Genomic DNA, 230686 nt, shown 5'->3' with positions numbered 1-230686 from the left:
CTGAGTGGCAAAGCAGTGATTGCCATGGCGAACTTCTACCGCGTCGAACCTGACGAAATACTGGTCGCACACGACGAACTGGATATTCCTCCCGGCGTGGCAAAAATCAAGCTTGGCGGCGGCAATGGCGGTCACAACGGGCTGAAAGACATTCAGAACCGGCTGGGCAACAACCCGAACTTTTATCGTCTGCGCATTGGCATTGGTCATCCGGGCGATCGCAATAAAGTCGTGGGATTTGTTCTCGGCAAGCCCCCTACCAGCGAACAAAAGCTGATTGATGCCGCTATCGACGAGTCGCTGCGCTGTACCGATATTTTGATGAAAGATGGGTTATTGAAGGCGATGAACCGACTGCACACTTTTAAGGCGGAAGTTTAAAACTTTTTAATCCCTTCCCCGCCGCGTCGTTGATTTGATGCCTTCATCGTCGGGGGAAGGCTAGGATGGGGGAGCAGCGACTACACTCTCCCCTTTGATTATTAAGGAATTACGTCCTGAGCTTAAAGGTCTCTTTACTGACTGATGTATCCTCAGTCTGGTAATCATCTTCCGCAACGTAATAATCTGGGTCGTCAAGTTCGTGACTGCAGAACGGCCCCGCTTTAGCGAGCAGCCTCACACAGTCGGCACTCAGATGACGCAGCCTGATAGATTTGCCCGCATCAAGATAGCGTGCGGTAATTTTGTCAATCGCCTCTACGCCGCTCGAATCCATGACCCGCGTAGAGGAAAAGTCCAACACCACATTTTGCGGATCGCTTTCAGGCGTAAACAGTTCGGCAAAGGCCGCGGTAGAGCCAAAGAACAGTGGGCCTTCGAGTTTATACACCCCCCATTCCCCCTTCTGCTGACGGCTGCGAACCGTAATGCGCGCGTGCTGCCAGGCAAAGACCAACGCAGAAATAATTACGCCGCTGATAACCGCCACCGCTAAATCGGTAAAAATAGTGATCAGCGTCACTGCCACCATCACCAGCGCATCGGATTTCGGCATACGGCGTAGGCGACGAAACGAGCTCCACTCAAAGGTGTTGTAACACACCACCAGCATAATACCCGCCAGCGCGGCGACGGGAATAAGCCCAATATAATCAGCCAGACTGACCACGAATAGAATCAGCAAAATCGCCCCAACCGTGCCTGATATACGGCCACGACCACCAGAGGTAAAGTTAATAATCGACTGGCCTATCATCGCGCAACCGGCGAAACATCCAAACAGGCCGCAAATCGTATTGCCCGCGCCCTGCGCGATACTCTCACGATTACCATTACCTTTTTTGCCGCCCATCTCATCAAGTACCGTCATGGTTAACAGCGATTCAATCAGACCCACCAAGGCAATCACCACGGCGTAAGGCAGCACCACTTTCAGCATATCCAGCGTAAAGGGTGCGGTAGGGAGCGCAAAGCTTGGCAATGTTCCTGAAATATCGGCCAGGTCACCAACGCGCAGGGTTTGCAGATGAAAACCAATCGCCACGGCAGAAACAATAATCAGCGCAGCCAGCGAGGAAGGAATAACGCGGGTGATTTTGGGGAAGATGACCACAACCGCAACGGCCAACAGCACTAGCGCATACATCAGCATCCCCTGCCCGGCAATCATATGCAGCTGCGCCAGCATAATCACAATCGCCAACCCGTTAACAAATCCGTGGATTGCCGGCAACGGCACCAGGCGAATGAATTTGCCCAAACGTAATACGCCAATCGCGATTTGAATCAGTCCGGCAAACAGCGTTGCCCACAGCACGTATCCCATGCCGTGCTGTGCGGCCAGACTCATCAACACCACCACAATCGAACCCGCCGCACCCGAAACCATTCCCGGCTTGCCGCCAAACAGCGCCGTAACAATGCCGATAATAAAAGCCGTATGCAGCCCAACAATGGGGGATAAGCCGGCAACCAACGAGAATCCCACCGCTTCGGGGATCATTGAAACTGCCACCACAAAGCCGGCCAGAACGTCATTTTTAACGTCCGCCGCCCTGAAGTTTTTCAGAGTTAACATCAGAAAGTCCACTATCTTAGGTTAAAAGTTAGGTCAAAAGAGTGCAGCCCAGACTGATGCAAACGATCAGCGGGCGATAAATCAGGGTGAATACCCTTAATATGTGGGGGCAAAACTCAGGGTGGACTAAGCAAGAAGTACATCCGGCATCGCTCTCATTAGTTAATTTTTAAAACAGTATCGGTAAATCATGCGATCGAGGCAACAATTAATGCCCGAAACGGTGTTCAAAAGCGCAGCACCACGTTTGTTTTGAGCCTTAAAAAAGATGCGGATCGAGTTAAGCACTCAAACTGTGTATAATAAGCGAAATTATGGTCATTACCTCAGGCAAATTAACTTAACCGCCTGATTATTAAGATATTAAGGTGATATAAAACATGGGATTCAAATGCGGTATCGTCGGCCTGCCGAACGTCGGTAAATCAACTCTTTTTAATGCGCTGACCAAAGCGGGTATCGAAGCGGCCAATTTCCCGTTCTGTACTATCGAGCCTAATACCGGTGTTGTGCCAATGCCTGACCCACGTCTCGACAAACTGTCTGAGATTGTTAAACCACAGCGCGTTGTTCCTACTACCATGGAATTCGTTGATATCGCGGGCCTGGTTAAAGGCGCGTCAAAAGGCGAAGGCCTGGGTAACCAGTTCCTGACCAACATTCGCGAAACCGAAGCCATCGGCCACGTGGTGCGTTGTTTTGAAAATGACAACATCATTCACGTAAACAACAAAGTCGATCCGGTTGATGACATTGACGTTATCAATACCGAACTGGCCCTTTCCGACCTTGAAACCTGCGAACGCGCTATTCATCGCGTACAGAAAAAAGCTAAGGGCGGCGATAAAGACGCTAAGGCTGAACTGGCCGCGTTGGAAAAATGCCTGCCGCAGCTTGAGCAAGCCGGTATGCTGCGCGCGCTAGACCTGAGCGATGAAGACCGAGCGGCCATTCGCTACCTGAGCTTCCTGACGCTGAAACCTACCATGTATATCGCCAATGTAAACGAAGACGGTTACGAAAATAACCCGTATCTCGATAAAGTTCGCGCTATCGCTGATGCCGAAGGTTCTGTCGTGGTTGCCGTGTGTGCCGCCGTTGAATCTGACATCGCCGAGCTGGAAGATGAAGACCGCGCCGAATTTATGGCTGAGATGGGTCTGGAAGAGCCAGGTCTGAACCGTGTGATCCGCGCGGGTTACGAACTGCTGAGCCTGCAAACCTATTTCACCGCAGGCGTGAAAGAAGTGCGTGCGTGGACTATTCCTGTTGGCGCGACCGCACCACAGGCTGCCGGTAAGATCCACACCGACTTCGAGAAAGGATTTATCCGCGCACAAACCATCGGTTTTGACGACTTTGTGTCCTTCAAGGGGGAGCAAGGCGCTAAAGAAGCCGGTAAAATGCGTTCAGAGGGTAAAGACTACATCGTTAAAGACGGCGACGTGATGAACTTCCTTTTTAACGTTTAAATTTTTTAAACGTGAAGTTTTCCGCGTCGGAAATGCTCTGTAGATGACTTTTCTGACCCATTATCCCCCTGTTTCCAGACAGGGGGATATGTTATGCGGGTTTAAAACATTGCCTTTTGAACAGTCACGATCAACGTTAATCTCGCTGTTTTAACCGATAAAATTGTGATTTTTTAAATATTTACTGCTTGAATAACGCCTTATTCGGGTGTGTGAAATGGACAATACGACCGTTTTGGCGCCCTATACCCTCGCTACACCCATTTTCAATGAGTTACATTTTCCCGTAATCGTCCCGGTGATTTCTACCAAGGGTGGCGAAGTCAATATCCACATGCCGACCTACTCAATCTTTCACTGCTCGAAACCAAAATTCCGCTGCTCAAGTTGGCCTATCACAATCATAACTTCGAGATGAAAAAATACGACGGCAAAAATGCGGATGAACGGGCACTTTTCAGGCACTGGCGCGAACCACAAACGGCCATTCCAGCATCTGTCGCCGGGCAGCACTAGCCAGATTATCAATTTTATTTATTAACAGGTTAACAGCATCACGGCCAATGGCTCTCGAGGGTTGTACGCTACGTTTTAATAACCCACTGCCTACAGAAAGGAAATATGAATATGTCCTCTTCAGCTCTCATCATAGGTGCGTCGCGCGGAATCGGTCTAGGCATCGTCAAACAGCTATCCGGGCGTGGCTGGCAGGTCGCTGCCACGTCTCGAGGAACATCCCCGAAGGACAGTCCTGCGTCCGTCAAATGGCTGACGGCAGATATAAATGATCAAGTACAGAGGCAGGCGTTGAAAGACCAGCTTTCAGGCCATCAATTTGACCTTATATTCATCAATGCTGGCGTCTATGGCCCGGCGCATCAGGAAGTCACGCAGGCGAGTGACCATGATATCTTCTCGCTTTTCATGACCAACACTTTCTCTCCGGTTCGCTGTGCGTCAGAACTTTTGCCCCTGTTAAAACCACAAACGGGTGTACTGGCATTGATGACTTCCCAGTTGGCGAGTTTGAATGAAAACAGCTCAGCGACTTATCCCTTATATGCCGCCAGTAAAGCCGCCCTCAATATGCTTACACGGGGACTATTAAGTGAAACTCAACTGAAAAACCATACACTGTTATCGGTCCATCCTGGCTGGGTACAAACTGATATGGGCGGAAAAAATGCCACGCTGACGATTGAAGAAAGTACTGATGGCATTACCAAGCAGGTCATGGCCTGGAGCGGCAAAGGAGGACATCATTTTATTGATTATTCGGGGAATATATTGAAATGGTAACTTAAAAAACGTAGCCCCTAATAACAGACTCAATGAATTATCAGTGGAAGGTTAATTCACCTGCTAACTTCGTCCCTCAAAACGGTGAAGTACCGCGCCAAAGTCATCTTGCTGCGCTGCAGTTTTACGTAGTCATTGAGCCTGCATTATGGTGCAAGCTTACTCATATTCTATAAACCACCCCACAAGCGTACTGGCATACCATTTCCCCTAAAACGACACCACCGTCACCCAATTAGCATCACGTCCAGCAGGCGCTTCCCCTACCCGCTTAAGCGCCCCTCAGACATTTTCTGGTTAATATCGTCTCGAGGGGATCGGCCAAAATAAGCTTTGTATGCCCGGCTGAAAGACGCTTCGGATTCATAGCCTACGGCAAAACCTACTTTACCTATGCGGCTATCTTTTTTTGAAAGCATGGCTTTTGCCAGCCTGAGTCGCCATTCATTTTGATAGCGCAGCGGTGAACGTCCCACCAAGCGATTAAAGCGTTCACAAAACCCTGATCGTGACATTCCAGCTATCGAAGCAAGTGCATCAATGCGCCATTGTTGTCCGGGTTTTTCATGGATTGCTCTAAGTGTACGGGCAATGTTTTCATCAGACAGGCCTCCAAGCCATCCTGATGCAGATCCCTGTTGGACCCATGTTCTTAGGATTCGAATAACGGTGAGATCTATCAAACGTGAAACCATCAATGCGCCACCTGGCTGCGAGTCATTAGCCTCTAACAACATAAAATGAAGTATGCCTTCTGCCCAAGTAGCCGTATCGATCTGTTTGATATGGATAAGATTGGGCATTGCAAACAGCATCGCTTGAAAACTGCTGACATCGAACCAAAATCGACAAATAACGACCTGCGCATCCCCCTCACTCATGATGATATTTACTGATGCCGAGTCGTGAGGAAGCAATACAATATCGCCCTGACTGATTGTAACTTGCTGCCCATCGATGCCCTCTATCTGCATCTCACCGCTTCGAAGCACGCAGACGTGGGCACTTTTTGCATCCAATTCAAGCCGTTCACCCAATGCCAATGTGCAAGAGTAGACGCGATCCCCGGTGAGGCGAATTTGGGCCAATACCTGCGAGAGAAGATCCCCTGATGCCAGCCCGTCCAAGCGCATCTCTGGAAGAATGGTCAAATTTTCGAGTGATTCGGTCATGTCGGTTCCACCTTGGTTCTGATAGCTTAAGCATCGTAATATTAACGCTTCATCGCTGTCATTAATGACACTTTACAGCGATGAAGGTTATCTCCTTCAAAAGATCTATCAAACAGGAATAGTCGAATGTTCGGAATAACTCCGCTTGGTTGGGTACACACATTAGGAAGCCTACCCGCCGTTCCATTGGCCGCTTATATGTTCATCAAACATGGCCGCATAGTTCCTCGGTCAAAGGCGGGCGTGGCCTACTTCTTTTGCATGTTGATCGGCTGTTGCACCGTTTTTCTGGTGGCACATCAGCCCATAAGTCCGGCAATTGGTGCCGTCACTCTCTTACTGTTACTCGCAGGTTACACTGTGGGTTTCATCCCCTGGAAAGGGCAAGCGGGCTTATACCTGGAAACCATCATACTGAGTCTGACCGCATTTTTTCTGATGGTCCCGACAGTATCTGAAACATTGCGCAGAGTGCCTGACAGCCACCCTATTGTCACAGACCCACAATCTCCTTTGCTCAGCGGAATTCTCGGGTTTATTGCCATCGCTCTGGTAGTCGGCGTGACAGCACAAGTATTTTATATAAGGAAACAAAGCAGGTACGTTGCTCGGTAACGCATTAGCCTCAAAGCCATACGCATTTAAAACTTGATGTTCTCTTAACGTTGACGCTAAAATAGGAACCAATCAGTTTCTAAGTGTACGATAAAAAGGCAGAGACATCCATGGCAAATCCGACTGGCAGTGGGCGACCGCGTGAATTTGAACTTGACGCCGCAGCCCATGATGCCATGCACGTCTTTTGGGATAAAGGATATGAAGCAACATCCTTGCCCGATTTAATCGCAGGCACCGGATTATCGCGCGGTAGCCTCTACAAGGCATTCGGCGATAAAAAAGGTCTGTTATTGGCCGCGCTTGATTTGTACATGTCCAAAGGGTTACGGGAGACTGCAGATTTACTGTCCCAACCTGGCAAGGCTAAGAATACAATTCGTGAGTCACTGTTACGCTACGCTCAACTTTCATCAGGTGATCCAGGATTACGTGGATGTCTCGTCGTTTCGTTAGCTACTGAAATGGCGGCGCATGATGCTGAGGTGGCAGAGCGAACCGGACGCATGTTCCGACGATTGCAGCAACTTTACGCGGGTGCCATCGTACGCGGTCAGGCAAACGGTGAGATCCCAGAACGCGATGAGCAGGTTATGGCGCGTTTTCTGGTATGCCAAATCCAAGGGATGCGAGTGCTGGGTAAAACTGGAGCGCCTGAAGCAGACATGATCGCTTTGATAGATTGTGCAATGCGTATTCTGGAATAAGATTTTTTTACCCAATAAGGAACCGATCGGTTCCATAAAGAGGCTTTTATGTCGACAACTAATGCTAAACCTGCTGAGCCACGGCGCTGGGCCATGTTTATGGTACTGCTGGTTGGCACGTTCCTCCCGCCGCTTGATTTTTTTATTGTCAATGTTGCGCTTCCTTCGATTCAGGGAGAGTTAGGCACGTCCTCCTCAGCAGAACAATTAGTTATTTCCTCCTACGCAGCATTTTATGCTGTGACATTAATTACCGGTGGTCGGTTAGGTGACCTTTACGGACGTGGCCGAATGTTTTTTATTGGCCTTATAGGCTTTACGGGCGCATCAGTGCTGTGTGGCTTTGCAGGGTCTCCATGGATGCTCATTGCCGGGCGTATTTTGCAAGGCTTGACGGCAGCTGTAATGGCACCTCAAGCACTTGCCTCTATTCAGGTTATTTTTCCCGAATCTGAAAAACCGCTCGCACTCAGCCTGTATGGCGCGATGTTTGGTCTGGCTTCCGTTATCGGGCAGGCACTGGGTGGCATCTTGATTTCATTGAACCTGTTTGGTGTAGGATGGCGAGCCATTTTTCTCGTTAACTTGCCAATCGCACTGCTGGTCATCCTGTTCGGTCTCCCTTTACTAAAAGAAACGCGGGCCAAGCATGCAGCCAAATTGGATCCCGGCGGCGTGCTGTTATCCATAGTGACACTGAGTCTGCTGATCGTACCTTTAATCGAGGGCCGTGCCGCCGGATGGCCTTGGTGGGTATGGTTATCGTTCATCGCTGTACCACTGCTGGCAAGTCTGTTCTGGCGCTATGAGACTCGGCTTAGTCAGAGGGGCGGTACGCCGCTGATCGACCCGGTAATTCTGCGCATGCCGGGTTTGGGGAGAGGCTTAGTGGTTGCATTAATGTTTTACTCCATCGGCGTTTTCTTTCTGATCTTTTCGGTCTATTTGCAAAGTGCCTTGCATAAAAGTGCGCTAAGCGCGGGACTGGTGTTTCTGCCATTCGGTGGCGGATTACTGCTAGGCCCACTGTTGACAGCTTATTTAAAGCGTTTTGCAGGAAACTATGTCAATCCGATTGGCATGGGGTTGGAAACCGTGGGATTGATTGGTATGGCATGCTTAATCTCAAATACAGCCATTGGGGCGTCGCCCTCAACCCTACCGCTTGCTTTACTGCTGTTTGTCATCGGCTTTGGACAGGGTCTTGGGCTGCCAACATTGATGCGGATGTTAACAAGCCGTGTTGCCCCTGCTTTCTCGGGCATGATTGCCGGGATAGCGAGTTCAACGTTACAAATCAGTACCGCGCTAAGCGTTGCTGTCATTGGAGGGGTTTTTTACACACTTCTCGGCGACCGTGATACCGCGGCAAATATCACGCATGCATTTCTTGTCTCAATTCTCTGTATCGCTTTCTGTCTGGCTTTGGGGGCAGGACTGGCTATTAAGCTTGCTCGGCAATCTGCTGATATGTCTGCGTTTAAAGAGCAAGCAGTCCGTTAAATTATGCACTTTTAAGTAACGCAAAAAATATTGATTCATCTACCAGGAGAAAACTATGAGTATTTATGATTCGCAGGTGGTTGTGTATGTGACTTATCAAGGAACGCCGGAGGACCGATTTGATCGGGAACATTACAATAATGTGCATCTCCCGCTGGTGATGCGTTCATGGGGTAAGTATGGTTTGTTAAACGTCGCCGCGTTCTATCCTGCACGCGAAGAAACGGGAACGGTCGCCGTTTGCGAATGCATCTTCCGGGATGAGGCGGCAATGGAGACTGTCTTTTCCTCCCCGGAAGTGCCTGAGGTGATGGCAGATGTTCCGATTTTCACCGATCTCATCCCCATACGTGTGCGTGCACAACGCTTATAGAGCAAAGTAGTTATAGGTATGTGCTGCTCAAGAGCAGCACATACCGAAACGAACTTGCCTAGCCGAAGAGAGGATAAAATGAATGGTTTTAAAAATGCTGCTCCCTTTTGCCCAGCTGACGTCGTTCTTTAAAGCCAACTTCTCATTATTATGGCAAGCAAGCTGTTATAGATGGTTTTTTTCTTTCAACCGTTGTGAATGCGCGGCCAAAAGGTCTCCTCGCGTGACAATTCCTACCATCTTTTCGAGATTATTATCGGCAACAACGATGAGTCGGCCAACGGCAGCATCAACCATATGGTCGGCAGCCTCGCGTGCAGAATGGCTTTCCTGAACAACGAGTGGCGGACGATTAATACAATCCCGAATAGTCAAATTATCCCGAAGATTAATATTAGCCAAATCCTTGCGAGTCACAATACCCACAATATGCTCACCTTTACGAACGGGAAAACCTTGATGACGAGCCTGCTCTGTATCTTGTTCTAACCATTTTCTCACCTCAATCAAAGACTGAGCGGCCTCGAGAACAATAACATTGCGGCTACAAATTGCGCCTACCGGGATGAGATCCAGGTAATCACTTCCATAATCAGCAGGAACTCTTACGCCACGGCGATGAATCTTTTCCGTCATGATGGTTTGGCGCATCATCAGGCCTGATACCAGATAAGCTGCTGCACATCCGGATAATAGCGGAAGAAGGCCGTGAGGCTGCTGAGTTGTTTCAAATGCAAAAATTACCGAGGTCATAAAAGCGCGGGATGCTCCTGCAAACAACGCAGCCATACCTACAAGCGCAGCGATACGTGGATCAACACCAAATTCGGGAAAATGCACTGACAATACCGTCCCTATTATTCCACCTAGCGCGCCACCTACCATAAATAACGGTGCCAGTGTACCTCCGGACGTACCACTTCCTAACGCGATAGACCACGATAAAAATTTAAAAAAACACAACGCAATCATAGCATTAAGAGCCATATTGCCATTCAGGAGAGTGGCTATGTTGTTATAACCCACCCCTAATGTTTGCGGTTCTATGAAACCCACTACGCCGATAACCAATCCGCCAATCGCCGGCCAAAACACCCAGTGAATCGGTAATTTCTCGAAAAAATCCTCTACCGCATAAGTAAATTTTGTGACGCCGATGGCCGCCACACCGAGTATCGCTCCTAGCATGGTATAGATAATCAGTGCGATGATGCCAGGAATGGCAATCGAGGACATGGCAAATATAGGTGTGCTGCCTTCCAGGGCATAGCGCACGCTTGTCGCGGTAACGACAGCAAGAGCAACAGGTATTAGCGAGCGAGCACGACGCTCAAACAGGAGAAGTTCAATAGCCAATAATATCGCTGAAATGGGCGCAGCAAAGATAGCGGCCATACCCGCAGCGGCTCCGGCGGCAAGTAATGTTTTACGTTCGTCGGTGGTAACCTTTATAAGCTGCCCCATTAGAGAACCCAATGCTCCACCGGTAGCAATAATAGGACCTTCTGCGCCGAAAGGGCCACCGGTGCCAATAACAATGGCCGAGGATATTGGTTTTAACCAAGTCATGCGTGCTGGAATACGGCTTTCATTTATTAGAACCTGTTCCATCGCTTCCGGAATGCCATGTCCACGGATTGCTTTCGATCCCCACTTTGCCATAGCACCCACAAACAGACCGCCAATAACAGGTACCACGATGACCCACAAGCCAAGTTGATTATTTGTTGGGCTGCTGAATTCGGTAGATATGCGACCAAAAAAACTGAAATTTGTCACTAATCCTATTAATCGAACTAATAAATTAGCGACGATGGCTGATACTCCCCCTAAAACGAGACTAAGGGCTCCAATCCAGAGCACACGTCGGGTCAACGGTTGAGACTTTTTTGCCATATGGGCATTAATAAGGGAAACTTCTAGCGAAGGCGAAATTGGAATCGAGCCGTGCAACGGGTCCATTGGATTATTGTTTTTCAACATTTAAAAAATGCCTTATGAAGAGAGTTCTGGCTTGAGATACCGGTTTTTTTGCATAGGAAAATTGGGTCAAGTGGTCATCATTTTTTGTGATTAAGTTCACGTTTCCGCCAGCCTCAAAATGTCCATTGGAACGCCCTTTTCGACAGCCCCTGGTTGAGCCTTCGGAACAGAAATGAGCACACCGATTAACAAACTTCTTTACGGATGAGTCATAACTCGAAGGTCAGACACACCTTATATACATCATGTTATGATATATATAAGGTGTGTTTCAACCCTAATTATTTTCGATTTACAGGTCAGAATATGAAAAAAAGTCAATACGAAGCCCTTTCCGAATTTCGCTATCAACTGCGGAGATTTTTACATTTCAGTGAGGAAGTGGCTAAAAAAGAAGAGCTTACCCCCTTGCAGTATCTTCTGATGTTGCACGTTGAGGGATTTCCGGGAAGAAGCTGGGCTACCGTAGGGGAGATTGCCGAGCGTTTACAAATGAAACATCATGGCACCGTTGCTTTGCTGACTCGTTGTGAACTCCTGGGACTTATTGAGAGAAAAAAAAGTACGACCGATCGCCGACGTGTTGAAGTTCATTTACTGGAGGAAGGCAAACTTCGCTTATCTCGATTAGCGGCGCTCCATGAGGCGGAGCTGCTCTCACTGAAGGATGTTTTTAGTGTTCATCAGATCACCGCTTTCAATGATGAAACTTTACCCGCTCAGGATGGTTTAGGCTAATAGGGTAGCGTCATATCAATGACAATACTTTATCGTATTCAGGCCAATGTCAGATTAAAGGGTTGCTCATCTAATAATTGACGGATATCTGTATTCAACCCTTTATCGGTAATTATGTCGGTCATTTCAGTCAGCTGAGAGACGCAAAATAATGAGTATGCGCCGTATTTACTGCTATCTGCCAGCAAGACACGACGACGAGCATTTTTTGCCAGATCCTGCTTTAGCCCCGCTTTTTCTTCTGTGGGTGTGGTGATGCCTTTGTCCAGGCTCCACGAATTACAGCTGATAAACGCGATATCCGGATACATGCTTCTTAGCAACTTTCTCCCATGTTCACCCACGCAGGACTGACTGCTGTCGTCTATGCGCCCACCTATGATAGTTACTTCAATTTGTTTGAACTCGGATAAAAACAGCGCGATCCGCAAATCTGCGGTGATCACCCTTAGTGGAAAATGTGTCAAGTTGCGGGCAAGTTCAAGCATGGTTGTTCCCGCGTCTAGCACGACGGCATCACCCGGTTTTACCATCGATGCCGCGACTTCGGCGATAACCTGCTTTTCTTGCAGGCTTAGCTGGAGTTTCTCATTGGTGGTTGGCTGGTTGGGGATAAAGCGGTTAAGCGTAACCCCGCCGTGGCTGCGGCTGATTACGCCCTGTTCATCCAATTTTATCAGGTCGCGGCGAATGGTTGCCGGGGATGCCGAAATAGCGGCAACCAGCTGTTCAACGGTGACCAGGTTATGACTTTTCAGAAAATCCATAATCTGATCGAGGCGGCTTTGTCCGGTCAACGTGATTCCTTTTTCCCTGCGCTGCTGACGTAGGATTACGCCAGTTGAACGGCTAACTGAATTGATATCGCCATGCTCTCAGACTTGGCTTTTCCTGTCCACGCAATATCAAACGCAGTGCCATGATCTGCTGATGTTCGGATGAACGGCAATCCGGCGGTAATGTTTACACCGTCATAAAATCCCATGAGCTTCAAAGGGATATGTCCCTGGTCATGATACATTGCCACCACAATGTCGTACATGCCTTCATAGGTTTGAAGGAACACGGTATCCGGTGGGCATGGGCCAACGACGTTAAGACCTTGAGCTTTCATTTTTTCGACAGATGGCCCAACAATCTTGATTTCTTCATCACCAAACAGGCCATTTTCACCGGCATGGGGATTCACACCGGCTACGGCAATGCGTGGATTATCATAGCCAACACGACGCAGGAAAGTGTCCGCCATTTGAATAACCGTTTCGACGCGGTCTTGATTCAACGTATCGAGGAACTTGCGCAGTGCAATATGAGTCGTCACATGGATAACTTTGAGTTTTTCAGTAAAAAGCACCATGGCGTAGTCACGACTGTGAGTCAGTTTCGCCAGTAATTCTGTATGCCCCGGATAAATATGCCCGGCAGAATGCAAGGCTTCTTTGTTTAGTGGTGCAGTCGCAACCCCTTGAACTTGTCCGGCCATGGCCAGCTCTGTTGCGCGTTTCACACAGCGGTATGCTAAATCTCCCGCCTCTTTCTGCACTTTTCCAGGCACTAGCGCATCGGGATGGGCCAGTGGCTCATCAATGACATTGATGACGCCCGGCGCAAAATGTGCCTGTGAAACGTCATTAATGACTCGCAACTCAGCCGCCGGGGTTATCCCCAATGCGAGGATACGGCGAAATGTAGCGGCACAACCGACCACGACCGCTTTTGTACCAGACAACTCACCTTCAGCTAGCGCTTTAAGAATGATTTCCGGGCCAATACCAGCAGGATCGCCCATAGTTACTGCAATAATTTTATTCACTCAACTTCTCCTCAATAAAGCGTAAAACTTCAAGTAGTGTATTTTCATGGCCGAATCCGCCCGCTTTGGTCAGCACGGGGAGACATTCAATCTGACTCTCTTGCAGATATCCCCAAGGAACGCAGCCCGCTATCTGGCCTTTAATCTCAAACCCTGTAGCACCCAGTGCGCGCGCAACGGCCAGGGCGATGTCACCGCCGGACAAATAAACGCCGCCCGGTCGTGTTTCAATTTTCTGAAAAACGTGTTGAATTAGCTGCCCGATAAACGTGGCAATGCTGTTCCCCATGTGCTGGCGGCTGATTTGATTTTGCTGGCAAAATTGAGCAACGTACTGCCTCTGATCTGTGTTTTGACAAGTACTGACAATGCAGTGCTTTCCCTTCTCGATTGCGCTGCAAATCTGCGTCGAGAGTTGGGTCAGCCACTGTGTTGCTCTATCTGTAAAGAGCATAAGCACGTCAATATTAATGAGCGCGGCCGAACGGTGCTGCAAAGCAAAAGCAATCTGTCCCGCAGCCGCTTCACTCATTGAGCCGACTACGGCCAGCACGGGAGCTGGCCTGCGCACCTCAAAGGGGGTGGACGTCTTAATTCCGCTCAAACAATGGCTGGCCAACGCCTGACTTAATCCGGATGCGCCAACCAGCAGCGGTCTGAATGGCAAAGTCTCGGCAGCCTGGACAAGACGCGCCAAGTCTTCTGACGTTTGGCTGTCAGCAATCACAATGCGAATACCCGCATCCACCAGCGCGGTAAGTTGGGTCTGAAAGTCATTGGCACGAAGCGCGTGAAGTGAAACATGATGCTGGCGCAGTGCCGTTTGTTCTGCGAGGCGCTTGCCCACGCTTGCCGTGTTCACCGGCGTTTTGGGGTCGGTACCAAATTCGGTGTCTGTGAGCAGGCAACCATTGACATAACAGAGTCCTTCTATCACCACGCGGCCCAAGTCAGGCACCGCGGTGGCAACAATTGCCAGCGGGCAATCAAGCGCCATCAGGGCAGCTTCTGTTTCTGCCCCGGGGTTGCCACGAAGCGTAGAATCCATTTTTTTGAACACCCAGCGGCGGCTTGAAAATGTCGGCAAAGCAGCCTGAATAACCCTTCTCACGCTTTGTGCCGCCTCAGTAGCGTTTAATGCGCGGCTGTCGGTGCTATAAATTGATGCCCGTCTATCCCCTTCACTCTTTGTGCAATGGGTCAGATCAAATCGCACGCAAACGGCCATCCCATGCTCAACCAATGCCACCCCGGTGTCGTTCGCTCCAGTAAAGTCATCGGCGATCACCAGAATTTGCACTGGCGCTCGAGGGTCTGTGGTTGTCACTGTTTCGGCCATCATGGCTCCGTGATGATAAAGTCAGGTTTATTTGCTGGATATGATTATATTCAATCATGATTGATTATATGTGAGCAACTTCAAATTATTCAACTTCAATTTCGCCTATAAATTCCCCTGACGATGTGAGGAGTATCGACCTTAATGATTGAGCTCACTCTTACCAAGACTTAATGACAGGAAATGCAAGCATGAATATAGGCAGCACAATCATCAGTGGTTATCAGTCGTTGCATGACATCGGCTATTTACTGGCTGGAAAACATCAGGTGGTGCTGGTTAGCGATAAAAATATTATTGGATTGGCACCCGTGCAATCGCTGCTCGACCAGTTAAACAGTGCTGGCTGCAGCGTGCGTATAATCGACAGCGTTCCTCCCGAGCCGAGCCAACATGACGTTGCTGCTATCCTTAAAACGCTAAACAAGCAGCGCGCCGATATGGTGATCGGCGTGGGCGGAGGAAGCGTGCTGGATGTGGCCAAACTGCTGTCGCTGCTGTGTGCGGGAGATGAAAAAGTGACATTAAACGGCCTGTTGGCCGGTGAGAAACCCCAGCGACGTACAACCTCCCTGCTCATTCCTGCCACCGCCGGCACGGGTTCAGAAGCCACGCCCAACGCCATTCTGGCAATCCCTGAAAAAGAAACCAAAATCGGCATTATTACACCGGTCATGCTGCCCGATTACGTGGCACTGGTGCCAGAACTGACGACCAGCATGCCCGCGCGCATTGCGGCCTCGACCGGCATCGATGCCCTATGCCATTTATTCGAATGTTTCACGTCAGTGATAGCCAATCCGGTCAGTGATAATTACGCGCTGGTTGGAATGAAAAAGTTATTCGCCAGCATCGAAACAACCGTGACAGAACCGGGGGATCTTGAAGCTCGCTTGAATATGCTTTGGGCATCTTATTATGGCGGTGCATCGATTGCCCATGCGGGTACACATCTGGTACACGCTATGTCATACCCGCTCGGCGGGAAATATCACATTCCTCACGGCATCGCTAACGCCATTCTGCTGGCACCCTGTATGGCATTTATCAGACCTGCCGCGGTGAGTAAGTTCGCCCAGGCTTACGACCTGATACCCGATGCTGACCTGCTGTTGGGTGAAGAGGACAAATCCCACGCCTTGGTGGAATATTTTGACGCACTCGTTCACCGCCTGGACTTACCGGTCAAATTAAGCCAGTTGAACATCACACCTGATGACATTGCTTATTTGTCGCAAGGGGCAATAGAGGTACAACGTTTGATTAAAAATGTGCCCATGCCGATTGAGAAAAAACACCTAGAAGAAATTTATCAGAGTATTCGCTAACACCTTATTTCGTATCTAATTACACCGACGTGAAGAGAATAAGATGAATAATATTACTGGAGTCTATACCGCGATAGTGACCCCTTTCTCCGCGAGTGGGGAGCTCGACGGCGTCGCATTGCGCGAGCAGGTGAAACGTCAACAACAGGCTGGAAACAACATTTTCTGTAATGGCACTAACGGCGAATTTTTTATGCTCAACGAGCAGGAGAAGATTCGGGTGACCGAGATATGTCTTGAAGCGGCGGGGAGTGACACGGGCGTCATGTCGCACGTGGGTGAGATTTCAACCTCCGCCACTATCCGCTTAGGCAAGCATATCGAGACGTTAGGCGTGCGCGCCGTGTCGGTGATTACCCCGTGGTTTGCGACGCTGCGCCCGCAGGAACTGATTGCACATTTTCGTGCGGTTGCCGATGCTCTGACCGTTCCCGTGTATCTCTATAACATTCCTGCGCGAACCGGTAATACCTTAACGCCCGCCATTGTTCGCGAGTTGGCCAATCATCCAAATATTAAAGGAATTAAGGACAGTGCCGGTTCATGGGAAAGCCTGCAGGGGTTCCATGAAGTGAGTAAGCAATTTACCGATTTTAGTGTGCTAACCGGACCTGACTCGCTTATTTATCGTGGGTTTACCGAAGGCAGCATCGGTTGCATCTCAGGCATTGCCAATATTATTCCGGCACAGGTGAATGCGGTTTATCGGCATTTGCAGGAAAAAAATGCCGCAGCGGCAGAAGCCGTCCAGGCAGACATCAATCAGATCCGTACCCATCTCTACGGTATTGCTTTTTCACCGGCCGTCGTTAAAAAAGCCGTGAATTTGCTCGGCTATAACGTGGGTGAAAGCCGGTATCCGGTGGACTTTACGCAGGACGATACGAATAAGATCCTGGCCGTTATTAAAGATTTTAATTTGCGCGGTTAACCGCGCCTTACCTTCTGTCTCAACTCTACACCTGCGTATGAAAATGTGCAGGCGGGGTCCCCCTACGCGCTGTGTGAGGAAAAAATGAAAGAATTTAGCTCATCAGATACGTTTATCATTATTGGCATCGTATTAGCCTACATCCTGTTCACTACTTGGTTAACCTATCGATTACGAAGTAAAAATACCGGTGATTTCATGGAGGGATCGCGTGCGATGCCGGCCTTTATCGTCGGCGTGCTGCTGATGTCGGAATATATTGGTGCAAAATCCACTATCGGTACGGCGCAAGCCGCATTTGAAGGGGGATTTGCCGCCTCTTGGTCAATCCTGGGAGCCGCAATCGGCTTCCCGATCTTTGGTCTGCTGCTGGTGAAACGTATTTATAATACGGGGAAAATCACCATCTCAGGTGCCATTGCGGAGAAATACGGCAACACCACTAAAAACATAATTTCAATCATCATGATTTATGCGTTGTTGCTGGTCAATGTGGGTAACTACGTCAGCGGGGCGGCGGCGATTTCCACCGTTCTGAAAGTTAATCTGCCCGTCGCGGCATTTATTACTGCCGTAGTCAGTACATTCTATTTCGCGTTCGGGGGAATGAAGGGCATGGCGTGGGTCACCATGCTGCACAGCGCCATTAAGTATATTGGCGTCCTGATCATTCTGGGTATCGCCCTGCATATGACCGGGGGTGTCATGCCGATGGTGAAAGAAATGCCTGACTTCTATTGGACCTGGGACGGCAGCATTGGCGCCAGCACTATTTTTGCGTGGCTGATCGGAACCATCGGTTCCATCTTCTGTACTCAGTTTGTGATTCAGGCAATTTCTTCCACCAAAAGCGCAGAATCTGCGAAGCGCGCGACGTGGGTTGCATTCTTTTTCTGCATTCCCATTGCGCTAGCCATTGGCATGATTGGCGTAGCGGCAAAATTCCTGCATCCAGAAATGAACAGTCTCTACGCCTTGCCCATCTTCATTCAGGACATGAATCCTTGGCTTGCAGGCCTGGTGACCACGTCTTTGGTGGCATCGATTTTCGTCAGCGTCAGTACTGTCGCACTCGCTATAGCCTCGCTTATTGTGAAAGATTTCTACGTGCCGTACCGCAATCCAACGCCGGAGCGCGAGTTTAAAATGACCCGCTGGCTCTCATTGCTCATTGGTTTTCTGCCACTGATCTTCGTGCTGTTGGTCCCTGAGGTGCTCAAGCTTTCTTTCTTCACCCGTGCTATCCGCCTGTCGATATCCGTCGTCGCCGTTATGGCCTTCTACCTGCCGTTCTTTAAAAGTGCACGCGGCGCTAATGTTGGTTTGATTGGAGCCTGTGTCGTGACCTCTGTGTGGTATCTGCTTGGTGATCCGTTTGGGATCAACAATATGTACATTGCGTTGGTCACTCCGGCGATCATCATGGTGATTGACCGCATGATCCCTCAGCGCGCAGTGAAGCATAAGGATTCGCACATTATTTCAAAGTCAGGAGCATTAAGATGACCCTCAATACGTTAAACATCGACAGTATCGGATTCATTAAGGCTGCAGAGGATGACGCAGCACGTATGGATGCCATGCTGCCGTCCGACTGTCCACAAAACCATGCAGCGAATCTGCTGCCTATGCCCGACGGTAGCCTACTGTGTGCGTGGTTTGGCGGTACGCAAGAGGGTATAGCAGATATCTCTATCTATATGTCGCGTCTTGATAACGGTGCACGGGCGTGGAGCCAGCCAGTAAAATTATCTGAAGATGACAGCCGCTCAGAACAAAATCCGGTGCTGTTTCTCGACCCCGATAACGTGCTTTGGTTGATGTATACCGCGCAAAAATCGGGAAATCAGGAAACCGCAATTGTGCGTTTTCGACAATCTCAGGATTGGGGAAAAAGTTGGGGAGAGATCGGTACCCTGCTCGACCAACCCGGCACCTTTATTCGTCAACCGGTTACTGTGTTAGCAACGGGAGAATGGTTACTTCCGGTGTTCTATTGCCGCACAAAACCGGGTGAAAAATGGGTCGGTAACAACGACGACAGCGCGGTAAAAATATCCACCGATAAAGGGAAAACCTGGCGAGATGTTAGGGTGCCGGAAAGCACCGGTTGCGTGCATATGAACATTACACCCTTGTCTGATGGGAGTCTGCTGGCGCTGTACCGGAGTCGCTGGGCGGATTTTGTCTACCAAAGCCGCTCCCATGACGGCGGCAACAGTTGGACGTCACCCCAGCCCACGGAGCTGCCGAACAATAACTCTTCTATTCAGGTGACCACCCTTCTCAACGGCCATTTGGCATTGGTATTTAACAAAATGAGTGCCGCAGATGCCAGTGAGCGTCGTGCATCACTTTACGATGAAATCGAAGATGACGAAGGCGATGAACGTGCTGAGGCGAAGGTAGAACCCGGCAAGAGAAGTGCTTTTTGGGGCGCTCCGCGTGCGCCGATGACACTCGCCATTTCCGAAGATGGGGGTCTCACATGGCCTTATCAACGGAATCTTGAAACGGGTGATGGATATTGCATGACCAACAATTCTCAGCAAAAGCTGAACCGCGAATTCTCTTACCCGAGCATCAAACAGGGGCCGAATGGCGAACTGCACATTGCTTTTACCTTCTATCGACAAGCCATTAAATACGTATGCGTCGATGAATCTTGGGTGAAAAGCTGAAACTCACTTTGCCCGCTTGATGCGGGCTATTTCATCAGGAGCATGAGCATGATTGCAGGAAATTTACACTCACTAGAAATGGCTACCCTACCCGATGCCCTACTGCAGGTCCTTACGTTGCCGGCATGTTCGCTGGAAGCACTCCGTGCACGGGAAGATGGACGATTCCAACCTGAGGGAGCAGCCTGGTTTTGCAGTATCGCTAATGCTAACACTTCGCCTGCAGATGAGCGGCACACTGAGTTCCACCAACAATGGCTGGATATTCAGGTCGTGCTAGAAGGGGAGGAAATTATTGGTTTCGATACCCACAGCGTTATCGGTCAGTATGCGGTGGAGCGAAAACCGGATCTCTTTATCCTTGAAAATTCCCGTTTATCCAATCAGATTTTGCTGCGTAGCGGTGATTTTGTGACTTTCGCACCGGGGGAACCGCACCGTGCATTATGCTGCAACAAACGTCCAGCGGTGGTACGTAAGGCTGTGTTTAAAATCCCGTTTTCTACCATGAAGGTGTAAATCATGGACGATGCGAACGTAAAACATGCGCTGGTAACGGGATGCAGTTCCGGCATCGGTGAAACGGTATGCCAAACATTGTTGGCTCAGGGGTGGAAAGTGACTGGGTTAGCGCGCCGCGAAGTGCTTGACCCGTCCCCCCATTTCACCAGCCTGTCTCTGGATATAACCGATACCGTTAAGCTGGCTAGCTTACTGGAAGAGTTGCCGCCCATCGATGCAGTCATTCACGCCGCCGGTATGATGAAAGCCGCGCGGCTAGGTCAGCTGGATTTTCAAGCCAGTGAAATGTTGTGGAAACTTCATATTGGCGTTGCTGAAGTACTGGCCGATCGTTTGGTGGATAAAATGCCGGACGGCGGCAGAATTGTGCTGCTTGGTAGCCGTACATCGTCAGGCGTTGCCGGGCGCAGCCAGTACGTGGCCACTAAGTCTGCGATGATTGGCATGGCCAGAAGCTGGGCTGCCGAATTGGCGCCGCGGGGCATTACTGTCAATGTTGTGGCACCTGGCGCGACTCAAACACCGATGCTATCTACCCCTCAGCGACAGAGTTCTCCCCCTAAATTACCGCCTATAGGGCGTTTTATCCAGCCGCAGGAAGTGGCCAGTCTTGTCTGTTATTTACTGTCACCCTCTGCTGCAGCCATTACTGGCCAGCAATTGGTCATTTGTGGTGGCGCATCATTATGAAATGACTGGCTTGCTGGATCCGGTCGAACATATCATTATCACAAGGGCCACGCGCTGACGGGGCTGGTGTCGGAGCCGTGCTGAAGGCTCCGCTTTTTAAATAGTTCGTGATGCCCTTCGCAAAAAATAATTTTCGCTGTTGCTGACCAGATAGCCTTATGGCGATACTCCAGACGCAACGCGTTCATACCGGTTGCCAACGCATTTTTATTGAGGCGTGTTACTGCTCAGGCAGGCAAGACCAAAATAAGAATGCACTTCTTCTCAGGGGAGGTGCATTTTCATTTTGGTCTTTTTTTTTGCTTTTTTTCACCAGGGAAAACATATGGACTACACACAGCTGGGTATTGAGATTTTGACGCACGTGGGAGGCAAACAGAACGTCAATAAACTGACGCATTGCGCTACACGTTTACGGATGGAGTTTAACGATGACGCCAAGGTCAATGCAAAAGCTATCGAAGCGTTGTCGGGCGTGATAAGCGTGGTCGAGCGCGGGGGGCAATTCCAGATTGTGGTGGGTAACAACGTGCAGCAAACCTTCCGCGCGATGCAAAAAGAGATAGGCGATCTCAGCGGGCAAACCGGCATGCAGCAAAAGCAGAAAACCAAAGGCGGAATTATTTCGCAAATCATCAGCGTGATTTCGACCACTTTCACGCCGGTTATTCCGGCCATTACCGGCGCGGGGATGATCAAAGCGTTGTTGGCGATTTTAAAACTGACCGGCGTAATAAGCGCCACCAGCCCGACCTATCACTTGCTGGATACCCTTTCTGACGCGGCTTTTTTTTTCCTGCCGGTGCTGCTGGCGTACGGTGCCTCGATCAAATTCGAATGTAATCCGATTCTGGCCATGACGATCGCGGGTGCGCTATTGCATCCTAATCTGGCGCAGATGAGAGCGGCGGGCACGGCGATTGATTTTATCGGGATCCCGGTACGTCTGGCTGATTATGCCGGTTCAGTGTTGCCGATTATTTTCACCGTCTGGCTGATGTCGTATATCGAGCGCTTTGCCGAGAAAGTCTCACCGAGTATGATCAAGTTCTTCACCAAACCAATGATTATCTTACTGGTTACTGCGCCGTTGGCACTGGTGGTGGTCGGACCGTTTGGTATTTTCCTCAATGACGTGGTGGCCAGCGGTGCAGCGGCCATCGATGGTAAAGCCAGCTGGCTGATCCCGATGTTGATGGGGGGATTGCAGCCGTTCCTGGTGATCACCGGCACCGCGTGGGCAATGACTCCGATTGCTACCGGACAGCTCACCAGGAATGGTTTTGAGATGATTAACGGGCCGGGCATGCTGGCTTCCAACATTGCTCAGGGCGCGGCGACACTGTGCGTGGCGTTTCGCACTAAGAATAAAAATCTCCGTCAGCTAGCCTCTTCGGCCGGTTTTACCGCCCTGCTCGGCATAACCGAACCCTCGTTGTATGGCGTGACGCTGAAACTGCGCAGACCGCTCATTGCGGCGATGATCGGCGGCGGATGTGCCGGTATTTATGCCGGGTTGAGTGGTCTGGTTCGCTACGCGTTTGTCTCGCCAGGGCTGGCAGCATTACCGGCATTTATCGGCGAAAACCCGATGAACATCGTCCATGCGCTGATTACCTGCGCGATCGCTATCGTTGTGACGTTTGCGTTGACCTGGATTTTAGGCTTTGACGATCCGGTGGATGACGTGGCAGACCAGCAGGATGCGACACCGGTATGCGCCGCACAACAACCGATAGCTAGCCCGCTCGCCGGTGAGTTAGTGGCGCTGGATCAGGTGAGTGATGATGTCTTTTCACAAGGACTTTTAGGACAAGGTATCGCAATTATCCCTCACGAAGGGCTGTTGCGCGCACCGGTTGATGGTGAAGTGGTGACGTTTCTGCCCTCCCGACACGCTGTCGGGATACGCGGCGAAAAGGGTGTGGAAATTTTGATGCATATCGGCATTGATACCGTCAATTTGGCCGGTCAGCATTTTACCTCTGAGATTCAGGTGGGGGATCGCGTCAAAGTGGGTGATGAACTGGTGCGTTTTGATATTGCCGCCATCACCGCATTGGGCTACGAGATCATCACACCGATACTGGTGGTTAACAGTGAAGAATATCCGCAACTGATGTGCCGCAACCCGGGGAACGTCGCTTTTGGTGAGCAGATCATCACGCTGAACGATGATAAGGAGAACGCATGATTTTTCAGACACTGGAAGGGTTTCCAAAAGATTTTTTGTGGGGCGCGTCGACGTCGGCTTATCAGGTAGAAGGGGCATGGAATGAAGACGGTAAAAGTCCGTCGGTTGTTGACATGCTGATTCATCCTGAAGAGACCGCCGATTTTACTGTTGCCAGCGATCACTACCACCGTTTTCGCGAAGACGTTGCTCTCTTCGCTGAACTGGGCCTGAAGGCCTACCGTTTCTCGGTTGCCTGGACGCGTATCCTGCCGGCGGGCACCGGCGAGGTAAATCAGGCTGGGCTGGCATTTTATCAGCAACTGATTGACGAGTTACTGCTCCACGGTATTGAGCCGGTGGTGACGCTCTATCATTTCGATCTGCCGTACGTGCTCGAACAAAAAGGAGGATGGGCGAACAGAGAGACGATCGATGCGTTTGTGGAATACGCCGACGTTTTATTCACCGCCTTTGGTAGCAAAATAAAATACTGGCTGACCATCAATGAACAAAATACGCTGATTCTGCACCCAGGCGCGATCGGGTTGCCTAAGGGGGGCGAGTTACCGCCGAAGAAGGTGTTGTACCAGCAAAATCATCATATGATGGTGGCGCAAGCCAGAGTGATGGCGCGTTGTCATCAGCGCTGTCCTGCGGGGAAAATCGGCCCGGCCATTAACACAACGTCGATGTATCAGGAAACCTGCCATCCGCTGGATGCCCTCGCTGCCCATAACTGGGAAACCCTGCGTTGCTGGAGTTTTCTTGATGTCGCGGTTCATGGTCGTTACAACGCGCTTGCATGGCGCTATCTCGAAGATCGCGATTTGGCGCCGGTGATGGAACCCGAGGACGCATTGCTCCTTTTGCAAGGGAAGCCGGATTATGTGGCGATCAACTACTATTCAACGGCGACCCTCGCCGCCAGCCGCGGTGATGCTTCAGACATCAGCGCGCGGGCGGGCGACCAACAAATTATGCTGGGAGAACCGGGCGTCTATCGCGCCGCAGAAAATCCGTTTGTGGCTAAAACGCAGTATGGCTGGGTGATCGATCCCGTGGGGCTGCGTCTGACATTGCGCAAAACCTGCGAGCGCTATCACCTGCCTATTTTGATTACGGAAAATGGCATTGGCGCACCGGATACCTTGCTGCCGGATGGGTCAATCAATGATGATTACCGCATTGAATTTATGCGTCAGCATGTTGAGCAGATGCAGCTTGCGATCAACGATGGTGTTGAGCTTCTTGGATATTGCCCGTGGGCCGCTATCGATGTAGTCAGTACGCATCAGGGCTACGCCAAGCGTTACGGATTTATCTACGTGAACCGGGGTGAAAAGGACTTGATGGATCTGCGACGTATCAGAAAAAACAGCTTCGGCTGGTATCAGCGCTTAATCGCGTCAAATGGCGTACATCGCTAAATAAAAGAGGTTTATGGCTGAGAAGATGAAGGTCATTAAGGTACTCAATAATAGCCTGGTGCTATCAACGGATAGCGATAACAACGAAGTTATCGTCATGGGCAAGGGTATTGGCTTTGGCGGCAAAGTGGGTGACGTTCTCGACCCGGCAAGCATCGAGAAAATTTATGCGGTACAAGATAATCAGAAAGGCCGTGAATATCTTCGTCTGATAGAGGATACGCCGGAAGCGCATATTGAGATTGTGCAGATGATCCTCGGCCTGGCGAATGCCGGGCTGAAAGGAGGCGTTAACGAACAAATCTTTTTCACACTGGTCGATCATATCAGTTTCGCCATTGAACGTTATCACAAGGGCATCAGCATCCAGAACCGATTGTTGTTCGAGGTGAAGCGTTTCTACCCCCATGAATTCACCGTGGCCCTGCAGGCGCTGGCGTATATCAATCAGCGCCTGAATATCCAGCTTCCGGAAGAAGAGGCGGCTAATATCGCCTTTCATCTGGTCAACGGCCAAACCGATGTGCAAAACATGGAACATACGCTGCTGTCGGTGAAAATGCTGAAGGATATTTTCAATATTATTCAGTATCACTTTCGCATCAGCATCGACACAGACTCGCTCAATTACGCCCGCTTTCTGGTTCACATGCAGTTCTTCATCCAGCGGATGGTGGAAAAAAAGCAGGTGGTTTCCAAGGATAATTTCATCTTCTCGCAGGTCATCCGGGAATATCCCCACGTTTACCGCTGCGCGCTGCTGATCCGCGATTACATTAAAAACCTGCTGGAAATGGTGATGTCCAACGATGAGTTGCTGTATCTGGTGATTCATCTGACGCGTATTACAGAGAAAGAAGAGTGAATACATATGAAATTATGAATATGTTATTGACTCAACACTGACAAGAAGCGACACTTGCTTTAATCTTTTACTCAGGAATTCTCATGCCGCAACTTCTGCCCCTGCAACTTTTCAAAAATCTGTCTGACGATACGCGACTGAGCCTGGTGCTGCTACTGCGCGAGAAAGGTGAGCTCTGCGTCTGTGAGCTTTCATCCACCCTGAAAGAAACGCAGCCAAAAATATCCCGGCACCTTGCCCTGCTGAGAGAAAGCGGTCTCCTTCTCGACAGGCGTGACGGCAAATGGATCCATTATCGTCTGTCACCACACATGCCTGCGTGGGCAGCGGTAGTCATTGAGCAGGCTTACCTGTGTCAGCGGGATGACATTCTTAAGCTCAGCCAGCAAGCCGAACGCGACAACGGCACTCCCTACGGCAAGCCTGTCTGTATTTAAAATTTTGCCTTAACATATGCGTTTAAATAAATATGTTATGCCTCAATTTTCATCATCCCGTTTTTGCGGCAGTTATCTTTAAGGAGAAACGGTTATGTTTCTGGCGATCGCGATATTTGTCCTGACGTTGGTTTTGGTCATCTGGCAACCGAAAAGGCTGAGTATAGGCTGGAGTGCCGTCATTGGTGCCGCGCTGGCGCTGCTGACCGGCGTGGTTCACCCCGATGATATTCCGATCGTCTGGCAGATTGTCTGGAACGCCACGGCCACCTTTATCGCCGTCATTATTATCAGCCTGCTGCTGGATGAGTCCGGCTTTTTTGAGTGGATCGCGCTGCACGTGTCACGCTGGGGAGGCGGTAAAGGCAGACTGCTGTTCACTTATATCGTGCTGCTGGGCGCGTCGGTGGCGGCATTGTTTGCCAACGATGGCGCGGCACTGATCCTGACGCCGATTGTTATCGCTATGCTGCTGGCGCTGGGCTTCAGTGCCGGTGCCACGCTGGCGTTTGTGATGGCGGCAGGCTTTATCGCCGATACCGCAAGCCTGCCGCTGATCGTCTCAAACCTGGTGAATATCGTCACGGCTGACTTCTTTAAATTAGGTTTCAGCGAGTACGCCTCGGTGATGGTTCCGGTCAATCTTGCCTCCGTGGCCGCCACGCTAATGATGCTGCACCTGTTCTTTCGCCGGGATATTCCGGTCAGTTATGACCTGACAAAGCTGAAAGCGCCACGGGAAGCCATACGCGACTCACGCACTTTTAAAGCCGGCTGGGTGGTATTGCTTCTGCTGCTGATCGGCTTTTTTGCCCTGGAGCCGCTCGGCGTGCCGGTAAGCCTGGTAGCGGCAGTGGCGGCGTTTATTCTCTGGCTGGTTGCCCATAAAGGCCAGATCATTGATACCCGTAAGGTGCTGAAAGGCGCGCCCTGGCAGATCGTTATCTTCTCACTGGGCATGTATCTGGTGGTATATGGCCTGCGCAACGCCGGCCTGACGGATTATCTTTCTATTGCCCTGAACCGGTTTGCAGAGCACGGCATTTGGGGTGCAACGCTCGGCACCGGTTTCTTGACAGCGGCGCTCTCTTCGGTGATGAACAATATGCCAACGGTGCTGGTTGGCGCGCTGTCCATTGAAGGCACTACTGCGCAGGGCGTGGTGAAGGAGGCGATGATTTACGCGAACATTATCGGCTGCGACCTCGGCCCGAAAATCACCCCTATAGGCAGTCTGGCTACTCTGCTCTGGCTGCACGTTCTGGCTCAGAAAAATATCAGGATAAGCTGGGGCTACTATTTCCGCGTGGGCATCGTTATGACCCTGCCGGTGCTTTTCGTGACGCTGGCCGCGCTGGCCTTGCGCCTGTCCGTTTAAGTTATTAAAGGGCCGGTACGGTCCCGTCTGGAGAACCGCTCATGACTGATATTACCCTCTACCACAACCCCGCCTGCGGGACGTCCCGTAATACCCTGGCGTTAATCCGCAACAGCGGCGTAGAACCGGCAGTCATTCTGTATCTGGAAACGCCGCCGACCCGCGATGAGTTAAAAAAACTGATTGCGGATATGGGGATCAGCGTGGGCGAACTCCTTCGCAAAAATACCGAGCCCTATACGCAGCTGGGGCTGGCGGAAGGCCGGTTCAGCGATGACAAGCTGCTGGACGCCATGTTAGCTCATCCGATCCTGATCAATCGCCCGGTGGTGGTGACTTCGCTTGGCACCAGGCTCTGTCGCCCGTCAGAAGTGGTTCTGGATATTCTGCCGGACCCGCAGCGGGGGGCGTTTGCCAAAGAGGACGGTGAAGGGGTAATTGACGAGCGCGGCTATCGCGTCAGCCAATATTAATGAATCGGACTAATAAACCCTAGCTGATTATCCCACCTAATCCAATAAAACAGTTTGCGTTATGCTTTCCAACATAACAACGGAAGGATAACGTCATGCAAACTGTAAAACTGAACAACGGCATTGAAATGCCCTTACTGGGGTTTGGTGTATTCCAAATGACGGATGCCACTGAATGCGAGAGAGCCGTTATTGATGCCATCGAAACGGGATATCGCCTGATCGATACTGCAGCCTCTTACCAGAACGAAACCCAGGTCGGGAACGCACTGAAGCAGAGCGGTATCGCACGTAACGAACTCTTTGTGACAACCAAACTTTGGCTGCAGGATACCCATTACGAAGGCGCTAAAGCACAGTTCGAACGCTCTCTGAATCGACTGCAACTTGACTACGTTGACCTGTACCTGATTCACCAGCCTTACGGTGATGTCCATGGTGCGTGGCGTGCCATGGAAGAACTGCAACAGGCAGGCAAAATTCGCGCTATTGGTGTCAGTAACTTCCATCCTGACAGACTGGCTGATCTTATCGCTTTCAACAACGTTGCCCCTGCAGTAAACCAGATTGAAGTTAACCCCTTCAACCAGCAGTTAAATGCCGTTCCATGGAATCAAAGCCGTGGCATTCAGCCGGAAGCTTGGGCACCGTTTGCAGAAGGTAAAAATGGTCTGTTCCAGCATCCTGTGTTAACGGCGATTGGCCAAAAGTACGGCAAAAGCGTGGGTCAGGTTGTTCTGCGGTGGATCTTCCAGCGCGGCATCGTTTCGCTGGCTAAAACGGTGCGGAAAGAGCGCATGGAAGAAAACATTACCCTTCTCGATTTTGAACTCAGTTCTGAAGATATGCTGCAGATTGCCGCCCTTGATACCGCAACCAGTGCATTCTTCTCTCATCGCGATCCCGCGAGGGTGGAATGGCTGACCGGCCGCAAACTTGATGTTTAAGCCGCAATAAAAGAGGAATTCATTCAATGCAAAAACGTTATCTGGGAAAATCCGGACTCGAAGTATCGGCCCTTGGACTTGGTTGCATGGGTCTCAGCCACGGCTACGGCCCGGCGACAGATACCCGTCAGGCTATCGAACTCATTCAGACAGCAGTTGAACGCGGCGTCACTTTCTTCGATACCGCCGAAGTGTATGGCCCATTTGTGAATGAAGAGGTTGTCGGCGAAGCCTTGAAACCCTTTCGCGATCGCGTCGTCATCGCCACCAAGTTTGGTTTCACCTTTGGCAATGATAACAAGCAGCAGGTTTTAAACAGTCGTCCGGAGCATATCCGTGAAGCCGTTGAAGGATCATTACGCCGTCTCAAGACAGACGTTATTGACCTGTTGTATCAACACCGTGTTGATCCGGATGTCCCCATTGAAGATGTCGCGGGAACGGTGAAAGACCTGATAGCTGAAGGTAAAGTCAAGCATTTCGGTCTGTCCGAAGCGGGTGCGCAAACCCTTCGTCGTGCGCATGCGGTACAACCTGTCACTGCCCTGCAAAGCGAATACTCCATGTGGTGGCGCGAGCCTGAGCAGGAGATCCTGCCGTTGCTGGAGGAACTGGGTATCGGTTTTGTACCCTTTAGCCCACTAGGCAAAGGCTTCCTGACCGGCTCGATCAAGTCAGGGACGACGTTTGGTCAGGATGATTACCGCAGCACCGTGCCGCGTTTCGCCGCGCAAGCGATTGAAGCTAATGAAAAACTGGTCACTTTACTGGCTGAACTCGCAGCTGATAAACATGTGACGTCAGCTCAAATCGCGCTGGCTTGGTTGCTGGCACAAAAACCGTGGATTGTTCCCATCCCGGGCACCACCAAAGTCCACAGGCTGGAGGAAAACCTGGGCGCTGCTGAAATTATTCTTTCTCAGGATGACTTACTTCAGGTCACACAGGCGCTTGAAAAAGTAAAAATCGTCGGCGAACGTTACTCTCCGGAACATCAGGCTCGTGTCGGCCGTTAAGACCCAAGCGGGTCCACAGCAATTGCGGACCCGCTATTCTGAGTAGCGAAGTGCATCGATCATCAACGCAAAAGCGGGTGGATGCTGCTTACGGCTGGGGTAGTTATTGCCTCGATGTCTGGCCACCGCCTGCCGGCCCTAACGGCTGAACAAAATAAAGCTTTGGCTACCACGCCGGCTGATGAATTGTTGAGCCTGGCCATGCTGCAACCCGATCGGGTAGTCGATCCACTGAATGCTTATCAGATTTCAAAACGTGGCAACGCCCTGAGAGTCATGGCCGAAGCCGTGCGCTGGGGTAAGCGCGGAGCGCGCATCAACACCATCAGCCCCGGCATCATTTTCACACCGCTTGCTCGTGATGAACTTAATGGCCCACGCGGACCGGGATACAGAAAAATGCTCGAGGGCAGCGCCGTCGGACGCGGCGGGACACCTGATGAAGTGGGCAACGTGGGTGCTCTACTGATGGGGGAAGAAGGTGCCTTTATTACGGGCAGCGATTTCCTGATGGACGGGGGCGTTACGGCAGAATATTGGTTTGGTGACCGCTCAGAAAATTAACACCGCTGCAGATTATTGTATTAATAACGTGTATTCATGACAGTAAACGCCAATATATTTAGATTTATTTATTTGCTCAAGTCTCTTATCGAGAGGAGACGTGATATTTTTCCTGGCCTATTAATGCCCCAAACACAGCCAATGTCATGGGCCTCAATGAATACTGGAGGAAAAGCCTTGAGCAGAAAATTTGACTTTAAGACGGTGATTGACCGCCGTTCACGCTTGTCCACTAAATGGTTGGAGGTCAATGAATTTGCCGACAGCCTGTCTGGACCGGTGATCCCACTGTGGATTGCCGATATGGATTTCAAATCCCCGCCCGTGGTGGTCGACGCCCTGCAGCAGGCGGTTGAGCACGGCATTTTTGGCTACAGCGAGTGGCCAGCGGACTTTTTTGCACTCTTTTGCGGCTGGCAGGAGGTTCGTCACGGCTGGAGAATCGACCCACAATGGGTGCTGCCCTGTGAGTCGGTTATTAGCGCGATGGATATTGCCATTCGAGCCAACAGTCAGCCCGATGACGAGGTGATTATCTTCTCACCCGGGTTCAGCACGTTTAATCGTATTATCAAGCATACCGGCCGCCGCGTTATTGACGTGCCGTTAGTTGAAAATGAACGCAGCTATTCATTGGATATCGCCCGCCTCCACGCCGCAATTACGTCGCGTAGCCGAATATTGATCCTGTGTAATCCGCACAACCCGATTGGCAAAGTTTGGCGGTCAGAAGAATTAAGGCAGATTGCCGAGCTTTGTCAGCACCACGGATTATTACTCCTGTCCGATGATGTGCATCAGGACCTGATTATCGGCGATACGCCCTACACGCCGGTCGCCAGCCTCAATCCACAGTTTGCTGATTTTACCATTACCTTTACATCCCCCTGTAAGCCCTTCAATCTCAGCGGTTTACCGATTACCCATCTGGTGATTAAAAATGCCGAAATCAGAAAAAAGCTGAGTGATGAGTTAGAAGAGTTAAGCGTTCATCAGCCGAATATGCTGGGGATGATTGCCTGCGATGCTGCCTATCGACACGGAGCGCCCTGGCTTGATGCGCTGATTGAAACACTACGCGGTAACTATGCGCTGCTTGAAAAAGGGCTGCAAGATATCGCCAACGTGACCTTATTCCACACCGAGGGCACCTATCTGGCGTGGCTGGATTTCAGAAAAAGCGGTTTAACGCATGCTCAATTGCAGCAACGTCTGATTAAAGATGCGGGTTTGCTACCCAACAGCGGGCTTAAATTTGGGACTAACGGCGAGGGTTTTATGCGTCTTAATTTCGCCCTGCCGCAGTCTGAGTTGGTCAAGGTTATTGACCGTTTAGCGCGCTGTTTTAGCCGCGGCCATTAGCGGCCTTAAATTCCCTGAACGCGCGTAATATCGGGCTGCTGCGCCTTCGTTTTTTTGTTCATCCATTTCCCGGCAACTGCCGCCAGCGTAGCGCACAGCAGGTAATAGATAAGCCCAATGAATAGGAAAATCTCTGCCGGATAGATTTGCACGCGGTTATTGACCTGGCCGGCAACGGTGGTCAGCTCTGGGACATTGACGATAAACGCAAGTGAGGTGTCTTTTAGCAGCGAAATCAGCAACCCAAGATAGGATGGCAATAGGTTCGACAAGGCCTGCGGTAATAGCAATACCCGCAGTATCTGCCACTGGCTGAAGCCCGACGCTAATCCCGCCTCGCTCTGTCCGGCAGGCAAAGACTCTAGTCCGGACAGCGTCGAATGCATCACCGCTGCTGAGGTGAACCACGCCAGCGCTAATATCACCGTCAGCGTACCGGGGATGGCGCTGCCAAACACCACCGGCATCAGGAAGTAGAGCCAAAAAATAACAAAAATAAGCGGAATACCGCGAATAAAGTCAGCCCAGATAAATAGCGCACGCCGCGTCCAGCCGCCAAACCGCCACGCCAGTGCGGCCATCGCAACGCCCAAAACCAGCGAAAGAGCACCCGCAGATATCGCCATAATCAGCGTCAGCAATACGCCGCCCGGATCGCCGTCGGCCACTCTCCCCCACAGCAGATAGGTGAAATTGTCGTGCAGTACCGAATAATCAAACGCCATGACCTTCTCCCTGCGCTTTCACCGCAGCCAACAGTAGCGGCTGGCGCTTATTTGGCCGACGTGGGCCGAGCGCCATCATTAGCCAACCCATCACCAAACCGAGCAGCAGATAGAGCACGGTGCCGACGGCAAACCCTTCCAGTGCATGGGCGTTGTAGCTCTCAATCTGGCTAATCTGGTAGGTGAGTTCAGAGAAACCAATACCTGTCGCCAGCGACGAGAGCTTCATTAGATTGAGATACTGCCCGGCTATCGGCTGCCAGGCGTTAATCAGCCCCTGCGGCAACAACACGTGGCGCAGCATCGCCCAGCGGCTAAACCCCTGAGACATCGCCGCTTCGGTCTGCCCGTGAGGCACTGAATTGAGTCCGGCCTGTACCTCTTCGAGCAAAAATGCCGCGCTAAATAGCGCCAGCCCCCAGCCGGCGCAGAGAAATTCTGGCGTCAGCCATGAAACATTAACCGGTAGAACTGCCCAAAGATGCACGTCGCCGATGTATAATCTCAGCCCCTGCGGCAGCGCGCCGTAAGCGGCGAAGTACCAGAACAACAGCTGCACCAGCAAGGGGGTATTGCGAAAAATAGAAACATACACCGCCACCACACTGCGCCCAACGCGCCCCGGTGCTAAACGCAGCGCCAGCAGCAACAGCGTCAGTAAAGTCGCCAGTGCGCTGCCCGCAATGGTCACGTAAAGCGTGGTGAGAAAGCCGGAGATGATCCACTGCAGCGGCTGACCGGTTAATACCCCGGCCCAATCCAGATGCCACGTCATCAAAGCTCCCTCCCGGTTGCCGCCTGTAATGGGAACAAGACTTTTTGCAAGAAACGCTGTGCACGTGGGTGCACCGGACGGGTGAAAAAACTCTCCGGATCCGCCTGCTCGAGAATTTCCCCGCCGTCCATAAACACGACACGATCAGCAATCTCACGAGCAAAACTCATCTCGTGGGTGACCACAATCATGGTGATGCCACTGTGCGCCAGCGCTTGCATCACCTGCAGGACTTCGCCGATCATCTCTGGGTCAAGTGCCGAGGTCGGCTCATCAAAAAGGATAATTTTCGGGTCGGTCACCAGCGCTCGGGCGATCGCCACCCGCTGCTGCTGACCACCGGAAAGCTGCGAAGGAAAGTGATGTGCACGGTCCGCCAGCCCTACGCGCTCCAGCAGTTCGCTGGCCTTTTGGCGCGCCTGTACCGGCTTCCAGCCGTGTACTTTCACCAGCGCCAGACTAACGTTGTCCAGCGCATCAAGATGGGCATAGAGATTGAACTGCTGAAATACGAAACCGATGTGGGTGCGTAATTCACGCAGCGCTTTGCCGCTCAGCCCAGATGTCGGCTGAGTGTGAACCAGGATCTCGCCGCTGGTCAGCGTCTCAAGATGATTAATCATACGGATCAGCGTGGATTTCCCCGAACCAGACGGGCCACACACCGCGACCACTTCACCGGCGGTAACGCGCAAATCGACATTGCGGATCACCTGATGCGGGCCAAACGATTTACTGACCTGACGAAACTCAACCGCGAGCGGTTTGCCGTCAGGCTGTGGATACGAAAAAACCGCAGACGAGTCTGCGGTTGTTGAAGAAGGTTGCTGCATTAGCTGCCTGCCTGATTATTTTGCTTCGATCTTAAACAAACGCGGTTGGGGTGATTTAGTTTGTGGTCCAAACCAGACATTATAAATTTTGGTGGCTTCACCCGTTTTTTCCAGACTCAGCAACTCATCGTTTACCGCTTTCAGCAGGCTGGTTTCACCTTTTTTAACACCCACGCCGATCTCTTCTTTGCTCAACAATTCAGGCAATACTTTGTATTTTGCTTTGTCCGGCGCACCATCGAGCAAACCGGCCAAAATGGTGCTGTCCTGAGTGATGGCCTGTACGTTGCCGCTACGGAGGGCAGAAAGCGCCAGCGGAATATCGTCATACGCTAACACGCGCGACTGAGGGAAGCGGGTATGCAACTCCTGTTCGCCGGTGGTGCCCTTCACTACACCGATGCGCGCCGTAGCGTAAGCATCCAGTTTGTCAGGTGAAGCTGCCGGGACCAAAAATTGCTGACCGGTCACGAAATAAGGTACCGAGAAGTCCACCACTTTGGCACGTTCTGGCGTGATAGTAATATCGGCAACGATAATGTCAGCCTTGCCAGACTGCAGCAGTGGAATACGGTTAGCAGGATTGGTCGGCACCAATTTGAGCTTCACGCCAAGGGATTTGGCAAGCGCTTTAGCGAAGTCTACATCGTAGCCCACAATGTCATGAGTTTTAGCATCGACTGAACCGAACGGCGGATTTGAGTCAAAGGTAGCTACGTTGATAACACCCGCTTTTTTAATATCCGCCAATTGGTCAGCATGGGCGGCGAAGGTGGTGACACCGCTCAGTACCAGCAGCGTCAGCGCGGAAAGGGAGGACAAAGAACGTGCGTTAATAGCCATGTATTTTCCTTATAAGACACCGCCAAATTGGCAGAAATTGTTAACCGCAGACCCTGCGCCAGCGGGCATTTTTATCTTGTAAAGCAGAGGATTACACAGGCTATAAAACTGCACTACGAACAAAAACTCATATCAATAGCTGCATGCTATATAAGCAAAACTTATTAACAAAGAATTAACCTTCTAAAAAATATCAACTCAATACGTTGAGGTAAATTTCTCAAAACTGGCCACCAGATTGTCGATGAAAACGCGGGTCCGTGATGGCATTAAGCGTCTTCCGGGGAAAACGGCCCAAACCGGCACGCCCGGACATTCCCAATCCTCAAGTACTCTAACCAATTCTCCACTCGCCAGAAAAGGATGGGCAAAATGTGTCGTTACGCTGGTTATCCCCGCGCCAAGACGCGCCAGATTAATTAACACGTTCGGTGAGTTGGCGACTGCACGCACCGGCGGGCTTCCCTCCCAAGACTCTCTGCCTTGAGTGAGTTTCCAGGGCGCTATTTCTCCTACGCGGGTGCGCAGTCTCAGTACGGCGCGCGCCATTAACTCCTCGGGATGGTGAATAGTCCCATGCTTTTTGATAAATGAAGGAGCCGCATAGAGCGCCACTCGAAAGGTGCTTAGCTGCCTGGCCACCAGCGTTGAATCGTTTTGCAGGTCGCCCATCCGCAACGCGACATCATAACTTTCACCAATAATATCCACGCGCTGCTGAGAGGAATCGATATCCAGCGTCACGTCTGGATACCTCTCGATAAAGTCCGCTAACAGTGCACCAATCATATTTTGAGAGAAATCGCCGGGCAGAGATATGCGTAACTGCCCGGAAGGCTTTGCCTGCCGGTGCTCGGTGAGGGCCAGCATGGCTTCCATTTCGGCTGAAATTTGCTGCGCATGACGCAGGACAGCCTTCCCGTATTCGGTGATGACCATCTTGCGCGTAGTCCTTATCAGCAACCTTTCACCGAGCTGATTCTCCAGCGTGGAAATACGCCTCGACACCGTTGAATTTGGAATATCAAGACGTTCGGCGGCCCCTGAAAAGCTTCCTTCCTCAACCACGTAGGTAAACAACACCATGTCTGCCGGATCGAATCTCATCATTATGCCATTTTTGGGAATATGTTATCCATTTATGCAGTTTATGCCCATTAACGAAGGAGTTAAAGTGCGTTCAGCGCCGAGTCCGCAGCGAGGCATTTAGCATCATTGTCGGCGCTCAGTTACCGAATCTAAGAACAAGTTTGAAAGTCGTGTTGAGAAAGTCTTAAGTCTTTGTTTTAAGGCCTGAGAAAAACGATGACACTTGATCGCATTAAATCAATTGCTTAAATAAACAGGAATATAAAATGCGCTATTTTTCCATTGCCAAATACAGTGATGCCACACTGCTCGTCACGCGCATACTGCTGATGCTTTTATTTGTTATTTTCGGCTATGAAAAACTGGTCGGATTCAGTGGGACAATCACTTATATGAGTTCAACCGGCTCCCCGTTTCCAACGTTATCGGCCATTGTGGCGGTCGTGCTCGAGTTTTTTGTCGGTATTGCCCTAATCTTGGGTTTTTACACCCGACCACTGGCGCTGATTATGGCCGCCTATACGGTGGTCACAGCGTTAATTGGTCACCCTTTCTGGACCATGACTGGCGCAGCGCATTATGCGAATGAGATTAACTTTTACAAGAATGTGGCGATTGTCGGCGGCTTAATTTTGCTGGCGCTTATTGGCCCGGGAAAATATTCCCTTGACCGCAAATAGATTGGAATACGTTGATTCTGTTGTTTGTGGATGGGTGGACGTTATGACGTTTTGAGTGATGTTTCACACAACATTCGACAACGCTTAAAGGCCATGAATGCCACATTCAGGGCCTTTTTTCATTCCTCAATGCGGCGTTTTATCGTATCGATACCGCAAGATTAATTCCCGTCGCCCTGCTCTCAAATGTTTGCCAACGCCGGTTTTTGCATCACACGCGTTATGCTAATGATCGCCGCGCTTACCGCCAATGTACCTGCCAGCATGAGAGAGGCGTAAGTTCCATGGGTTAAAAACAGGTTAAACATCAGTGCAACCAGTGCTGCACCCACAGTTTGCCCCAGTACGCGCGCCGTGCCTAACAGCCCGCTGGCTCCCCCGCTCCTGTTGCTCGGCGCAGATGAAACGATGGTGTGGTTGTTGGGAGACTGGAATAAACCAAAACCTGCGCCGCACAAGAGCATGCGCCAAACAATATTTAAATGTGCAGGGTCTGGTGGCAGCAGCGCTAAAGCAAACAGGCCGCAAGAAAATATAAGCAAGCCTATTCCACCCAGCACGCCAGAATGATAGCGCCCCACCAAACGGCCAGAAAAAGGCGCCATCAACATCGTCGCCAATGGCCAAGCGGTCATTAATAACCCGGTAGAACCGGCATCCAGGCGCAGGGAGTTCTGCAAGAAAAACGGCAGAGAAACAAACGCCAGCGTATAGGCGGCAAAAGAACACATTGACGTGCACAGGGACAAGCTAAAAATAGGAATACGCAGTAAATCTAGCGGTAAAAGAGGCAGCGGACGGGAGAGTTCTCGACGAATATAAAACCCACCGATAATAATTAAGCTGACTACCTCAGCAAATATCAAATGATGATTAACCCCCTGAGCATAGCCGCTGATAGCACTAATAAATAAACCAAACGTTAGCGCATTCAGCAGGCTGCTAATAAAATCAAACCGTCGCCCAGGGTTTTTAAGCGGATTTTCCGGCAAATATTTGAACCCCATACACAGTGCAATTATTCCAATTGGCAAGTTAATGGCAAATAGCCAAGGCCAGGAAGCGATTGAGAGTATGATCCCCGCCACGGTAGGGCCTGCAGAGGCCGATACAGAAACGATAATAGCGCCAGTCGCTATTCCACGCGCCAGCAGTTTTTTCGGGTAGATGATTTTAATCATTGCCATATTGACACTCAGAATGGCAGCCGCTCCAAAGCCTTGTAAGATTCTGGCGACGGTAAGCGAGAGCAGTGAATCTGACATTGCGCAGCCCAGCGACGTAAAACTAAAGACCAGTAGCCCAATCTGATAAACCCGTTTATAGCCAAAGATTTCCCCCAGTGAAGCGAGCGACAGCAATGACACGGTGATAGCGAGCTGATAAGCATTGACTATCCATATCGATGACGCGGCACTGGCATTGAAGTCGCGAGCAATGGTGGGTAGCGCCACATTGGCCAGCGAACTGTCTAATACCGGCACGGTAATACCCAGCGCCAGGGTCAAAATAGCCCCCAATCGCTGTGGGTTAGGAAGTCCATCTTCAAGCACGTTTTTCATAAATTAATGTCAAATTTTGCCAATCGCATGAGAAACATCAGTCTGTATAGTGACCCCTTCAAATGACGCCAGAGAAGCAACGGCGGTCAACGCGTCAGCGGAACAAGCCTTTTTTCAATCAGTCTTGCAAACAACGTTGCGCCCACGGGCAAAATAGCATCGTCGATGATGAATCCCGGATTATGCACCGGCTTCTCTCCGCTATGGCCCAGCGTAAAGAAAGCGCCCGGCGCATGCTTGAGCATATCGGCAAAATCTTCACTGCCCATGCTCGGTTTTGAGATGTTCGACACGCGGCTATTTCCCAACACTTCACGCCCTACTTCACTGACAAATTCCGCAGCCTCTGCATCATTGCTCAGCACAGAGAAAACGTCTCGAATATCGACCTCGGCCGTGAGGTTGTGAGCCGCCGCGGTATTAGACGAAATTTCACGAATACGCTTACGTATTGCCTCACGAACGCTGTCAGAAAATGCCCGTACGGTGCCAGAAAGAACTGCACTTTCGGGGATAACGTTGTAGGCAGAACCTGCCTCAATGCGCGTAATTGACACCACGGTAGGATCTGAGGGAGAAATATTGCGACTGACTATGGTTTGCAGTGCCTGAATCAGCGCGCCTACGGCGGGAATAGGATCATAAGCAGCATCGGGGTGCGCGGCGTGGGCACCTTTGCCCTTTAGGCGAATGTCGAAGAAATCGGCCCCCGCCAATGACACCCCAGCAGAAACGCGAAGCAAATTAGGTTGTGAATAGGCCGCTGGCGCGTTGTGCAGGCCGTAAATTTCATCCATCGGAAAATCGCGGAACAGACCATCGGCAATCATGGCTCTTGCGCCACCCAGCCCCTCCTCCGCCGGCTGAAAGACAAAAATGACCGTACCAGAAAAATCACGTGTCTGGGCAAGATAACGGGCCGCGCCAAGCAGAATGGTGGTGTGCGCATCGTGACCACAGCCGTGAAACTTGCCGGGGTAAACCGAGGAAAACGGTAATCCTGTGTCTTCGTGCATGGGTAACGCATCCATATCGGCACGCAGTCCCACTGTGCGTTTATTATCGGTATGCTTGCCCCGAAGCCTGCCAATAACCCCCGTGCCACCATAACCACGAATGACCTCTATTCCCCATGATGCCAGCTTTTCGGCTACAATTGCCGAGGTTCTCACCTCTTCAAAACCAATTTCTGGGTGTTGATGAATATCATGGCGAATGGAAATCAATTCAGGAAGATAGCTGGCAATTAAGGGAATAATTTGAGGCGCAACGTTTTCAAGAGTTTCATCAATGAATTTCATGTTTTTCCTTAAGGATAAATTGAGCGTTTACTCAAAAAGAATAACGGCTCTTATCAATAACACTCAGGGTTTACTACCCCATTTTGCGAATGTGATTACTTTACCCATAAAAGTATTTTACAAACCAGAACTTTCAAAAAAATTAAGTCAATTCGTCGCCATATCCATTATATCGATAATCTATTAAGAAATTAAGATAAACAAACAGTGAATTTGAGCACAAAATGGAGAACGAATTAAAATAAACATAAAATAACAGGACGCCAAATTACGCACTCTTTGTCCTCACAACTTATCCACTGCGGTGACGGCCCGTTTTTGGCGGATCCCGATGAGGTAAAGTGCGCATCCCAACACGGCAAATAGCATAAGGAAATAGAATATCGCCGAGGGCCGAGCGAGATGGCTATCAAGTAAATAGCCAAACAGTATTGCGTTCGCGCCTCCGCCTAACATCGAAATATTCTGTACGCCAAAGTAAGCGCCTTTCATATCGTCTCTGGCAATCGCGTCGATAAACAGAAATTCGGAGGGAACAATAATCACCTCACCCAGAGAAAACAACACGGTGGCGATAATCCAGAATATAGTCAGCTCCGATACCTGATAAAACAACAAACCGCATATCAACAAACCGCTGCCAATCATTACGCTGAACACCATATTCTTATGGGTTATTCTTTTCCCTATTACGTATTGCAGCATAATAACGGTCGCGGCATTAATGCTCACGATCAGCGTAATCAACCTTAGCGCCTCCGACTCACTGACCACATACCCTAAATACTGCGATAAATAAGTGGCGAATCGCGCATATACCAATGCGCTAAACAGGCCTCCGAGCATAAAAAGTTGCAGCCGATTATCCGTCGCCAACACTTTAAAAGTCTGCTTCAGGCCGGTTTTAGGACCGCGTTGCGGACGAACTACCCGCAGATGCGCATGATAGCGACGATAGAACATCAGGAGGATCAGCAACGAAATGAAACTCAATCCTCCCGAAAGCCACATCGGTGCACGAACGGCAAACTGGCTGATGGTGATGCCCAGAATCGGCGCACTGCAAAAGGCAATATTAATGAGCGTATAACTTATAGAATACGCCGCGCTGCGCTGTTCAGCGGGCAATAAACCAGTCAAAAGTGACTTGACCGAAAGGTGCATCGTCGTGAAGGCCACCTCAATAATGACCAGCAGAATAAACACCTGAGTAAATTGGCGAGAAGCAGGCAGCACGGCATAGACCAGTACAGAGATCAAAATAGCCAACAGCAGCGCGCGCAAGGGGGTAAATCTGTCGACCAAGATGCCGCAATAGACTCCCGCCAGCGTGGCGATCACCAAACTGCCACCCAGCGCGTAGCCTGTCAGTAGCGGATTAAAGCCCAGCGTATGAGAGAGATAAATCGGGAAAAAGGTGAAGGTCAGCGCCCGGCTAAAATGTAAAATAAAATCCAGGATAAACAGCGGTCTTAAAAAAGAATTTCTAATCATATTGCAACAACTCCTTGTGACCAAACTGTGCCCATACCGCATCAATAGCCCCCGCCAGATCAACAGGATGCCCCAATGCTTCAAGGGATTCGCCAAGCGCATTGACCAGGCGGAGTACGTTTGCAGGACGGCATTGCTCACCCATTTGTCCAATACGTAGTAGCGGAGATCCAAAAGAGGCAGAAATTTCAACATGGTGCTGCTGCAGCAGATGGTCGATTAACGCCGCTGAAGAGAGCCAAAGCGGCAGATGAAATCCAACCACCGCATCCAGCCGAGTTGCAACCGGTGCCGCCAACGTCAGTCCAAATTTCACGATTGCCTTTTGTACCCCCTGCGAACTCCGCCGATGGCGCTCAATACGCAGAGGAAGCGTCTCTTCGTTTAGAAGCCGCAGCGCCTCATGCAGAGCAAAAATACCGTTCACCGGTGCGGTGTAGTGATATCGATGGTGATGCCAGAACTCCTTCGCCAGCAATGCGTCATAGCACCACTGAGTCGGGATAAAGTTGCGCTGAACCACGCTCTCCCACGCCTCGGGCGAGAAGGCAATCAGCGACACTCCGGGGATCGACGACAGCCCCTTTTGCCCACCGCAGAACACCACGTCCAACTGCCAGTTATCCATCAATACTTCGGTTGTTCCGAGCGTGCACACCGTGTCAACCACCACCAGCGCGCGGTGCTTCTTACACAGCGCAGCAATTGAAGACAGCTCGGGATTGAGAGTCGTAGACGATGTTTCGCCGTGAACCAGCGTGACCACGTCAAAATCTTGCTGTTCAAGCAGTGCGCGAAGCCTGTCCAACGGGAACGCATCCTTGCCGTCGAATTCAAAAAGTATCACCGAGGCTTTATGCCGTTGTGCCATCTCGAACATGCGCAAACCAAAATGCCCGGAGCTAATTGCCAGCACACGTGAGCCGCGATGAACCAGATTACCGATTGCCATTTCCGCCGCCGCGGAGCCGGGCCCGGAAAGGCCAAAAACCCAAGGGGTAATCGTCTGAAAGGCATAGCGCGCCATCGCCTTAAGTTGCTCAACTACCCCATCCATCCTTTCTCCGAGGTGGCTGGCAATGTGCGTATTCGCCTGTCTTACGGACGGGGGTTGTGGAACGGGCCCCGCCCCCATCAACAAGGTTTCATGAGGAAAAAAACTGCTCCCCAACGCTGGGAATTTTTTTGCAGGGATCATGCGACCTCCTCGGGACGAGAAAAACGCAGGTCCTCTACCAAACGAATTTTTCCGCTGACCGGATGACGCGCAAGTTGTTCGACCTGCACGACCCTGACGCGAAAATCCAGCAGCTCGATTGACACGCCGTCACCCGGGCGCAGGGAGGGTAAGGCTGCCTGCAAATTTTGCTCAAGCGCCTGTGTATCCAACGGCTGGGGAGCCTCAATGCTTACCTGCAACGTTTCCTGATGCCCCTTTTGACTAATGGTCAGCTGCAGCTGACCAATACCAGCCTCAGACAACACATCAGCAACCTGTTGATAATAAAGCGCTTTACGACCATTTAGAATGATTAGACCATCGCTACGCCCCAAAAACTCGAGTACTCGACCGCCATCCCGCTGCGGGACAATGCGCCCAACGTCACCGATTTTGTAGCGAATAAGAGGATATTCAAATTTTTGCCAATTGGTCAGTAAAATATGCCCACGCTCGCCGTCGGCCACGGGATTTCCGTGGTCATCAGCTATTTCAACATAGTTATAATCATCAACCAGATAATGCTCGACGCCCTGCAATGGCGGAGACTGGTAACCAATCTGCGCACCGTCATTGGCCGCCAGAATACTGTGAAACGTCTTAATACCCAGCGTCTCGATTAACCCTTCTTTACGGTGTTCAGGCCATAGCGCCCCACCATAAATGACTTTTTCAATGCGGAACTGTGGGTCGATTTGTTTTGCCTGCGAAAGCAGCGTATCGAGCAGGCTGGGGATGCCAATAATAGTATTGATATCAAACGTCTGATGTAAGTAAACCAACTCTTGTGGCGTAATATTCTGACCTACTGTGTAGGCCTCCACCGGCATCAGCGCCAGCTCCTGAGAAGAGGTCAGCATGCCACCATACATATGGCCGCCGTAAAGCGTGTTAACCACTCGGTCACCCGCCGCCAGTCCGATGTCATAAAGGGTTTGTACCGCTTCATGGATCATGTTTTGCCAGTCATCACGCGAGTAAGGAATATAGCGCGTCTTGCCGCCGCTAGACCCTGACACTAGCACCTCACCGGAAGGCGGTGCCTGAGACGCCATTGCTCTACCATACGGCGGCGAGCCCTGTTCCAGCGCCTGCTTGGTCAACACCGGCAATTGGTGCAGCTCTGCCACTGTTTGCGGCTGTGCAACCTGCTGGTAATGAGGTAGCCGTTGGGTCTTATAGAGTAGGAAACGCAGCCGACTGTCGAGCCGCTGGCGACGTTCGTCGGGACTTAATTGACGGCGAGCTTCGCTTAGGGAAACGCCTGCGTGATGCACTTTTACAATCAGCGGTGCGCTCCAGGCATCCAGTAAATCCACCGACAGTGCATAAGGCGCGCTGGCTCCCGGAGCAACCTGATAGCGGATCCCAGCTTTCCCCTGCACGCTGGCGTGGGTCTGTTCGGGAATAAAAATAACCGGCGCAGAGTCTTGCGGCGCATGGGTCAGCGCAAGATTGAACGGCGCAAACGTCTTCAGTCGAGATGCTCTTTCAATGATTTGCTGCCAAAATGGTTCAAAGCCGCTGTCCAGAGAGACCTGATTACCGGTCAGCCACGCGAGCAGCACTCCGCGCACCTCACCTTCCAGACTGGCGCTTTTCAAGGTTACAGACCCGAGCGGCAACAATTCGGTTACCTCGTTGGTGTAGGGATAGTAGACCCACGGAAGTGCATGCACATTTCCTAGCCTTATCTGCACCACCTGCTCTAACGCCGTTGCATCCAGCAGCGCCCTGATCTGCTCAGCCTGCCTGGCGGGGAGGGGATCCGCCCACTCGGCGTGTTGTTGTAAATCGTCAAACAGCGCCGCCAGTGTGATAATACGATCGGTCAAAAATTGCATGATGTCACCCTGCTAAAGTTATTGGATAAATTGTGTTTTTCGGTGAACTCAGTGAGTCGAAATTTCCGTTAAACATCGCTGCAGGAAGAGTTGTAATTGGTGTGGCGTCTCTGCGCGAGCAATCAGTGACAGAGGCAGAAGGTCTTCGTTATAGGTAAGAATATCGGCCTGTGCGCCTGTACGTTGAAAACTGACCAGATGAGGGCTGCTCAATATTCCCTCAGGGATATTCAGCATTTGCGCGTCGAGCGAGTGATGAGCTGGATAGAGCAAAAATCCAAAATAGTGCGTTGAAGCCGGCTGTTGACGAGGCAAAGGCAGTGCAAGGTAATCGCTTATTTCCACCGAAGGCAGATGCACGCCGGTTCTTGAGCGGTGGGTCTCTACGATACGGGCACCGCCGAGGCGATTGGCAGCCTCAAGAAATATGCATGTTTCTCCATCGTAAAATGCCTCGATGTGAAAGCAACCGCGCACTATTCCAAGTGCGGCAATCACTTCATCGATGAACCGGCGAAACGTATCGTTTAGCACCACCTGGAAAGATCCCACTGGCACACCGGCGAGGTACTTCAACGGTGAATTGATGTAGCGACTGGCCAGCAGGTGCTGAACCTCCCCTGCGATAACCACGCCGTCAAAATGATAAAGCGGTGCATCGATAAACTCTTCAAGCTCGTAGTTGTTCCATCCCGTTTTATCCTCAACATACTCCACCGCTGCCGCAAAGCTTTCATGCAGGGTGATCCCCTGACTCGACGCACCGTCACGTGGCTTACTGATTGTTTTCCCCCTCCAGCCTCCCTGGATAACTTGCTCTGGAGCATCAATAAAACGCGGGTAACGCAGTGTGCCCCGAGCAGCAATCCGCTGCTTCATTTTTACCTTGTCTCGAACCACTTCGATTTGCTCATAGGACGGTCCGGCCAGCCCCAGTTCTGCGCGAATATGACAAGCCTCAAGGATGCCATATTCCGACAGGGCAAGCAGTGAGGAGTAGTCATCACTTGGACTCACCCGAGCCAGCACTTCAGACACCAGATTCTTTTCCGCCGCGGGCGGGAGCACTATTTTTTGATAACGCAACGCCTCAGGCAGGTCACTCAGATGCTTCGCTAATCCGATATAGGTGACCTGATGCTGCTGGTGATCGATGACATGGTCATAGCGCATCTTTTTGAAAGGGGCCTGGTGCAAAATCAGTATTTTCATCGAGTCACCTCAAACAGGGAAATTCCCCAGCTGAATCCCATCGCACTGGTAGCCATCGCCAGCATGTCGCCCTTTTGCAATCGTTGCGTTTTCAGCAGTTGGCGCAGCGCTATCCAGTTATCACCGCCGCCCAGATGACCGTTGGCATGATAGTTAAATACACTGCGCTCACTGGGCAATGCCAGTCGCGTAAGCAAGGCGTTATGGACATTGATATCGCCCTGATTAATGAGCAAAAATCTAATATCGAGCAAATTCAGACCCGTTTTCGACAGGCTGCGGTCAAGTAATTGGCTGAGCATCTCCACATACACCTGCAGCAGGCCTTTACGGGTATAGTTTTTACGCGCAAGCACCCGCCCCTGGCGATACTCCCCCTGATACATATCGCACCATGTCGGGTCAGTCTGCATATCGCAGGCCGACAGAGTAAGCAAAGGACGTTCGACGCCAACCAGCAGCGCCGTCGCGCTATCGCCAAAATTAAACAAGGCACGAGATGCGGAGTCAGCATGGTCTATCAAACCACTTAACCGATCGCAGATAATCACCAGCGCCGTTTTCTCGGGATTGGCATTAACCCAGCCGGTAGCAATGGCAATACCCGTTGCCCCCGCATTACAGAAGTTAACGACTTCAAAACAGTGCGCCTGAGTCGCACCTAACTGTTCTGCGACTTTGGCGGCGGGAGACCAAAAAGGCTTATCCCACACGCCGGAGCCGCAGTAGATAATCCAGTCCAGCTGCGATGCAGCCACATTCCCCTGCTCCAGCACCTTCCGCGCAGCCTCGGTCGCATACTCCCAATCGCTTTTGTCGGTGTCGAATACAGAGAGAAAGGGAGCAGGAAGAATTTCCTCCAGCTCTTTAGCGTCCACACCCGACAGCCGTGCAATATCCTGCCGGGACACGTTGCCCGGCGGGATGACAGTTTCAAACGCGGTAATGCCTGCGCGCGTCATTATTTCACCGCCACTCGGTGAACTGTTCTTGACTGATTATCTTCGACGTCGGTCACTGCATGGTAGGCCGTCTCGGTTTTCCACAGCAGCAGGTCGCCCTTAGTCCACTTATGTCGATAGCCATGACCAGGATCGGTGACTAACGCTTCGACTAAATTGAGAAACTCCTGGTTTTCATTGGCATCAAAACCAATAACGTAGTCGAGATAGTCTTTAGCACCGTATAAATACGGTAGTTTGGTATAGGGATCGATTTTCACCAGTGGATGAGTGACGGGAGGATGGAGTTCATCGGCCTTTTTCATTAATTCGGTAATAGAATATCCGGCGTGCTCCGGGCGGATTTTAAAACGTTTCCTGACCGTATGAACCGCATCACGTCCGGCAATTTTGTCTTTCCAATGCGGTGAGAGCCTGTCATAAACATTCCCCGCGCTGGAAAAAAGCGTGTCCCCGCTCCATTGCGGAATATTTATACCGTGCAACAGCGTGTAGGTCGTCGGATTATCGGTATAAGACGAATCCTGATGCCAGAAATTACCCACTCTCGGCACACCGTAAGCCTTACCGTTAACCACCTCATTGGAGGAGATCATTATCTCCGGGTGTTCAGGGTGACGATATTGACTCATTACAAAGGGTACTGGTTCCCCGATTACACGTGCCAGTTCAACCTGTTCCCCAGGGGAAATATCGAGCCCTTTAAAAATAAGCAGTTCATTTTCGTGTAATGCATGCAGTACGCGGTCGCGAACTTCAGGTACACGAATATCGCGAATAGAAACATCATGAATTTCTGCACCGATATAATTGCTAACTTTTTCAATTCTCATTTTTAATTCCTCAGGAAAGATCGAGTGCGCTTTTTAAGGCGGAGGCAAAACGCTCTATCTGCTCAAGTGAATGATCCGGCGTCACGGTCACGCGAAAACGCTCTTGTCCGCGCGGTACGGAAGGATAATTAATGGGTTGCACATAAATTTTAAACTGCTTGAGAAGCTTATCGGAGACGGCTTTTATTCTGGCTAATCCAGGAATAATAATGGGCAGGATATGGCTTTCTGCATCAATAAAATCAATCTGGTGCCGACGCAGTGCCGCTTTCAAATGGCGCACGTTTAGAAATAATTTCTTTCGCCTGCCGGGGGCGGCTACTACCTTATTGATGCTGGTCAGCGTAGCCTCCAGTAATGCCGGTGGCAGTGATGTAGTGAAGATAAAACCGGGAGCAAGGCTGCGGATGCAGTCAACCGCATCTCTGTCGCCGACAATAAACCCGCCCGTGGTGCCTATAGCCTTACCAAACCCACCCTGAATAAAGTCAATATCTCTAACCTGCAGCGCTTCAATTAATCCTAATCCGCGCTCACCTAATACGCCGAAAGAATGTGTTTCATCGATAAAGGTTAAGGCATTATATTTCTTGGCCAAGCGTACAATCTCTTCGACGGGTGCGAAATCACCGTCCATGGAATAAATAGACTCAAACACAATAATCTTAGGCCGTTCAAAAGGCTCAAGAGAAAGCCCAATCTCTAGATGTTTTAAATCATTATGTTTGAATATATACTTCTCGACCTTACTCTTTTTAAGCCCCTCAATAATAGAGCGGTGATTCAGTTCATCGGAGTAAACCTTAATGTTATCAAATAGCCCGACCAGAACACCTAAACTTTCCGTATTGGCTAAATATCCATTATTAAAAACCAGAGCACTCTCTCGCTGATAAAGATCGGCCAATCTCTTTTCCAGAGCTACGTGCGCCAGGGTGTTCCCCGAGATATTACGTGACCCCCCAGAACCCGCACCATACCGGCTCAGTGAAGCCTTGAAATCATTAATAACTTGCTGATCCTGCCCCATTCCCAGATAGTCGTTACTGCACCAGACTTCAATCTTTTCATTCTGATAATCGGCCAGAGGAAAATGGCCGGCGCTGCGAGAGAACTCAAGGAAGTGACGATATGCTTCCGTAGATTTCAAATGCTGCAACGTATGGAAAAAAGTATCATTATAAATATCTTTATTCTCTACCTCTATTATCGACATAACTCACCTCTGCTATAAAATACAATCATTGATAAAGCACACCCTTAACAGCTCGACAATAAACCTTAAGTTAAATTTATTTAAATAAGTTTAATGGATAAGTATTATTAATTACCACAAAAGATAATAACCATAAGAATAAATGGCTAATTGCAGACAAGCGAAAACAGCGCAATATAAATTGCGCTGTTTTCTTACCTATTTATATTATTACTCTATACTGACGATCGCCTTACCAAGGTTTCCACCTTTTAGCATGGAAAGAAAAGCGTCTACAATATTATTAAAACCGTGGGTCACTGTGTCTTCTGGCACCACTCTTCCACTTTGAATATGAGGAATAATGAATTCCTCCAGCTCGTCCTGTAAATTTTTATAGTCGCGCACCAGGAAGCCTTGCAGAGTTAAGCTCTTACCCACAATATCAAACAGATTATAAGGGGCAACGGGCGGCGTTAACGCACTATATTGCGCGACTGCGCCGATAAGCGCCGCGCGCCCAAAATCTTTAAATGCAGCAATAGCAGCCTCTAGCTGTTCACCGCCCACATTGTCCAGATAAACATCGATGCCTTCAGGAATGACATCACGTAACTGAGCGCTTACCTTGCCAGATTCATAGACAAACGCATCGGTATAACCGAGTCTCTCAGTCAGAATTTTGGATTTTTCAGCATTGCGTGTGCTACCAACAATGCGTTTTGCACCAAGCAGAGCCGCAAACTGCGCCGCTGCCGAACCCACCCCGCCTGCCGCCGAGGAGACATACAGTGACTCACCGGGCTGCAAACGGGCAATTTTGGTCAATGCCACCCAAGCGGTAAGTCCCGTACCTCCTAGCAGACTGAGCCATGCACGTAACGGCACGCCCGCAACGGGGGCAATGACGCGACCTTCTTCCGGCGTCACCTGTGCATAGGTCCGCCAACCTTTGCGGTGTAATACCCAATCGCCTGGATGCAGTGCTGGCGCATTCGAGCGTATCACTCGCCCAATCGTTCTGCCCTCTAATGGTTCGTTTAATTCCCAGTCGCCGTCCATACATTCCCGCATATAAGGATCGACAGAGAAATGGACGTTTTCAACCCAGGCAGCCCCTTCTCCCAAGGATTCCAGAGGCTGCTCAACAAAGCGAAAATTCTCTGCGAGAGGCTCGCCGTGGGGCCTGGAAATTTGATGAACCAAAATATTATGCTGATTTATAAAGTTATCACTGCTCACATTAACTACCCTGTTAATCATTAACACGAAAGGTAACTGTAGTATCGGTTGGGTGAGGAGTTAAATGCGGATTAAGCAATAATTCTTAAGTTATTAGCATAAGCCTGCGTTTGTCCGGGTCTTTAGCCTGGCAACAGGCTGTTCTGGCTTGATTCCCGCTGGCACGCTTGAGTGAAAATAACAATTGAGAGGTGAGTTAGTGGCCGTTTATCGTCGATGAGAAGTACGCCTGACGCCACTGCGTCGGTGACACGCCGTGCACCTGTTTGAAGGCTTTTGAGAAATGAAGCTGGTTTTCATATCCCACCGAAATGCCCACCACTTTCACCGCTGTGTGTTCATTACACAGCAGGCTGATGGCGATACTCATGCGGAAATTGAGCAAATACTCTTTGGGCCCAATACCGTATTTTCCCTTGAACAGTCGGCACAAATAGCTGCGGTTAATATTGCAGTGGGCAGACAGGCTCTCAATGGTGAGGTTTTCGTGATAGCGGTTTTCAATCTGTTTGACTGCTTTTCGCAGATGCTGCGCCTTGTCATTATGCTGTTCGGCGGTCTCCTGCTGCATATTACCGATGAGCGCCGAGAAAAACAGATAACACAGGCCGAGCACCTTCAGGCGATGCTCATCACCGTGGGTGACTATTTGCCGCAAAAAGTGTTCGGCATTGGGATTTTCTTCAGGCTGATGGGGCCGATAAATGGGGAATTGGCGACTGAGGCGGCATTCTTCAAAAATCTTGTTGGCAATCAGCCCGTCCACCTCCAGCCACATGTAATGCCAGGGGTCGTGTTTGTCGGCGCAGTAGGTAGTGACGTCATGCGGATGGATCAAAAATCCCTCGCCCGCCGCGACGGGAAATGAACCGTAATCGCTGTGCAAAACACCGGTACCACTAATCACATAATGGAATAGATAATGCTGACGCACCGCGGGACCAAAGCGGTGGCATTTCTCGCAATTTTCCTCGCCATACTGGTACAGATTTAACTCGATATTGTCGGTGCGGCTCAGAGTAAAACTCTTATGCATCAGTCACAGCCTCTATTTTTTTTCCTACAGTACCAGTGTAGTTGAGGTTGTGTGGCCGTAAGACTAACAGATTAGGATCTTGCTCACAGTTTTCATCGTGCGTCATTTTTCGCCATAACAAGGTCACATTCGTCTATATCTCAGCCGCAGGTTGCAGGGTAATTTCAGCTTATCGAAAACGGCAGCAATGGAGAAATAGCATGATTAAAGTCACTTTTATGGGCGCAGGCAGTACCATCTTCGCGAAAAACGTACTCGGCGATATTATGGCGACGCCGTCACTGAAAGAAGTTGATATTGCGCTTTATGATATTGATAGCGCACGACTCAATGAATCTTTAGCAATGTTAAGCAATATAAACCGCAATACTAACGCAGGTCGGGCAAAGATAACGCCCTACCTTGGCGTCGAAAATCGCCTTGCGGCATTGAAAAATGCCAATTATGTGGTGAATGCCATTCAGGTCGGTGGCTACGACCCGTGCACCATCACCGATTTCACCCTTGCCAAAAAATACGGCCTGCAGCAAACCATTGCCGATACTCTCGGCATTGGCGGCATCTTTCGCGCGCTGCGTACCCTGCCGGTGATGTTTGATTTCGCTCGTGATATCGAAGCCGTGTGCCCGGACGCTTGGCTGTTGAATTATACCAACCCGATGGCGGCACTTACCGGCGCCATGCTGCGTCATACCGGCGTAAAAACGGTGGGACTGTGTCACAGCGTTCAGGTCTGTGCTCAAACGCTGCTGCAAAGTGTCGATATGCCTACCGATGACGTGCAGTTCCACATTGCTGGCATCAATCATATGGCGTGGCTACTGGACATTCGCCGCCACGGTGAGGACCTGTACCCAGAAATAAAACGTCGCGCCAATGCGCTACAGGGCAAACATGATGACATGGTGCGTCATGAAATTATGAAAACCTTCGGCTATTACGTGACTGAATCCTCTGAGCATAATGCCGAATATATGCCTTACTGGATCAAGCGTAATTATCCAGAACTCATTGATCGTTTTAACATTCCTCTGGATGAATATCCTCGTCGATGCATTGAGCAGATTGAAAAATGGCAGCAACAGAAGTTGGCGCTGACTCACGACGACAGCCTGACCCACACCCGCAGCCATGAGTATGCCTCTTATATCATCGAAGCCATCGAAACCGACAGGCCGTATAAAATTGGTGGCAACGTGCTCAATACCGGTTTAATCACTAATCTGCCTAGCGAGGCCTGCGTTGAAGTTCCCTGCCTGGTCGATGGACAAGGGATCTCCCCGTGCTTCGTGGGCAATTTGCCCGAACAGCTGGCCGCGCTGAACCGCACCAACATCAATACGCAGCTGTTGACCATTGAGGCCGCCGTCACCCGCAAACGCGATGCAATCTACCATGCGGCACTGCTGGACCCACATACCTCTGCCGAACTTTCGATCGATGATATTCGCAAGCTGTGCGATGAACTGATTGAGGCTCACGGCAGCTGGCTTCCCGCCTACCACTAATTATCCAACCTCCTCCAAACACACAAGGCGCAGGGATACCTGCGCCGTCTATCTGGGACGGTGAGCCATGTTTTATTTAAGAAACAAGAATTTTTGGATCTTCGGTGCTTTCTGTTTTTTCTACTTCTTTATCATGGGCGCAGTGCTGCCCTTCTTTCCAATCTGGCTGCACGACGTCAATCAGCTCGACCAACAACAAACCGGATTAGTGTTCGCCAGCATGGCGCTGTTTGCCTTGGTATTTCAGCCCGTTTTTGGCTTCGTGACTGACAAATTTGGTTTAAAGAAACATTTGCTGTGGATGATCATTGTTCTGCTGCTGTTTCTGGCACCGCTGTTTATTTATGTGTTTTCACCGCTGCTGCAAAGCAACTTTTTATTGGGCGCGTTGCTGTGCGGTATTTATCTTGGCTTGGTGTGCAGCGGGGGTTCGCCTGCAATTGAAGCCTACATTGAAAAGGTCAGCCGTCGCAGTCAATTTGAGTATGGCCGCGCCAGGTTATTTGGGTGTATCGGCTGGGCGATTTGCGCCTCGATTGTCGGTTATATGTTTACCATTAATAACCAGTTCGCGTTTTGGCTGGCATCGAGCTTTGCCCTGGTATTAGCAGGTCTGCTTTATCTATTTAAACCTGAGAAAAATAATGCACTCGCAGTGGCGGACGGGCTGGCGTTGAACCATAAACCGATTAAGCTAAAAGCGGCGTTAGGGCTGCTGAAAATGCGAAAATTTTGGTTTCTGGTGATGTATATCGTCGGGGTTGCCTGCGTGTACGACGTGTTTGACCAGCAGTTTGCCAACTTTTTCACCTCGTTTTTCAGCGACAGGCATGCCGGTACACAGGCGTTCGGCTATGTCACCACGCTGGGTGAGTTTTTAAACGCCTTTATCATGTTTTTTGCGCCGCTAATCATCAACCGCATTGGTGGTAAAAACGCCCTACTGATTGCCGGATTGATTATGTCAGTACGCATTATCGGTTCGTCGCAGGCAGATTCGGTTACCGCAGTGATTTTCCTCAAAACCCTGCATATGTTTGAAGTGCCGTTCCTGTTGGTAGGCATATTCAAATACATCACCACCCAGTTTAACGTTAATCTTTCTGCGTCGATTTATTTATGGGGTTATTGCTTCTTCAAGCAGTTGTCGGCAATAGGCATGTCTTATGCCGCAGGTCTGATGTATGTCAGCTACGGTTTCAAAACTTCTTATTTAATCCTTGGCTGTATCGCCCTGCTGTTCACCTTCATTTCGGCCTTTGCCCTGAGCGGTAAAACGGCAGTAATAAGTCAGGAGGGTTCACGCCCGGTCGCGGCAAATTAACCTGGAGGTAAACCCAATTTGCGCATTCAATAAGTCACGTTGACGGTCACGGTATCGGCATAATTGCCGGGAATATGATTGGCATTCGGGACAGTGGCATAAACCGTGTAGCTGGTTGCAGAACCTGTACCCGTGCCGGCAACGCTGTTCAGCGCGGTGCTGCCCCAAACCGTGCCATTGGGTCCCGGCGTGGAGCTTAATTGATAAGCAACCTGATCGGTGTTCGGCGCGCTCGCCACCATCACACCGCTGCCTACGGTGCTGTTATTTGAAGGCGACAGGCCCACGGTATAAGGCGTGGTGTTAGTGCAGTTCACACTGAGGGTATTGCTGGAGGTGGTATTCACAGCCCTATTATTGACCGGGCCAAGACTAATATTGCCATTGGTCGTGACGTTACACTGTTTAGTTATCGTGGCCATCACGATAAAACTAAAGGTGGGGCCTGCCGTTGTGCCACAGCCCGCCGGGGGAACTAATAGTCCAACATTATACGTCGCGCTGGCGTTAATCGCCGTAAAATTATCTGCATAGCTGCCTGGCGCGGCCGTGGTCTGTGGTGTTATGAGCTGTCCATAGACGGTCAGGCTTCCGGTTGTGGGAATAATCGCCGACAGCAGACCCAGGTTGATAATAACCGGCGAGGAGCCCGCGACGTATTGGCTCCCCCACACAGTGCCGTTTACCGACCCCTGATATAACTGATAGTTAAGGCTGCTTGCGGGCGTGACTGTCTTCGCCATGCTGCGCGGATTAATCTGCGAGGTGCTGGTAGAGGCTCCAATATTGACACACATGTTCACACCGGCCAGCGTTTCAAGCACGCCTTTGGTGCAAGAATAGTTAAAGGTCATCGAGGTGTTGTTCGTCGCCGCTACCATCGGGGCAACCGGGCCAAAATTAACGTTCGAACCCCCGCTGAAGGTGCAGGTTATCGCATAGCTCAGAGTGGGACAGAGCCCTAACACGCCCAATAAAAAAAGATTTCTTAACCGCATTTTGATGACTCCTTAACCTCGTAAGCCCTACCTACAGACTAACGGGCCAATTTGTAGAATACCCTCAGCCTTAAGGGGATAGTCGAATTGAACGGAACAGACGCCCGTGGCCGTGGTCACCAACAGTCGGTTGTGTAGTTCCAGTGAGTCGAAGTAGACCATTCCATCGAATCCCACTGGCACACTCTGTCCCTGGCTGGAATTAAGCTGCACTTGACTGCCCTCCGGTATAACCTTGCCTTGAGCATCGGTTAATATCACCTGCGCGGCCCTCACTGGCGTAATCGTAAAGTTCACCAAAGTGCCAGACCGGTCGCCCGGCGTTGCGTAAGCATTAACTCGGGTAATACGCGTGTTGGAGGGCAAATCCAGAGGGTCGATAGTTAACAGATTTTTTTGATAACTGTTCAGTGGCGTGACCAGTAACAGCCCTTTATCATTGCTGGTGCCCACGAGATTATTTTGCAGTTTGATCGGTACATTTGGCACGCCGTCGGTAGAAACTACCGCAAAACCATTATTTATTTCCCGAGTGGCAAACAGGCCACCGCCCATCATCACTACGGCACCACTGGCTCCCGCATAGCCATAATGAGTATCCGGCAAGCTGCTATACCCGGTGTAAACTTTTCCGTAACGCCCCTGATAACCCACCTCACCCTGCCCGCTTTGCTGCGAACTTTGCTGATTGGCGGCAACGTTCCAGCCCCAGCCCCCTTCAGACGGCAGTGACTGAGCAGCGTTAAGCAGATAGCCAGTTTGATCGTTGTTTCGCTGCACGCTGGTGCTGGCGGAAAGACGATCGCTGAGCGTCACCGATACCGTCAAATAGACGCTGCGATCGCTGTTGTTATCGATGTTTTGATTGAAACCGGCGTTAAGATATACCCTGTCGGACAATGACTTAAACCAGTTGGCGGTGGCGTAGCGTATCGCGCTTTCTTGCGGGTAGCGAAACTGCAAATAGCCCACACTGAAATTGCCGAAATATCCCGTATCAAAACCAACCACGGCGTTGCCATTCAGTGCCGGTGGTGCGCTGCCGTAGTGGGTCGCGACATCATGATAATTACCGGTGGTGGCCGTGGCGCTGGCGGCGAAGCTCAATTGATTTTGAGACCAGCGATACCCCGCGCTGTAGAGGGAACCACTCTTGCCTCGGTCGGTGCTGACCGCCAGCGAGGTTGAAAACGTGCCGCTGCGGGCACCGGGTATCCAGTCGCTGCTCACCCCACCGTTTGCAAGCCCGTCGGTGGCTTCAGAGTGCACGCCGGCGGTAAAGCTATTGCTTACGCCATAGCGCCAAGTGCCGCTGACCGCGGGCGAACTGCCGTAATCATAGGAAGAGTAGCCATAATTTTTACGTACTACGCCCAACTCGGCCGACCAGTCGGTTAACCCCTGGCGCAGCAACTGTTGGTCATTATAAAAAGAGAAACTCTGTGTCGTTGTTCTGCCCAAAGCGTCGGTCATTACCACCTGTGCATTACCGGCTCCAGTAATATTCGGCATGGTGTTGATTTCAAAATTTCCCGCTGGAACCTGACCGTTGTAATACTTCATGCCATTAACAAACAGTTCAACGCTGGAAGGTAATGTTGCCGAGCCTAAAAAAGACGGCAGAGGCGCAGTGCGTAGATAAGGCTGCAGGCTATAATCGGTGCCAATCTGAATACCGGCAATGCGCGTGGGGCGTGACCATGATAATGAACTGGTCAATGTATCACCCATCGTCAATGCCAATAATTTATCGGGAAAGGATGAACGCCAGCTGGTATCCAGACGGCTGAATTCTTTACGTTGGCCTACATTATTATTCTGCTCTGCATACTGCGTAAGCTGGGTTGAACTGAATACCCCGGCTGAATTAAAAGCGCGCAGCTCGGTAAAAGTATTCGCGGTGATGCCTTGTTGTTGTGCGGTATAAATATCATAGTTCAGCAGCACACCACGGGAGTTAGATACCGTAGCGCGTTCGGCATCCAACTGATTAAGCTCAGTGGTGCCTAAATCCAATATACCCAAGGGCGCATGCAGCGCCAGCGTTTGCAGATGGGCATCATAATCTATTTGCAACTGCGCAATATCATTCAGACACACCGCATCGGTGTTCTCTTTCGGCAGCCGAAACCCTAACTGCCGCAGGTTTGCAGCACTTGCGTATAATTTTTGATCGGCATAACCAAAGTGTGCCAGGCCAGCATGATTGCCATTAACGGTTACATCAAGATATAAGTCGACGCCGGGAACGTGCGTTTTATCATTAATAATTCCTTGCGCCGCGCCGTTAACATTATTAACGTCCGCGATCGCGCCACATGATATTAATATTCCGTTTAGTAAAACTATTTTCGCCAAACGCCGTGGATTCTTATAAGTTCTGTAGGTTTTTTTCACCATTTATCGTTACTTCAATCTTGCTACCATGGATAGAGTTATCGCCAGAGACTGGTAATACCCAGCGCATAGTCGCTCCGGGAAGAACGTAACCTAATAGTCCAGGGGTAATTGTTTTACGAACACCTTGAGTATTTATATAGGTTGCTGCTGATAACTGAGCATGGCTATTTCCCTGATTATGAACTTCCATAAAAGAATTCTTACCCACATGCACAAGCGTCCACTGTAGCTTAACCGTACTCGGGGGCATGTTTGCAGGTTGAATAAATACAGGTACTGAATAATGCAAAACAAACTCTAACTTATTTTTTTGCAGCGTCGTGGGGGGCAATTCATCGATAGATAATCGATATGCATCTTCTTGAACTGCAGAAGAAGGCCCGGTGCGTATTATGCGTATCAGCTGTTTCTCACCGGGTGCCAACGCCAGCATAGGAGGACTGGCAACCAATCCTTGAGAAGTAGCAAGACTGTCGCCGTAGTTATTTTGACTCCAGCGATAGACCCGAACCTGAGCATTAACGACGTTGTCGCCTTCATTGCTTAACCAAAGGCCACCGGCATTTTCATTGCCCGGTAGCGTTAATGTTACCGGAGAAACCTGCAGGCCGCTGGCAGCAGCCTCGGTTCCCCAAACCGTTGTCCCTAACAAGCATGCGAAAACAAACTGCCGCACAAGCAATTTCAACATACATCTCCTATCCTGGATCGGTAATTCTGGTTCAGTCGCTTATTTCTGAATTAATATTTAATTATTGTCTGGATAATGAATACTGGCTCAGTAATTAACATTGACGGTAACGACGTCGGCATAAGCATCAGGGGTAAAGTTGGCGCTCGCTGCAGTTGCATAAACGGTATAAGGCTGTGCCACTCCGGACCCAATTCCCGCCACGCCATTCCCTGCGGCAGTGGTCGTTGCGGTATTTCCCCATACCTGCCCCGTTGGTGAACCCTGAGTCAACTGATAAGGGACTTTATCGGTATTTGTTGCGGCGTTGGCAAGTGAAGACATCGCGCCCGCGCCCGTAGACCCACCGCCGTTTGCACCGGACGGAGCCAAACCAATAAAGTAAGGAGTCGTTTTAGAACAATTAACATTGATTGTGTTATTTGCCGTGACGTTCGTTTGGCTGGAAGAAACGGTTGACCCAAGGTTAATGTCGGAGGCCGTACCTGCAGTCACGGCGCAAGACTTAACGATAGTAATGAGGACGCGAAAAGTTCCCGACGCAACGTCTGCATTTGCAGAGGGGATCATAGCTAAGGCCATGCAAGATAAAAGTAAACTCGGTGCCAACTTTGATTTCATATCTTAACCCTCATGATGGAAAGCAATATTTTTATGATATGCAGTTAACAAACACATTAGTGAATATAATGTAATAGCGATCGTTGCGCTAGTTTGAAATTAACTAATGAGAGCAAATCCACAATTTAGCGTTGTCAGTCACATTTGCTGAATCATTTCTCTCGGCATTAACGAGTTAAATATCACGCTAATCATTAATTAACTACTAATTTTATTGGGCAAAAAAAAACAGATTCATCTGTGATTTTTAGCGCATACAGCCCAATCCAAAACCACCTTAAATAACTGAAAAAAAAGGTTATTTAAAAACAAAACTCATAAAAAAACCTTATACGTAACCGGTTTCATGCGTTGCAAAAAGCTGCACTCGCCAGGGCGGCGTATTTTTTAGGCATGCAGCAAGGCAAGGTCGTGACAGCGGTCAACACAACCAAAATATGTATCATTTTTATTTATATAAATAAAAATGATATATAGCTGACACTTCAGCGCCACGTTGTCCAACTTTCCCCATGTAAAACAACGCTGCACGCATGCTGTGCGTGCAGCGTTGGCCTCGTCGACAGAGCCGATAGAAACACTCGAGGCCTGATGGCGGTTGAAACATGAGACTACTGATAATAAAAACATGTTTATAAAAGCATGGCATTAAAAACAGTATTGACTCTATTTGAAATACCCGTAGAGTGGATTTCAACGGCAGCGATAAATAGCTAACCGTTGATGTGAACTTTTTCTTATGTAATAAAATAAGGAGGCCGTTTCACTGATTTTATATATTGCGATAAAGGCTACGAAGTGTGTTTTTTGGGAATGTCGAGGCGAAGAATAATAATATTCTTACCTGACCACGCACTAAGGCCACGCAGTCAGTACCGACAATCGCAGGGTGTGGAACAAAACGCGATGATGTAAGGCTATGTTTCAACAATGTTTAGTTGCGATAACGTCTTCCAGGAAGACTTTTAACAACATCGCAATGAAAGTAAAGCCACGCATCAAGAGTATATATCGCGCGGGGAATGAGCATGTTGGATAACCCTTCAAACATGTACATTTGAAGCAGTATCAATAACGTACCAAGTTATTAAGTGTATTAATGTTCAATCTTAAGTTAGAAGTAACCTAAAAGCCCTGGCTGCAACAGTCAGGGCTTTTTCTTTTATTCTAAATCGGCATGCCGGGTAAACATCCTTTCTGAGGTTTCACCCATCTCCGCCATCAGCGACAGCACGACGGCGTCATAAACCAGAAAACAGAGTTGTTCAAAGGCCGATCCCATTGGCTGGATCGACGTAATGTCGATGCCCTGATTTTTAAGTTTTGGAGAAACGCCAGGCAACATGACGACAACGTCCGCCAACCTTGCGATTGACGATTCTCTATCCATTGTTACCGTAGCAATGCTGACCGTTGCCGATTTGGCTTTGTTGGCCAAAGACACCAGACTGCCCGTTTCGCCCGATCCCGAGGCGACAATCAGCAAATCTCCCGCTTTGGTGTGAGGCGAACTTATCTCTCCGACCAGACTGACGCTAAAGCCTAAATGCATCAACCGATTAGCCAGTCCACGAATTCCGATGCCGCTCCGCCCCGCTCCAGCAAGAAAAATGTGTTTCGCCTGGCGTATAGCCGTGACAAGACTTTCCAACTCCGCGTCTTCAATATACTGAGAATTGTATGTTAACTCAGACAGAATTTGCTGAGTTAATTGGCGTATACTCATCGGATTACCTTACGCAATGAAGAAAATTAAAATCAGTTCTCGTCCATTAATTTAACAGCGGTATCAAAATCCGTAATTAATGTATCGAGGATCCCGGAACGCAGCGATGCCAGTACGGCTTCATACTTATCTTCACCGCCCGCCACGCCAATAACGTTATTGGTTTTTTTTATCTGCTCATGACTAATTCCAAACCCGAGCTTGTCTATCGGGCTTTCAATAACCTTGCCCTTTGAGTCGATGAATGTAGTACATATATCAGCACATACGTCATGAGCCAAAAGGCCTTCACGCCACTCATCAGGGAAGATGTTAAACAGGCTCGACGAGCCTGACTTCCAGGCCCCAATGCCGGTGATAATGACGTCAAGGTTGGTATAAAACCGGCGAGCTTCAGCTACAAACTGGTCATTGGCGATTTGCCTGGCGACATTCTCGTCATCGACCCACATCGGCAAATAGATTGGGTAAGCCTTACCGTTGCTTATTGATGCAATTTTATGAATTAAATCAATAGGGCTTTGGCTAAACTCTATCTTGGGATGCACGCCGGCAAGTTGAACAACGTGCAGTGGCGGAAGTTCACGCAGGGTACTGACAGTGCTTGATAATACGCGACCCCAGGCAATGCCCACTTTCATATCCTGCTTGAGATGATCACTGAGGTAATTAGCGGTAACGATACCCAGTTTATCGGTAAGCAGTTGCCTGTCGCCGTACGAATCAATCATTGACAGAACGACAGCATCGTTAAGTGAGTACTTATTACAGATATTCTGAGCCAGCTCTTCATCAAGTGCTTGCTGCTTGGGGAATACAAATTTTACGTATTCATTTTCTATCGCCTCGGCAATCAGGCGGGCAACTTTAAATCGGGAAATACCCATTTCATCGGCTATTTCACTTTTTGTCTTCATTTCAGAGAAGTATTTTTTTGCCACAAATGAATAAATATATTTTGGATTATCAGAAAGCCATTTTTTACTATTATTTTCCGCCACTGCTTTTTTCATCCACTAATACCTGCTCTCTAGACATCGTATACTCACCAATCGCCGATGAGCGCTAATACTCCCTATGCCTGCGAGAGTATCAGTTTTCATGCTTTATGAGTAATGGCAGTTAGAGCTCCGGGAGCAACAGCGCTTTGCCGACCAGCTCAGTGCGATCAACGATAGCATTGAAGATATCAGGTGCCTTACCAAGCGGCAGCCGATGCGTGATGATGAGCTCCGGACGTATCGCTTTTTTATTGAAAAAATGTACGCTGTTCTGCCATTCTTTACCGGGGAACGGGGCCGATACACAGCTCCACGAGCCTAATACTTTCAGCTCACTGCGCATAATCTTCTCAAAGTAGAACCGTTCAACGTGAACATCGGCATAGGGAATGCCCAATAACAGGACCTCGCCGCCTTTTTTGGCATAGGCAAACACCTGTGAGGCGGTGATAGCACTTCCGGCAGCTTCAATCACCAGATCGGCATTTAAGCCGTGGGTGTATTCAGCCAACACCTCAAGCACATTTTCTTTGGCCGCATTGATCGTTTTATCGGCCCCGTTCTGAATGCACATCTCCAGCTTACGGTCATCAACGTCTATCGCAATAATTTGTCGCGCGCCCCAAACGCGAGCCCACTGAATACAAAGCAGGCCGATACTGCCGCCCGCGCCCACAATAACCACGTCATCGCCTACGGTAAAAGAGGTACGATAAAGACCATGCAACACCACGGTTGAAGGCTCTATCATTGACGCACTTTGGTAATCCAGAGAATCAGGGATTTTCACCAGATTCTGCGCCGGCATGTTCACGAAATCAGCGAAACAACCGGGAACTTTGGCGCTCATCGCATGAAGATTATCGCTGCGGGCAAACTCCCCTTTGAGATAAAAGTAGTCCTCGCCGTCAAACAAAGCAGGACAACCGGTAACGCGATCGCCGAGTGCGAGGTTCTTCACACTGCGCCCCACTTCAACAACAACGCCCGCAAATTCGTGCCCCAACGTCATCCCTGCCGTATGCGGCCCGAATTTGGCATATTTCGAGGTATCAGAACCGCACACTCCGGCCGCTTTAACCTGAACAATAACGTCCGTATCGCCTTTGATTTTAGGTTCTGGAATTTCTTCCAGACGTAAATCTCGAGCACCGTAAAAGTTTACCGCTTTCATAATAGCCTCTTGAAATTAACTAATTAAAGGATACGTCTCTATTTGGCAATCGCTGCATTCAGGCGCGCAGCATTTTCAATTTTATTGCCATTAAAAAGTTCCCCTCCCACCACAATAAGTGAGACGCCTGCCTCTCTCAGCCTGGTGGCTATTTCTGCGTTAACGCCCCCGTCAATTTCAATTGCGATATCCTTATTTCCAATAATATCGCGAGCCTCCTGTACTCTTTCAAAGGTAAGCTCAAGGAAACGCTGTCCCCAATGGCCCGGATTAATTGACATAATCAACACGTAGTCGACGTAGGCAAGTAAATACTTCAGACTCGACAGCGGCGTTGAAGGATTATAAACAATACCGGCCTTAATTCCGGCCTTGCGTATTTTTTGCAGAATGTCAATATGATGAATTGTCGCTTCATAATGAATTGAAATCATATCGACACCAGCAGCAATCACTTTATCAATTATTTTTTCGGGTGCCGACACCATAAGATGCACATCGACCTTCATGACAGTGTTCTTTTTAATTACGCTAACGTGATCGGGGCCAAACGCAATATTAGGCACCAGGCTACCATCCATCATATCCAGATGCAGAGTCCTAAATCCCTGTGCCTCCAGAAAAGTTATCTCACTTTTTAACGCCATCAGGTCGGCACCAAAAATTGAGGGGAGTATTTCAGCCATTTTCATACCTCAGAGTAAAATAAGTGAATTTTAATGTACGAGGCCATAAACCCAATAAATAATAACGTTCCATATTTCGGAGAATGTCACATCAGTTCCCTGACCCGAGATACTCACACCGGCACTATTGAGCATTTTTGTGGCACCTGGTGCGACATAGGCTGCGAGATACAAGGTAATGACACAAAATACGACCGTCGAAATAATGGAGCACAGCAAATTCCCTTTACTTGCCATCGTACAACCTACCGAGATATAGCAGACCGACATTAACAGTCCTACGGGGAAAAACTGGATCCCCGGCAGTATCAGCGCACATAATATAACCAGAGGAATGGAAATAACCGTGGTCGTGATGGTCGTGGCATCACCTAAACCCAGCGCGATATCCATACCAATATTTAATTCCGAGCCAGGCCCCATCCGTTTGGTCATGAAGTTTTTAGCCGCCTTACCTATGGGTGAAAGGCCGTCCATCAGCACGCTGACCACTTTGGGCATTAACACCATCACAGCAGCGATACCCATGGCCATATTGATAGTGACAGTAAGGTCTTGACGCGTTAGCGCAGCAAGCAAAATACCGACTAAAAAGCCAATAATAATAGGCGTGCCCAATACACCCAGACGCCGGTTGGCCGTTTCAAGGCTGATATCCATCTTGTTGAGCCCGGGAATAAAATCGATGATTTTATTGACCAACATGGCAATGGGTATTCCCCAGCCAGAATAGATAATTGTGGTGCAGGTGGTGCCTTCAAGACCAAAGTAGTCCTGCCAGCGTTTAGCAATAAGATCGCCGATAAATAACGCGATAACCGACATGACGAGTGTGATACCCAGGCCAATCCAGAAACTGCCAAACAGAAAATAGGCCAAGGCTCCTGGGATCAGGAAATGCATATAGTTCCAGATATCGACATTCATTGTTTTGGTGAGTTTGAGTCGCACCAGCAGGAGATTAATTGCCAATCCCAGTGGAATAGCCAATGCTGCAAAAGGTGCAACCCATGAGGCCGCCCCCACTGCGGGCCATCCTACATCGAGAATAGTATAACCGGAACCCAATTTCGCATAGTGGCTAACGGCCGGTTCCAATGAACTGGATAGCAATTTCACCACCAGTGTTAAGCCAATAAATCCAACGCCTACCATCAGCCCAGACTTTATGGCCTCAGAGAATTTCATCCTAAAAAATATTCCCAATAGGGCAATAACAATAGGAAGAATAGCCGAAGCGCCCAAGTTGAAAATTGTATGGATAATATTAATTACAGAGTCCATTATCGTGTCCTACTCTTTATTAGCAAGCTGCTGTAAAACGACACCCAACTTTTTCCTTAACGCGTCTTCATTTATCCCTGTGACAAATCCCATAATGTTCATGTAAGGCTTATCTATCTCCCCTTTATAATTATTTGTTGTGAGCACAATGTCGGCATTATTTATTTCACCTATCAACTCACTCATGCTGCATTTATTAATTTTATAGCGAGTGATCCCATACTCCTCGCAGACTGATTTAACTTCATCAGCAGCGAGGGTTGAAGTGGCAACACCACTTCCACAGGCAACAAGAATGTGAATCATATCTACTCCATTTTTTTTTATGCAACGACTTTAGAATTGAAAAGGCTTTTCGCCTCTTCTGCAGGGAGTTCTAATAATTTTTTATAAAAGTCTTTATCCTGAAGATTACTGAACAGCGATTTTAATAATTGGAGCTGGTCGAGAGGATTTGTGACCACCAAATTAATAATCAGCTGTGTTTCCAGCTGGTTATCTCCGTCTGCCTGATTCACTAAAATCGGCTGTGGCGTACGCAAAATATAAATTGAAGGCTTAAGGGCATGTTCAGTATCACAGTGCGGAATAGCCACGGCGTAACCGTCCAGCTCAATCCCGGTAGGGTACTCCCGCTCTCTGGCAATCAACGCCTCCAGATAACTTTCTTTAACAATGCCCGCCATGGTGAGTTTTTCATGCAGGTATTTGAACACGTTCTCATAGCTCTTAAACGGTATACCGTCTGCGACGTTGAGCTCGAATGCTTTCACTGTTCATCTCCAAACGCTGGCTTTATGAGTTTGCTCATATGAGCAATATATATTTAACACATGAGCAAGATATCATAGGCGCAAGTTTAGAAAATGATCAGTCTGTGGAAATTGTATGCAGATCACATAAAATTGATTTGGCAGGCAGGATAAGATTGATCTAAAAGACGAAGCCTTGACTCACCATGGTTACCCTCGTTTTACCATCGCGATAAAGTTATCGCGGACGGCATCATTGACACGTGGGTCCCAGGCAATACCTACCTGCCATTGAACGGCCTCTCCCGCGAGCGCGATGACGTGCAAACCCGGAGGAGCAATGTGCGCGACACTTTGCGGCAATAGCGCAACGCCGATTCCTGCCAAGACCAGTGCAACGATGGTCTGTATGTCTTCAACTTGCTGTGTCGTAGAGATAGCAAGTGTGTTTTGCTGCAAAAATTGGTCGGTTTGCACATTCAGCCCGCGTCCACGTTCATGATAAAGCCGCAGTAAAGGCAGGGCCTTCAGCCACTGTTGAACATCCCGCGGGCTATTATCTGGCGTCACTAGCACCAGCCGATCCTCAAATAACCGGTGATATTCCAGCGGCGCTTTAGCAGGGACGCGAACAAATCCCACCTGCAGGTCTGCGCTTTGCAACATCCCACACTGCTGCTCGGAGGGAAGATCCTCCAGTGACACATCCACGCCTGGATAACGGCTGCGAAATTGCGCGATGCAACGCGGTGCGAAATAGAAACTCGACAGCCCAAAACCGACCGCCATAAGTCCTTCACCGCCCTTTGCAACCTGAGCCGCATGCTGAAGGAACACCGTCGCCTGTTTGATGACTTTCTCCGCCTCAGGCAGTAAACGCTTACCCGCAGCCGTCAACGTCGTGCCGTGCCGCCCGCGCGAGAAAAGAGCCACACCAAGGGTCGATTCAAGAAGATTGATCTGTTTGGTAAGCGCCGGTTGTGAAACCGCCAGCGCTAGCGCCGTTTCAGCATAATTGCCCTTCTCAGCCAGTGTCACAAACGCCTTAAGCAAACGTAGGTTCATTTTGCATTCCAATTGGTTATCAGATTAAAAAAACATTTGATTATAAAGTTATCAGCCACCTTGCTGTAATACCAACCTCAATAACAATCCCGAGTACCTTTGGAGAACCGTCATGGGTGATAAAGCCTCTTTAAAAACCGCAGTGGTACAGTTTCAGCATCAGGCCGGTAACAAGAAATATAATCTTCTAATGATGGAGAAATTCATCGAGCAGGCTTGCGTGCAGCAGGTAAAAATCCTCGCCTTTCCCGAAATGTGTATTACCGGCTATTGGCACGTCCCGAAGCTGAATTCGGTACAGGTTGAGGCGCTGGCAGAATCTGTTTCCACCGGTCCTTCACTGGCGCTGATCCGTTCTTTGGCCGAAAAACATCAGATGCTCATTGGTGCCGGATTCATTGAACGCGCACCGGATGGCCGTCTTTATAACGCCTACGCCGCCTGCATGCCGGACGGTAGCGTGCACATCCACCGCAAGCTGCACGCGTTTGAGCACACGGCAATCAGCAGCGGCAATAATTTCACCGTTTTTGACACGCCGTGGGGTGTTAAAGTGGGGATCCTCATCTGCTGGGACAATAATCTGGTTGAAAACGTTCGTGCCACTGCCTTGCTCGGGGCAGATATTCTGTTGGCCCCTCATCAGACCGGCGGCACACACTCTCGCAGCCCCTTCGGCATGAAGCCGATTGCGTTAGATTTATGGGAACAGCGGGCAACCCGCAAGCAGGAGATGACGGCGGCGATAAGGGGCATCAACGGTCGTGAATGGCTGCTGCGCTGGCTTCCTGCCCGCGCCCACGACAACGGTCTGTTTATTTTATTTAGCAACGGCATAGGCGCGGACGACGACGAAGTGCGCACCGGCAATGCGATGATCCTTGACCCCTATGGACGTATTATTGAGGAAACGTGGGCCGCGGCAGATGCAATGGTCAGCGCAGAACTCGACCTTTCCTTGCTCGCCATGAGCACCGGACGCCGCTGGACTCACGGCAGACGCCCCGAGTTGTATCATATTCTTACTGAACGTCAGGGTTATGAACGCGACGCCATCAGCGCACGATTTTCAGACGATGTGCCGCAGCGGGGTAAAGATAAATAACCGGTGAGCTTTTATGAGTGAAAAAATTTACTCCACCTTCAACTACACTGACCTGATATCAGCCGTTCGCCGACGGTTTTCTTCGTCATAAGAACGGCACCTTTATCAAGGGAGTGATGATGAAAGCGTTTAACTATCAGCAGGATTTTAAACATATCAATTTTCGACAGCATCCTGAGCTTTATCAGGTGGGTCGCGGCGAACAGGGAGTGTTGATGGTTGAACCTTATAAGTCAGAGATTTTGCCGCATTGGCGATTTAAAACGCCCAAGATTGCAAAAACCTCTGCGCTGGCCATTATGACGCTGTTTGAAAAGTATCGGCAAGATGATGATTTTGTTGGAATGGATATGGCACGAAAATTCATTCAAATGGGCTATACCCGCGCTCGCCGCTATGCCAATTATCCCGGCGGCCGCAAATATGCCGAGGATAAAACCCTCAATGCGCGCAATATTGATGATGAAAAAGCCGCCTCGGCGGCGATATTCAAAAGCTACTGGGACCAACTGCGCGCAGACGCGGACTATATCAAACGCAAGAAAGCCCACCAGCAGCAGTATGGTTGATAGGGGAGAAATCTCCCCCTACACCGCTCAATAATCCTAAAATCGTAAACGCCTGCGCAAACCTCAGCTTTTCTTCTTACCGGAAAGCGCGGTCATTGAGACCCCTAAAAATACCAGTACCAGCCCGCCAATAAATAGTGAAGAGAGATGACTGCCGAGAATAGCCACTGAGGCAGCAGCCCCGATTAACGGCACGCCGAGGGTGAAGTTTGACATAGCAAACACGCTAATCCGCCTGCCGTGTTCGGTTGAAATAACAAAGCAAACCGAGGTCGCGACCGGGCCAATAAAAAACAGCAGCCAAAGCAGGTGCGGTGTGAGCACAATGGCGGAGGGAGAGCCGTCAATCACTGCCGCAAACAGCGTGAGCGGAACGGTCGCGAGCAGCATCTGCCACGGTGCCAGTGACAGCGGCGTATCAGTCCACTGATGATGGCGCACATGAACGATAACCAGCGACCACGAAATTGCGCCAATAATCAATAAACTACAGCCTATCATTACGCCCGGTTTGCTCCAGTCCATCTCGGCAGGAGAACAAATCATCGCGATACCTATCAGCCCGGTAATCAAGGCAATAATCTGTAATTTCGAGGGGGCGTTGCGCATCAAAAGCCATGAGGTCAGGATCCCCCACAGCGGTGTCGTGTAGGCCAGCAGCACCGCATGACTGGTATCCGTGTGCTGCATCGCAATCATGCCCAGACCGGTAAAAACCATCATCTGCAACACGCCCACACTCGCAACCACCGGCCAGTCGGCACGCGAAGGAAAGCGCAGTTTTCCGCGAGCGGCGACAAACAGAAACAAGCACAGCCCGGCAGAGCCAAAACGTATCGCCGCCAACCACAGAGGTGGGACAACGTTTAGCGCCAGCTTGGTCGCAGGCCAGCTCAGCCCCCAAAGCACCACCATCACGACCAGCCAGACCAGGGTTGCAGGCCGCGTTGGGTGACCCACCGCATTGTTTACAGGTTCGTTGTTTAACGTACTCATGGCGCGCTCTCGGGATAAAGGTTGTCGATGAATTATTTTATTAAACGGCGCGAAAAAAAACTGTTCTCATTTTTCCCTCTGGTGCTATTTTAAGGGTAAATTTTCCTCATAATTGATGATTTAAGATTATTTATGTCTCTAGATAAAATAATATTAGATGAAACCAGTCTGCGTATTCTTGACGTATTGCAGCAAAACGCCGACATCAGCAACGCCGAGCTGGCAGAAATTGTCGGTCTTTCGGTTTCTCCGTGCTGGCGACGGGTGGCGGACATGCGCGATAAAGGTATTATTCGCGGATCGGCCATGTTGGTTGACCCCTTGGCTTTAGGGCTGGCGGTCAACGTTTTTGTGCATGTTTCTCTCAAGCAGCAGGACAAAGATTCACTGAAACGCTTTACCGATTCGGTCAGTGAGCGCCCAGAGGTGATGGAGTGTTATCTGATGACCGGGGAATCCGATTTCATGCTGCGGGTCGTGGTTGAAAACTTGCAAAAATATCAGGCACTGATGATGGACTGCCTCACGCAAATTGACGGGGTGGCCAGCATTCGATCAAGTTTTGCCCTAAGCCAAGTGAAATACACCACCGCCCTGCCGACGCAGCACCTGCGGGAGTAGCCAGTGTGGCTGATAAATGCCTCTTGCCGAGATAGTGGTCTACTGAAACTGTATAAATCTGGCTCTTTAAATAAAGCCACTTGAGTCATACAGTCTTTATAAATTCCAACGTTCTCGAGAGGTTAGTATGTCCAATACGCTAAACAGTTTTAACCAGCCCGTGGGTTTGCCGATATCCGACTGGCAGCCACGTCCGCTGCCTGAACGCATTGTCATGGAGGGCAGGTTCTGCCGCCTGGAACCTTTAAATGTCGACCAGCACGCCGCCGACCTCTGGCAAGCCTGGAGCACGGCGGATGACCAACGCGGTTGGACCTACCTGAGCTGTGGTCCCTTTAACAACGAAGCCGACTACGGCGCTTATCTACAAACTGCCGCCAGCAGCCCCGACCCGATGCATTACGCGGTGATAAATCTCGACAGCAACCAGGCAGAGGGCACGATTTCTCTGATGCGCATTGATGCGCCAAACGGCGCCATTGAAGTGGGGTTTGTCGTATTTTCTCCCCTTCTCCAGCGCACCGTGCAGGCGACTGAGGCGCACTACTTGCTGATGAAATATGCTTTTGAAACCTTAGGTTATCGCCGCTATGAGTGGAAATGTGACAGTTTGAACGCCCCTTCTCGTCGCGCCGCACAGCGCTTAGGCTTCACTTTTGAAGGTCAGTTTCGGCAGGCCGGCGTTTATAAGGGAAGAACTCGCGATACCGCATGGTTTTCAATTATCGACAGCGAATGGCCCCTGGTGAAAGACGCGTTTGAGGCGTGGCTCGCACCGAATAATCTTCAACAAGGCGTCCAGCAAAAGAGTTTGGCAGCCCTGCGTGAAGAACGCAGGTAGCAGTAAGGAAAATCCTTCAATTGAGCGGTGACGCCGATTTCACACAGTGCTAAGGATAGTGCTAAGGTATGGGGTCACGTTCTCTGAGGCTGCGATTTTTAAAATGTCTGGAAAGAAAGCCACACTGGTAGGTTTGATGGCCATCGTGTTCTTTAGCGCCGTTGCAGGCCTGATCCGCGGCGTTTCCGAGGGATTAGGCCCGGTTGGCGGCGCGGCGATGATTTACAGCCTGGCATCCGTGCTGCTGGTGTTTACCGTGGGATTTCCCGATATCCGGAAATTCCCCCGCGCCTATCTTTACCTCGGCAGCCTGTTGTTTGTCAGCTATGAAATCTGTCTGGCGCTTTCACTCGGCTTTGCCCTCACCCGCAGTCAGGCCATTGAAGTCGGCATGGTTAATTATCTGTGGCCAAGTATGACGATTTTAATGTCCGTACTGTTTAAGCAACAAAAAGCCAGCCTGTATATTATCCCGGGGATGTTGCTCTCATTTATCGGCCTGTGTTGGGTGCTGAGTGGCGATAACGGGCTTTCCGTGACGTCAATCTGGGCAAATGTAAAAACCAATCCACTCAGCTACGGTCTCGCGTTCGCCGGTGCTTTTATCTGGTCTTTTTACTGCATTTTGACCCGTAAAAAAGCCGAGGGTAAAAACGGTATCACGCTGTTTTTTATTCTGACCGCCCTCACTTTATGGCTTAAGTATGCCTTTGGGGCTTCGGTGCCGATGAATTTTAGCGCCCATACGCTGGTCAGTCTCGTGCTGGCGGCGGGGGCGCTAGGCTGTGGTTATGCCGCCTGGAATATAGGGATTTTGCACGGTAACGTCGCGATACTTGCCACAGCGTCCTACTTCATTCCCATTTTTTCTTCCGCTCTGGCGGCAATAATCCTCAATGCCCCGCTGGCCACTTCCTTTTGGCAAGGTGCGGCAATGGTGAGTATTGGCTCGCTAATTTGTTGGCGCTCGACGCGGGGTAATACTCCCCCCCCGTTGGCGACCCACGTGGACAACGCGTAAACGATGAAAACCCTAAAATAGGCACGCATTCGATGAGCTACAGGCTGGTCATTTTCGACTTTGATGGCACCCTCGCCGATACTTTTCCGGTTTTTGCAGAAAATTATCCCGCTATCGCCGAGCGCAATGGTTTAAAACAATTCGCTAATGATGAGGTCAATGCCCTGAGGAGTATGAGCACCCAGCAAATCCTTCGCAGCATTAATTTGCCGCTATGGAAGCTGCCTCGGGTGACATTGGACTTTAGGAATGCGATGAACAATAACGCCGCGTCTATTCAACCGTTCGCCGGCATTATCGAGAGCCTGACTGCCCTGCGTGAAGATGGACTGCGGCTGGCATTGACCAGCTCAAACTCAGAGGCCGTGGTACGTACAGTACTCGGCGCGCAGATTTGTAAAGACTTTGAGCGTATTGACTGCGGCGCCTCAATATTTGGTAAAGCGAAGAAAATCAGCAGAATCATCAAGAGTCTTAAAATAGCCTCAAGTGAAGCTATTTATATTGGTGATGAAACGCGCGATGCTAAAGCCGCCGAAGAGGCCAATATTGCCTTCGGAGCCGTCGCGTGGGGCTATACGCGCATCGAAACGTTACAGACCACGCACCCGCAGGTCTGTTTCAGTCATCCTCGCGACCTGCAGAAGCTGAGGAAGACGTCCTAACCGTCGGTTGAACGGGTCAGGTGCTCCCATGCGTCAATTTCAGCCGCATAGGCCTGTAACTTTCCACGAACCAGCCCTAGCGCATCGCTTCCCAGCAGCAAGTGGGCAGGAGGCGCATCGCTGGCAATTACCGACAGCATTGCCCGTGCCGCTTTTACAGGGTCCCCAAGCTGCTTGCCGTTTTTTTCTTCACGAGCCTGACGAATAGGGTCAAATAAAGGGTCATAATCGGCCAATGTTCTTGGCGTGCGCACCATCGAACGACCTGCCCAATCGGTACGAAACGATCCTGGAGCAACCGCGGTCACGGCAATATTGAACGGCTTAAGTTCTTTAACCAGAACCTCAGAGATGCCTTCCAGCGCGAACTTACTGCCGCAGTAATAGGCAATGCCCGGCATGGTAATAAAGCCGCCCATCGAGGTGATATTGAGAATATGCCCGCGACGACGTTGGCGCATAAACGGCAGCAGCGCTTTAATCATCGCCACCGCGCCAAACACGTTGACGTCGAACTGGCGCTTCATTTCTTCCAGCGCCGATTCCTCCATCACACCTTCATGACCATACCCTGCGTTGTTAACCAGCACATCAACGGGGCCAACGCTGGCCTCCACGTCGGCAACAATATTGTCGATGGCGGCAAAATTGGTCACATCTAGAATACGGGCAAAGGCGCGCGTTGAGTCGAGTGATTCAAATTCCTTTTTTGCCGATTCACTGCGTACAGTGCCCACCACGCGATGCCCGTCGTTCAATGCTTCCTGAGCCAAGGCGCGACCAAATCCGCTGCTGACGCCGGTGATGAAAATAATTTTTGATGTGGACATAAAAAAACTCCTGCTTGTTAAGAGACATAGGCATACTATTCTCTAAACCGGTGAATTTTTAGGCCGATAACTCTCTTTTTATTGCCTATTCCTATGAGGCGGCATTCAAATGAACAATCCTGTAACGTCTGCCAATGATTGGGACGCAGACCAACGGCGCATGGTTTCGCTGCTGAGCACCCTCGCGCCAAAAGAAGGATATAATCTGACGTCTTTGCCGAGCGTGCGTTTTTTACGCTCAGACCGCCCTCTTGCACGCACGCCAGTGCTTTATGACCCGGGCATTATCATTGTTTGTCAGGGATGTAAGCGGGGGTATTTTGGTAATCAAACTTATGTGTATGACCAGCAGCACTATCTGGCCGTATCGGTACCGGTCCCCTTCGTCATGGAAACCGATGCCTCGCCGGAACAGCCTTTACTGGCCATCTATTTGCACCTGGATTTTCAACTGGCGGCAGAATTATTGATACAAATAGACCGAATGGGCGAATCTGCCAGCGTCTCGCCGCCCGAAAGCATGATTTCCAGCCCGATGGACGCCGAGATTAAAGCCTCGGTGCTTCACTTTTTAGAAGCCATGAACAAGCCGCTTGATGCTGCGATACTCGGGCCAGCGTTGCTGCGTGAGCTGTACTTTCGTGTTCTAACCGGTGCTCAGGGTCACGCTATGCGATCGGCATTAATGATGCACGGTCAGTTCGGTAAAATTGGCAAGGCGCTGCGCCGTATCCACGCTACCTATGCGGATGCGCTGAATCTCAACCAACTGGCGGGTGAAGCGGGGATGAGTGTGCCGACTTTTCACAGTTATTTCAAAGCGATAACGCAGACATCGCCCATGCAGTACGTGAAGTCGACGCGTTTGCATCAGGCGCGATTGCTGATGGTGAGAGAGGGAATAACGGCAGCAGTTGCCAGTCAGACCGTTGGCTATGAAAGCGCCTCGCAGTTCAACCGCGAGTTTAAACGCCTATTTGGACTGCCGCCGGCTGAAGAAACCCGCCGCATGCGAGAAAATTTCGCCGTGCCGCCGCTTCACGCTGGCTCGGAGTTTGTCTCTTCGCATTAGATAAAGAGAATGAGACAGGGATATGACGTTGGGCATCCAGCTATTGATGCTGGTGCAGGTCAGACTCTATTTGAGTGATTTTATACGACAGAAACAGGCAATACCCCATACAGCCAGCGGCCAGAAGCAGCTGTAAGATGAGTCCGGGAGAGCCAGATTCAGCATGAAAATAGTTCACCAAAGCGCAGAACGCGAGCACAACGCCGATGATACAAAACCAGCGTTTTAAGCTATCCATATTGCGAAGCCATTTGACTATTTCTTCGCGGTTTTGCTGTTTACTCATAAGGGCTCCTTTATTGCGTTTTTATCCCTTACTCATCCTCGGCCGTGAGGATCAAACTAGCGTCTCACGGCAAAAATAACCGTCGCGTTTATCACAAAACGTCTCGCACCCAGGCCCTATTTTGTAAAACCACGCGGTAGCCATCATGATCAATGAAGGTCTTGCCGGACACATCCCAGTAGGGATTAAAAGAAGCCACACAGGTGAATCCGACAGCCGCCGCGTTATCGCAAATCCTTTGCCACTCCTCGCCGTCTGGCAAATACAGCACTAACAAGTCTTCGGCCGACGGCTGCGGTTTTACGGGGTGCGAGTGGCAAACGGTGAATTCAAGATGCCACGCGAAATTCGAATGCCCCATCATGATCCCGCTAAATGATTGATGGTCTTTGAATTCCCCAATTTTCTCCAGGCCGAGTCCACGATGATACATTTCATAACTTCGTTGCAAATCAGCAACAGGCCTGGCGATACGTAAATGAAAAGGGGTCATAACAGTCCTTTGTCGTTGCGATGTGGGAATTAATGTGATCTTAAATCTAGCGCATTAATCCCATCAAGCCTTCAATTTCGCGATAAATTCCGACTTGCCTGGCGGCTTTTATAAATTAACCTCAATGACTTTTACCCCCACGCGCTTAGCCATTTTAATGCACTCTGCCGTGTCATCTCCGCCGGTAAGCGCCAAAATGATATCGGGCCTACAGTCGTCAAGCATAAAAAGATTGCGGCGAATTTCGGCGTGTCGTCCGTGCATTGCCCAGTTAGCAGGATATCGCACGACGTGAACGTCGGCGTCACGCGCCCAGCCTTCAATGCTGGCCCCCAACAGTTGATGGCCGCCGTGAATTAACACCTTTATTGGATGGGATTGGTGATATAAATCCAAGACCTGCGTCAGCGTATTGGTGTCGGCATAAAACCGACCCGCACAAATTAATACTCTCATCGTCGTTCACCTTAATACTTCGCCTTAGCCTGTTGTCTATCCTGCTGCTTTTAATCCGTTTTGAGTTTTTTAATCAATCGCCAAACATCATAAGCTGAGCAAATAAATACCGGAGCCTTGCAAATTTCAGTATTTATTTGTTTATATGAGACATCACCAGCTCAAAGTAATTAAATCACCCTCGATATCAACCAGAATATTTTTGTAATTATCAAGCTGCATGCCATCTTGACGATTTTTCAGACGATGACTGAATGACCCGACAGCAATAACTCGCATTCCAGCAGCAATGGCAGATTGTATTCCGCAATCTGCATCCTCAAAAACCAGGCAATCATCAGGTTGCACATCTAATAGTTGCGTGGCTTTCAGATAGGGTTCTGGGTCGGGTTTATCATTCCAAACATCTTCAGAGGTGATAACCAAGTCGGGTACGGACAGACCGGCACCGCGGATACTGGCAATGGCAACTTTCCAGGCACCCGAAGTCACGATAGCAATACGTTTTACGGGTATTTTCTTCATAAAATCCACTGCGCCAGCAACGGGACTGACATGACTTAACTCTTCTATGGCAAGGACTTTAATTTCCTCAATACAGTCTTCATTATGAAAATAGGGGGAAATCAGTTTCAGGGCTTCCTCAATATTTCTACCGTGTATCACCGAAAGAACATAATTAACATCTATATGGTTTTTTATCGCCCACCTAGACCAGAAGTTTTCTATAGATGAACATGAATCAACTAAGGTGCCATCAAGATCAAAAAGTACTGCTTTACATTTAACTTCAGGCATAATTACCTCAAAATAAAAAATTGTTTAGTTGTTTAGTTGTTTAGTTGTTTAGTTGTTTAGTTGTTTTACGAAGTAACTTACCCTCTTACCAAAATATACCCCCCACTGATTCAACTCCTCCTAAGTTATTTTTATCAACGGAGTAAATCCCAGCCTTTCCATATTGTTGCGCTTTCTTTGCCAATATGTGGGGATCTGTTTCCTGTTTATCTGTAAGTAATAATGAAACTAACATCGGCAGATTAACGCCGGTAACAATCGCACTATTTTTATTCTCAATAACAAACTGACCGGCAACATACAAATGACAACTGTATTCACCGGCAATTAAAAAAAGAACACCATTCTGAACATTAAGGTTATGAAGTACAGCTCTGTAACGAGCAACAAGTTCCTCCAGACTTTCACCATAATCAAAGTCTATTGCTGATACATTACTTGCATGGCCGACTGTATTATTTGCAACGTATAATAACTCCTTAGCAATTAAACCGTTAGAGGCAATCACTGTAGCTACTTTCATATATCCTCCGAAGTTCCCACCGTTTACAACGGTTTTAAATCTTCATTTCCTGCTATATGCGCTTAATATTACGCCTGAAATAAAATCATACCAATTTATTTAATCGGGTTTTATAGGGCAACCAACAAGAGCAAGTGAATTTTGTGATCAAGATTGACTTACAAATATAGTGCACTTGGTGCCCCACTCGCTGAAGTTAATTTTTTTAAAAACACAGGGTAATAAAATTTAACAAAGCGGCGTTTTTATATTTCTACCGCAAGCATTAACCGCCATAGATAAATTATACTCCCCCTAGAGTTTGCAACAGAACCACGTTATTCCGCACCCTTGGCTATAACATGTCGCTAGAATGTCAGACGGTTTATGCAAGCCGCTTCCCCTTTCCCGGGCAACAAACCTGGGTGAATGAAAGTGAAGCGGTATTAAGCACAGTTAGGCACCTGATGGTTTAGTTAAAAACGGTGATTTCCCTACGGTGAGTTATTCCCTTTAGTGCCACTGCTTGAAGCGACGCATATAGAACGTTTTCATTCCCTGCGCGACACAGCAGTAGGCAAATAATGTGCCTGCCAACCACGGGAAATACTCCCAAGGCAGCGCTTGAAGCCCGACCAGCGGTCCGAGAGGCGAAAACGGCACATATATACCCACGGCCATAATCAGCCCGGTCATCAACATCACCGGCAATGAAGCGGTACTTTGAATAAACGGTATTTTTTGTGTGCGCAGCATGTGCACGACCAGCGTCTGCGACAGCAAGCCTTCAATAAACCAACCAGACTGGAACAGCGTCTGCATATGTTCGCTATTTGCGCCGAACACGTACCACATCAGGGCAAAAGTGGTCATATCAAAGATTGACGACGTTGGCCCAATCCACACCATAAAGCGTCCAATGTTTCTGGCATCCCACTTGCGTGGTTTTTCCAAAAACTCCTTGTCGATGGTGTCCCAAGGCAGCGCCAGCTGTGAAATGTCATACATCAGATTTTGCAGCAGCAGCTGAATTGCCATCATCGGCAAGAACGGAATGAAAGCACTGGCGACCAAGACCGAGAACACGTTGCCAAAGTTGGAGCTGGCAGTCATATTCAGGTACTTCATGATATTGCCGAAGGTCTCGCGCCCTTTCAGCACGCCCTCTTCCAGCACCATCAGGCTCTTTTCAAGCAGAATAATATCTGCCGACTCTTTGGCAATATCAGTGCCGCTGTCTACTGAAATCCCGACGTCGGCGTCGCGCAGTGCCGGTGCATCATTAATGCCGTCGCCCAAAAATCCGACGGTGTGGCCGTTGGATTGCAGGGCCTTTAGCACTCTGGATTTTTGCAGCGGCGTCAGTTTGGCAAACACCGTGCGCTCTTCCACCAACACCTTGAGCGCCGCGTCATCGATACGTTCCAGCTGAGGCCCCAGTAGCGGCTCACCCGGTTCGAGTCCAACCTGACGGCAAATACGGGTGGTAACGACGGCGTTATCCCCTGTGAGCACTTTCACGGCAACGCCGATGCTGCGCAGGGCCGCAATGGCTGGACCTGCCGTTTCTTTCGGCGGATCCAAGAAGGTCAGGAATCCGCGAATAATCAGCGCTGACTCATCGCCGGTGGAGTATTGTTTTTTAGCCTCACTTTTGTGGATCTCACGCGTCGCCACCACCAGCACGCGGAACCCTTGCTTGTTGTAATCATTGGCCCTGTCCAGCAACGCCTCGCGATGTGCATCACTCAGCTCGACCCACTGATCGTTTTCTACCAGCCGAGTCGAAATGCTCAGCATCTCCTCCACGGCACCTTTACAGACCAACAGGTGATTGCCGCGCGTATCCTTAAGCACAATCGACAAGCGACGGCGGATAAAATCGAAAGGCATTTCGTCAACTTTGCTGAAACCCTGTGGTTTAACAAATTTTGGTTCGTTTTCAGAAAAATAAATAACCGCCTGATCCATCAGGTTTTTGATGCCGCTCTGGTGATAACTGTTGAGCCACGCCAGCGATAACACCGCCTCATTCTTCTGTCCCAGCGTATCAATATGATGCTCGAGGATAATTTTATCCTGCGTCAGCGTGCCGGTTTTATCGGTACACAGCACGTCCATCGCACCCAGGTTTTGAATAGCGTTAAGACGCTTAACCACCACCTTGCGCTTGGCCATCGCTACCGCGCCTTTTGCCAGGTTAGCGCTGACAATCATCGGCAGCATTTCCGGGGTCAGTCCTACTGCAACCGCCAGGGAAAACAGTAACGCATCCCACCATTCGCCTTTCATCACGCCGTTAATCAGAAACACCACCGGCACCATCACCAGCATGAACCGAATAAGCAGCCAACTGACGCTGTTGACGCCGCGGTCGAAGGCCGTTTGGACCCGCGTACCGACAATGGCTTTCGCCAGCGAGCCAAAGTAGGTGCGCGGGCCGGTCGCGACGACCACGGCTAATGCCGTGCCGCTGACCACGTTGGTGCCCATAAAACAGATATTGGGAATATCCAGCAGATTATCGTTTTCGCCAGACTCATCGCTGGCGGACTTCTGTGCCACATCACCCAGCGTGTCATATTTCTCGACCGGCAGTGCTTCGCCTGTTAATACCGCCTGGCTGATAAACAAGTCTCGAGATTCAATTAACCGCACGTCGGCGGGGATCATATCGCCGGCATACAACTGAACAATATCGCCCACCACCAGTTCACGCATCGGTATTTCACGCAGCTTGCCCACTTCACCAAGGTGCTTGCGACGCAGTACCGTCGCGGTGGTACGTACCATGGCTTTCAGCGCTTCCGCCGACTTCGCCGAGCGGTGTTCCTGCCAAAAACGAACCAGTCCACTGAGGCTAACCATGGTGCCGATGATGATAACCGTGGTCAGATCTCCGTCCTCGCCGTGGTGGATGGGCAGCCAGTAGTCGGTGACAAAACTGATGCAGGCCAGCATGCCCAAAATGTAAATAAACGGGTTGTTGAAAGCCTTGATTAACTGGATAAGTGCATGAGGTGGCCGGTCGTGTGCGACTTCGTTATAGCCATCCTTTTCCAGACGGTCGGTTGCGCTGGCGTTTAGCAGTCCTTCTTTGGTGGTATTAAGGTTGAGCAGCGTTACCGCAACGCCGTTCTTGGCCTCTTGGACGGCACGCATGGAAAGGCCGTTGGACTTACGATTTTTGTTATCGCGTTGTTTTTTCTCTACAACATTATTTTTTTGTACGGTCATGATAGTACTCCTGTCGCCACGCAATGAAGATGAAGTTAACGGCAGATGCCAAATTTTTGGCAGCCAAAACTATTTCTCATCGCTCAGGCAATCGGTGTTGTAATATATGTGGTGCAAAACTTCCGCCCATTTATTAATAAATAAATAGACTGGGAGATAATTAATTTATTTTATTTACGTGCAGGCGAAATCGGCGTTTTGAAAAACACGGAATATTCTCGTGACATAAATAATGGCAAATTCAGTACGGCTCGCTAAAGCTAAATTAATCCCATAAGAGGAATTCAGGCTTTATATCAGGCCGCAGACTGAATCAGGCAGAGAAGCATCGACTTTGTGGGTCTTCGCTGTCGGAAAAGGAGCAACGTTGTTCAAGCTGGAAGGTGACAGGACTGACGCGCCAGTTGATTACACGATGATTTAATTGGCTGATTTTACGCAAAAATGTCAGATCATCGCACTTTTTATACTCAGCCTGCGCCCTGTCTCGGGACGGCCGAACGCGCAACGTTAACGTTGACATCTTGACGATTGGGAAAAGAGTAGATTTGACGTTCATAACACACCTCTGGACCGTAATAATTCAGGTTGAGGTGAGGTAACACAAGAGCGTTAGGCTCCGGCGAAGCACACCAAAACGATGAAACGATCACAGTCAATTTCATATTTAATATTCCGAATCGCTTTAGAAGCGATATTCGGGAAGCTACTCGATACAGTGTCCATTAGGCTCTTATGTTGAGTTAAGAAAGGCCGCAACTTCCGGCCCGTGCAATTTACCCACGACATATAACATTGTCAATAAGTAAAGTGAGATTAAATGTTCTTATTTATATTTCAGATAGAATTTAGGATAAAGTTTCAGATAGCAATTTAGCAGAATAATAGTTTCTCAATATTTCCGCGTTAGTGTATTGAAGACAACCCGGCGGCAGCAATCCGCCAAGGGTCATACAAAAAGCATATCGCCATACAGTGTTTCCCTCTTATGCAGTAAAAAAACGCGCTTATATACTCGCGATATGCTGAGCTGGCCAAACATGGGATTAAAAATGCTTGCTGGAAAAAGAAGTCCACGGGACGCGATAAAGGTTTCAACCATTGGCAGCCGGGCGTGGCTGGTTGAGGCGCCGGGCAAATTCGACCTGCCTTCACAACGACGAATATGGTCCCTCGCGGCTTCACTGCGGCAGTGGACAGACGTTGAATCGCTGATCCCAGGCGTCACCAATCTGCTGGTGGTTTTCCGCCAGACGCCGATTGACTACGACGCCACCCTGCTGATGCTGCAAAATCAATGGCAGCAGGCGCAGGACGTGATGCCTGACGGGAAACTGATTGAAATTCCGGTAATTTACGGCGGTAAACATGCCACCGACCTTGAGGACGTTTGTCATCACAGTGGGCTTTCGGCCACCGAGGTCGTGCGTCGCCATCATCAGGCAACCTACACTGTTTTTGCCCTCGGCAGCGCCCCGGGTTTTGCCTATCTACACGGCCTTGACCCCGCCCTCGCCACGCCGAGGAAAAATATTCCCTCACTTAATATGCTTAAGGGTACCGTAACCATCGGCGGTGAACAGACCGGCGTTTCAGCGTTGACCGGTCCTAACGGCTGGAACGCCATCGGCTTCGCCGAGATTGACGTTTTTGACCCGACCGCAGAACCTCCTGCATTAATGACGCCGGGCGATACGGTTCGTTTTGTGCCCGCAAGGATTGAGCTGTGATTGAGATGATTAAAACGGGTGCGCTAAACACCGTACAGGATTTGGGTCGCAGAGAATTTCGCCATCTTGGCGTGTCGATTGCTGGCGTGATGGACCCGCTGGCGCTGCGTGCCGGCAATATTTTATTGGGCAACGATGAAAACGCGGCCGCAATAGAAATTCAACTCTTCCCCTTTCGGGTGCGTTTTTTAGGTGATACCAACATTGCCATCACGGGTGCAGACTGCCGCGCACGGCTAGATGGCGCAGAACTGCCGCCGTGGTGGGGCTGTTCGGTTAAAAAAGGACAAGAGCTGGAACTGTCTTTCCCTCGCCAGGGCGCACGCTGCTATCTGTGCGTCGCCGGAGGAATTGATGTGCCACTGGTGCTGGGCTCGCGCAGTACCGCCCTGCGCGGCAGCTTTGGCGGACACTGTGGAAGATCGCTGCAAACGGGCGACGTCCTTCCACTGGGGGAAACTCAGGCACCGCCGCTGTGCGCTGAGGGTGTAGGGATTGTGCCGCCGCAGATTGCCATGCCGGAGCTGTTTCCCAGCCGTGCCGACGGCGTGGTGCAACTGCGGGCTATTCCAGCCGGAGAGTACGCGCTTTTTTCGGCCGACCACGCACGCTTCTGGTCGCAGTGCTGGAAAGTCTCAGTGCACAGCAATCGCACCGGCTATCGCCTGTCCGGTGAGCCGATAATACCTTCGCAAACCCTCGAGATGCGCTCCTATGGGTTAGTGCCCGGCGTGGTGCAAGTCCCTCCGGCGGGAGAACCGATAGTGCAACTGAGTGATGCCAACACTGCCGGCGGCTATCCCAAAATAGCGGGTATTATTGAAGAGGATTTATGGCGGCTGGGGCAGGTTCAGGCCGGAGAGTCGATTCAACTCATTCAGTGCGATGCTCACGAAGCCATTCGCGTGGGTGATGAAATCAGGCTCTGGCTAAATCGCCTGTCTGTGCAGTCTGCCAGACTGCAGGTGAGCTAATAAAAAGGGACCCGCCAGGGTCCCGTTTTTCATTCTCTCTTCTATAAGGCTTATACCATGCTTTCGCAAAAAGCGGCGATGCGGTCGCAGCCTTCCTTGAGCATCTCCATGCTGGTGGCGTAAGAAAGACGGAAGTAAGGGCTCATGCCGTAGGCCGCTCCCTGCACAGTCACGACGTGTTTTTCTTCAATCAATGCCATCACAAAATCTGCATCGTTGTTAATCTTGCGGCCACCGGCAGTGGTCTTGCCGATAAAGGCGGCAATATTGGCGAACAGATAAAAAGCCCCCTGCGGCTTATGGCAACTCAGGCCTTCAAGGGTAGAAAGACGTTCAAGCACGTAATCACGGCGCTGACGATAAATCTCGGCACGCTCTTTAAGCAGGCTTTGCGGGCCATCGAGCACCGCCACGGCGGCAGCTTGCGTCAAGGTCGTCACCCCGCCGCTGTTTTGCGTATTCACATTACTCATGGCTTTAATCAGCTCTGTAGGTCCGCCGCAAAAGCCGAGACGCCAGCCGGTCATGGAGTAGGCCTTGGACACGCCGTTAACGGTCAATACGCGGTCAAACAGCCGCGGCTCCACCTCTGCCAGCGTGTAAAACGTCACCTCGTCATAAATGAGATGCTCATAGATGTCATCGGTCATTATCCACACGTTGGGATGGCGCAACATGACGTCGGCGATAGCCTGAATCTCGGCGCGGGTGGCCACAGAACCGGTTGGATTACTGGGATAATTCAATAACAACCATTTAGTTTTAGGCGTAATTGCCGCTTCTAAATCTGTAGGGTAAGGCTTAAAACCGTTCTCCTGCGGACAGGCGACAGGAACAGGCGTCCCCCCGGCAAACTTGACGATATCGGCATAGCTTATCCATGAAGGCGTCGGGATTATCACTTCATCCCCGGCATTAATGGTCGCCATCATGGCGTTAAAGATAATCTGCTTGGCTCCGCCGGCGGTAATTATCTGCGACACGTCGTAGTCAAGATTGTTATCACGCTTAAATTTACGCGCAATGGCCGCGCGCAGCGTTGGCGTACCGTCAGTCGGCGGATAACGCGTGTCACCGCCGAGCGCGGCGGCATAGGCAGCCTCAATCGCGTGCGGCGGCGTAGGGAAATCTGGCTCGCCGGTTGAGAGCGTAACCACGCTCACGCCCTGCGCAGCAAGGTCGCGCGCCTTTTGTGTCATAGCAACGGAGGCAGAAACAGTAACATTCTTCAAGCGATCGGCGATATCAGGCATGGTGCTGGGATTCCAAAGTCATAGCATCCGACTGCCGCGATGAAGGCGTGCCATCCAGTCTGGCGGCGGCGAAAGTCAGTGAGGGTTGAGGGAAGACCAAGTGTCCGACCTAGAGTAATGACAGCGGGACGCGGTAGCCAATAGCGCTTTGTTTTGAGGGTATAACACAAACCGATAGATGAGGCGTTTACTCAGCCATTGGGCACCCGTTGACGACACACTCGCAACACCAACTGCCGCAGCCAGCGGTGGGCCGGGTCAACCTCTGAGCGCGGATGCCACATTTGCGAAATAGTGATGATGTGGGTTTTTACCGGCAGCTCGAAAATGTAAAGCGCAGGTGCCTCACCTTGAGGTTGAATATTGACAAAAGAGGCAGGCACCAACGCCACCAGGTCGGACGCCCGAGCAACCGCTATAGCCGCGGAGAAGTTAGGGACTATCGCGGCAACCTTGCGTTGCAGACCCCGTTCGGCCAGCCCTTGATCCACCGGACCGGTTTTTTCTCCCCGCCGTGAGGCCACGACGTGTGCAAAGTCCACATACCGTTCGGCGGTCACCGTAGGGTAATCTTCAAACGGATGCCCTTTTCTGACCACGCCAACAAATCGGTCTCTAAATAGCGCCTGCAGCCGTATTTCTGGCCCCATCTCCCCGAGCACGCCTATTTCGAGACTCACCAGCCCTTCGCGCAGATATTTTGCACTTTTCTCCGGCTTTGGCATAAAACATAAACAGACTCCTGGAGCCTCTTTTGCCGCCGCCGCAATCAGCGCCGCGCCAAATGCCTGTACAAAACCATCGTTGGCACGCAGGGTAAAGGTTTGGCGCAGCGTCGATAAATCAAGCTCAACCAACTGAGGGTGAAGCACTGCCCGTGCCTCTGAAACAGCGCGCTGAGTGCGCTCGCGTATAGCTTCGGCATAGGGCGTCATCACCATATTCCGGCCTGCGCGCACCAGCAGCGGATCGCCCGTCACACTGCGCAGGCGGCCCAGCGTGCGGCTCATCGCCGAAGCGCTAAGATGTAAACGCCGCGCCGCGCCGGCCACGCTTGCTTCGGCCAGCAGCGCGTCGAGCGCAATGAGTAAGTTAAGGTCGGGTTCAGTCATCACTCATCGTATCCCTTGGTAGACAATCATGGAAGGCGTTTGATGCAGCTTATAAATGCAACCGTTGCGTCTTCCGCCCTATATCGAGGGTGACTATAGTCATTGCATTGCCAATCGGGTAATTAATAACTGAGGTTTTTTACAATGGTGTTATTTTCCGACCAACCTGGGGATGAAGGACTGCCCGGTCAACAGCGGCTTTTAGCCATGGCGGCCGTAATGACCACCACTACCATGGCAGTATTCGACGGCTCTATCGTCAACATTGCCCTGCCGCGAATTGCTCAATCGTTAAACGTTTCAGCATCTGACGCAGTATGGGTGGCTAATGGTTACCTGCTCTCTGCTGCCATGACGTTGGCAATTTTTGCCGCGTTAGCCAGTCGATTTGGCTTTCGTACCCTGTTTATTTTAGGTCTTATCGTGTTCACGCTGGCGTCTCTTGGCTGTGCCCTTTCCTCTTCGCTTGATATGTTGATCGGAATGCGACTGCTGCAGGGCATTGGCGGCGCAGCGACGCTGAGCATTGCGCCGGCTGTCCTTCGTCAGTCTTTCCCAAACCGTTTGCTGGGACGAATATTGGGGATCAATGCGCTATTGATTGCCACCTGTACCGCTGTCGCGCCCATTTTTGGCGGCACGCTATTAACGGTACTGGGATGGCAATGGCTGTTTGCCATTAATATTCCGCTGGGTGCGATGGCTATATTACTGGCACTTCGCGCCATTCCGGCAAATCGTCCACAGACTAAAGAGCCTTTCGATTTTGCCGGTGCACTGTTATCTGCCGTGGCGCTGGGTGCGCTGGTGATGGCCGCCAGTAGCTTTTCACACACTCAGAGCGAGGATGCAATGATGGCGGCAGCCGCTTATGGCGCAACGGCCGTGGTGGCCGGTTGGGCGTTTGTCTGGCAACAGCGTCGAGCCGTAAAGCCTTTGCTGCCGCTTGGAATGTTTGCGTCGGCGCGGTTTTCGCTGGCGGCGTTAACCTCTTTGTCTTCGTTTGTCGGTCAGGGGATCACTTTCGTGGCACTGCCGTTTCTGTTCCAAAGCGTTTATGGCTACAGTGCGTTTGGTTCAGCACTGCTTTTTACGCCTTGGCCGATAGGCATTATTCTGGCCGCGCCCTATGCGGGAAGGCTTTCAGATCGCTATTCACCGGCATTAATCTCAACCGTGGGATTGGGCCTCTTTACGCTCGGGCTGGTGCTGCTGGCAGTACTGCCAGACAACCCGGCCTACTGGGATATTGGTTTGCGCAGTTTGCTGTGCGGGATAGGATTCGGCTGTTTCCAAAGCCCCAACAATCGCGAAATGCTGTCCAACGTCTCACGGGAGAACAGCGGCTATGCGTCGGGCGTTTTGGCGATAATGCGCACGCTCGGCCAATGTCTTGGCGCGGCGTTGGTCGGCGTTATTCTTTCAATCTCTATGCATTCAGGCGGTGTATTTATCTCAAATGCGCTAACTGAAGCACAGGGCGTAAGCACGAGCCTGTGGGTGGCGGTGGCGGCAACCATTTTTGCCTTCATTATCAGCATAAATCGTCTGCGCAAGGCCAGGATCAGCGAAAGCGCCTAACTGAATCCGCCAGTTTTTGCGCACTAGCCAGCACGCTGCAGCCGACACTCACTAGACGACTGGTCTAGTGAGTGATATTATCGCTCGGATGTTGGAGGCCAAGGGCTTCACCAGCGTAGGGCTCAACGAGCTTCTGCAAACTGCCGGTGTGCCCAAAGGGTCGTTCTATCACTATTTCAAGTCAAAAGAACAATACGGCCAGGCACTGCTGGAGGACTACTTCCACAACTATGTTTCTGAACTCGAACTGATATTTTCCAACCTGGCCATCAGCGGGCGCGACCGGCTAATGTGCTACTGGCAAAACTGGCACGACCGCTACTCTTACGACATTACCTCAAACCAGTGTGAAGCGCTGGAGTGCCTGGTGGTGAAGCTTAGCGCCGAAGTGGCGGATCTCTCTGAAGGAATGCGCCTTACCCTGCGCGACGGCACCGCACTTTCTCAGGCAATGATTGCCACGCACGCCATCCTCAGCATCGATTGATTCAGTCATAAGGTCCGACCCCGTAAAACATCACGCGGCCCCTTTGCGCAGCGTGATGTTTAAAAGATCCTCAGTTCCCCACTGACCTGGATCACACTCCAGAAAGTATTACAAAAGTTTTGTTGCCCCTCGGCGCCCACCTCTCCTATACCTCTTAATGAACTGGATTCTTGAATTTATCATTTATTTTTACCTCGTTAAGGATTAGCGCGCTGAGTCTGACGTTGCCGAAAACGGCAGTAAAAGGAGGTCAACATGTTCAGTCAGGTAGAGAACTGCGGCGAACTTCGCGCGGAGAAAATCGATAAAATGCAGCAACTGACGGCCACGCCTGTGGTCATTGTCGGCGGCGGCATCAACGGCATCAGCACCTTCCGCGAACTGGCGCTGCAGGGCATTCCTGTGGTGATGATTGAACAGGGAGACTGGTGCCAGGCCGCCAGCGGTGCCCTCTCGCGGATGATCCACGGCGGACTGCGCTACCTCGAAACCGGTGAGTTTACCCTCGTCAAAGAGTCGGTTCAGGAGCGCGACCGGCTACTGAAAAACGCACCACACTATGTTCACCCCCTGCGCACAACGGTGCCCATCGACAGCTGGAGCGGCGGGTTGATTAATGCGGGTAAACGCTTTTTGCGCCTCAGCGAACGTCCCTCCCGTCGCGGCGCATTAATCATTAAGACCGGCCTATCAATGTACGACCTTTATACCCGTCAACACGGCTCAATGCCCCGCCACCAACTCAATAGCCAACGCGCAACGCAGCAGCGCTGGCCAGACTTCGCCCATTGGGTTAAATGCAGCGCCACGTATTATGACGCCTGGATAAGTCAGCCCGAGAGGTTGGGAATTGAGCTGATTAACGACGCCGAGCAGGCTAATCCACAAGCGCTGGGTTTAAATTATGTAAAACTCATCGCCAGCGATGGTGAGACCCTCACGTTGCAGGACACACTCAGCGGGCAGCAGTTTAGGCTACGTCCGCACGTGGTGGTCAACGCGACCGGAGCCTGGATAGACAGACTGAACAGTACGCTGGTACAGGGTCGGTCGGCTAAGAAACTGATTGGCGGTACTAAAGGGTCGCACCTGATAGTTCGCCATCCGCCGCTGCTGGCCGCCCTCAACGGTGAAATGGTTTATTACGAAAATCAGGAAGGTCGGGTTTGCATCATGTTTCCGTGGTTTGGCAACGTGCTAGTCGGCTCGACCGATATCCGCATTGATAATCCTGACGACGTGATTTGTGAAGCCGACGAGCAGCGCTACATCCTCGAATCACTGAAATTTATCTTTCCAGAGTTTACGATTAACGACAGCGACGTACTGTATACCTTCAGCGGCGTGCGCCCCCTGCCCGCCAGCGACAGCACGCTAAACGGTCGGATCTCGCGCAATCACTCTTTGGTTCTGCTGCCGCCAGAAGCCGGTCGCGACTATTCTACCCTGTGTCTGGTGGGCGGAAAGTGGACCACGTTTCGCCGATTTGGCGAGCAGGCGGCAGATAAAGTGTTAAACCTGCTTGGCGAAAAACGCCGAGTGTACACTGAAGATCTGGCTATCGGCGGCGGAAAAAATTACCCCGCCGACGAAAAAATGGCTGATTGGGTACAGCGTATTAGCCAGCAGACCGACCTGGGGAATGCGCGCATCAGTCAACTACTTACCCGTTACGGTACAGCCGCCGCCGACATTGCCGCGTTTATGACGCTTGACGCTGACAGTCCGCTCGAACACTTCCCTGAGTACAGCCGCAACGAGCTGCGTTATCTCATTCAGCATGAGCAGGTACAAACGCTCGAAGACCTGCTGGTGCGCCGAACGCCGATGGCGATTGGCGGACAACTGACCCAAGCGCGCGTGTCGGAAGTGGGTAAATTATTGGCTGCCGAACTTGGCTGGGACTCGGCGAGCAGCGCCCAACATCTGCAAACAACGCTTTCACGCCTTGCCAGCCTTCACGGGCTGACCGGGCTTTACCCTACGCATCTCAATGAGGGCCATCTTCATGTCAGCAACGAATAAGGTCAGACTTAACCGTTTATTTACTAACGGAAAGTGTCTGGATGTCGCTATCGACCACGGCATTGCCAACGAGCCAGACTTTCTGATTGGGTTGGAGGACATCAGCAGCGTGATGACCAGCCTGATTGCCGCACAGCCGGATGCCATTCAGGTCAACTACGGGCAAGCAGATTTATTGCAGTATGCGGCACAGAAAAAACCGGCACTGGTTATGCGCACAGACGTAGGTAATGCCTATAACGCCGCGCGCCACCGCGAAATGTGGGCAGTATTGCACAATCCCGATGCGCCTATTCTCGCCGCCCTACAAATGGATGCCGCCGCCGTGGTCGTGAACCTGTACATGATCCCCGACGAACCCGGCATTTTCCGCCAGTGTGTCGAAAACATTGGTCGCCTGCGCCACGCCTGTGAAAAATACGCCATGCCGCTGATGGTTGAACCCTTGGTCATGGCCCCCGCCGGCCAGGGTGCCGCCTATGGATCGCTCGGCGACGTCAGCAGAATTGTGCCATTAGTGAGACTGGCGCGCGAATTAGGGGCCGACATTATCAAGGCCGACCCGACCGAAAACGTCGAAGATTTTCATCTCGTGGTCGAGGCGGCACGCTGCCCAACGCTGGTGCGCGGCGGCGGCAAAGGGGAACTTTCTGCCGTGCTGGACAAAACCGCCGCGCTCATGGCGCAGGGCGCGTCGGGCATGGTCTATGGCCGCAACGTGTATCAGCACAGCAATCCTTCACAGGTGGTCAAGGCGCTGATGGCTATCATTCATCAGGGCGCGAGCGGCGCCGACGCGCTGGAAATTTATCAGCGCTACTGATGAAATTTCCCCCTCGTTATTGTCGTGGAGTCACGCTATGAGTCAATGCCTGTTGGGGATCGACGCGGGTAATACCATGATTAAAGCGGTGCTGTTTGACCTGCAGGGCAGAGTGCTGTCTGTCGCGGAATGTGCAGGCGAAACCCACCAGCCGCAGCCGGGTTTCGCCGAGCGGCCGCTTGAGGATATTTACCACGGCGTAACGCGCGCTATCCGCGACTGTCTCGCTCAGGCAGCGCAGCATAACTTGCAGGTGATTGCGGTCGGTGCCGCCGGTCACGGTAACGGACTTTATGCGCTCGACAAACAGCGTCGGCCGCTGCTGGGGATCCAGTCTATCGATCATCGCGCCGCTGCCCGCGTGCACGAGCTGGAAACTGACGGCAGCGACCATGCTATCTATCAGCGCTCCTTGCAAAAACCCTGGCCCGCTGCCACGCCAATCCTCTTAAGCTGGCTCAAACGCCACCGGTTCGACCTTTATCACCAATTGGGACACGTGCTGTTTGCCAAAGACGTTATCGTCCATTTTCTCAGCGGTGAAATCTCTGGCGACTATTCGGACGCCGCCGGAGCTGGCCTGCTTTATTACGCCCATAGAAATTATGACTCCGAGCTGATGGCGTTGTATGACATCGCCGACGCCCTGCCTTTACTGCCGCCGCTGCATGAATCCTGTGAAGTGGTCGGTACGGTGACCCAAAAAGCCGCCGCGCTGACCGGCCTGACCGTGGGAACACCGATAGTTGCCGGCATTTTCGACGTCGTTGCCAGCGCGGTCGGTTCTGGCGTAGTCAACACCGGCGAGGCCTCCATTGTCGCGGGAACCTGGAGCATTAATCAGGTGGTGGTTGATAAACCGGACTATTTACGGCCAGTCTTTATGAATTCGGTCATTGAATGCGACCGCTATATGGCAATTGAAGCCAGCGCCACCTCGGCGGCCAATCTTGACTGGTTCCTGCGCGAGTTTGACGACGGTCGAGCGGGACAGGGTGCCACGCGCAGCAGTGACATTGTCGCCAGCGTAACACCCAATAATCAGTTACCTATCTATCACCCTTATCTTTACTCGAGTCGCAAAGCAGGGCCTGCCAAGGCCGGTTTCTATGGTCTCGGCGGATGGCACACCCGCGCTGATATGCTCTATGCGTTGTTTGAAGGGGTCATCTTTGCCCATCGCGCGCACATCGACAGGCTGCGCGCGGCGGGCATAGCGTTTGAACAGGCGACACTCTCCGGCGGCGCAGCGCGCAGCAGCATCTGGCCGCAGATGTTTGCCGACGTACTGGGCATTCCAATACGCGTAACCCGCTGCAAAGAGACCGGTGCCCTAGGCGCCGCAATTTGTGCTGGGGTGGGCGTGGGGATTTGGTCGAATTTGTCGACAGGCGTGGCACAGGTCGTCACCGTCAGCCCGCAGCCGCTTCTGCCCAGAGCCGAACTGTTGGCGTTTCACGAACCGCGCTATCGGCTATTTAAAAAACTCGAGACGGTAATGAGCGACATTTGGCAGGCAGAAGAAAACGCTGACCGAACCTAAGCTAATCGTGCTCAGCAACATTGTGCGGAATATAGGGCGCTTCAAGGGTGTGTATTTCTTCTGCGGTCAGAACCAGACTGCTTGCGGCGGCGGCATCATCAAGACGGCTGACACCTCTAAACCTGAATGACCTAACTTCAACGTTCTCATCTGCATCTCATTCTTTTATGAGTCATTATCGGGCAACGTGCCGATTCTTAAATTTAATTTATACAACACGGCCATCGATCACAAGACGTACCGGCAAGGTGCATGTTCTGGCGAGTAGCCAGGTACGTTTCGACATTTATCTCCGTCATCATCGGTTCATTATTTAATCTGTTGCTGCTCTTGGATTAGACCCTTAGCAAATTTTTGTCGAACAAAAGCGCGGTGATAGCTGTACAGATTGTGATAGCGTTTGATCTGCTAGCAATTCTTGCTCCGTGGATGCCGTGCTGCGTCGCCTTGCCGTGAATATCACAATAAAACAGGTTCTCTTTTGCAGGAGTCATGATGTCTCAGTCTTACGATTTTAATGTCGCTTACCCTACTCTGCGCCCAAGCATGATGGGTGCCAATGCTGTATCTGCCTCTCAGCCTCTGGCCGCTCAGGCAGGAATGCGCATGCTGATGCTCGGCGGTAACGCCGTGGATGCCGCCGTGGCCACTGCGATGGCGCTGACCGTGGTTGAACCGAGCGGCTGCGGCGTGGGCAGTGATGCGTTTGCTATCGTTTGGGACGGCAAGGAGATGCACGCCCTGAATGCCTCTGGCCGCTCACCCGCTGCCTGGACTGCCGAATATTTCGCCGACCAAGACGCCGTGCCGACATACGGTTGGAACTCGGTTAGCGTCCCCGGCGCCGTGTCGGCCTGGGTCGAGCTGGCGAAAAAATTCGGCACGCTGCCGCTGACTACGCTGGCTCAACCGGCTATCGACTACGCGCGTCACGGTTTCCCGGTTTCACCGCTGATCGACCGCCTGTGGAAAATAGCGGCCAAAAAGCTTGCCGACCAACCCGGCTTTAGCGAATGTTTTATCCCCAATGGCGCAGCGCCCGAAATTGGCGAAATCTTCCGTAATCCAGCGCTGGCCGACACGCTGGAGCTGATTGCCAAAACCAAAGGTGAGGCTTTTTATCGTGGCGAGCTGGCAGAAAAAATCATTGCCCACTGCCGCGAATTTGGCGGTGCTATGACCCTCGACGATCTGGCAAATCATAAAGTTGACTGGGTGGAGACTATGACCCAATCCTTCGCCGGGGGCACCGTGCACGAACTGCCGCCTAACGGACAGGGTATCGCCACACTGATTGCGTTGGGTATATTAGAAAAACTGGATTTCGGCTCTCAGCCGGTCGACTCGGTACAGACGCTGCACCTGTCGATTGAGGCGATGAAACTGGCTCTCGCCGACCTCGACCAGCACATTGCCGACGTTGATCACATGCATTTCAGCCCCGAGCACCTGCTCAGCGACGAATATTTGCAACAGCGGGCCAGCCTGATTGATCCCCTGCGTGCCAGCGATGTCACGTACGGTTCACCGAAGCCCGGCGGCACGGTATATCTCACCACCGCCGATGCCAGCGGCATGATGGTGTCGTTTATTCAGTCTAACTACATGGGCTTTGGGTCTGGCATTGTGGTGCCCGGCACCGGTATTAGCATGCAGAACCGCGGCTGCGGCTTTGTGCTCAACCCGGCGCATGCCAACTGCGTCGCGCCTAACAAGCGCCCGTTTACCACCATTATTCCAGCTTTTGCCACCGACGGCGATGGCAAGCCGCTGATGTCATTTGGGCTGATGGGCGGCCCAATGCAGGCTCAGGGACATTTGCAGTTGGCGATTCGCATTATGCTTTATGGGCAAAATCCGCAGGCGGCTATCGATGCTCCGCGCTGGCGGGTGATTGAAGGCCGTAAGGTCGCCATTGAATCGACGCTGGATACCAACACACTGGCAGCGCTGCGAGCAATGGGCCACGACCTGCAGGTTGAAGACCCGCTGCAGGGCCACAGCTTTGGCGGCGCACAGGTGATCGTTCGTCACCCCGAGGGGCATTATCTGGCCGCCAGCGAGTCGCGTAAAGACGGGCAGGCGCTGGTGATGTAAATCCTCAAGATGTGACAGCGCTTCAACTTTCCCGCTTAAGGCGCTGTAATTTCCCCCACGCTATATATAAAAATGAAACATCGTTCTATAAATGAAGGATGTTTCTTTTTTTATTAATAAGCATGGAGAAAAATAATGACCGCTTCCCTATTTTACGGCGTGATCCCTCCGGTTCCTACCCTTTTTGACCACAACGAACGGCTCGACAAAGAAGCGATGAAACGCCTGATTGATTTCACAATCGCTGGCGGCGTCAATGGGCTATTTTTTCTGGGCAGCGCCGGTGAATTTGCGCATATGTCCGAGGCACTACGCCATGAAGTTGCCACGTTTTGCACCGCGTACGTCAACAAACGCGTACCAGTATTGATAGGCGCGGCGCATCCAGGCACTGAGGCAACGCTTGCCTTTGCCCAGCATGCCAAAAATGCCGGTGCCGACGGCGTGGTGGTGGTCAATCCCTATTACAACCCGCTGTCGGATGAAAACATTTATCTGCACTACAGCTATTTGGCCGAAAACCTCGACCTGCCGATAATGATTTATAACTTCCCCGCGCTCACAGGGCAGTCTATCCCGGTGGCGGTTATCAAAAAGTTGGCGGAAAATTATCACAACATCGTAGGACTCAAAGACACTGTCGACAGCCTTAATCACCTCCGCGAGACGATTCAGGCAGTGTTACCGGTGAGAGCGGATTTTGCAGTATTCGCCGGCTATGACGAATACCTCTTTGGTACGCTGATTCTGGGCGGTGCGGGAGCTATTCCTGCCAGCGCCAATTTTGCACCGCAAATTACCTGCGGCATCTATCAGGCCTGGTGTGACAAAGATTTCAGTAAAGCAGTGGAATGGCAGCAGCGCCTTTCGTGGTTACCGCCGCTGTACGCAGTAGACGTGCCGTTTTATAACGTCATAAAATATGCCATCAGTCTGGTTGGCGTTGAGGTGCAGGTAAACGCTTTACGCCCTGCCCAGCCGTTAAGCGATGACAAAAAGTCGCAGGTAAGGCACATCTTGCAGCAGGCGAACCTGCTTTAGTCTTGCACGATTATTAAGCGCAAAATAGCCACCAATGCCAATACAAATAGAAATCATTATTATTTCTGTTGGGATTTAGATACTCTTCGGTATCTATGATTTATCTTTAACGTATTGGCTGATTTTATTAAACCTGACTATGCAGACACTTTTCGATAGCTTTCGTGGCGGCCCGCTGCCTTGGGTTGCGGATCAGCTGAAGTTTATGTCTCCCGACGTAACGGATGCCCTTCCCTTAAGCCTGCTGACGACCGAGCAGGGCTGTGCCAGTTTGCTTGAGCGCTATTTAACATTTCACGCCGAAGATGCGGGCCACACGGACAAACGCCGTGCGCGTATTTCAATGTGGTCGCAGTGGTATTTTGCCTACTTGCTGCCAACCTGGGTGATCGTTTCGTTAAGCCACAACTGGCAACTGCCTATCCGTCCCGAGCAGCTGTTTTTAAGTCTGCAGCAGGAAGGCCTGCCCTCGCAGATTTATCTGCGGGGTGAAGGAACAGCGTTTACCCCGAGCGTTGAGGCGCCACTGCTGCGTTTCGAAGAGATGATTGAACAACACCTGCGTCCCGTTTGTCAGGCGATGGCTGACCTCTCGGGGCTAAAGCCCAGCATTTACTGGGGTAATGCGGCGGTTCGCGTGGGCTGGGGAATACAGCAGGCTGAGTTGGTTAAGGCCGATATTAGCGAAGGCAAAGCGTTACTGGATGCAAGAGAACTTTCGGCAGGAAGAAAAAATCCGCTGTTTCAGCCACTGCGCCCAGAAAATCCGCACGACCCTGAAAGCCCACTTTTTCGCCGCCAGTGCTGCCTGCGCCACGAATTGCCGGACATTGCCATGTGCCCGTCCTGCCCGCTGCTGCTAGCCGAAAAACGCCGCCGAATCCCCACTGCATAAGCGATTAGCAGGCAATTTATCGCCCGATACCTTCTGTTTGGCTTAACTTAGTTGAAAAAATGATTGGATCTTAGCGACAGAAAAATATAGTAATTAGGTTATATATAGACCAACGAGACTGTCACGAGGTAACAATTATGACAACACGTAAGCCTGACGATCGCTCTGCCTGGTACTCAACCTCCGCGTTGAAGACCAATTTAAGCGATCTGAACTCGCTGGCCTCAGGCGTGCTCAGCACTCTGTCGCAACCTGTCAATCTGGTATGGAACCACATCACCGGCAAGCAAGAGCCACTCAGAGCCAAAATTGTTCATCGCTATGCGGTGCCCTCTTCGCGCACCATCAGCGTTGCAGAGGGCTTTTTCGGGTTTATTCCGATCGAGTCTTATGAAAACGAAAAATACATTTTGGAAGTGGCCTATGGTGACCAGCAGTATCAGGTCGAAGTTCCGCGCGCTTACTACCAAAATAGCAGCATTGGCGACGGCATTGATATCCATACGCTGTAGCGTTAACCACAACGCCTTGCGCGCCAGGGATTGGCGGCAAAAATCTTTTCAGACATGTCGGTTATCAACCTGCTTAAAAAACTGTTAAATAATTGGAATATAACGGGCAAAGTTTTTATCCGTTAGTGATCATTATGAAACATATTCATATTATTAGGATTTCTGGCCATTTCTAACGCATGTCTCATGTGCGCTTCACGACTCCCCGAATAACCTCGGCCAAGCCCCAAGTCAAGTCTAAACCAGCCCGCGACGCCACCGGTCAGCGCCAGTGCGCCAATAGTGCCGACGAGCAGCACTTTAGACAATGCGACTCTTGATGGAGCCTGGGGTACCTGCTCTATCTTTGATTCATCTTCTATCGTAAGGACCGCATCCTTTATCCCCTGCTGTTGGTTGCTGGCGCGAATTTCACCCATTGTCGAGGTGATGTTTTCAGAAGCGGGAGGCGGAAAGCTAAATGTCTTCATCTCTAAATTATTGTTGTTAATATCTACGATTGCCTCTGACGCCACTGAAATTGCAGTCGTGTTGTTTAATGCTGCTTTGCTGTAAAAACAGCTAGGCACTCCCAGTGTTACGTCCATGATATTCGGCATAAATTTCTCCATAAAAATGAAAAAAGAGTACGCCGTACCAATAGGTTCAACATTGATATTGATCATTAATAAATATCACAAAACGAGCATTCTGAAGGGAAGAAAAGACCGGGGATTATGTTTTTACATAACTGAGTCGTTGAACACGCTGAATCGCTTCCTGCATCTGTTGCTGGGTGATTTCTGTCGGCATATTCGCCATATCGGGCGCACGTAAACTTCTTTCGATGATGAGATTAATATCCGCATCGTTAAGATCTGAATTAATTTCGTTTAGATGTACCGGAATAGCGCTGGCGCGTGCGAGAGACAGTGCTGCCAGCAGTTCTTCATCACTGCGGTTTTCCAGCGCCAATAAACAGAGATTACCGAATCCCACCAGCAGTCCGTGGGCGACGTGGCGCGTTTTATCACAGGCGGTAAATCCGTCGTACAGCGCGTGAGCCGCCCCAGTGTGCGCGCCGTTGCTCATTATTGACGTGAGACCGGCGTAAAGAAAAATAGCATCGAGCACCTGCTCCAGAGCAAGGTTGGCTTGCCCCTGTCGGATAGCCTGACAGGCATCGGCGGCGTAGTGTTTTATCAGCGTGAAACAGAGTTCGCTGTTGGTGCGCGCAACGCCTGAAAGTCCCGATAGCGTATTCATATCACTAATGGCTCGATACTCATACCACTTGGCGAGGGTATCGCCGAGTCCTGCAGACAACCAATGCAGCGGCGAAGTCGCCAGCAAATCGGCGTCAATCACCACGGCGGCAGGCCCGTAGGCCAAAGGGAACATATCGCGAAACTGGCCGTTTTGATGATAGCGAAAAGCCAAGGGAGTGATCGCAGAACAGGTTCCGGCAATGCTGGGTAAGGTGACAAGCGGAATATTGCACAACACGCCAGCGGCTTTTGCCGTATCAAGCGCCCTGCCGCCGCCGGTGGCAATCACGACTTCGACGCCCTGACGTTTAAGCCTGTCGGCCAGCTGTTTAATTTCCTCTTCACAGCACGTGCCGCTCAGGGTGTCATGACCTAGATAGCTGACCATTTGCTGGTCTAGCTGATCGGCCACTTTCTCCTCGACGCTGGCAATGCCGCGTGCTCCCCCCACCAATAACGCACGCTGCCCGAGGCGGCCACATACGGCACCAAGATGGTGGATAGCGCCGCGGCCGCGCAGCACGCTGGCAGGAAAAACGAGTCGATGAGTAAACATACTGCTCCAAAAGGAGAAATAACCATTCAAACAGTATGGAAGAAGAAAGCAAAACCTGCCGCAAATGGCAGGTTATTTACGCTTCTTACCCCCTGGCTGGGCACTTTTACGTCCATATACGCAGAACGTCACCGCTGCGCAGACCAGATAAAACAGCAAGAATACTTTCATTGCACCGGCCGGTGAGCCGGTCATCGCCAGTGACATACCAAATGCCTGCGGAATGAAAAATCCGCCGATCGCGCCGATGGATGAAATAAAGCCCAACGCGGCGGCGGTGTCAGTAACGGCTGCCTGCTGTGCCTGTTCAGGGCTTTTACCCTGCGCAATTGCACGATCGGCGGTAGTTTTACGGAATATTATCGCGATCATCTGGTAGGTGGATCCACTGCCCAACCCCGCCGTCAGGAACAGTGCCATAAACAGGGCAAAGAAAGCGATAAAATTGCCGCCCTGCCCGTTAACCGGCAGCGTAAGGAATAGCAGCGCTGCAAAAAGGGTCATCATCAAGTAATTAACCAGCGTCACTTTTACGCCACCCAGTTTGTCAGACAGCATGCCGCCGAACGAGCGGGCCAGCGCGCCAAAGAACGGGCCAAAGAACGCGTAGTGCATGATTTCTACGTCGGGGAACTGAGTCTTGGTCAGGACGGCAAAACCGGCAGAGAAGCCAATGAACGAGCCAAAGGCCGCCAAATACAACATGCTCATCACCCACAGATGACCCCGTTTCAACACCGGCAGCTGTTGGCGGATTGACGCCTTGGATGAGGCGATATCATTCATGCCAAACCAGGCGGCCAACGTTGCCAGCATCAAAAATGGCACCCAGATCCACGCGGCATTTTGTAGCCACAGTATACTGCCGTTGGCCAGCTCTTTGCCCTGTGTGCCAAAGAAGCCAAAAATTGCCACCGAAACCGCTAACGGTGCCACCAGCTGCATCACGCTTACGCCAAGATTCCCCAGGCCACCGTTAATGCCAAGTGCCGCACCCTGATGCGATTTTGGGTAGAAAAAGCTGATGTTCGACATGCTCGATGCAAAGTTGGCACCGCCAAAACCGCAGAGCAAGGCAATAATAAGGAAGGTAGAATAGGCGGTCGAGGTGTTCTGAACCGCGAAGCCTAGCCAAAGGCAGGGCAGCAGCAAAAATAGCGTGCTGATAGCGGTCCAGCGGCGTCCGCCAAACAGTGGCGTCATAAAGGAATAAGGGACACGCAGTATTGCACCTGAAACTGAAGGAATAGCCGTCAGCATAAACAGTTGTTCCGTGGTGAACGCAAAGCCGACTTTATTCAGATTAACCGCCACGGCGCTGAACAGCATCCACACGCAAAATCCCAGCAATAGACAGGGAACCGAAATCCATAAATTACGGCGGGCGATGCGATGCCCTTTGGCATTCCAAAAGTCACGGTCTTCTGGACGCCAGTCTTTTAACACGCGGGGCGTTTTTTCATTGCGCAATGATGTACCGTCAGTCATACCTACCTCACCAGGTTAATTCAGTCTAATTGAGGTGCACCTTAGGCAGTGGACACGGCCTGAGTGTTGATATGCGTCAACCTCGGCGCGACTAATGGCCTGAGTAATACTTTATGGGTATAGGGTTCCGCCGTAAGATGGTGAAAAATGCGCCCAGCCCGACTTCCCGGGGAGGAGAGTACGATTAAATCTGCACTGGCCCGACTTTCACTGGTTAAACAAATTATCCTGCTGATGCTGCTTTTAGGGCTGCTGGGCGTCACAGGCATGAGCGTCGCTTCATGGATGGCACAAAGCATTCAAGGTAATGCTCACGCCATTAACAAGGCTGGATCGCTGCGCATGCAGAGCTACCGACTGCTGGCGACGCTGCCGTTAACCTCAAAGGACGATGCCTATTTACGCCAGATTGAAGCAGACCAGAACAGCATCGAGTTATCTAACGCCGTGGCGCGCGAAGGATTGAAAACGCAGTACGCGGCAATACTTGATTACTGGCAGCGGTCGTTGAAACCCGAACTACAGAAGTCCAGCGGGCCGCAGCAGGCCAAGCCGGAAGTCGCCGAGTTTGTTAGCCAGCTCGACACGCTGGTTGCGGCGCTCGACCAAAAAACTGAACATCATCTGATGCTGATAACGCTGGTTCAGGCGGCAGGTATTGCACTAACGCTGATTTTTTTGCTGCTGACGCTCTATTTTTTACGGCTACGTTTGCAAAAACCCTGGCGGCAACTGCTGGCACAGGCCAAGGCGGTAACACAAGGCGACTTTACCCAGCGCTATCGTCACGGCGATATGAACGCCAATATGGCCAAAAATGAAATGGACCGGCTTGGCGAGGCGCTCGACAGCATGTCGGCGGCGCTGGCCGAAATGGTCACCAGCCTGGCCCAAAAGGTCGAAGAAAAAACCAGCAGCCTGCAGCATAAAAATCAGATGCTGGATTTTCTGTATCGCGTAAGTCGACAGCTGCACACTAGCCAATCGCTGGAGCAAAAACTGCCGCAGGTGTTGCAGGAGCTGCAAAGTCTGACCCCGCTGAGGGCTATTCAGCTTCGCCTGTATGACAACAACAGCGCCGAATTCTTTCACGAAATTGACAGCCAGAAATCACACTCGCCGCGCCTGGCGTGGGGAGAGACCGAAGCGTTTCCGGAGCTTGAAGAGTCTGCCTCATTGAACTGGCGATTGCGCGATGGTGATGAAAATTATGGGCTACTGTTGGCAAGGTTGCCTCACGGACAGTCGTTAACGCACGACCAGCAGCAGCTGATCGGCACTCTGCTGGAGCAGTTGGCTAGCGCATTGACGCTCGACCGCCAAACTGACAATCATCAGCAACTGATGCTAATGGAAGAGCGCTCCACCATCGCCCGCGAACTGCATGACTCATTGGCACAGTCTCTCTCATGCCTGAAAATTCAGATTGCCTGTTTGCAAATGCAAACCCCGCCACCCAATGAAGAAAATAGTTTATTAATCAAGCAAATGCGAGATGAGTTAAACACCGCATACAGTCAACTGCGCGAGCTGCTTACCACCTTCCGACTCAAGCTTACCGCGCCCGGGCTGCGCTCGGCGCTGCAGCATACGGTGGATGAATTTACGAAACGCATGGGTCTACAGGTTACCTTTGACTATCAGCTACCGCCGCGTCTGATCCCGGCTCATCAGGGCGTACATTTGCTGCACATTGCGCGGGAGGCGCTGAATAATATCTATAAACACGCCGCGGCGACGCAGGTTTCACTCAGCCTGCAGCATGAAAACGGCCAAGTTACGATGCAAATTGCCGATAACGGTAGCGGACTTCCCGCTGAAGCGCTGCGTCAAAATCACTATGGATTAATGATAATGCGGGACAGAGCAAGTAGTTTACAAGGCGAGTGCCAAGTCACTTCGCGCGACGGCGGCGGCACCTTGGTCAGAGTAAAATTTTGCCCTGACTCCTCTCCCCTTACCCACAAGGAGCACGTATGAGTGACCTCAACCCTTCCACCATCCTGTTGATTGATGACCATCCCATGTTACGAAACGGCGTCAAACAGCTTATCGCGCTGGACTCGATGCTACAGGTTATTGGCGAAGCCAGCGGTGGCGAACAGGGCGTAGAATTGGCAAAACGGCTCGATCCAGATCTGATTTTACTGGATTTGAACATGCCGGGCATGAACGGCCTCGATACGCTGGATAAAATGCGTGAAATTGACTTATCCGGGCGGATTGTGGTGTTCAGTGTTTCCAATAATGAAGATGACGTCGTCACGGCGCTTAAACGCGGGGCCGACGGCTATTTGCTTAAAGACATGGAGCCTGAGGATTTACTGATTGCCCTGCGTCATGCGGCTTCGGGCAAGATGGTCTTGAGTGAAACACTGACCCCGGTGTTGGCCGCCAGCCTGCGCGAAAGCCGCCCAAGCACCAACCGCGATATCCAGTGTTTGACGCCGCGCGAGCGCGACATCATAAAGCTTATCGCCGAAGGCTTACCAAACAAAATGATCGCCCGTCGGCTTAACATTACTGAAAGCACGGTCAAGGTTCACGTTAAGCATCTGCTGAAAAAAATGAAGCTTAAATCGCGCGTCGAAGCCGCGGTGTGGGTTCTGCAAAGCAGTCACATTTAAGGCAATATCACAAAAATATCAGTTATCAGCGTTGTCATCATGGTCGAAACTCAGGTTGTACTGAGGAGAACTGGCACTGAGCGGTGGCGGAACGGTAAGCGTTATCCAGTTTGAAGTGACGTTCTGCTGCTTACTGTCAACCGCCGTCACCGACAGACGATAACTGTTGTTGGCTCCCGGGCTGTCGTCCCATTTGGGCACAATCACCGTCCAACCGTCGGGATTACTGTTGGTCTTCGCCGAGGTCAGACTCAGCGCCTGCGTGTCACCCTGCCAGCTCAGTGCCTGAATTTTATTTACCGCTCGAATATCCAGTTTAAGCGGCAGGCTCTCACCCGGCTGTAGAATCCAGGGCGGCGTTGCCAAGTATACCGACAGCGTTTTACGCTGGCGAAACTCCAATACCGGAATATTATTTCTGTCTACCACGTCAAAACGACTGCCGCGCAGTGAATGGCTGTCGGCCACGTACTGCGTGGAAAGCTGCTGGCTCAGCGGCACGCCAATTTTATAGGTCAAAGACAGCTGAAACAGATCCTGATTATCACCACTCTGCCCCTGTTGTCGCTCAGCGCTTACCGTAAACAGGGGTACCGGCGTGTAATTCACACCCAGTGACAGCGCTGAAGGGTTACTTTGATAATTGCCATCGCCAAACAAATCCACCCGATCGCCGCGGTACTGCTCATAGCTAAGGGTAGCGCCAATTTGCCGATAAAAAGGCAGATAGGCGCGGGTGCGAATATCATACCCTGCCGCCATGCGGCGTAGCGTTGCCGACCCCTGAGATTCGGGGTGATAACCAGAAATAGGCTGATAGTAGTTGGCGGAAAAATGCAGATAATCGGTCCAGGCTTCGGCACCCACACTACCGCGTTTTAACTCACTCACAAAGTCATCATCGAGAAAGGCGTTATAGCCCAGCATCCAGGCGCCTTGCGACCAGCGCTGCCCGAGACCAAAGTTACCCACGTCGGCGTTATTAAGGTGTTGAATGCCAATTTGGCTATAGGTTAACAGGGTTTTGCTTAGGTAAAGCGGACTCAGTAACGAGGCCGAACTGCCGCTCAGATTTCCGCCGTTAACGTCAAAATTAATGGTGGTAGTGCCCAGTGGAGAAAGCAGGCTGGAAGTTTCCTGCTTCACCAGACGGGCGGCCTGCTGCATGGCCAGCGCTTCGGCCTGCTCACGCAAAGGATCATCGCTGCCGCTGGCGGTGCTGTCTTCGCCAAACTGTTTCAGCGTAGTGGCTACCTTGGTTTCGAAAGCCATACTTTGCGCGGCCTGACCGTTATTCACACTGCTCCCGAGATCAGGCAAGGCGTTGGGGTTTACGTCCCCAGCGCCACTGTTAAAGGGAGAGTTGGCTGCAGACGCGGGCGCAGAATAGTCGATGCCGGGGTTAAGGGTGAGGGTCGAGTCACTGATAAACGCCTGAGCGCTGAGGGGATAAAAGACACAGTTTATCGCCATGCCCATTATCACGATGTTCAAAAACAACGCCACGGAGCAATAGGGGTGCTTACTAGAATTTAATATTTTTTTTGTGACGTCGGTCATAATCCACACATTTATCTATTAAGCGTTGATCTTACCGGACGAGGCCAGAAATTCAAGTATTGGGGGAAATTCATTAAGTACAATTTCTGAAAAGGATGTGAGGAGTGTTGCAATTCGTGTGATCTTTTTAGGCATCAATGATCGTTTTAATTACGTTTCAACACAGAGACATAACTGGCCGTGAAATCCACGCTAACCCTATTAATTTAAATGTTTTTTCCACCCGCCCTGCCTAACTTTTTATGAGCAATCGTGGTATTAAAAACACTAAAAATACACAAATTACATACATAAATTACACCTAAATAACATAAATATACATTTCATTTACAATGCTAAGTATCCTATTCTTCCCTAGTAACAGTGAGGGATTACGTCATCCGACTGAGTTGATTATTCACTTAGAACGTCATCACTCTTTTTAGTTTTATTAAAAAAAACAGCGTAAATACATGTAATTCCCTACTTATATCAATGTGTTGAAAGCGCTGCATCTGCTGCGTTTATAAATAAAAATAAACAGGGGAACAAGATGAGCAAAAAAACCTTGCCGGGCATTACTCGTCGGCAAATTCTAACGTTTTCAGCCGCATCCGCCGTTCTCGGCGCGGCAAAGGCGGCCAACGCCGTCAGCCTTAAAGGTACACCTACCTGGAGTCCTTTCGACAGCAGTCCTCCTCCGCAAATTGAAACCGATGGCTGGGTGTTCTTTAACGATGCTGAAGCGGCGGCCCTCGAAGCCATTGTTGACCGGCTTATTCCGGCCGACAATCTCAGCATCGGCGGTAAAGAAGCGGGTTGTGCGGTCTTTATTGACCGCCAGATGGTCGGGTTCTATGGCACCTATGAACGTCTTTACATGCAGGGCCCTTTCCAGCCAGGCACGCCGGAACAGGGCGACCAGTCCCCCTTGGTACCACAGCAGCGCTATCGTATCGGGCTTGCTGCCCTTGAAGAGTACACCCAGAACAGCTTTAAAAAATCCTTTAAAGACCTGACTGCTGACCAGCAAGACGAGGTGCTCTCCGGTCTGGAAAGTGGAAAAATTGACCTTAATGCATCCAGTTTTAAGAACCCTATCGACTCCAAACTGTTTTTCGCCATCGTGCTGAAAAACACCATGGAGGGTTTCTTTGCTGATCCTATCTACGGCGGTAATCGCAACATGGTGTCGTGGAAGATGCTCGGATTTCCGGGCGCACGCTACGACTACCGCGAATATATTGGCAAGCATAACCAAAAACTGGATCTCGAACCTCTCAGCATCTCCGGCGGCGATGCGTGGAAGGTATCAAAAAGCTAAGGGCCACGGCTTAAGGACATCATATTATGGCGAAGAAACTCCCCAAGACCGACGTGGTCGTCATTGGTCTCGGCTGGGCGGGATCGATTATTGCGCACGAGCTGACTGAAGCAGGCCTCGACGTAGTGGCGATTGAACGCGGCCCGTGGCGCGACACTGCGCGTGATTTTAATATTGCAACCGTTGCTGACGAGCTGCGCTACAACAGCCGTGAAGAATTGATGCTGCGCAACCGTCAAAACACCATTACTATTCGTAATAATCCCTCGCAAACCGCGCTACCGATGCGCGAATGGGGTTCGTTCCACCCGGGCAACGGCACAGGCGGTGCGGGCAACCACTGGGCGGGCATTACCTTCCGCTTCCAGCCAAACGAATTTAGGTTACGCAGCTATCTGCTGGAAAAATACGGCGCCAAAGAAATGCCTTCCGAGCTGGTTCTGCAAGACTGGGGCACAGACTGGAGCGAAATGGAGCCGCACTACGCCTCGTTTGAACGCCTGGCCGGCGTTTCGGGCAAGGCCGCCAACGTTAACGGTGAACATCATGAAGGCGGCAATCCTTTCGAAGGGATGCGCTCCATTGAGTACCCGACTCGCCCAATGGACCAACCCTACGGCCCCACGCTGTTTGCCGAAGCCGCACGCAACATGGGCTATAAAGCCTTCCCAGTGCCTTCTTCGCTTATTTCCGAGCCTTACACTAACCCACTCGGCGTGAAAATGGGCCCTTGCACCTTCTGCGGCTTTTGCACCAACTACGGCTGCGCAAACTATTCGAAAGCCAGTGCCATCACTACGGTTCTGCCTGCTTTGATCCGTAAGAACAATTTTGAAGCGCGCACCAGCTGTGAAGTGATGAAAGTGGTGATGGATTCAAGCGGTAAAAAGGCGACCGGCGTTATCTATATCGACTCCTCCGGCGATGAGTGGGAACAGCCCGCGGAACTGGTGGTGGTTAGCGCCTATACCTTTGAAAACGTGCGCCTGATGCTACTCTCTGGGATTGGCAAACCTTATGATCCGGTGAGCAATACCGGCACCACCGGCCGCAACTACGCCTACCAGACGGCCAACGGCGTGCAGCTGTTCTTTGACGACAAAAACTTTAACCCGTTTATTGGCGCCGGTGCCGTCGGCATGGGAATTGACGAATACAACAACGATAACTTTGACCACAGTGGACTCGGCTTCTTCGGCGGCGGCAGTATTCGCGTCACGCCAATTGGCGCGGCCCCTATCGGCTACCGGCCGGTGCCACCGGGTACGCCTAAATGGGGCAAAGAGTGGAAGCAGGCGACGGTCAAAAACTATTTGAGCAGTATGTCGATAGGCTGCGAGGCCAGCAGTTACACTATACGCACCAACTATCTTTCGCTCGATCCGACCTATAAAGATCCACTGGGTCGCCCGCTGCTGCGTGTGACCTTCGACTTTCCGCAGAACGACTTGAAAATGGCGCAATACTGCACCGATAAAGTGGGTGAAATCGCCAAAGCAATGAATCCGCGTCAGTACGTTGAAAGCCCCACTAAGGGGCACTGGAACGGGACGCCTTACCAGTCTTCACACGTTTGCGGCGGGTTTGTTATGGGGGCTGACCCCTCGACCAGTTCGGTAAACAAATATCTGCAAGTGTGGGACGTGCCTAACCTGTTTGTGGTCGGCGCTTCTGCTTTCCCGCAAAACCCAGGCTATAACCCAACCGGAACTGTTGGTGCACTGGCGTTCAAAGCGGCCGAAGCGATTCGCGAGCGCTATCTGAAAAATCCTGGGGAGATGATTGCATGAAAAAACTGAGGTCATTCTCTCTGGCACTGCTGGCACTGGGCGTCAGCACGTTAGCCCACGCGGCCGGCAATGGGGACTATTCTCAGGTTGAGCGCGGCCGCTATCTGGCGGTGCTGGGCGACTGCGCCGCCTGTCACACTTCCGGCGTTGAAGGCAGCAAACCTTTTGCCGGTGGCGTGTCCCTGCAAACACCGTTTGGCGTGCTGATGGGTGCCAATATTACCCCCGATCCCGATACCGGAATTGGCAAGTGGACGTTTGATGATTTTCAACGTGCCATGTCAGAAGGCGTAGGTCATGATGGGATCAGGCTGTATGGCGCGATGCCTTTTACCGCCTATACCAAGGTGACGAAAGCAGACAATCGGGCGATTTGGGAATATCTGCAAACCCTACAGCCGGTGCATAACGCGGTGCAAACCAATCAACTGCCCTTCCCGTTCAACATTCGTACGAGCCTGATCGCCTGGAACTGGATTAACTTTGATCAAGGCGCGTTCATTCCCGATTTGAAGAAGTCCGCTGACTGGAACCGCGGCGCGTATATTGTGGAGGGACTAGGGCACTGCGGCACCTGTCATACGCCGAAAAATCTGCTCGGCGGGGACAAAAATAGCGAGTTTCTGCGAGGTGCCGTGGTTGAAGGCTGGATGGCTCCGGACATCACCGTTAATAATCATACAGGTCTGGGGAAATGGACGATTGAAGATATTACCGCCTACCTGAAAAACGGTTCAAATCGCTTCGACATGGCGTCTGGCCCGATGGCCGAGGAGGTTAAAAACTCGTCGAACCTGTGGACCGACGCAGACTTGAAGGCGGTGGCAGTTTATCTTAAGGACAGTGGCCACGACAGTGGGTCAAAGGCCCCTGAGCCGATAAAAACCAATGACAGCAGCATGATCGCCGGGAAAGCAATTTATGCTGACCGCTGTTCTGCGTGTCATACGCCTAACGGCGCGGGTCAGGAAGGGTTATTCCCACGGCTGGCGAACTCGCCGCTCATTGTCAGTGACAATGCGACCTCGCTAATCCACGTGGTGCTGGCCGGCAGTCGTCCTGTGGATACCCACGCCGCGCCTACTGCGCCGGGCATGCCGTCGTTTGCTGACAATATGAGCGACGCCGACGTGGCTAATGTGCTGACTTACATTCGCAACAGCTGGGGGAATTCGGCGGCTGCGGTCAGCAGTGGCGACGTGAAAAGCCTGCGTAAAAATCTGCGCGAGGAATAAGACTGGAAAAGCACAACAAGGGCGCAGCGATGCACCCTTGTTTTTTATTGGCAACTAGCCCGCAATATGTTCACTGATTTCCCACAGCTTATGGCGGATTAGCTGTTGCAACGCCAAGCCAACCTGTGACTGAGGCTGGTCGCGGCGGCTGAGTAAAATCACCTCAAACGGCAAAGTTTCAACCACCGGCACAATGTTGAGCTGATTAACGTAGCGCTGTGCGGTAAAAGTGTCGACCACACCAACGCCGCCACCGGCCAAGACCATATCGGCAATAACCGAATAGGTTTTAATGTGCACGGAAGCTCGCGGGGTGAGGCCCTGTTCGCGCAATACCCGATTGAGCACCTGTCCGAGTGGGTCCTGCTGCTGGAGCATCAGTAAATTATTTTCACACAACCACTTCAGCGTCACCGGCCCTTCAGTCGTACAATCAAGCGGCAGCAGGGCGACCATGTTGGCAGAGTACAGCGTTTCTGAAACCAGTTCGGCAGAAACCTGCTCGCCAAACGCCAGGGCAAAATCCATTTTGTACTGGATAAGATCCTGGCTGAGGGTATTAAAATGTCCGGTCACCAGTTCGACAGTGCCGGCGGGCATTTTACGATGAAAATCCACCAGTACCGGTGCCATCACGCTGTGGCCCAGGGCGTGAGCAGAGCCAATTCTCACGTGCTGACCTTCTCCCTGACGCAGCTGCTCGGCTAAAAATCCAATCGCCTGAATATGGCTAAAAAGTGCCTCGACCTCAGGCATTAGGCGGCGGCCTTCTGGCGTCACTATCAGCCCCTGCGGGGTGCGGTCAAACAAGGTAAACCCTAGCAGCTGCTCGGCATGACTCAGCACCCGACTAACATTGGGTTGCGATACGTTGAGCAACCGCGCCGCGCCACTCACGCTGCCGGCCTGCAATACCGCCTGAAACACTTCAATATGACGCAAACGCATGCTGCCCTTCCCTGTGGATGACGGATATATTCTGCACTATCAGTCAGTGCGGGCAGAAGAAAGAGATAGCGCACGGAGTTAATGTGAGGGGAATCCCACGCTACTTGCAACGCTCAAATTATGTCACCCTATTTTAGCCGTTGCACTGTCCTTATCAACATGAATATCTGCAGGTTCATTCGGCTCATGGCTGTAAAAATAAAAACGATAACGCACGATTTTTAATTTTGCGTTGACGCCAGATAAGAGAAAGCGCCAAGCAGGCTGATGATGGTCGCAACGTTCGGGCTGCTATAACCGACGGTAATGCCGTCAATGCGCTCTACGCCGGGTATCATGCAGAACAGGTCGGCCAAGACCGGTTTAGCCACCATCAGCTCTAGCTTGTGCGGGGAGCCAAAGCGACGTTCAACACTTTTACGCGCCGTCGTGACTGCTTTTGTCGCCTGTTGGCGAATTTTATCGCGTGAAACATCAGGGCTTAGCGACTCGGCGGCATTGGCAGAAATCGCGCGTTTTACACACACATAATTGACGTCAGGATAGTGGCGCCCTACCCACTGCTCCAACTGGTCGTCACCGGTCACCAACCACAGCGGAACGTTCAGTTCACCACCGAGTGCGGCATAGAGATCCGTTTCGCCCATCACGCTGCCATTGAGTTTGATGCGGTAAAAAGCACGGCCATTAATAGTGTGCGCCAACACGCCCTTCTCCCCGGCGGCGCTGTGAAATCCTACAAACATCATGCCGTCGTAACCGCCCTGCTGCAGTCCTTCGAGCATCGATAAACCGCGCGGTTTGCCCTGTACCAGTCGTGCTCGTGGGTCGATATTAGCGGCGCGCAGGTTCTGCATCATGGCGTGACTGTCGGCGACGACAACTTCGGTTGCGCCTGCGTCAAACGCACCACAGATGGCCGCATTGACCTCTTGCTCCATCAGTCCGCGGGCGGTTTCATACTCAACGTGGCCGGGACTGCATTGTTCAGGGCGCATAACTCCGGCGATGCCTTCTATATCGGCAGAAATAAACACTTTCATCTTTGGTCTCTTTAAATTGATGATGTAGATTATCGACTCAAACTGTCGATTCAAACTGTCGACTCTAAAAACCGGGGGCGGCCAGGCTATCCAGAACCTCGCTCAGACCTAAACGCGAGTGCTGCTGATAACCCACCACCGTTTCGGCCGCCAGCATCGCATCCAGAACGGCCTGTTCCGTTGCATCGGCCGCCATCGCCAGCAGCGATTCAAGTTGCTCATCGGGCAGCAGTTCGCCCGCGCGGCGGGTAGAAAACGCGACCGCGATGTCCCCCGATCCGTGCCCCCAATAGCTGCCCAGCCGGCCAAGTCCTGCGCCCGCACGGCGGGCAATGCGCGTCAATTGGCGGCTGTCGAGATAGCGATCGCAGGCCATGATGATAATGATTGAACCGGCATCAACCTGCGGCGCGAGTTCGGGCAGTAGGCGTTCAATATCTGCGCCGATGCGCACGCCATCGAGAGTCAGTTCCGACAACACGCCAAAGTTGGCCAACACCAGCACCCCAAGCTGAATATCTTGTTTTTCATCACGACGCGACGCCGTGCCGATCCCGCCTTTCAGTCCGAAACAGCTCATGCCACGCCCCGCGCCAACGCTGCCGCGCGTAAAGCGTTTAGAAGCCGACTGCAACGCATCCTGTGCATTGTGCTCACCAACGGCCATCGCCTGAATATCGTTCAGGAAGGCGTCGTTACACTCCAGCACCAGTGGATTCACGGTAGCGCTGCCTCTGCCAATCTGCGGAAAATTGACGCAGCTCTGCCTCACCATCGCGTTAAACAGCGTGCCGACGGCGAAGGTGTTGCTGAGTAAAATCGGCGTTTGCAACTCGCCAAGCTCCATTATTTGCGTCAGCCCCATCGGCTTGGCAAAACCGTTCAACACTGCCGCACCGCAGGGCAAAGGATGGGTATAAAGATTGTCGCCTGGAGGCACAATGGCCGTGACACCGGTCTGAATATCCCCGTCGCTCAGCGTGCTGTGACCTACCATCACCCCCGCCACGTCGCTGATACTGTTGGTAGCACCGGTCGCAAAACGCGGGGTAAATATCAGCCGACTTTCACGCCAGCGGTTCAATAGTGCGCGTACGCCCTGCGAGGTAAAATTATCTGCATGCATGTAATATCCAACTATTATAAATATCGCCAATCACCTACGCTGCAGCAAGGCGGCAAGCGAGTGCATACCCGGGAGCTGACTCAAGTCCGTGACCGGGGGTAAGCGAACGCAGCCAACACCGCTGCAGTGTTGATGACGACGGTGATTTATTTTTTAAGTTTAGGGTCGAGCGTATCGCGTAACGCATCACCCAGCAGGTTAAACGCCAGCACGGTCAAAAATATCGCCAGCCCCGGAAATACGCTGACGTTCCATTTACCTGCCATCATCATATTGCGGCTCATCGCCAGAATATTGCCCCACTCAGGCACGTCCGGCTCGGGTCCTAAACCGATGAAACTCAGGCTGGCGGCGGTCAAAATACTGGTGCCGATACGCATGGTGAAATAGACAATCACGTTCGACAAGGTGCCGGGAAGAATGTGGCGCAGCAGCACGACGCGATCTGGCGCACCGACGCAGCGCACCGCCTCAACGTAGGCACTTTGCTTAATCGACAGCGTGGAGGCGCGCACAATGCGGGCAAATACCGGCACGCTAAACACCGCCACTGCAATAATCACATTATTCAAACCCGGGCCAAGAATGGCGACAACGGCGATGGCCAGCATCACGCCGGGAAACGCGAACAGCACGTCGGACCCGCGCATAATCAGCATATCGAGCCACTTGCCGTAGTAACCGGCAAGCAGTCCAAGAATCACGCCCAGCACCATGCCTAGCGTAACCGACAGTAATCCGACGTAAAGCGAAATACGCGCACCATAAATAATACGGCTAAGCACATCACGCCCGAGGTCATCGGTGCCAAACCAGTGCGCGGCAGAGGGACCGGCACCCAAGGCCATCCAGTCGGGAACCTGCGGATCATAAGGCGCAATCCACGGAGCAAATATTGCCACCAGCAGCAGAAACAGAATAAAAATAGAGGAGATAATCGCCATGGGGTGGCGAATAAAAGACTGAAGAAAATCCAGCCAAGGAGCCTGAATATCATCGTCCGAACGGCTGGCGACGTTGGCAGGATCCAACGGCGGCAGGGTATTGGCGGGCTGAACCATCTTCGCTCCTAACTCAGTCTGATAGACGGGTTAACCACCGCATAAAGCAGGTCGACCAGCGTATTAATCACAATAAATTCGAATACAAACAGCATCACCAGCGCCTGAATCACCGGCTGATCCTGCGTTTGAATCGACTGAATAAGCAGCCATCCCAGACCGGGCCAGCTGAAAACTGCTTCTACGATAATAGAGCCGCCAAGCAGGAATCCAAACTGCAGACCAAGCATGGTGATAACTGGGATCAGCGCATTGCGCATCACATGTTTCCAGGTCACTAACCTTGAACGCAACCCTTTGGCATTGGCGGTACGCACATAGTCCTCCTGCGCCACGTCGAGAAATGCCGAGCGGGTAAATCTCGCCATCACAGCGGCCACCGAGGATCCTAGCGTAATGGCAGGCAAAATAATGTCGGTCGGTTTATTAAAGCCGCTGACTGAAAAAATCCCGAACGGCATCGCCACAAACTGTATTAACAGCAGGCCAAGCCAAAACGGCGGCATTGAAATCCCCCCGATGGCGAAGGTCATCAGCGTCCAGTCCTGCCATTTTCCGCGCTTGAGCGCCGCCCAAACGCCGATAACCAGCCCCAAGACCACCGACCAGGCAAAACCGGCCATCGCCAGATACAAGGTGGGCATAAACCCGGCCTCTATCACACTCATCACCGGCTGGCGCGTGCGATAAGTCGTGCCCAAATCGCCGTGAAATACTCCGCTTATCCAGCGCCAATACTGTGCGGGTAGCGGTGCGTTTAAACCAAGCAGTTGCCGCGCTGACTCTACCTGCTCAAGTGAGGCATCCTGACCGGCATAAATACGTGCAGGGTCACCCGGCAGCAGCTTGATAAAACCAAATATCAGTAATGACACCACCAGCAAAACCGGGATCATTTCCAGTATTCGGCGAATAAAATACGTCAGCATAAAGTCTCATTCCCCGCTCAATAAACGATACCCAAAAGCATTCACAATGCAGGGTCACGGGCAGGTGATCCTGCCCGTACTTCTCTCGAACAAACCACGCTTTTTTAGCGTTAGCCCACCGTTGGAGCCATGATGGCGTTACTTAAACTGAGCCTGATTAAACAACAGCGTGCCGTCTGCCAGCATAAACACGCCGGACAAATCCTTGGTTTTACCCACCAGGTTGTCAGGCGAACCGAGATAGGCCACCGGCGCATCGGCCCACAGCAGCTTTTGCGCATCGTCGTAGGCGGCTTTGCGTTTGCTCATATCCGCAGTTTGCAGTCCGGCAGCAATATCTGCATCCACGGCCTTATTGCTGTAGTAAGAGACGTTGTAGCCTTTCGGAATAAATGACTCTGTGGCAAACAGCGGACGCAGCGCCCAGTCGGCGTCGCCGGTCGACGTTGACCATGCGCCGTAGTACATCTGCACCTTGGCGTCAGCCGGATTCGGCGTGCTCCACAGTTTTTGCGTGATGCTGCCCGCGTCCATTGGGACCTGCTTAACGCGCACGCCAATCAGCCCCAGCTGCTGTTTGATAAACTGGCCGGTGCGAATGCGGTCAGTTTTGTTTGAACTCCACATTTCAACGTCGAAGCCGTTGGGATAGCCCGCCTCTTTCAGCAACGCTTTCGCTTTTGCTATGTTGTAGCTGTAATCGGGTGAGGTTTGTTTCTGATAGAACTGAACGTTTTTCGGCAGCGGCGAGGTCGAAGGTTCACCCAGTCCGGCGAAACCGACTTTCAGCCACAAATTGCGGTCAATGGCATAGTTAATTGCCTGACGCACGCGCACATCTTTAAACTCTTTCATTTGGGTGTTGAAAGCGATGTAATAAAGGTAGATACCCGCGTCGCTCTGAATGTCGAGTTTAGGGTCACTTTTCACCGTATCCACCAGATCAGACGGCAGCGGATACACCGCCTGCACCGCACCAGACTTCAGCTTCGCCACCTGAGTGGAGTCTTCCGGCGTCGGGTAGAAGGTCACCGAGTCAACTTTTGGCCACCCCTTTTGCCAGTAATTGTCATACTTCACCAGCTTGACGTCTTTACCCTGCTGCCATTCAACAAATTTGAATGGACCGGTACCGACCGGATGCACACTCAGGTCAGCTTCGTTTGGATAAGCTTTCAAAGAAGCCGGGCTGTGCATCACCGCAGACGGGTGCGCCAAGGTGTTGATCATCGCGCCAAATGGCTTGTTGAGAGTAATTTTCACCTGATAAGGCGAGGTCACCTCCACGGTTTGAATCATGCTGAACAGGCCATTACGCTTCAGATGATTGGCCGGATTAGCCAGTCTGTCGAGGTTAACTTTTACCGCTTCGGCATTAAACGGCGTGCCGTCCTGGAAGGTCACCCCCTGGCGCAGGTTAATGGTGAATACGGTGGCAGAGTCGTTGCTGGTGTAGTCGGTCGCCAGCAACGGGATCACTTTCATTTTGTTATCAAATTCAAACAGGCGCTGGAAAATACCGGTCTGGACCGAATAACTCAGGGTGTCGGTGGTGTCATGCGGGTCAAAGCCCGTGACATCCGCGTACATCGAAATACTGAGATCTTTGGCAAACGTCGAGCTGGTGAAGCAAAGCGCCAGGCTGGCGGCCAGCAAAGTTTTGCGATTTAACATCGAATGCATGTACTTCTCCTGTGAGTGTCCCGAAAATTTAAAAAACAGCGACCCAATGGTGATTATTTACCTGACGGTATTTTACTTTTTCTACTTGTAACCCTGCCGGATGGACCGGCGACTTCACTTCAGTGTCATCAAAGCTGCGTACGGCCCTTTTGGTGGGGTCGGCAATCGGCACAGATTTGAGTAAACGTTGGGTATAGGGATGCTGAGGATTGCTAAAGATGGCGTCGCGCGGGCCGATTTCGACAATTTGTCCGAGGTACATCACCGCAACGCGGTTGGCAATGCGCTCAACCACCGCCATATCGTGAGAGATAAACAGCCAGGCAACGCCGGTATCGCGCTGCAGATCCATCATCAAATTAACCACCTGCGCCTGAATGGAAACATCCAGCGCCGAAACGGCTTCGTCGGCAATAATGACCTGCGGTTTAAGCGCCATCGCGCGGGCAATGGCGATTCGCTGCCGCTGACCGCCCGAAAACTCGTGGGGATAACGGCGGGCCACTGATGGCTCCAGCCCGACACTGTTAAGCAGGTTATTTACGGTTGGCGTAGCATCAGCCAGCGAACGGGCAAGGCCGTGGAGTAGCAGCGGTTCAGCAATAGAAAAACCGACCGTAAGACGCGGATTAAGTGAGGCATAGGGGTCTTGAAATACCATCTGAATCTGCCGCCGCACTGCCTGAAAAGGCTTATCGCGTAGCAGGGTAATTTCCTTGCCTTCAAGATGAATACTCTCTGACTCACTGCCGACCAGTCGCAGAATGGCGCGACCGGTGGTGGATTTACCACAGCCGCTTTCACCCACCAGCGCCAGCGTTTCACCCGGCCAGATGGAGAAGTCAATTTGTTCTACTGCGTGCACTTCCTGAGAAATACGCGACAAAATGCCTGAGCGAATCGGATAACACACCCGCAGCCCGCGCACGTCGAGCAGGGGCGCCACGCTGTAGTCGGCGGTGGTTTGGTCACCGGAGGACAACGGCGGCTGAAGGTCGGGAAGAGGCTCGCCTTCTTTATGGATCAGCGGGAAACGGCGCGGCCAAGGCAGACCGCTCATGTCGCCCAACTTGGGCACGGCCGCCAGTAGAGCGCGCGTATAAGGATGCTGCGCGTGGGCAAAAATTTGCTCCACGCTGCCCTCTTCAACCACTTCACCGTGGTACATCACCACCACGCGGTCGGCAATTTCTGCCACAACCCCCATGTCGTGGGTGATAAACAGCACCGCCATATCGGAGCCGCGCTGCAGGTCACGCAGGATTTGTAAAATACGCGCCTGAACGGTGACGTCCAGCGCGGTGGTCGGCTCGTCGGCAATCAACAGCGCGGGAGAACACGCCAGCGCCTGAGCAATCATCACGCGCTGACGCATGCCGCCGGAAAGCTCATGCGGATAACACTTTAAAATTCGCTCAATGTCAGGAATGCGCACCTGCTTTAAAAGCTCGCGTGCCTTGACCATTGCTTGCGCTTTGTTACTGATGCCGTGGTCAATCAGGCCTTCCGTTAACTGATCCCCCACCCGCAATACCGGATTGAGCGAGGTCATTGGCTCCTGAAAAATCATCGACATTTCCTGGCCGCGCATTTTCCGCCGCGCCTCAGGGCCCATCTTCACCAGAGAATGTTTAACCCCGCTGCGGGTGGTGAAATCAATGCTGCCACCGTCGATTTTTGCCGAATCGGCCAGCAGTCCCATAATGCTCAATGACGTGACCGATTTCCCCGAGCCGCTTTCACCCACTACGGCGACCACTTCACCTTTATTAATTGAAAAAGAGACGCCTTTGAGTGCCTGAGTCTTACCACGTCGGCCGTTAAAACTGACCGACAAATCTTTTACCTGAAGAATGGGCCTGTTGCGGCTTTCCGACAGCGACGGGTCTGCAGACTCGGTTGAGGGCGCCTCACTAACGGGCATTTCAGTCATCAAAAGCGTGCTCCTTTATTATCATTATGTTTAAAGCCAGACTTCGCCCTGCTGGTAGCGCAGCGCGGGTTGATAGTCCTCGGCAAGCCAGATCGGCCCGTCGAGATCCACCCGTTCCGCCTGAACTGCCACCGGCAGCGCTGCTTCCATCGCCAGCGAAGAGCCGAGCATGCAGCCGACCATCAAACGCAACCCTAATGCTTTGGCCTCAGTCGCCATGGCCAACGCTTCAGTCAGCCCACCGCATTTATCGAGCTTGATGTTGATCATCTCGTAGCGGTCGCGCAGTGCGGCAATATCGGAACGCTGATGACAGCTTTCGTCGGCGCAGATGGGAATAGGATGCAAACAACGCACCAAGTCTTTATCGTTGCCCGCAGGTAAAGGCTGTTCGATCATCGCAATGTTGAATTCGTGCAGCGCCTGAAACAGGCTTTCGAGATCCAGCCCCAGCCAGGCTTCGTTGGCGTCAATCACCAGCGTGACCTGCGGTGCGGCGTGGCGTATGGCCGCCACTTTCTCAATAATTTGCTCGCGGTTGAGCTTGATTTTGAGCAGTTTTGCGCCACGGGAAACGGCGTCTGCCGCCGCGCTTGCCATATTTTCCAGCGTATCAAGACTCAGCGTTTCGGCGGTGATCACGCTTTCAGGGGCTTGCATATCAAGCAGTTGCCAAACTGATTTGCCCTGTTTTGCAGCATCAAGACGCCACATTGCACAATCGAGCGCATTACGCGCCGAGCCAATAGGCAGCGCCTGCTGCAGCGCCTCGCGGGTTAAACCGGATTCAACCTGTGCGCGAACGCTTGCCAGCTGTTCGCACACGCTTTCCGCTGATTCCTGATAATGCGCTGTTGGGGTACACTCGCCCATGGCGATAATCTCGCCGTCGGTCAGTGTAACGCGCACTACGGTTACGGCCGTGCGCACGCCGCGCGAGATAGCAAAAGGACGGGCCAGTGGAAGCGCTATTGTCTGAAAATCAAAATGGATCATAAGCCACGGTCCTTGATGGCCTGCGCCAGATCGCTGATGCCGAAACGCACTGGGTCAGTAGCAGGAACGCCAAACTCACGGCTGATTTCAGCCAGTGCAGCTTTAGCTTCGGCTTCATCAACGCCAGAGGTGTTCAGGGAGAAACCGGCAAGCTGTACGCCAGGGTTGGTCAGGCTGGCGGCCGCCAGATTGGTGTCTACACACTGTTTCAGCGTCGGCATAAACTGGTGCGGCAGGTGGCGCATGTGTTTGCGACCCAGCTCATGGCACATCACCAACAGGTGCGCCTGTGCGCCGTGGATCAAGCCCATACTCACACCGGCAAACGACGGATGATAAAGGGAGCCTTGACCTTCAATGATGTCCCAATGGTCTTCTTCATTGGCGGGAGAAAGCGATTCCACCGCACCGGAAATAAAGTCGGCGATGACCGCATCAATGGCAATACCGGCACCGGCAACCAGCACGCCGGTTTGGCCGGTGGCGCGAAAATCTGCCTTCATGCCGATATCGCGCATCGCAGATTCTAACGCCAGTGAGGTATACATTTTGCCGACGGAGCAGTCTGTGCCGACGGTCAGAATTCTTTTTCCGCTGCGTTTTTTGCCGCTGCCCACATCAAGTTCAGGACGCATGTGGCGAACGTCGAACAGCTGTACCCTGTGCTCGGCAGCGAGCTCGACCAGCTCAGGAATATCGTTCAAGCCTTGATGCAGTCCGTTAGCCACGTTCAAACCGGTGCGAATAGCCGTTTTAATTGATTCAATCCAATGAGCGGGCAGCTTGCCACCGGCATTCGCAGTCCCCAATACCATCGTTTGTGCACCACGCGCCTTCGCGGTGGCGATATCCATCTCTTCCAGCCCCAGAGAGACTGAATCGGTAGCCAGACGAATCTGGCCGACGCAGGACTCTGGACGAAAAACGTGGATGCCACGCGCCGTTTTCGCCGCCAGTGGATCCATGACGTCACCTAAAAATAACAGGTATGGCATTGGGATTTGTTGCATGAGTTTCTCTCGTCAATAGTTGTAGGAAGTAGCAACCTGCGTTGCCTGACACCCTGACTATTTCACGCCTTGCCAAAACCCGCGAATACTTGTTTGGTTGCAGGGTATACCCTTAGGCTATGGGTGCTGTAATAGCAGGCCTAATGCTCTTGGCCCGCATGGGTATTTTTAAAATTTATAATTCAGCGAATTGTATTCTTCGGATAAACTCAAACCTGTGAAAATAACGACTTACTTTCTTTATTAAAGGGTTTTAATATGTTTTCTGCCGTAAGGCCCTCCATATCGTTGCCCGTTAAGGCTAATGCAACTCCGGATGAGCAGACAGCGCCTTCTAAATTAATCACGGAAAGCTTCAAAGCATCAATTAACAGTCATGAAATTATTTTGAGTAATGAAACACAAACTTTCATAAAAATGGTAAAAATTAAAACCTGCACACCCTCAAAAGGTACATCTTTAACAAGTAATTTTAAAAATGGAGACTTACTTTACGGATTTACATCCAACAGAGATGAGTGCGCGCGTGACCCAAATTTAGATCTTCAGTTTAATGTAACACCTCATGAAATAGATGCTTATTTAAATCACAGTGATAGCTATGTTACAGCGCCCTTTGAAGACAAAAATTTTTTAGCTGAATGCGCTAAGCATCGATTAAAAGAGCACGGAGTTTGTAGCGAAGAATTTAAAAACAAACTCGTCGAGATGTTTAATTCATTCATTTCATTCAATGAAATTAAAGATAAAATAAAAAAAGAATTCCCTTTCCCTCATTGGGAAAAATACTTATCCCTTAATAAGATTGAGAGGTTCAATGTAGGCACTATTTTCGCAAAAAGCTTTACTGACATTACAATAAAACACAATGACAATAAACATCATTTCATCATGCAAGTCGCTAAAAGCATGAGTAAAGGCGGCATTGAAATGGCGATTATAGATGATTCAATAAAAGTGCATTTTTTACTGGATGACATAGACTTCAGTTTAGTCGTCAATAAAAACAAATATGCTATTACCGCCTCCGAATTACGTTATGCATTTCGAAATAAAAACAAGCTGGCAGGAAAGGTCTATTTTTATGAAAAAGGGAAAGTTGTTGCCCCTCCCTGGGAGCAAGACCCGATGCTGTGGGCGAGCTACAGGCCGGCGAGTGTGAAGCCATAACAATAATGATGACTCTTGAAACGGGCATTTTCAATTTTGCCTCGACATGAATATAATTATTACTGATCAAGCCTGCCATTAAAACATTGACTGTATAACGCACAGTTGTTTGAGAATATGTGTCATGAACCCACTTAATAATACCCAACCGTCTACTCGCATAAAGTGCATCAGCAATAATAACTTCATATCCCCGACCAGTATAATGCAAGATTTCATCACAGATTGCTCAAGCAATGTTAACAATATAAGGACTAATAGACCATCAGTACCAATAGCGTGGCAAGATTTTGAAGAAAATTATCATAAAGGGGATTTAATATATGGTTTAATGAGGACAAGAACTCGCTGTGCTAGCATCTTGCGCCCATGTGGAATATTAAAAAACTCTGCTTATACTATTGACGCATATATTGAAGCAATGGAAAATCAAATTTATAAACCCTTGCGAGATCATAAATACATAAAAACATTTAAGCGACTTGAACGCAATGCAACGGAAGAAAAAATTGACGTAATAAGACAATCATTAAGCAGAAAATATAACGCTATTGTCTCATTTGATAAAACCGTTGCACAGCAGTACAAAATTAATCCCTATCACCATTGGAAAACTTTTCTATCACTAGAAAAAAACACCAAGTTTAATACGGGTAATATATTGGCCAAAAGCATTAACTATACAGATTGTGACTCACCACTGGATGATAATTTTATTATAAAGTACATTAAAACCAAATGTAAGAGTGGACTGCAGATGGCCATGGTTGATGACAAAATAAAAATACACTTCTTACTTGATGATATCAGTGACACTTGGGTTGTTTATAAGTATAACGATAGCTATACCAACTCTGAATTGAGATTTGCCTTTAGAAATAGAATAGCACTCACCGGCAAAATGTTTTTCTACAACAAAGGGCGCCAAGTTGCCCCTCCCTGGGAGCAAAACTCAACGCTGTGGGAAGAATATCATCCAAAATCAAGTAAGAGCAATTCATCAGCTTGAATCACGTACCTGTTGTTTGCGCCGCCAACAGATGACCAAAAAAAGGCAGAGCCAATTGGCCCTGCCTTTGAGATTACCTTTTTCAGACACAGATAAGGGTAATACGATGACTCTGACGTCTTTAAGACTTAGAAACGGTAGGTCAAGCTGACGGTAGTGACGTCTTTCTTGTTGCCGCCCAGTTTGCTTGCATCGCTGTCACTCAGAGTGTTGATTTTGTAGTCAACGTAGGTGTACATGTTTTTGTTGAAGTAGTAGTACGCACCCACTGAAACGTATTTGTAGAGGTAAGCATCGCCCACGCCTTCAACGTCTTTCGCTTTGTTGGTTACGTAGCCCACTGATGGACGGAAGCCATTCAGGAACTGGTACTGTGCAACAGCTTCAAAAATCTGAGTTTTGTTAGCAAAGCCTGAAATGCCGTTTGCAGTGATGCTGGTCTGCTTACGGGTTTGTTCAACCATAGTTGCCAGGTAGAACTGGTTAGCATCGTATTTCAGCGCTGCAGACCATGCTGAGGCTTCGTCGCCGCCGCCGATAGCTGCCGCTGACTGTGCGTTGGTACGGTCAGAGCGTGAACCTGCGATAACCGCGCCGATGCCAGTGCCGCCGATGTCTTCGTAGCTCAGAGACGCGCCATAACCGTCACCGTTAGCACGGCTGGTTGGGCGTGAAGAAGTCGTTACGCTAGTCGCTTCGTTTTTGCCCTGATACTGCAATGCGAAGTTAAGACCGTCAACCAGGCCGAAGAAGCCTTTGTTACGGTAAGTTGCCAGACCGCTTGAGCGACCCACCATGAAGTTGTCGGTGTAACCTGAGTCGCCGCCGTATTCTGGCAGCATGTCGGTGTAGCCGATAGCGTCGTACACTACGCCGTAGTTACGGCCATAGTCGAATGAACCGTATTGAGCGAATTTCAGACCGGCGAAACCAAGACGGGTTTTGTTGCCGTTAAGTGCGTCTGCACCTTCAGAGTTGCTCAGGCTGTTTTGATATTCCCACTGGCCATAACCGGTCAGCAAATCATTAATTTTGGTTTGGCCTTTAAAGCCTAAACGCATATAAGAACCGTCACCGTTATTGCTGGTGCCGTTACTGAAATAGTGTTTGCCGTTAACGCGGCCATACAGATCCAGCTGGTTGCCATCTTTGTTATAAATCTCTGCGGCACTTGCACCTGTGGTTACAACAATTAAAGAGACCGCTACGGCCAAAACACTGCGCTTCATCATTATTTAAGTTCCTAGAATTTTTTATATAGGTTTCCCGTGCCAAATTTTAATATCAGGCTGCGAGTTTCTTAATATTTATAATTGCTGCTATCTGTAAATCGAATCGAACCTTAGCACTAAGCACGAAAAGTTAAAATGAAAAAGTTCGCCTAAATTAGTTAAACTACCGAAAAGAGATGTAACAAATAATTTCAATCTTCAGTTTGTAACTTACTGATTTAATGCGTTTTTTGCATAACACCTTGCACCAAAATAGTGCAGAGTGCTTTTGGGGTGCAAAATACTTAAAGAAACGTATTTTTAATGTGCTGTAGGCCACGTTTTTCAAAGCGTTTTTTTCTGTTAACAATCATTAAAATAATTAAATGAGAAATAGATCACTTGCCTTTAAAAAGTGCATAGCAGAGTAAGTGTTTTCAAAGTTTTCGGTTTATATGCGAAATCCACGCAAGTTAAGTCGCGATTTAACTATTAAATATTTATACCGCCTTCATCAACGAAGTATTATTTAAGTCAAATATTGAATAAAAATAATAGACTCATAATGACGGGCGTTATTAAAATGAACATTACTCAGAAATATAAATGCCCGAAACGGGCAATTAATAAACAGCAGTTATTGTTTTGAACAAAGGCTTGAAGGGTTTTAGCGGGAATAGTTTAGTTTAAAAACGTCGTTAGAGGATTAGGCGGCGTGAGGAGCGCCGCCTGTAAGATGACAAAAATGGTTTTCTGCTAACTTTCTGCAACGTCTCTGAACTGTGCAGCATGCAACGCAGCATAACGTCCACCGAGCGCCAACAGCGTGTGATGACTGCCCTCCTCTATAATCCCTTCTTTATCGACAACCACAATACGATCCGCATTTTGGATAGTTGCCAGACGGTGCGCGATAACCAGCGTGGTTCTGCCCACGGAAAGTTCGGAAAGAGATTGCTGAATCGCCTGCTCGGTTGCGGTATCCAGCGCCGACGTGGCTTCGTCGAGGATCAGTATCGGCGGATTCTTTAAAAAGATGCGCGCAATCGACAGACGCTGCTTTTGACCGCCGCTAAGCTTAACGCCACGCTCACCAATAATCGTCTCCATCCCCTGCGGCAAATCGGCAATCATCTCATCGAGGCGTGCTCTTCTCGCCGCTTCCCAAATGTCTGCATCGCTGGCGTCCAGCTTGCCATAAAGGATGTTTTCGCGGATTGTGCCGCCAAACAGGAACACGTCCTGCTGAACGATGCCGATATTGTTGCGTAACGAGCGCTGGGTCATATCACGAATGTCGACACCGTCGATAGTGATACTGCCGCTGCTAACGTCATAGAAGCGGGGCAACAGTGAGCACAGCGTCGTTTTTCCCGCCCCCGAAGGCCCAACAAAGGCCAGCGTTTCACCGGCCACGATAGTCAGATTAATACCGTCAAGAATTTTGCTCGCCGGGGTATAACCGAACACCACGTCGCGATAGCAAATATTGCCCTGCAGATGTGCCACGTCTACCGCATCCTGCTTATCGACAATATCGGGATCGGTGTCAATAAGTTGGGTAAAGCGTTTAAATCCGGCAATCCCTTTCGGATAGCTTTCCATTACCGAGGTGATTTTATCTACGGGTCGGAAGAAGACTTCCACCAGCAACAAGAAGCCCACGAAGCCGCCGTAGCTCAGTGTACCGTTTACCACGTACCAGGTGCCGGCAATCATCACCACCAGTTGCACCAGGCGAGTACTTAAATAACTGAGAGTAATACTGGCGGTCATGATGCGGTAAGCGCGCAGCTTGGTGGTGCGATAATTGGCATTGTCGGTGGCAAACAGCTTTTCTTCGTGACGCTCGTTGGCAAAAGCCTTAACCACGCGGATACCGCCAATGCTTTCAGCGACGCGAGCATTGAAATTACCCACCTGCCCAAACAGTCTGCGCCAGGTTTCGGTCATCTGTGCCCCATAGCGCCCCACCAACCAGGCCATAAAAGGCACGATAATAATCGTCATCAGTGCCAGTTGCAGGTGGACGGTAGCCATCAGGATAAATGCGCCGATAAAGGTCATGATGGCAATAAACAGATCTTCCGGCCCGTGGTGAGCCACCTCGCCCACTTCTTCAAGATCTTTGGTGACGTGAGTAATAATGTGACCGGTCTTAGTATTGTCGTAATAGTGAAAAGACAGCTTCTGCAGATGATTAAAGGCCTGAGTACGCATATCGGTTTCAATGCCCACCCCCAGCGCGTGCCCCCAATAGTTCACAATCGCCATCAGCCCGGTATTGAGCAGATAAATTGCCAGCAGAGCGACCGCCGCGGTCAGAATAAGCACCCAGTCATGCGCAGGCAGTAGCTTGTCGATGAACAGTTTTACTGCCATCGGAAAACCGAGTTCTAATAAGCCACCCAAAATAGCGCAGCCGAAATCGAGATAGAACAGCTTTTTATAAGGTCTGTAATAGGAGAAGAAACGGCGGAGCATCATGCATCCTTTTAATGAAAATTGATTACCGAGTCAGATTCTAAATGAAAATAGTTATCAATATTAATATTTATTTGAGGAATACGCGGTAAGTGTTAATGCAATGAAAAGAGGGCGGGAAGAGTTAAATGCAAAGGCATCACAACTAAAGGTATACACCGCTTCTAGCGGGTGAGTCCCCTCCTCAATCTTTGAGGAGGGGACTATGGGGAAAATTTGCGCTTAACGGCGGTTGCGTACCAACTGATAGCGGCGGGTGAGGTATTCCACGGGCGCGCTCCAGATATGCACCAGTCTGCAGAACGGGAACAGCAGGAACAGCGTCATGCCGAGCACCATGTGCAGGCGAAAAATCAGCGCGACGCCGTTAAGATGCGTTGAAGCACCGCCGTGGAAAGTTACTACCGCCTGCGCCCAACCGACCAGTTTCATCATTTCGCTGCCGTCCATATGCTGCGCCGAAAAAGGAATGGTGCCCAGACCAAGACAAACCTGCACGACCAGTAGCGCGATAATCAGGATATCGCCGATGCTTGAGGTGGCCCGCACACGCTTGTTGGTTAAGCGTCGCTTAAGCAGCATTGCCCCGCCCACCAGAGTCATCAGGCCACAAATTCCCCCCGCTACCATCGCTAACTGCTGCTTGGCGGCAATCGACAGAAACGGTTCATACATCCAGTGCGGCGTTAGCATGCCAACAAAATGGCCGAAAAATATGCCGATAATGCCGATGTGAAACAGCGGCGAGGCAATGCGCAGCCCTTTTTTGTCAAGCAGCTGGCTGGATCCGGCACGCCAACTGTATTGACCGTAGTCATAGCGCAGCCAACTGCCGGCCAAAAACACTGTGCCGGCAATATACGGATAAATATCAAAAAAGAAGCTATTAAAGAAACTCATGGGCGTGACTCCCTGACGTTAAAGACGTCAGAATTTACGTCAAGATTGATGTACTGCGGCGCAACAGCACCGGCAAAACGTTGGCTGTGAGCCTTTTCTTCATCACTGATACAGCCCTGCTCGCCGAGGAATTTGATTTGCTCCTCTTCCCAGACCGCGTCCAGGGCCTGCGGCGTGTCGTCGCGACTCTCGTTTTGCAATTTTTCGGCGACGCCCTCGGCGGTGATTTCTACGCCAGAAAGGGTGAGCAACAGCTCTAGCAGTAGCGCGTAATGGCTATCGCGTTGCTTGATACGCGCCGCCAGAAGCGCGAGGATCGGCGCAATATCGACCAAACCCGCTTTGGCTTCGCCCTGAGTGAGGGTGGCGAGATATTCAAGGTAGAGCGGCAGATAATCCGGCAGTTCTTTGCAATCCAGCTCCAGACCGGCAGCGCGGTATTGAGCCAGAAGATCGACCATCGCCTGCCCGCGATCGCGTGACTCGCCGTGAACGTGTTCAAACAGCAGCAATGAGGTGGCGCGTCCGCGATCAAACAGGCTGCAGTATTCGGCCTGCCGATCGAGCAGCTCGGCGGTACAAAACTGGCGGATAAATTCGGCAAGGCGGTTGGCAGAGATGCGGTCAAGTTCGTCGGTCTCGGCCAGCAGCGTCAGCAACTCTTGCCGGTGCGCCCAAAGTGCATCGTCAGGGTAATCCAGCAGGCGGGCAATTATTTGCAGGGTTTTCATTTAGCGGCTCCAGGCGTGCGCGGGCTGACATCAATGGCGTCAATGCGTTTACTGTTGAACAGGTTAAATTTGCCGTCACTGCCGTGGCAGCCATCGCCGAAGCTGAAACCGCAGCTTTTACTTTCAGGAAACGCCTCGCGCGCCAGCTCGCGGTGACTTGAAGGCACCACAAAACGATCCTCATAATTGGCAATCGCCAGATAGCGGTACATCTCCTGCGCCTGTTCCTGGCTCAGCCCGACCTGTTCGAGCGCGGCGGTGTCAATAACGCCATCGACCGTTTCAGCACGCTTGAAGTGGCGCATTGCCAGCATGCGTTTCAATGCCAGCAGCACCGGTTGGGTATCCCCGGCAGTCAACAGATTGGCCAGATACTGCACCGGGATGCGCAAGCTTTCGACGTCAGGCAGTACGCCGGTGTGCGGCATGGCGCCAGCGTCGGCGGCGGACTGAATCGGCGACAGCGGAGGCACGTACCACACCATCGGTAAGGTGCGATATTCAGGATGCAGCGGCAACGCCAGCTTCCATTCCATCGCCATTTTATACACCGGTGACTGCTGAGCGGCGTCAAGAACCGACTGCGGAATTCCCTGCTTCAGCGCTTCAGAAATCACCTGCGGATCGTGTGGATTAAGGAAGATATCCATCTGACTCTGGTAGAGATTTTTTTCATTTTCAACGCTGGCGGCCTGCTCAATCCTGTCAGCGTCGTACAGCAACACGCCAAGATAGCGAATGCGGCCCACGCAGGTTTCTGAGCACACGGTGGGTTGTCCGGCTTCAATGCGCGGGTAGCAGAAAATACATTTTTCCGACTTGCCGCTTTTCCAGTTGAAGTAGATTTTTTTGTACGGACAGCCGGTCAGGCACATACGCCACCCGCGACATTTGTCCTGATCTATCAGTACGATGCCGTCTTCGTCGCGCTTATAAATAGCGCCACTTGGACAGGTCGCCACGCAAGCAGGATTGAGGCAGTGCTCGCACAGGCGCGGCAAATACATCATGAAGGTGTTTTCAAACTCGCCGTACATCTCTTTCTGCATGTTGGCGAAATTGCTGTCGGCCGAACGGGTCGAAAACTCGCCGCCGAGGTCGTCCTCCCAGTTGGGCCCGCCGACGATTTTATCCATTCTTTGGCCGGTAATCAGCGAACGCGGGCGCGCAATCGGCTGATGCTTGCCCTCTTTAGCGTTGTGTAAATGCTGATAATCGAAATCAAACGGTTCGTAATAGTCGTCGATTTCTGGCATGTGCGGATTCACGAAAATCTTTGAAAGCAGTTGCAGCTTATTGCCCATTCTCGGCTGCAGTCTGCCGCCGATTTTACGGATCCAGCCGCCCTTCCATTTCTGCTGATTTTCCCAGTCATTAGGAAAACCGATGCCTGGTTTTGTTTCAACGTTGTTGAACCAGCCATATTCCACGCCCTCACGGCTGGTCCAGACGTTTTTACAGGTCACGGAGCAAGTGTGGCAGCCGATGCATTTATCCAGGTTCAAAACCATGCCAACCTGTGAACGAATTTTCATTTAACACTCTCCTGCACGCTGTCATTGCCTTCGCCGTCTAACCAGTCAATACGACTCATTTTTCGCACCACCACAAAATCGTCGCGATTTGAACCCACGGTGCCGTAGTAGTTGAAGCCGTATGACTGCTGGGCATAGCCGCCAATCATGTGCGTGGGTTTTGGCGTGACACGGGTGACCGAGTTATGAATGCCGCCGCGCTGCTGGGTGATTTCCGAGCCGGGAATATTCACCAGACGCTCCTGCGCGTGGTACATCATGGTCATGCCTGATGGAACGCGTTGGCTGACCACCGCCCGCGCGGTCAGTGAGCCGTTGGCGTTAAACGCCTCAATCCAGTCGTTATCGGTAACGCCCAACTGACGGGCATCGTCCTCACTCAGCCAGACAATCGGCCCCCCGCGCGACAGCGTTAACATCAGCAGATTGTCGCTGTAGGTCGAATGTATGCCCCATTTCTGATGCGGTGTGATGAAATTCAGCGCCATTTCAGGGTTGCCATTCGGTTTGGCATTCAAAAAAGGCTGCGCGGCACGGGTATCAATCGGCGGACGATAGACCAGCAGGCTTTCGCCAAACGCGCGCATCCATTCGTGATCCTGATAAATCTGCTGGCGGCCACTCAGCGTGCGCCAAGGGATAAGCTCATGCACGTTGGTATAACAGGCGTTATAAGAGACGTGTTCGTCTTCAAGGCCCGACCAGGTCGGACTGGAAATTATCTTGCGTGGCTGCGCCTGAAGGTCGCGGAAACGGATTTTCTCGTCTTCTTTATTCAGTGCAAGATGGCGATGGTCAATGCCGGTAAATTCGCCCAGCGCCTGCCAGGCTTTAACCGCCACCTGACCGTTGGTTTCCGGTGCCAGCGTCAGAATAATTTCTGCCGCGTCGATCGCTGTTTCAATCTTCGGCCGCCCCGTTGCCACACCGGTGGGTTGGGTATAGTTAAGTTTTTTCAACAGCTCGATTTCACTGTCGGTATTCCAGTTAATGCCTTTACCACCATTGCCCAGTTTATCGAGTAACGGACCCAACGCGGTAAATCGCGCATAAGTGTTGGGATAATCGCGCTCAACCGCCACCAGATGCGGTGCGGTAACGCCCGGAATAAGGTCGCACTCGCCCTTTTTCCACTCCTCAACGCCCAGCGGCTGGGCCAGTTCAGCGGCAGAGTCATGCTGGATAGGCAATGTCACCAGGTCCGTTTCTACTCCTAAATGCCCGACGCAAACGCGCGAAAACGCCTTCGCCAGGCCTTTATAGATGTCCCAGTCGCTTTTCGATTCCCACGCAGGGTCAACGGCGGCAGAGAGCGGATGAATAAAGGGATGCATATCCGAGGTATTCATGTCGTCTTTCTCATACCAGGTGGCAGTCGGCAGCACGATATCGGAGTAGAGACAGGTGCTCGACAGACGAAAATCGAGCGTAACCACCAAATCCAGCTTGCCCTCGCCGCCTTTGTCTTGCCATTCAACCTCTTCCGGCAGCGTTTCACCCTGAATACCGAGATCTTTCCCCTGAATGCCGTTTTCAGTACCGAGTAGATACTTGAGCAGGTATTCATGACCTTTACCGGAGGAGCCCAGCAGGTTGGATCGCCAGACGAAAAGATTACGTGGATAGTTTTGCGGCTCGTCGGGCTGTTCGGCGGCAAAGCGGATGCTGCCGTTTTTTAGGCTATCGACGGCGAAATCCTGTAGCTTTTGCCCCGCCGACTGAGCCATTTTGGCAAGATTCAACGGATTAACGTTGAGCTGCGGTGCCGAGGGTAGCCACCCCATTCTTTCGGCCCGTACGTTGAAATCGATCAAGCTGCCGGTAAAGCGGGACGCATCGGCCAAAGGCGAAAGCAGCGACTGTGGTGCCACTGTTTCATAGCGCCACTGGCTTGAATGGTTATAAAAGAAGGAAGTTCCGTTCATCTGACGCGGCGGTCGCTGCCAGTCGAGGCCAAAGGCCAGCGGTTGCCAACCGGTTTGCGGACGCAGTTTTTCCTGCCCGACATAGTGCGCCCAGCCGCCACCGCTCTGGCCCACACAGCCGCAGAAAATCAGCATATTGATGAGGCCGCGGTAGTTCATGTCCATGTGATACCAGTGATTTAGGCCCGCGCCGACGATAATCATCGAACGTCCGTGGGTTTTGTCGGCGGTATCTGCAAACTCGCTGGCAATGCGAATAATATTTTGCTGTGACACGCCGGTGATTTTTTCGGCCCACGCCGGACTGTAGGCTTTTACGTCATCAAAGCTTTGCGCACAGTTTTCGTCACCCAGACCGCGTTCAATGCCGTAGTTCGCCAGCGTGAGGTCGTATACGCTAGCGACCTGCGCCTCCGTGCCGTCCGCCAAACGAATGCGTTTGACCGGCAGCTTGTGCAGCAGAATTTCTTCCAGCGCCACACTGCTGAAATGCTCGTGCGTAATACCGCCAAAATAGGGGAAGCCCACCTCAACCACGTCGTCGTGCTGACCAAGCAGGCTAAGTGCGAGCTTAACCTCCTGCTGGTCTTTTCCTTCCCGTGCTTCAAGATTCCACTGCCCTTTTTCACCCCAGCGATAGCCTATCGAGCCTAGCGGAGACACCAATTCACTGCTGTGTTCATCAAGTGCGATAGTCTTCCACTGCGGATTATTTTCCTGGCCCAGATTATCGACCAGGTCAGAGGCTCGCAGCATACGGCCGGCGGCAAAATGGCCCCCTTCGCGCGGTTCGAGCAGCACCAGCATCGGCATGTCGGTGTAGCGCCGCACATAATCAATGAAGTAGGTGCTTGGATTATCCAGATGGAAAGATTTGAGAATAACGTGTCCCATCGCCAGCGCCAGCGCGCTATCAGTACCTTGTTTCGGCGCTAGCCAGTGGTCACAAAGCTTGGCCACTTCGGCGTAGTCTGGTGTGATGGCGACCGTTTTGGTGCCTTTGTAGCGAACTTCACTGAAAAAATGCGCATCGGGCGTGCGCGTCTGCGGCAGGTTTGAGCCCCAGGCGATAATGTAGGACGAGTTGTACCAGTCGGCCGACTCAGGAACGTCTGTTTGTTCACCCCAGGTCATTGGCGAGGCCGGTGGCAGGTCGCAGTACCAGTCATAAAAGCTCAGGCACACGCCGCCAATTAGCGACAAATAGCGCGAACCGGCGGCGTAGGACACCATCGACATCGCGGGAATAGGCGAAAAGCCGAGAATGCGATCCGGACCAAAGGTCTTGGCGGTGTAAACATTGGCGGCAGCAATCAGTTCATTCACTTCCTGCCAGCTCGAACGGACGAACCCGCCGCGTCCGCGCGCCACTTTATAGGTTTTAGATTTCTCAGGGTCACTGACGATTGAACCCCAGGCATCGACCGGATCGCTGTGCTGAAGCTTGGCCTCACGCCAAAGCTGGATCAGCTTTTTACGCATCAGGGGATACTTCAGGCGGTTGGCGCTGTAAAGATACCAGGAGTAGCTTGCACCGCGCGGGCAGCCGCGTGGCTCATGGTTAGGCAAGTCCGGACGCGTGCGCGGATAGTCGGTCTGCTGCGTTTCCCAGGTGACCAGACCGTTCTTGACGTAAATTTTCCAGCTGCAGGAGCCGGTGCAGTTCACGCCGTGGGTAGAGCGCACAATTTTATCGTGCTGCCAGCGGCTGCGGTAGCCGTCTTCCCAATCGCGATTGGTGTTTAACGTTTGCCCGTGCCCATCGGCAAACGGTTCGGCCAGTTGTTTAAAATAACGAAACCGGTCAAGAAACTTGCTCATCCAGAAACCTCCTGATGCAGACGCCTGAGGCGCACTGTCGTTCATTGTCTTCAAAAAAATGCGTGGCGTTGCCCACAGACAACAACGCAGGATGACATTATTAAAATTGCCGCTAGGGTAGGCACGGGAAGCCCGGTCCCCTTTGACGGCGATCAATCCTGATTGAGAGAGACAAAAGGAAGACGGTGGACATACCCCTTATGGAGTAGAAAGGACTATAGTTTAATTTATTGATAATTAAGGTTTTATCGCCCATATATGAGCGCTTATTTATGTCAGGAGACGTGACTGGCTATTTGGGGGTAGTTGACCGAACTACAGAAAATCTTTCGCCTTACTCAGCAGTGCCGCTTTGGTGATTACACCCAGCAGGCGGCGCGATTGGGCGTTTTCAAGCACCGGCAGGCGTTCAAGCGGTGACGAACTGAACGTTGCCCAAGCCTGCTCGTAGCTCGACTGCTGATAAAGCACGATAAATTCGTGCTCAATGTAGGTGTCAATGCGGCTCTCTTTGCTCAGCGTACCGTCGATAATGCCACTGGCTAGCACGTTGGTCGGTACCACGCCGAGAAAACGCTCTTCTCTGTCGACAACGTAGACAAAACGCGTGCGCTGTTTCAGCCCTTCACTCACCACTTCTGCGAGCGTCGCGTCAATATACATCTTAGAACATGGGCACATCAGCTCGGCGACCGTGCCGTTTTCAAAATCACTTTTTGCCGCAAAGCGTGCATTATGGCGGGTTAACACCGGATAAGTTCCGCTGGCCTTGAAGCGCGAGGCCACTACGTAAGAAATCGCCGTAGCCAGCATCAGCGGGAACAGCAGCGAGCTGTTGAGGGTCATTTCAAACGCCATCATAATCGACATCAGCGGTGCATGGCTGGTCGCGGCCAACAGCGCACTCATGCCAATCGCGGCATACAGCCCCATTGGCCCGGGATCTAACCCCATCCACTGCAGACAGGTACAAACCAGCGCCCCGCCCGCCGCGCCAATCAGCAGCGACGGGGTAAACAGCCCACCCACCGCACCTGAGCCGACAGTAATTGCCGTCGCGACAATTTTTAGCACCAGCAACAGCAGCAGCGAAGTGTGCAGATTGCCGTTGTTGAGAATAAGGTCGATCACTTCAAAGCCGTTACCCAGCACCAGCGGCGAAACCATAGCCACCAGCCCTACCGCCAGCCCACCCAGCCCCAGACGCAGCGCGGGATGGCTTATCGGTTGCATCGTCTTGCGGACTTTATCAATCGAGGCAATAAACAGCGGACCCAAAATGCCGGTAATAGCGCCTATCGCCAGTACGGTAATAATCGCACTCGGCGTCGGGCTAAATACGGCGGATGAATAGAGATAAAGCGGGGCATAGTGGGTCAGGGAACGCACCGTCAACACGGCCACCGAGGCGGAAATAAACAGCGGAATAAGCCGTTGAACGGCAGTGACGCCAAAGGCGATTTCGGCGACAAACAGCGCACCGGCAAACGGCGCGTGATAGACCGCAGCCAACCCTCCGGCGGCGGCCATGGCAATTACGTCGGACTGATGCAGGGTTGAAAATCGGCTAAAGCGCCCTAGCAGGCTGCCGCTGAGCGCCGAAAGTTGTACCATCGCGCCTTCTCGACCGATAGAGCCTCCGCTGGCGATACTGGCCAGCGACGACAGTGAACGCAGCAAAGTGCTGACCACCGGAATACCCGGCAGCCGTTGATCGATAACGTCGAGATAATCGGGCATTTTACCGTTGCGTGACTCATGGCGCATTGCCCAATACAGAATGAAACCGGCCACCAGACCGCCGATGGTGGTGATGAGCGGCCAGGCCAGGAGAGGATATTCACGGAAAGCACGGGTTATATCCGAACCATCGGTAAACATCAGGCCGTTTATGCCGCTAATCGCCAGACGAAAACCGATGGTCACTAATGCAGCAATAATCCCGGCGGGAATAGCAATCAACACGTTTACCCAATCGGATTTTTGCAGCGCTTTAAAGCCCATTATTTTCCTAATTCACTGAGTCTTGCGGGGTATTTCTTTAGAAGAAATCATAGCATTACTCAGCGATTTGGTAATAAGGAAGTTTAGATGTTGTGCAAACTATATTGGCAAACGGTCATCTGGACACTCATGCAGGGAAAAAAGCTTCCGTGGCAGTTGGCTAAGGCGCACGCCACCTTCGGGCGTAACCCACACCGTTTCACTGAACGCCAGCCCCTGCGCAGAGGTATACATATGAAACACACTGTTTTCCTCCAGCCACCAGTGCGACTCAGGGGTAAAGCAGTGTGAGAAATCGCTCGGCCGCGGCGTGCGGCCATAAATTCCCAGCGCATAGCCGGTGACATTACCGTATTCACCGCGCAGTCCGGCATTGAGCACGCCGTCGCGCACGATGGCATCGATTTCAGCGGCACAAACGCCGGGTTTCATCGCGGCAATTTGCTGATCCTGAAGAGCAATCAGCTGAGCAGAGACCGATGACTGCTGCGTGGAAGGACCGCCGACGATAAACGGTCGCATCAACCGCGCGCTGTAATAATCGACTTTTGGCGTCAGTTCAACATGTAAAATATCGGCGCGATTCAGGGTCTCGTCATGCGTCTGCGCATGTAAAAAACCACTGTCACCCACTGAACGGACTATCGGACCGGTTTCACCGCTGTCAGCCCCTTCGCGCAGAAAAATACCCGCACACAGCGCCGCAACATCACGCACTCGCCACCCCGCGTGCACCTGCTGCTCAATGGCCAAATAAGCCCTGTCGGCGACCCCGGCCGCCTGCCGCAGTTTATCGATTTCGGTGGGGAATTTAGCCTGTCGCAGGCTGTCGCTGACGCCGCTCATTTCTATCCAGTGTACCTCAGGCAGTCGGCCAGCAAGCTGCTGCAGGGTATAAACTGTCATGCCGTAAGAGTGATAATCAGCACCTAGCGCTGCGCGCTGAAATCCTCGTGCAATAATGCTGTTGGCGACGCACTGCCACGGGTTTTCATCATCATGATAAGTGACAATGTCACTTATCCAGCCGGACTGCGTGCACGGTGCCGCGTCCAGCGCGCGCAACACTATCCAAGGCTCCCCGTGAAGGGGAACCAAACAGGCGCGATACATCGTTTCGGATACGGTAAAGCCGGTTAGCCAAAACAGCAGCTCGGCGTGGTCAATAAGCAGCAGGTCTGAACCTGCTGCACGCATCGCCTCACGCGTACGAATCAAAGCAGACGTGTTGACAGGCGCAGGCATGGGTTATTCCTCAACCGGTTGGCAAATCTCTAGGATCGCCAGCAGATAGATGCGCACAATGTCCAGAAAATCGCGAATGTGCACACGCTCGTCCGGCATGGTATTGAATTTTCCGCCCGGACCGCAAACGATGCCTTCCATTCCTAACATCTGGTAAAAGTGCGCCGCGTCGGTCCCGTAAAAAGCCGGAGGGGTAATGACGCCGGTAGGCTGATCTTCACCGCGAATCTGACGATAGGCGCGCCCGACCGCTTTGACAATCGGCGATTCGCCAGAGACTTCAAACGGCAGCATGGTTGGGCGGTCGCGTTTGCCATCGTCAATCAGCTCGGCCTGCAGGCCGGGATATTTTGCACACAGCGCATCGAGCAGATGCTGAATATCGACCAATACTCCGTCAACGGTTTGGCCAGGTGCAAATCGCGCTGATCCTTTCAAACGCACAAAATCCGCCACCTGTGGTGGACGCCAGTCCTGCAACTCGCGGCCCAATGCCCCATGAATTGACCCGATATGCCCACGGTTAATTTTCAAATGATCGGCAGTTTCAGCACCGGTAAACGTCATGGCATTGATTTGTGGAATGAGCTCAATCGCCGCGACGATGGCGTCTACCGCCTCCTCGCGCTTAGATAAGTGGCGGGTATCGCCGGTCAGCTCGATGGTGAACATCAGTGACCCCGCGTGCATGGTCAGCGCCTGCACGTCGGTGGGTTCGGAATTGATAAAGTAATCGGCCTTGATGCCCTGTTCTATAGCAGCGATAGTGCCCACCCCGCCCTGCAACTCGCCCACAACGTAGGTCAGAATAACGTCGCCCTTGAGCTTGACCCCCGCGTCAATCAGCGTTTTCAGCGCACAGAAATAGGCGGCGTCACCGGCCTTCATATTCGACACGCCGATGCCGTAGATAAACTCGTCGTCAATTTTCCCTTCCCACGGGTCAACGGTCCAGCCTTCGGTCACCGGATTGGTATCAAGATGCCCGTTAAACAGCAGGCTGTTGCCGCCGCCGCCCACGCCTGGCAGTGTGCCAATCGCATTTAAACGGTCTCCCGGAACCGGTTGAAGCTGAGTCTCAAGCCCCAGCGCCTGCATCTGACTGGCCATGTACTCCGCTAACCTGCGCTCACCGTCGGTAGCGCTGTAGCTTTTATGTTGCACCATGCGCGCCAGAAAACTCAGGCAATATTCATCATCTATCGAAGCCAAAAGCTGTTCAGAATTCATCGGTAAACCTTTCATTCAGGAGAGTTCAATACGTTGGGGTTCCAGGGCGCCTGCGGCAGGCGTATGCACCGCCGCCAGCAGCGCTTGGGTATAGTTATGCTTCGCGTGTTGCCGCATCTCTTTGCCGGGCAGCATCTCGACCAAATCACCGCGATACATCACCGCGACGCGATGGGCGATTTGCCGCACCAGATTCAAGTCGTGAGTAATAAAAAGATAAGCGGTGCCATAGCGCTGGCGCAGCGTCAGGAGCAGCTCAATCACCGTCGCCTGTACCGACACGTCGAGCGCGGCGGTAATTTCATCGCAAATCACTAAATCGGGTGGATTGGCAAAGGCGCGGGCAATGGCGACGCGCTGCTTTTGGCCGCCGGAAAGCTCGTGGGGAAAGCGCCGTGCAAATTCGGCAGGCAGGCGCACGTCTTCGAGCAATCTGGCCACCGCCTGTGCTTCAGTTTCACCTTTTGGCAGCCCGTACAGGCGCAGCGGGCGGGCAATAATTTCGCCAATACGCTGGCGGGGATTAAGCGACGCATCGGGGTGTTGAAAAATCATCTGCACCCTACGGCGGTACTCTTTGTCCATTTCGCCTTTGCCGTACAGGCTATAGCCGCTGAAATCGAGTTTGCCGCTAAACGGCACCAGTCCGGTCAGCGCCTTGGCCAGGGTAGATTTACCCGAGCCTGACTCGCCGACAATGCCGAGGATTTCGCCCTGATGTAGCGTAAAACTGACGTCAGAGGCGGCGCGAGTTTGAGTATTTTTGCGGCGCAACAGCCTGTCGATGACGCCGTGATGGCCATAATCGATGCTCACGCCGTCAAGACGTAACAGCGGCTGGTTTGAGACCGGTGCGTCATCCACCAGGCGATGTGCTGGGTCAGGCACGGCGGCCACCAGCTTCTGCGTGTAGGCATGCTGCGCAGAAGAAAACAAATTGTTAGCCGCGGCCTGCTCCACGATATGCCCTTTTTCCAGCACGCACACGCTGTCGGCCACCGAGGAAACCAGCGCCAAATCGTGAGATATATACAGTGACGCCACACCGGTCTCTTCGCGCAGGCGGGCAAACAGCTCCAGAATTTGCGCCGAACTGATCACATCCAGTGCGGTAGTGGGTTCGTCAAAAATCAGGCAGTCGGGCTGACAGGCAAAGGCGGTAGCAATCAGCACGCGCTGTTTTTCACCCCCGGAAACCTGATGCGGATAGCGCTGCATCATCGCCGCCGGATTTTTAAGCTCGACGTCGGTGAGCAGTTGAATACCCAGCTCCATCGCCTGTTTGCCATTGAGTCCGCGATGGCGAATCAGCACTTCTGTCACCTGCTCGCCCAGCGTCAGCGTTGGGTTAAGCGAGGCGCTTGGATCCTGAAAAATCATGCCCAGCTTGCCGCCGCGCAGTCCTTCAATCTGGTTTTGCGGCATCTGGCGCAGGTCATGCCCCTGCAGCATGATTTTTCCGCTGCGTTCGCGGGCGTTGGCGGCCATGTAGCGCATAATCGACCAACCCAGCGTGGTTTTACCTGAGCCAGATTCGCCCACCAGTCCCACCACTTCACCGCGTTTAACACTCAAGTTGATGTTTTTTAGCACCTGCAGGGCATCACCCTTTGGCAGCAAATAGTCGAGGCTGTAATCCTCTATCGATAAAACGGCGTCAGATTGTGTCGCAATAAGAGTCATCAATGGCTCCTTGGGTTCAGCGCATCGCGCAGGCCATCGCCGAGCAGGTTAAAACCAATGGCAATCAGGGCGATGGCGATGCCCGGTGCCAACATCATCCATGGCGCGTTGAAGAAATACGCGCGTCCGTCGGAGACCATCAGCCCCCACTCCGGCTCGGGCGGCTGGGCGCCCAGCCCAAGGAAGCTCAACGTGGCAAACAGCATGATGGCGAAGGCTACGCGGATAGTCGCCTCAACGATGATAGGTGCCACGATGTTGGGCAGCATTTCGCGTAAAATGATATAAGTTGTCGACTCCCCGCGGGCAATCGCGGCATTAACGTAGTCCTGCTGACGCGCGGCCAGTGAAACGCTGCGCGCGATGCGCACCATGCCGGGAATAAAAGCAATGGTTATTGCCAGCACGGCGTTGAAACTGCTCTGCCCGAGGGTACTGACAATGAGCAGCGCAAACAGCAGGCTGGGGATCGACATGACCGCGTCCATGGTGCGCATAATCGCTTCATCGACTTTTCCGCCGAGGTAAGCGCTGGCGGTGCCAACAATGGCACCTATCACCATCGCCATCAGCGTGGCCAACAGCGACAGCACGATAGTGGCGCGAGCCCCTATCATGACTCGGCTAAAAATATCGCGGCCAAGCTGGTCGGTGCCGAGCCAGTGTTCAAGGCCAGGCGGCTTATAACGTGCCATTATTGACAGCGCCTCGGGGTCGTAAGGGGCAATATGCGCGCCCCCCAACACCATCAGTGCGGCAATAATTAAAATAAACAGTCCAACGGCGCCCTGCGGAGAGCGGACTAAATGCTTTATTACATCACGCATAACTGATCCGCTTATCAAGATAGACATAGGCCAAATCGGCCAGGAAATTGACGATTGAATAAGTGGCGGCAAGAATAAGTACGCCCGCCTGAATGGTCGGTAAATCTCTGGCCTGCACGGCAACAATCAGCTCGCGGCCAATGCCTGGGATAGCATAAATTTCTTCGACCACCACGATACCGCCAAGCAGATAACCCACGTCGAGGGCAACGATAGTAATCGTCGGCAACAGGCCGTTGCGCAGGGCATGACGCCACAGCACTCGGCGCTTTGACAGGCCTTTGAGGTGGGCGGCGCGGATATAATCAGTTTGCAGCACGTCAACCATTTCCGAGCGCACCATGCGCGAAACGTGCGCCACTAGAATGAGTGCCACGGTCACGGAGGGTAAAATGAGGTGACTTACGCCGCCCCAAAAATCTTCCGTCAGCGGAACATAACCGGTGGCGGGCAGCACTTGCCAAACGTCGGCGAACAGCAGTAAAAGCAGTGTGGCAGTCACAAACTCCGGAAACGAAATGCCCACGTAGGAAAGGACACTGACCAGCATATCGGCCATTTTACCTCGGCGAACGGCGGCCCAAATCCCCAGTGGAATCGCAATAATCAGCATCAGCACCAGCGCGCAGGCCGCCAACAGCAGCGAACGCCCGAGCGCCGCCAAAATAGTCGGCGCCACCGGTAATCCGTTGCGCATCGACACGCCAAAATCACCGTGCAACACGCCGCGGAGCCAGTGCCAATACTGTAGCCAGGCCGGAGCATCAAGCCCCAACCTTGCCCGTACCGCCGCCAATGCTTCTGGCGTGGCATTTTGGCCCAACAGCGTCACCGCCGCATCGGCGGGCAGCAGTTGGGTAATGCCAAACACCAGCAGCGACACCACCAGCAGGGTGTAAATCACCAGCATCAAACGTTTTAAAAGATAACTCGCCGTCACACTGCCCCCTGCTTATTTACGGTTTGGCGCTTTTGCCGTCAGCCAAACATGGTCGAGACGGAATACGGCACCGCGCGGATTTAACTGATAACCGGCAACGTAATCACGGCTGGCGGCCAGCAGGTCGAAGAAAGTTGGGATCATTGACGGCACCTGTTCGTGCATCAGTTTCTGCGCCTGACCATAAAGCTCGCTGCGTTTGGCTACGTCGTCGGTTTCACGCGCTGACTGCACCACCTTGTCAAAATCGGCGTTGTTCCAGCGCGTTTCGTTCCACGAGGCCTTTGAGGTATACAGCAGCGAGAACACCGCATCCGCCGTGGCCTGCATGTTGTAGAAACCGACGTAGAAATTGCCCTTCTTCCACACCTGATCCAGATAGGTGCTGTTGGCCATGGTCTGCACGTTGATGCGAAATCCCGCCGGTTTAGCCATTTCGCGCAGCGCCACGCCAAGCTGGGTGCGCGTTGACGGTTTATCGGAGGCAATCAGTGTGATATCCAGCCCGTCCGGATAGCCCGCTTCGGCCAGCAGCGCTTTGGCTTTGGCATAGTTGGCCTGCTTTAAAGGCTCTTTCAGGTAATACTGATAGGCGGTGTTAAGCGGGGTATCGTTGCCCGGCGTGCCGAAACCGTTAGCCACAAAGTCCACCATCGCGGCGCGGTCTACGCACAGCGCCAGCGCCTGACGCACGCGGACATCGTTGAACGGTTTGGCGTCGCAGGCCATGTTAACGTTAAGAAACTGCCCGGCCGGTACACGCAAAGGAATAACGCCCGTCGATTTTGACAGACGCGGAAATTCAGTGGACTGTACCGCCTGCATCAGGTCGGTATCGCCGGAAATCAGTGCAGACCCTTCGGCAATGGCATCGGGATAAACCACCACTTCCACACGGTCGAGGTACGGGCGCTCTGGGTCGTAATAGTGCGGATTGCGCTCGACCACCACCAGCCGCTCGGGGTCAAACGACACTAGCTTGAACGGACCGGTACCAATAGCCTCTTTGCTCAGGCGCGCCAACTGCCCTTCGGCGATTGCGGCGGGAACGATTTTGGCGTCGGGATAGGCCAGCATCACTGGCAGGTCGGCATAGGCGCCGTCGGTGGTTATCACCACGGTGGCGTCATCGCTGGCGGTAATGGTTTTAATCGGCCCGATATTGCGCTGACCCGGTGAGGCATTTTTGCTGTCGAGAATGGCGTTAAGGCTGGCAACCACGTCTTTGGCGGTGCAGCTTGAACCGTCGTGGAATGTCAGGCCTTTGCGCAGGGTAAAGGTCCACTGTGAAAGGTCCGCATTCGGCTTCCAGCTCACCGCCAGGTCAGCCTCGGCTTTCATGTCCTGCGTGAGTCGGGTCAGACCGCTATAGAGCAATTCGGCCAGCAGATATTCGGGATTGACCCTCGCCTGCTGGGGATTGAGCATGTTGGCAGCCTGATCGACACTGATGCGCAGCACCCCACCGCGGCGTGGTGTGCCTGTGGCAGGCGTGCCACTGGAGGCAGGTGCGGCGGCTTTAGCGGACCCGGGAAGCATGGCTGCACCGGTCAATACGGTGGTGCCTGCGATGAACTGGCGGCGGTTAACGTCTTTCATTGCACACATGATTACTTCCTCACTGGTTAGTCAGAAATACCCTGGGTTGGCGAATTGGTGTTTTAAATAAAAAATAAATCTAAAAATTACTCGGGCTGAAAATCGGCCGATAAATAGGCCAAAATTGACTGAGCCAAAGCAACGATATCCTGCATCGTGGTGTACTCGTCCGACGCATGGATTCGATTCTCGGGGCGGGCTAACCCACCCAGCAAAATTTCTTTAATACCGGCCTGCTGCACCCAACCCATATCAGAGCTGGTAGACGATCCCCACACGGCGAAATCGTTTGCGTCAAAACCGAAGCCCTGACTGAGTGCCGACAGCCAGCGCGGCCAGTGTGGACCGCCTGGGTCACTGACCGGGGCCAGATGTCCAATAAGATGATATTCAACTGCCAGCGCCGCCGAACCGGCCATTGCCTGCTCAATGCAGGTGGACAGTTCGCGCCATACGTGCTCGAACGGCTCCTCTGGCGAATAGCGACGATTAACCAGCAGGTCAAAACGTGCAGGAATGGTTGAGCCTTTGCTGCCGCCCTGCACCGCTGCCAGCGTCAGTCGCGAGGTCAGCGGACGCCCCTCATAGTGCGGCGGTGACGGCATCGCCGACTCACGCTGCTCGACCTGCAGTTTCAGTGCATGCAGCGCGTTAAGCAGCGGCAGGCTTTGTTCAATGGCGTTGATGCCGCCGACCGGATCGCCTGAATGTGCAGAGCGACCGATTACGCTGATTTTGAGGTCGATACTGCCGAAACAGCCACCCCAGATACGCGGCACCGCACCGCCGTTGAAGCTCAGCATGTGGCCTGCAAACAGCTTTTGCTCCGCCAGATAGCGAACACCAGGATATAGACCGCCCTCTTCGTCAGTGCACAGCAGCAGCACAGGGTTGAACCGCAGCGCCAGTCCTGTGCGCTGTGCGGCACGAATAGCCGCCAGCGTGGCAACAATGGTGCCTTTCATGTCAGCGCTGCCGCGCCCTATCAGCTTGTTATCCACCTGCGTCAACGCCAGCGGTGGATGAGTCCAGCCATCGCCCGCCGGAACGGTATCGACATGAAAATACAGATTGCAGGCCTCACGGGCACCGCCGTCGAATGAAGCAATCAGGTTTACTCGTTCACCCTGCGCACTGCCGTCCGGCGTTTGCCACAGCGCTTCGGGCACAATAGCGCGTTTAAAAGAGAATCCCATTGGCGTAAGCAAAGACTGCATCAGGTCAGCAAAAGCCGGATAGCCAGTACCCGGCGGGAAACAGGTATCCACCTCGAGCATTTGACTCAGGTCTTGTAAAATGGCCTTTGAATCCTGGCCGATGGAATCTAATGCAATTTGCAAACTTCCTTTAAACGGCATGCTATACTCACTCAGTCCTATTTCTATATAGTTTATAGATAAAGCAGATATCCCTTCAGGTCAATAGGTAATCAGGTATGAGCCAACAAAATAAAGGTGAGCAGGAAGCAAGCAGCTTTGCTCGTTTAAGCGACAGGGAAGGCGCGCCGCTGTATGAGGTCGTGAAACGTCATATCAGCGAATCTATTCTGATGGGGCAACTGACGCCGGGCATGGTGTTGCCAAGCGAAAATGCGCTGGCGGCTGATTTTGGTGTATCGGTAGGCACGGTGAGGAAAGCGCTGTCGGCCCTGACCACCGAAGGCATGCTGATGAGGCGGCGTAAAACCGGCACGGTGGTGACCGGCTGGGCTCCGCTGCACAATTTGAGCTATTTTTTCCAATATTTTCGCTTGCACGGCCGTGACGGGTCACTGGTGCATTCGCACACTATCTTGCTTGATTATCAGACAGGCCATGCGAGTGAATATGAAGCGGAGAAGCTCAATATTTCGGTGCAAGCACCGGTTATTCGTCTTAAACGTTTACGAAAAATAAAAGACGCACCGACCATGCATGAGCAGTTGGTACTCGCCGCCGATCGCCTGCCCGACTTCCCGAAGGCCGAAAATCTGCCCCCGCTGCTTTATCGTTTTCTGCTGGAAAAATACGGCGTGCGCGTGGCGGCGGTGCGTGAACAGATCACGGCTGTGCTTGCCAATGACGAGGACTTGCGACTGCTGGAGCTCACTGCACCCCACGCGGTAATGGTGATTGACGAGGTATCTTTTGACCAAAGCGCACTGCCGGTTATCTTGGCGCATCATCGCTTTAGCACTGATAATTACGTCTATGTGAATGAAATTCGGTAATATTACGGTTTTGCTGACCTTCACATACTAAAAGTCTTAATGAAGTGCAGAAGTTTCTCCAGCCCATGTTGTGTATAAATTGTTCAACGAAAATACCTTTTACTTTTATAGGATTCATGTTGAACAAGTTACGTATAGCTTTATTGGTTGGGGCTGCATTACTGACACAGCCTGCATTGGCGGCCGACCAAAACCGCACGATCAGTTATTTGACCTCGTGGGGACTGCCACTTAATGCACATACAGACCTGGAGAACACCAAAGTTGATACCTTCCTGCTCTCTTTTGGAGAATGGGATGCTGCGGGTAACATCAATTCGTCTGACCATATCATCTCGATTCCCAAATACAATGAATGGTCATTAGATAGAACCGCTTACGAAACCTGGACAACGATTAAACTCGATCATCCTGAAAAGAAAATGATGGTCGCCTTTGGCGGTGAAACCTATGAAAGGATGTGGGCATATTTAGACTCGCCAGCGGCTCGTGAAAACATCGCACAAGGCTTGGTCAAACTTCTGGATACAGGCTTCCCGGTTTATAAAAAGAATCTTAAACCTGAAGAGATGCAGGGTGAATGCTCGTCCAGCGATACTCCATGCAACATGACCCATTACCAAAAAGCGGGAACTGTATATCTCGATGGCATAGATTTTGATTTCGAAAAAGGAGCGCGCCTTACTCCGCAAGAAAACAATAACCTTCTCCTGCTAGCCCAGCGCATACGTCAATTGATCGGAGCAAACAGCACGAAATTGCTTAGCTTGACCACTTATCACGTGGGCGCCGATCCGATTGAGTGCCTAAACGGCTCAGATAGCGGAAATTGTTCTTTCATTGGATCCGACCACTCTGGTGAAGTGCTGCCACTGCTGACTGGCAGTAAAGGCGTGTTCGACTTTTACAATGTGATGGCTTATGACGCAGGTCGTGACTTCAAGTATGCCGTGGCAATGAATAACTACGCCAACGCGGTTGGCGACAAGTCAAAGATTGTCCTTGGTACCACAATTAATGACCAGTGGGCTCCGGGCAATAGATTTGTAGAAACAAAAGAGAATAACGTTGCGCGTGCAGAATGGCAGGCAAAGAATAATTATGGCGGATTTTTTGTGTGGGCGTTGGGTTCGAACAATCAACAGATGAACCTGGAACACCAGGTAGAATACATCAATGATATGCGGGAAGCGGCGGGCGACAATTCTACACCAGCCCCAGATGTAGACTATACCGCACCGACAGCACCGGGTAATCTGCAGGCAAGCGTAACGGGTAAGGTTATCACTCTTAACTGGCAGCCTTCGACCGATAACGTTGGGGTTACCGGTTATTGGATTTATCGTGACAGCAGAAAGACTGATGCAACGCCTTTCACAACATGGAAAGACAACGCGGCTGTAGCGGGTATTGAACACAGCTACCATGTTGTAGCTCACGACGCAGCAGGCAATCGTTCTCAGGCAAGTGAAACGGTTAATGCAAAAATCGTTCAAGATGAAGAAGACGCTGTCGTTCATCCGCATGCACCGAACGGCCTGGCTGTACATTCAGTGACTAAAAACTCTCTGAACCTAAGCTGGAAACCTGTCAATAACGTGACCGTAACGAAGTATCACGTTTATCGTAACGGCGTTAAGACTGCCACCACCGCGAACTCAGAGTTACGTGAAAGTGGTCTCACCGCAGGCACGACTTATCGCTATTACGTTATTGCTGAAACGGCCAAGGGTGTGCAATCCGCTGCAAGCGCGACGTTTACGGCTAAAACCAGTGACGACACGGTTGTTGCGCCTTCCGAAAGTGATTGGAAAACAGGGACTGCCTATAAAGCAGGCACCGTAGTGACCTATCAGGGCAAAAAATATCGTTGCCTGCAACCACACTCTGCAATTGAGTCCTGGAACCCAGTTGCCGCCTTCTCACTGTGGAAAGCAATCTAATTTCACGTTTTAAAAATTAACCGTTGTACCCCGCCGCCTGCCATGCAGGCGGCTTTTTGTAAGGTTAGTCTACGATTTCAACACCAGCATTAGCCCTGCCCTCAGCCCCAACGCCACGTTAGGGTTCGGAAACAGCACCACTTCCTCGCGATGCTCCACGCGATAGGTTTTACCTGATTGTTCGGCCAGCATGTAGCCTTGCGGATAAGCCGTGAAGTTGAGCGCATCGGCAGGAATATGCAGCGCGAAGTCCTGCTGTTCACGCAAAATATCCTGCACCACCTGGTAATGCTTCATCGGCTCACCTTGACGCTCGACGGCAGGAACATCACTGACCAATGCCTCAAGTGCCCGTTTTATCTGGCTAAACTGACCAAGATCATTACCCCCAAACGGCAGCGCTTTGCCCAACTCCAGTGTACAGCTCTCGGCCTGAAAAACTTCACTGCTGAAATGGGTAAACGTGCCGCCAGGCGAACGGTGATAAACCAACGCCTCTAACCCTGCCCTTTCCAACCACTGCAGCATCTCTGGCGCGTGAGGACGCGGTTGGAAAGGCAGCAGGCCAAAACGCAGGTGCAGAGAGCCGCGGATCGCCGTATGCAGGTCGTAATGATAGCGCTGCGTGGTGCCGGCCGCCGTAGCACTGCGGAAGAACTGCGCTAAAAGATGCTCGAGCTGCTGCGCCCGTACGGTTTCCTCACTCAGGGGAAAGCGGGCATGACGCCCGCCGAACATGCGGTTCATGTCCGCCTGCACAAAGCGTTTATTGGCTCGCATTGACGGCGGATTCCCCAACACCACCAGCAGGCGAACATTGAGTGGCCGCGTTCCTGTCAGCAGCTCGGCCACCAACTCATTCAACAGCTCAATCGGGGCGGTTTCATTGCCGTGTACCCCCGCTGAAAGCACGACGGCTCGGGTGCAAGGCTGCCGCGGGGAAAGCTCAAGCACGCCTTCCGCCAGCCATTGCCAGTCGAGATGAGGCAATTGTCCGACCGGCTGAACGGGAGGCGTTCCCTCCATTGTCAGTGTTAATACGTCAAACATGACTCAGGCTCCTTAACGTGAATTTAACGGCTTCAGAACTGCTGGAAAGGATAGATACTCCCTAACTGCAGTATTTGCGTGAGCTCGTCAAGCGCGTGGCGAACCTCGGTCAATAGCTGTGGATCGGCTAAATCTTCCTGCTGCATGCGGTCACGATAGTGTTTGTCGACCCAAACATTGAGTCGATTAAACAGCACGTCATTCATCAGAGAAGCCTGATTTACCGCCGCCAGCTCGGTTTCGTTAAGCGCTACCCGCAGTCTTAAACAGGCTGGGCCACCACCATTGCGCATGCTTTCGCGCAGGTCGAAGACTTCTATTTGATTGATAGGACCTCCGTTGTCGCGCAGATCGGACAAATAGTCCCACACGGCAGCATGCTGGCGCGATTCTTCTGGCACCACAATGGTCATTTTGCCGTCGGCCTTGCTGAGCAACTGGCTGTTAAACAGATAGGTCGCGACGGCGTCATCAAGTGAAACACGCGATTGTGGCACTTCAATCGGCTGGAATTCACATTCGACGCTGGCCATTTTGCGGCGAATTTCATCAAACGCCGCCTGCTGGTTTACAAACGCCTGCTGGTGATGGAACAGCACCTGACGATTGCTGACCGAGATGACGTCATTGTGAAAAACGCCGCTGTCGATAGCTTGCGGATCCTGCTGAATAAACACCGTGCGTGACGCGTCAAGCTGATGCAATCGTGCCACTGCGTCACTGGCAAGCCGGGTCTGTCTGGCCGGATAGCGTACCGGTTCGTTATTGCCGGTGACCAGCCCATCACGACCATAAACAAACACCTGTACGCCGGGTCGGTCATATTCCACGCAAAGACGATTATGGTTAGCCGCGCCTTCGTCGCCAAGGCTTGCCATCTGCGGCAGCGCGGCGTGGTGCGCAAAGTGTTGCGCATGACTAAATGTACCGCGCAGAATAGCCGAGGTCGTGTCTGCCTCAATGGCGCGGTGAAACTTGTTGTTGAGGTTGGCGACGGTGAAATGCACGCGCCCATCGGCGCTGTCGGCGGAGGGTGAAACGGTGGCAGCGTTGGCAACCCACATCGCAGAAGCCGAGCTTAGCGACGAAAGCAGGCGCGGCGCGTAAGCATTGGCCTGCGACAACACCTGTGCGTCGCTGCCGTGAAACCCCATTTGGCGCAGCGTGGCCAAGTGAGGACGCTCGTGAGGAGGCAATACCCCCTGCTTAAAACCAAGGTCACTCAAGGCCTTCATCTTTAACAGGCCCTGCCTGGCCGCCAGTTTGGGATTAGCGACCGCGCTTTGGTTACGGGTAGAGGCTTCGTTGCCAAATGACAGCCCCGCGTAGTGATGCGTCAGACCCACCAAACCATCAAAATTGACTTCATATCCAGACATCATGTTCTCCAGCGATGGTGAGGGGGGTTACTTTGCTTGTCCAAAATCAATCCCCGGCGATAGCGCGGAAGGGAGCTCAATACGGTTAGTTTCCAGTGACGCCATGGGCCACGCGCAGTAGTCGGCGGCGTAATAGGCGCTGGCACGGTGGTTGCCAGAGGCACCTACCCCGCCGAAAGGTGCATTGCTGGAGGCACCGGTCAACGGCTTGTTCCAGTTAACAATGCCGGCTCTGGCTTCGAGCAGCAAACGGTCAAACTGCTCGCGCTGTTCTGATATCAGGCCGGTTGCCAAGCCAAAGCGAGTTTGATTTGCCAGCCTGATTGCCTCATCAAAATCAGCATAGCGAATCACGCTCAGCAACGGCCCAAAGTGTTCTTCGTCCGGCACGCCTGCAACGTCGGTCAAGTCGATGATGCCCGGCGAGAGCAAGGTGTTGTCAGGGCTTAGGCGAGCCAGGGTCAATAATGATTTTCCACCCAGCTCAACCAAAGACGCCTGTGCGTTGAGCATATTGCGCGCTGCTGTATCAGAAATAACGCCACCGATGAACGGCTGAGGTTCTGCGTCCCAGGCCCCAACGCGCAACGCGCTTGTCACCTCGACCAGACGTTTGAGGAATACATCCCCCGCCTGACCCTGCTTAACCAACAGGCGACGTGCGCAGGTGCAGCGCTGACCCGCTGAAATAAACGCCGATTGAATCGTCAGGTTAACGGCGGCATCGATGTCCTGCACCGGTTCAACGATCAGCGCGTTATTACCCCCCATTTCCAGCGCAAGAATTTTCTCCGGCTGTCCGGCCAATTGTCGGTGTAACTGATAACCCGTTCCAGCACTGCCGGTAAACAGCAGGCCGTCGAGCTGTGACGAGGCCGCCAGCGCTTCACCGGTAGAACGGCCGCCCTGAACCAAGTTCAGCACGCCTGCAGGAAGCCCTGCCTGCTCCCAGAGCTTGAGCGTGGCTTCAGCGGTGGCTGGGGTGAGCTCGCTAGGTTTGAACACCAGCGTATTGCCCGCCAGCAGAGCAGGAACAATGTGCCCATTCGGTAAATGTCCTGGGAAGTTGTAGGGACCAAATACCGCCAGCACGCCGTGAGGACGATGGCGCAACACCGCTTCACCGTCGGGCATCGGCGTATGTTTTTCACCGGTACGCTGCTGGTTGGCTTCAAGCGAGATAGCCACTTTGCCAATCATCGCCTGCACCTCGGTCAGGGTTTCCCAACGCGGCTTACTGGTTTCCAGACTGATGGTCTCAGCCAGTTTGGTTTTATTTTCGGTGAGCAGCGCGGCAAAACGTTGAATAATTTCCGCACGCTGGGCAAGCGTCTGGCGAGCCCAGGCGGGGAATGCCTCGCGGGCGGCCTGACACGCAGACTCTACGTCCTGCGAGCTGGCGCTTAGGGCAGACCAAAGCAGTTCATTGCTAACCGGATTTGATTTCTCCAGCAGCACGCCCTGTCCGCTGCGCCACTGTCCCTGAATAAAAAGTGCTGGATGGGTCATAGTTCACTCGCTTGTGATAATTGTCGGGTTGAGGTGCCTTGCCCTGTAGCGGTAAACAGCGGCACCACGCGCAGCGTTGCGCCGGAGGTGACGCCAAGCGCCCGTGCAGATTCGGCGTCAAGCACCAACCTTGATGGGTCAGAATCTCCGGTGACTAATATTGCCCGGAAATCCGCATAGTTTTCATTGGCGACCAGATAGCAGGTTTCATCGGCTAAAGAATCGCTGTGGCCTACAATCGCCGGCAGCAGTCGACTCTCTTTCACGGCCCGCAGGCTGTCTATGTCGCCTTCAAGCGTAGGTCCGCCGTCAAAGATATCGACGTAGCCCTGATAGCGCAGCCCTTCGGCCTCCAGCAATGAACGGGCCGGAGCGGTCTGTGGATGAACCTGCCCCATCACTGCCCGCGCCTCGGCGCTGAGTAAATCGGTGTACAGCGGATGCTTGGGCATCAACTCGGCAATAAAGGATTTCTGCCCCATGCCTGTGAGTCTGTCGGCCTCGGCAAACTCCATGCCGAAGAAGTGCTGGCCCAGACTGTCCCAGAAGGGAGAATGGCCATTGTCGTCGGAAACGCCGCGCATCTCGGCGATAACTTTGGGCGAAAATCTGTCGCGAAACGCCGCCATAAACAGAAAACGAACCTTCGACAGTAGCTGTCCGTTTTTGCTGTGGCGATAATCTGGGTCCAGAAAAAGCGTGCAGAGCTCGCTGTAGCCAGTGTGGTCATTGCTTAAAAACAGCGTCGGAACAGGTTTGTAGATATTCAGACTCTTGGAGGCATGCACCAGCGTACCGAGACGGAAGTTATACCAAGGTTCACTGAGCCCAACCGCTACCTCAAGCGCGCTGACGCCCACCACTTTGTGCTGAGTGAGGTCTTCAAGCACGAACAGATACCCTTGCTCAGATTTACTTAAATCCCCGTTCCAGGTGGCGACTGACCGCTCAATCCGCGTACGCAGGTGCGCTTCATCTTTAGGCAAAGACGTTAAACCGATGCCGGTCTTACCTGACAACTGCAGGATATCGGCGATATCGCCGAGCCGCACAGGACGAATCAACATCATGATAATTACCTCACTTCAAAAGATGACGCTGGTTTCAGGCACACAGCCGGGCAACAGCACGTTCAAGTCGGTTTAAACCTTCTTCGATGTCGGCCTGCGGTATTATCAGCGAAGGCGCGAATCGCAGCACGTTCGGACCCGCTATCAGCGATATCAGACCTTCTTCCGCTGCTAACTGGTTAAGTTGCTTAGCCTGCCCCTTAAAACGTTCGCTCATCTCGGCGCCGATCAGCAAACCCATACCGCGGATTTCTGAAAACACGTGGTACTGGTGATTAATTTGATTCAGGCGATCGGTAAACCACTGGTGGCGCAGTGCAACGCCGCCCAACACCTCTGGCGTATTGATAAGCTCCAGCACTTTTCCGGCCACCGCAGTCGCAAGTGGATTTCCGCCGTAGGTCGTGCCGTGAGTGCCTGGCTGGAAGTGCTCGGCGAGGCTGTCAACGGTTAGCATTGCGCCGATAGGGAAACCGCCGCCCAAGGCTTTGGCGGTCGTCAAAATATCAGGCACCACACCGTAAGCCTGATAAGCATAAAGCTCGCCAGTTCTACCAACGCCGGTTTGAACTTCGTCAAAAATCAGCACCGCGTCGTGTTGTGTACACAACTGACGCAGCCCCTTGAGGAATTCAGGGTCGGCAGGAACAACACCGCCCTCACCCTGAATAGGCTCAACAATGACAGCACAGGTGCGTGACGAAATATGGTCGGCCACCGCAGCAAGGTCATTAAATGGGAGATGGGTAATAGCGGGCGGCAAAGGAGCAAAGTCCTGCGAATATTTGGGTTGTCCACCAGCGCTGACGGTAAACAGCGTGCGGCCGTGGAATGCGTTGTTAAAAGCAATAATTTCGGTTTTCTGGTGCGCATTTTTAGCGTGTCCAACCAAGCGCGCAAGCTTAAGTGCGCCTTCGTTAGCTTCAGCGCCCGAATTACAGAAAAATACTTTGTCGGCGAAGGTCGCGTCGACCAGCTTTTTAGCCAAGCGGAGAACGGGCTCATTGGTATAACCGTTACCCAAATGCCAAACTTTTTCTGCCTGTTCGATCAGGGCCTGTAAAACGGCCGGATGACGATGGCCCAGTGCGTTAACCGCAATACCTCCGGCAAAATCAACATAGTCTTTACCCGTTTGGTCCCACAGCCAAGATCCGGCACCGTGCACCGGAATAAATTCGGCAGGTGCATATACCGGCACCATATACTCATTAAACTGTTGGCGGGTTACTTGGTGTTCCATATCAACCTCATCATTGTTTTACTTTAGTCAACGTGACGCTCATGTCTACACGGGTGATTAACTATCACTCGATGCTCAATTCTCTAAATTCAGGGTGCAAGATCCCTACCCCTCGTTTAAAGAGGGATATTCTTTGAAAAGGTACAATCTGTACCTGAGCGTTAGACTGATAATAGAGTGCAGACATCGTGCCAGCAAAGGAAAAAAGTGAATAAAAAAGGGATGACCACCAAAAAACAACAAGTTAAAACCGCCCACCATTCACATTTAGTGCATAAAAAGTGAATATTTATGAAAAAGCCCTTTACTGGCATGTGGCTTGCAGAATGACTATGCAACTCAATAAATTGAAAATTATCTTCAATTTTTGTGATCTAATGCGCAATGAGGAATTTCAAAAAGCGAAGTTTGCACCAAATTAATGCTCTGCAAGCACTAAAATATGACAACATTTAGGATATCGACGGTTTTGCTCTCACACAGAGAAGATGTCATATTGTCAAAATCATAAAGATTCACCTAAATGTGAGTTAGTAATAATATAGTTAACCTTTATATTTTAATAAATCCAATAAACTTCAAAAATATAAATATATTAATTTATCAGATTAATAATCTAGAATACGCATCAATAAAACTGCGCATTATCATTGTAAATAAAATTGAAGTCAGACATGATCTAATCTGTCAACTATAAACAAGGGAATAGATATGTATCGTCAGGATGGACTTAGAAACGTAGGTTATAAATTTTTTGATTTTATTCTTACACAAGATAACCAACTCATGAAGAACAATAGTTTTATAAGAACAGGGGCGAAGGAGTTAGCTGTTTTAAGGGTCCTTATAGAATCGGCAGGTAAGCTTGTTGGAAAAAATGAATTGTTAGACCAAGTGTGGGGATCTACTATAGTATCAGAAGAGTCGCTAGCACGTTGCATTTACGTTCTCAGAAAAACATTCCAGCAAGATCAACAAAATGTTTATATTCAAACGATTTACTCGAAAGGTTATATTTTCGTAGCAGAAACGAAAAAACTTACAGACTCTAACAATGAAGTTGCACCCGAGCAAACACCCATTTTATATCAGGGGATACTGGAAAGCCTATTTGGAAAAAACTTTTCTTATGTTGAAATTTCTGGTCAACAACATATTAAGGTTAGTTTAGATATCGTAATCCCCGTATCAACATCCACTGAAAAAAGCCATTAAATTAACGAAGAGGAGATTACTTATCTTTTTATCAACTAGAAAGAAAAGAAACGTTTAGCCATATCTGCAAGAGTGCTGACCGTACTTGACAACACTTTTATCATGTTATCGTAAACAGAATTGGCATTACTGTAACGCCCAGTTAAAGATTGAACCGTGGTCTTTATTTGTTCTTCCTGGGCGTTAAAACCGGCAAGCCATGCCTGATATTGAGTGTTAGTGATCTCCATATCGTTGCCCGCATGCACCGGTTTTCCATTACTATCAAGCAAAGGTTTACCTTCATTATCCACTTTCAGTTTATCTAAAAGACTTTCAAGCATCTTTTTTACTGGAGCGGTGTCTATAGCAACATAATAACGGTCCCCTCCGATTGGTGAATGCAAAACGCTGCTGGCGGGAAGCCCCATATCCTTTGCCCACTTCTCGGCTTCAGCTTTCGAGACGTTTTTAGTATGATCGATAGGGTAAAGTTGGTTTGTTAGACCGTTTTTTGGTGTGTATTCTTCCATGAGCTCTTTAAGCACTTTCTCTAATTCACCAAATTTAAACACCAAATTACCATTGTCACCTTTTTTCTCAACCCACTTTCCCATTGCCGAAATGATATCACTAAATTTTTTATAAAACTCAATATACTTACTTAATGCCCCTTCAAAGACGTCATAATAACTTGATTTAACACCTCCAATTATACCTATAACGTGTTCAGCGAGAGTTTTATCTTCAGCGCCGGCACTGGAAATAAGAGCTATATTATTAGGGCCAAGGGCGTTTTTAAGCTGTGCAGAGAACTGTTTATTCAGTGCGGTTTCTTCAGCCATAAATTCAAGATTATTGTATGCCTTAACGAATTTTAGCTGCGCGTCGAGACCGGCCAGATTCTGCTGCAGGCAATGAGCCTGAATCTCCCGACTGACTTTATCATGACCTTGGTTTATATTGTCAAACTGAATCATGGCCCGATCAATATTACTAGAATAGAATTTATTTAAATAAGCAGATTCACTGCGTACCAAACTGTCATCTGGCTCAACAACGGAGATGCTATTATCCTCAGTCGGAAGCTTGAATTGTTGAAAACCAATGGATTGAACGTTAACATTTATAGTCATTAATTTAATCTCAATAGTTAAGCCGACCTGATATTACCGGCTATAGCAGCCATGGAATTCATTCTATCTCTTTGAATTGCATTCAATGTATCAATCATCTCGTTGACCAATTTTTTTAAAACCGACGTTCTTTCTTGAGCATTATCTGACGTTTTATTATTAACATTGCCTTCCATTCCTTTTATTATTCCTGCTGCTCTTTCATCACTTGCACGAATCTCCATACCACTCGTAAACGCTTGAGATATTGAACCGGCTACCGAATTAAGTGCTTGATATTTCATGTGGGAATACATAGCTCCTTTGTCTAGATTCAATTTATCAAATTCATTACTGGCGATCTTTTGCACTTCAGAGGTTATTTCAGGTTCACTGCCGGCTTTCTGTAGTTTACGGTTTCTCTCTGCCTCTAAAGACAGCATCTGGGCTCTTTGCTCATCGAGAGCATTTATACTTTGCTTTTCATGATTATCTAATTCAATTTTTTTATCTTTTATTTCTAATGCTTTAGCTTTTATTTTAATTTTATCTTCAGGGTTACGAACATTGTTTACCAAAGAAGCATGTTCGCCCTCGAGCCTTCTAATGTCTTCATTTAGCGCCGTTGTTTTTTCATTATTATAACCATTAATTTTATTGTGGGCCCTGCTATTTTTATCTAACTTCTTTTGATAATCAGCTTCAGTGTTATCTATATTTTTGACGGCATCTTTCGAAGGTAACGCAGTACTTCCTTTCTTTGGATCAATATTCTTGATTTCAGCATCGTGCTGTTTTTTAGCATTCCGACTGCCCATCAACGTGCTTGTACCAACGAGTGACATATTAACTATCGCGCCAGTGAGACTGGCCTGGAAGTGCTTATTACCCTCTTGTTGGATAGCAGTTGCCTGAATTCGTACAGATTTTTCAGACAACACCATAGCGTCGGAGCCTCTTAGAACCTCGTTGGTAGCCATCTCCCTTAGGCAATACTGCAACAGGACTATCATTAATCCATAACCCATTGTGGTTTCAACCTGATTTTTTTTAAGCTCCGGGGCAGCGGAATTAACGGCAGCCGAACTTACAGTAATATTATCAATAATAACTTTATTTACCTCTCTCTTAGAGGCAAGAATAGAGTTATCAGTATCATTGATGATTTTTTTCTCTTTGATGTTTTCATTAAACATTCTGGAAGCATTAAATTGTTTATATCCATTACAACCATTAGTTTCAATCATACATTAGCCTTATATTTAAAATATCATGCCCTGAGCGCATTCAAGATTGACATATTGGTTTGTTGTCTTGAAATATTTAAAGTGGATATTTCATTGACTAAATCCATACTTGCTTTTGATTCTGCAGTGAATATTTCAACTGCTAATTTTAGATATTTACTGATTGCTTTAGTATCTGCCATCGCTATGGTTATTTCAGCTTCATCTTCTGCGATATCTTTGGTTGCAATCCCTGAAATAATATTATGCGCAGAATCGACAGATGTTTTAGCCGCCGCAGTGCCCAGTTCTGCTACTCTCGCAGTGAGTTTTAATCGTGCCATTGACGCCGGATTTTGCGCCAGCCCCAAGTTTTTCCCTAAACGCTTTATCGAGGTTTTTGCGGCACCCGATACCAATCTGCCGGAATTCCTCACAACATTAGGAATTGTCTTTTTAATGAAGGCAGCGATTGCCTTCTCTAACGCCGGCATTATTTTTTTAAGCATTGCTGAGCCGGCACTCTTTGCTACCAGACTAGCGACGATAATCGTCACTACAGTCACTAGGGTTGCGACAATTGTGGCAATAATTTCACTGACATTTTCACCCAGTTTTTTATCAAGTCCGGTGCCTTTCATGAAAGATTGTATAGCGTCTGCAAAAAATTTTATCATGGGCTGAATAACATGCTCCATAATAGGAGCCATTACCCTATCGGTTATACTTTCACCGGTGATAGCTTTGACAATAGGGTCGGCAACCATCAAAGCGATGCCAACTGCGGCCAAGGCCAAACTTGCTCCGCCGGTAAACACAGCACCCAAAATGCTTACCGCAGTAAGTAGCCCTCCTAGTATTTTTCCAACACAGCCCATGACTTTATTAAGGTGTTCAGCTTTACGAATCGCCTCAGCCTGTTCTTCAGCCTTAATCTTCATCTCTTTCTGTCGTGATTCATGGAGCTGTTTAGACAGTTCAGCATTCGCCTGTATTTTACTGTCGGCATTATCACCCAGTAATTTGGACAACTCCCCCATCAGCAGAGTCATAGCAGCCAGACCTGTAAGATGTTTTTTATACGTAGCGGATATAAGGACAGGATCGACTCCGCTGGAATTGAGCAACTTTCCTAAAAGCTGATCCGCCATTTTGAGCGCCACCATCGCTATGTTGGCGGAAGTCTGAGCTTTCTGACTGCATAGGCCTAATGCCAGATTCGCCACAGACTTGGCAATGGTTGCTTTGTCTAATTCATTCTTAGCTTCTTGATACTGAGGATCTTCAGGAGAAAGACTGGCTAACCTTTGTTCTGCGTTCGATTGACTCAGTTTACTCTGTTCATAGATATCTTTTGCTAAAGCTAGCGCACTGGTGTCATCTTTGGCGGTATCAAATGCCTTATCGCTTGCCTGTAAAGCATTTTCATATTCTTTGCCCTTAAGAGCATTACTGGCAGTTTTAGCCTGACTCATCGCGTTTAAATGCTGCAGATTATTTTTAAGCTTATCGGTTTCATTATCAGATAAAAGAGCCTTAAACTGGGCAATCAGTGTCGTAAAATCAGAATATTTGCTTTCATTTACCTTAACTGGCAGCGCAAGCTTAGGCCGACCATCACTCACGCGGTTAGCAGCAGTGGCACTTTTTTTTTCAGTTTCAACGGTCAAAGATTCAGTTGCTTTATGTTGTGCTTTTGTCTGAATTAAATTTTTTTTATTAATTTCTGCAATCACATCAAGGTGGGTCAGACTTTCACTCACTTCAATGATAAAGGAAGGCCGTATACCAGGTTGTAAAGTAATTTCACCCATTAATACTCTCCGTTAAAGGTTATAATTGTTGAAAGTCACACTCGGGCACCGGCTCCTCGTGCACCTTCATGTTATTTAGATAAGAGTGGGCTTTACGCAACAATTCGGCATCATTGCTATGCTCAGAAACGAGTTCAAAACAATGATGAGCTTTCATTGACTCTTCAAGCATCAACTGACATTGGCCTGCATAAAAAACGCTGCGATAGTCATTTCCATCCATAGCGAAAACTACCGCATAAAGATCGGCAGCTTTCTGATATTGTTTTTTCAATTGATAAACGGCAGCAAGACCCATAAAGTAATCGGTATTATAAAAATCATACATACACAAGAACTGGAAAAAAGTTTCTGCATTATCTAATTTACCCTGTTGATAAAACTGATAGGCATAGGCATAGAGACTATTCATCATATCATCAGGTATTTGATGGATATCTTTTAATGTAGTGTGGTCATTCAAACACTCAAGCAACATCTCGGCAAGGTTATCGTTATTAGCCGTATCACTTCGTTCCATGAAAACTCCTTAACTGCTCAGGATATCGTAGGCTCTGTAATATACTCAAATTACAACATTAATACGTTTAAGGCTCTCATAAATATCGCTCATTCTGATCTTCATTTTCCTTAGATTCATTTTCGCCCTCGGCAAGTTCAACCGTCTCGTCACTAATCCAGGCCATGTCGATCTGCTCTAACATAAATAATATTCGCAGAACCGCATCCAGTTCATCAAGACTTATAAAAGTGTATTTTGCGTGGGTTTTAAATATACGTCTAGCCAAAGCAGCGTTTTCCAATACGGGAATACCCATTTCACGGGCATATTTTTTAACTGCCAACGCACATTGATTAGTTTCGATAACAGAAATAAAAGGAATAGGAACAACATCAACGTTGAAGTAAATTCCAATTGCAATATGGGTTGGATTTACTACAATGACTTTTGAGCCTTCGATGTCACGTTTCGTTTGCTCATCAAGCAGTTCAATGTGTAAACTCCTACGCATAGATTTTATCTCAGGATTACCGTCCTGATCCGTTCTTTCACGTTTAACCTCCTGCTTATCCATTTTCAACTCTTTTATATAAATGAAATATTCAGCTACAGAATCAAGAACCATAATAAACAACATACCTAATAGACAAGTTGTGACTAGCTGTTGTAGTAAATAGCCCCAAAAAAATAAAATCTGTTTAAGATTTGCATACCGTTGAGACAGCAATAACACCTTATTGTCATCCCACAAGCTCAATGCAACGACTATAAAAACAGTTAGATAAAGTAATGTTTTAACCGTATCCTTAACAGTGCGCATGCTAAAAAGCTTTTTGAAACCATTAACAGGATTTAAGGCATTAAAATTCAATTTAAAGATCTTAGTTGCCATCGCGAAACCTGTTTGAATCAATGAGGGCAACACAGTGCAACAAGTACAAAGAATGAAAAAAGGAACGATAATCTTTAATGCCAGGCCGAATACCTTAAAAAAATATTCATCAAGCGGGTCTTCGAATCCTTTTTCTAAAGTATAAATCCATACTTTTGCCAGACGACCAACAAAATCGAATGTCACCAGGTAATTTACACCGATCAAAATAAGGCAAGCTATAATAGAGTCTTTGGATTTAAATGATTGGCCTTTTTTAACAGCATCCTTTATCTTCTTTTGTGTCGGTTTTTCCGTTTTGCTAAGAGACATACCGTTACATCTCCCTCAAAATTAATTTTTCTAGCGTGAAATTCAAGGTTTTTACACTCTCGGGAAGTAATGATGGCAAATAAATAATCAAGATTAAAAAACCAAGAAAACTCTTGACTGTCAAAGCCAATGAAAAAACATTCATCTGGGGAGCAAAGCGTGAAAGTAAACCCAAGGTGGCCTCAGTCATCAAAAATAAAGCAATAAGTGGACTAGCTATTCTTATTGACTGATTCATAATTTCATTGATGAACATGAGAATTGGTTCAAATTTTGGCACGGCAAAAGTGAGGGGGTTGAAAAGAATATAACTTTCTCTTATAACACCAAGAGCAACAACGAGGCCACCAGATTCTAAAAATATTACAGCACAAAAGAGATTGAAGAAATTCGCTAGTTCAGAAGTGTCTACTCCACTGATGGGGTCTATACTACTACTGATGGTCGCACCACGCTGATTGTCAATAATACAACCCACTGCATGCAGAACCCAAAAGGGGAGACTCATCAAGCATCCTAATAACAAACCAATCGTTGATTCTTTGATGATCAATGAGAAGTAATCGATACTGTAAAGAGTGAGCATAACTGTTGAATTTTCTGGCCACAGTGCAATGCCTACAAGCATAGCAACAGGCAACCTTATAACATAACTAACAATATTATTATTTAAAAATGGCAGCAGCAAAAATATTGGCATAATCCTAGCAGAAGATAATCCCATAATACCTAGCCAATGATAAAACACCTCATTAAATTGTATAAACATATTTTCCCAAGACTTAACGTGCGAATGCAAGTCTGACGACTTCCTTCGCGTAAGCCAACAGAATTTCCCCATACCATCCGGATAGTAGAAATAGACAAAGTGTAACACTGAGCAACTTTATACCGAAAGGCAACGTTTGTTCCTGTAATTGCGTTACGGTTTGAATAAGTCCAACGAGTAAACCCACTAAAGTAGCAACGGCAATCGGGCCAGCAGAGAGTATTAAAACCAAATATAAAACTTTGTTACCTGCATAAAGCATATCATTCATTACAAAGCTCTCAGGAAGGGAAGTCCATATACTGTAATATTAACCCTTTACTCAGCAGGGTCCATCCGTCCATTACAACAAATAGCACCAGCTTTATAGGTACTGAAATAGTAACGGGGCTCATCATCATCATACCTAATGCCAACAAAATACATGATATTAATAAATCAATAACAACGAATGGCAAGTAAATGTAAAATCCAATTTTAAATGCACTTTTTATCTCACTTAGCGCATAAGCCGGAAGTAGTGAAAATATGGATAACGCTCTCTCATCATTTTCATCACCCTTTATTTGCATATCATTATGGCTCTGTAATCCCTCAAAAAAACTGCTTAATTCAGGGTCAGTATAACGCGTTAAGTAGGCCCGATAGCCATCAATTCCGTCATTTAGATAATCGCTTACTGAACTAATATTATTCAAATCTGTTTTACTGGTTAAGTAATTATCATAACCATTTTTTACTATAGGGCTCATCACAAACATCGCTAGCATTAAGGCAACAGCATTGAGTGTCATGTTTGAAGGTATCTGTTGCAACCCTAGGGCATTACGAACCATAATAAAAACAATCGAAAATTTTATATAACAGGTACCACATGCTATCAAGAAAGGTAGCAAAGTGGCAAAAGCAAGTACGCCAATTAGCGGAATATCGTTATTTACGGGCATAGTCTACTTTCCAGTGAACTAATCAGAATCCCTGGTTTTTCATCAACCCATATTAATTCTCCATGTCCGATATTAAGACCATTAGCCAGAATAACAATTTTTTTACCAATATCTATATCACAAGGTAAAACCTGCCCATTGAATAAACATTCAAGCTCGGCAACGGTAACTATGCTTTGTTGAAGAATAAAGGTTAGCTGCACTGGAATCTGTGAACGTAATGATACTCCTTGAATTTTTGGAGTATCATTACGTTCGCTATAGATATTTTGTTCAATATAATCATTTTCATGATCAGCCTTAACGTTCATCAAATCATCCTTTTGTTTGTATAAACCTATTTTTTTATTATTAATGTACAATTTACTATTTGAATGCTTAATTAAAACTGCATCACCTATCTTTAATTGCCTTAGCAACGCTAAAGAAATTACACTGTTACCTATTGAGAAGTTCAACTTTAAAGTAATGTTATCTATCACTTGCTTGCAAATCATTGGCGCATTTTTTTTATCCAATGATTTGGGGAGTTCGCTTATCCATAGGTTTCCTTGTGGAGTAGTTAATTGAAGTAGCTGCCTGAGGCTGCCTTCATTATAATTAAACAATTTATGGTCTGTGAGTTGTTTATATTTCAACTCTACTGGACTCAAATTTAAAGGGTATTTACATCTCCTAAATAAATTAATTACATCCTCATTGCTCCAACTTTCTTTGGCCAGCTTACTGCTTTCAGGGAACACGTTGAAAAACCATTCATGAAGGTCTATCAATCCTTGCCACTCAGAATCTGCACGGAAACTAAGCAGAGGGATGTTTGAAGGAAGGGGGGAATATTTTACATTTAAACCCTCAGTCTTCCAAAGTTGAATAACCCTCTGACATTCGTTATCACGACTGATTATTTTTCGCATACGATTTTCGATCACTGTGGGTTATCACTCTCGTTTTCATCTTCCAAAATTGAATCAGCTGATAACAACCATTCAGCCGAAGTATCGCTATAGCCCTTCTGCTGTTGTAATAAATTCTGCACAAGTATTGATGAGGGTTGTAGTGATAACTGAACCTGTGTTAGGGGATGAATCTTAACACTGTGCTCACCAGGAATTTTTTGAAAATTATAAGTTATGGGTTCACTTGATTTCGCAGCCGGATCAATTGTCACCTTCTCTTCGGGCAATAATTGAGTAGATGGCATTGCCTGTTTGTTAACCATAATCTTGGCAATAGGATCACGTTCATTCACTGCATGAGGCAATATTACGTTGGCTATGACATTATTATCACTTTTATTTTCCTTCTTAAGCTCGTACGAATGCTCAGCGGCAGGTATAAGGTCATTATTATCTAATAGCATTGACTGTTCTGAAATCATTTCACGCTGAAAAGTCGCAAGGTGTTTAATACTAGTATCCGGCCTCGTTGTGTTGCGATGATAAAATTCTTTTCCTGAACGTAAAAAATCCGTTTCATTAACATCCTGGTTAAGGAAATTAGTATTGACAACCTGATCTTTCCTCAAGAGCTGTTTTAATTGACCAGAAGATAAAACGTCTATCCTTATCAATTCCACAGGTTGTAAATCTGAAAGCGTCTGTTTGTCTTTGAATAATTCAGTAAGATGGCTAGACATACTTTCGTGATTTATTTTATTATTTATCATCACATGCATGTTTACATCGTTACATAACAATTTGAATGTGGCGACATTGAAACTCATGTTTTCAATTGATGAATTCTTTTTTTTATCTTTATATTTAAGAAACACTCTATCTTCAAGAGAGATAACTTTATCTGACTTTGATTCAAGATTAGGTGTTGTTATCATTTTTTTGACACTTAAGTTTTCCATAAAATAATCTCTTCCATTTCCGATTCTTCCTGTTGGTTGAGCTGCAATTCTCTTTTGAAAAGAGTGTTCCGCTGCAAGTAGATATATTTGTCAACCTTACGCTTTGTTGCATTCAATATCATCTTCGCGTCAACGACCATTTGTGAATTTTCTTTAATTTTTTCATTCAACGTTTGCTGTTGCTGAGTTAAAACTAAAAGCTGGCGTCTTAATACAGCCAGTTTTCGTTGAGCGGAAAACAATCCTGCTCTATCCGTTAAACCACATACATGCAAACTTTTAATTAACTGCTGTAGTGTCATCTTCTGGGAGTATAAGAGCTGCTGTTGCTTTAATAAATACTCATGTCCTCTCTGTAATTTTATCAATTTCACCTGGTTGAGAGACATCAATGCCTTACTATGTTTGAGTAATATTAAGTATTTACGGTGCAAGTTTACGCATTCCTTGCTTTACCTCTGAAAAATTGACGGCTTTATGCATTGGTTGACATAGCCATTCACATATAGGCTCGCGCAAAGCGATCGCCCTATCGTTTTCAGCATTTTCGCCCTGCTTGTATTCACCTAAGTCTAAAAATATTTTCAACTCTTCAAGTTTGGTCATAGTTCGGCGAATAGCAGCTGCATCCAAAATATGGTCCGGTTCGCAAACTTGACTCGCCACCCTGCTTAGACTGTGTAAAACATCAATGGCTGGGTAATGGTTTTTTGCTGCAAGTTCACGACTTAGATAAATATGTCCATCAAGAATTGACCTAATTTCATTAGCAATGGGATCACCCTCATCATCGCTTTCGAGTAAAATCGTATAGAAAGCCGTAATACTGCCGACTTCGATATTACCTGGTCTTTCAAGCAGCCGCGGCAAATTTTCAAATACTGATGCTGGATACCCTCTTCTAGCCGGTGCTTCACCTGCGGCTAGAGCAAGATCACGTAAAGCCCTGGTATAACGTGTAATTGAGTCGATGAAGAGCACAACATTCTTGCCATTATCACGGAAGTATTCGGCAATAGTTGTGGCAACCAGTACTGCATTACAACGGTCAAGAGAAGAATAATCTGAGGTTGCGAATACCATAACGCAATCTTGTTTACGTCCAGATTGGCGAAGTACATCCATAAACTCAGCCACTTCTCTTCCACGCTCGCCAATCAGGCCAATAATAAATATATCGGCATCAATGTGTTTAATCAGCATATGCATTAATGTCGTCTTTCCACACCCTGCTGAAGCAAAAATACCCAGTCGTTGTCCTATGCCGCAGGTAATCAAACCATCGAGAGCACGAATCCCAGTCAATAGCGGTTTATAGATCCCGCGTCGAGACTGCCAACCAGGCGCTGATCCTTGTATGACTCGAGTTTCAATATCAGTAATTTGCGACGCATCAACCATTTGCTCAATAACTTTACCGTAAGGGTCAACAACAGTACCCAACAAAAAATTACCTAAATTTATCTTCAGCTCATCACCGGTGGGATGTAAAACACAATCTCGTGACAGACCATTTGCATTGCCCAAAAGACTAAGCATCGTCCGATGTTGATTAAATCCTAATACTTGAGCACGAGCGATGACCTCAGTACTGTATAAATTTCGTCGGATATCACATATTTCTCCAATTTTCACCCCCGCAAGCTCTGCCTCAATTATTGCCGAGCGCAGAACTAAGGGGTGTACCAGCTGAGTCAAAATTTTAGGTCTTCGCATTTCATTGCCTGCTTATATTGTTTGGATGACGTCAACATTAACGTGCTGCGAAAGTTCACCAAACGACATTACTGCAATATCTCTGAATTTTGTTTCAATAAATTTCTTAATAAACCGCCTTATGTCAACGGAAGAAATTATGACGATATCTTTAAATTCAGAATCATAGTTTTGCAATACTGCAGTAAATCCATCCATTAACTGATCTGCTACTGCTGGTTCAATATTAAGAAATGAACCACCGGATGAGGTTCTTATACCTTGCCTAAATGTATCTTCTGTTTCAGAGGTAACCATAATAACGCGCAACTGACTGTTAATAGAAAATTTATCACAAATATACCGAGATAATGTACTGCGAACGTGTTCAACCAGTAAAATAACATCTTTTTCTTTCGGCGCCCACAAAGCAAGTGCTTCCATGATCAATTTCATATTGCGAATCGAAATTCTTTCAGACGACAATCTTTGCAGAATTTCTGATATTTTTTGCATTGTCATGTGTCTCAAAACTTCTTTAATTAACTCCGGACATGATTGTTCCAATCGATCGGACATCGCTTTTGCTTCTTGCACCCCAAAAAACTCATTTATATGATGAGATAACTCTATTGAAAGACATGAGTAAAGTTCATCAATAGCCGTTCTAGACAGATACCCCAAATTATTGATATTTGCTTTCTCACTGACATCAACCCAAACGCCACTGCTGTCGCGGATGGTCTCAATATCGAGTATTTCTATTTCGTCTAATTTATTGATGACTCTTATTTTATCAAAATGGACTATAAAACTTGCTGCTTTAATTTCATTGATCAATAAGGTTACACTGTTGTTACTACTCGAAGTACTTCTCAAGGCAAACTCTGGGAGATGTATTCCATAATCAATAAAAAATTGGCTGCGGATATGACCAGCAAGATTCTGGTCAACAAGCTTTTGAAGTTCTTCAGGAGGTAAAAGTAAAATCAATGGAACAGCTTCTGCATTGATACTGTCAAGATTATTAATTATCTTCATCGTGCTATCCAGCCCCGTCCCAAGTGTTTCCCCCCCCTCTTCATTAGAAACACCGGCAGTACTGGTATTATTGGCATTAAGCTTCTGATTTCTGATTTTGAACCAAAAAGTGCCAGACAAAACCATGGATAACAGGAAGAATACTATCATTGGAAAACCAGGTAACATACCAACGCCCAATGTCAAAATCGCAGCAACACCGATAATAAAAGGTTGATTAATTAACTGAGATAATATTTTCTTCCCCATATTATCCCCCTCACCGTTTACACGAGTAACAATAAATCCGGCACTCACAGCGATTAAGAGTGAGGGTATTTGCGCAACCAAACCATCACCAATAGTCAACATTGTGTAAGTATGCAGAGCTTCAGACATCGCCATGCCGTGCTGATTCATACCGACACTGATGCCGCCGATAAAATTCACAAAAATGATAATAATTCCCGCAATGGCATCACCTTTAATAAACTTCATTGCACCATCAAATGAACCGTAAAGCTGACTCTCGCGTTCAAGAATACTTCTGCGATCTTTTGCTTGATCTGCATCGAGTGTTCCTGCCTTCACATCAGCATCAATGCTCATTTGTTTACCTGGCATTGCATCTAACGAGAAACGCGCTGCGACTTCGGCAACGCGTTCGGCGCCCTTAGTAATCACCATAAATTGGGTGATAGTGACAATGAAAAAAATCACGAAACCAACGATTAAATTATCGCCAATTACATATAATCCAAAGGTCTCAATGATTTCACCTGCATCAGCATCATTGAGAATCAAACGGCTGGTACTTATTGATAGTGACAGCCGAAAAAGGGTCGTAATAAGGAGTACTGCAGGGAATGTAGAAAAACTCAATATCCCATCTATATAAAAAGATGAAAGAAAAACTAACATTGAGATAACTATATTCAATGCAATAAGAAAATCTACCAAGTACGTTGGTAATGGAACAATAAGCATGGCTATTATAGTAACCATTAACAACAATATTATAAGTTCAGGATGCTTTCTTAGAAGTAGTGTTACACGTTGCATCTTTGTACATTCCTAAAATCTATTGTTGTAGATAATGCTTTTTAGTCACTTCACTATTGAAATGAAAAGCCAGAATTTCTGATAATTTTTTTTCTAAAAGCACCTTATCGTCAGCATTTTCGAAAAACTCAACAGGAAGACATTTACATAAATTACATACAATCTGAATTAATAAAACACACCCATTCTCTTCATTAACTATCGAATTTTTTCCCAACAACTCATGCAGATAATTTTTAACGTGCTCAGCATCTGTTAAAATACAAAATAAAAAAAGCAAACAATCTTCTTCCCCCTGATTTAGATCTCGATAATTAGCTGCCCTCATTAAAACCTTTATAAAATCTTCGTCCACTGTACGTAGCTTCTTCAACTGATTTAACCGAGCCAATACCTGGCCGAACTCAACAAGAGAGCAACTTGGATCCATTGAATCTATATCTATTAGTAGGGCACTTTCTACAAACCTTAATATTTTCTTCCTTTTTTTATAGCCAAAAAGCGTTATCCAATAGAGATAAATGTGCGTTTCATTTTTATTTGTCTCCAAGAAATTTCGATAGCAATTACGCAGCAGAGATGAACTTACTCCTAAAGAGCGGCCAAACAATAGTGCTTTCATGGCAACATTGATACCAGCCTTTAGGCTTTTTGGTTCTGCTTCTTTCTCTATGCTTTCAAGCAAGATCTTGAGCGTAGATTTTGTAGCTTCATCGATATTTTTTTTTGCCAGCAGTTTCCTCAGCAACTGCACCCTGTCACTTTCATCCGGGAATAGTTTCATAAATTTAAAAAGCATCTCACGTATACTATTTCCCTCAACGCCACTGATAAATTTAAGTAACTGAGCTATTTTATGAACAGTATTCTCTTCTAAAATTGAATCAAAGTTGTTCTCCGTATCAGCACCACTTTTTAAACTCAAATCGCGCCTTGTCCTAAATTGCGAAGAGGCAAGCAGGCTTTCATCGACGGCTTGTGATGCTCTCGAAATAAGTTCGTTGGCTGAATCTGCTTCTGTAACAAACAGATCGGCATTATCCTGTGCTCCTTCATCAATAACTTTGCTGTTTACTGATTCTTTTTCAGTTTGAGCCTTGCTTCGTTGTTGCTCACGAAGCCTAAGCGCAGCTAAGTGTGAAGAGTCCGGGTTTATACGGCTCAAAATAAGCTTAGTGCCAAGTTTTGCTTCCAATCCCTTAAAGGGGTTGAAGTAAGCATTTCGTTAGAAACAGTATTAGAATCTGTAATATTAGCCGATAAGATTTCCTTTGGTTGAATCAAAAAAACGCGAACTGTCTGATTATTATGTGCTATCCGATAGCGAAACAATGCACCAATAAATGGTATGTCACCTAATAAGGGAATTTTTGCATTATCGTTCTGATCTTCATCTCGCGTGTAGCCTCCTATCAATAAGCTCTTACCGCGGGGTACACGAGCAACAGTACTTATATTCGTTTGACCCACCACCGGTAAAGAAGATGTAGCGCTTTCACTTCCTCCTTGTGTACCATTGGCATTTCCGTCTTCTACATTAAGCATCATCTCGATTTCATTATCTTGTGTAAATCGAGGCAGCACACTCACGGATGTACCATAGGTAATTTTCTGTAACTCTACGTTATGTTCCCCCAGTAGACGGGTATATATGCTGTGGCTTGCATCAAATACTGCAGGAATGTTCTCTTGGGTAAGAATAACGGGTCGAGATATTATATTGGCTAAATTTTTCTGACTGAGGGCAATAATTTTTGCAACAAACTGACCGCCGTCTAAAGTACTGGATATATTGTTAGCTGCTGCCGACCCATCCCATCCTGCATTGAGTGAAAACCCCAGCTGCTTACCTAATGTAAAGTTACCGCTCCAATTGGCCCCCAATTGGTCTAAGGTGCTCCTTTTGAGATCTACAATCCATACTGAGAGCTCAATGTGTCTACGTGGCTTATCCAACGCAGCTATCAAATTTTGTGCATGTTTTATCTGCTGCTCACTGCCTTTTATCAATAGGCTATTGTTCCCAGGGTTAGAGATTATCTGCATCGACGAGGTTCCATTGAAAACAATATTTTTCTCAGGAACACTCTCTTTTTGTTCATCTGCGTTGGCCGTTGGCACTCCAGGTGAAGGAAGTCTCATGCCAGGAGTTGTGTTTTTTGGCAGCACTATAGATGTCTTCACGGGTGTTATACCCGTGAACAGCTTAGTTAATACAGAAGCAATGCCGGGCACGATGATACGCTCATCGCGATAGGAATATATTCGGTCCTCTGCAAATGTATTACTTAAGTAGAATATTGATACCGAATCAACATCACGACGGCTGATGTCCTGTTCATCTAATGTTAAGGCAAGCTGGTCTATTGATTCAATGTAACCTGGTGGCCCAGAAATAAAGAAAGTTCTGCTGCTCGCCTCTCCACGTAGGGGATATCTTTTATCAAGGAGTCCTATTTTTCGTAGATAGCGTGTGAAAAAATCGAATGAAATATTTTTCAGTGTGATAATTCTACTGTGCATTTCGGATGCATCGTAGACATAAATTGTTGATTCGTTACTGTACCAAATAAGACCAAGTCTATTACATACGCTTTCGAGTTGTAACAGTGGCTCAGAGAGAGATATATCACCACTCAGTTTTTTACGTGCAGCAAGTTTACTAAGTATTACAGGTTTATTTATCACTGAAGATAATGCGCCGAAAAAACCACTTATACTTTCGTTAGTTGCAACATAACCATCTACATTTTCATTATTTATAGGCTCTGCGCTAAGACAAGTAAACGTAGAAAAAAATATAGAAATAAAAATCGTTTTTTTTATTGTAGCTACATATGCATTCATTATTATTTCATTACCACATCAAGAATTGATTTCCTTAACGCCCTTGGCGTCATCCCTAACATTTTCTTCACATCATTAGAAAAGTGCGATAGTGAAGAATATCCATGAGCAAAGGCAATATCTGTCATATTTTTGGGTTCATTTATGAATGCTAAAATAGCCTTTGTCATACGCCACTCTCGCAAAGTCACTTTAGTCGTATGTCCCAAGGCATGCCGCGATAAACGCCGGAAGTGTGCTGCAGAAAGACCATAACGCACACATAAATTTTGCAGGCACTGATTATTATCATTAGTTGCAGAGAGTAAAAAATTGACCAAGTTATAACATTCAGTTTGGCGTAAGAAATTCACAATCGGGTCTGAATCATTATCTGCACGCATCGCCTGTTGCAAAAGCCAAGATTCCATGTCACTAGGGCTGGTTGTTCTAATTTCTTTTGAAAGGGAAATTCCGTTAAACTCGCGTATGTGCCCGGCCTCTAGTTTATCTGAAGAGCAATCGATAAATACCTGTAACTTGGCCAGTCTCATTAAGTCTATTTCATAATAGCGCAATTTACCTTTTACTATTTTTAATAGCATAGTATCAAGTGCAATTAATCCACGCCAAGTCCCATTAAGAACCAATGTGTCTTCATCAATACTTTTAACATTACATACTATTTCACACGAAATGGAATCAACGACTTCAATTAGCCACAGTTTCTTTTCTGTGATTTTAACAAAACCACCCACATTGATGATGTGCGAAATTGTTTCTAAGCGCATAGATTCAACTACCTGCAAATATAAGTCCATTCGAAGAGTTATATTCTAGCCAGAAGGTCATCTTCTATCTTGATGGAAATATGATATTGAAATTTATGAACTTTATGACTTCTTGCGATTATCACTTCTTGCCACAATTAAAACTGATCATATTTGGTCATAAAGAAATCATGATCTTTCATCTCTTTCCCACTACTCTATTTTCATCTGCTTAATCGGCACTAGGAATTACTTTTATAATGATCACTGAGAGGGCATTGAGGCCACTTCCGAAAAAAACACTTACATTACGTCTTATGAACAGTCCATTATGTGGTTGTGAATTCGAGCTGGTTGAAGGTGTAGCAACGTTTGTTGTTGCACCAGCTCACGTGTTAGAAATTGGTTCACACGATGGTAAAAATACTTTTATTATCCCTGTAGAACATGGCGGTGTTAATTTTGAAATTATCAATAATGGTGAGCCTCATGTATCAATTAGAAAACTAGGCGATGTAGAAACCTTAATTAAGCACGAACCTTTTAACTGTTTAATCACCATTGGAACTTTGAATTTTATAGTTAAAGAAAATGGCGACCCTTGGGATTTCAGTATCTTTGAAAAAAACATTGAAAATATTAAAAAAAATAAATCAATAATCAAATCACCTAAAATAATAAGCTACATTTTTTTGCCAATAATTACTATTGCAATTTTCATATTTTTGAAAGGTGAGAGTAATGGTACATTAAAAACAGCCAAACTCAATATGGAGCCTCCTCGCAGTCTTCCTATCATTAAATCAAAAAAATATACCGCATCCCCCACTGCAGAATCTCTAATCAGTGCTGATGATGCAGAAATATTGCTACGTGCTATGTCAATAAATTATAAAAGGCAAAACAGCAGCAGTAAGGTGTTATTTATAATTTCTGGGATTTTGAATGATGAAGAATTACAGCAAATAAAGTTGCTTAACGTTATTTATTTACAGCAACATGTAAAATTCGCCGTTAACTTGCAGGATGACCCTACGGCAAATACGTCATATAAGTATGGGGGTAACAGTTATGTTAAAGTCACCCCTAATCATTGGTTACTCAACAACCTGTAATAAAGGAGAATAAAATGCCGGACATCGATACAACACCCACAGTCCCCCGTGAATTTGTCATTGGTATGTCAGAAAGATTTAATACATCAGCCATACCTCTTCGCAAAAAGGTTGAAGATACACTTTTGGCTTTGACAGGAAAAGACAGTGACACGTCAAACCCAGTCTTGCTTGCTAATTACCAGGCGGCACTATCAGCCTACACGCTATTCTGCAATGCGCAATCAAGTACTGTAAAAGCTTATAAAGATATTGCAGCAGCAACTATCTCCAACTTCCGTTAATAAGAACTTTTATAACAAGGATTTTTCATGCTCGTTCCCCAAGCGCTAGGCAGCCTTATTGCTCGCCGTAGTGATATCGATAATTTCGATAATGCTCAATTAACATTAGACCAGCAATTGGTTTCCGCTTATGCAAATAATGCCGAGATTTTTCATACGCAAAAACAACATGTTTTAAGCCAATTAAGCAGTGTTAATCCTCCCAGCTCTCCCGAGCAGTTATTTTCGATTCAGCAGCAAACAGCGGATTATAATATTGAGGTCTCCCTTATTAGCGCACTGACCAGAAAGGCTACCAGTGCTGTCGAGACGTTGCTGCGTGCATGAAAGCTCAATATTTTATACTTGGTATATCCATTTTACTCCTCACTGGTTGCAGGCAGCAGGAACTGCTTAAAGGCCTTGAACAGAGGCAGGCTAACGAAGTTATTGCTCTTTTACAGAGGAATAAAATAGATGCTGAAAAGAAAGATATAGCTAAAGAAGGATATCGTGTTTCTGTTGATCCTAAGGATTTCAGCACATCAGTTGACCTTTTGCGAATCTATAATCTACCTTCAAAACCCAGAATGGAAATAGCGCAAATGTTTCCTTCAGACTCACTCATATCCTCACCCCTGGCCGAAACGGCCAGGTTATATTCGGCTATTGAGCAACGCCTGGAGCAGTCACTTGTAGCCCTTGAGGGGATAACTTCAGCACAGATTCATGTCAGCTATCATTTTGACTCAGGAGCTAATGGAAGAAAAAATGATCCAGAACACGTTGCAGCTCTTATTAGCTATGACCGTAATATTGACTCAACGCTGATGATAAGTGATGTAAAAAGATTGTTAAAAAATAGTTTTAATAATCTAAGTTATGACAATATTTCTGTCGTTCTAACACGATCGCCCACGCTATTGCCCATGATGCCTATCGTAAAATCGGCATCATCACCTTTAACGCTTTATTGGTGGCTTGCCATTCTACCGATATTACTTATTGCTGTTGTTGGGTATAAATTTTGGCAAAGATTCTCAATACGAGATGTATCAAATGGCTGAGCAGACTTCTTTACAGCATATCTTATTCGACCCGTGCGGATGGATTCATCCTGGACGTTTTGTATTGCCCAAGATGTTGAATTCCGCTGGCTGTCAGAGTGTGCTTAATACCTTGTTAATTCGGCACTACAAGTTGTCTGTTGATAGCTTCAAAATAAAAGTCGGTTCTATAACTGAAACAATGGTTGAGAATTGGCCAATTTTGCCTCACGTTGTCTTTCTGTTAGCCTGCAAACAGTATCGTGCTCCCCTACTTTACCAAGGGGAGTTTCGAAATATGGAAAAATATGTTCAAGACTTTTGTTCTCACCCATCTGATAACGAGCAGCCGATTCGGCTCTGTCATCCCGTACAGCTCGATACGCTTATGGCTAGCGGCTTGCAGATACTGATGGGGTTTAACGAACACATCCCACAGTCATTAATACAGCGTATTCCGCTATTATTTGATGAAAGACACCTGCAGAAAAATTCATATCATTTTCTATCAACTGTCTCTTATATTGACTTCAAATTGGCTATTCAATATACAAAAAACCATTATCTCCCCTAACGTGATTGAATCTATTGAAGGCATACTAATCCCGGCTTCTGCTCTAAAACAGAGGGAAAGAGTTGAGAACATATTGAAACAGGCGCAGCACAATGCATCAAAAATTATCAAACAGGCAAATATTGAGGCGCAAACCATCCGTATGTCAGCACAAAGCGCAGGATATCAGGCTGGAATAACACTATCGATAAATGCTGTCGCAGATTATATTGATAATGGCCAGTCGATACATTTGCAATTCTATTCTAAAACTCATGAAAGTATGCTAAAAAATCTTCGTGATGCGTTGAATAGTCCTGAAATATTCCCATTACTTTTAGAACATTGGTTGGCCGATGTTATACCCGACGAAGAGCATTCCCCGCTTTTTTTGCTTGTACCTAAAATGACGCTTAAACAACAAACCGAACTTTCATCCTACATAGCTTCTATATGGTCTGGAAAGGTCGTAATTGAACAACATACTGATAATCGTTTTATAATTAAATACAAAAGTAATCTTGCCGAGTTTTCACCCGATGTGTGGGTTGAACAGCAGAGAATAGAGGCTAATTATTGTCAGCAGCTTGAAAAAGATTGTAATACTCTGTCTAGCAATTCAATCCAACGACTTCTGAATGATCTCGCAGTGAGACTCGTAAAATAAAACCAACTTCATCTCGGAGAAATAATGTTAAATATTAACACAAATAATACAGATAATGTCAATAAAGGGGATTCCTCTTCTGTAATGCCTATACCTTTAGCAGAGAGACTTAAAAATACTGTCCCACCCAAATATACACCTGAAGACATTATAAAATCTCGCAAACTATTCAATAACTTTATTTTAAATCAAATATCGACGGAGTTTGACGAGAGGATGAAAGAGGAGAAGGAATCCATTGCGTGGTAAATAATAAAGTTAACTCAAATACGAAATCGATTTTCTCAGGCTTGACCTTTTTGCTTTTTTTTTCTTCGGGCTGTACTTCAACGGTAAGCCCATCACCTGCGACTGCTATCATCTCGACACAATATTGTAATAGCGGAATCGACAGTTTTGACAGTAACCCGGAAAATCTGTATCAAGACATGCTGGAGTGTATCAATGCTAATAATTACCAGCAGGCCGTACTATTTTATGCAAAAGCCGGCACACTAACTTGGTATTATTCACTTGAAGAGGATAGCGAATCGAACAGAATAAGGCATAAAACTCTTCTTTCTGACGCTCTTGGCTCACTCAATAAAAACCAAAAAGAAAAACTTACGCATGCTTTAGGCAATAATTTAAATATATTGCGAAAGAGAGACTTATTATGTGCCAGGATAGTTTTACCCCAAACATCAACCGTGACTACCCCTGGAGGTTTCCGTCAAGATTATTGGGACAAAGCAAAAAAAGGCTATCTTCATTGTCAAAGTATCGAGAGGGGATAATGGTTTATTCATGACGAAAGAGTGACTGTCTAATCTATCTCGCAGACAGTCACTCGTGTTTACAGATCTGCAAACCCTACATTTTTCACATATAAAGATTAAACAGTGGTTACACAACTTGATGGAATGGATGCACTCTTGTTTGTCACTGACGATTTTCTGTGTCTTATTTCCATTTCATTCATTGATGTAGCGCTGAGCATTGTATTCTTCGAATTATCAGTACCCATAATCTCATCTTTTTTAATATCATGTTCAACGACAAAACCAGAATTAAGACGTTGCATTGAAAGAAAGTCTAAAGTGCCTAAATATGGAACTTGTATTTTGGTGTTTGCCGAAAAATCAATCCCCAGAGTTAGTGGTTCTATAATATCCACAATACAATCTGGCTCAATAATTTCTATCATTTCACACAACACCCCGACAGCGTCTGCCCCCACCATGGAACACGCTTTGGCCGTTGGGGCCGATGCACCCAAGGCCAATGCGGCATAGCCTGTCGCCACTGCTCCTATTGCACGCAAAGCAAGTTGAACCATGAAACGCGTTGTTCCGGTTTTATTGCTGGAGAAAACAAGTTGCCTCACCGTGTCAACGCCGACTTTAAGCTGTAAACTTAAAGGAGTTGATAATTTATCGCCAGTTAGATTAACTCCCCCCTCAAACCGGTTCACCATTTCAATAACATAATTAACCTTTTCACATTGCCACTTCACCTTGCTTCTATTGATTGGGATATTTATGCCAAAGTGATTGACGCGCAGTGCGCCCGCCGCTAACTTTACATTAAAGGGTAACTCCATATATTCTGAAAGATCTGCAGCACCACTTATCCCTTCCTCAAGGTGAAAAAATGGCTGAATAAATATATTTTCTATCGGTTTACTGTTAAATAATTTCTTTATCGCACCTCTAGACGGGAATACTATTTGCATCTGAATGCCAACTTTAGAGTAAGCGCCGGGTATTTCTGGCACGGCCGTTGTAAAGGCAAGTTGCTCTAAGAGCAACGGCGTTCTCAAATTCGCACCTTCGTTCAATATATACAGCATTGACTTCGTTAATGAACTTACTTCAAGGGAGGATATTACAGCATCAATTTCACTCTTCGCCTTTTTATACAAGATTTTTTTTTCGTTTAATTTGTTATTAAGCGTCTCAAAATCTGACATTTTTTTAATCTGTGCATTGGTATACTCAGGTGTAATGTCATTTTTTTTCTTATTGTTACAATCAGTCCCATGGGCGTTAATACTGTCAAACATCTTTTTTTCTTTCGCGTGCAGCAGGCTAATTTCATCTACTTTCTCCTTACATTCTGTGCAAATCATGTATAAACGTGATAACTGATTAAAATCTTCATACCCTAAAAGTTCTTTTAGCTCAAGTTGCATATTTTCAATAGATTCTTCAAAACTACCCAGCGTATCATTAATTCTATTTTGATAACTTTCGGTTAAAATTTGCCTTGCATCATTGCAAAGGTGATAACACATATCGAAAGGACGTAGGAGTGCAGCTATCCAAGACTTTTTACATTCTGACATTTTTTCTATAATATTTTCAGGTGGTGCATCGGGATCCTGATAATTGATTGTTAATCCTATATCTGCTGCTGCATAATTCTCTACTTTTGTTTGCACATGCATCTGGCTATCGGTAGGATGCGATTTAAAATTAGACATTGCACCATCAAGTTTCATTAATATAATTTACCTTGTCGTTTTATTTAATTAAATAGCATAAGCTTGGCTATTTTTATTTTATAAAACGCTCTTTTAAGATAATTTAAATATAACGAACGCAACGTAGTGCATTTATTCGCGCCTATTTTTTTCAGAATGTACCAAATTAGCCAGTGTCTGCAGGGCAGTTTCTGCGCGCGTGTTCCATTCAAAAGAAGTATTTAGGCGAAGACAGTGGCGATAACGATCATCTACCGCAAACATCGTACCGGGAGCAACACTGATACCCTGAGCCAGTGCCAACTGATATATTTTTGTCGCATCAATATTTTCACCCAGATTTACCCACAAGAAATATCCCCCTGTGGGTTGAGTTACTGACGTACCCGTTGGAAAGGTTTTCACTATCATATTACGCATCGTGGTTTGACGAAGTTCAAGCTGCCGCCGCAAACGCTTTAAATGCGTGTCATAACTGCCCTGATGCAAAAAATCAGCCAGTGCCAACTGTATTGGAACGCTAGCTGAAAGTGTGCTCATTAACTGCAGTCGTTGGATCCGCGATGCGTAGGCGCCTGCTGCAACCCAGCCAACTCGAAAACCGGGTGCCAGACATTTCGAGAACGACGAGCAGTGCAAAATTTGCTGACGATAAGACGACATCTTTAGCGGCATAGGTCGCTCTTCGTTAAAATAAAGCTCCGCATAGACGTCGTCTTCAATCAGAGCAACGTCATTCTCTTGCAGTATATCGACCAATTTCTGTTTCTTTTCTTCCGCCAGCGTACATCCTAATGGATTTTGAAAGTTTGACATCAGCCAACAGGCTTTTATCGGGTAAGTCGCTATTGCCTGCTGCAACGCCTCTAAATCGATGCCTTGCTGCGTGTCCATTGGAATAGCCACCGCCTTTAATTTACGACGTTCGATAGCCTGTAAAACGCCATAAAATGCTGGAGATTCAATTGCGACCCAATCTCCAGGTTGAGTCACCACCTGTAGACTAAGCCCCAGAGACTCCATAGCTCCAGAGGTAATAACAATTTCGTCGGGTGTGACGTCAATTCCCTGCTGGGCATAACGTTTGGCGATATTGCGGCGCAATTCTTCATTTCCGGGTGGCAAATTGGCAATAGCGCTGTGCGGGGACATGCGTCGTACCGCACTGGCGAGGGAGCGCGCCAAGCTTGGCTGAGGAAACAGCGTTGGGTCGGGAAAAGCAGACCCAAAAGGCACAATCCCCGGATCTTGACCCGCCTTTAGAATGTCAAAAATAGCGTCATTAACGTCTATTTGCTCGGCAGCATGCAAGAGTTGAGGCATGTCTCGAGGTATATCCCGCGTAGCCACGTAATAGCCGGACTGCGGGCGTGAAATAATAAGCCCCTGACTCTCGAGTAATTGATAGGCTTGCAAAACAGTCATCAGGCTGAGCCCAGACTGTTTGCAGCTTTCTCGCAAAGAAGGCAACTTCTCTGTGGGCAGCCAGACTTGTGCTTCTATTTGTCGGCGCAGGGTCTGGGCTAACTGCTTATATCTCGTCACAGTCATTGTTTATCACTTACTGTTATAGTTTATTTTACTGTGCCGCCAGGCCGTTAATTAAGGCATTCTACATTGGGATTCTGAGCACTGTGGCTCTGGGCATCACATGCCGATTCCTGTCAGCTCGACCGTAGGCTTACGAATTCTAAACACTTTCTCCACGATCGTCTGAAATATGACATGCCTGCTTGCAGTCTTTTACAGTACCTCGCACTACTATTCAATTAACCCGTTAGACTGTATTTCGTCAAGTCAGCAGCGTTACATCCCGCTGAATGAACGTAACAACACTAGCTGGTACAGAATCTGGCTATAACAGAACAATGAGGAATTGAATTATGCGCAAACTTACCGCAATGATTGTGGCTTCCACTCTGGCTCTTAGCTCTGCTTCTTTTGCCTTTGCTGCAGAAACTACTCCTGCGACCGGCGCACAAGCACAAGCACAAGCACAAGCACAAGCACAAGCACAAGCACAGACTCAGGGCAAAATGGAACATCATAAAGGCCCGCGTCAATTTAATCCTTTCGCCGGTTTGAACCTGACAGAACAACAGCGCACCCAAATGAAAGCGCTGTGGAAAGACTCAGGTATGCATCATGACCGCGGCGAAATGAAAAAACAGATGGATACCCTGCACGGGTTGGTGGCGTCAAACAGCTTCGATGAAGCCAAAGTGAAAGGCGAAATTGACCAAATTTCTCAGGCTCAGTCTGCCCGTATGCTTGAGCGTGCGAAGATTGAGAACAAGATGTATAACCTGCTGACTCCTGAACAGCAAAAGCAGTTTAATGAGAACTATCAGAAACGCGCAGAGAAAATGGCTGAACACCATCGTGAGCACAAAGCTGATGCAGCTAAACCGGCTGCCTGATAGTCAACCTATCATTGACCTTTAATTCTTACGTTTTGTTTGTCAACGAACCGGCCTCTTTGGCCGGTTTTTTTTTGGCAAAACTGTGCGCCACTGCGCTGTTAACTCAGTCCTCTCAGGCCGGCTTCACGCAAAGCGTTTGCTGCATCACACTTCTGATTTTCAATTTCACTTAGTGGCTGTGAAACAGTGCTTTTTGAGCTGTAATCCTCAATGACTGCAAACAGTTAACTCTGAAAGAAATGGACTATCTGTTTCTTGCCTTGCGTATTACACAAACAATAGCGACCACAAAGGTTGCACATTGAGGAGTTGTTTATCATGACGAACGTCAAGTCCGGAATTATCTGGCTAGCGGTGGCGTTAGTGGGAGCCTTTGCTTTTGGCATGTTGGCACTTAGCCGTGGCGAACACGTTAATGCGGTATGGCTGGTCATTGCAGCCATTGCCTGCTACAGCATCGCCTATCGTTTCTACAGTTTGTTCATTGCAAAAAAAGTCTTTGGTTTGGATGACCGCCGAGTTACGCCGGCTTTGCGCAAAAATGACGGACTGGACTATGTTCCCACCAATAAATGGGTGCTGTTTGGCCATCACTTTGCAGCCATCGCCGGTGCGGGTCCTTTGGTTGGCCCGATTTTGGCCGCACAAATGGGTTTTTTACCCGGTACTATCTGGATCCTGGTGGGTGTCATGCTGGCCGGTGCGGTTCAGGATTTCCTGATCCTCTTTATTTCAACTCGCCGCGATGGTCGCTCGCTGGGCGAGATGGCTAAACAGGAGTTGGGGCAGTTCGCCGGCGTAGTGACCATGCTAGGCGCACTTGGCGTGATGATTATTATTCTCTCCGCTTTGGCTCTGGTCGTCGTTAAAGCACTTGCCGACAGCCCTTGGGGCTTGTTCACGATTGCCGCGACTATCCCTATTGCGCTATTTATGGGCATTTATATGCGTTTTATTCGCCCAGGTAAAATTGCCGAGGTTTCAATTATCGGCTTTGTGCTGATGATGTTGGCGATTATCTACGGCGGCAACGTGGCGCAGGACCCATATTGGGGACCGTTCTTTACGCTGCACGGCACGACGTTGACGTGGGTACTGGTTATTTATGGCTTTATAGCCTCCGTGCTGCCGGTTTGGTTGCTGCTTGCACCACGTGATTATCTCTCCACATTCTTAAAAATTGGCGTTATTTTGGGACTGGCGGTAGGGATTATCTTTGCCATGCCTGAGATGAAAATGCCTGCGGTGACTAAGTTTATCGACGGCAGCGGCCCCGTGTTCTCCGGTGGCCTCTTCCCGTTTCTGTTTATTACTATTGCCTGTGGTTCTATTTCCGGCTTCCACGCTCTTGTCGCCAGCGGTACTACGCCGAAACTTATCGAGAAAGAGAGTCACATTCGCTTTATCGGCTACGGCGCCATGCTTATGGAGTCATTCGTGGCGATTATGGCGCTCATCTGCGCCTCTGTAATCGACCCCGGCGTCTACTTTGCCATGAACTCACCGGCGGCCTTAATTGGCACCACGGTTGAAACGGCTTCCCAAGTGATTAACAGCTGGGGATTCGTGGTAACGCCTGAAATGCTCACCGTTATTGCCAGAGACGTTGGCGAACAGTCGATTCTCTCCCGTGCAGGTGGAGCCCCGACTTTCGCAGTGGGTATGGCGCACATCATCAGTGACGTATTTAACAGCCGCGCAATGATGGCGTTCTGGTATCACTTTGCCATCTTGTTTGAAGCACTGTTTATTCTGACCGCGGTTGATGCCGGTACGCGAGCTTGTCGTTTTATGGTGCAGGATCTGGTCGGCGTGGCCATCCCTTCACTGGCAAATAATCGCTCTTGGGTGGGCACCATTGCGGGTACCAGCGTGGCCGTTGCGGGCTGGGGATTCTTTGTTTATCAGGGCGTTGTTGATCCTCTTGGTGGAATTAACACCCTCTGGCCGCTGTTTGGTATCGGTAACCAGATGTTGGCCTCAATGGCGCTTATCCTCGGAACCGTTGTATTGTTTAAAATGAAGAAACAGCGATATGCGTGGGTGACCATTTTACCGACAGTGTGGCTGTTTATTACCTCAATGACTGCCGGTTGGCAGAAAATGTTCCATGAAAATCCGTCAATTGGATTTTTGGCTCAGGCCAATAAATTCTCTGCGGGCATCAACAATGGCATCATTATCAAACCGGCAAAAACGCTGGCAGATATGCATACCATTGTGATTAACAATCAGATCAATGCGGCTCTGTGTGGTTTCTTCATGCTGGTTGCCGTCACTATGTTGATTTCAGCTTTCTTTGTCATTCGCAGAGCGTTGAAATCTCCGACGCCAACGGTGCACGAAACCAGCCCGCTGGCCACTCACCGAGAGGCTCGTCATGTCTGACAACGATTTGCCCTATCGCGTTACCTTAAGAAGTTCGATGACGATTATTCGCTGTCATCCGCTGGAGTTTCGCCCGCCTCGTCCTGTAAACCTGCGTCAGTGGATAAAATTCATTGGCAAAGGCGTTGCACAAAGCTTTCGACTGATGGTTGGCGTGCAGGATTATCCAAACTATGTGCGTCATGTGCAACTCCATCATCCTGAGCAGACCCCCATGAGTGAAAAGGAGTTTCATCGCTATTGCCTTAACGCCCGCTTCCCCAGCGAAGCAGGCAAGCTTGGGAAATGTCCTTGTTAATAAACTCAGCAACTCAGTTGGCTAAAATTGCTGAGAAAGTTGTGATTAATTGATCCCCTGGTACGCCTGTGTCTTTTTACAGGCGTACTATCACCTAATCCCTCAGTCCGTACAGCAAGATGATTATTCCAATGAACGTTAACTTAGCCACGGTTCGCCCTGCCACGCCCGCCGATGCAGTGGACGTTATCGACCTGATTAGTTTTGCAGACGAGAATGCATTGTTATATTTAACGGGGCAATCAGATTTGCAGCAGGCCAAACGGATTTATCGGCAAGACTTTGCACGCGACGACGTCTATTTTAGCTATCTATTCACTCAGGTGTGCTTCGTTGACGAGCAATTGGCAGGTTGTATTTTGGCCTTTCCTGGGTTCCTTGAGCCGACCTTTATTGCCCATTCAACGACGCCACTTGCTGATGTCAGAGAAGCGGAAGATGATGAGCTTTATATCGATTCATTAGCCATTTACCCTGAGTTTCGTGGGCAGAAGCTATCGCGCTACTTGATGGATGCGGCTAAGATTTTAGCTATAAAATATCAGCTCAACCGGCTTTCACTGCTGGCCGATGACGCCAAGCCTTATCTGGAGAAGATGTATGCGGGTTATGGCTTTAAAACGGTTGAGACCCTCATGCTGGACGGTGTTAAACACAAAAAAATGACGCTGGTCATTAATTAAATGCTTTCAGGGCTGTTAATCGAGCAGCCCTGAGTGATGACAATTATTTGATTCTGGCCATTTGGTCTTCGATATTAACCTTGCCATTAACCGCCCTATTTTTAATCCGCCGTGACCACATAGCAGTCAAAATAGGTACCAGTACTGAGGTGACTATCACAGAGGTGGCAACCAGTGCAGTGGCGGCCGGTGCAACGGCCTTAAACTGCGGCACCATTTCTGCAATCAGTACCGGTGTTGCCACCGCCGCACCCGCCGAGCTCGAGGCGGCAATGCCCGCCGTTCCATCACCTCCACCAATAAATTTATCGGCAAGCATCAGTGGAATACCGGTGATGATGATAACAGAAAGTCCCAGCAGCACGCCCAACAGGCCGGTTTGCGCAATGACGGTGAGATTGATGGTGTTACCCAGTGCAAAGGCAAAGAACGGGATCAGCGTTTGTACAGCCTTACCAAAGAATTCCCTCAGCTCGGGGTCAATATTGCCCAGCGCAAAACCGACCAGGAACGGCAGCACCGCGCCCACAAAGACGTGAGGTTCAAACGAGGCAATACCTGCAGTACCAAGAATCACCATGGTCATTAGCGGCCCGGACTCTAACGACATCAGCACGAATGCCCCAGCCTCTTCCTTCGAGCCGTATTGCTGCATTATTGAGGCATATAACCCGCCGTTGGTCATGTCCATTGAGGCGACCAGCGCTAGCGTAGAAAGGCCAGCGAAAAAGCCTATTTCAACGCCGTGTTCAGGAATAAATCGTGAAGCCAGTGCGGCAACCACCCAGGCAACGGCAATTTTTGTCACCACCAGCGTGCCAGATTTACGTAAAACGGTGCCGGTCGCACTGAGTTTAATTGATGCTCCCATGCAGAAAAACCATACTGCCAAAATAGGCACTGTGCCGGTAATCAGGCCATTGCTGAAGGAACCTAAATATTTGCCGGAATCAGGGGCAAAAGTATGACAGAGCGCGCCGATAAACAGCGGAACCAGCATCATCCCACCGGGGACTTTTTCGATTGCACGTTTGATATGCATGTTATACCCACCTAGTCAGTAGAGCATCAATTGAGGCGAATGAGCCGAGGGTTCGGCTGAAAAGCGAAAATGACTCGCTGCTGGGTGCTAAATTAAAGCCTTATTGATTTAATAAAAGTGATCAAACACATAAAAATGAAACGCTGTTTCTTTTTTAAAGGTCTGTAGTTTCTTTTTTGTGATGTGGGCTAAAAAAAACCCGCATCCAAAGAGATGCGGGCATTGTTATAACGTGAACAATCGTCTTAATCGGACCTTCTGCAGGGGTTATTGCCCGTAATAGGCCGTTTTCCCGTGCTTGCGTAAATAATGTTTGTCCAGCAATGATTGCTGCATTTTGCCGAGTCTAGGCGTTAACTGCTGTGAAAAAATGCCCATATAGGCCACTTCTTCAAGCACTACGGCGTTGTGCACTGCGCTGTCGGCGTCACTTCCCCAGGCAAACGGACCGTGAGAATGCACCAGAACCGCCGGAACGTCTTGAGCCGAAAGCCCGCGCTCGGTAAAGGTTTCAATAATCACTTCACCGGTCTGCCATTCGTAACGCCCGGCTATTTCCTGTTCGGTCATTTTACGCGTACAGGGAATGGCGCCGTAGAAATAGTCGGCATGCGTGGTTCCCCAGGCAGGAATATCCAACCCCGCCTGCGCCCAGATAGTGGCGTGTCGGGAATGGGTGTGAACGATGCCGCCAATTTGTGCAAAATGCAGATAAAGTGCGCGGTGAGTATCCGTATCTGAAGACGGTTTTTTACTGCCTTCAACCACTCGGCCAGTCTCAATGTCGACCACCACCATGTCCTCCAGACTCATACGTTCATAGTCCACGCCCGAGGGTTTGATCACCATCAGCCCCTGCTGTCTGTCGACGGCACTGACGTTGCCCCAGGTAAATGTCACCAGATGATGGCGCGGCAGGGCCAGATTGGCTTCGAGTACCTGTTGTTTTAATTGCTTAAGCATCGGAATGTCCTTAATGGGCGCTTTACCCTATTTTCGGAGCACTGGACGTTGGTGGGTATGGTGAAAATAGCTAAAGAGTAAGTGTACTTCTGCTGCAATCGCAAAACTGTCAGGCGGTGGACATAACAGAATCGAGGTGATTGCACAGTTGAAAGAAGTATTGGCCCACTATTTTAAATAAAAATCAAAGTAGCCTTTTGTGCTGTTACTAAAGAGACTTACAGTGAATTAAGACTATTTACCTGTTCGTGGGAGACAGTTCGCAGTAATTTATGTTAATCCCGCGGAGAAGCCAGTTATTAACTATACTTAACAATGAAATTTAGTGAGATCCTTTCTGAGGAGAATGACAATGCTATTAAATAAACGTATTGCCAGTGTTGGATTAGTGCTTGTAATTGTGATGTCCGTGAGTGCGTGTGGCAACATGTCTCACCGCGGCCGTAATACCGCTATTGGTGCGGGTGTAGGTGCGCTCGGTGGTGCAGTTCTTACCAACGGCAGTGCGCTGGGTACCCTTGGTGGCGCAGCCGTCGGTGGTATTGTTGGCCATCAGGTAAACAAATAAGAAAACAATTCAATAACACAGTAACTTAAAGCAAATTAATTCTAAGTGCTTAATATGAAATTTAATCTTTCACTCATTAAATCTCTGAGCCTGCCGTTTCCATTTTAAAAATAAATGGGAACGCGCAATTGAATTTTATTTAATAACAATCTGCTGCTTGTTAACTTGTGCGGCAGATTGTTACTTTGATAAAGTGTTACTCAAATTTTAAAACCGTGTTGCTGAGGTTTTGAAAACACAGTTTGCGAGTTGTTAACCTCCCGCTAATTTTACTTTCATCCCTTTCGCTTCAAGTAACTGTTTTAACAAGTCCCGTTTATCACCCTGGATTTCAATCACGCCGTCTTTAACCGAGCCACCGCAGCCACACTTCTTTTTAAGTTCGGCGGCCAGCTTGTCTAGCGCAGCGTCGTCAGCATCAATGCCAGTAATGAGACACACCCCTTTGCCCTTTCGGCCACTGGTCTGGCGCTGAATACGCACAATACCGTCGCCCTTCGGCCGCTCAACCTTCGTTTTTGGCTCGTCAATTCTGCCGGAGTCGGTGGAATACACCAGGCGGCTGTTATCATCATTTTTCATGAAACCAGCTCCTTTATGCCAGAGATGCGTGAATATCTCGCAGCGTTTGCGCGGGGTCGGCTGATTGGGTAATAGGTCGGCCAATCACCATGTAATCTACGCCCGCAGCCTGCGCATCCTGTGGCGTCATGACACGGCGTTGGTCATCGGCGGCGCTTCCAGCAGGGCGAATGCCGGGTGTCACCAATTTAAACGCCTGACCCAGATTATTTTTGAAGCTCACGGCTTCCTGAGCTGAGCAGACAACGCCGTCCAGGCCACAGTCGCGAGTTAGGGTAGCCAGGCGTAGTGCATAATCCGCGGGGCTAAGGCTGATGCCAAGATCGGCCAAATCGCTGGCTTCCATGCTGGTCAGCACGGTCACGGCAATCAGTAAAGGCGCGTCTTTGCCAAAAGAACTCAGCGCATTTTTAGCCGCCGTCATCATGCGCGCCCCCCCGCTGGCATGAACGTTAACCATCCACACCCCCAAGTCGGCGGCGGCGGCTACCGCGTGGGCGACAGTGTTGGGAATATCGTGGAATTTAAGATCCAGGAACACATCAAAATTTCGGGATTGCAGGTCTCTTACCAGTTCTGGACCAAACAGCGTAAACATCTCTTTTCCGATTTTCAGACGGCAATCGCGTGGGTCAATGCGGTCAACAAAATCCAACGCTGCTGACTTATTGGCGTAATCCAGCGCGACTACAATAGGAGATGATTTCAAGTCGTTGTTATGAGGGTTATTTTCAGACTTCATTTCTTCCACCTTTTGCAATTTTTATAGGAAAGGACATCAGGACAAAATTCTGACGCCCGCATTCTACATGGCATCCGTCATAAAGCCCAGCCGATCGTTTCACGACGATTTAGTGACGGAATCGTTACATTTTTATGAATTTTTTGTGAATGGGTAGACAGCAGCATTTAGCTGACTTAGTTTGATGTTTTATTATCAGGAAGGCTTAAATATGAGTGAGATAACGACGTTAACCATTAAAATTCCGGCAGAGCTCAAGGAGCTTATCAAAAATGCCGCCGCTGACGCACAACATTCCTTAAGCGCAGAAGTCTGGGCCCGTCTAGAAAAAAGCTTTGCCACTCACGATGAAAAACCAGCAGATGATAAAAAAGGGAAAAAAGTCATAAAAGCCGAAGAATCAGAGATTGAAGTAGATAATCAGCATTTGGGTGAACATACCGAACCGGCACTCACCCAAAAAGAACTCAAAAAATTACGTCAATTGCTCAGCAAAGCGCCGAACAAAAAGAAATAACCGACTCTTTTATTTATTGTCCGTCAAGACCGCGAATCGGTTTTACCGTTGCCCAGGCGCGGCATGACGGGCAATGCCAATAAAGTGAATGCGCAGTAAACCCGCACTTGTGGCAGCGATAGCGTGGTTTGGTACGGATTTGCTCGCCCACCATGTCTCTCAGCAGCACCAGGCTCTCTTTCGCTCGACCGTCTTCGGCATCCGCCAAGTGGTAATCCATCAGGTGATGAAATACGCGCATTGTGGGATGACGCTGAAGTTGGCGGTTAATGTAGAGTTGCGCAACTTCGCGCCCCTCTTCCTGCTGCAAAATCTCGGCCAGCATTAACTCTGCAGTGGCACCGGTGTTCTCATCAACGCAGCGTTTTAGAAACTCCGCCCACTCCAGTCGGTTATCCAGATGCTGATAGCACTCCTGCAGCATTGGGAGCGTTTCACTCACCACCTCTTTGTCCTGCTCGAGAACGCGCTTGAGTGCATCGGCGGCTTTCGCGTATTCGCTCTGGGCCAGCAGAATACGCCCCTGCATAATCGACACGCGAGCACAGAGTTTATCAGCCGATGCAGCCTTCTTAAGCAACCCGCTGGCTTTGTCTAAATCATCACCGGCCATCGCCTGCAGGGCAAGCTCGCAGTAAAAGTGGGCAATTTCCTGACGTTTATTCTCTTTACCTAGCTTAACCAGCTTCTCGGCAACGTCAATTGCACTCTGCCAATCGCTGGTCGCCTGATGGATAACCAGCAGTTGCTGCAAAGCAAACAGTTTGAAGTCTTCTTCCTTCACCAACTGGTTAAACATTTCTTCAGCGCGGTCGTAAAAACCGGCGGCCATGTAGTCACGCCCCAGCTGCTGAACGGCCAACAGACGCTGCTCGAAGGTCAGCGATGCGCTTTCCATCAGCGACTGGTGAATTCGGATGGCACGGTCAACCTCACCGCGGGAGCGGAAAAGGTTACCCAGAGTCAGGTGCGCCTCAACGGTGTTACTGTCCTCTTTCAACATATCAAGGAACAGATCTACCGCTTTATCTTGCTGATTGGAGAGTAAAAAGTTTACCCCTGCCACATATTCACGCGATAAACGGTTGGCACTTTGCTGTTTATCCTGTTGTGAACTTCTGCGCCCCATGTACCAGCCGTAAGCGGCGGCGACGGGCAATAACAGAAACAGCAGTTCTAACATAGAAGATTATTCCTTAGTGACCGGATACTGCTGCACCGCAGGTTCGGTCGTTGCCGGGGCAATTTGCTGCTCCAGACGCTTGATCTTTCGCTGCGCACGGCCGAGCGACAGGCGCACACGCAAATAAAACAGACCGCAGATAATCCATCCCAACACAAAGCCGGTTGCGAACAGCACCGCTAACAAAGTCGATACGCGGTAATCGCCCTGTGCCAGTAAATAATTGAAGGTAACTACCTGATCGTTATGGGCACCCAGAGTGATTGAGATCACGACGATGACCAGCACGAACAAAAAAATCAGCAAATATTTCACATTCATTCCTGTAATGCCGGAGAGTCCGGATAAATTATGCCAAAAACTGACGTCCTTAACTAATAAGTTAGCATTTCCCGCCGCAGCTGGGAAATGTTGAGACCGGATTATGCCGAGATAGAAGAAAGTTCATACAGTCGGAAAGCTGGAGTCGAGTAAACAGTCTTTACCCGACCCAAATCAGACGTTAATCCGACTGTGTATGTATAGCCATGTTGAATATATGGGGACAGGAAATCAAAATTAAAGCCCCTTGAAGGTTATTCCGGCTCACGACTCTGGATCTCTTTTTGCTCCTCGGGAGGCGGTGCAAAGGGTCCGCAGAGCCTTTGTGCCAGCCAGCAGGCCAGCGTCACCAGCACCCAACTGATGCCCACCGAGGCCATAAGATCCCTCGGCCAGTGCATGCCGAGCAGCAGGCGACTGCCCATAACCAGCGATGCCCACACCAGCAGCACAGCAACAGTTTTATAGTGACGGCGCGGCCACAGCAGCCCTACGCCTAGCAGAGCCCAGCTTGCGGCAAACATTGTATGGCCGGACGGGAAAGCGAATCCGGTGTCGGCCTGCCAGCTTTTCCCCAGCCAACCGGGTATTTGTGCGTTGTCCTGCACTTCATTTTTAACCTGCAGACTGCGAGCCTTCTTTTTCTGTTCATAAAACGCCGTGACGTCCATTGACTGCGTTTTACCAAGCCATTGCACATAAGGTCTCGGCTCTTGCACCTGCCGCTTGACGTAGCTTTTTACGCCTTGGCCGATCAGCACCGCCGCGCTTAACAGCAGCACTAAAACGATAGCCGGTTTAAGACGATAGCGCAGACACCATAGAAACCAGAGACACAGCACAATATTGGTCAGCATTCCCCACGGAGCACTTACCGTCTCGGTTATCGCATAAAATGGGCGTAAGATAATGTCACTCATGCCTGGGGCCCAACCCCATCCGCTTAACCACACCAGCGCGGGCATCAGTAACAGGAACAAGGCTGCACTGCACGTCCTTATAGCGATTTGAAGCATTGTATGACCCTAATATCTAAAGATTCATGAAAATGAAATGTATAATGCGCATTCTACGCAGCGGCCTGCAACGCAGTCCAGCCGGGAATGATATACTTGTGAGTATGGTTATGTTCGGGAGTCGGCTGATTTTTACTGGTCAACCTGAGGATCTCTACGTAGGATGCGCCACAAGAATTAAGAATATTTGCAGGTTTTGGAGAGTAACATGCAGCTGAAACGGGTGGCAGAAGCCAAACTGCCAACGCCATGGGGAGATTTCCTGATGGTGGGTTTTGAAGAATTGGCAACCGGACACGATCATCTGGCGCTGGTTTTCGGTGACATCACGGGCGAAACGCCGGTGCTTGCACGCGTTCATTCAGAGTGTCTGACGGGTGATGCGCTGTTCAGCCTGCGCTGCGACTGTGGTTTTCAACTCGAAGCGGCATTGAATAGCATCGCCGAAGAGGGCCGTGGTATTTTGATGTATCACCGTCAGGAGGGCCGCAACATTGGCCTGCTGAACAAGATCCGCGCCTATGCGCTGCAGGATAAAGGTTACGACACCGTTGAAGCTAACCATCAGTTAGGGTTTGCTGCCGACGAACGCGACTTTACCCTGTGTGCCGATATGTTCAAACTGCTGGGCGTTGAAGCCGTTCGCCTGTTGACCAACAACCCGAAAAAGGTCGAGATTTTGACCGAAGCGGGGATCAATATCGTTGAACGTGTACCGCTCATCGTTGGCCGTAACCCGAAAAACGAGCACTATCTGGCGACCAAGGCAGCAAAAATGGGCCATCTACTGGATAAGTAATTTTTAATTAATCAGACGATAGCCAAAGAAAAAGCACCGAAAATTCGGTGCTTTTTTTATTGTCTATGGCAGCTGAAACTCGCTGTGTTAAAGCATTTTACGGATCACGTAGTGCAAAATACCGCCGTTTTCAAAGTAGGTCAGCTCATTGCCGGTATCGATTCGGCTTCGCGCATAAATGACCTCTTTTTTGCCATCAGCGTAGGTAATGTGCACCGGCACGTCCTGACCCGGTTTCAGCGTTTGCATACCGCTCACGCTAATGGTTTCATCGCCCTTCAAATTCAACGTTTTGCGCGTCACGCCTACCGGGAATTCCAATGGCAAAATCCCCATGCCAATCAGGTTTGAACGGTGAATACGCTCAAAGGATTCCGCAATTACCACGCGAACACCGAGCAGCCGCGGGCCTTTCGCCGCCCAGTCACGGCTTGAACCTGACCCATACTCTTTACCCGCAATCACCGCTAACGGCACACCGCTCTGCTGATAGCGCATTGCGGCATCGTAAATAGCCAGTTGATCGTTGGAAGGAATATGCCGGGTTACGCCGCCTTCAACGCCAGGCACCATTTCGTTACGAATACGAATGTTGGCAAAGGTTCCGCGCATCATCACCTCGTGATTACCACGACGTGAACCGTAGGAGTTAAAGTCGTTGGGCAGCACGCCGTGTTCCTCAAGGTAACGCCCCGCTGGACTCTCTTTTTTGATATTCCCCGCCGGTGAAATATGGTCGGTGGTCACTGAGTCAGCCAAAATCGCCAGAATGCGGGCATCTTTAATGTCCTGAATCGGATCGGGTTCGACCTTCATGTCGCTAAAGAACGGCGGATGGCGAATATAGGTCGAATCTTCCTGCCATGCATAAGTCGGCGTGCCTTCAACCTTGATATTCTGCCAGTCCTTGTCGCCGTTAAACACTTCGGCATATTCTTTGTGGAACATCTCGGTTTTCACCTGCTCCACCGCTTTGGCAATCTCGTTAGACGTCGGCCAAATATCACGCAGATACACCGGATTGCCGGCCTGGTCTTCGCCCAGCGGGTCGTGAGTGAGATCAACCGACATATTGCCCGCCAGCGCATAGGCTACGACCAGCGGCGGCGAGGCTAGCCAGTTGGTTTTAATTAACGGGTGAATACGTCCTTCAAAGTTGCGGTTGCCCGACAACACGGCACCCACCGTTAAATCGCCCTGCTTAATCGCCGTTTCAATCGGCTCAGGCAGCGGGCCGGAGTTACCAATACAGGTAGTACAGCCGTAGCCCACCAGGTTGAAACCTAACTTCTCCAGCTCGGGCATCAGTCCGGCGGCATTTAGATATTCGGTCACTACTTTGGAACCCGGTGCCAACGACGTTTTTACCCACGGCTTGCTTTTTAGCCCCTTGGCGGCGGCATTTTTAGCCAGCAGACCTGCCGCCATCAGCACACTTGGGTTTGAAGTATTAGTACACGAGGTAATCGCGGCAATCACCACTGCGCCAGTCTTGAGCTGTAGTGCCTGATTTTTATAGCTGAAATCAACGCTCTCGCTGTGAGTCGCTGAATTATTACCCAGCTCAAGCTCGGTGGCTGCCTTGAAGGCCTGGGGAACGTTGGGCAATGCCACCCGGTCCTGTGGGCGTTTGGGTCCAGCAAGGCTTGACTCGACCAACGCCATGTCCAACTCAAGAGTACTGGTGAAAATAGGCTCATCGCCCTTCTCACGCCACAGCCCCTGCGCTTTGCTGTAGGCGTGAACCAGTGCAATCTGCTCGTCGCTGCGCCCGCTGAGTTTCATGTAGCTCAGCGTCACTTCATCCACTGGAAAGAATCCGCAGGTGGCGCCAAATTCTGGTGACATGTTAGCGATGGTCGCGCGGTCCGCCAGCGGTAAATCAGCCAGGCCATCACCATAAAACTCGACAAACTTGCCCACCACGCCGTGCTTGCGCAGCATTTGGGTGACGGTTAATACCAGGTCGGTGGCGGTGATGCCCTCGCCGAGTTTACCGAGTAATTTAAAACCTACAACGTCGGGAATAAGCATCGACACTGGCTGTCCGAGCATAGCGGCTTCGGCCTCAATACCCCCACAGCCCCAGCCTAACACGCCAAGGCCGTTAATCATGGTGGTATGGGAGTCGGTGCCGACCAGCGTGTCGGGATAGGCCACTTCCCTTCCGTCCTGCTGCTCGTGCCACACAGTTTGCCCGAGGTATTCAAGGTTCACCTGATGGCAAATGCCAGTGCCAGGTGGCACAACGCGGAAGCGGTTAAAGGCTTTCTGCCCCCAGCGAAGGAATATATAGCGTTCATGGTTGCGCTCCATTTCCAGCTTGACGTTTTCACCGAACGCCGCGCGATCGCCAAACTCGTCTACGGTAACCGAGTGGTCAATAACCAGGTCAACCGGCGTCAGGGGATTCACCTGATTCACGTTGCCGCCAAGCCGCTCTACGGCCTGACGCATGGCGGCAAGGTCAACCACCGCAGGCACGCCGGTAAAGTCTTGCATAAGTACGCGAGCGGGACGGTAGGCGATTTCTTTATCGGCATGGCCCGTTTTTTGCCAGTCAACGATGGCCTGAAGATCATCTTCAGTCACGGTATCGCCATCGATATTACGCAGCAGATTTTCCAGCAACACCTTCATGGATTTTGGCAGCCGGTCGATATTGCCAAGGGTGGCAGCGGCTTTGGGTAAGCTGTAAAAGTGATATTCCTTATCGAGGTTTGCCAGCTTATCCTGACTATTCTTGCGAAGATCGGACGACATAGCTTCTCCTTTTAACGCTCTTTTTTAGTATGTTACTTAAACATTCTAGTTTAGCTGACGAGAAAGACCCGCCAGAGGGTAGGTGTTCTTATAAAGATAACACAGATTATAATTAACATTTTAATAACAACACAAAGTGTTAACTTTCAAAGTGGAAAGCTGCTTTGCCAGAGGGTGGTAACAGGGAATGGACTGAAATGGGGGGCAATCTTATTTAAGTAAAAGACCGCACACTATGGTGCGGCCTTTTCGTCAGGTGCTAACCCTGAGCAGCAGGCATTATTTGTGTGGCAGTTTAACGTCTTTGAACAGAGCTTCAATGTCTTCGTTTGAACGCAGCGCAATCGCACTGTCTACCACGTCACGCGTGAGATGCGGCGCGAATCGCTGAATAAAATCGTACATATAGCTGCGCAGGAAGGTGCTGCGACGGAAACCGATTTTGGTGGTACTGTGGGTGAAAATATCGCTGGCATCGACGGTGACCAAGTCAGGATCCTGCACCGGATCAACCGCCATGCTGGCAATCACGCCAACGCCAAGGCCCAGTCGCACATAGGTTTTAATGACGTCAGCGTCGGTTGCGGTAAACACGATGCGTGGCGTAAGGCCAGCGCGATTAAACGCCGTATCCAGTTCTGAGCGCCCGGTAAAACCAAAGGTATAAGTCACTATCGGATATGCCGCCAGTTCCTCAATGGTCACTTTTTCTTTTCCCGCCAGCGGGTGATCTGGCTGAACCACAACCGCACGGTTCCAGTGGTAACATGGTAGCATTATCAGGTCATCGTAGAGATGCAGCGCCTCGGTGGCGATGGCAAAGTCAGCATTACCTTTAGACACAGCTTCGGCGATTTGCGTTGGTGAGCCCTGATGCATGTGCAGAGATACACGCGGGTAACGTTCAATAAAGCCTTTGATGACGTTAGGAAGCGCGTAGCGGGCCTGTGTATGGGTAGTTGCCACATACAACGAGCCTTTATCTGGATAAGTGTGTTCACCGGCTACGGCTTTGATTGCATCAACCTTAGACAGCACTTCGCGAGCGATACGGATAATTTCCTGTCCCGCAGGTGTCACCTGGGTGAGGTGTTTACCACTGCGGGCAAAAATCTGGATCCCAAGTTCATCTTCAAGCATGCGCACTTGTTTGCTGATGCCTGGCTGTGAGGTGTAGAGGCCTTCTGCCGTCGAAGAGACGTTCAGATTGTGATTAACAACTTCTACGATGTAACGCAGTTGCTGCAATTTCATATCTTATACCATCCTAGTTTTAAGCCCTGGCTACTTTCTTCACTCTCGTTGCTGGCAGAAAGGAACGGGGATCTCTTTATTGTATGGGCCGGTATTATTGGAGCCGGTTAATTCTAATAATGCATAAAAAGATTATTTTATATAACAACTGTATCATTATTCAATCAATTTTATCCGCTGCCTGTCTACAAAAAACTCAAGACGTCTTAGCACCGCACAATGAGCATGCTTACGGCAATAAAGTCTAACGGTGATTGACCTTATTACAATAAAAAAACCAGCCGTGGTGGCTGGTTTTTCAGTTTATCTTAACTTTAGGCAGCGAAAGCTTATTTTTTGCCTTCAACCCACTTGCCATCAACGTAAAACGCTGACCAGCCGGTGGCTTTACCGTCTTTCTCAGAGGAAACGTATTGCTGCTTGGTCTTACGGCTGAAACGCACCATAGACTTGTTGCCTTCTGGATCAGCAACTGGCGCATCGGCCAGATAGCTCAGTTTTTCTGGCAGGCGGTCTTTAAATCGCAGCAACTCTTCCACTAACGGTGCACGGGTTTCGCGTGATTTAGGGAAAGTATTGGCCGCAAGGAACACGCCAGCAGCCCCATCGCGCAGCACGAAATAGGCATCTGACTTCTCGCAAGGCAGCTCAGGCAGCGGAACGGGGTCTTCCTTCGGCGGTGCAACATCGCCATTGCGCAAAATCTTGCGGGTATTCTTGCAGGTCTCGTTGGTACAACCCATGTACTTACCAAAACGCCCAAGCTTCAGGTGCATTTCAGAACCACACTTGTCACACTCAACGATTGGACCGTCATAACCCTTGATGCGGAACTCACCCTCTTCGATTTCGTAACCGTCACACTCTGGATTATTACCACAGACGTGCAGTTTACGGTTGGTATCGATCAGGTAGCTGTCCATGGCCGTGCCGCATTTAGTACAGCGACGACGGGCACGCAGCGCGTTGGTTTCGGCATCATCCCCTTCGAGGATGTTAAGAACTTCCGACTCCGGCACCAGGTTAATGGTGGTTTTGCAGCGCTCTTTCGGTGGAAGAGCATAGCCCGAACAGCCGAGGAACACGCCAGTGGTGGCGGTGCGAATACCCATCTCACGTCCGCAGGTCGGGCAATCAATGCTGGTCATCACCATCTGGTTAGGACGCATTCCGCCCTCTTCCGGATCTTTTTCGGCGGTTTCAAGCTGCTTGCTGAACTGAGCGAAGAAATCGTCCAGAACGCCTTTCCACTCGGCCTGGTTGTTAGCAACCTGATCCAGTCCATCTTCCATGCGCGCGGTAAAATCGTAGTTCATCAGCTCGCGGAAGTTATCTTCGAGGCGATCGGTGACGATTTCGCCCATTTTTTCGGCATAAAAACGTCGATTCTCAACGTGAACATAGCCCCTGTCCTGTATGGTCGAAATGATCGACGCATAGGTGGAAGGTCGGCCAATGCCACGCTTTTCAAGTTCTTTAACCAGAGACGCTTCGCTGAATCGCGCAGGCGGCTTGGTAAAGTGCTGAGTCGGCAACAGCTGCTGCAATTCAAGCGTGCTACCCACTTCAATAGGAGGTAGCGTGCGGTCTTCGTCGCCTTTGCGCAAGGCAGGCATCACGTGAGTCCAACCGTCAAAGCGCAGAGTACGTCCTTTGGCACGCAGTGAATAATCACCGGCCTTGACCGTCAGCGTGGTGGAGTCGTACTGCGCCGGCATCATCTGACAGGCTACAAACTGACGCCAGATAAGCTGATACAGTCTCTGCGCATCCGCTTCCATGTCTTTGAGTTGTTCAGACACTACGCTCACATCAGAAGGACGAATCGCTTCGTGCGCTTCCTGGGAGTTTTCTTTGTTGCTGTACAAGTTCGGCGCTTTCGGCAGGTACTTGGCACCAAAGTTGTCATTAATATAGCCACGCACCATTTCTACCGCGTCTTTACTCAGATTGGTTGAGTCGGTACGCATGTAGGTAATGTGACCGGCTTCATAAAGACGCTGGGCCATCATCATAGTCTTTTTCACGCCAAAGCTCAGACGGGTACTGGCCGCCTGCTGCAGCGTGGAGGTAATAAAAGGTGCACCCGGTTTGCTGCTGGTCGGTTTGTCTTCACGGTCAACCACGTCGTAGCGCGCTTTTTCAAGCAGGGCAACGGCGGCGTGAGTCTGTTCGCGATTAACCGGTTTAAAGGCTTTTTCGAGGTGATGAGTCACCTCCATCTGCAGCGCAATGCTCTCTTTAGACTGAAGATCGGCGTGCAACTCCCAATACTCTTCGGGAACGAAGGCCTTGATCTCTTTCTCACGCTCAACCACCAGACGTACGGCAACGGACTGAACGCGTCCTGCCGACAGCCCACGGGCAATTTTTTTCCACAGCAGCGGGGAGACCATATAGCCCACCACCCGGTCCATGAAACGGCGTGCCTGCTGAGCATTGACGCGGTCGATATTCAGTTCGCCCGGTTTTTCAAACGCTTGTTGAATGGCGTTTTTGGTAATCTCGTTGAAAACAACGCGACTAAAACGCTTATCGTCACCACCAATCACTTCCCGCAGGTGCCAGGCAATGGCTTCCCCTTCGCGGTCAAGGTCAGTTGCGAGATAGATGTGGTCTGCTTTTTCTGCGAGCGCTTTTAGCTCGGCCACCACTTTTTCTTTGCCGGGCAGTATTTCGTACTGCGCTTCCCAGCCGTGGTAGGGGTCAACACCCATGCGATTAACAAGGGCCGTTTTCTCATCCTTTTTTACTTTTTTCTTTGTCTTTTCTTCGGTTGAGTCAGCGCTTTTTTTAGTCGCAGAACCGCTAGTTGGCAAATCGCGAATATGACCGACGCTGGACTTAACCACGTAGTCATTTCCTAAATATTTATTAATCGTTTTGGCTTTTGCCGGGGACTCAACTATTACGAGAGCTTTGCCCATAATTACCTTTTACCTAAATTATTCTTCTCGGAAAGAAGATTTTGTCTTGTTTATGCCGCGGCACATTTAATGTCTTTTTTTATATTGCGGCACTGAGTCAGGAGATCAACCATTTTTTTTCACCCTTCCCAACCGTCCTCCAGAGGCACAATCCAATAAAGTCTTGCGGATTGGAACCCGGACAGGGGTAAGGAAATCGCAATCATGGCACCAGGCAACCTTCGAGCGTAAACAAATCATTCCACCCTAAGCCAGAAAATCCCACACTCTACCTGATAAAAATTGCCACGCAACCTAATTAGCACGTAAATGCACTTTCTGCCAATCTGAACATTATATGTGCAATGTCAACAGGCCTTGCCTACAGCGGGATTGCGGTCATGTCATCTGCGGGATTACAATTAGATTAATGATTATAGTGAGAGGCACTTTTTTATGCAGACCCACACTGTGGCAATAAGTACTGATGCACTACTTATAGAAGCAAATAAAGTTATTCGCCAGCATGGCGATTATCTTCAGGGAATGATAGCAACAGAAGTTGAACAAAAAGGCGAAGTTTTGGTTTTTCGTGGAGAATTCTTCCTCGATCAACAAGGATTACCCACCGCAAAAACAACTGCCGTCTTTAATATGTTTAAACACTTGGCCCATCTTTTTTCAGATAAATACCACCTGCAAAAATAGTTTATTTTTTCATCAACGCGATGCGTCTATTCATTAATAGAAAGACAGTCATTAGATGATAAAAAAAGGGACCGAAGTCCCTTTTATTAAACTTACAAAAGCGGTTTTTCGCCTCGCTGTAACCAGCGTAAAAACAGGCGATCGACGCTTTCTGCGGCGCTACCGGTAAAGCGATCCATCATGCGTTTACGACGCGCATAACGCACCGCGATCACTTCATGATTTTTCATTTCGGCAATAAGTAAATCGTCGCTGGTGCCAATCGCATCAACCAGCCCCTTTTCACGCGCTTGCGTCCCAAACCAGTGCTCACCGGTCGCCACAGAATCAATATCCAGAGACGGACGATGTTCGTGCACGAACTCTTTGAACAACACGTGAGTTTCATTTAAGTCTTCACGGAATTTCTCACGGCCTTCCTCGGTGTTTTCGCCAAACAGCGTTAAGGTTCGCTTGTACTGACCGGCGGTGTGCAGCTCGACGTCGATGTTGCTCTTTTTCAGTAAACGGCTGAAGTTGGGGATCTGTGCCACTACGCCGATGGAACCAATAATGGCAAACGGCGCGGCGACGATGCGGTCGGCAACGCAGGCCATCATATAACCACCGCTGGCGGCGACTTTATCAACCGCCACCGTCAAACGAATGCCGGCCTGGGTCAGGCGCGCCAGCTGTGAGGACGCCAAGCCATAGCCGTGCACCACGCCGCCCGGGCTTTCAAGACGCAGTAACACTTCATCCTGCGGGGTGGCGACGGCGAGCACTGCCGTGATCTCTTCACGCAGCGAAGTCACTTCGTGCGCGTCCATGCTGCCTTTAAAATCGAGCACGTAAAGGCAAGCCTTGGTCGGTGTGCCTCCTGTTTTCGCCTGCTGTTTTTTAAGTTTAGATTCGGTTTTTTCTTGTTTTTTGAAAGCTTTAATGCTGAGTTTTTGCTCAGCCGGTGTGAGACGCGCGGTACGCATCTCACGCTGCATTTCACGATATTCTTCACCTAAATCCGTCAGACGCAGCTCGCCCTTGCCTGATGATTTACGCTGGCGGAGTCCTACAAACAGCACCACGAGTGCGCCGATGGCCACTACAACAGTGACTATTTTGGCCAAAAAAAGCCCATACAGAGAAAGTAAATCCACAAATACCGCCTTTTAACATTCTGATAAGATACAACGTTCATTCTAGACAATCGTTGCCGATGCGTCTTGCCTGAAAAGGCCCTGGAAACAAAGAGACACTGCATTTTCGCGTTTATTGCGTAAAGTTGTTTAAACATGATGCGCATAAGATTCAATTTTGTTACAAATGATCTGCGACAAAGTGGGTTAATCATTGAATGTCATGTCCATTTCAGGCATATAACAGCAATTATTAATCCATTTACACTACAAATTCTGTCAATTCGTTTGTTCACGGTTGAGGTTGTTACTCCCTGCAAACGGGTTGTAATGATGCGTTGAAGGCCTTTGCCTCCGCGTCCCGGCACCTTATATAGAGGACAATTTCTGTGCATTATCATCCTAAATCCGACTTGCTCCGCCAACGTATCATCCTCGTCACCGGAGCCGGTGATGGCATTGGTCGCGAAGCCGCACTGACCTACGCCCGCTTTGGTGCGAAGATTATTTTACTGGGCCGCACTGAAAGCAAACTGCTCAACGTTCAGCAGGAGATTGCCGCTAGAGGCCTGCTTCCCGCCGAGGTTATCACACTCGATTTGCTGCACGCCTCTCAGCAGGACTGCCATCAGGTTGCTGAACGTATTGCGCAATGGGTGCCTCACCTCGACGGCGTGCTGCACAATGCCGGGCTGCTCGGCGAAATCGTTCCGGTTAAAGATATCCAACTTCAAGACTGGCACGACGTGATGCAAGTTAACGTTAATGCCGCCTTTATGCTGACGCAAAGTCTGTTGCCTTTGCTATTAAAATCTCACAGTTCCTCTCTGGTATTTACCACCTCCAGCGTGGGCCGTGAAGGCCGCAGCGGCTGGGGAACCTACGCGGTGTCAAAATTTGCCACCGAAGGGTTAATGCAGGTGCTGGCCGATGAGTATAAACAGACCAACTTACGGGTTAATTGCATCAATCCGGGTGGAACGCGCACCAGTATGCGGGCATCTGCGTTCCCGAAAGAAGACAGTCAAAAACTTAAAACGCCGGCCGATATCATGCCACTTTATCTTTATTTAATGGGTGATGACAGCCGCCGTAAAACCGGCACCAGTTATGACGCCCAACCCGGTCGTAAACCCGGCGCAGCCGAATAATTCGAGTAAAAATATGAGCACAGACCGCCACCAGCAGCGTCAGCAGAAACTAAAAGAACAGGTTGATGCCCGCATCGAAGCCGCAAAAGAAGCACGCGGGATTTTGATAGTCTTGACCGGCAACGGCAAAGGTAAAACTACCGGCGCTTTCGGCACTGTGACCCGCGCAGTCGGACACGGCCAACGCGCGGGTGTTATCCAGTTTATCAAGGGCGAATGGCCCAACGGTGAGCGTAATCTGCTGGAGCCGCACGGCGTCGAATTTCAGGTAATGGCGACCGGTTTTACCTGGGATACACAGAATAAAGAGACCGATACGCTGGCCTGTCAGGCCGTCTGGCAGCATGGAAAACGCATGCTTGCCGATGCCTCGCTTAATTTGGTGGTACTCGATGAACTGACCTACATGGTCAGCTTCGGCTACCTCGACCTGCAAGAAGTGATCGATGCGCTGAATGCGCGGCCGTCGCATCAGACGGTAATTATCACCGGACGAGGCTGCCATCGCAGTCTGCTTGAGCTGGCCGACACCGTTAGCGAGCTACGTCCTGTGAAACATGCCTTTGATGCAGGGATTATGGCCCAGCAGGGCATTGACTGGTAATCGCGTTATCAAGATACGGACCAAAAAAAACCGCAGCTTCTGGCTGCGGTTTTTATTTTGATCAAGCTGGCGAGATTAACGCTTGGCTGGACCGTTGCTGCGACGCGAAGGCGCAACCTGAGTGTGGCGTTTAACCGCACGGCGGATCTGGTTGGCTTTAACACGACGACGATCGCGCTCGACCGGCATCTTGCTCACCGTCTCTTCGCTCATTTCAACCAGCTGACGCAGATAGTTGATGTCCGGCAGATCCAGCTCTTTATAACCGCCGCGAGGCAGGCCTTTAGGCAAGTTCAGGTCGCCATAGCGAACGCGGATCAAACGGCTAACCTGAACGCCAACGGCTTCCCACAGACGACGAACCTCACGGTTACGGCCCTCTGTCAGCGTCACGTTGTACCACTGGTTCAGCCCTTCTCCGCCCTGGTATTTAATAGTGCGGAAAGCAGCAGGACCGTCTTCGAGCTGCACGCCACGGCTCAGCTGTTTGATTTTTTCATCGTCAATCTGACCAAATACGCGCACAGCATATTCGCGTTCAACTTCACGGCTTGGGTGCATCAGGCGGTTAGCCAGCTCACCGTCGGTGGTGAACAACAGCAGGCCTGAGGTGTTGACGTCAAGGCGGCCTACGGCAACCCAACGTGAACCACGCATTTTTGGCAGTCTGTCGAACACGGTCGGACGGCCTTCCGGATCACTGCGAGTACAGAGTTCGCCTTCTGGCTTGTAGTAGGCCAGCACGCGGCATACGGTGTCCTGAGCTTCAATGATTGACAGCACGTGGCCGTCAAGACGGATCTTGGTGCCTGCGGTCATTTCAACGCGGTCGCCGAGGGTAGAAATTTTACCGTCAACGCTGACGCGTCCAGCCTGAATCATCGCTTCAACTTCACGACGAGAACCGTGACCTGCGCGGGCGAGGACTTTCTGCAGCTTCTCGCTTTGCAGACCTTCACCATCGTCGACAGAGTTCTTGGGCTTTTCGTATTTCGGTGCGTCATCGACTTCTTCATCGCTGACTTTTTTAACGATCAGGGATTCACTGCGCGGCTTGTTAGTGCGCGGCTTATCGCCCTGTGGTTTGCCGTTACGCGGCTTGTCGCTACGTAACTTGTCGGTGCGAGCATTGGCTGCACCTGATTTCTCCGCCGTGGACTTTCCACCGCGGGCAGTTTCTATACGGGATTTTTCGGCGCCGGGCTTTTTGCCGCGCGGCTTGTCTGAATCACTGCGCTGGGAGCGTGGCTTATCAGATGAAAATTTATCGTTTCTTTGCTTATTGGAATTAAACTTCTCGCTCATTGAGCAGCCTCTTTTGTCGCCTTCACAGGCGTCATTGTCTATTCTACTTTCAATAAGTTACGGCGATTTTGGCCCTAACTCTATAATCTGTCACACATTATTGTGTCAAGTATGCCACTAAAAGTGCCACACCTGACGCTGCGCAAGCGAGCATATTACATCAATTTTAAGCTAAAAGATTCCTCTAAAACCAGCGGGGCTTGCTGACTTACTTCTGAAATCGCCCAAACATTTTATAGCGTCCGCCCGGATAGAGTAGCCGTGCGCAGGTCACGACTTTTTCCTGATGCCAGGTGCGGCGCAGTATTTGCAGGCAGGCTTCGGTCTTATTGATTTGCAGCAATCGCTGCTCTTCTTCATTGGCGATAACCGCTTCAACGGTATGCTCACCCGCTGTAAGAGGCGCCAACTGTGATAGATAGGCAAAAGGCGTGGTTTTGGTGAAGTCTTGCTGTAAATAAAGCGGCGCGACTTCCGGGTTAACCACCCTGTCCTCTAACTGCACCGGATTATCATTTTCATAGTGCACAATCACCGAATGAAACAATTGACTCCCCGGGCGGAGATTAAATTGCATCGCCTGACTGTCGCTGGCCGTTTGTTTTTGAATAAGTAAAACCCGCGAGGTATGAAAATGCCCGCGGCTCTTTATTTCATCTGAAATATTATTGACTTCAAGCATCGGCGTGAAGGCTTTCATCTCATTCACAAAAGTCCCGACGCCTTGTAAACGCAGCAGATACCCTTCGGTGGATAATTCTCGCAGTGCCCGATTAATCGTCATCCGGCTAAACCCAAGCTCAGAGACCAACTCACTTTCGGACGGCACGCGCTGATGCGGCTGCCAGTGCCCGTGAAGGATCTGATTTATGATGCCCTGCTTAACCTGCTTGTAGAGCGGAGAGGGTTCATCCCCAGTCTCAGCAATCACCTCTGATAACGTTTTATTTGCTGACATTATTCTCACCTTCCGTTGTGCACTGCGAGCGCTTCGCGAATACATTGTTCACCGACAAATCAGTCGCCCGTAAATTTCCCCTGCTCTTTCGCCGACAGCGCTCTCATGCCTTCAGTTCTGTCTTCACTGGCGGCAATCAGCGCCGAAAGCGAACGTTCATAGCTGACACCGGCCGTTAACCCCATATCAAAACTGGCGAGCACGGCGCGTTTTGCCATCAAATTTGCTAACGGCGAGGCACGGCAAATGTTCTGAGCTATCTTTAATGCCTGCTCTATCAATTGCTCAGGGGAAGTCATTCGGCTAATTAAACCAAAAGAGAGTGCTTCATCGGCATTTAATTTACGTCCCGCGAGGATCATCTCCATCGCCAGTGATTTTCCGACCGCTTTCACCAGACGCTGGGTGCCTCCCGCGCCGGGAATAATACCAATATGCGTTTCCGGCAAGCCAAAAATGGCGGTCTCATCGGCAATGACTATATCGCACAACAGAGCCAACTCAAGGCCGCCACCCAGCGCATAGCCGGATAACGCCGCAATAATGGGTTTATTAATTGCCGCAATGCTGTCCCATTTCTCACTAAAACCGCTAGTATACAGCGCAATTGCCGAGGCAGTTGCCAGCGTTCCGGTATCAGCGCCAGCGGCAAAGGCGCGCGAAGACCCAGAAATAACTACCGCGCGGGTCAATTTATCCGCATCCAACTCAAGCAACGTGTCCAATAATTGAGTGAGCATTTCAGCGCTGAGGGCGTTTAATTTTTCAGGTCGATTAAGACCAATATGCGCGACCCCCTGATGATGCTCGCAGGTGATAAGCTCACTCATGATTTTTGCATCCCGTTGATTGACCGAACGGTGTCGTTGCGGTGCTGCAGGCCTTGCTCGATTTCATCTGCGCTCCAGCGGTAAAACCCTTCACCGCTTTTAGTGCCGAGTTTTCCCTGCTCAACGCGTTGCAGCAGCCACGGCGGCAACACATTGTCATTGGACAACTCGGGTAATAAAATTGCGGCCACGTTCTTCACCGTATCCAGTCCGGCAAAATCCATCAGTTTGAGCGGCCCCATTGCCGACCAACGCGGGGCCAGCGTGCTTTGCACCGCGAAATCGACATCCTCAATACTGCCAATCCCGGCGGTGACCAGATGCAGAGCCTCGCGCAGCATAGCGTACTGCAGGCGGTTGACGATAAACCCCGGCGCTTCCTTATTGATGGTCACCGTTTGCTTGTCGAGAAGCGCGCAAAGCGTCTCGGCCTGCCTGCGGGTCTCTTCGTGTGTTTCAGGGCCACAAACAATTTCAACCATCGGCATCACGTCTGCGGGGTTGAACCAGTGCAAACCAATAAATCTGGCGGGCGTAGCCAAGACTTTGGCAATCTGCCCCACCGGCACGCTGGAGGTATTGGTGGTAAGCAGACAGTCATCGCTAACGTACTTTTCAATCTCTTGAAACAGCTGCTGTTTAAGCGCCAGAGCCTCCGCAATGTTCTCGGAAACAATTTTTGCGTCCTGTAAACTTTCACGTAAAGAGGTAGTGAAGATGACGGACGAGGCCAGCCCTGACTGAATGCTATCGATAACCTTAGCCGCATTGTGCAGCGATTGCTCCGTGCGCGAATAAAGAGAAACCTTAAAGCCCTTGGCGGCGAATACGGCGGCGATCCTTGCCCCCATGGTGCCCGCACCAATCACTGCGATTTGCGTTGATTCCATTGACTCTATCCTCACCTAAATGACGCCCTGCTGCTGAAGTTTATCCATCTCCGCCGCTGAAAGACCGAGCCTTTCACCGAGAATTTCACGGGTGTGTTCGCCCAGTCTTGGTGGCATTAATTCTGGTAGCTCAGTCATGCCGCTCATTTTTACCGGCTGCGGTAAAATAGTCACTTCACCGGCAACCGGATGAATAACCTGATGTAATAATCCCCGTTCGACCACGTGCGGGCTTTTCAATACTTCATCCAGCCCCCAAACCGGCGCGGCAGGAATGCCAAATTGATCGAGTAACGCCAGCGCTTCAACGATTGATTTATCGTGTAACCACGCTTCAATCAGCACCCGCAGTTCGTATTGATGTTTGAGCCGCTGCGGGTCAGCGGCAAATCGCGCGTCTTGCGTCAGCTCGGGTTTGCCGATGGCCTCTGCCAGACGGCGGAAAAGGCTGTCATTGGCCACCGCGATGACCAGATAACCATCGGCGGCGCGATAGCTGTCCATCGGTGCGCTGATCGGATGCGAATTGCCCAAGCGTCCGGCTAGTGGCATTCCGCCCAACAATTGAGTCAGTGAAACCATTTGCATCGAGACCATGGCATCGAGCATGGCAACATCAATGTGCTGCCCCTGACCGGTTATCCCGCGTTGTAAAAGCGCCGCAAGGATCCCCCATGAGCAGTAAAGACCAGAGACCACGTCGCCAATCGCATCCCCCACCCGCGTCGGTTCGCCGTTTGCCCAGCCGGTGACCTGCATAATACCGCCCATCGCCTGGATCACGTGGTCATAGGCTGCCTTGTGCGCAAGCGGTCCCTGCTGACCAAAGCCAGAAATACTGGCGTAAATCAGCTTCGGGTTGATCTTTTTAACCGCGTCATAGTCGAGGCCGAGTCTTGAAGTGACTCCGGGACGGAAATTTTCGACCAAGACGTCGGCACTCTCGATAAGCTGCTCTAACAAGGCACGACCTTCAGGCGATTTCAGATTCAGGGTCAGGCTCTTTTTGCCATGATTGAGCAGCATGAAATAGCTACTTTCACCGTGTAGATGCGGTGTGAAAGCGCGGGAGTCATCCCCCGTTCCTGGCATTTCAATCTTGGTCACTTCCGCCCCTAAATCATTGAGCAAAGAGGCGCAGTAAGGACCGGCCAGCACACGGGAAAGGTCGAGAACCTTCACCCCTTGAAGCGGACGAGAAGCGTTGTGGGTGGTCATGCTGATTCTCCATTGACGGCTGTCGGGAAAATAATCGGTTTGAGTGCCTGATAAATGTCCCCTTGCTTAATCAACTCGCGCACGGCCAGCATGTCCGGGTACATTTCCGTGTCACTTTGCCTGAACACCACCCGCTGGCGAACCAGTGCAAGCACCAATTCAGTTCCGGCAGAGGCGCGCAGCGGTCGGTGAAATTCCACCGCCTGTGTGGCACATAAAATTTCTATCGCCACGATATCAATCGCATTGTCAACGGCATCAATCGCATTGCGTGCCGCCGTAACGCCCATGGAAATGTGGTCTTCCTGTCCGGCACAGGTAGAAACGGTATGCACGCTGGCAGGAGCCGCCAGTGCACGGTTCTCACCGGCCAGCGCCGCAGCGGCATAAGGCGGGATCATCATGCCCGAATTCGCCCCGCCGTCGGCCACGAGAAAGGCGGGCAAACCACTGAGATGACTGTTGGTCAGGCGATCGGACCGCGCCTGCGAACCGGTGCTCAGTTGTGCAATAGCAATGGCCAGCGCGTCAAGACACAGTGCCACCGGTGCGCCGTGTCCGTTGCCGCCGGGCAACACGTTGAGTTCACCGTCTTCAATCATAAATACCGGATTATCAGTGACTGAATTGACCTCGGTAGTCAGTGTTTTCTGGCAATAGCTCAGCACATCACGCACCGCGCCGTGGATTTGTGGAATACAACGCAGACTCAGCGCATCCTGCACCCGAAAGTCGCGATACGAGTCGAGGATCTCGCTGTCGCGGAGTAAAGCACGCAGTATGCGTGCCGTTTCATGCTGCCCCTCGTGCGGGCGCAGTGCATGAAGCCGCGCATCATAGCCCCGAGTATTGCCTTTAAGCACTTCAAGACTCATGCCTCCGGCAGCATCGGCCACTGGAACCAGTGCACTCAAGGATTCTGCGGCCAGACAACCCAACGCGGTAATTTCATAGGTTCCACTGACCAGAGCGTGCCCTTCCCGCGGGCCAGGAGTGCGCACGGCAATGCCCGCCCGCTCCAATGCCTCTCGGGCCGGTAAAAGTTCGCCCAGATAGTATGATTTCCCATAGCCGAACACCGACAGCCCGATATGCGCGGTGGCTATCAGATAACCCACCGACCCTTTAGCGGGTGACCAGGGAACCACGCCTTTGTTGAGCATCTCGGCCATAGTCTGCACCAGCGAGGGACTCACGCCGCTAAATCCCTGCAACAGTGATTTAATCATCACCGCCATCATCGCCCGCACCTCGTGCAGCGCCAGAACCGGCCCAATACCGCAGGCATGACTTTTCAACATGTTGAGCTGAACGCCAGAAATCTGCTCAGGGGATAAACGCTGGGTAACCAAATCCCCCACGCCGGTGGTCAGCCCGTAGATCACTTTATTATCTGCAATTGCCTGGCGGATTTTTTCATGAACGTTCAGCATGCCATCCAATGCCGACGCCTCAAGCAATACCTCGGCGCCGTAGGCAATTGCAGCAATCTCGCTGACTGAGGTTTCGGCGGTACCTAATGTGACGGATTGAGTCATTATTTATCCAGACCGTGTTGAGTCAGCCACTCTTTAGCGACGACGTCGACGCTCACGAAATTAGCCAGCTTGCCGTTCATGTCGATCAGGTCGCTGGTGGTCAACTGTTTGGAAACGGCGTTAAGGGTTTGTTCCACCACAGCGCTGTCTTTGTCTTTGGCAATCAAAGGGACGATGTTTTGCGCAGGGAACAGGTGTTTGGAATCGGTCAATGCCACCAGATTTTTCGTTTTCATCGCAGGGTCGGTTGAGGTCATATCCGCCGCCTGAATCTGATTATTGGTCAGTGCTGACAGGGTAAGCGGGCCCGCAACGTCGAGAATTTTAAAATTTTTAAAAGTAAGGCCGTAGACTTCGTTCAGCCCCTTCACACCTTCACGACGGGTTTTCCACTCTGCCGGACCACCCAGCACGAGGGTTTTAGCAACCGGAGACAAATCACTGATGTCTTTCAGATTAAATTTCTTCGCCGTTTTCTCGGTGACGGCCAGCACATCGCTGTCTTGGGCTGTAGAAATCTCGAGCATTTTTATTTTTGCGGGCAACGCTTTCGCCAGCGCGGCCGCCACGTCTTCAGGAGCATGCGCCTGCGCTTTCTCGTCGAGATAGCTCAGCGTTGCGCCGCTGTATTCGGGGATCAGATTAATCGACCCGTCGAGCAGCGCAGGCATGTACACTTCACGGCTGCCGATGTTTAGCTTGGTTTCTACTTTCACGTGTTTAGCTGCCAGCGCTTGCTGATAAATGATGGCAATCAGCTGGCTTTCCGGGAAGTCCGCTGAACCAATGATTATTGTGTCTGTGGCTTCAGCAGCAAAAACTGCCGGGGCATGAACGACAACGGCTGAGAACAGTGCAACGGTGAGCAAATTTTTCAATTTCATTTTGTCAGGCTCCGATAATGAATTATTAGATGGATTAACTGTTCGATAAAGAAGGGGCTTTCCGACGACGGCGTTGCCGCTGCCGTATTCCTGGTGAGACCATTAAACGAATTAAAAAAGAGAATAAAACATCAACCAGTAACGCTAAAATTCCAACCATTACGGCACCCGAAACCATTTGCGGGTAATCATTCTGGGCGCGACCGTCAATAATCAGACGTCCTAAGCCGCCGAGAGAAACATACGCGGCGATGGTGGCCGTCGAGATTATTTGTAATGCAGCACTTCTAATGCCGGATAATATGAGCGCCAGCGCACAGGGAATTTCAACCGTCAGCAGTAATTTCCACGGTGAATAGCCCATGCCAATGGCGGCGTCAATTATTGAGGGATCAATAGCCCTAATACCGGAGTACACCCCCATCATTATCGGCGGTAGCGCGAGCACAATCAGTACAATAAGACACGGGATAATAAAGGCCAGATCCGATTCAAACACTGGACCAAATATAATCACCAGCAGAATAATAAGACCAAATGATGGCAACGCCCGCATAGCATTGGCACTGCCAATTAATACAGTGGCTCCTTTGCCGGTGTGGCCAACATAACAGCCGACGGGAAAGGCAATAATGACCGCCACGGCCAACGCCTCAACGCTATAAATCAGGTGCTGCAAAATAAGCATTAATAACCCGTCGTCATTTAACCAATGCGCAGAGTCGAGCAGCCAGTTAATCATTTTGCACTCCTTTTCGGTTGCCAGCGGGTCATTTTATTGCCGGTGCGCAGGACAAGGTTGTCCAGCAGCAAAGCCAACAGAATGCACAAAAAAATACCGGCGATAATCGGCGTCAAGAAATGCAGTTGAAAACCCTGAGTAAATAACGCGCCCAGCTGTGGCATGCCGACCAGCGCCGAAATTGATACGATACTGACGTTAGACACCACGACCACCCGCATGCCCGCTGCAATCACCGGCACCGCCAACGGCAGTTCAACGCTGATAAACCGCTGCACGGGACGGTATCCCATCGCGATCGCCGCCTGATGCGTTTCTGGCGGCACGGAGTCCAGGCCGTCACAGACGGTGCGAATCAATAGTGCAAAGGCATAAATTGTTAATGCGACGACCACGTTGATGGTATCGAGAATTTTGGTGCCTAGCAGGCCCGGCAGTAATACAAATAAGGCCAGAGAAGGAAGGGTATACAGTAGCCCGATGATATTAAGAATGCCGTCTTTAAATTTCCCGCAGCGTTGAAGCAATCCACCCACCGGAATAGCCAAAGCCAGGCCGATTAATACCGGAACGAGAGACAAATAGATATGCCATCCCAGCAGCGTTAATATATTGTCCCTTTGCTCAAACAACCAATCGAAGCGCATGGCGTTACCTCACATTAGACGAGTGAGAAAGCGAAAATGCCTGCTCAATATTGGCCGTACCGATAAATCGCTGATTTTCATCAACAACAATACCTCGGTGGCAGGGGGAGCTGAGTATTGAATCCATTAATTGCCGCAAAGTGCCATTTTTTGGGGCAAAGGTGCTGCCAAGATTAATATCTTCGGCTTCAACGGTCAGTTTATTACTGTTAACGTCAAACCAGCCAAGTGGAATATTATTCTCGACCACTAAAACCCACTGTTCATGACCCGCGATTGCTTTCGCATCGCTGACCGAAAATCCTGTCGTAATCATCTTCTCTTTATTGAGCCGGATATTTTCAGGAATAGCGTCAAAAGACAGTTTACGGTAGCCGCGATCGCGACCGATAAAGTCTGCAATAAAGGTATCTTCAGGCTCATTTAACAGCTTAACCGGCGCGGCAATCTGTGCCAGACGACCTCCCGGTCGAAATACCGCGACCTGATCGCCTAATTTCATCGCTTCATCAATATCATGAGTCACCATGATGATTGTTTTACCGATTTCACGCTGCAAACGTAAAAACTCGTCCTGTAGCTGCTCACGCACCACTGGGTCGACGGCGCTAAAAGGCTCGTCCATCAGCATAAACTCAGGATCTGAAGCCAGTGCGCGTGCCACGCCTACCCTTTGCTGCTGACCACCGGATAACTGCCACGGATAGCGTTCTGCCATTGCGGTTGAAAGTCCCACCAGCTCTAAAAGCTCCAGGGACTTTTTACGCGCCGCCTGCCGCGTTGCCCCGTTGAGCAGCGCAGTGACGGCAATGTTGTCTTGAACCGTTTTGTGGGGAAACAGACCGGCATTCTGAATGACATAACCAATCTTGCGCCGAAGTTTAACCAGGTCCATCCCCGCCGTTGATTGACCGTTAAGCAAAATAGATCCAGAAGAAGGCTCGATTAATCGGTTGATCATCCGAAGTGAGGTCGTTTTGCCGCATCCCGAAGGCCCTACCAGCATGGTGATTTTTGCCGTCGGGGCGCTGAACGACAGCCGGTCTACCGCCACCGTACCGTCTGGGTAAAATTTGCTTATGTTCTCAAATGAAATCATTAAGTTTCCAACCACATTACGGAGTGTTTTAACAGGGCACCTGCATCCCATCATCATGCAGACCTGACATGTACTAACTTGTATGTACAACCAATGCAAGCACGATGCCAATTTCTTTAAAGACGATAATGTAAGCGGAATCACTGGGGATGAAGCTTCGAAGTGGAGTAGGAAATGAAACAATGAAGGGGTTTTTTTGCACTATTAATACGCAGCACGCACCAGTTCAGTGCTCGGAATTAACCGCACACAGAAAAAACACGATGTTTAAAACACAGTAAATAAAACGGGCAGTCACATTTAATGACTGCCCGCCCTTACACTTAATGCGTGGGGATGATGTTAGCGGAACGGCGCGGGGTCGCCTGCTCCTTCGCGCACGACTTCAGGCACTGAGTCAGTTAAATCAATGACCGTGGTAGGTTGTTGACCCAGCGAACCACCATCAATAATCAAATCAACCAGTTTACCGATAGAATCTTTGATCTCTTCAGGATCTGACTCGGCGAAATCATTGCCGGGCAGCATCAGGGTGGTCGACATCAACGGCTCACCCAGCACGTCGAGCAGCGCCAACGCTATCGGATTTGAAGGCACGCGCAGGCCAATCGTTTTACGCTTTTCACTCATCAGGCGACGCGGCACTTCTTTGGTCGCTTTCAGAATAAAGGTGTAATTACCCGGCGTGTTGTTTTTGATTAAACGAAAGGCGGTATTATCAACATAAGCATAGGTCGACAGTTCAGACAAGTCGCGGCACACCAAAGTAAAGTTGTGGTTACCGTCAAGCTGGCGAATGCGGCAGATACGCTCCATAGAGGCTTTGTCTTCAAGACGGCAGCCCAAGGCGTAACCGGAATCGGTCGGGTAAACAATTACCGACCCTTTGCGCAGCATATCCACTGCCTGGTTAATCAGGCGTGGCTGCGGATTTTCTGGATGGATATAAAAGTACTGACTCATAATAAATCCTCTTTACTCCTTGTTGGCGAGTGCAATATAACCCGTTCAGCAGGTCGGCCAATCGCGCCACACCGGCTCTACCCCGGCCGGCAGCCAAAGCTTGCGGCCCAGCTCTATCCACGAGCAGGGTTGATGAAAATCGGAACCCTGCGACGCCAGTAAATTATAATCTCGGGCAAATGCCGCGTGCTGCGTGCGCTCGTGCGGCGCCTGCTGACATTGCGCAACTTCCATCGCATCGCCACCCTGTGCGGCAAAATAGGCAAGCAGCCGCTTGAGCCACTTGGTTGACAGCTCATATCGCCCCGGATGTGCGACGACGGCCTGGCCGCCAGATTGATGAATCACATCAATCGCTTCTTCTATTGTACACCACTGAGGCGGAACGTAGCCGGTATTGCCCTTTGCGAGATACTTTTTGAATACTTTGGCGATATTGTCGGCCGCGCCTATCTCAACCAAATAACGAGCAAAGTGCGCACGCGTTACTGCGCCGCCGTTGGCATGACGCAGTGCCCCTTCCCATGCACCTTCAATGCGCGCCTTTGCCAATCGACGGCCAATTTCCTGCGCCCGCTCAACGCGCAGCTGTGCCTGTTTTTTAAGCAACGCGACCATCGCCGGATGTTCCGGGTCAATGCGCAGGCCAACAATATGGATCTCGTGGTTCTCCCACAGGGTCGAGATTTCAACGCCGTTAATCAGCTGTAGCGGCAATGTCTGCTCGGCGATTGCCGCCGCCGCCCGCGCCAAACCGTCGGTATTATCGTGATCGGTAATCGCTAAAACGCCGACGCGCATTTCTACTGCCCGCGCCACCAGCTCCTCGGGTGTCAGGTAACCGTCAGATGCGGTAGTGTGGCTGTGCAAGTCATAAAGTGTGAATGCAGGATTGTCGGATAAGCTGGAAGTCATAGTAATTGCGGATAAACCTATTATAGAAAACTGCCACTATCATAACCCGTAAGCCACATTGGGGTTACCGCAATCTGGCATTACGGTTTAAATCGTGAGAATACTGAAAAAGAAGGTTGACTTTAGACCCATGAACTAGTTAACTAGTACGTAAGTTCACAGGAGACTGTGACAACCGAATTCAGGCAAGCACAACTCACAAGAGCGACTGATGATGAAAAATAACATGACTTCTTCAAACAGCTGGTGGCGCGCCTCCCCTTCGCGGGCGGTGTAATTGCGCATAGCTGTCGTCAGACGCTGCAGATACCCGAAGCCCGCATAATGCGGGCTTTTTTGTGGATAAATTTTAGGAATAATCATGAGTAATCAACGACATAAACTGGAACTGTTGACATCACAAGGAAGTCACCGTGGTGATCCGACAGCAATTTTCCACCAACTGTGCGGTGCACGCCCCGCTACGTTGCTGCTAGAAAGTGCAGAAATCAATACTAAACAAAGCCTTAAGAGTCTGCTGATTGTTGACAGTGCCCTGCGCATCACGGCTATGGGTCGCGTGGTAAACATTCAGGCGCTGACCGTCAACGGTGCCTCTCTGCTGCCGCTGCTGGATGCTTCACTGCCGGAAGACGTCATTAATACCGCACGTCCCAACGGCCGTGAACTGACCTTCCCGGTTATCGATACCCTACAGGATGAAGACGCGCGCCTGCGTTCCAAATCTGTATTCGACGCGCTACGCAATGTGCTGAATCTGGTTGAGTCGCCTGTAGAAGAACGCGAAGCTATGTTCCTAGGCGGCCTGTTTGCCTATGATTTGGTTGCAGGCTTTGAAGATTTGCCTCAGCTGCGCGCCGATCAGCGTTGCCCAGACTTCTGCTTCTATCTGGCAGAAACGCTGCTGGTGCTCGACCATCAGAAACGCACCAGCCGTCTACAGGCCAGCCTGTTTACGCCTAATCAGGATGAAAAACAGCGTCTGGTTGAGCGCCTTGAGCAGTTGCAGCACCAGTTACAGCAGCCTCCACACGACATCCCTCAGCAAACTGTTCAAAACATGCAGCTAAGCTGCAATCAGAGTGATGAGGTATTTGGCGGCGTCGTTGAGCAGATGAAAGTGGCGATTCGCGCAGGAGAAATCTTCCAGGTCGTGCCTTCACGCCGCTTCTCCTTGCCTTGCCCTGCTCCGCTGGCGGCCTATGAAACACTGAAGAATAGCAACCCAAGTCCTTATATGTTCTTCATGCAGGATAACGATTTCACTCTTTTTGGCGCCTCGCCTGAGAGCGCGCTGAAGTATGAAGCCACCAGCCGTCAGATTGAAATCTACCCTATCGCCGGGACTCGCCCTCGCGGACGCCGCGCAGATGGTTCTCTGGATGCCGACCTCGACAGCCGCATCGAACTCGAAATGCGCACCGACCACAAAGAGCTGGCCGAACATTTAATGCTGGTTGACTTGGCGCGAAATGACTTAGCGCGCATCTGCGAACCCGGCAGCCGCTACGTCGCCGACCTGACTAAGGTTGACCGCTATTCCGTGGTTATGCATCTGGTTTCTCGCGTAGTGGGCACTCTGCGCGCCGACCTCGACGTGTTGCATGCCTATCAGGCGGTGATGAACATGGGCACACTGACCGGCGCGCCAAAAGTGCGCGCCATGCAGCTGATTGCAGAATCTGAAGGCTCTCGCCGCGGCAGCTACGGCGGTGCCGTCGGCTATTTAACCGCCCACGGCGACCTCGACACCTGCATCGTTATTCGCTCTGCCTACGTTGAAGACGGTATTGCTACCGTGCAGGCAGGCGGCGGCGTGGTACTGGATTCTGTACCGCAGGCCGAAGCAGACGAAACCCGTAATAAAGCCCGTGCCGTGCTGCGCGCCATCGCCACAGCCCATCATGTTAAAGAGGTGTTTTAAGATGGCCGACATTTTACTTATCGACAACGTAGACTCATTTACCTACAACCTGGTCGATCAACTGCGCTCAAGCGGCCACCACGTGGTGATTTATCGTAACCAGATCCCGGCCGATATCATCGTCGAGAAACTGAGCCAGATGGAAAAGCCGGTGTTGCTGCTTTCGCCGGGCCCGGGTACCCCTTCTGAAGCAGGATGCATGCCGGAGCTGCTGCGCCGCCTGCGCGGGCAACTGCCGATTATCGGTATCTGCCTTGGCCATCAGGCTATCGTTGAAACCTACGGCGGACACGTCGGTCAGGCGGGTGAAATTCTGCACGGTAAAGCCTCTTCTATTACTCACGATGAGCAGGGCATGTTTGCCGGAATGAACAACCCGCTGCCGGTCGCGCGTTATCACTCGCTGGTCGGTAGCCAAATTCCTGAAGGATTGACCGTAAACGCCCAGTTTGGCGAGATGGTGATGGCGGTTCGTCACGACGCCGACCGCGTTTGCGGCTTCCAATTCCACCCAGAATCAATTCTAACCTCTCAGGGTGCCCGTCTGTTGGAACAGACATTGGCCTGGGCTTTGGCGTAAGGAGAACGGTCATGGAAACGCAAAATATCGCAGGTATTCTGGAAAACCTTTACCAGGCACAGCCGATGACTCAGCAAGAGAGCCAGACCCTGTTCAGTGCTATCGTCAGGGGTGAACTTGACCCCGCTCAGTTGGCCGCAGCGCTAATCAGCATGAAAGTGCGTGGCGAACAACCGGCAGAAATTGCCGGTGCTGCCAAAGCGTTGCTGGCCGACGCCGAGCCTTTCCCGCGTCCCGATTATAAGTTTGCCGATATCGTGGGGACCGGCGGCGACGGTACCAACAGCATTAATATCTCCACTGCCAGCGCTTTTGTGGCGGCCTGCTGCGGTGCGCCGGTGGCCAAACACGGCAATCGCAGCGTATCGAGCCGTTCAGGTTCGTCAGACTTGCTCGCTGCTTTCGGCATCCGCCTTGACATGCCGGCAGCAGATTCACGCGCGGCGTTGGATGAACTAGGCCTGTGCTTCCTGTTCGCGCCGCAGTATCACACCGGTTTTCGCCACGCGATGCCGGTGCGTAAAGCGCTGAAAACCCGCACGCTGTTTAACGTTTTAGGCCCTCTGATTAACCCAGCACGTCCACCGCTGGCGCTGATTGGTGTTTACAGCCCGGAACTGGTGCGTCCCATCGCTGAAACGCTGCGCACCCTCGGTTATGAGCGTGCGGCAGTGGTTCACGGCGGCGGCATGGACGAGGTCGCCATCCACGCGCCAACCCAGGTAGCCGAGCTTAAAAATGGTGAGATTGTCACCTACGAATTGACTCCGCAGGACTTCGGATTAGACAACTATCCGATTTCTGCACTGCTGGGCGGAGAGCCCGAAGAAAACCGTGACATTCTTGCACGCTTGTTACAAGGTAATGGCGACCCGGCCCACGAAGCCGCCGTTGCCGCCAACGTGGCAATGTTATTACGACTTTTTGGTCATGAAGATTTAAAATTAAACGCACAGAAAGCGTTGGCAGTAATGCGCAGCGGTGAACCTTTCCGACGCGTTACCGCATTGGCAGCAAGAGGATAAGTGATGCAGCAGGAAACCGTGCTCCACAAAATTGTTCGCGACAAAGAAGTTTGGGTTGCGGCGCGTAAAGAACAGCAACCGCTGGCCAGTTTTCAAAATGAAATCAAACCCAGCCAGCGCGGCTTTTATCACGCACTGCAGGGTGCCAGAACTGTCTTCATTCTTGAGTGCAAAAAGGCCTCTCCATCCAAAGGTGTTATTCGTGAAAACTTTGATCCGGTAGAAATCGCGGGGGTATACAAAGACTTTGCTTCAGCTATCTCAGTGCTCACCGACGAGAAGTATTTTCAGGGCAGCTTTGATTTTCTGCCGCTGGTGAGCGCTGCGGTGACTCAGCCAGTGCTGTGCAAAGACTTTATCATTGATCCCTATCAGATTCATTTGGCCCGTTTTTATCAGGCCGATGCCATTTTGCTGATGCTGTCAGTACTTGATGACGAGCAGTACGTTCAGCTTGCGGCCGTGGCACACAGCCTCAATATGGGCGTGTTGACCGAGGCCAGCAATGAAGAAGAGCTAGACCGCGCAGTGCAGCTTAAAGCCAAAGTGGTGGGCATTAACAACCGCGACCTGCGTGACCTGTCTATTGACTTACAGCGGACTCGCGAGCTGGCTCCACGTGTGCCGCACGGCGTAACGGTTATTAGCGAATCGGGCATCAATGACTACGCGCAAATTCGTGAACTGAGCCGCTTTGCCAATGGATTCCTGATTGGCAGCGCCTTGATGTCTGAAAACGACCTCACCAGCGCCGTTCGACGCGTGCTGTTGGGTGAAAACAAAATTTGCGGACTGACTCGCCCGCAGGATGCGAACGTCGCCTATCAGGCCGGTGCAATCTACGGTGGACTGATTTTTGTTGAGGGCTCTCCGCGCTTTATCGATAGCGTGCAGGCGAGGCAGGTGCAAAGCGGCGCACCGTTGAAATACGTCGGTGTGTTCCGTGACGCAGAGGCCTCAGCGGTTGCCGACAAAGCCAAAGCGTTGAACCTGTTTGCCGTGCAGTTACACGGTGAAGAAGATCAAAGTTATATTCGCCACCTGCGCGAAATTCTGCCGCAGAGTTGTCAAATCTGGAAAGCGCTGAGCGTTAAAGAGTCGATTCCTGCCCGCGACCTGGAGCACGTGCAGCGTTATGTGCTCGACAACGGCAAAGGCGGCACGGGTCAACGCTTTGACTGGAGCAAACTGGCCGGCGAAAAACTCGACAACGTACTGTTGGCCGGAGGGCTGGGCGCAGATAACTGCGTAGAAGCCGCTCAGTTGGGCTGTGCTGGTCTGGATTTCAATTCTGGCGTAGAACGCGAGCCTGGCATTAAAGATGCGGACAAAATTACCGCCGTATTTCAGACGCTGCGCGCTTACTAAATTAGTGTATAGGAAGAAATAATATGACCTTACTTAATCCCTACTTCGGTGAATTTGGCGGCATGTATGTGCCACAAATTTTAATGCCCGCGCTGGTGCAGCTTGAAGAAGCCTTTGTAACTGCCCAGAGCGACCCGGCGTTTCAGGCCGAGTTTATCGATTTGCTTAAAAACTATGCCGGTCGTCCTACTGCGTTAACGCTGTGCAAAAACCTGACGGCAGGCACCAAAACTAAACTTTATCTTAAGCGTGAAGACCTGCTGCACGGCGGCGCACACAAAACTAACCAGGTGTTGGGCCAGGCTTTACTGGCAAAACGTATGGGTAAAACCGAAATTATCGCCGAAACCGGTGCCGGTCAACACGGCGTAGCATCGGCGCTTGCCTGTGCCCTGCTCGGTTTGAAGTGCCGTATTTATATGGGTGCTAAAGACGTTGAACGTCAGTCGCCTAACGTATTCCGCATGCGTTTGATGGGTGCAGAAGTTATTCCGGTGCACAGCGGCTCAGCGACGCTGAAAGATGCTTGTAATGAAGCGCTGCGCGACTGGTCTGGCAGCTATGAAAAAGCACATTATATGCTTGGCACCGCCGCAGGCCCGCACCCTTATCCGACGATCGTTCGCGAGTTCCAGCGCATGATCGGTGAAGAAACTAAAGCACAAATGCAGGCGCGCGAAGGTTGTCTGCCAGACGCCGTTATCGCCTGCGTGGGCGGCGGTTCCAACGCAATTGGCATGTTTGCTGACTTTATCGACGACATCTCCGTAAAACTGATTGGCGTGGAGCCAGCCGGTTTGGGTATCGAAACCGGGCAGCATGGCGCGCCGCTCAAGCACGCACCTGTGGGTATCTATTTCGGCATGAAAGCGCCGATGATGCAGACGTCAGAAGGTCAAATTGAAGAGTCCTACTCGATTTCTGCCGGTTTAGACTTCCCTTCCGTCGGCCCACAGCACGCATTTTTGAACAGTATCGGCCGCGCTGACTACGTCTCTATCACCGATGACGAGGCGCTGGAAGCATTCAAAGAACTGTCTCGCAGCGAAGGTATCATTCCTGCGCTGGAGTCTTCTCATGCGCTGGCTTATGCCCTTAAAATGATTAAAGAAGAACCGCAAAAAGAACAGATTTTGGTCGTAAACCTCTCTGGCCGCGGCGATAAAGACATATTTACCGTTCATGATATTCTGACTGCCCGGGGAGAAATCTAATGGAACGCTATCAACAGCTTTTCAAGCGTTTAGAGAGCCAAAAAGAAGGCGCATTCGTTCCCTTCGTAACGCTGGGTGATCCGAATCCTGAGCACTCATTGGCGATTATCGACACACTGATCGAAGCCGGTGCCGACGCCCTTGAGCTGGGTATTCCGTTCTCGGACCCGCTGGCCGACGGCCCAACGATTCAAAATGCCAACCTGCGCGCCTTTGCCTCCGGTGTAACGCCAACAATTTGTTTTGGCATGCTGGAGAAAATCCGTCAAAAGCATCCCACTATTCCTATTGGTTTGCTGATGTACGCTAACCTGGTGTTCCACAACGGCATTGACGCGTTTTATGCACGCTGTGCCGAAGTGGGCGTTGACTCGGTTCTGATAGCAGACGTACCGCTTGAAGAATCTGCACCGTACAGAGCCGCAGCGTTGCGTCACGCAGTGGCGCCAATCTTTATTTGTCCGCCAAACGCCAGCGACGACCTTCTGCGCGAAATTGCTTCGCACGGCAGAGGTTATACCTATCTGCTTTCCCGCGCTGGCGTAACCGGCACGGAAAAACGCGCAGTTACGCCGCTTAATCACCTTGTTGATAAGCTGCGTGAATATAATGCTGCACCGCCACTGCAAGGCTTTGGTATTTCTGAACCTTCACAGGTGAAAGAGTCATTGGCCGCAGGCGCAGCGGGGGCGATTTCAGGCTCGGCGATAGTACGTATCATTGAAAAAAATCAAGATAATCCGGCGGAAATGCTGGTTCAGTTGTCACGTTTTGTCACTGACATGAAGGCCGCGACCCGCAGCTAACGGATTCAGATTTATACCTACTAAGGCCCCTGTCATCCTGTGACCGGGGCCTTTTTTTAAAAAATATTTTTAACTTTTTTACCTTTCGAAATTGGCGATCCCGCACTTTTGAACCACACTTAATTTGCTGATTGTTTATGATTTTTAATCAGGCACTTGTCTGCGCCAGATTAATTATTTACCGGATAAGTTGCTTAGATGAACTCATTAGTTTCTGATAACAAATTGCATGGAGAGTAAAATATGAAGCTATTAAAAAGTCTTTCAGCTATTTGCATGGCGGCAGTGGTTGTTACAGCTCTCGCAGCCTGTGCGCCAACGGCAAAGCAGGAAGGAACAGGTGGCTATCTTGATGACACCGTTGTGACGACTAAAGTTAAGTCTGCCCTGCTGGCAGATAAAACAATCAAGTCACGTGAAATCAGCGTCGAGACCTTTAAAGGTCGCGTACAGCTGAGTGGATTTGTCACTTCTGCCTCAGAAGCAAGCAGGGCCGTTACCGTCACTAAAGGCGTAGCCGGTGTGCGTTCCGTAGAAAACGACACACAGATTAAATAATGATTTAATCCTGCACGTTAAGGCAGTGAGTTGATCAATATAATGAAAGGCGTCGCGATGACGCCTTTTCTTCAGGCTTAGTTTATGACGGTTATTAGAACTTATAGCCCACGGCAAACATAAAGACCCAAGGATTTAACTGGGTGCTGACCGACTGCTGCTCCCCACCGGCTTTAAACCTGGCAGTGGTATCAATGTCCATCCACCATACCGACGCATTCAGCAGCCAGTTTTTATTGATGTTGTAGTCGATACCCGCCTGCGTTGCCCATCCCCACGAATGCTTCATGCTCAGGTCGGTTAAACCGGCGTCTGAACCCGTTTGATTGAAACGTGCGTGATAGAAAGTGGTGTAGTTTACGCCGAGGCCAAGATACGGCCGCAGTTTGTCTTCTTTATTGCCAAAGTAATACTGCGCCATCAACGACGGCGGCAGTTGCCTTACCGTCGCGATATCACCCATGCCATTGAGACCGATTTTATGCCTGAACGGCGTTGCGGCCAGCAATTCTGTGCCGATATTATCGGTCCACATGTAGCCCAAGGTCAGGCCAACCTGCGTATTGTTGCTGGCATTAAATGAACCAAGCGATCCTAATACGCTCGGTGAATTCGCCGAAGGTCTTACCGTTGCACTCCCTACGCGAACGATCACATCTCCCGCCTGATTGGCACTGGCTACCGTTGGTAAAACGGCGGCCGCGAGCAGTGCCCAATGTGCTGCTTTCATTATCCATTCCCTCGTTGTGGTTATTTGCGGAGTATTTAGCCACACTCCGCAAAACATTTACCGTAGCGAGTTCAGGTTTTTATATGAAAATTGATGTAATTGCACTTTGTTAAATTAATTATAACTCATTAAAAACAAAGGGATTGATCTAGATCAATTGATGGTTTTTTTTGCAGCAATACCAATCCAAAAAATACCTATTGCGGAAAATTTCGTGAGTGCGTAAGTTGCTCACTCACTGTTTGTTTTTGGTTTCATGTCTCCCTTCACGGTAGCGTCCAAAATGAGCGATATTAATAATCCGTGCGTATCCTGCGGCGCCTGTTGCGCCTACTTCCGTGTTTCATTTTATTGGGCTGAATCTGAAGAAGCTGGCGGCGTTGTTCCGCAGGCGTTGACGGAGCAAGTCACTCCCTTCTTAAGCTGTATGCAAGGCACCAATGCCCGATCGCCGCGGTGTGTGGCGCTTGAAGGTGAAATTGGTCAATCGGTTTCGTGCTCCATCTATCTGAACCGCCCAACGCCTTGTCGCGAGTTTGACCAGTCAGGATTAAACGGTGTGACGAATGAAGCCTGCTGTCGTGCACGCGCACGATATGGGCTGCCTCCTTTAGTGGAAGCGGTCTCGTTAGCAGCATTCGTCATTTAGGGAGTAAGAGGATAAAGTTAGACAGTAAAACGCCGGAATGCTCCGGCGTTTATTTAATGAGGATTAAGCACAGAGGTCCTGATCTGCTGTCATAACTTTGATACGCAGACCAATAAACTGGTTATAAACTTCGTCGACTTCCAGCAGTCCAACATCGTCAGATGGCCCTTTAAGCACTGCGCTAGGCACTTTCCACGGGCCCCAATAATCGACATCGCTGTTACCAAACAGCGCGACCACCGGTTTTTGCACACCCGCAGCAATGTGTAAGGCACCGCCATCACTGGTAATAATCTGATCACACAGCGACATCGCCGCCATAAGCTCGCGAATACTGAAAGTCGGCAAGGCAATCAGATTAGTGTCTCGGCAGGCGTCAACAATTTGCTGAGCTTTATTGTCATCGCCAGGATGCTCAGGGTTATCGTCGGCCCCGGGAGACCAGAACAGCACTATCTGGCAATCCTCATGGGCAGACAGCCGTTTGATGAATTCAATAAATTTTTCGACCTGCCAGCGCTGCTGCGGCTTGCGGGAGCTAATTTGTACGCCATAAACCGGTTTATCGCGACTGATGCGAAATTTTTCGGCCATGCTGTCAATTTCGTTCGTTGAAACATACAGCTCGAGCGGCCCCGGCGCTTCGTTAATGCCCAAAGGACTTGCCAGCGCATTCAGCTCCTCGACGATATGCCGACCTTTAACACTGACAATCTTGTCAGTGACGCAATCCGGTCCGTTAGCACCCATCGCAATAATACGTTTTGCTCCGGACATTTTCGCCCACTGAAGCGGACGCTTGTCGGTGCTGCCCACTATCGCCACGTCGTAACGGCCAAATCGAATCGCGAGAATCGTTTTCAGCCGTTGGAAATAGACACCAAGCAAGGTTTGCCCTGGCTTACGGTGGTGGGATTTGCAATAAAGGTGAACTTTGCCAACATGCGGGTTCCCTTCTAATACATCTTTATTATAGGTATTAACCAGCAAATCAAGCTTGACGGTTTGTTGCCCTGCAAGCGTTGCAATAAGCGGTGTTGTTAAAATCAGATCACCAATATTGTCACGTCTAATCAAAAGAATTTTCATATTCGCAGCTAAGGTAAGTAAACTCATTGCATCCTAATTTAAAAAAATAAACAAGCAAGCCTCTTTACGCAAAAAGAGCGATCTTTCATTTATTTATCTTGCAATTGAATTATTTTTCAATGTCATTGTCCCTTTATTTATTCTTTATAAATCGGGTTATTAAACCCAAAGTGGACTAACACAGCGCTGTATAAAATACGAGCAAGCGTAATAGTTCGTAAGTACAGAGTTTGCAACGATTGCCGGGGTGCCAGCGCGGTCATTACAGGGTACAATCCCGGTTCGGAAACATTTTAGATACCCCAAGGAGCATTCATGCCTATCACGGCCAGTACGTTGTACCGTGACAGTTTCAATTTTATGCGTAACCAACTCGGCAGCATTTTGCTTTTGGCCCTGTTGACCGCATTTATTACCGTCATTTTGAACCACGCTTTTACACCGGGCAGCGACCAGCTTAGCCTGCTCACCAGCGGCAGTGACTCTCTTTCCGATACGGCGGGCATGAGTATTCAGGAAATCATCCAGTCGATGACGCCTGATCAACAAATGGTGCTGCTTAAGGTTTCGGCGGCAGCGACATTCTCTGCGCTGGTAGGAAACGTGCTGCTGGTGGGTGGCATGCTAACCCTGATTCAGCAGGTCTCGGCGGGCGGGCGCACCAGTGCCCTGCGTTCGATTGGCTCTGCTGCGCCTATTCTGCCGCGTCTGCTGGTTCTGATGCTGCTGTGTACCATTGTTGTGCAGCTTGGTTTGACACTGTTTATTGTCCCAGGCCTGATCATCGCCGTTGCCGTTTCTCTCGCGCCGATTATTGTATCGACCGAAAAAATTGGCATCTTCAAATCGATTAAAGTGAGTGCCAAACTGGCCTTTGCCAACAGCCGAGTGATTATTCCTGCAATCATGCTATGGCTGGCGGCTAAAATGCTGGTTCTGCTGGCAGTAAGCCACCTTAAGTTTCTTGGCCCTGAAGTGGCCACGGTGGTGTTAAGCGCAGTGAGCAATTTGATTTCAGCCTACCTGCTGATTTATCTGTTCCGCCTTTACAGCAAATTACGCAGCTAAGAACCGATTTTAAGATAAGTAAACCGGGGCGCACTGACGCCCCTTTTATTTATAGCCTGCATTTTGAAGGCACATAAAGGATACGGTATAGTCAGCTCTTACCTATAATATGGAATGAAGTATGAAGCAGCTCCTTGATTTTCTTCCCCTGGTTGTTTTTTTTGTTTTTTACAAGCTTTACGACATCTATGTTGCATCCGGCGCGCTCATTGCCGCCACCGCGCTGGCGCTGATCTTCACTTGGATCAAGTACCGCAAAGTGGAAAAAATGACCTTAATTACCTTTGTTATGGTGGCAGTGTTTGGCACCCTGACGTTGGTGTTCCACGATGATCTGTTTATCAAATGGAAAGTAACGGTTATTTATGTCTTGTTCTCTGGCGCATTGCTGGTCAGTCAACTGATTTTGAAGAAACCGCTGATTCAGCGGATGCTGGGGAAAGAGCTGACGTTACCCGATGCAGTCTGGGGCAAACTGAATATCGCATGGGCAATTTTTTTCCTGCTCTGTGGTCTGGCCAACATTTATGTGGCTTTCTGGTTGCCTGAAAACGTGTGGGTTAACTTCAAAGTATTTGGTCTTACCGTTCTGACTCTGGTATTCACGCTGTTAAGCGGCATTTATATCTTCAGACACATGCCTGAAGAAGAAAAAGAAGAAAAAAAATAGTCGTTCCCCAACAGTTTTCGACCTGCAGTAGTGCAGCAAGCTAATACATCCTAGGACGTTTACTCAGGTAGGCGACTGGGGAGGTAGAGTGAAACGGCAGTATCGGCAGATTTAAAAGTTAGAGGGGATGCATTCTTAATTTTCAATGTGAAGCCCATCGATATGAACGATAAACATAAGTTACCCAATGGCGAAATGGTGTTACGCACATTGGCAATGCCTGCAGACACCAATGCAAATGGCGATATTTTTGGCGGTTGGTTAATGTCTCAAATGGATATGGGCGGCGCAATCCAGGCTAAAGAAATAGCCAAGGGTCGCGTAGTCACGGTTCGCGTTGACGGCATGACCTTTCTGAAACCCGTAGCAGTGGGTGACGTCGTTTGTTGCTACGCGCGCTGCATTAAAACCGGCAACAGCTCAATTACCATTAACGTTGAGGTTTGGGTTAAAAAAGTCTCTTCTGAGCCGATAGGTCAGCGCTATATTGCTACTGAAGCAGTGTTTACCTACGTTGCCGTTGATGAAGAAGGTAAATCACGTAAATTGCCTGACGGACGCAGTAATTTTAGCGTTGATTCAGCCGGTTCAATTGACGACTAGTTGAATTAAGCCCCCGCCCCGCTCTCTCTTTTATTCGCGGTCAATAACTTGACCGCGAATAAGTCCTATCACTTACCTTGATTAACGCTACAACGTTAACGTTTTAAATTTCTATCCGTTGGCGTGCTATCGGTATAAGTCACACGATGAGTTTGAGTACGCAGACCCAACTCGCCAGCAAATCCGGCCACTACGCCGCCAATGACCAGCAGAACAAAGGCAAACCAGCTGGCTTTAGATAGCTCAGCCGCCGCTTTATCTGCAACTTCCCGCGCTTTCTGTTCTGCATCGGCCTTCAGTTGCTGATATTTCTGATAAGCCTGAGCATACGCCTGCTGGGCTTTATCCACGATTTGATCAGCTTCCTGATCGGTTTTGCCGGTACGCGCCTTGATGATATTTTTCAGCGCGTCGCGGTCAGCCGCCTGCAAAGTGCTGTCTCCGCGTTCAATGACACCACTTAGCCACTGCTTAAGGTCCTGATCCGGTGACTGAGAACTGCCTGACTGGGCGGCCGCCTCTGCCTTGTTAGCCTCGCCCTGCGCCTGACGCTGTAGGTTTTCGGGTTGGAGTTCAGGCTTTCCGGTTTGCCGCAGCGTGGTGGTTAGCTCATTTTGCAAATCGTCGAGATTAATGTTGGCCTGCTGTAGCTGATTTTTAACCATTCCACCGGCCTGTGGAACTGCGCTGGCAATGCCGCTGCCAACGGCTTTAAGGCCTTCACCCGCCACGTTCATCGCGCCACCGATGGCGCTGCTAAACAGCATCGCCACGATGTAGGCCGAAATAAGCGTCACAACGCCCCAGGAGAGCACGCCGTGAAATGCCCCCTCTCTACTTGCCAGACGGCCTGCAACATAGCCGCCAACCGCATACGAGATAAGTACGTTGGCCAACATCCAGATTAATGCGCCAGTGCCCAGCCCACTCAGTGGATTATTTTCCTGCAGGGGATCGACGGTCGATGCGCCGATTGCCGTGCCGAGCATCGAAAGCAACATGTACGTCACTATGGCCAAAATAACGCCGGCGAATACTGGACCCCATGAAATACGTTTCAACAAATGAGTCCGGTATGCGTCCGCAGCAACCCCATCAGGAGATGGATAAAGAGTGGGTTCGTGATGCGTCATAATTATTTCCTCTATAAATTAATGACATAAAGCAACAGTTCTCGATGCAACCCATTGATGACCAGACTAGATCATTTAAAAATCGGCAATGGATATGCATTGATAGTACAAATAACGCGATCGTCAATAATTTATGCTTACTTATTACAAATAATAAGCATAAATAACCATCGATACTTTAGAGGATAGACAATAAATGAGACTGTGTTTAAAAAAATATCATCAAGGAATAAAAAATGGTGGGAGTAATGGCAGAGAACTCTGAGTAATTATAATACGTATTTGACACTAATAATAAAAAAGGGATAAACCAAAGTTTTATCCCTTATAAAAGATGCGGTATTAAGTGAGAAAGATTACTCCTCTACGCCACCGCTGCCGTTCATTTTAAATACCAGCGTTACCGTCAGATTTTTGGCCTCTTTAGCCTCATAACGCCACTTGTTCATCGCCATTTTCACTTCTCGTTCAAACATATTGCGCGGCTCGGCCGACAGGATGCGGATGTTGTCTACGCGACCGTCGCTGTCAACGTCGAACTGAACTTTCACGCGCCCTTCAATGCGCAACGCATAGGCACGCGCGGGATACTGCGGCTTAGTTCTGTCAAGCGGTCGGGGACCACTGCTGCTGCCGGTTGTCTGCGCGGCAGGCTTTGTCGCAGGTGCAAGCGGTGCTTTCTGCGATGACAAGGGCGCAGACTCTGCCTTGGCAACCTCCTGCGTTTTCTCAACCGGCTTCGGCTGAGGATGCGGCTTAGGCTTCGGTTTCTCGACCGGTTTTTTCTCCGGTTTGGGTTTCGGCTTAGGCTTCGGTTTTGGCTCAGGCAAAGGCACGGCAACAGGCTGTGTCACCACAGGCTCGGGCTTAATCTCGGGTTCTGGCTCCGGTTCAGGCTGCGGTTGCACCTCAGGCTGTGGCGTTGGTGGCGGAGCAAACGTTTCAGGATTCACCATAGTCACGCTCATGACGTGTTCTTCTTGCTTCGGCATCTTAACGGCGTCAGTAATAGTGACATACAGTAAAGCCGCGATGACGGCAGCGTGTATGCCGATGGACAGGATGGCCGGCAGAGTTACTTTGCGAATAATTGACTGTTTTTTTAACGGCATGGCATTAGTTAAAGACATCGCTCTTGGCTGCATAGTGATTCAATTTCCCCGTGAAGCCGCAAGTGTAAATGCAAATAGCAATCATATTCAATAAGCAGATGAAAACTATTCTCAAATACTGCACTTTTGATTCATTCTGGCCTCTTTCGCAAAGCCCGGGGTTTGGTTATTGTAATTGACCTCATAAGATCGAATTCGTTTGCGACTGTTCGATATTTTTACAACAAAAGATAAGGTGAGCCATGCTTTACATGATTTATTCTGAAGATGTTCCCCACTCTCTGGAAAAAAGACGCATCGCGCGTCCTGCGCATCTTGAGCGTCTGCAAAACTTGAAAGCAGATGGCCGCGTACTGGTGGCCGGACCGCTTCCGGCTATTGACAGCGAGGAGCCTGGCGATGCGGGCATGACAGGTTCACTGGTCATTGCGGAGTTCGAAACCCTCGAAGCCGCCAAGAGCTGGGCTGAGGTTGATCCCTACATGTTGGCGGGCGTTTACCACAAAGTGACTGTCAAACCGTTTAAAAAGACTCTCTAAACCAGCTTAATACACTGTCTACAACGTTCGCTATGACGTGAAATGTCCCTTTTCTCTGAAGCAGGTCCACCCTGCTTCTTTTAATTTAATCTTAATCTGAAGTGCCAAGCTAACCTCTTGCTTACGTGGTAAACTGATTACCCCAACCAGTGAGGTTACGCAATTATGTCATTCTTCGACGGATTGAAGTTTTTGACCAGTAAAACTACCAAGGTCGTTTGCCCTGAATGTCAGGCAACAACCGAGCAGATAAGCGTGAAGGTGCGCAAAAATGCTACGCTGGTTTGCCCCAAATGCGGTGCTCTGTTTCGCAAAAACGATCGATAGGGCTGAAACAATAAAGAGGATACGCAGGGAGGACCCGTGAAAAGGCGCATTACGCGCCCAATTGGACTTACCATTCGTTAATAACGGTATACAAACTGAGTCGCTGGTGTTGCAGAGAGTGGATCGCCCGAATACGATAAATATGGCGATAACGTCGCGACTGGCCCTCAAGCCAACGGTTTTTCCGCCTCTGAGATTGACGCTGCATACGCCACCGGCCAACTTCATTTCTACTGCGTTTCATACAACAAATATTCCTTTATAAAGGGCCTCTGTGCAAATAGCGTCAACATTATAGATCAACCTTGACCTGTTATTGATAGTTTTAGCTACGCTTAATTACAGGCTACTGCAGATTATTAACTTTGCCGACAATTCAATCAGAGCTAGCTGATTGAAGCTGCAGATAAAATTATATATAAGGTTTATCCTTTGATTCACTCTGCGTAAACTCACCAGATTGCTCGCGAACAGGATTTTTCGCCCCTATGACAACATTTTATACAGTAATCAGTTGGCTCATCGTCTTTGGTTATTGGTTAATAATTGCTGGCGTAACGTTACGCATTTTAATGAAGCGCCGCGCGGTTCCTTCCGCAATGGCCTGGTTACTGATAATTTTCATTATTCCTCTGGTAGGGATCATTGCTTATCTGTCGTTTGGCGAACTTCATTTGGGCAAACGTCGGGCGGAGCGCGCAAAGGCTATGTGGCCTTCAACGGCGCGCTGGCTCAACGACCTGAAGGGCTGTCATCGAATTTTTGCCAGTGAAAACAGCGATGTCGCCAAATCACTGTTCCAACTTTGCGAGCGCCGTCAGGGCATTGCCGGGGTCAAGGGTAATCAGCTACAGCTGCTGACCACCAGCGACGACACGCTGAAATCCATTATGCGTGACATCGAGCTTGCACGGCACAACATCGAAATGGTGTTCTATATTTGGCAACCTGGTGGACTGGTCGATCAGGTTGCCGAATCGCTGATGGCCGCATCCAGACGCGGCGTTCACTGCCGTTTAATGCTTGATTCAGCCGGAAGCCTGCAGTTTTTCCGTAGCCCTTATCCCGCGATGATGCGCAATGCTGGCATTGAAGTGGTCGAAGCGCTAAAGGTTAACCTGTTCCGCGTATTCCTGCGCCGCATGGATCTGCGCCAGCACCGCAAAGTGGTGTTGATAGACAACTATGTTGCCTACACCGGCAGTATGAACATGGTAGATCCACGTTTCTTCAAGCAGGACGCGGGTGTGGGTCAGTGGGTTGATTTAATGGCCCGCATGGAAGGACCGGTTGCCACAACGATGGGTATTGTCTACTCGTGTGACTGGGAAATTGAAACCGGACGACGCATTCTGCCGCCGGAACCTGACGTCAATCAGATGCCGTTTGAGCAGGAAAGCGGCCACACAATTCAGGTCATTGCCTCAGGGCCAGGTTTCCCTGAGGACATGATTCATCAGGCCCTGCTCACCGCCTGCTATTCTTCACGCGAACAGCTGGTGATGACCACGCCTTATCTCGTCCCGAGCGATGACCTGCTGCACGCCATTTGCACCGCGGCACAGCGCGGCGTTGATGTCAGCATTATCTTGCCGATGAAAAATGATTCAATGATGGTGAACTGGGCAAGCCGCGCGTTCTTTAACGAATTGCTCGAAGCCGGGGTTAAAATCTATCAGTTTGAGGGCGGGCTGCTGCACACCAAGAGCATCCTGGTCGACGGGCAGCTTAGCCTTGTTGGTACAGTAAATCTTGATATGCGAAGCCTATGGCTTAACTTCGAGATAACACTGGTCATTGATGACGCCGGATTTGGCGGCGATTTGGCCGTCGTGCAGGAAGATTATCTCGCCCGCTCGCGCCTTCTTGACCCTAAAGAGTGGCTCAAGCGTCCATTCTGGCATCGCATCGTTGAACGCCTGTTCTACTTTTTCAGTCCATTACTGTAAAATCGGCACCGAGAATGTTCTAATAGGTAATGTCATAAGCAGCCGGCTCCGGTCGGCTGCTTGTCACACCACACACTATTGAATGAGAAGAATATGGATCTGAATAATCGCCTGACCGAAGACGAAACCCTTGAGCAAGCTTACGACATCTTCCTCGAACTGGCCGGAGATAACCTGGATCCCGCAGATATCCTTATCTTTAACCTGCAGTTTGAAGAACGCGGTGGCGCAGAGCTTTACGACCCTGCCGAAGACTGGGTTGAACACGTAGACTTCGACTTGAATCCTGATTTCTTCGCCGAAGTGGTGATTGGACTGGGCGACGCAGACGGCGAGCCTATCAATGACGTCTTTGCCCGCGTGCTGCTGTGTCGCGAAAAAGACCATAAACTGTGCCATATTCTGTGGAAAGAGTGATTTCCAGACTTCATTCTGCCTGCTGAACATTCATCAGCCGCAGATGCAGATTAAGAAAAACCCCGCCAATTGCTGCGGGGTTTTTTATGACTTCAATCCACTAAAGGCTTACTGCAGTTAATTAGAGCGGATCGACCTTAAGACACGACACCGCATGGCGGAAGCTGCCCTCAAGCAGTGGACGCGTTTTGGCACACTCAGGTCCGGCAATCGGGCAACGCGTGCGGAATACGCAGCCAGATGGCGGATTGATGGGGGAAGGTAACTCCCCTTCCAGCAGCTGAATGGTCTTATTACGCTCTTTGTCCGGGTCAGGCACCGGCACCGCCGACATCAACGCACGGGTATAAGGGTGCAGCGGATTGTGGTACACCTCGTCATAGGTGCCAAGCTCCACGGCATGCCCCAGATACATCACCAGTACGCGGTCAGAAATGTGCTTCACTACCGCCAAGTCATGGGCGATAAAGATAAGCGACAGCCCCATCTCGCGCTGCAGCTGTTGCAGCAGGTTAACCACCTGTGCCTGAATCGACACATCCAGCGCGGACACCGGCTCGTCACAAATCACCAGTTTAGGCTCAAGGATCAGCGCGCGCGCAATACCGATACGCTGACACTGACCGCCGGAGAATTCGTGCGGATAACGGTTGATCAGGTTAGGCAGCAGCCCCACCTTCAACATCATCGCCTTCACCTTCTCTTTCACCTGCAATTTAGGCATTTTAGGATAATAGGTACGCAGCGGCTCGGCGATGATCTCACCGATATTCATACGAGGATTAAGCGAGGCCAGCGGATCCTGGAAGATCATCTGAATATCGCTGCGCGTACTGCGCCATTCGGCGTCCGACATATTCAGCAAGTCTTTGCCCAACCAGGCAACGTGCCCGTCGGTGGCCTTGACCAGACCTATCAGCGCACGCGCAAAGGTTGATTTTCCACAGCCCGACTCACCGACCACGCCCAGCGTTTCGCCCTCGTACAGGCGCAGGGTCACGCCATCAACTGCTTTCAGGGTTTTTGACGGCTGCCAAAACCACTGCTTGCCATCTTTAATGTCGAAATGTACTTTCAAATCGGCGACTTCAAGCAACACTTTTCTCGTCACTTCGGGCGCGGCGTCTGTAGAAGGGATTACAGGGGTGACTTCACTCATACTAGCTCCTCCACTGGCTTAAAGCAGGCGCGCATGCGGCCTTCGCCAAAGTGCTCAAGCGACGGCGTGGTCGTACAAATTTCGGTTGCGTACTGGCAGCGCGGCTGGAACGGACAACCTTTTGGCAAACGCAGTAGGTTAGGCGGGTTGCCGGGGATAGTCAGCATCGCTTCGCCCTCGGCGTCCAGACGTGGTACCGCTTTAAGCAGGCCAATGGAATAAGGGTGGCTCGGGCGATAAAACACGTCGCGTGCCTGACCGTACTCCATGGTGCGCCCGGCATACATCACCAGCACTTTGTCGCAAATGCCTGCCACCACGCCCAGGTCATGGGTAATCATGATAATGGCGGTGTTGAACTCTCTTTTCAGTTCGTTAAGCAGCGTCATGATCTGCGCCTGAACGGTCACGTCCAGTGCGGTCGTCGGTTCGTCGGCGATCAACAGTTTAGGACTGCACAGCAGTGCCATCGCTATCATTACACGCTGACGCATGCCGCCTGAAAACTCATGCGGGTACATCTTCATACGCTTACGCGCTTCAGGCATTTTCACGGCGTCGAGCATGCGCACAGAACCTTCAAATGCTTCTGAGCGGCTCATGTGTTTGTGCTGAATCAGCACCTCCATCAGCTGCTCGCCGACCTTCATATAAGGATTTAATGAGGTCATCGGGTCCTGGAAAATCATCGAGATCTGCTCGGCACGCAGCTTGTTTAACTGCTTTGGCGGCAGGTTGAGGATCTCGCGGCCGTTAAATTTAGCCGATCCGCCAATCCTTCCGTTGCTGGCCAACAGGCCCATCAGCGCAAAAGCAGTCTGTGATTTACCTGAACCCGACTCACCGACGATACCCAGCGTTTCACCGGCGCGCAGGTCAAAGTTCAAATCGTTAACCGCCGTCACGTCGCCGTCTGGCGTG

212 protein-coding genes, 2 pseudogenes and 1 other annotated feature (2 of these 215 only partly in view) are annotated in these 230686 nt (G+C 50.0%); of the genes and pseudogenes, 88 read left to right on the top strand and 126 right to left on the bottom strand.

Annotation, left to right across the window (positions count from 1 at the left end; genetic code table 11):
• Nucleotides 1–381, top strand: the 3' portion of a protein-coding gene (gene pth / locus GA565_RS10540) for an aminoacyl-tRNA hydrolase (protein ID WP_055771007.1). It extends 210 nt beyond the left edge of the window; only the last 381 of its 591 coding nucleotides appear in the window; the start codon falls outside the window, past its left edge; it ends in the stop codon at nt 379–381.
• A gap of 109 nt (nt 382–490) precedes the next feature.
• Here the strand turns inward: pth and GA565_RS10535 are convergent, their stop codons facing one another.
• Nucleotides 491–2020: a SulP family inorganic anion transporter gene (locus GA565_RS10535; protein ID WP_152198412.1), complete on the bottom strand. Its 1530-nt coding sequence runs from the start codon at nt 2018–2020 to the stop codon at nt 491–493.
• Between the two features lie 380 nt (nt 2021–2400).
• On the opposite strand from GA565_RS10535, the gene ychF reads away from it, so the two are divergent.
• Complete coding sequence (gene ychF / locus GA565_RS10530; protein ID WP_055770996.1) at nt 2401–3492, top strand: redox-regulated ATPase YchF; 1092 nt, start codon at nt 2401–2403, stop codon at nt 3490–3492.
• Nucleotides 3493–4113: 621 nt separating this feature from the next.
• Nucleotides 4114–4791, top strand: a complete 678-nt coding sequence (locus GA565_RS10525; protein ID WP_152198411.1) for an SDR family oxidoreductase — start codon at nt 4114–4116, stop codon at nt 4789–4791.
• Nucleotides 4792–5054: 263 nt separating this feature from the next.
• On the opposite strand, the gene GA565_RS10520 is transcribed toward GA565_RS10525, so the two are convergent.
• A complete protein-coding gene (locus GA565_RS10520; protein WP_152198410.1) occupies nt 5055–5963 on the bottom strand; it encodes an AraC family transcriptional regulator in 909 nt (302 codons plus the stop codon).
• 126 nt (nt 5964–6089) lie between these two features.
• On the opposite strand from GA565_RS10520, the gene GA565_RS10515 reads away from it, so the two are divergent.
• The 4 genes from GA565_RS10515 (at nt 6090) to GA565_RS10500 (ending at nt 9161) form a co-directional block, all read left to right on the top strand.
• Nucleotides 6090–6578 (top strand): hypothetical protein, encoded by a 489-nt coding sequence (locus GA565_RS10515; protein ID WP_152198409.1) that lies wholly within the window; start codon nt 6090–6092, stop codon nt 6576–6578.
• 110 nt (nt 6579–6688) lie between these two features.
• Nucleotides 6689–7285 carry a TetR/AcrR family transcriptional regulator gene (locus GA565_RS10510; protein ID WP_152198408.1) on the top strand — a complete coding sequence of 199 codons (597 nt, stop codon included), beginning with the start codon at nt 6689–6691 and terminating at the stop codon, nt 7283–7285.
• Between the two features lie 48 nt (nt 7286–7333).
• Nucleotides 7334–8788, top strand: coding sequence for an MFS transporter (locus GA565_RS10505; RefSeq protein ID WP_152198407.1), 1455 nt, complete (start codon nt 7334–7336; stop codon nt 8786–8788).
• A 55-nt stretch (nt 8789–8843) separates the two neighbouring features.
• Nucleotides 8844–9161 carry an EthD family reductase gene (locus tag GA565_RS10500; RefSeq protein ID WP_152198406.1) on the top strand — a complete coding sequence of 106 codons (318 nt, stop codon included), beginning with the start codon at nt 8844–8846 and terminating at the stop codon, nt 9159–9161.
• A gap of 165 nt (nt 9162–9326) precedes the next feature.
• Here GA565_RS10500 and GA565_RS10495 read toward each other — a convergent pair whose 3' ends face one another.
• Nucleotides 9327–11144 carry a chloride channel protein gene (locus tag GA565_RS10495; protein ID WP_226950946.1) on the bottom strand — a complete coding sequence of 606 codons (1818 nt, stop codon included), beginning with the start codon at nt 11142–11144 and terminating at the stop codon, nt 9327–9329.
• Nucleotides 11145–11450: 306 nt separating this feature from the next.
• On the opposite strand from GA565_RS10495, the gene GA565_RS10490 reads away from it, so the two are divergent.
• On the top strand, nt 11451–11882 hold the full coding sequence (locus GA565_RS10490; RefSeq protein ID WP_152198405.1) for a MarR family winged helix-turn-helix transcriptional regulator: 432 nt from the start codon (nt 11451–11453) through the stop codon (nt 11880–11882).
• Between the two features lie 38 nt (nt 11883–11920).
• On the opposite strand, the gene GA565_RS10485 is transcribed toward GA565_RS10490, so the two are convergent.
• Genes GA565_RS10485 through GA565_RS10475 form a run of 3 tightly spaced genes read right to left on the bottom strand, consistent with a single transcriptional unit; the run spans nt 11921 to nt 15037 of the window.
• On the bottom strand, nt 11921–12679 hold the full coding sequence (locus GA565_RS10485; protein WP_255474452.1) for a DeoR/GlpR family DNA-binding transcription regulator: 759 nt from the start codon (nt 12677–12679) through the stop codon (nt 11921–11923).
• Nucleotides 12680–12714: 35 nt separating this feature from the next.
• The gene (locus GA565_RS10480) at nt 12715–13695 is read right to left on the bottom strand and encodes a D-threonate 4-phosphate dehydrogenase (RefSeq protein WP_152198404.1); all 981 of its coding nucleotides are present in this window, start codon (nt 13693–13695) and stop codon (nt 12715–12717) included.
• Nucleotides 13688–15037, bottom strand: a complete 1350-nt coding sequence (locus tag GA565_RS10475; RefSeq protein ID WP_226950945.1) for a four-carbon acid sugar kinase family protein — start codon at nt 15035–15037, stop codon at nt 13688–13690. The genes GA565_RS10480 and GA565_RS10475 overlap by 8 nt, the downstream gene beginning before the upstream one ends.
• 188 nt (nt 15038–15225) lie before the next feature.
• On the opposite strand from GA565_RS10475, the gene GA565_RS10470 reads away from it, so the two are divergent.
• From GA565_RS10470 to GA565_RS10405, 14 genes are all read left to right on the top strand, one after another.
• Nucleotides 15226–16362, top strand: coding sequence for an iron-containing alcohol dehydrogenase (locus tag GA565_RS10470; RefSeq protein WP_152198403.1), 1137 nt, complete (start codon nt 15226–15228; stop codon nt 16360–16362).
• A 43-nt stretch (nt 16363–16405) separates the two neighbouring features.
• Nucleotides 16406–17293: a dihydrodipicolinate synthase family protein gene (locus GA565_RS10465; protein ID WP_152198402.1), complete on the top strand. Its 888-nt coding sequence runs from the start codon at nt 16406–16408 to the stop codon at nt 17291–17293.
• Between the two features lie 84 nt (nt 17294–17377).
• Complete coding sequence (locus GA565_RS10460; RefSeq protein ID WP_152198401.1) at nt 17378–18799, top strand: sodium:solute symporter family protein; 1422 nt, start codon at nt 17378–17380, stop codon at nt 18797–18799.
• The gene (locus tag GA565_RS10455; RefSeq protein WP_152198400.1) at nt 18796–19974 is read left to right on the top strand and encodes an exo-alpha-sialidase; all 1179 of its coding nucleotides are present in this window, start codon (nt 18796–18798) and stop codon (nt 19972–19974) included. Before GA565_RS10460 ends, GA565_RS10455 begins: the two co-directional genes overlap by 4 nt.
• A 48-nt stretch (nt 19975–20022) precedes the next feature.
• Nucleotides 20023–20493, top strand: a complete 471-nt coding sequence (locus GA565_RS10450) for a YhcH/YjgK/YiaL family protein (protein ID WP_152198399.1) — start codon at nt 20023–20025, stop codon at nt 20491–20493.
• A gap of 3 nt (nt 20494–20496) precedes the next feature.
• Nucleotides 20497–21186 carry an SDR family NAD(P)-dependent oxidoreductase gene (locus GA565_RS10445; RefSeq protein WP_152198398.1) on the top strand — a complete coding sequence of 230 codons (690 nt, stop codon included), beginning with the start codon at nt 20497–20499 and terminating at the stop codon, nt 21184–21186.
• Nucleotides 21187–21511: 325 nt separating this feature from the next.
• Nucleotides 21512–23380, top strand: a complete 1869-nt coding sequence (locus GA565_RS10440) for a beta-glucoside-specific PTS transporter subunit IIABC (protein ID WP_152198397.1) — start codon at nt 21512–21514, stop codon at nt 23378–23380.
• The gene (locus GA565_RS10435) at nt 23377–24789 is read left to right on the top strand and encodes a glycoside hydrolase family 1 protein (RefSeq protein WP_152198396.1); all 1413 of its coding nucleotides are present in this window, start codon (nt 23377–23379) and stop codon (nt 24787–24789) included. The genes GA565_RS10440 and GA565_RS10435 overlap by 4 nt, the downstream gene beginning before the upstream one ends.
• A 25-nt stretch (nt 24790–24814) precedes the next feature.
• Nucleotides 24815–25654, top strand: a complete 840-nt coding sequence (licT, locus tag GA565_RS10430) for a BglG family transcription antiterminator LicT (RefSeq protein ID WP_152201424.1) — start codon at nt 24815–24817, stop codon at nt 25652–25654.
• Between the two features lie 83 nt (nt 25655–25737).
• Complete coding sequence (locus tag GA565_RS10425) at nt 25738–26091, top strand: metalloregulator ArsR/SmtB family transcription factor (RefSeq protein ID WP_084982497.1); 354 nt, start codon at nt 25738–25740, stop codon at nt 26089–26091.
• 94 nt (nt 26092–26185) lie between these two features.
• Nucleotides 26186–27469: an arsenic transporter gene (locus tag GA565_RS10420; protein ID WP_152198395.1), complete on the top strand. Its 1284-nt coding sequence runs from the start codon at nt 26186–26188 to the stop codon at nt 27467–27469.
• A 41-nt stretch (nt 27470–27510) separates the two neighbouring features.
• Nucleotides 27511–27942 (top strand): glutaredoxin-dependent arsenate reductase, encoded by a 432-nt coding sequence (arsC, locus tag GA565_RS10415; RefSeq protein ID WP_152198394.1) that lies wholly within the window; start codon nt 27511–27513, stop codon nt 27940–27942.
• A gap of 95 nt (nt 27943–28037) precedes the next feature.
• Nucleotides 28038–28889, top strand: coding sequence for an aldo/keto reductase (locus GA565_RS10410; protein WP_152198393.1), 852 nt, complete (start codon nt 28038–28040; stop codon nt 28887–28889).
• A gap of 26 nt (nt 28890–28915) precedes the next feature.
• Nucleotides 28916–29905 carry an aldo/keto reductase gene (locus GA565_RS10405; protein WP_152198392.1) on the top strand — a complete coding sequence of 330 codons (990 nt, stop codon included), beginning with the start codon at nt 28916–28918 and terminating at the stop codon, nt 29903–29905.
• Nucleotides 29906–29938: 33 nt separating this feature from the next.
• Here the strand turns inward: GA565_RS10405 and GA565_RS10400 are convergent.
• A pseudogene (locus GA565_RS10400) lies at nt 29939–30007 on the bottom strand (transcriptional regulator); the annotation flags it as partial.
• Between GA565_RS10400 and GA565_RS10395 the strand changes: the two are divergent.
• Entirely contained in the window at nt 29987–30469 is a 483-nt protein-coding gene (locus tag GA565_RS10395) for an SDR family oxidoreductase (RefSeq protein WP_370518033.1), read from the top strand. The pseudogene GA565_RS10400 and the gene GA565_RS10395 sit on opposite strands and share 21 nt — an antisense overlap.
• Nucleotides 30470–30646: 177 nt before the next feature.
• A complete protein-coding gene (locus GA565_RS10390; RefSeq protein ID WP_226950943.1) occupies nt 30647–31831 on the top strand; it encodes a MalY/PatB family protein in 1185 nt (394 codons plus the stop codon).
• 5 nt (nt 31832–31836) lie between these two features.
• Here the strand turns inward: GA565_RS10390 and GA565_RS10385 are convergent, their stop codons facing one another.
• From GA565_RS10385 to GA565_RS10365, 5 genes are all read right to left on the bottom strand, one after another.
• Nucleotides 31837–32556 carry an amino acid ABC transporter permease gene (locus tag GA565_RS10385; protein WP_152198390.1) on the bottom strand — a complete coding sequence of 240 codons (720 nt, stop codon included), beginning with the start codon at nt 32554–32556 and terminating at the stop codon, nt 31837–31839.
• Nucleotides 32546–33331 (bottom strand): amino acid ABC transporter permease, encoded by a 786-nt coding sequence (locus tag GA565_RS10380; RefSeq protein WP_084982489.1) that lies wholly within the window; start codon nt 33329–33331, stop codon nt 32546–32548. Before GA565_RS10380 ends, GA565_RS10385 begins: the two co-directional genes overlap by 11 nt.
• On the bottom strand, nt 33331–34164 hold the full coding sequence (locus GA565_RS10375; RefSeq protein ID WP_152198389.1) for an amino acid ABC transporter ATP-binding protein: 834 nt from the start codon (nt 34162–34164) through the stop codon (nt 33331–33333). Before GA565_RS10375 ends, GA565_RS10380 begins: the two co-directional genes overlap by 1 nt.
• Before the next feature lie 15 nt (nt 34165–34179).
• On the bottom strand, nt 34180–35007 hold the full coding sequence (locus tag GA565_RS10370; protein ID WP_152198388.1) for an ABC transporter substrate-binding protein: 828 nt from the start codon (nt 35005–35007) through the stop codon (nt 34180–34182).
• A gap of 198 nt (nt 35008–35205) precedes the next feature.
• Nucleotides 35206–36117, bottom strand: coding sequence for a LysR family transcriptional regulator (locus GA565_RS10365; protein WP_226950942.1), 912 nt, complete (start codon nt 36115–36117; stop codon nt 35206–35208).
• A 245-nt stretch (nt 36118–36362) separates the two neighbouring features.
• On the opposite strand from GA565_RS10365, the gene GA565_RS10360 reads away from it, so the two are divergent.
• On the top strand, nt 36363–36776 hold the full coding sequence (locus GA565_RS10360) for a DoxX family protein (protein WP_084982483.1): 414 nt from the start codon (nt 36363–36365) through the stop codon (nt 36774–36776).
• Nucleotides 36777–36958: 182 nt separating this feature from the next.
• On the opposite strand, the gene GA565_RS10355 is transcribed toward GA565_RS10360, so the two are convergent.
• The 11 genes from GA565_RS10355 to GA565_RS10305 form a co-directional block, all read right to left on the bottom strand.
• A complete protein-coding gene (locus GA565_RS10355; protein ID WP_152198387.1) occupies nt 36959–38338 on the bottom strand; it encodes an MFS transporter in 1380 nt (459 codons plus the stop codon).
• Between the two features lie 86 nt (nt 38339–38424).
• Nucleotides 38425–39639, bottom strand: a complete 1215-nt coding sequence (locus GA565_RS10350) for a M20 aminoacylase family protein (protein ID WP_084982479.1) — start codon at nt 39637–39639, stop codon at nt 38425–38427.
• A gap of 285 nt (nt 39640–39924) precedes the next feature.
• The gene (locus GA565_RS10345) at nt 39925–41133 is read right to left on the bottom strand and encodes an MFS transporter (protein WP_152198386.1); all 1209 of its coding nucleotides are present in this window, start codon (nt 41131–41133) and stop codon (nt 39925–39927) included.
• On the bottom strand, nt 41126–42331 hold the full coding sequence (locus GA565_RS10340) for an alanine--glyoxylate aminotransferase family protein (RefSeq protein WP_152198385.1): 1206 nt from the start codon (nt 42329–42331) through the stop codon (nt 41126–41128). Before GA565_RS10340 ends, GA565_RS10345 begins: the two co-directional genes overlap by 8 nt.
• Complete coding sequence (locus GA565_RS10335) at nt 42328–44196, bottom strand: phenylacetate--CoA ligase family protein (RefSeq protein WP_152198384.1); 1869 nt, start codon at nt 44194–44196, stop codon at nt 42328–42330. Before GA565_RS10335 ends, GA565_RS10340 begins: the two co-directional genes overlap by 4 nt.
• Before the next feature lie 48 nt (nt 44197–44244).
• The gene (locus GA565_RS10330; RefSeq protein ID WP_152198383.1) at nt 44245–45408 is read right to left on the bottom strand and encodes an acetyl-CoA carboxylase biotin carboxylase subunit family protein; all 1164 of its coding nucleotides are present in this window, start codon (nt 45406–45408) and stop codon (nt 44245–44247) included.
• A complete protein-coding gene (locus GA565_RS10325; protein WP_152198382.1) occupies nt 45405–46370 on the bottom strand; it encodes a 3-oxoacyl-ACP synthase III family protein in 966 nt (321 codons plus the stop codon). The genes GA565_RS10330 and GA565_RS10325 overlap by 4 nt, the downstream gene beginning before the upstream one ends.
• Nucleotides 46370–47203: a TauD/TfdA family dioxygenase gene (locus tag GA565_RS10320; protein WP_084982470.1), complete on the bottom strand. Its 834-nt coding sequence runs from the start codon at nt 47201–47203 to the stop codon at nt 46370–46372. Before GA565_RS10320 ends, GA565_RS10325 begins: the two co-directional genes overlap by 1 nt.
• Before the next feature lie 10 nt (nt 47204–47213).
• The gene (gene hemA / locus GA565_RS10315) at nt 47214–48419 is read right to left on the bottom strand and encodes a 5-aminolevulinate synthase (RefSeq protein WP_152198381.1); all 1206 of its coding nucleotides are present in this window, start codon (nt 48417–48419) and stop codon (nt 47214–47216) included.
• Between the two features lie 210 nt (nt 48420–48629).
• Nucleotides 48630–49640 carry an NADP-dependent oxidoreductase gene (locus tag GA565_RS10310; RefSeq protein ID WP_226950941.1) on the bottom strand — a complete coding sequence of 337 codons (1011 nt, stop codon included), beginning with the start codon at nt 49638–49640 and terminating at the stop codon, nt 48630–48632.
• Between the two features lie 196 nt (nt 49641–49836).
• On the bottom strand, nt 49837–50676 hold the full coding sequence (locus GA565_RS10305; protein WP_152198379.1) for an AraC family transcriptional regulator: 840 nt from the start codon (nt 50674–50676) through the stop codon (nt 49837–49839).
• A gap of 200 nt (nt 50677–50876) precedes the next feature.
• Between GA565_RS10305 and GA565_RS10300 the strand changes: the two genes are divergently transcribed.
• Nucleotides 50877–52184: an alpha-glucosidase/alpha-galactosidase gene (locus GA565_RS10300; RefSeq protein ID WP_152198378.1), complete on the top strand. Its 1308-nt coding sequence runs from the start codon at nt 50877–50879 to the stop codon at nt 52182–52184.
• A 67-nt stretch (nt 52185–52251) separates the two neighbouring features.
• Nucleotides 52252–53508 carry an MFS transporter gene (locus GA565_RS10295; protein ID WP_152198377.1) on the top strand — a complete coding sequence of 419 codons (1257 nt, stop codon included), beginning with the start codon at nt 52252–52254 and terminating at the stop codon, nt 53506–53508.
• Nucleotides 53509–53534: 26 nt separating this feature from the next.
• Here GA565_RS10295 and GA565_RS10290 read toward each other — a convergent pair whose 3' ends face one another.
• The 12 genes from GA565_RS10290 to GA565_RS10235 all read right to left on the bottom strand — a co-directional run bounded on the left by GA565_RS10290 (nt 53535) and on the right by GA565_RS10235 (nt 65906).
• Nucleotides 53535–54506: a spore coat protein U domain-containing protein gene (locus tag GA565_RS10290; protein WP_152198376.1), complete on the bottom strand. Its 972-nt coding sequence runs from the start codon at nt 54504–54506 to the stop codon at nt 53535–53537.
• Between the two features lie 27 nt (nt 54507–54533).
• Nucleotides 54534–56906, bottom strand: coding sequence for a fimbria/pilus outer membrane usher protein (locus GA565_RS10285; RefSeq protein WP_152198375.1), 2373 nt, complete (start codon nt 56904–56906; stop codon nt 54534–54536).
• Nucleotides 56878–57597 carry a molecular chaperone gene (locus GA565_RS10280; RefSeq protein WP_152198374.1) on the bottom strand — a complete coding sequence of 240 codons (720 nt, stop codon included), beginning with the start codon at nt 57595–57597 and terminating at the stop codon, nt 56878–56880. Before GA565_RS10280 ends, GA565_RS10285 begins: the two co-directional genes overlap by 29 nt.
• Before the next feature lie 87 nt (nt 57598–57684).
• The gene (locus GA565_RS10275) at nt 57685–58218 is read right to left on the bottom strand and encodes a spore coat protein U domain-containing protein (protein WP_152198373.1); all 534 of its coding nucleotides are present in this window, start codon (nt 58216–58218) and stop codon (nt 57685–57687) included.
• Nucleotides 58219–59380: 1162 nt separating this feature from the next.
• The gene (gene hxlB, locus GA565_RS10270; RefSeq protein WP_152198372.1) at nt 59381–59944 is read right to left on the bottom strand and encodes a 6-phospho-3-hexuloisomerase; all 564 of its coding nucleotides are present in this window, start codon (nt 59942–59944) and stop codon (nt 59381–59383) included.
• Nucleotides 59945–59976: 32 nt separating this feature from the next.
• On the bottom strand, nt 59977–60957 hold the full coding sequence (locus tag GA565_RS10265; RefSeq protein WP_226950940.1) for a sugar-binding transcriptional regulator: 981 nt from the start codon (nt 60955–60957) through the stop codon (nt 59977–59979).
• Between the two features lie 109 nt (nt 60958–61066).
• Entirely contained in the window at nt 61067–62119 is a 1053-nt protein-coding gene (locus GA565_RS10260) for a galactitol-1-phosphate 5-dehydrogenase (protein ID WP_152198371.1), read from the bottom strand.
• 38 nt (nt 62120–62157) lie between these two features.
• The gene (gene rpe / locus GA565_RS10255) at nt 62158–62811 is read right to left on the bottom strand and encodes a ribulose-phosphate 3-epimerase (RefSeq protein ID WP_370518032.1); all 654 of its coding nucleotides are present in this window, start codon (nt 62809–62811) and stop codon (nt 62158–62160) included.
• A gap of 24 nt (nt 62812–62835) precedes the next feature.
• A complete protein-coding gene (locus GA565_RS10250) occupies nt 62836–64089 on the bottom strand; it encodes a PTS transporter subunit IIC (protein ID WP_152198370.1) in 1254 nt (417 codons plus the stop codon).
• Between the two features lie 9 nt (nt 64090–64098).
• Nucleotides 64099–64395, bottom strand: a complete 297-nt coding sequence (locus GA565_RS10245) for a PTS sugar transporter subunit IIB (protein ID WP_152198369.1) — start codon at nt 64393–64395, stop codon at nt 64099–64101.
• Between the two features lie 17 nt (nt 64396–64412).
• Entirely contained in the window at nt 64413–64862 is a 450-nt protein-coding gene (gatA, locus tag GA565_RS10240) for a PTS galactitol transporter subunit IIA (RefSeq protein WP_152198368.1), read from the bottom strand.
• Between the two features lie 189 nt (nt 64863–65051).
• Nucleotides 65052–65906, bottom strand: a complete 855-nt coding sequence (locus GA565_RS10235) for a LysR family transcriptional regulator (protein WP_152198367.1) — start codon at nt 65904–65906, stop codon at nt 65052–65054.
• A 112-nt stretch (nt 65907–66018) separates the two neighbouring features.
• On the opposite strand from GA565_RS10235, the gene GA565_RS10230 reads away from it, so the two are divergent.
• Together GA565_RS10230 and GA565_RS10225 are read left to right on the top strand one after the other, a co-directional pair.
• Complete coding sequence (locus GA565_RS10230; protein WP_152198366.1) at nt 66019–67011, top strand: nitrilase family protein; 993 nt, start codon at nt 66019–66021, stop codon at nt 67009–67011.
• Between the two features lie 119 nt (nt 67012–67130).
• Nucleotides 67131–67580: a DUF4385 domain-containing protein gene (locus tag GA565_RS10225; protein WP_152201417.1), complete on the top strand. Its 450-nt coding sequence runs from the start codon at nt 67131–67133 to the stop codon at nt 67578–67580.
• A gap of 63 nt (nt 67581–67643) precedes the next feature.
• Here GA565_RS10225 and GA565_RS10220 read toward each other — a convergent pair whose 3' ends face one another.
• Nucleotides 67644–68576, bottom strand: coding sequence for a DMT family transporter (locus GA565_RS10220; protein ID WP_152198365.1), 933 nt, complete (start codon nt 68574–68576; stop codon nt 67644–67646).
• A 132-nt stretch (nt 68577–68708) separates the two neighbouring features.
• Here GA565_RS10220 and GA565_RS10215 point away from each other — a divergent pair, with 132 nt between their 5' ends.
• From GA565_RS10215 to GA565_RS10200, 4 genes are all read left to right on the top strand, one after another.
• Nucleotides 68709–69197 (top strand): Lrp/AsnC family transcriptional regulator, encoded by a 489-nt coding sequence (locus GA565_RS10215; RefSeq protein ID WP_152198364.1) that lies wholly within the window; start codon nt 68709–68711, stop codon nt 69195–69197.
• Nucleotides 69198–69324: 127 nt separating this feature from the next.
• Nucleotides 69325–70038: a GNAT family N-acetyltransferase gene (locus GA565_RS10210; protein ID WP_055770861.1), complete on the top strand. Its 714-nt coding sequence runs from the start codon at nt 69325–69327 to the stop codon at nt 70036–70038.
• A gap of 103 nt (nt 70039–70141) precedes the next feature.
• Nucleotides 70142–71059 carry an aromatic amino acid DMT transporter YddG gene (yddG, locus tag GA565_RS10205; protein ID WP_152198363.1) on the top strand — a complete coding sequence of 306 codons (918 nt, stop codon included), beginning with the start codon at nt 70142–70144 and terminating at the stop codon, nt 71057–71059.
• A 32-nt stretch (nt 71060–71091) separates the two neighbouring features.
• On the top strand, nt 71092–71724 hold the full coding sequence (locus tag GA565_RS10200) for an HAD hydrolase-like protein (RefSeq protein WP_152198362.1): 633 nt from the start codon (nt 71092–71094) through the stop codon (nt 71722–71724).
• Here the strand turns inward: GA565_RS10200 and GA565_RS10195 are convergent.
• Nucleotides 71721–72554, bottom strand: a complete 834-nt coding sequence (locus GA565_RS10195) for an oxidoreductase (protein ID WP_055770853.1) — start codon at nt 72552–72554, stop codon at nt 71721–71723. The two genes, GA565_RS10200 and GA565_RS10195, sit on opposite strands and share 4 nt — an antisense overlap.
• A gap of 160 nt (nt 72555–72714) precedes the next feature.
• On the opposite strand from GA565_RS10195, the gene GA565_RS10190 reads away from it, so the two are divergent.
• Entirely contained in the window at nt 72715–73626 is a 912-nt protein-coding gene (locus GA565_RS10190; RefSeq protein WP_152201415.1) for an AraC family transcriptional regulator, read from the top strand.
• A 40-nt stretch (nt 73627–73666) separates the two neighbouring features.
• Here GA565_RS10190 and GA565_RS10185 read toward each other — a convergent pair whose 3' ends face one another.
• The 6 genes from GA565_RS10185 to mgtA all read right to left on the bottom strand — a co-directional run bounded on the left by GA565_RS10185 (nt 73667) and on the right by mgtA (nt 79398).
• A complete protein-coding gene (locus GA565_RS10185; protein ID WP_152198361.1) occupies nt 73667–73912 on the bottom strand; it encodes a hypothetical protein in 246 nt (81 codons plus the stop codon).
• Between the two features lie 91 nt (nt 73913–74003).
• A complete protein-coding gene (locus GA565_RS10180; protein WP_152198360.1) occupies nt 74004–74405 on the bottom strand; it encodes a VOC family protein in 402 nt (133 codons plus the stop codon).
• Between the two features lie 108 nt (nt 74406–74513).
• Nucleotides 74514–74861: a DUF2493 domain-containing protein gene (locus GA565_RS10175; RefSeq protein ID WP_152198359.1), complete on the bottom strand. Its 348-nt coding sequence runs from the start codon at nt 74859–74861 to the stop codon at nt 74514–74516.
• A gap of 153 nt (nt 74862–75014) precedes the next feature.
• Nucleotides 75015–75659, bottom strand: coding sequence for an HAD-IA family hydrolase (locus GA565_RS10170; RefSeq protein ID WP_152198358.1), 645 nt, complete (start codon nt 75657–75659; stop codon nt 75015–75017).
• An 85-nt stretch (nt 75660–75744) separates the two neighbouring features.
• Nucleotides 75745–76182: a PTS sugar transporter subunit IIA gene (locus GA565_RS10165; protein ID WP_152198357.1), complete on the bottom strand. Its 438-nt coding sequence runs from the start codon at nt 76180–76182 to the stop codon at nt 75745–75747.
• A 492-nt stretch (nt 76183–76674) separates the two neighbouring features.
• Nucleotides 76675–79398: a magnesium-translocating P-type ATPase gene (gene mgtA / locus GA565_RS10160; protein ID WP_152198356.1), complete on the bottom strand. Its 2724-nt coding sequence runs from the start codon at nt 79396–79398 to the stop codon at nt 76675–76677.
• Between the two features lie 1052 nt (nt 79399–80450).
• On the opposite strand from mgtA, the gene pxpB reads away from it, so the two are divergent.
• Both pxpB and GA565_RS10145 read left to right on the top strand, forming a co-directional pair.
• Nucleotides 80451–81128, top strand: coding sequence for a 5-oxoprolinase subunit PxpB (pxpB, locus tag GA565_RS10150; protein WP_226950939.1), 678 nt, complete (start codon nt 80451–80453; stop codon nt 81126–81128).
• 5 nt (nt 81129–81133) lie between these two features.
• Complete coding sequence (locus GA565_RS10145) at nt 81134–82102, top strand: biotin-dependent carboxyltransferase family protein (RefSeq protein ID WP_370518095.1); 969 nt, start codon at nt 81134–81136, stop codon at nt 82100–82102.
• Between the two features lie 50 nt (nt 82103–82152).
• Here GA565_RS10145 and GA565_RS10140 read toward each other — a convergent pair whose 3' ends face one another.
• Both GA565_RS10140 and GA565_RS10135 read right to left on the bottom strand, forming a co-directional pair.
• Nucleotides 82153–83355 carry a pyridoxal phosphate-dependent aminotransferase gene (locus tag GA565_RS10140; RefSeq protein ID WP_152198352.1) on the bottom strand — a complete coding sequence of 401 codons (1203 nt, stop codon included), beginning with the start codon at nt 83353–83355 and terminating at the stop codon, nt 82153–82155.
• Between the two features lie 191 nt (nt 83356–83546).
• Complete coding sequence (locus GA565_RS10135; RefSeq protein ID WP_152198351.1) at nt 83547–84467, bottom strand: LysR family transcriptional regulator; 921 nt, start codon at nt 84465–84467, stop codon at nt 83547–83549.
• A 144-nt stretch (nt 84468–84611) separates the two neighbouring features.
• On the opposite strand from GA565_RS10135, the gene GA565_RS10130 reads away from it, so the two are divergent.
• From GA565_RS10130 to GA565_RS10080, 10 genes are all read left to right on the top strand, one after another.
• Nucleotides 84612–86048, top strand: coding sequence for an MFS transporter (locus GA565_RS10130; protein ID WP_152198350.1), 1437 nt, complete (start codon nt 84612–84614; stop codon nt 86046–86048).
• Nucleotides 86049–86115: 67 nt separating this feature from the next.
• Nucleotides 86116–86535 carry a TetR/AcrR family transcriptional regulator gene (locus GA565_RS10125; protein ID WP_226950938.1) on the top strand — a complete coding sequence of 140 codons (420 nt, stop codon included), beginning with the start codon at nt 86116–86118 and terminating at the stop codon, nt 86533–86535.
• Nucleotides 86536–86790: 255 nt separating this feature from the next.
• Nucleotides 86791–88560, top strand: a complete 1770-nt coding sequence (locus GA565_RS10120; protein ID WP_152198349.1) for a glycerol-3-phosphate dehydrogenase/oxidase — start codon at nt 86791–86793, stop codon at nt 88558–88560.
• Complete coding sequence (locus tag GA565_RS10115; protein WP_055770809.1) at nt 88544–89383, top strand: class I fructose-bisphosphate aldolase; 840 nt, start codon at nt 88544–88546, stop codon at nt 89381–89383. The genes GA565_RS10120 and GA565_RS10115 overlap by 17 nt, the downstream gene beginning before the upstream one ends.
• Before the next feature lie 37 nt (nt 89384–89420).
• Nucleotides 89421–90926 carry an FGGY-family carbohydrate kinase gene (locus GA565_RS10110; RefSeq protein ID WP_152198348.1) on the top strand — a complete coding sequence of 502 codons (1506 nt, stop codon included), beginning with the start codon at nt 89421–89423 and terminating at the stop codon, nt 90924–90926.
• 354 nt (nt 90927–91280) lie between these two features.
• A complete protein-coding gene (locus GA565_RS24945) occupies nt 91281–91382 on the top strand; it encodes a hypothetical protein (protein WP_324187990.1) in 102 nt (33 codons plus the stop codon).
• 39 nt (nt 91383–91421) lie between these two features.
• Complete coding sequence (locus GA565_RS10095) at nt 91422–93023, top strand: gamma-glutamyltransferase family protein (protein WP_152198347.1); 1602 nt, start codon at nt 91422–91424, stop codon at nt 93021–93023.
• Nucleotides 93024–93158: 135 nt separating this feature from the next.
• Complete coding sequence (locus GA565_RS10090) at nt 93159–94064, top strand: dihydrodipicolinate synthase family protein (RefSeq protein WP_152198346.1); 906 nt, start codon at nt 93159–93161, stop codon at nt 94062–94064.
• A gap of 139 nt (nt 94065–94203) precedes the next feature.
• Nucleotides 94204–94959: a siderophore-iron reductase FhuF gene (gene fhuF, locus GA565_RS10085; RefSeq protein ID WP_152198345.1), complete on the top strand. Its 756-nt coding sequence runs from the start codon at nt 94204–94206 to the stop codon at nt 94957–94959.
• Between the two features lie 137 nt (nt 94960–95096).
• On the top strand, nt 95097–95471 hold the full coding sequence (locus GA565_RS10080) for a hypothetical protein (RefSeq protein WP_084983251.1): 375 nt from the start codon (nt 95097–95099) through the stop codon (nt 95469–95471).
• A gap of 122 nt (nt 95472–95593) precedes the next feature.
• On the opposite strand, the gene GA565_RS10075 is transcribed toward GA565_RS10080, so the two are convergent.
• From GA565_RS10075 to GA565_RS10065, 3 genes are all read right to left on the bottom strand, one after another.
• A complete protein-coding gene (locus GA565_RS10075; protein ID WP_152198344.1) occupies nt 95594–96136 on the bottom strand; it encodes a hypothetical protein in 543 nt (180 codons plus the stop codon).
• Nucleotides 96137–96185: 49 nt separating this feature from the next.
• Complete coding sequence (locus GA565_RS10070; protein ID WP_152198343.1) at nt 96186–97274, bottom strand: iron-containing alcohol dehydrogenase family protein; 1089 nt, start codon at nt 97272–97274, stop codon at nt 96186–96188.
• Nucleotides 97275–97346: 72 nt separating this feature from the next.
• Nucleotides 97347–98762 (bottom strand): NarK family nitrate/nitrite MFS transporter, encoded by a 1416-nt coding sequence (locus GA565_RS10065; RefSeq protein WP_152198342.1) that lies wholly within the window; start codon nt 98760–98762, stop codon nt 97347–97349.
• A 147-nt stretch (nt 98763–98909) separates the two neighbouring features.
• Here GA565_RS10065 and narX point away from each other — a divergent pair, with 147 nt between their 5' ends.
• Both narX and narL read left to right on the top strand, forming a co-directional pair.
• Nucleotides 98910–100742 carry a nitrate/nitrite two-component system sensor histidine kinase NarX gene (gene narX, locus GA565_RS10060; RefSeq protein WP_152198341.1) on the top strand — a complete coding sequence of 611 codons (1833 nt, stop codon included), beginning with the start codon at nt 98910–98912 and terminating at the stop codon, nt 100740–100742.
• Nucleotides 100739–101389, top strand: a complete 651-nt coding sequence (gene narL / locus GA565_RS10055; RefSeq protein WP_055770777.1) for a two-component system response regulator NarL — start codon at nt 100739–100741, stop codon at nt 101387–101389. Before narX ends, narL begins: the two co-directional genes overlap by 4 nt.
• A gap of 18 nt (nt 101390–101407) precedes the next feature.
• Here narL and GA565_RS10050 read toward each other — a convergent pair whose 3' ends face one another.
• Nucleotides 101408–102874: a YchO/YchP family invasin gene (locus tag GA565_RS10050; RefSeq protein ID WP_226951025.1), complete on the bottom strand. Its 1467-nt coding sequence runs from the start codon at nt 102872–102874 to the stop codon at nt 101408–101410.
• A gap of 607 nt (nt 102875–103481) precedes the next feature.
• On the opposite strand from GA565_RS10050, the gene GA565_RS10045 reads away from it, so the two are divergent.
• The 3 genes from GA565_RS10045 to GA565_RS10035 are packed head-to-tail and all read left to right on the top strand — an operon-like array spanning nt 103482 to nt 107277.
• Nucleotides 103482–104252: a gluconate 2-dehydrogenase subunit 3 family protein gene (locus tag GA565_RS10045; protein WP_152198339.1), complete on the top strand. Its 771-nt coding sequence runs from the start codon at nt 103482–103484 to the stop codon at nt 104250–104252.
• A 26-nt stretch (nt 104253–104278) separates the two neighbouring features.
• On the top strand, nt 104279–106042 hold the full coding sequence (locus GA565_RS10040; RefSeq protein ID WP_152198338.1) for a GMC family oxidoreductase: 1764 nt from the start codon (nt 104279–104281) through the stop codon (nt 106040–106042).
• Nucleotides 106039–107277, top strand: coding sequence for a cytochrome c (locus GA565_RS10035; RefSeq protein ID WP_152198337.1), 1239 nt, complete (start codon nt 106039–106041; stop codon nt 107275–107277). The genes GA565_RS10040 and GA565_RS10035 overlap by 4 nt, the downstream gene beginning before the upstream one ends.
• Nucleotides 107278–107331: 54 nt before the next feature.
• Here the strand turns inward: GA565_RS10035 and GA565_RS10030 are convergent, their stop codons facing one another.
• The 9 genes from GA565_RS10030 to dgcN all read right to left on the bottom strand — a co-directional run bounded on the left by GA565_RS10030 (nt 107332) and on the right by dgcN (nt 118006).
• Complete coding sequence (locus tag GA565_RS10030; RefSeq protein ID WP_152198336.1) at nt 107332–108225, bottom strand: LysR family transcriptional regulator; 894 nt, start codon at nt 108223–108225, stop codon at nt 107332–107334.
• 221 nt (nt 108226–108446) lie between these two features.
• On the bottom strand, nt 108447–109268 hold the full coding sequence (locus tag GA565_RS10020) for a M55 family metallopeptidase (RefSeq protein WP_152198335.1): 822 nt from the start codon (nt 109266–109268) through the stop codon (nt 108447–108449).
• 64 nt (nt 109269–109332) lie between these two features.
• Nucleotides 109333–110394 carry a P1 family peptidase gene (locus GA565_RS10015; protein ID WP_152198334.1) on the bottom strand — a complete coding sequence of 354 codons (1062 nt, stop codon included), beginning with the start codon at nt 110392–110394 and terminating at the stop codon, nt 109333–109335.
• Nucleotides 110395–110540: 146 nt separating this feature from the next.
• Entirely contained in the window at nt 110541–111455 is a 915-nt protein-coding gene (locus GA565_RS10010; RefSeq protein ID WP_152198333.1) for an ABC transporter permease subunit, read from the bottom strand.
• A gap of 8 nt (nt 111456–111463) precedes the next feature.
• Nucleotides 111464–112384, bottom strand: coding sequence for an ABC transporter permease (locus GA565_RS10005; protein WP_152198332.1), 921 nt, complete (start codon nt 112382–112384; stop codon nt 111464–111466).
• A 138-nt stretch (nt 112385–112522) separates the two neighbouring features.
• Complete coding sequence (locus GA565_RS10000; RefSeq protein ID WP_152198331.1) at nt 112523–114067, bottom strand: glutathione ABC transporter substrate-binding protein; 1545 nt, start codon at nt 114065–114067, stop codon at nt 112523–112525.
• 28 nt (nt 114068–114095) lie between these two features.
• Nucleotides 114096–116000, bottom strand: a complete 1905-nt coding sequence (locus GA565_RS09995) for an ABC transporter ATP-binding protein (protein WP_226950937.1) — start codon at nt 115998–116000, stop codon at nt 114096–114098.
• A gap of 30 nt (nt 116001–116030) precedes the next feature.
• A complete protein-coding gene (gene dgcA / locus GA565_RS09990; protein WP_152198330.1) occupies nt 116031–116996 on the bottom strand; it encodes an N-acetyl-D-Glu racemase DgcA in 966 nt (321 codons plus the stop codon).
• On the bottom strand, nt 116993–118006 hold the full coding sequence (gene dgcN / locus GA565_RS09985; RefSeq protein ID WP_152198329.1) for an N-acetyltransferase DgcN: 1014 nt from the start codon (nt 118004–118006) through the stop codon (nt 116993–116995). The genes dgcA and dgcN overlap by 4 nt, the downstream gene beginning before the upstream one ends.
• 258 nt (nt 118007–118264) lie before the next feature.
• On the opposite strand from dgcN, the gene GA565_RS09980 reads away from it, so the two are divergent.
• Together GA565_RS09980 and GA565_RS09975 are read left to right on the top strand one after the other, a co-directional pair.
• Nucleotides 118265–119176 (top strand): hypothetical protein, encoded by a 912-nt coding sequence (locus GA565_RS09980; protein WP_152198328.1) that lies wholly within the window; start codon nt 118265–118267, stop codon nt 119174–119176.
• 205 nt (nt 119177–119381) lie between these two features.
• Nucleotides 119382–120185 carry a hypothetical protein gene (locus GA565_RS09975; protein ID WP_152198327.1) on the top strand — a complete coding sequence of 268 codons (804 nt, stop codon included), beginning with the start codon at nt 119382–119384 and terminating at the stop codon, nt 120183–120185.
• Nucleotides 120186–120313: 128 nt separating this feature from the next.
• On the opposite strand, the gene GA565_RS09970 is transcribed toward GA565_RS09975, so the two are convergent.
• The 14 genes from GA565_RS09970 to GA565_RS09905 all read right to left on the bottom strand — a co-directional run bounded on the left by GA565_RS09970 (nt 120314) and on the right by GA565_RS09905 (nt 141678).
• Entirely contained in the window at nt 120314–121417 is a 1104-nt protein-coding gene (locus GA565_RS09970) for a porin (RefSeq protein WP_055770732.1), read from the bottom strand.
• Nucleotides 121418–122152: 735 nt separating this feature from the next.
• Entirely contained in the window at nt 122153–123880 is a 1728-nt protein-coding gene (locus tag GA565_RS09965; protein ID WP_152201410.1) for an ABC transporter ATP-binding protein, read from the bottom strand.
• A 222-nt stretch (nt 123881–124102) separates the two neighbouring features.
• Complete coding sequence (gene narI / locus GA565_RS09960; protein ID WP_152198326.1) at nt 124103–124780, bottom strand: respiratory nitrate reductase subunit gamma; 678 nt, start codon at nt 124778–124780, stop codon at nt 124103–124105.
• Nucleotides 124777–125511, bottom strand: coding sequence for a nitrate reductase molybdenum cofactor assembly chaperone (gene narJ / locus GA565_RS09955; protein ID WP_152198325.1), 735 nt, complete (start codon nt 125509–125511; stop codon nt 124777–124779). Before narJ ends, narI begins: the two co-directional genes overlap by 4 nt.
• Entirely contained in the window at nt 125508–127046 is a 1539-nt protein-coding gene (narH, locus tag GA565_RS09950) for a nitrate reductase subunit beta (protein WP_152198324.1), read from the bottom strand. The genes narJ and narH overlap by 4 nt, the downstream gene beginning before the upstream one ends.
• Nucleotides 127043–130792 carry a nitrate reductase subunit alpha gene (locus tag GA565_RS09945; protein ID WP_152198323.1) on the bottom strand — a complete coding sequence of 1250 codons (3750 nt, stop codon included), beginning with the start codon at nt 130790–130792 and terminating at the stop codon, nt 127043–127045. The genes narH and GA565_RS09945 overlap by 4 nt, the downstream gene beginning before the upstream one ends.
• A 315-nt stretch (nt 130793–131107) precedes the next feature.
• A complete protein-coding gene (locus tag GA565_RS09940) occupies nt 131108–132796 on the bottom strand; it encodes a chloride channel protein (RefSeq protein ID WP_152198322.1) in 1689 nt (562 codons plus the stop codon).
• Nucleotides 132797–132895: 99 nt separating this feature from the next.
• On the bottom strand, nt 132896–134041 hold the full coding sequence (locus GA565_RS09935) for a Xaa-Pro peptidase family protein (protein ID WP_152198321.1): 1146 nt from the start codon (nt 134039–134041) through the stop codon (nt 132896–132898).
• A 3-nt stretch (nt 134042–134044) separates the two neighbouring features.
• Nucleotides 134045–135271: a M20 family metallopeptidase gene (locus GA565_RS09930; RefSeq protein ID WP_152198320.1), complete on the bottom strand. Its 1227-nt coding sequence runs from the start codon at nt 135269–135271 to the stop codon at nt 134045–134047.
• A 15-nt stretch (nt 135272–135286) separates the two neighbouring features.
• Nucleotides 135287–136954 (bottom strand): ABC transporter ATP-binding protein, encoded by a 1668-nt coding sequence (locus GA565_RS09925; RefSeq protein ID WP_152198319.1) that lies wholly within the window; start codon nt 136952–136954, stop codon nt 135287–135289.
• Nucleotides 136954–137781: an ABC transporter permease gene (locus tag GA565_RS09920; RefSeq protein WP_152198318.1), complete on the bottom strand. Its 828-nt coding sequence runs from the start codon at nt 137779–137781 to the stop codon at nt 136954–136956. Before GA565_RS09920 ends, GA565_RS09925 begins: the two co-directional genes overlap by 1 nt.
• Nucleotides 137774–138721 (bottom strand): ABC transporter permease, encoded by a 948-nt coding sequence (locus tag GA565_RS09915; RefSeq protein WP_152198317.1) that lies wholly within the window; start codon nt 138719–138721, stop codon nt 137774–137776. The genes GA565_RS09920 and GA565_RS09915 overlap by 8 nt, the downstream gene beginning before the upstream one ends.
• A gap of 12 nt (nt 138722–138733) precedes the next feature.
• On the bottom strand, nt 138734–140329 hold the full coding sequence (locus tag GA565_RS09910) for an ABC transporter substrate-binding protein (RefSeq protein ID WP_152198316.1): 1596 nt from the start codon (nt 140327–140329) through the stop codon (nt 138734–138736).
• A 77-nt stretch (nt 140330–140406) separates the two neighbouring features.
• Entirely contained in the window at nt 140407–141678 is a 1272-nt protein-coding gene (locus tag GA565_RS09905) for a M20 family metallopeptidase (protein ID WP_152198315.1), read from the bottom strand.
• A 77-nt stretch (nt 141679–141755) separates the two neighbouring features.
• Between GA565_RS09905 and GA565_RS09900 the strand changes: the two genes are divergently transcribed.
• Together GA565_RS09900 and GA565_RS09895 are read left to right on the top strand one after the other, a co-directional pair.
• Nucleotides 141756–142529, top strand: coding sequence for a GntR family transcriptional regulator (locus tag GA565_RS09900; protein ID WP_152198314.1), 774 nt, complete (start codon nt 141756–141758; stop codon nt 142527–142529).
• A gap of 116 nt (nt 142530–142645) precedes the next feature.
• Nucleotides 142646–144472, top strand: coding sequence for a carbohydrate-binding protein (locus GA565_RS09895; protein WP_193311891.1), 1827 nt, complete (start codon nt 142646–142648; stop codon nt 144470–144472).
• Between the two features lie 69 nt (nt 144473–144541).
• On the opposite strand, the gene astE is transcribed toward GA565_RS09895, so the two are convergent.
• The 5 genes from astE to GA565_RS09870 are packed head-to-tail and all read right to left on the bottom strand — an operon-like array spanning nt 144542 to nt 150723.
• A complete protein-coding gene (astE, locus tag GA565_RS09890; RefSeq protein WP_152198312.1) occupies nt 144542–145522 on the bottom strand; it encodes a succinylglutamate desuccinylase in 981 nt (326 codons plus the stop codon).
• 32 nt (nt 145523–145554) lie between these two features.
• Nucleotides 145555–146901 (bottom strand): N-succinylarginine dihydrolase, encoded by a 1347-nt coding sequence (gene astB, locus GA565_RS09885; RefSeq protein WP_152201408.1) that lies wholly within the window; start codon nt 146899–146901, stop codon nt 145555–145557.
• Between the two features lie 27 nt (nt 146902–146928).
• A complete protein-coding gene (gene astD, locus GA565_RS09880) occupies nt 146929–148410 on the bottom strand; it encodes a succinylglutamate-semialdehyde dehydrogenase (RefSeq protein ID WP_152198311.1) in 1482 nt (493 codons plus the stop codon).
• Nucleotides 148407–149480, bottom strand: a complete 1074-nt coding sequence (gene astA / locus GA565_RS09875) for an arginine N-succinyltransferase (RefSeq protein ID WP_152198310.1) — start codon at nt 149478–149480, stop codon at nt 148407–148409. The genes astD and astA overlap by 4 nt, the downstream gene beginning before the upstream one ends.
• A gap of 34 nt (nt 149481–149514) precedes the next feature.
• On the bottom strand, nt 149515–150723 hold the full coding sequence (locus GA565_RS09870) for an aspartate aminotransferase family protein (RefSeq protein ID WP_152198309.1): 1209 nt from the start codon (nt 150721–150723) through the stop codon (nt 149515–149517).
• A 711-nt stretch (nt 150724–151434) separates the two neighbouring features.
• Between GA565_RS09870 and GA565_RS09865 the strand changes: the two genes are divergently transcribed.
• Complete coding sequence (locus tag GA565_RS09865; RefSeq protein WP_152198308.1) at nt 151435–151938, top strand: winged helix-turn-helix domain-containing protein; 504 nt, start codon at nt 151435–151437, stop codon at nt 151936–151938.
• 35 nt (nt 151939–151973) lie between these two features.
• Here the strand turns inward: GA565_RS09865 and GA565_RS09860 are convergent, their stop codons facing one another.
• From GA565_RS09860 to GA565_RS09785, 16 genes are all read right to left on the bottom strand, one after another.
• Complete coding sequence (locus GA565_RS09860; RefSeq protein ID WP_152198307.1) at nt 151974–153053, bottom strand: IpaD/SipD/SspD family type III secretion system needle tip protein; 1080 nt, start codon at nt 153051–153053, stop codon at nt 151974–151976.
• Nucleotides 153054–153070: 17 nt separating this feature from the next.
• Nucleotides 153071–154279 carry a hypothetical protein gene (locus tag GA565_RS09855; RefSeq protein ID WP_152198306.1) on the bottom strand — a complete coding sequence of 403 codons (1209 nt, stop codon included), beginning with the start codon at nt 154277–154279 and terminating at the stop codon, nt 153071–153073.
• Between the two features lie 23 nt (nt 154280–154302).
• Nucleotides 154303–156072, bottom strand: a complete 1770-nt coding sequence (gene sctE, locus GA565_RS09850; RefSeq protein WP_152198305.1) for a type III secretion system translocon subunit SctE — start codon at nt 156070–156072, stop codon at nt 154303–154305.
• A 19-nt stretch (nt 156073–156091) separates the two neighbouring features.
• Nucleotides 156092–156592 carry a type III secretion system translocator chaperone SicA gene (sicA, locus tag GA565_RS09845; protein ID WP_152198304.1) on the bottom strand — a complete coding sequence of 167 codons (501 nt, stop codon included), beginning with the start codon at nt 156590–156592 and terminating at the stop codon, nt 156092–156094.
• A 76-nt stretch (nt 156593–156668) separates the two neighbouring features.
• The gene (locus GA565_RS09840) at nt 156669–157778 is read right to left on the bottom strand and encodes an EscU/YscU/HrcU family type III secretion system export apparatus switch protein (protein ID WP_152198303.1); all 1110 of its coding nucleotides are present in this window, start codon (nt 157776–157778) and stop codon (nt 156669–156671) included.
• Between the two features lie 4 nt (nt 157779–157782).
• Nucleotides 157783–158547 carry a type III secretion system export apparatus subunit SctT gene (sctT, locus tag GA565_RS09835; RefSeq protein ID WP_152198302.1) on the bottom strand — a complete coding sequence of 255 codons (765 nt, stop codon included), beginning with the start codon at nt 158545–158547 and terminating at the stop codon, nt 157783–157785.
• A 13-nt stretch (nt 158548–158560) separates the two neighbouring features.
• Nucleotides 158561–158818, bottom strand: a complete 258-nt coding sequence (locus tag GA565_RS09830; RefSeq protein ID WP_152198301.1) for an EscS/YscS/HrcS family type III secretion system export apparatus protein — start codon at nt 158816–158818, stop codon at nt 158561–158563.
• A gap of 10 nt (nt 158819–158828) precedes the next feature.
• On the bottom strand, nt 158829–159494 hold the full coding sequence (locus tag GA565_RS09825; protein WP_152198300.1) for an EscR/YscR/HrcR family type III secretion system export apparatus protein: 666 nt from the start codon (nt 159492–159494) through the stop codon (nt 158829–158831).
• Nucleotides 159485–160423, bottom strand: coding sequence for a FliM/FliN family flagellar motor switch protein (locus GA565_RS09820; RefSeq protein WP_152198299.1), 939 nt, complete (start codon nt 160421–160423; stop codon nt 159485–159487). The genes GA565_RS09825 and GA565_RS09820 overlap by 10 nt, the downstream gene beginning before the upstream one ends.
• Nucleotides 160420–161349, bottom strand: a complete 930-nt coding sequence (locus GA565_RS09815; protein ID WP_152198298.1) for a hypothetical protein — start codon at nt 161347–161349, stop codon at nt 160420–160422. Before GA565_RS09815 ends, GA565_RS09820 begins: the two co-directional genes overlap by 4 nt.
• Nucleotides 161337–161738, bottom strand: a complete 402-nt coding sequence (locus tag GA565_RS09810) for a hypothetical protein (RefSeq protein WP_152198297.1) — start codon at nt 161736–161738, stop codon at nt 161337–161339. Before GA565_RS09810 ends, GA565_RS09815 begins: the two co-directional genes overlap by 13 nt.
• Nucleotides 161739–161772: 34 nt before the next feature.
• On the bottom strand, nt 161773–163065 hold the full coding sequence (gene sctN / locus GA565_RS09805) for a type III secretion system ATPase SctN (protein ID WP_152198296.1): 1293 nt from the start codon (nt 163063–163065) through the stop codon (nt 161773–161775).
• Nucleotides 163066–163077: 12 nt separating this feature from the next.
• The gene (locus GA565_RS09800; RefSeq protein WP_152198295.1) at nt 163078–165126 is read right to left on the bottom strand and encodes an EscV/YscV/HrcV family type III secretion system export apparatus protein; all 2049 of its coding nucleotides are present in this window, start codon (nt 165124–165126) and stop codon (nt 163078–163080) included.
• 19 nt (nt 165127–165145) lie between these two features.
• Complete coding sequence (gene sctW, locus GA565_RS09795) at nt 165146–166321, bottom strand: type III secretion system gatekeeper subunit SctW (protein ID WP_152198294.1); 1176 nt, start codon at nt 166319–166321, stop codon at nt 165146–165148.
• A complete protein-coding gene (sctC, locus tag GA565_RS09790) occupies nt 166288–167973 on the bottom strand; it encodes a type III secretion system outer membrane ring subunit SctC (protein WP_152198293.1) in 1686 nt (561 codons plus the stop codon). The genes sctW and sctC overlap by 34 nt, the downstream gene beginning before the upstream one ends.
• 2 nt (nt 167974–167975) lie before the next feature.
• Complete coding sequence (locus tag GA565_RS09785; protein WP_193311890.1) at nt 167976–168743, bottom strand: helix-turn-helix domain-containing protein; 768 nt, start codon at nt 168741–168743, stop codon at nt 167976–167978.
• Nucleotides 168744–168982: 239 nt separating this feature from the next.
• On the opposite strand from GA565_RS09785, the gene GA565_RS09780 reads away from it, so the two are divergent.
• From GA565_RS09780 to GA565_RS09745, 8 genes are all read left to right on the top strand, one after another.
• Nucleotides 168983–169837 (top strand): PrgH/EprH family type III secretion apparatus protein, encoded by an 855-nt coding sequence (locus GA565_RS09780; protein WP_152198291.1) that lies wholly within the window; start codon nt 168983–168985, stop codon nt 169835–169837.
• Between the two features lie 14 nt (nt 169838–169851).
• Nucleotides 169852–170121, top strand: a complete 270-nt coding sequence (gene sctF, locus GA565_RS09775) for a type III secretion system needle filament subunit SctF (RefSeq protein ID WP_304621425.1) — start codon at nt 169852–169854, stop codon at nt 170119–170121.
• Between the two features lie 27 nt (nt 170122–170148).
• Entirely contained in the window at nt 170149–170448 is a 300-nt protein-coding gene (sctI, locus tag GA565_RS09770; RefSeq protein ID WP_152198290.1) for a type III secretion system inner rod subunit SctI, read from the top strand.
• On the top strand, nt 170445–171167 hold the full coding sequence (gene sctJ, locus GA565_RS09765; RefSeq protein ID WP_152198289.1) for a type III secretion system inner membrane ring lipoprotein SctJ: 723 nt from the start codon (nt 170445–170447) through the stop codon (nt 171165–171167). Before sctI ends, sctJ begins: the two co-directional genes overlap by 4 nt.
• The gene (locus tag GA565_RS09760; RefSeq protein WP_193311889.1) at nt 171160–171720 is read left to right on the top strand and encodes a type III secretion apparatus protein OrgA/MxiK; all 561 of its coding nucleotides are present in this window, start codon (nt 171160–171162) and stop codon (nt 171718–171720) included. The genes sctJ and GA565_RS09760 overlap by 8 nt, the downstream gene beginning before the upstream one ends.
• A 73-nt stretch (nt 171721–171793) precedes the next feature.
• On the top strand, nt 171794–172366 hold the full coding sequence (locus GA565_RS09755) for a hypothetical protein (protein WP_152198287.1): 573 nt from the start codon (nt 171794–171796) through the stop codon (nt 172364–172366).
• A 24-nt stretch (nt 172367–172390) separates the two neighbouring features.
• On the top strand, nt 172391–172615 hold the full coding sequence (locus tag GA565_RS09750) for a hypothetical protein (protein WP_152198286.1): 225 nt from the start codon (nt 172391–172393) through the stop codon (nt 172613–172615).
• Complete coding sequence (locus GA565_RS09745) at nt 172609–173142, top strand: hypothetical protein (RefSeq protein WP_152198285.1); 534 nt, start codon at nt 172609–172611, stop codon at nt 173140–173142. The genes GA565_RS09750 and GA565_RS09745 overlap by 7 nt, the downstream gene beginning before the upstream one ends.
• A 98-nt stretch (nt 173143–173240) precedes the next feature.
• Here GA565_RS09745 and GA565_RS09740 read toward each other — a convergent pair whose 3' ends face one another.
• Both GA565_RS09740 and GA565_RS09735 read right to left on the bottom strand, forming a co-directional pair.
• Nucleotides 173241–174848 (bottom strand): hypothetical protein, encoded by a 1608-nt coding sequence (locus tag GA565_RS09740; RefSeq protein WP_152198284.1) that lies wholly within the window; start codon nt 174846–174848, stop codon nt 173241–173243.
• Nucleotides 174849–174962: 114 nt separating this feature from the next.
• Nucleotides 174963–176381 (bottom strand): PLP-dependent aminotransferase family protein, encoded by a 1419-nt coding sequence (locus GA565_RS09735; RefSeq protein ID WP_152198283.1) that lies wholly within the window; start codon nt 176379–176381, stop codon nt 174963–174965.
• 332 nt (nt 176382–176713) lie between these two features.
• Between GA565_RS09735 and spy the strand changes: the two genes are divergently transcribed.
• The 4 genes from spy (at nt 176714) to GA565_RS09715 (ending at nt 180622) form a co-directional block, all read left to right on the top strand.
• Nucleotides 176714–177250 carry an ATP-independent periplasmic protein-refolding chaperone Spy gene (spy, locus tag GA565_RS09730; protein WP_152198282.1) on the top strand — a complete coding sequence of 179 codons (537 nt, stop codon included), beginning with the start codon at nt 176714–176716 and terminating at the stop codon, nt 177248–177250.
• A 321-nt stretch (nt 177251–177571) separates the two neighbouring features.
• A complete protein-coding gene (locus GA565_RS09725; RefSeq protein ID WP_152198281.1) occupies nt 177572–179641 on the top strand; it encodes a carbon starvation CstA family protein in 2070 nt (689 codons plus the stop codon).
• Nucleotides 179634–179939: a YbdD/YjiX family protein gene (locus tag GA565_RS09720; protein ID WP_152198280.1), complete on the top strand. Its 306-nt coding sequence runs from the start codon at nt 179634–179636 to the stop codon at nt 179937–179939. Before GA565_RS09725 ends, GA565_RS09720 begins: the two co-directional genes overlap by 8 nt.
• 131 nt (nt 179940–180070) lie before the next feature.
• Nucleotides 180071–180622, top strand: a complete 552-nt coding sequence (locus tag GA565_RS09715) for a GNAT family N-acetyltransferase (protein WP_152198279.1) — start codon at nt 180071–180073, stop codon at nt 180620–180622.
• Between the two features lie 43 nt (nt 180623–180665).
• On the opposite strand, the gene kdgT is transcribed toward GA565_RS09715, so the two are convergent.
• Together kdgT and araD are read right to left on the bottom strand one after the other, a co-directional pair.
• Entirely contained in the window at nt 180666–181664 is a 999-nt protein-coding gene (gene kdgT, locus GA565_RS09710) for a 2-keto-3-deoxygluconate transporter (protein WP_152198278.1), read from the bottom strand.
• Nucleotides 181665–181931: 267 nt separating this feature from the next.
• The gene (gene araD / locus GA565_RS09705; protein WP_152198277.1) at nt 181932–182627 is read right to left on the bottom strand and encodes an L-ribulose-5-phosphate 4-epimerase; all 696 of its coding nucleotides are present in this window, start codon (nt 182625–182627) and stop codon (nt 181932–181934) included.
• A 346-nt stretch (nt 182628–182973) separates the two neighbouring features.
• On the opposite strand from araD, the gene osmB reads away from it, so the two are divergent.
• Nucleotides 182974–183195 (top strand): osmotically-inducible lipoprotein OsmB, encoded by a 222-nt coding sequence (osmB, locus tag GA565_RS09700; RefSeq protein ID WP_152198276.1) that lies wholly within the window; start codon nt 182974–182976, stop codon nt 183193–183195.
• A gap of 252 nt (nt 183196–183447) precedes the next feature.
• Here osmB and yciH read toward each other — a convergent pair whose 3' ends face one another.
• Together yciH and pyrF are read right to left on the bottom strand one after the other, a co-directional pair.
• Entirely contained in the window at nt 183448–183777 is a 330-nt protein-coding gene (gene yciH / locus GA565_RS09695; protein ID WP_152198275.1) for a stress response translation initiation inhibitor YciH, read from the bottom strand.
• 13 nt (nt 183778–183790) lie between these two features.
• A complete protein-coding gene (gene pyrF, locus GA565_RS09690) occupies nt 183791–184519 on the bottom strand; it encodes an orotidine-5'-phosphate decarboxylase (protein ID WP_152198274.1) in 729 nt (242 codons plus the stop codon).
• 211 nt (nt 184520–184730) lie between these two features.
• Between pyrF and GA565_RS09685 the strand changes: the two genes are divergently transcribed.
• Nucleotides 184731–185036: a hypothetical protein gene (locus tag GA565_RS09685; RefSeq protein ID WP_152198273.1), complete on the top strand. Its 306-nt coding sequence runs from the start codon at nt 184731–184733 to the stop codon at nt 185034–185036.
• Nucleotides 185037–185049: 13 nt separating this feature from the next.
• On the opposite strand, the gene lapB is transcribed toward GA565_RS09685, so the two are convergent.
• The 3 genes from lapB to pgpB form a co-directional block, all read right to left on the bottom strand.
• Complete coding sequence (lapB, locus tag GA565_RS09680) at nt 185050–186219, bottom strand: lipopolysaccharide assembly protein LapB (protein ID WP_152198272.1); 1170 nt, start codon at nt 186217–186219, stop codon at nt 185050–185052.
• A gap of 6 nt (nt 186220–186225) precedes the next feature.
• Entirely contained in the window at nt 186226–186534 is a 309-nt protein-coding gene (locus GA565_RS09675; protein ID WP_152198271.1) for a LapA family protein, read from the bottom strand.
• Nucleotides 186535–186794: 260 nt separating this feature from the next.
• Entirely contained in the window at nt 186795–187556 is a 762-nt protein-coding gene (gene pgpB, locus GA565_RS09670) for a phosphatidylglycerophosphatase B (protein WP_152198270.1), read from the bottom strand.
• 208 nt (nt 187557–187764) lie between these two features.
• Between pgpB and ribA the strand changes: the two genes are divergently transcribed.
• A complete protein-coding gene (ribA, locus tag GA565_RS09665) occupies nt 187765–188355 on the top strand; it encodes a GTP cyclohydrolase II (RefSeq protein ID WP_055770552.1) in 591 nt (196 codons plus the stop codon).
• 87 nt (nt 188356–188442) lie between these two features.
• Here ribA and acnA read toward each other — a convergent pair whose 3' ends face one another.
• From acnA to topA, 3 genes are all read right to left on the bottom strand, one after another.
• A complete protein-coding gene (acnA, locus tag GA565_RS09660) occupies nt 188443–191118 on the bottom strand; it encodes an aconitate hydratase AcnA (protein WP_152198269.1) in 2676 nt (891 codons plus the stop codon).
• Nucleotides 191119–191397: 279 nt separating this feature from the next.
• Nucleotides 191398–192372 (bottom strand): HTH-type transcriptional regulator CysB, encoded by a 975-nt coding sequence (cysB, locus tag GA565_RS09655; protein ID WP_152198268.1) that lies wholly within the window; start codon nt 192370–192372, stop codon nt 191398–191400.
• Between the two features lie 329 nt (nt 192373–192701).
• Nucleotides 192702–195299, bottom strand: coding sequence for a type I DNA topoisomerase (gene topA, locus GA565_RS09650; RefSeq protein WP_152198267.1), 2598 nt, complete (start codon nt 195297–195299; stop codon nt 192702–192704).
• A gap of 435 nt (nt 195300–195734) precedes the next feature.
• On the opposite strand from topA, the gene GA565_RS09645 reads away from it, so the two are divergent.
• Nucleotides 195735–195986, top strand: a complete 252-nt coding sequence (locus GA565_RS09645; RefSeq protein ID WP_152198266.1) for a YciN family protein — start codon at nt 195735–195737, stop codon at nt 195984–195986.
• Between the two features lie 92 nt (nt 195987–196078).
• Here the strand turns inward: GA565_RS09645 and sohB are convergent, their stop codons facing one another.
• Complete coding sequence (gene sohB / locus GA565_RS09640; protein ID WP_152198265.1) at nt 196079–197122, bottom strand: protease SohB; 1044 nt, start codon at nt 197120–197122, stop codon at nt 196079–196081.
• A 368-nt stretch (nt 197123–197490) separates the two neighbouring features.
• Between sohB and GA565_RS09635 the strand changes: the two genes are divergently transcribed.
• Nucleotides 197491–198252 (top strand): YciK family oxidoreductase, encoded by a 762-nt coding sequence (locus GA565_RS09635; RefSeq protein WP_152198264.1) that lies wholly within the window; start codon nt 197491–197493, stop codon nt 198250–198252.
• 13 nt (nt 198253–198265) lie between these two features.
• On the top strand, nt 198266–198856 hold the full coding sequence (gene cobO / locus GA565_RS09630; RefSeq protein ID WP_152198263.1) for a cob(I)yrinic acid a,c-diamide adenosyltransferase: 591 nt from the start codon (nt 198266–198268) through the stop codon (nt 198854–198856).
• 75 nt (nt 198857–198931) lie between these two features.
• Here cobO and rluB read toward each other — a convergent pair whose 3' ends face one another.
• The 13 genes from rluB to GA565_RS09565 form a co-directional block, all read right to left on the bottom strand.
• Nucleotides 198932–199807, bottom strand: coding sequence for a 23S rRNA pseudouridine(2605) synthase RluB (gene rluB, locus GA565_RS09625; protein ID WP_193311978.1), 876 nt, complete (start codon nt 199805–199807; stop codon nt 198932–198934).
• A 562-nt stretch (nt 199808–200369) separates the two neighbouring features.
• Nucleotides 200370–201119, bottom strand: a complete 750-nt coding sequence (gene hutC, locus GA565_RS09620; protein ID WP_152198261.1) for a histidine utilization repressor — start codon at nt 201117–201119, stop codon at nt 200370–200372.
• Nucleotides 201120–201178: 59 nt separating this feature from the next.
• The gene (locus tag GA565_RS09615; RefSeq protein ID WP_152198260.1) at nt 201179–201949 is read right to left on the bottom strand and encodes an enoyl-CoA hydratase-related protein; all 771 of its coding nucleotides are present in this window, start codon (nt 201947–201949) and stop codon (nt 201179–201181) included.
• The gene (locus GA565_RS09610; RefSeq protein WP_152198259.1) at nt 201946–202839 is read right to left on the bottom strand and encodes a 3-hydroxyacyl-CoA dehydrogenase family protein; all 894 of its coding nucleotides are present in this window, start codon (nt 202837–202839) and stop codon (nt 201946–201948) included. The genes GA565_RS09615 and GA565_RS09610 overlap by 4 nt, the downstream gene beginning before the upstream one ends.
• A gap of 15 nt (nt 202840–202854) precedes the next feature.
• On the bottom strand, nt 202855–204057 hold the full coding sequence (locus tag GA565_RS09605) for a CaiB/BaiF CoA-transferase family protein (protein WP_152198258.1): 1203 nt from the start codon (nt 204055–204057) through the stop codon (nt 202855–202857).
• Nucleotides 204054–205598 (bottom strand): histidine ammonia-lyase, encoded by a 1545-nt coding sequence (gene hutH / locus GA565_RS09600; RefSeq protein ID WP_152198257.1) that lies wholly within the window; start codon nt 205596–205598, stop codon nt 204054–204056. The genes GA565_RS09605 and hutH overlap by 4 nt, the downstream gene beginning before the upstream one ends.
• On the bottom strand, nt 205595–206479 hold the full coding sequence (locus tag GA565_RS09595; protein WP_152198256.1) for an ABC transporter substrate-binding protein: 885 nt from the start codon (nt 206477–206479) through the stop codon (nt 205595–205597). Before GA565_RS09595 ends, hutH begins: the two co-directional genes overlap by 4 nt.
• Nucleotides 206480–206513: 34 nt before the next feature.
• A complete protein-coding gene (locus GA565_RS09590) occupies nt 206514–207221 on the bottom strand; it encodes an ABC transporter permease (protein WP_152198255.1) in 708 nt (235 codons plus the stop codon).
• Entirely contained in the window at nt 207218–207868 is a 651-nt protein-coding gene (locus GA565_RS09585; protein WP_152198254.1) for an ABC transporter permease, read from the bottom strand. Before GA565_RS09585 ends, GA565_RS09590 begins: the two co-directional genes overlap by 4 nt.
• A 4-nt stretch (nt 207869–207872) precedes the next feature.
• Nucleotides 207873–208967, bottom strand: coding sequence for an ABC transporter ATP-binding protein (locus GA565_RS09580; RefSeq protein ID WP_152198253.1), 1095 nt, complete (start codon nt 208965–208967; stop codon nt 207873–207875).
• Nucleotides 208968–209309: 342 nt separating this feature from the next.
• Nucleotides 209310–209930, bottom strand: coding sequence for an L-threonylcarbamoyladenylate synthase (locus tag GA565_RS09575; protein WP_152198252.1), 621 nt, complete (start codon nt 209928–209930; stop codon nt 209310–209312).
• Between the two features lie 45 nt (nt 209931–209975).
• The gene (locus GA565_RS09570) at nt 209976–210845 is read right to left on the bottom strand and encodes a PHP domain-containing protein (RefSeq protein ID WP_152198251.1); all 870 of its coding nucleotides are present in this window, start codon (nt 210843–210845) and stop codon (nt 209976–209978) included.
• A gap of 156 nt (nt 210846–211001) precedes the next feature.
• A complete protein-coding gene (locus GA565_RS09565) occupies nt 211002–211208 on the bottom strand; it encodes a hypothetical protein (protein WP_152198250.1) in 207 nt (68 codons plus the stop codon).
• Nucleotides 211084–211185, top strand: a sequence feature (Trp leader region). It overlaps the preceding gene by 102 nt.
• Here GA565_RS09565 and GA565_RS09560 point away from each other — a divergent pair.
• From GA565_RS09560 to GA565_RS09530, 6 genes and pseudogenes are all read left to right on the top strand, one after another.
• Nucleotides 211207–212769, top strand: a complete 1563-nt coding sequence (locus tag GA565_RS09560; RefSeq protein ID WP_152198249.1) for an anthranilate synthase component 1 — start codon at nt 211207–211209, stop codon at nt 212767–212769. The genes GA565_RS09565 and GA565_RS09560 overlap by 2 nt on opposite strands.
• A gap of 1 nt (nt 212770) precedes the next feature.
• Nucleotides 212771–214374: pseudogene (trpD, locus tag GA565_RS24780) on the top strand (bifunctional anthranilate synthase glutamate amidotransferase component TrpG/anthranilate phosphoribosyltransferase TrpD).
• A 3-nt stretch (nt 214375–214377) separates the two neighbouring features.
• Nucleotides 214378–215742: a bifunctional indole-3-glycerol-phosphate synthase TrpC/phosphoribosylanthranilate isomerase TrpF gene (gene trpCF / locus GA565_RS09545; RefSeq protein WP_152198248.1), complete on the top strand. Its 1365-nt coding sequence runs from the start codon at nt 214378–214380 to the stop codon at nt 215740–215742.
• A 23-nt stretch (nt 215743–215765) separates the two neighbouring features.
• A complete protein-coding gene (trpB, locus tag GA565_RS09540) occupies nt 215766–216956 on the top strand; it encodes a tryptophan synthase subunit beta (RefSeq protein ID WP_152198247.1) in 1191 nt (396 codons plus the stop codon).
• On the top strand, nt 216956–217762 hold the full coding sequence (gene trpA / locus GA565_RS09535) for a tryptophan synthase subunit alpha (RefSeq protein WP_152198246.1): 807 nt from the start codon (nt 216956–216958) through the stop codon (nt 217760–217762). Before trpB ends, trpA begins: the two co-directional genes overlap by 1 nt.
• Before the next feature lie 243 nt (nt 217763–218005).
• Nucleotides 218006–218320, top strand: a complete 315-nt coding sequence (locus tag GA565_RS09530; RefSeq protein WP_055770465.1) for a BON domain-containing protein — start codon at nt 218006–218008, stop codon at nt 218318–218320.
• A gap of 94 nt (nt 218321–218414) precedes the next feature.
• Here the strand turns inward: GA565_RS09530 and ompW are convergent, their stop codons facing one another.
• On the bottom strand, nt 218415–219050 hold the full coding sequence (ompW, locus tag GA565_RS09525; protein ID WP_152198245.1) for an outer membrane protein OmpW: 636 nt from the start codon (nt 219048–219050) through the stop codon (nt 218415–218417).
• 283 nt (nt 219051–219333) lie between these two features.
• On the opposite strand from ompW, the gene GA565_RS09520 reads away from it, so the two are divergent.
• Nucleotides 219334–219699, top strand: a complete 366-nt coding sequence (locus GA565_RS09520) for a YkgJ family cysteine cluster protein (protein ID WP_152198244.1) — start codon at nt 219334–219336, stop codon at nt 219697–219699.
• Between the two features lie 63 nt (nt 219700–219762).
• Here the strand turns inward: GA565_RS09520 and GA565_RS09515 are convergent, their stop codons facing one another.
• Entirely contained in the window at nt 219763–220815 is a 1053-nt protein-coding gene (locus GA565_RS09515; protein WP_226950935.1) for a glycosyltransferase family 9 protein, read from the bottom strand.
• A 288-nt stretch (nt 220816–221103) separates the two neighbouring features.
• Between GA565_RS09515 and GA565_RS09510 the strand changes: the two genes are divergently transcribed.
• The 3 genes from GA565_RS09510 (at nt 221104) to yciA (ending at nt 223129) form a co-directional block, all read left to right on the top strand.
• On the top strand, nt 221104–221856 hold the full coding sequence (locus GA565_RS09510) for a YciC family protein (RefSeq protein WP_152198243.1): 753 nt from the start codon (nt 221104–221106) through the stop codon (nt 221854–221856).
• Between the two features lie 121 nt (nt 221857–221977).
• Entirely contained in the window at nt 221978–222526 is a 549-nt protein-coding gene (locus GA565_RS09505) for a septation protein A (protein ID WP_055770455.1), read from the top strand.
• Between the two features lie 162 nt (nt 222527–222688).
• Nucleotides 222689–223129 (top strand): acyl-CoA thioester hydrolase YciA, encoded by a 441-nt coding sequence (gene yciA / locus GA565_RS09500; RefSeq protein ID WP_055770452.1) that lies wholly within the window; start codon nt 222689–222691, stop codon nt 223127–223129.
• Between the two features lie 95 nt (nt 223130–223224).
• On the opposite strand, the gene GA565_RS09495 is transcribed toward yciA, so the two are convergent.
• Both GA565_RS09495 and GA565_RS09490 read right to left on the bottom strand, forming a co-directional pair.
• On the bottom strand, nt 223225–224262 hold the full coding sequence (locus tag GA565_RS09495) for a hypothetical protein (RefSeq protein WP_152198242.1): 1038 nt from the start codon (nt 224260–224262) through the stop codon (nt 223225–223227).
• Between the two features lie 356 nt (nt 224263–224618).
• Nucleotides 224619–225374: an energy transducer TonB gene (locus GA565_RS09490; RefSeq protein ID WP_152201402.1), complete on the bottom strand. Its 756-nt coding sequence runs from the start codon at nt 225372–225374 to the stop codon at nt 224619–224621.
• A gap of 242 nt (nt 225375–225616) precedes the next feature.
• On the opposite strand from GA565_RS09490, the gene GA565_RS09485 reads away from it, so the two are divergent.
• Both GA565_RS09485 and GA565_RS24775 read left to right on the top strand, forming a co-directional pair.
• The gene (locus GA565_RS09485; protein ID WP_152198241.1) at nt 225617–225913 is read left to right on the top strand and encodes a YciI family protein; all 297 of its coding nucleotides are present in this window, start codon (nt 225617–225619) and stop codon (nt 225911–225913) included.
• A gap of 165 nt (nt 225914–226078) precedes the next feature.
• The gene (locus GA565_RS24775) at nt 226079–226240 is read left to right on the top strand and encodes a YnfU family zinc-binding protein (RefSeq protein WP_173882075.1); all 162 of its coding nucleotides are present in this window, start codon (nt 226079–226081) and stop codon (nt 226238–226240) included.
• A gap of 67 nt (nt 226241–226307) precedes the next feature.
• Here the strand turns inward: GA565_RS24775 and GA565_RS09480 are convergent, their stop codons facing one another.
• On the bottom strand, nt 226308–226484 hold the full coding sequence (locus tag GA565_RS09480) for a YciY family protein (protein WP_139804062.1): 177 nt from the start codon (nt 226482–226484) through the stop codon (nt 226308–226310).
• A gap of 244 nt (nt 226485–226728) precedes the next feature.
• On the opposite strand from GA565_RS09480, the gene cls reads away from it, so the two are divergent.
• Complete coding sequence (gene cls, locus GA565_RS09475; protein ID WP_055770443.1) at nt 226729–228189, top strand: cardiolipin synthase; 1461 nt, start codon at nt 226729–226731, stop codon at nt 228187–228189.
• A gap of 93 nt (nt 228190–228282) precedes the next feature.
• Nucleotides 228283–228606 carry an HI1450 family dsDNA-mimic protein gene (locus GA565_RS09470; protein ID WP_055770441.1) on the top strand — a complete coding sequence of 108 codons (324 nt, stop codon included), beginning with the start codon at nt 228283–228285 and terminating at the stop codon, nt 228604–228606.
• A 121-nt stretch (nt 228607–228727) separates the two neighbouring features.
• Here the strand turns inward: GA565_RS09470 and oppF are convergent, their stop codons facing one another.
• Together oppF and GA565_RS09460 are read right to left on the bottom strand one after the other, a co-directional pair.
• Nucleotides 228728–229765: a murein tripeptide/oligopeptide ABC transporter ATP binding protein OppF gene (gene oppF / locus GA565_RS09465; RefSeq protein ID WP_152198240.1), complete on the bottom strand. Its 1038-nt coding sequence runs from the start codon at nt 229763–229765 to the stop codon at nt 228728–228730.
• Nucleotides 229762–230686 carry the 3' portion of an ABC transporter ATP-binding protein gene (locus GA565_RS09460; protein ID WP_152201400.1) on the bottom strand. 98 nt of this gene lie beyond the right edge of the window, so only the last 925 of its 1023 coding nucleotides appear in the window; the start codon falls outside the window, past its right edge — the gene reads right to left on this strand; the stop codon is at nt 229762–229764. The genes oppF and GA565_RS09460 overlap by 4 nt, the downstream gene beginning before the upstream one ends.

The organism is Rouxiella sp. S1S-2, from assembly GCF_009208105.1.
Taxonomy (GTDB): Bacteria; Pseudomonadota; Gammaproteobacteria; order Enterobacterales; family Enterobacteriaceae; genus Rouxiella.
Note: the sequence above shows the minus strand (reverse complement) of the source record. Positions and strands in the feature narration are given on the sequence as shown.

Bases quoted from the DNA above. Each gene is read 5' to 3' on its own strand.
- GA565_RS10535 (WP_152198412.1), bottom strand. From the start codon at position 2,020: ATGTTAACTCTGAAAAACTTCAGGGCGGCGGACGTTAAAAATGACGTT.
- ychF (WP_055770996.1), top strand. From the start codon at position 2,401: ATGGGATTCAAATGCGGTATCGTCGGCCTGCCGAACGTCGGTAAATCA.
- GA565_RS10525 (WP_152198411.1), top strand. From the start codon at position 4,114: ATGAATATGTCCTCTTCAGCTCTCATCATAGGTGCGTCGCGCGGAATC.
- GA565_RS10520 (WP_152198410.1), bottom strand. From the start codon at position 5,963: ATGACCGAATCACTCGAAAATTTGACCATTCTTCCAGAGATGCGCTTG.
- GA565_RS10515 (WP_152198409.1), top strand. From the start codon at position 6,090: ATGTTCGGAATAACTCCGCTTGGTTGGGTACACACATTAGGAAGCCTA.
- GA565_RS10510 (WP_152198408.1), top strand. From the start codon at position 6,689: ATGGCAAATCCGACTGGCAGTGGGCGACCGCGTGAATTTGAACTTGAC.
- GA565_RS10505 (WP_152198407.1), top strand. From the start codon at position 7,334: ATGTCGACAACTAATGCTAAACCTGCTGAGCCACGGCGCTGGGCCATG.
- GA565_RS10500 (WP_152198406.1), top strand. From the start codon at position 8,844: ATGAGTATTTATGATTCGCAGGTGGTTGTGTATGTGACTTATCAAGGA.
- GA565_RS10495 (WP_226950946.1), bottom strand. From the start codon at position 11,144: ATGTTGAAAAACAATAATCCAATGGACCCGTTGCACGGCTCGATTCCA.
- GA565_RS10490 (WP_152198405.1), top strand. From the start codon at position 11,451: ATGAAAAAAAGTCAATACGAAGCCCTTTCCGAATTTCGCTATCAACTG.
- GA565_RS10475 (WP_226950945.1), bottom strand. From the start codon at position 15,037: ATGATGGCCGAAACAGTGACAACCACAGACCCTCGAGCGCCAGTGCAA.
- GA565_RS10470 (WP_152198403.1), top strand. From the start codon at position 15,226: ATGAATATAGGCAGCACAATCATCAGTGGTTATCAGTCGTTGCATGAC.
- GA565_RS10465 (WP_152198402.1), top strand. From the start codon at position 16,406: ATGAATAATATTACTGGAGTCTATACCGCGATAGTGACCCCTTTCTCC.
- GA565_RS10460 (WP_152198401.1), top strand. From the start codon at position 17,378: ATGAAAGAATTTAGCTCATCAGATACGTTTATCATTATTGGCATCGTA.
- GA565_RS10455 (WP_152198400.1), top strand. From the start codon at position 18,796: ATGACCCTCAATACGTTAAACATCGACAGTATCGGATTCATTAAGGCT.
- GA565_RS10450 (WP_152198399.1), top strand. From the start codon at position 20,023: ATGATTGCAGGAAATTTACACTCACTAGAAATGGCTACCCTACCCGAT.
- GA565_RS10445 (WP_152198398.1), top strand. From the start codon at position 20,497: ATGGACGATGCGAACGTAAAACATGCGCTGGTAACGGGATGCAGTTCC.
- GA565_RS10440 (WP_152198397.1), top strand. From the start codon at position 21,512: ATGGACTACACACAGCTGGGTATTGAGATTTTGACGCACGTGGGAGGC.
- GA565_RS10435 (WP_152198396.1), top strand. From the start codon at position 23,377: ATGATTTTTCAGACACTGGAAGGGTTTCCAAAAGATTTTTTGTGGGGC.
- licT (WP_152201424.1), top strand. From the start codon at position 24,815: ATGAAGGTCATTAAGGTACTCAATAATAGCCTGGTGCTATCAACGGAT.
- GA565_RS10425 (WP_084982497.1), top strand. From the start codon at position 25,738: ATGCCGCAACTTCTGCCCCTGCAACTTTTCAAAAATCTGTCTGACGAT.
- GA565_RS10420 (WP_152198395.1), top strand. From the start codon at position 26,186: ATGTTTCTGGCGATCGCGATATTTGTCCTGACGTTGGTTTTGGTCATC.
- arsC (WP_152198394.1), top strand. From the start codon at position 27,511: ATGACTGATATTACCCTCTACCACAACCCCGCCTGCGGGACGTCCCGT.
- GA565_RS10410 (WP_152198393.1), top strand. From the start codon at position 28,038: ATGCAAACTGTAAAACTGAACAACGGCATTGAAATGCCCTTACTGGGG.
- GA565_RS10405 (WP_152198392.1), top strand. From the start codon at position 28,916: ATGCAAAAACGTTATCTGGGAAAATCCGGACTCGAAGTATCGGCCCTT.
- GA565_RS10395 (WP_370518033.1), top strand. From the start codon at position 29,987: ATGCTGCTTACGGCTGGGGTAGTTATTGCCTCGATGTCTGGCCACCGC.
- GA565_RS10385 (WP_152198390.1), bottom strand. From the start codon at position 32,556: ATGGCGTTTGATTATTCGGTACTGCACGACAATTTCACCTATCTGCTG.
- GA565_RS10380 (WP_084982489.1), bottom strand. From the start codon at position 33,331: ATGACGTGGCATCTGGATTGGGCCGGGGTATTAACCGGTCAGCCGCTG.
- GA565_RS10375 (WP_152198389.1), bottom strand. From the start codon at position 34,164: ATGCAGCAACCTTCTTCAACAACCGCAGACTCGTCTGCGGTTTTTTCG.
- GA565_RS10370 (WP_152198388.1), bottom strand. From the start codon at position 35,007: ATGGCTATTAACGCACGTTCTTTGTCCTCCCTTTCCGCGCTGACGCTG.
- GA565_RS10365 (WP_226950942.1), bottom strand. From the start codon at position 36,117: ATGATGAGATTCGATCCGGCAGACATGGTGTTGTTTACCTACGTGGTT.
- GA565_RS10360 (WP_084982483.1), top strand. From the start codon at position 36,363: ATGCGCTATTTTTCCATTGCCAAATACAGTGATGCCACACTGCTCGTC.
- GA565_RS10355 (WP_152198387.1), bottom strand. From the start codon at position 38,338: ATGAAAAACGTGCTTGAAGATGGACTTCCTAACCCACAGCGATTGGGG.
- GA565_RS10350 (WP_084982479.1), bottom strand. From the start codon at position 39,639: ATGAAATTCATTGATGAAACTCTTGAAAACGTTGCGCCTCAAATTATT.
- GA565_RS10345 (WP_152198386.1), bottom strand. From the start codon at position 41,133: ATGATTAGAAATTCTTTTTTAAGACCGCTGTTTATCCTGGATTTTATT.
- GA565_RS10340 (WP_152198385.1), bottom strand. From the start codon at position 42,331: ATGATCCCTGCAAAAAAATTCCCAGCGTTGGGGAGCAGTTTTTTTCCT.
- GA565_RS10335 (WP_152198384.1), bottom strand. From the start codon at position 44,196: ATGCAATTTTTGACCGATCGTATTATCACACTGGCGGCGCTGTTTGAC.
- GA565_RS10330 (WP_152198383.1), bottom strand. From the start codon at position 45,408: ATGAAAATACTGATTTTGCACCAGGCCCCTTTCAAAAAGATGCGCTAT.
- GA565_RS10325 (WP_152198382.1), bottom strand. From the start codon at position 46,370: ATGACGCGCGCAGGCATTACCGCGTTTGAAACTGTCATCCCGCCGGGC.
- GA565_RS10320 (WP_084982470.1), bottom strand. From the start codon at position 47,203: ATGAGAATTGAAAAAGTTAGCAATTATATCGGTGCAGAAATTCATGAT.
- hemA (WP_152198381.1), bottom strand. From the start codon at position 48,419: ATGTCGATAATAGAGGTAGAGAATAAAGATATTTATAATGATACTTTT.
- GA565_RS10305 (WP_152198379.1), bottom strand. From the start codon at position 50,676: ATGCATAAGAGTTTTACTCTGAGCCGCACCGACAATATCGAGTTAAAT.
- GA565_RS10300 (WP_152198378.1), top strand. From the start codon at position 50,877: ATGATTAAAGTCACTTTTATGGGCGCAGGCAGTACCATCTTCGCGAAA.
- GA565_RS10295 (WP_152198377.1), top strand. From the start codon at position 52,252: ATGTTTTATTTAAGAAACAAGAATTTTTGGATCTTCGGTGCTTTCTGT.
- GA565_RS10290 (WP_152198376.1), bottom strand. From the start codon at position 54,506: ATGCGGTTAAGAAATCTTTTTTTATTGGGCGTGTTAGGGCTCTGTCCC.
- GA565_RS10285 (WP_152198375.1), bottom strand. From the start codon at position 56,906: ATGGTGAAAAAAACCTACAGAACTTATAAGAATCCACGGCGTTTGGCG.
- GA565_RS10280 (WP_152198374.1), bottom strand. From the start codon at position 57,597: ATGTTGAAATTGCTTGTGCGGCAGTTTGTTTTCGCATGCTTGTTAGGG.
- GA565_RS10275 (WP_152198373.1), bottom strand. From the start codon at position 58,218: ATGAAATCAAAGTTGGCACCGAGTTTACTTTTATCTTGCATGGCCTTA.
- hxlB (WP_152198372.1), bottom strand. From the start codon at position 59,944: ATGAGTATACGCCAATTAACTCAGCAAATTCTGTCTGAGTTAACATAC.
- GA565_RS10265 (WP_226950940.1), bottom strand. From the start codon at position 60,957: ATGAAAAAAGCAGTGGCGGAAAATAATAGTAAAAAATGGCTTTCTGAT.
- GA565_RS10260 (WP_152198371.1), bottom strand. From the start codon at position 62,119: ATGAAAGCGGTAAACTTTTACGGTGCTCGAGATTTACGTCTGGAAGAA.
- rpe (WP_370518032.1), bottom strand. From the start codon at position 62,811: ATGAAAATGGCTGAAATACTCCCCTCAATTTTTGGTGCCGACCTGATG.
- GA565_RS10250 (WP_152198370.1), bottom strand. From the start codon at position 64,089: ATGGACTCTGTAATTAATATTATCCATACAATTTTCAACTTGGGCGCT.
- GA565_RS10245 (WP_152198369.1), bottom strand. From the start codon at position 64,395: ATGATTCACATTCTTGTTGCCTGTGGAAGTGGTGTTGCCACTTCAACC.
- GA565_RS10235 (WP_152198367.1), bottom strand. From the start codon at position 65,906: ATGAACCTACGTTTGCTTAAGGCGTTTGTGACACTGGCTGAGAAGGGC.
- GA565_RS10230 (WP_152198366.1), top strand. From the start codon at position 66,019: ATGGGTGATAAAGCCTCTTTAAAAACCGCAGTGGTACAGTTTCAGCAT.
- GA565_RS10225 (WP_152201417.1), top strand. From the start codon at position 67,131: ATGAAAGCGTTTAACTATCAGCAGGATTTTAAACATATCAATTTTCGA.
- GA565_RS10220 (WP_152198365.1), bottom strand. From the start codon at position 68,576: ATGAGTACGTTAAACAACGAACCTGTAAACAATGCGGTGGGTCACCCA.
- GA565_RS10215 (WP_152198364.1), top strand. From the start codon at position 68,709: ATGTCTCTAGATAAAATAATATTAGATGAAACCAGTCTGCGTATTCTT.
- GA565_RS10210 (WP_055770861.1), top strand. From the start codon at position 69,325: ATGTCCAATACGCTAAACAGTTTTAACCAGCCCGTGGGTTTGCCGATA.
- yddG (WP_152198363.1), top strand. From the start codon at position 70,142: ATGTCTGGAAAGAAAGCCACACTGGTAGGTTTGATGGCCATCGTGTTC.
- GA565_RS10200 (WP_152198362.1), top strand. From the start codon at position 71,092: ATGAGCTACAGGCTGGTCATTTTCGACTTTGATGGCACCCTCGCCGAT.
- GA565_RS10195 (WP_055770853.1), bottom strand. From the start codon at position 72,554: ATGTCCACATCAAAAATTATTTTCATCACCGGCGTCAGCAGCGGATTT.
- GA565_RS10190 (WP_152201415.1), top strand. From the start codon at position 72,715: ATGGTTTCGCTGCTGAGCACCCTCGCGCCAAAAGAAGGATATAATCTG.
- GA565_RS10185 (WP_152198361.1), bottom strand. From the start codon at position 73,912: ATGAGTAAACAGCAAAACCGCGAAGAAATAGTCAAATGGCTTCGCAAT.
- GA565_RS10180 (WP_152198360.1), bottom strand. From the start codon at position 74,405: ATGACCCCTTTTCATTTACGTATCGCCAGGCCTGTTGCTGATTTGCAA.
- GA565_RS10175 (WP_152198359.1), bottom strand. From the start codon at position 74,861: ATGAGAGTATTAATTTGTGCGGGTCGGTTTTATGCCGACACCAATACG.
- GA565_RS10170 (WP_152198358.1), bottom strand. From the start codon at position 75,659: ATGCCTGAAGTTAAATGTAAAGCAGTACTTTTTGATCTTGATGGCACC.
- GA565_RS10165 (WP_152198357.1), bottom strand. From the start codon at position 76,182: ATGAAAGTAGCTACAGTGATTGCCTCTAACGGTTTAATTGCTAAGGAG.
- mgtA (WP_152198356.1), bottom strand. From the start codon at position 79,398: ATGACCGTACAAAAAAATAATGTTGTAGAGAAAAAACAACGCGATAAC.
- pxpB (WP_226950939.1), top strand. From the start codon at position 80,451: ATGCTTGCTGGAAAAAGAAGTCCACGGGACGCGATAAAGGTTTCAACC.
- GA565_RS10145 (WP_370518095.1), top strand. From the start codon at position 81,134: ATGATTAAAACGGGTGCGCTAAACACCGTACAGGATTTGGGTCGCAGA.
- GA565_RS10140 (WP_152198352.1), bottom strand. From the start codon at position 83,355: ATGCCTGATATCGCCGATCGCTTGAAGAATGTTACTGTTTCTGCCTCC.
- GA565_RS10135 (WP_152198351.1), bottom strand. From the start codon at position 84,467: ATGACTGAACCCGACCTTAACTTACTCATTGCGCTCGACGCGCTGCTG.
- GA565_RS10130 (WP_152198350.1), top strand. From the start codon at position 84,612: ATGGTGTTATTTTCCGACCAACCTGGGGATGAAGGACTGCCCGGTCAA.
- GA565_RS10120 (WP_152198349.1), top strand. From the start codon at position 86,791: ATGTTCAGTCAGGTAGAGAACTGCGGCGAACTTCGCGCGGAGAAAATC.
- GA565_RS10115 (WP_055770809.1), top strand. From the start codon at position 88,544: ATGTCAGCAACGAATAAGGTCAGACTTAACCGTTTATTTACTAACGGA.
- GA565_RS10110 (WP_152198348.1), top strand. From the start codon at position 89,421: ATGAGTCAATGCCTGTTGGGGATCGACGCGGGTAATACCATGATTAAA.
- GA565_RS10095 (WP_152198347.1), top strand. From the start codon at position 91,422: ATGTCTCAGTCTTACGATTTTAATGTCGCTTACCCTACTCTGCGCCCA.
- GA565_RS10090 (WP_152198346.1), top strand. From the start codon at position 93,159: ATGACCGCTTCCCTATTTTACGGCGTGATCCCTCCGGTTCCTACCCTT.
- fhuF (WP_152198345.1), top strand. From the start codon at position 94,204: ATGCAGACACTTTTCGATAGCTTTCGTGGCGGCCCGCTGCCTTGGGTT.
- GA565_RS10080 (WP_084983251.1), top strand. From the start codon at position 95,097: ATGACAACACGTAAGCCTGACGATCGCTCTGCCTGGTACTCAACCTCC.
- GA565_RS10075 (WP_152198344.1), bottom strand. From the start codon at position 96,136: ATGATCAATATCAATGTTGAACCTATTGGTACGGCGTACTCTTTTTTC.
- GA565_RS10070 (WP_152198343.1), bottom strand. From the start codon at position 97,274: ATGTTTACTCATCGACTCGTTTTTCCTGCCAGCGTGCTGCGCGGCCGC.
- GA565_RS10065 (WP_152198342.1), bottom strand. From the start codon at position 98,762: ATGACTGACGGTACATCATTGCGCAATGAAAAAACGCCCCGCGTGTTA.
- narX (WP_152198341.1), top strand. From the start codon at position 98,910: ATGCGCCCAGCCCGACTTCCCGGGGAGGAGAGTACGATTAAATCTGCA.
- narL (WP_055770777.1), top strand. From the start codon at position 100,739: ATGAGTGACCTCAACCCTTCCACCATCCTGTTGATTGATGACCATCCC.
- GA565_RS10045 (WP_152198339.1), top strand. From the start codon at position 103,482: ATGAGCAAAAAAACCTTGCCGGGCATTACTCGTCGGCAAATTCTAACG.
- GA565_RS10040 (WP_152198338.1), top strand. From the start codon at position 104,279: ATGGCGAAGAAACTCCCCAAGACCGACGTGGTCGTCATTGGTCTCGGC.
- GA565_RS10035 (WP_152198337.1), top strand. From the start codon at position 106,039: ATGAAAAAACTGAGGTCATTCTCTCTGGCACTGCTGGCACTGGGCGTC.
- GA565_RS10030 (WP_152198336.1), bottom strand. From the start codon at position 108,225: ATGCGTTTGCGTCATATTGAAGTGTTTCAGGCGGTATTGCAGGCCGGC.
- GA565_RS10020 (WP_152198335.1), bottom strand. From the start codon at position 109,268: ATGAAAGTGTTTATTTCTGCCGATATAGAAGGCATCGCCGGAGTTATG.
- GA565_RS10015 (WP_152198334.1), bottom strand. From the start codon at position 110,394: ATGCATGCAGATAATTTTACCTCGCAGGGCGTACGCGCACTATTGAAC.
- GA565_RS10010 (WP_152198333.1), bottom strand. From the start codon at position 111,455: ATGGTTCAGCCCGCCAATACCCTGCCGCCGTTGGATCCTGCCAACGTC.
- GA565_RS10005 (WP_152198332.1), bottom strand. From the start codon at position 112,384: ATGCTGACGTATTTTATTCGCCGAATACTGGAAATGATCCCGGTTTTG.
- GA565_RS10000 (WP_152198331.1), bottom strand. From the start codon at position 114,067: ATGCATTCGATGTTAAATCGCAAAACTTTGCTGGCCGCCAGCCTGGCG.
- GA565_RS09995 (WP_226950937.1), bottom strand. From the start codon at position 116,000: ATGACTGAAATGCCCGTTAGTGAGGCGCCCTCAACCGAGTCTGCAGAC.
- dgcA (WP_152198330.1), bottom strand. From the start codon at position 116,996: ATGATCCATTTTGATTTTCAGACAATAGCGCTTCCACTGGCCCGTCCT.
- dgcN (WP_152198329.1), bottom strand. From the start codon at position 118,006: ATGCAACAAATCCCAATGCCATACCTGTTATTTTTAGGTGACGTCATG.
- GA565_RS09980 (WP_152198328.1), top strand. From the start codon at position 118,265: ATGTTTTCTGCCGTAAGGCCCTCCATATCGTTGCCCGTTAAGGCTAAT.
- GA565_RS09975 (WP_152198327.1), top strand. From the start codon at position 119,382: ATGCAAGATTTCATCACAGATTGCTCAAGCAATGTTAACAATATAAGG.
- GA565_RS09970 (WP_055770732.1), bottom strand. From the start codon at position 121,417: ATGATGAAGCGCAGTGTTTTGGCCGTAGCGGTCTCTTTAATTGTTGTA.
- GA565_RS09965 (WP_152201410.1), bottom strand. From the start codon at position 123,880: ATGCTCCGCCGTTTCTTCTCCTATTACAGACCTTATAAAAAGCTGTTC.
- narI (WP_152198326.1), bottom strand. From the start codon at position 124,780: ATGAGTTTCTTTAATAGCTTCTTTTTTGATATTTATCCGTATATTGCC.
- narJ (WP_152198325.1), bottom strand. From the start codon at position 125,511: ATGAAAACCCTGCAAATAATTGCCCGCCTGCTGGATTACCCTGACGAT.
- narH (WP_152198324.1), bottom strand. From the start codon at position 127,046: ATGAAAATTCGTTCACAGGTTGGCATGGTTTTGAACCTGGATAAATGC.
- GA565_RS09945 (WP_152198323.1), bottom strand. From the start codon at position 130,792: ATGAGCAAGTTTCTTGACCGGTTTCGTTATTTTAAACAACTGGCCGAA.
- GA565_RS09940 (WP_152198322.1), bottom strand. From the start codon at position 132,796: ATGGGCTTTAAAGCGCTGCAAAAATCCGATTGGGTAAACGTGTTGATT.
- GA565_RS09935 (WP_152198321.1), bottom strand. From the start codon at position 134,041: ATGCCTGCGCCTGTCAACACGTCTGCTTTGATTCGTACGCGTGAGGCG.
- GA565_RS09930 (WP_152198320.1), bottom strand. From the start codon at position 135,271: ATGAATTCTGAACAGCTTTTGGCTTCGATAGATGATGAATATTGCCTG.
- GA565_RS09925 (WP_152198319.1), bottom strand. From the start codon at position 136,954: ATGACTCTTATTGCGACACAATCTGACGCCGTTTTATCGATAGAGGAT.
- GA565_RS09920 (WP_152198318.1), bottom strand. From the start codon at position 137,781: ATGCGTGATGTAATAAAGCATTTAGTCCGCTCTCCGCAGGGCGCCGTT.
- GA565_RS09910 (WP_152198316.1), bottom strand. From the start codon at position 140,329: ATGTGTGCAATGAAAGACGTTAACCGCCGCCAGTTCATCGCAGGCACC.
- GA565_RS09905 (WP_152198315.1), bottom strand. From the start codon at position 141,678: ATGCCGTTTAAAGGAAGTTTGCAAATTGCATTAGATTCCATCGGCCAG.
- GA565_RS09900 (WP_152198314.1), top strand. From the start codon at position 141,756: ATGAGCCAACAAAATAAAGGTGAGCAGGAAGCAAGCAGCTTTGCTCGT.
- GA565_RS09895 (WP_193311891.1), top strand. From the start codon at position 142,646: ATGTTGAACAAGTTACGTATAGCTTTATTGGTTGGGGCTGCATTACTG.
- astE (WP_152198312.1), bottom strand. From the start codon at position 145,522: ATGTTTGACGTATTAACACTGACAATGGAGGGAACGCCTCCCGTTCAG.
- astB (WP_152201408.1), bottom strand. From the start codon at position 146,901: ATGTCTGGATATGAAGTCAATTTTGATGGTTTGGTGGGTCTGACGCAT.
- astD (WP_152198311.1), bottom strand. From the start codon at position 148,410: ATGACCCATCCAGCACTTTTTATTCAGGGACAGTGGCGCAGCGGACAG.
- astA (WP_152198310.1), bottom strand. From the start codon at position 149,480: ATGATGTTGATTCGTCCTGTGCGGCTCGGCGATATCGCCGATATCCTG.
- GA565_RS09870 (WP_152198309.1), bottom strand. From the start codon at position 150,723: ATGGAACACCAAGTAACCCGCCAACAGTTTAATGAGTATATGGTGCCG.
- GA565_RS09865 (WP_152198308.1), top strand. From the start codon at position 151,435: ATGTATCGTCAGGATGGACTTAGAAACGTAGGTTATAAATTTTTTGAT.
- GA565_RS09860 (WP_152198307.1), bottom strand. From the start codon at position 153,053: ATGACTATAAATGTTAACGTTCAATCCATTGGTTTTCAACAATTCAAG.
- GA565_RS09855 (WP_152198306.1), bottom strand. From the start codon at position 154,279: ATGATTGAAACTAATGGTTGTAATGGATATAAACAATTTAATGCTTCC.
- sctE (WP_152198305.1), bottom strand. From the start codon at position 156,072: ATGGGTGAAATTACTTTACAACCTGGTATACGGCCTTCCTTTATCATT.
- sicA (WP_152198304.1), bottom strand. From the start codon at position 156,592: ATGGAACGAAGTGATACGGCTAATAACGATAACCTTGCCGAGATGTTG.
- GA565_RS09840 (WP_152198303.1), bottom strand. From the start codon at position 157,778: ATGTCTCTTAGCAAAACGGAAAAACCGACACAAAAGAAGATAAAGGAT.
- sctT (WP_152198302.1), bottom strand. From the start codon at position 158,547: ATGTTTATACAATTTAATGAGGTGTTTTATCATTGGCTAGGTATTATG.
- GA565_RS09830 (WP_152198301.1), bottom strand. From the start codon at position 158,818: ATGAATGATATGCTTTATGCAGGTAACAAAGTTTTATATTTGGTTTTA.
- GA565_RS09825 (WP_152198300.1), bottom strand. From the start codon at position 159,494: ATGCCCGTAAATAACGATATTCCGCTAATTGGCGTACTTGCTTTTGCC.
- GA565_RS09815 (WP_152198298.1), bottom strand. From the start codon at position 161,349: ATGGAAAACTTAAGTGTCAAAAAAATGATAACAACACCTAATCTTGAA.
- GA565_RS09810 (WP_152198297.1), bottom strand. From the start codon at position 161,738: ATGTCTCTCAACCAGGTGAAATTGATAAAATTACAGAGAGGACATGAG.
- sctN (WP_152198296.1), bottom strand. From the start codon at position 163,065: ATGCGAAGACCTAAAATTTTGACTCAGCTGGTACACCCCTTAGTTCTG.
- GA565_RS09800 (WP_152198295.1), bottom strand. From the start codon at position 165,126: ATGCAACGTGTAACACTACTTCTAAGAAAGCATCCTGAACTTATAATA.
- sctC (WP_152198293.1), bottom strand. From the start codon at position 167,973: ATGAATGCATATGTAGCTACAATAAAAAAAACGATTTTTATTTCTATA.
- GA565_RS09785 (WP_193311890.1), bottom strand. From the start codon at position 168,743: ATGCGCTTAGAAACAATTTCGCACATCATCAATGTGGGTGGTTTTGTT.
- GA565_RS09780 (WP_152198291.1), top strand. From the start codon at position 168,983: ATGATCACTGAGAGGGCATTGAGGCCACTTCCGAAAAAAACACTTACA.
- sctF (WP_304621425.1), top strand. From the start codon at position 169,852: ATGCCGGACATCGATACAACACCCACAGTCCCCCGTGAATTTGTCATT.
- sctI (WP_152198290.1), top strand. From the start codon at position 170,149: ATGCTCGTTCCCCAAGCGCTAGGCAGCCTTATTGCTCGCCGTAGTGAT.
- sctJ (WP_152198289.1), top strand. From the start codon at position 170,445: ATGAAAGCTCAATATTTTATACTTGGTATATCCATTTTACTCCTCACT.
- GA565_RS09760 (WP_193311889.1), top strand. From the start codon at position 171,160: ATGGCTGAGCAGACTTCTTTACAGCATATCTTATTCGACCCGTGCGGA.
- GA565_RS09750 (WP_152198286.1), top strand. From the start codon at position 172,391: ATGTTAAATATTAACACAAATAATACAGATAATGTCAATAAAGGGGAT.
- GA565_RS09740 (WP_152198284.1), bottom strand. From the start codon at position 174,848: ATGAAACTTGATGGTGCAATGTCTAATTTTAAATCGCATCCTACCGAT.
- GA565_RS09735 (WP_152198283.1), bottom strand. From the start codon at position 176,381: ATGACTGTGACGAGATATAAGCAGTTAGCCCAGACCCTGCGCCGACAA.
- spy (WP_152198282.1), top strand. From the start codon at position 176,714: ATGCGCAAACTTACCGCAATGATTGTGGCTTCCACTCTGGCTCTTAGC.
- GA565_RS09725 (WP_152198281.1), top strand. From the start codon at position 177,572: ATGACGAACGTCAAGTCCGGAATTATCTGGCTAGCGGTGGCGTTAGTG.
- GA565_RS09720 (WP_152198280.1), top strand. From the start codon at position 179,634: ATGTCTGACAACGATTTGCCCTATCGCGTTACCTTAAGAAGTTCGATG.
- GA565_RS09715 (WP_152198279.1), top strand. From the start codon at position 180,071: ATGAACGTTAACTTAGCCACGGTTCGCCCTGCCACGCCCGCCGATGCA.
- kdgT (WP_152198278.1), bottom strand. From the start codon at position 181,664: ATGCATATCAAACGTGCAATCGAAAAAGTCCCCGGTGGGATGATGCTG.
- araD (WP_152198277.1), bottom strand. From the start codon at position 182,627: ATGCTTAAGCAATTAAAACAACAGGTACTCGAAGCCAATCTGGCCCTG.
- osmB (WP_152198276.1), top strand. From the start codon at position 182,974: ATGACAATGCTATTAAATAAACGTATTGCCAGTGTTGGATTAGTGCTT.
- yciH (WP_152198275.1), bottom strand. From the start codon at position 183,777: ATGAAAAATGATGATAACAGCCGCCTGGTGTATTCCACCGACTCCGGC.
- pyrF (WP_152198274.1), bottom strand. From the start codon at position 184,519: ATGAAGTCTGAAAATAACCCTCATAACAACGACTTGAAATCATCTCCT.
- GA565_RS09685 (WP_152198273.1), top strand. From the start codon at position 184,731: ATGAGTGAGATAACGACGTTAACCATTAAAATTCCGGCAGAGCTCAAG.
- lapB (WP_152198272.1), bottom strand. From the start codon at position 186,219: ATGTTAGAACTGCTGTTTCTGTTATTGCCCGTCGCCGCCGCTTACGGC.
- pgpB (WP_152198270.1), bottom strand. From the start codon at position 187,556: ATGCTTCAAATCGCTATAAGGACGTGCAGTGCAGCCTTGTTCCTGTTA.
- ribA (WP_055770552.1), top strand. From the start codon at position 187,765: ATGCAGCTGAAACGGGTGGCAGAAGCCAAACTGCCAACGCCATGGGGA.
- acnA (WP_152198269.1), bottom strand. From the start codon at position 191,118: ATGTCGTCCGATCTTCGCAAGAATAGTCAGGATAAGCTGGCAAACCTC.
- cysB (WP_152198268.1), bottom strand. From the start codon at position 192,372: ATGAAATTGCAGCAACTGCGTTACATCGTAGAAGTTGTTAATCACAAT.
- topA (WP_152198267.1), bottom strand. From the start codon at position 195,299: ATGGGCAAAGCTCTCGTAATAGTTGAGTCCCCGGCAAAAGCCAAAACG.
- GA565_RS09645 (WP_152198266.1), top strand. From the start codon at position 195,735: ATGCAGACCCACACTGTGGCAATAAGTACTGATGCACTACTTATAGAA.
- cobO (WP_152198263.1), top strand. From the start codon at position 198,266: ATGAGCACAGACCGCCACCAGCAGCGTCAGCAGAAACTAAAAGAACAG.
- hutC (WP_152198261.1), bottom strand. From the start codon at position 201,119: ATGTCAGCAAATAAAACGTTATCAGAGGTGATTGCTGAGACTGGGGAT.
- GA565_RS09615 (WP_152198260.1), bottom strand. From the start codon at position 201,949: ATGAGTGAGCTTATCACCTGCGAGCATCATCAGGGGGTCGCGCATATT.
- GA565_RS09610 (WP_152198259.1), bottom strand. From the start codon at position 202,839: ATGGAATCAACGCAAATCGCAGTGATTGGTGCGGGCACCATGGGGGCA.
- GA565_RS09605 (WP_152198258.1), bottom strand. From the start codon at position 204,057: ATGACCACCCACAACGCTTCTCGTCCGCTTCAAGGGGTGAAGGTTCTC.
- GA565_RS09595 (WP_152198256.1), bottom strand. From the start codon at position 206,479: ATGAAATTGAAAAATTTGCTCACCGTTGCACTGTTCTCAGCCGTTGTC.
- GA565_RS09590 (WP_152198255.1), bottom strand. From the start codon at position 207,221: ATGATTAACTGGCTGCTCGACTCTGCGCATTGGTTAAATGACGACGGG.
- GA565_RS09585 (WP_152198254.1), bottom strand. From the start codon at position 207,868: ATGCGCTTCGATTGGTTGTTTGAGCAAAGGGACAATATATTAACGCTG.
- GA565_RS09580 (WP_152198253.1), bottom strand. From the start codon at position 208,967: ATGATTTCATTTGAGAACATAAGCAAATTTTACCCAGACGGTACGGTG.
- GA565_RS09575 (WP_152198252.1), bottom strand. From the start codon at position 209,930: ATGAGTCAGTACTTTTATATCCATCCAGAAAATCCGCAGCCACGCCTG.
- GA565_RS09570 (WP_152198251.1), bottom strand. From the start codon at position 210,845: ATGACTTCCAGCTTATCCGACAATCCTGCATTCACACTTTATGACTTG.
- GA565_RS09560 (WP_152198249.1), top strand. From the start codon at position 211,207: ATGAGTAATCAACGACATAAACTGGAACTGTTGACATCACAAGGAAGT.
- GA565_RS09565 (WP_152198250.1), bottom strand. From the start codon at position 211,208: ATGATTATTCCTAAAATTTATCCACAAAAAAGCCCGCATTATGCGGGC.
- trpCF (WP_152198248.1), top strand. From the start codon at position 214,378: ATGCAGCAGGAAACCGTGCTCCACAAAATTGTTCGCGACAAAGAAGTT.
- trpB (WP_152198247.1), top strand. From the start codon at position 215,766: ATGACCTTACTTAATCCCTACTTCGGTGAATTTGGCGGCATGTATGTG.
- trpA (WP_152198246.1), top strand. From the start codon at position 216,956: ATGGAACGCTATCAACAGCTTTTCAAGCGTTTAGAGAGCCAAAAAGAA.
- GA565_RS09530 (WP_055770465.1), top strand. From the start codon at position 218,006: ATGAAGCTATTAAAAAGTCTTTCAGCTATTTGCATGGCGGCAGTGGTT.
- ompW (WP_152198245.1), bottom strand. From the start codon at position 219,050: ATGAAAGCAGCACATTGGGCACTGCTCGCGGCCGCCGTTTTACCAACG.
- GA565_RS09520 (WP_152198244.1), top strand. From the start codon at position 219,334: ATGAGCGATATTAATAATCCGTGCGTATCCTGCGGCGCCTGTTGCGCC.
- GA565_RS09515 (WP_226950935.1), bottom strand. From the start codon at position 220,815: ATGAGTTTACTTACCTTAGCTGCGAATATGAAAATTCTTTTGATTAGA.
- GA565_RS09510 (WP_152198243.1), top strand. From the start codon at position 221,104: ATGCCTATCACGGCCAGTACGTTGTACCGTGACAGTTTCAATTTTATG.
- GA565_RS09505 (WP_055770455.1), top strand. From the start codon at position 221,978: ATGAAGCAGCTCCTTGATTTTCTTCCCCTGGTTGTTTTTTTTGTTTTT.
- yciA (WP_055770452.1), top strand. From the start codon at position 222,689: ATGAACGATAAACATAAGTTACCCAATGGCGAAATGGTGTTACGCACA.
- GA565_RS09495 (WP_152198242.1), bottom strand. From the start codon at position 224,262: ATGACGCATCACGAACCCACTCTTTATCCATCTCCTGATGGGGTTGCT.
- GA565_RS09490 (WP_152201402.1), bottom strand. From the start codon at position 225,374: ATGCCGTTAAAAAAACAGTCAATTATTCGCAAAGTAACTCTGCCGGCC.
- GA565_RS09485 (WP_152198241.1), top strand. From the start codon at position 225,617: ATGCTTTACATGATTTATTCTGAAGATGTTCCCCACTCTCTGGAAAAA.
- GA565_RS24775 (WP_173882075.1), top strand. From the start codon at position 226,079: ATGTCATTCTTCGACGGATTGAAGTTTTTGACCAGTAAAACTACCAAG.
- GA565_RS09480 (WP_139804062.1), bottom strand. From the start codon at position 226,484: ATGAAACGCAGTAGAAATGAAGTTGGCCGGTGGCGTATGCAGCGTCAA.
- cls (WP_055770443.1), top strand. From the start codon at position 226,729: ATGACAACATTTTATACAGTAATCAGTTGGCTCATCGTCTTTGGTTAT.
- GA565_RS09470 (WP_055770441.1), top strand. From the start codon at position 228,283: ATGGATCTGAATAATCGCCTGACCGAAGACGAAACCCTTGAGCAAGCT.
- oppF (WP_152198240.1), bottom strand. From the start codon at position 229,765: ATGAGTGAAGTCACCCCTGTAATCCCTTCTACAGACGCCGCGCCCGAA.